The sequence below is a fragment of the Streptomyces sp. NPDC104313 genome (assembly GCF_055583985.1).
The window spans coordinates 1-227,712 of sequence record NZ_JBVJMW010000006.1; the positions used below are offsets into that span (position 1 = coordinate 1).

A 227,712-nucleotide genomic window follows, 5' to 3' on the forward strand; every position below is an offset into this window, starting at 1 on the left:
CATCGCCCACACCGACACCAACAACCAGACCCGCCTCGCCGCCTACACCACCGGACCCCTCCCCCCCAACCAAGCCCGCACCGCCCTCACCAAAACCCTCCCCGAAACCCTCATCCCCACCCACATCACCACCCTCGACACCATGCCCCTCACCCCCAACGGCAAAATCGACCGCGCCGCACTCCCCACACCGGACCTCACCTCCGAACGCACCCCCCACCGTGCCCCCCGCACACTGGAGGAAAGGCTCCTCGCCGAACTCTTCACCGAGGTCCTGGGCATCGAGGAAGTAGGCCTGGACGACGACTTCTTCACGCTCGGTGGCCACTCCCTCCTCGCCACCCAGCTCATCGCTCGCATCCGCTCCGACTTCGGCGTCCAGCTCCCGCTGCGCACCCTCTTCGAAACCCCCGTACTCGAACCCCTGAGCGCCGAGGTCACCGCCCTCATCGCCGAGGGCGCCCACGGCGGTGGCCACACCGCGGGCGTCGAGACACTCCTCGCGGAGATCGAGCACCTCTCCGACGAAGAGGTCGACGCGCTGCTCTCCGGCTCCGACGCGCTGCTCTCCGAATCCGACGCGCTGCTCTCCGGCTCCGACGCGCAGGGCGCCGGACCCGCTCCGGAGCAGCCGGCACCGACCGCCGAGGCCAACCGGCCGACCCACGCCCCCAGCCGACTCTGAGGAGTACCCATGACGACGATGACCCGGTCTCCCCGGCGGACGGCCGACACCACACCGCACCGGGCGGCCACCACCGCCTGGTTTCCCCCGGAGCGATCCGCCGCGGACCCGTTCCGCCGGCGTCTCTACTGTCTGCCGCACGCCGGAGGCAGTGCCTCCGCCTACCGTGCCTGGGCCGGGCGGCTCGGCGACGACATCGAGGTCGTACCCGTCCAACTGCCGGGCCGGGGAATCCGGTTCGCCGAACAGCTCGCCACCACCGCCGAAGAGATCGCGGACGGTCTCTCCGCCGCCATCTCCGAACGCGATGACCGGGAGTGGAGCCTGTTCGGCCACAGTATGGGCGCCCTGCTCGCCTACGAGGTGGCGCACCGCATGTCCGCCTCGGACCGCCGGCCCGCCCACCTGATCGTCTCCGGCATGACCGCGCCACCCCTGGCGGCCCGCCGGGGGCGGCGCCCGGTACGGGAGCTCTCGGACTCCGAACTGACACGGCGGATCGGGGCACTCGGCGCCACGCCCGGCGACGTGCTGAGGTCGAAGGAGATGATGGAGCTGCTGCTGCCCGTCTTCCGGGCCGACTACCAAGTCTGCGACAGCTACCGGTTCACACCGCGGGCGCCGCTGCGGGTCCCGGTCACCGTCCTCGGCGGTGCCGCAGACCCCGGTGCTCCGGTCACCGGCCTCTCGGCATGGCGGGACCTGACGTCCGCCGCGTACGAGATGCGTCTCTTCCCCGGCGGGCACTTCTACCTGAACGACCGCCTCGACGAGGTCCTGCGGGTCGTCAGGGCGGCGTGCGTGGGCGGCGGCCGGCCCCTTGGGGGCGGCGGGCTGCCCCACGCCTAGGGTGTCGTGTCCGGCGGACCTGGCCCTGGTCCGCCGGACACACCCGGGTGTCCGATCAGGGAACGGCAGTTTCTGACGGGGTCCGGCCTGGCCGGGCCCCGTCAGGAGACCTTGACGGGGATCTCCCCTTCCCCGTTCAGTTCCTCCTTGGCGAGCAGATAGCCCAGATGGAGGCGGCTCCGCGCGCCCACGCTCTCCCGGATTCGTGCCAGGTGGTTGTGGTAGGTGCGCTCGCTGATGCCGATCCGTCGGGCGATCACCGAGTCGGTCAGGCCCTCGACGAGCAGGCGCCTGATCATGTTGTGGATGTCCGGCATGATCTCGGCGGAGGCGCTCGCCGTGCAGGTGGGCGAGAAGGGCACGGCCCGCTGCCAGTTCCGGTCGAACACGTCCGTCAGGAACCGCACCAGTGGCTCGTCGTGGATGACCGCGGCCGAGGTGCGGTCATCACCCGTCGGCAGGATGGCCACCGAGCGGTCGATGACGAAGAGCCGCTCGAAGAACTCGTCCATGGTGCGGACCTCACCGCCCTCTTCCGTCACGGCTTGGACGTAGGCCTTCGTGGGGGCGTCGAAGCGGGCCGGATGCTGGTACAGCGTCCGCATGCGCACCCCGCGACGCAGATGTTCAAGGGTGAACGGCAGTACGTCCTGGAGAATCCCCGCCGGGCGCCCACCCCCCGGCTGGGCGGTGATGATCTCCTCCGTGGCCTCGCCGCTGATCCGGCAGACGTAGTCGCGGATCGCCGCCATGCCGTGGACGTACTCGACGGCGGGCGTCACCCGTTCTGGCTGGGCCTGGGCCATGAAGAGGCCGAGCGCCGGTGCGAGCCGGTGCTCGACCTCCGTCGCCTGCAACTCCAGCTGCCAGGCCCTGGTGCGCCATTGGGCTGCCAGCCGGGCCTCGACCAGCCTGGGGTCGACCGGCTGCAGATACCCCTCGTCAGGTGACGGTTCGAGCAGCCCGACCCTGACGAGGGTGTCGACTCCCGGCATGTCGGTGTTCCGTGCGATACGCCCTTCCCGCAACGCCGTTTCGTACGCGGGCAGCGCCTCCGATGATAGTTCTGTCAGGTTTTCCAGGTTGTCTATCCCCATTTGTCCCCCTCAGGTCTCTGTGATGCAAGAACCTGCCCCCTCGGCTCCCTGGAGATCCTAGTTGGCCAAAACTTAACCTCCAGAGGACCGAAGCAACACCCGGTCGGACTCGCCAAAAGCTTCAGGGGGAAGAGCAGCCATGATCGAGATTTCTGCGGTAGGTACCGGTACGGGACACGGCGGCAAGGGGGCGGTGCGCCGGGGGCGTCGGGCCGTCGCCGGTGCGGTGCTGGGGGTCGGCTTCCTGCTCGCGAACGTCAACGTGTTGGGCGGCATCGGGTCGAACACCGCCGTCGCGAACTTCGTCGGGGGAGATCTCGAATCAACTTCTTCCGCAACTAACCCTGTTGCGGCTGACCTTGGCTGGAATTCGGTTGGCTTCCGTACCGTTGCGACCGACCTGGGCTGGAACGCGTCAAAGCCGATAGGCACTCGGGGCGATTTGGGCTGGAACGCGCCGAAGCCCGTGGGCACGCGGGGTGACCTGGGCTGGAACAGCCACAAGCCGAGTGAATCGAAGCACGCCCTCCACGGGGATTCCTCCCGTCCGGCGCCCGGCACCGAGGCCGGCTCCGTGCAGGGGACGCCCGGTGAGGTCGCATGACGGCACGTCTCATCGGAGTGCGGGTGGAGCGTTCGGGGGCGACGCCCGCGCGCCCTCACCCGGACGCCGGGCCGACGCGCTTCGGCGGCACCCTCCAGACAGCCCGAAGACGGGCAGGCCTCACCCAGGAGCAGCTCGCCGCGGCCTCCGGCGTCAGTATCAGAGCCATCCGGGACCTGGAACTCGGCCGCGCCCAGCGCCCCCGCAAGGAGACGATCAGGCTCCTCGCCGACGCCCTCGGCCTCACCGGTTCCCACCGGGCCCTGCTCGACGGCGCCTCCGGCCATTCCTCCGCCGACAGCACACTGCGGCAGATGTACGCGGAACGTAAGGCCTCCGTACCGGCGGCGATGGGCCCGCTGATCGGCAGGGAACGAGAGCTCGAAGTACTCGCCCGTGCCCTCCTCGGCGGCCAGGACCGCATGCTGTCCCTGGTCGGGCTGCCGGGCGTGGGCAAGAGCCGACTCGCTCTCGCGGTGGCCCACCGCTACGAGGCCGAACGCGAGGCCCGCGTCGTCTGGCTCCCGGCCTGCCACGACGGCGACGCCACGCCGGCCGACCCGGACCCGGGAGAGGACAGCGCGCAGTCACTGCTCACCTCCTGGATGCTGGACAGGCTCTCGGGCCCCGGCCCGCTGGACGAGCTGGCCAGGCTGATCGGCCATCGCCGCACCCTGCTGGTGGTCGACGGGCACGAGCAGGACCCCACCGACACCGTCGGCACGGTCGACCACAGCCGCCTCGTGCGGCTGCTCGCGGCCTGCGACCGTCTCCAGGTGCTCGTCACCACACGGGCCCCGCTGCCGGTCCTGGGCGCCCGCGTCGTGCCGATCGGGCCGCTGCCGCTGACCTCGTCGTTCGGGGAACCCGGCTCGGCTTCGGCCGCTGTGCGCCTCATGGCGTCCCACGTCGGCTACGCCCGTCCGGCGCTGCGGCAGACCGCTGCCGTCACGGAGGCGGTGACCGGACTCTGCGGACTGCTGGACGGGATTCCCCTCGCCCTCAACCTGGCGGCGGGCTGGCTGCCGATGTACTCACCCGACCAGCTGTTCTCCGCGGCCCTGGACAACCCGCTGCACCTGGTGGAACCCGTGTTCGACGGCGAGTTCGGCGGGCACCCCGATCTGGCGGCACTGATCCGCGGCGCCGTCACGGCGCTGCGGCCCGCGCAGTCGAGAGCCCTCGCCGCCCTGGCCCTCATGGACGGGCCCTGCCCGACCGAGGAGGTGGGGCGTCGGCTCGGCGGGCCTCCCCAGGAGACCCTGCGTGCCGTGCACGGTCTGCTGCTGCGCGGCCTGATCAGGGAGGAACGGGTCCCGGGGGGCACCACCGTCTCCGTACTCAACCTGGTCCGTCACACGCTCCACGCGGACAGGGAACGTACCGCCCTGCCCGTCGTGGCCCGGCTCTGACCCTCCCGCCGGCTTCCGGCCGGAGGTCCTGTCGGCAGGACCTCCGGCGCGGGGTCAGGACTCAACGGTCATCGGCCGGAGCGACACCGATCGGGCACGAGACACCCGTCCCGCCGATGCCGCAGTAGCCGCCCGGGTTCTTGTCCAGGTACTGCTGGTGGTGCGCCTCCGCCGGCCAGAACGGGCGGCCCTCGGCCGGAAGGATCTCCGTGGTGATCTCCTTGTGGCCCGACGCCGTCAGGACCTTCTGGTACGCCTCACGGGAGGCGTCGGCGGCGGCTGCCTGGGCGGGGGAGTGGGTGTAGAGCGCGGAGCGGTACTGGGTGCCCACGTCGTTGCCCTGGCGGAAGCCCTGGGTAGGGTTGTGCGACTCCCAGAAGAGCTTCAGCAACTCCGTGTACGGGACGACGGCCGGGTCGAAGACCACGCGTACCGCCTCCGTGTGCCCGGTCAGACCCGAGCAGGCCTCCTCGTACGAGGGGTTCTCCGTGTAGCCGCCCTGGTAGCCGACGAGCGTCGTCCAGACGCCCTCGGTCTGCCAGAACTTCCGCTCCGCACCCCAGAAACAGCCCAGCGCGAAATCCGCCACTTCCAGGCCCTGCGGATACGGGCCCACCAGCGGATTGCCGAGGACGGTGTGGCGGGAGGGAACGGTGAATTCGGGGACCGGGCGTCCGCGCAGGGCCTGCTCCGGGGTGGGGAGCTCGGGGGTGCGGTGGTTCAGGAACATGCGGGGCTCCTCCGGGGTTCGGTGTTCGGTACCTACAACACGGGAGCGGTCTCCGGGATTCCGGCACGATCGGCGCCCTGCTCCTGGTGCACGGAAGCCCCGGCGTGGCCGGGAAACCTCCTCGCCAAGGCCGCAGCCGCCCGCACGCCGCGCGCGACGCCGCTGGTGATCGCCCCGGTTCAGTGCGGCAGCGTCGCCGGACTGCCGCCGTTCGCCTCGTAGCCGGCGACGGCCAGCGCCCGGTAGACCGTGTACTGCGCGGCCGGGTCCGTCTCCGCCGTCCACGGCAGCGCGCCCACGTGGCCGTCGATCCGGACCAGCTGGTGCATCGCCTCCGACCAGCGCTCCATGTGGACCAGGAACAGCACCAGCAGATGGCGGACATGGGCCAGCATCGGATCGTCCGCGCGGGCCGCGTGCACCGCGAACATCGCGCCCTCGACCGCCCTGGTGACCACCTGGCCCCGGTAGAAGCCCTGCACGAGGTTGACCTCCGGCAGATGCTCGTACACCGCGAACAGCGGCAGCGCCGCGAGCAGCGAACCCTGCGGGGCACGGGCGGCGGCCGCCGTGGCGAAGGCCTCGGCGTCCCCCCGCGAGCCGTGCCACTTCTCGCAGTGGAAGTGCAGCGCCGCGATATGCGCGCCCATGTGGGCCGGAGCCCGGTCGATGATCTTCGCCCAGAGCTGGTCGAACTGCTCGGGGGTGTAGCCGAGCCCCCGGGCCACCGCCAGCTCCACGATGTACGGGACGGGGTCGCCCGGCGCGAGGAGGGCCGCCTCTCCGCAGACCGTACGGGCCTCCTCCAGGATGATCCGGAAGTCGTCGCTCCCCGCCGACGAGGACCGCCACGCCTGCTGCACCAGGAACTCCGCGTGCACCGCCGCACCGCCCGCGTCCTTCGGGGACTCCGCGCGCCAGGTCCGCAGCCAGGCGCCGCCCGCCCCGGGCCGCCGCGCCAGCTCCAGCGAGGCCGCGCCCGCGAAGGCCTGGATCCGCTGCCAGCGCACCTCGCCCTCCTTCGGCGTGCCGGCGAGCAGCTGGGAGGCCGCCCGCCAGTCCTGGGTGCCCTGGACGACGTCGAGCACATCCAGCAGGTCCTGGTCGGGGCCCGGCATCCGGACGTCCAGCTCCTCCTGGCGGGCGAAGCCGTACGTGTCCGGGTCGGCGGCGTCCGGCGAACCGGGGGCGACCTGGCGGATACCGCCCCGGCGGCGCATGACCCAGGGGCCGATGACCGCCGCGAGCAGGCACATCGCGAGCAGGAACAACAGAATCTCCATGACCCCATTGTCCCCGGAGCGGTGAGTAGCCGGTAAGGGCCCTCTCCACGAACTACGCTCGGGCCTCATGAGCGACCAGCACAGCTTCGAAACCCTCGCCATCCACGCGGGGAACACCGCCGACCCCCTCACCGGCGCGGTGGTACCGCCGATCTACCAGGTCTCCACGTACAAGCAGGACGGCGTGGGCGGACTGCGCGGCGGCTACGAGTACAGCCGCAGCGCCAACCCGACCCGCACCGCCCTGGAGGAGAACCTCGCGGCCCTCGAAGGCGGCCGTCGCGGCCTCGCCTTCGCCTCCGGCCTCGCAGCCGAGGACTGCCTCCTGCGTACGCTGCTGACCCCGGGCGACCACGTGGTCATCCCGAACGACGCCTACGGCGGCACGTTCCGGCTGTTCGCGAAGGTCGCCTCGCGGTGGGGCGTGGAGTTCTCGGTGGCGGACACCTCGGACGTGGCCGCCGTACGGGCCGCGCTCACCCCGCGCACCAAGGCGATCTGGGTGGAGACCCCGTCCAACCCGCTGCTCGGCATCACCGACATCGCCGCCGTGGCACAGGTCGCCCGGGAGGCCGGGGCCCGCCTCGTCGTCGACAACACCTTCGCCTCGCCCTACCTCCAGCAGCCCCTCGCGCTCGGCGCGGACGTCGTCGTGCACTCCACCACCAAATACATGGGCGGCCACTCCGACGTCGTCGGCGGCGCGCTCGTCGTCAGCGACCCGGAACTCGCCGAGGAACTGGCGTACCACCAGAACGCCATGGGCGCGGTCGCCGGGCCCTTCGACGCCTGGCTGGTGCTGCGCGGCATCAAGACGCTCGCCGTCCGCATGGACCGGCACACCGAGAACGCCACCAAGGTCGCCGACCTGCTGACCCGGCACCCCAAGGTCTCCCAGGTCCTCTACCCGGGCCTGCCCGAGCACCCCGGCCACGAGGTCGCCGCCAAGCAGATGAAGTCCTTCGGCGGCATGGTGTCCTTCCGCGTCGTGGGCGGCGAGGAGGCGGCCGTCGAGGTCTGCGACCGGGCGAAGCTCTTCACGCTCGGTGAGTCCCTCGGCGGTGTGGAGTCCCTCCTGGAGCACCCGGGCCGGATGACGCACGCCTCCGCCGCCGGCTCCCCGCTGGAGGTCCCGGCCGACCTGGTGCGGCTCTCCGTCGGCATCGAGAACGGCGACGACCTGATCGCCGACCTCACCCAGGCGCTGGGCTGACACCTCGGGCCCGGAGCCGCTGACACCTCGGGCCCGGAGCCAGCAACACGTGGGGCGCCCGCCGGAACCGGCGGGCGCCCCACGTGTTTCAGACGCCCGCCTTCTCGTCCTCCAGCATGCCCCTCATCTGCTCGCGCAGTCCGGGACCGTCCTCATGTCCATGGACCGACGCGGCGTGCTCGCTCGCGGCCCGGACGACCTCGTCCTCCTCACCGGCGATGGTGAGGGTGCAGTTCGTCTCGCTCGGATAGTTGCGGCAGTCCGCTACCTTCCTGGTCATCACGGCCTCCTCGGCTCGCTCGACCACTCCAGCGTAGGCCCCTCGCCCCCGGGACCCCAAGGGCTCACCAGCCCTCCAACGGCGGAGTGACCTGCGCGGGCCCGGTCGTCCACGGCTGCTCGACCCCGACCCGGACGAGGAACGCGGCGAGCGCCACGACCAGCAACCAGACCACGGTCCGCCCCACCGCCCGGCGCAGCCGCAGCCGGCGCCCGCCGCGCAGGACCGCCCGCGCGGCCGGGTCCGGCGGCAGAGCCGGGTGCGGGCCGTCGCTCTCTCCCCGTCAGTCGGACTGCGGCGGCTGGTACGACGCGGCCTGCCGGGCGGCCAGAGATCCGTTGAAACGGGTGAGGAGGGCGCAGAACGTGTCCCGCTCCTCCTGCGACCAGCCGTCCGTCACCTGGGACATCAGCTCGCGCCGCGAGGCCCGGACCTCTTCCAGCCGGGCCTGCCCGCGCGGCGAGAGCTGGAGCACCACGGCCCGGCCGTCCTCCGGATGCGAAGTGCGCTTCACCAGACCGGTGTCGACGAGCGGAGCGACCTGCCGCGTCACCGTCGAGGAGTCGATGCCCATCCCGGCCGCCAGCGCCTTGACGCCCATCGGACCTTCCCGGTCCAGCCGGTTCAGCAGCAGGTACGCCGCCCGGTCCATCGAGTTGCGGACCTGGCCGACACCGCCGAGGCGGGTCTGCTCGGCACGACGGGCGAAGACCGCCACCTGGTGCTGGAGGGAGTCCAGCAGGCGGTCGGGGCCCGGGTGTTCGGGGACGGCGCCCCCGGAAGGAGGCGCAGCAGTCGTCATGTCCTGAGGGGGCATGGCCGGGGGCTCTCTTCGTGCGGTGTACGGGTGGGTGGGGGACAGAGTACGCGGCCCCGGGGCAACGCGTACCAGTGCCGCACAAACCCGGCGGACACCACTGCGGGCCGCCATGAGACAAGTCTGCCGAGCACGGCCGGAGCTGCAAGACTTGAGGCCATGAGCTTCCGCGCGACCGCCCGCCACCCGGCCCTGATCCTCGACGACGTCCGGGGCGCGCAGAAGATGCTGTCCGGGGTGGCGCGGGTGACCGCCCTGGAGGGCAGCCGCCATCTGACCGAGCTGGTCGGCGCCCCGGTGCACCTCAAGTGCGAGAACCTCCAGCGCACCGGCTCCTTCAAACTGCGCGGCGCCTACGTCCGGATCTCCGGCCTCACCCCGGTGGAACGGGCGGCCGGGGTGGTCGCCGCCAGCGCCGGGAACCACGCCCAGGGCGTCGCCCTCGCCTCGTCCCTCCTCGGCGTACGCTCCACGGTCTTCATGCCCGTCGGGGCGCCCCTGCCCAAGGTCGCCGCGACCCGGGAGTACGGGGCCGAGGTGCGGCTGCACGGCCAGGTCGTCGACGAGACCCTCGCCGCGGCCCAGCGGTACGCGGAGGAGACCGGCGCGGTCTTCATCCACCCCTTCGACCACCCCGACATCATCGCGGGCCAGGGCACCGTCGGGCTGGAGATCCTGGAGCAGTGCCCCGAGGTTCGCACGATCGTCCTCGGCATCGGCGGCGGCGGGTTCGCCGCGGGCGTCGCCGTCGCGGTCAAGGCGCTGCGCCCCGACGTCCGGATCATCGGCGTCCAGGCCGAGGGCGCCGCCTGCTACCCGCCCTCCCTGGCCGCCGGGCACCCCGTATCGCTGGACTTCCCGGCCACGATGGCCGACGGCATCAAGGTGGGCCGGCCCGGCGACGTACCGTTTCGGCTGATCGAGGAGCTGGTCGACGAGGTCCGCACGGTCACCGAGGACGAGCTGTCCAGTGCGCTGCTGCTCTGCCTGGAGCGGGCCAAGCTGGTCGTCGAGCCGGCCGGGGCCAGCCCGGTGGCCGCGCTGCTCAGCGACCCGCGGGCGTTCCGGGGGCCGGTGGTGGCCGTGCTGTCCGGCGGCAACGTCGACCCGCTGCTGATGCAGCGCATCCTGCGGCACGGGATGTCCGCCGCGGGCCGCTATCTGAGCCTGCGGCTGCGCCTCACCGACCGCCCGGGGGCACTGGCCGCCCTGCTGGCCGCGCTGACCGTGGCCGACGCCAACGTCCTCGACATCAGCCATGTGCGCACCGACCCGCGCCTCGGCCTGACCGAGGCGGAGGTCGACCTGCACCTGGAGACGAAGGGGCCGCAGCACTGCGCGGAGGTCGAGGCGGCGCTGAGGGCGGCCGGGTTCCGGGTGATGGGCTGAGGAGGCCGAGGAGGCTGAGGAGCCCGACCGGAGGGGCCTGAACTCGCGCCGGGTGGCCGGAACACACCCTTTCACCGGGCGGCGGGAGCGGCCCGATCCTAGGATCGGACCGGAAAGCCGCCACCGGCGACACCATCCGCGAGTGACGGGGGAGTCCCTCCATGCCAGGTGCGATCCACGCCGAAGGTCTGGTGAAGACCTTCGGCGACGTACGAGCCCTCGACGGCGTCGACCTCGACGTCCCCGAAGGCACGGTCCTCGGACTGCTCGGGCCCAACGGCGCGGGCAAGACCACCGCCGTACGGGTGCTGACCACGCTGCTGCGCCCGGACAGCGGCACGGCCGTCGTGGCCGGGATCGACGTGCTGAAGAAGCCCAACGAGGTACGCCGCTCGATCGGGCTCTCCGGGCAGTTCGCCGCGGTCGACGAGTATCTGACCGGCCGGGAGAACCTCCAGATGGTCGGGCAGCTCTACCAGCTGAGCGCCCGGGACGCGAAGGCCCGGGCGGGCGTCCTGCTGGACCGGTTCCACCTCGGCGACGCCGCCGACCGCACCGCCAAGACGTACTCCGGCGGTATGCGCCGGCGCCTCGACCTCGCGGCGGCGCTCATCGTGTCACCGCCCGTGATGTTCATGGACGAGCCGACGACCGGCCTCGACCCGCGCAACCGGCAGCAGCTCTGGGACGTGATCGAGGATCTGGTGGCGGGCGGCACGACCCTGCTGCTGACCACGCAGTATCTGGAGGAGGCCGACCGCCTCGCCCACGACATCTGCGTCATCGACCACGGCAAGGTCATCGCCCGCGGGACCTCCGACCAGCTCAAGGCCCGCACCGGCGGCGAGCGCGTCGAGGTCGTCGTGCACCGCCCCGACGAGATCGAGCGCGCCCGGTCCGTGCTGAGAACCCTCGGCAAGGGCGAGGTCACCGTCGCCCGGCTCTCCCGCAAGCTGACCGTCCCGGTCAGCGGCGGGGCCAAGCTGCTGGCCGAGATCATCCGCGACCTGGACGCCCAGGGCGTGGAGATCGACGACATCGCCCTGCGCAGGCCCACCCTGGACGATGTCTTCCTCTCCCTCACCGGCCACGCGGCCGAGGTTCACGAGAACGGGGACGGGGAGCCCGACGGTGCGGCAGCGGAACGTTCCCCCGACTCCCGGAGCAAGGAGGACACCCGGTGAGCGCGATCGCCAAGGACGCCCCCCCGTTGGTTCCCCGACCCGCGGGGGGCATCACGCAGTCGGTGAAGGACTCCCTTGTCGTCGCCAGGCGGAATCTGATCCGGATGACCCGGATCCCCGAAATGGTGATCTTCGGGCTGATCCAGCCGATCATGTTCGTGGTGCTCTTCACCTACGTCTTCGGCGGCTCCATCAGCATCGGCGGCTCCACCGACCCGCAGCTGTACAAGGAGTTCCTGATGGCGGGCATCTTCGCCCAGACCGTCACCTTCGCCACCGCGGGCGCCGGCGCCGGCATCGCCGACGACATGCACAAGGGGCTCATCGACCGCTTCCGGTCGCTGCCCATGGCCCGGGGAGCGGTCCTCACCGGACGTACGCTCGCCGACCTCGTACAGACCACGCTCACCCTCGTCGTGCTCGCGGGAGTCGCGCTGCTCGTCGGCTGGCGCACCCACGAGAACATCGGCAAGGTGCTCTGCGGCTTCCTGCTGCTGCTCCTGCTCGGCTACGCGTTCTCCTGGATCGGGGCACTGATCGGCCTGTCCGTGCGCACCCCGGAGGCGGCGACCTCCGGCGGCCTGATCTGGCTGTTCCCGCTGACGTTCATCTCGAACGCCTTCGTGCCGGTCACCGGCATGCCGCCGTTCCTCCAGCACGTCGCCGAATGGAACCCGTTCAGCGCCACCGTGGCGGGGGCCCGCGAGCTCTTCGGGAACACGATGCCGGGCGTGCCGCAGTCCGTCACCGGGGCCTGGCCGATGGAGCACCCGATCCTCGCCTCGGTCATCTGGTCCGTGCTGATCGTCGTGGTCTTCCGTACCCTCGCGGTGCGCAAGTACCGCTCGGCGGCCCTCTGACGTCCGCTCCGCACGCACGGGAGCCCCGGCCGTCCGTGGCCGGGGCTCCGCGTCGTTCCGTCGTGTCCGGCCGGATCAGCCGGCGTAGGGCTTCGCCGCCAGGATCTTCACCGAGGCCGTCTTGCCGTTCGGCAGCTCGTAGCCGGCGTCGTCGCCCGTCCGCTTGCCGTTCACGCCGAGGCCGAGCGGGGACTGCGGGGAGTACGTCTCGATCTCCGTGCTGGCGTATTCACGGGAGGCGAGCAGGAAGGTCAGCGTGTCGCTCTCGTCGCCGTCGAAGGCGATCGTGACGACCATGCCGGGCTCGACCACGCCGTCGTCGGCCGGCGCCTCGCCGACCTTCGCGTGCTCCAGGAGCTGGGTCAGCTGGCGCACCCGCAGCTCCATCTTGCCCTGTTCCTCCTTGGCCGCGTGGTACCCGCCGTTCTCCCGGAGGTCACCCTCCTCACGGGCCGCCGCGATCTTGACGGCGATCTCCGTGCGCGCGGGACCAGACAGGTACTCCAGCTCGGCCCTGAGCTGGTTGTACGCCTCCTGCGTGAGCCAGGTGACGTTTTCGCTGGTCTGGGTCACAGGTGCTCCTCGTCGGTGCTGGGAATACAAAGCATCGCCCTACCCAGAAGCATGTGCCTCCACGGGTGGGCGAAACCACGAGCCTAACAATTCCGCAGGAAAAGGGGGAGAAGGTAAACCGTCACACCCCCCGGCCGGCCGATGTGACCCGTATCGTCGCAGGTCACAGGGGTACGGTCAGGGTCAGCCGGTCGGGCCGTCGTCGGCGGTGCAGCCCATCGGCTCTACCGCGGTCGCCCGGGACCGGGTCACCACGGTCACGACCTCATCGATCCGGTCCTCGGCCCGGTCGAAGCGGACCTCCTTGCGGCCCACCTCGGATCCGTCCTCACTGAGCGCCCGCACCACGCAGTAGCCGTGGCCCTCGCGGTCCTTGCGGACCTCCAGGTGGACATCGGCCCGGGCGTCGGAGACGACCTTGAACTTGATCATCTCGGCGCTGATGCCCTGGCCGCCGACGTAGCCGAAGCCGATCCACCCGATCAGGCCGAGCATGGCGACGCCGAGGACCGATCCGACGATCTTCAGCTTGCGGTCCGCACGCTGATCCTCGGTCCGGCCGTACCGCCCCTCGGGCAGGGCCTCCCGAACCGTCGTCATGATCGTTCCCTCCGTGCCGGGCATCGAGGAATTTTCCGGCCCCTCGTTCAGTCACTATAGAAGCCGCCCGCCCGGCACCCGACCGCACCCCACACCGATGTCGCGCGGGCGCGGCGCCTCTTTGACGGAGACCCCGGACCGACCGGAACGACCCATGATCGACCAGAGCGACCAATGACTGAGGATCGAGCTTTGACTGAGCAGCTGCGGCTGATGGCCGTTCACGCCCACCCCGACGACGAGTCGAGCAAGGGCGCGGCCACCATGGCCAAGTACGTGTCCGAGGGGGTGGACGTGCTGGTCGTGACCTGCACGGGAGGCGAGCGCGGCTCCATCCTCAACCCGAAGCTCCAGGGCGACGCGTACATCGAGAAGAACATCCACGAGGTGCGCAAGAAGGAGATGGACGAGGCCCGGGAGATCCTGGGCGTCCAGCAGGAGTGGCTCGGGTTCGTCGACTCGGGGCTGCCCGAGGGCGACCCGCTGCCGCCGCTGCCCGAGGGCTGCTTCGCCCTGGAGGACCCCGAGACCGCCGCGGGGCGCCTGGTGGCGAAGATCCGCGCGTTCCGGCCGCAGGTCATCACCACGTACGACGAGAACGGCGGCTACCCGCACCCCGACCACATCATGACGCACACGATCTCGATGATCGCGTTCGACGGTGCGGCCGACGCGGAGCGGTTCCCCGAGGACGAGTTCGGCCCGGTCTGGACGCCCCGGAAGCTCTACTACAACCAGGGATTCAACCGGCCGCGCACCGTCGCCCTCCACGAGGCGCTCCTCGCCCGGGGCCTGGAGTCCCCGTACGGCGAGTGGCTGGAGCGCTGGGAGGAGATCGAGCGCGTGGAACGCACGCTGACCACGCACATCCCCTGCGACGAGTTCTACGAGATCCGCGACAAGGCGCTCATCGCGCACGCCACGCAGATCGACCCCGAGGGCGGCTGGTTCCGGGTCCCGATGGACATCCAGCGCGAGGTGTGGCCCACCGAGGAGTACGAGCTGGCGAAGTCTCTGGTCGACATCTCCCTCCCCGAGAGCGACCTCTTCGCGGGCATCCGCGACAATGCCTGATATGTACGCGACCCAGGCACTGACGCACCTCGTCCCGCTCGCCGCCGAAGAGCTCGACAAGAACAAGGTCACCCCCGGCGTCCTCGGCTTCCTCGTCTTCGCGGCGCTCGCCGTCGGCGTGTGGGCCCTGATGAAGTCGATGAACCGCCACATGGGCCGGGTGAACTTCGAGGAAGCGCCCGACCAGGACCCGGTGGCGGCCGAGCCCGTCGCCGACGGGGCGGCCGCCCCCCGGAAGTAGCCCGCGCCGGGGCCGCGGGTACGGGAAGGGCGTCCGGCCCCGGTGCCGGACGCCCGTCAGCCCGTGACCGAACGGGCGCCGGACTCCGACGCCCGCTCGGTCACGCCTTTCCGTGCCCGGCCGCTCGGTCACGCCTTTCCGTGCCGGGCCGCGCCCGCCCGGGCCGTCATGGACGGACCTGTCCTCACGGCCGGGCCGGCTCGACCGTGACGCCCATGATCTGGCCGGCCGCGCGGGTCGGGGTCAGCCCGAGCCGCCACGCCTGCCAGCCGTCCTCCAGGACCACGCCCCGCTCCAGGGCCACCGCGAACGCCGCCGCCGACTGCTCCAGCTTGCCGTCCCGCGCCGGGTGCCGGCCCTCGATCAGCTCGGCCAGCTCCTGCTGCGCCACCACCGTGCCCACCTCGATGCCCCCGGGCGAGGCGTACGGCAACAGCGTGCAGCGCAGGAACCGGGCCCAGTCGCCGCCCCGCGCGTCCCCGTACGAGGCGAACAGCTCCGCCGCCTGACCGCACAGCTCCAGCGCCTGCGGGGCCCGCCCGTTGCCCGCGTCGATCAACGCCAGCTCCACACACGCCCACGCCTCCCCGTACGGCACCTTGATCCGCCGGAAGTCGGCCCGCGCGTCCATCAGCAACTGCCGGGCGAACCCCGAATTGCGCAGGTTTCCCGTCTGCGCGGCCCGCTGGTCCCGGGTCACCCGGCCCGAATGGTGCCGGGCGCACGCCAGCCCGTACACATCCCGCATCCGCGAGAACATCGTCCGGGCCCGCTCCAGCTCGCGCACCGCCCGGTCGGTGTCCCCGTCCTCCTCCAGCGCCTGGCCCAGGTAGTACAGGGTCCATGCCTCGCCCCGCGCGTCCTCGTTGTCCCGGTGCCGGTCCAGCGCCTCGCGCAACTGCTCCAGGGCGGCCGTCGGATCCCTGTCCAGCAGCCGGGCCCGGGCCAGCTGGGTGAGCGCCCACGCCTCGCCGCGTCCGTCGCGGGTGCGCCCGTACAGCTCCAGGGCGGTGGTCAGCGCCTCCTCGGCCGCGGCGATCTCGCCCGTCCGCAGCCGCACCTGCCCCAACTGGAACCGCGTCCAGGCCTCACCGTGCAGCGACTCGCCCTCCCGGTGCAGCCGCAGCGCGTCGTCCAGCAGCGACAACGCCCGCGCCAGATCGCCCCGGTCGCGCTCCACGGCGGCCAGCGCGTGGAGGGTCCAGGCCCGGTCCTCGGCCTGCGCGTCGGACGACTGGAGCGCCAGCGCCTCGCCCAGCCTGGCCGCCGCCTCGGACAGATTGCCCTGGTGGTGCAAGGTGATGCCGAGCGAGCACAGCGCCAGCGCCTCGCCCGCGTCGTTCCGCGCCTCGTGGTACAGCCCGACGACGGACGACAGGGTGGTGCGGGCCTTGTCCAGCTCGCCGAGCTGCCGGGCCGCGATCCCCGTACGCCACTGCACCGACCGCTCCAGCAGACCCTGGTCCACGGCCTGCGTCAGCTCGCTGATCTCACCCAGGCGGTACAGGTCGCCGCGCAGCAGGCAGTAGTCGCACAGGGCGCCCAGCAGATGCAGCACCGTGGCCTGGTCGACGCCCTCCGCGTGCCGCAGCGCGGAGGTGATGAAGCTCGACTCGTCGTCCAGCCAGCGCAGCGCCGAGTCCAGCGAACCGAACCCGTGCGAGCCGAAGTGCCCGGCGCGGGTCGACATCTTCCCGTCGACCATCCGGATCACCGCGTCGGCCAGCTCCGCGTAGTTCGTCAGCAGCCGCTCCTGCGCCGCCGTCCGCTCGGCCGGCTCCTCCTCGTCCAGCAGCCGGGCCAGCGCGAAGGCCCGCACCAGGTCGTGCAGCCGGTAGCGCGCCCCCCGTACGCGGGTCAGCAGCCCGGCCCGCGTCAGCACGGCCAGCAGTCGCTCCGCCTCCTGCTCGTCCGCCGCGAGCAGCGACGCCGCCGCTGCCGACCCCAGGCTCGCCCGGCCTGCCAGCGCGAGCCGCCGCAGCAGCCGCCGGGCCTGCTCGCCCTGGTCCGTGTAGCGCGACCACAGGGCCCGCTCCACCGGGTCCACCGGACCGTACGCGCCCAGCTCCTCCGCCAGCGTCTGCCGGCTACGGCCCCCGAGCGCGGAACCGGCCAACCGCAGCGCCAGCGGCAGCCCACCGCACAGCTCCACGACGGCGTCCGTGGACGGGTGGTCGTAGGGCCCGGCCTCCGCTTCCCCGGCGACCTCCCGCAGCAACTCCTCCGCGCCCGCCGCGTCCAACGCGCCGACCGGCAGGTGGTGCACCCAGGCCGGCAGGTCCTCGGGCAGCTCCAGTGGCTCCCGGGCGGTGACGATCACCAGACTGTCCGAGCGCTCCGGCACCAGGGTGCGGACCTGCCCGGCGTCCGTGGCGTCGTCGAGCACGATCGTGACCGGTGTCCCGTTGAGGTGCTGGTGGTACAGCTCGCCGAGCCGCCGTACCTGCTGCTCGGCCGAAGCGCCTTCCCGGAACAGCAACTGCTCGCGCGGCGCGCCCAGCCGGTTCAGCAGATGCAGCAGGGCGTCCCGGGTCGGCAGCGGGCTCTCCCCGGCGACCTGGCCGCGCAGATCGACCACGCACGCGCCCCGGAACTGGTCCTTGAGCGCATGGGCGGCCCGCACCGCGAGCGCCGTACGCCCCGCCCCCGGTTCGCCGTGCAGCACGACGACCGTCGGCCGGGTCTGCGTGGAGGCGCGGGCCGCGTGCACCCACTGGGCGATCTGCGCCAGCTCGGCCCGCCGCCCGGTGAACGGCCCCTCCATCTCGGGGAGATGCCCGAACGACTGCTCCAGCACCGCTCGGGTGCGGGCCGCCGCGCTGCGGTCCCCGCCGCGCAACTGGCGTCCCACCGAAGCGGTCTGCCTCTTGGAGGTGCGAGCGGCGGGCGTCAGCATGCGCTGCTGGTCCAGGTACGGGCGGATGCCCCGTACCTCCAGGGCGGTCAGCCACTGAAGACGCAACTGCTCGGCCCCGCCCGGCTGTCCGGCCGCTCCGGCGCGGCGGTGGGCCGCGGGCCAGTGCGAGGCGGTCGCCTTCACCACGGTCGTCGCCGTGCCGGCCACCGCGACGGCCGCGCCCGCGCCCAGCGCCAGACCGGTGTTCGCGCCGAGCGCCAGATCCGCGCCGAACGCGGCGGCGGCGGCAACTCCCGTCACCAGCAAGGGCGTTCCGAGTGTCGCTCTGCTGAAACGCTCCGAGAGCGGGCGCTCTCCCACCGCCACCGAGTCCAGTGCCCGCGTGTACGCGGCGTACTCCTCGCCCGCGCCGGCGGCCATGGTGTCGAGCGCGGCCCGCGCCCGCGACATCAGCGCACCGGCATCGGTCCGCCCGCCGGAGCGCCGCGTCTCCTCCTCCACGGCGCGCACCAACAGCTTCTCGGCCTCGGCCCGATGGCTGTCCCGCATATGCGTCCCCCTCCGAGTGCCGCGCTCCGGACCTCGGGTTCCGGAGCGTCGGGTACCAAGCGTCAGATACCAAGCATCGGGGTCAAGTGTCCTGCGTGACGAGCCCCGGCGCGAGGGGCGCCGGGCAGGGGAGGGTCAGGACGTCGGATCGGCTGCGAGGCGCGAGTCATGCGGCGTTGAGCGAGCCCAAGCGGGCGTCAACGGCTTCGATGGCCGGGGCCAGCGCCATGCCGCTGCCTCCCACATGGATGTCGATGAACACAATATCGCCATCGCCTGTTATATAGCCCTGCGGATCGGTCATCTTGAGGCGATTCGCCGCCACGAGGTGCGCACGCATCTGAGTGAGCTTCGCTACATCGTTGACGCCCTGCTCTTGCAGAGCGGCGGCGAACATTCCTTCACTCTTGGACAGTTGCCAGAACTTGCCGCTCACGAACTCGGAGCGAACGACACAGGCGGGCGTTCTCGTTCCGTTGTCCTCGACGATGATCTGCCGGCCCAGGTCTACCGCATTCGCTACGGGCAGCTCCCCCCGCACCTTGGTGAGTGCCTTGGACAGCTGCTTGTACGCGGCGGGCTCCTTGCCGGGCTTGGTTCGGAATACCTTGTAGACGAAATTTCCATTCTTGTAGACGGTCGCCTCACGGCTTGTGGCCAATACCTCAAGCCCTTCGAGGATCGGTTCATTGGCGACGTCCAGAGCGACTCGCTGGATCGCCGGTGTGGTTTCCGTGCCCGCCGATACCCGTTGGACTGGCATCGCCGCTTTGCCCGACATCACTCGTGTGGCGTTGGCCTCCGCCTCTCGTTCGAACCGGTCGGAGGGGTCGGAGACCTTGAGGCCCGAGCCGTTCTCGGTCCCGGCGACGGGGCCCTGGCGTTGCTGGATGACGTGCGTCAGCTCATGCGCGAGGGTGTGCTTGTCCGCGCCGCCGTCGCCGATGACGACGTGGTTGCCGGAGGTGTAGGCGCGGGCGCCGACTTCGGCCGCGGAGTTCTTGGCGGCGCTGTCCGTGTGGATACGGACGGCGGAGAAGTCCGCGCCGAGTCGAGACTCCATCTCGGTGCGGGTCGATTCGTCGAGAGGTCGGCCACCGCTGCGCAGGACGTCGTGGACGGCCGAGCGCTGCACGGCGGGCTGCCCGGCTCCGCAGCCGGCATTGTGCTGATGGTGCTCCTGCGCCCACGGGTGGTCCGCCGCGCGCAGCATCTGGACGACGGCCGCGTTGCCCATGGTCGTCTGCAGAGCGAGGAGGCCCCTTGGCACACTGCCACCTTGATCCCGTGCGCCGGCAGGTATACGGGCGGGTTGCCTCCTGTCAGAGGTCTGGGCTTGCTCGTTGGTGTGCATCGGATCCTCTCCCGTACTGCTGACTCGGTCTCTGTATGCGGAGGCGTAAGCGTTCCAGGTGGCGCCCATGCTCTACTAACTCTTCTGTGCCCGGCGTCAGTAGAGCGCTACTGTAACGGTTGGTGCGTATTCCCCTTTGTCGTTGGAATCCATGGAGCAATCGTGCCAGGTGAGGAGCCTGACCGGGCGGGCAGCCGTCGCCGGCACGCATACTCGTCCGCCGAGGACCGATGGTTCATGGAGCACTTTCCGAGTGGCTACCGATCGGGTGACGGCGGCGAGGCCGCGAAGCACGAGGCGCCCATGCCGTCGAGGGCGATGTTCGAAGTCGCAACTCAGCAGCCTGGTTGCCTCGTTGGTTCCCTTCCCTGCCGCACCCGACCTGACTCATGTAGGGGTCGAGTGGGTCACGATGCTCGTCGTCACAGGCGAGGGTGAACGCCGCTGCAAACTTCCGCCGCACCAGCGCGCGCTCGTCGCTCCGGTGCACCTGCGCAATCACGACACCTTGGCCCGGATCGCTACGGGCTTCGGCATATCGGTCCGCACCGCCCGCACCTGCTGACCCCGACACAACGGACCGCCGGCACGCCGGCAATCCCGTCGACTGGTGGCCTCTCCCGCACGGGCTCCTGAGTGATACGTCCAGGTCTGCTCGTACATGGAGAGCTCTGCCGTCGGTGCCGAGCGTTGGAGACGGCATTCGCAAGAGGGGGCGTCCGCCTCCAGTCGGCGGTTGAGTGGTTCAGCGTACGAGGATCAGCCCGCAGCTGTACGCGCGCGCGTGGCCGATGCCCTGGGTGAGGGCCGCGATGAATACCTTCGGGTTGGTGACCGTGAGGGTGCCTTTGATTTCCGCGCGAGCGATGCGCAGGCCTTTATGTGGTGCTGGGCTCGATACGCGCGGAAGCATGCGTACGGCGATCTGATCGATGTCGGTGTCCGCTCCGATGCGGGTGACGCCGTCCGGAGCGATCGCGGGTTCGCCGGGCGGTTGGAGGCGGCGCGCGAACCACCCCTTGACGTGTTCGGGGCGTGTGTGGGGGACGCGGGTGCCCCGGGTCCTCGGCGGAGAGCCCGGTGGAGGCGGAACGCTGTGGACGGGATTGACGACCGTGCGGAAGGCGACTTGGTCGCCGACGCGGAAGGTGCGGTCGATGGTGAGCGGCTCCGGCTTCTCAGCCAGGGCAGCGTGGGGGATGCCGCTCCAGTCGGCGGGGAGTGACGACTGGACCACAAGGTTGAGCCGCGCCTGACGGAGGTCGACGGTCCAGGTCGACAGGATGCCCATCTGGGCACGCGGGTCCGGGCTGCCGTCGTCCAGCCACCCGGGGAAGCCGCTCATGACGGTCCGGTGCATGTCCTGTGCGTCGATGAGTGATTTACCGGCGAACGGATGCCGAGCATCCAGGGTCAGCAGGGTCTGCCCGGCGACGAATCTGGCAGCCCCACCCGCGCCCGACGGCGCGTTCGACGCGGTGGTATTCGTGTTCACAGGATGATGTCCCATCCACGGGCGTGTGCGGCGATGATGATGCGGTGGCGTGTTTCCCAGCGGAGGCTGTGAGTGCCCCCGTCCGCTCCGAACCGCACGGGCTGGTCGGACAGGGGGCCGACACCGGGAAGTGGTCGTGGGCTCTCGATCCAGGCCCATGGGCGTACGCGCGTCACGGCAGTCGGCGACTCGCCTTTGTGCCCAACGGCGTCGGGTAGCAGGGCGTGTGTCTCGAACGCTGCCTTGAGGGAGCCCGGAGCGATGCCGACGGCGAGGTCCCCCGACGGCGGACAGGCTTTACGGCCGAGCCAGAGCAGCCTCTTCGGGTACTCCAGGGCGTGAGCGACACGTTCCAGGAGAGCCTTGTCCTGGTGCTCCAGACCGACGAGGAAGGCGGCGTCGGCGAGGTACCAGCGCTCTGTGATCAGGCTGTGGCGGCGTACCTCTTTGGAGACGAGAGCTCCTGACGTCGGGTCGGCGGTGACGTACTTCGGTGAGCCGTACCATGCCTCCAACTCCGCGTGTCCGAACGGACCGGGCTCCGGGGCATCGTCCGACGGCGGCACCCGCAACAGGCCCGTCGTCGCTTTGGCAGCTCGCTGGTGGTCGGTGATGAGGTCGCGCGGGCGCAGTGGGTACCTGCCGCCGCCGACTGTGTGGTAGTCGCGGAGCGACGTGCCAGGCCGGTCGGCCCGCACACCGAAGCGCATCTCGGCGAGTTCCCCGAGGGGTTCTTCGCGGGGCAGTCCGAGAGCCGCGGCGCACAGGCCGATCACGCCCGACTTCGTGGGGCGGCTGTGCGTGTCGCGACGGGCGAACCTGCCGGTGATGCCCCAGGACTGCAGGGGTCCAGCCAACCGGACGAGGAGGACGTGCGAGTCGTTCGCGTCGCTCACGGGGTGAGGTCCTCGGCCCGCTCCACCAAGGACAGTGACTCCGGCAGTTCCAGCTCTCCCAGGAGCAGGTCGATCTCAGGGTCGTACGTGAGCACCCGTGTGGTGCGCAGATCGTCGCGGCGGCGGCTGACGAAGATGTGGTGGCGCAGCAGCCTGCGTACGGCGGCGGGCCCCGCCGGTCCTTCCCCACCGGCAGACAAGGCCCCCTCGTCGACCGGCTTCTGAAAGGCGGACGCGTAGTTGTAGGGGCGTTCCCCTTCGAAGGCGAGGACGAGCGCCGGCAGTGATCCGGTGGACGCGGTGGAGTTTTTCTTCGCTTCGGGGAATGCCTCCACGAAGGAGTTCACGAACTCCTTCTCGGCCTCGGACGCAACCTGTTCTGCCTCGGCCTCGTCCATTCCGGCTACTCGCAGATTGATGCGAAGCTGTGTGCGGTCGAGGACCGCGTGCCGGTAGAAGGTGCCGGAGATCAGGGACTGGTACCCGGTCATGCCCGCGCCCGCGTCGTCCGCGGCGTCGAGGAAGTCGAGAGCGTTGCGTTTGCGGTCGAGCTTCGCATCATCGGCGGCGGCGTAGAAATCCTCGATCTGCTCTGCTTCGTGCACGGTGAAGGCGTGCCCTGTCTGGACGGCGCCATCTACGTTCGGCGAGTCGGGAATCTCGGCGAGAAAACGACCGTAGAGAGCGATGTCCACGGCGTCGCGAGGGGCGAGGGCCAGCAGAACGGCATCGCGGGTGGCCTTGGGCAGCGGAGGCAGGTTGACGGCCGTGGCAGTTTCCGCCGTGGCCTCCTCCGTCTCCGGCACTGTCGTGGCCTTCTTCGTGGCTCCGCGACGCGCCTTCTTCGCCGCCTCGGCGCGAGCCTGAGCTTCGAGATAGGTGTCGCGCCACTCCTCGACCTCCGCCGACTGGGCGACGATGTGGCGCGCGATCCTCGCCCCGGCGTCGGACGGCGCGAAGATGAGGACCTTGGTCAGATTGGCCACGGTCTTCTTCTTCGGATCGCCGAATTTGAGACCGCTGGCTTCCATCACCGCACGGGCCGTGATCAGAGCCCTGTCCCGGTCCCAGCCATGGGCGGACTCAAGCTCACGTCCGGCCAGGAGTGCCCACTCCCGGGTACGGACGCCCATGCTTCGTCCCTTGAGCTGCCCCAGGCCGGCGTTGGCCCGGTTGCGGGCGTGGACCCGCTCGGCACGCCTGCGGGCCTGGCTCGTGATCATGTGGCGTTCCACGCCGCCGAACACCAGGGATTTGGGCTGCGCGTTCTCGTCGCGTACGGGAAGGACCGCAGCCAGGGTCTCGATGAGATGCAAGGAGAGGAACTGGCTTCGAGGTGACTCGGTCACGAGGTGGTGTCCTTCCGCGACGTCGGTTTGTCCGATGTTTCCCGGCCGCGTCCCGGCGGGGTGTGGAACTCGACCGACCACTGATAAGCGACGCGCGCCTTGCGGTCGTTCCACTTGATGAGGTCCTCGGTCAGGGCGGTCCAGGACGGTGGGGGCTGTTCGCAGGACCGGAGCCGAGTGACCGCTTGCTGGAGGTGGTGCCAGGGAACGCGCCGACTCGCGACGACACGATCCAGGAGCCGCTGAGCGCCGGGATTGTCCGGCCCGCGCCCGATCCCGTCCCCGATCCTGCGGGCCGCGGAACCGAGACTGCCATGGCCGTACGAGGGTGTGGGGCGCCCCTGGTGGTAGATCGCGAACAGGAAGGCCATCTGCTCGAAGAGGTCGCGGTGGTCGTCGCCTCCGTACCAGCCCGCGCGGATGTGCGCGTTGGTGCGGACCCGGGCCCGGCGGAGTTCGGCGAGTGTCCCGTACTCGCGGTTGCGGACGAGGGCGGTGAGCCAAGTGGTGAGCGCTGTGCTGTCGTGCGGGAAGCGGGGCGTCTCCGCCTCGGTACCGGCCGATGGGTTCTGCTCAGTCACGTGCTGTCTCCCCTCGGAGTTCGGCCGGGGCCCGTTCACCGGACATGGCTTCCTCGAAAAGCCCCACGGCCCGGGCCCGCGCTCGGTTGTTGAGGTCGCCGGGCGGCAGGGTGTCGAGGCGTTGGAGCAACTGGGTGCGAGCCATGTTCAGCAACTCCAGTGCGTAGGCGACCAAGGGAGCGGACACCGGGTCGTCGTCCTCGAACCCCCGGTCGACCACCTCGTCCAGCAGCACATGGAAGGGTTCCTCAGCTGCGGGCCAGAAGTCGTACCGGGCGTCGAGCCGCGCCACCTGACCGACCTCGTCCGCGGCCCTCAAGGCGGGGAACGCGAGCTCCGCGGCCACGATCGCCGCGTTCTTCAGGGTCCGCGCTATGTGTTCGGCGATGTCCGAGCCACGGCGGGACGCCCGGTAGAGGTGCGCGGCCATGCCCGGGGCGTAGGGGTAGGCGCCGTGGGTCCAGGCGACGGCGAGCGTCTTGTTGGCCAGGAGGCCGACAGCCCAGAGATGGTACGGGGCACCCTGCTGCGCTTCCGGGTCCTGACCCCCAGACATCGATCGCTGGTACGGGAGAAGGGACCGCAGCCGCGCGTACATCCCTGTCCGGTCGTCCTTGACCGCGCCGTACAAGGCATGGGCCTGTTGCCAGAGGGCCCGGCTGGGCGAGGGCCACAGCGGCTTCGACACGCCGTTCGTCGTCTTGCTGTACACGGCGTCCTGGAGGTGACGCTCCGGGTCGAGTTCCAGTACTTCACCGGCTCCGATCAGAACCCGGTCGACCATGACCTGTCCGTGCGGCCCGAGTGCCGGACGCAGCAGTACGGAACGCCCCAGGGAGCTGTGCAGGTCCGCTGAGCTTCGCGGCGCCCGGGGCTTCGGCTTTTCGTTGAACGTGCGCCGTTCGAAACCGGCTGTGGTCCATGAGGAGTTGAGCGGCTTACCCGGCCCCTCGGGTGGATAGAGGTTCAGACGCAGCGTCTCGCCGAGCGTCCGCCCCAGGGCGACGACCCGGATCCGACCCGACAGCCGGCCTGCCGCGAGATTAGTGATCTTGGCGCCGAGTAGTTCCCCGGACATGCGGGCCCGCCCGTAAGGACCGTAGACGTGCTGCGTGAGGGTGGCGCGGAACGCGTCCGCCGCCGGGAGCGGGTTGTCGCGTTCGAGGTGATGGTGGTCGAAGTGCTGGTTGTAGTCACCGGCGTGCTCGATGATCAGCTGGGCGGTTCCGGTGCCGCTCTTGCGAAGATCCCTCGCCAGTTCGGAATTTTGCGCCAGGGGCTCTGTGGGGTGAAAAAGATCCCAGGAGTCTGCCGGTTCCTGCGATAGCCAATCGGCGGCCGGCGCGAGGGTCCTACGGTCGAGGACCCAGGCGCTCCAGTCCTCGTCGGAGGACGGACAGGTGCCGGAGGCGAAGCAGATGGCCAGCAAGTACTCGATGACGGCGACGGTCTCGCCCGGCGAGGCACAGTCGAGGGCGGCCAGGTCGTCGGCCCGGGTGAAAAGCCCGAGCAGGGAGTGGTGCGCGGTCGCGCCGTCCAGGTCGACAGCGGGGATACAGGGCTGGAAGCGGGGATCCCAGCTGGCGCGCTGCCCGGCGGGAATCGGCGGTCGGGTCTCGTCCAACCCGTGCCACCTCCTTCTGGATCAACAGCCGAAAAACTAACAGGTGATGGCACCGGCGAGGGCGGTTTCTCCGCATCTCGCCGCACTCCGGGCGCCCTGTGGAATCCGGAGTGCGGGACACCCCCGCCCACGCGGGGAAAGCCCATTCCAGAGCCCTTCAGGCTCCCGACGGGCCACTCCCGCTGTGAGCGGGAAGCGCTTCACCGGCCTCGAAGCACTTGTCCGTGCAGGTACTGGACCACCCGGCCGGGTAGCACCGACCCGGGGATCTAAAGTTAGAGGTTGCCGATGTCTCGGCAACCCCGGCAGCACTCCACCGGGAGACCGGTGAGATGTGAGTGGTTCCCGCTTCCGTGCGCACGGAAGCGGGAACCACTCACTGCTGGGGCAGGCCGTTCTCGACGCGTTGGGTGCGTCGAGAACGGCCGTCTACCAGAGGTGGTCGACAGCCTTGGCCGTCAACGCGCTGACCACTCCAGTCACCAGGATGAGGAACAGCTCATCCTTGCGGCGCCCCAGCCACTCACGTGCTGTTTTTCCCACGTCGCTCCTCCGTGTCGGGACCTGCAGCGCCGCGGATGCAGAGCTGCAGGCAACGTCACGGCTGAGCGAGTGGCAGCACGAGAGAAGTTCTACACCAACGTCAGCTCCCAAGAGGCGATTTCAGGTCACCGAAGCCCGAGTGGAGATCTTCATACACAAGACGAGCGCACTGCAGGCCCCCGAGTTCCAGCACAAGGGTCATGCGACTGATGCCCTTGAACGGGGCTCGTCGCCAACACGAATGTGGTCGGTCTGTGCGGCACCGGACGCATGCTCGCCCTCAACGCGGGCGCCGGCGCACGAGGATGCTGAGTGTCGTCCGCGCGTCCTTGCGGCGATCCGGTGCGGAGGAGAGGACGGAGACGAGGGCTACGGTGAGCAGGACGACCGCATAGAGGAGACCGGCGGATGCGCTCAAAAATACGGTGTAGTGGAGTAGTTGGGGGAGCTGGGACACGGGCCATCCTTCTGTCGGGAGCCGTTTCCGGCTGCTGTGGTGATGACTCCAGACTGGCGGCGGCGGCGTAGTGTCGGAAAGTTGCGCCGACCTCGCACCACGGTTTCCGCAGGTCAAACCGCCTGATGTCTTACGGTGGCAGCTGAGTTTTCCGGGCGGCGAACAAGAATCAGGAGCGAGACCGTGGCGGCTCCGGCGAGACGCGCGCGAGACGAACTGCACGGCATGATGAAGGAGGCGTGGGACGCCGCAGGGCTGACGTACAGCGGCGTGGCCGCGCAGTTGGATTTCCCTCGTTCGACGCTGACAGGCTGGATCAAGGGGACGACGGTCCCTTTGCCGGGTCGAGTGCATGACTTCTGGGCCCTCGTGGGGATGTTGCGGAACGCGTCCGGCTTCTCGACGCACTCGGACACCGAGTGGGAAGCCGCCCTGCGCGCGGCTCAAGAGGAAGCGAGGGGCACGCAGTACAGGCAGATTTCCGTGAACCGGCGCCAGGCGGATCCCGGTCTCCGCTTCATCGGGCTGCACCGGTCGGCCCCCGACTCCCCCGCGGGCGAGATCCGGGTGCGGGCGAACGAGCTTACGGATATGAACGCGTTCGCCCAGGACTCCTGTCCCGGGGCGCCGTCATATCTGTGCTGGCACGCCGACGGCCCCGTGGGCAAGACGACGCTGCTCGCCGACTACGTCCGTCAGAAGCCCCCGGTCGGCATGGACATCCTGACCTTCTTCGTCTCCGCGGCCCATGGCACGGACACACGAGCCGAGTTCGAGAAGGAGATCGCAGGCCAGATTGACGTCCTTCTCGGCACGCCCGGGAGCCCGGTCCCAAGAGGCACCCGGGCGTGGAACGCCCTCCTCGCCAAAGCCGCCGAGAAGAGCGCGCGGCACGGACGGAATCTCCTGCTCGTGGTCGACGGACTCGACGACGACGTGGCCTGGTCGGGCGACGTGGCCGGGCCGGACCTCGCAGGCAAGAGCGCGACGCCGAAGTCCGGGGCCTGCCCCGGGGCCAAGCCCGAGGGCCCGGCCCGAGCCGTACGGGGATCCGCGCGCGAGAGCATTGCGGCGCTTCTGCCCTACCACCCGCCGCCCAACCTGCGCGTCATCGTCTCCCTCCGGCGCTGCACCCCCCTTCCCCACGACGTTCCCGCGAAGCGGCACCCGCTGCGCCAGAGCCGACATCTGCGAACCCTCCTGCCCGTCTCGGGGGTACCCCAGCTCCGACAGCCACCGCCCGACGCCACCGCACTGGGCGAAGCGGTCGCGGGGCTGCTGGCTGTGGCGGACGGAGGCCTGAGGACGGTGGACCTGGCGGAGCTGACCGGGCTCTCCGTGGACCACCTCGACCGCTTGGCGCAGGGCCCGGCGGGACGTGCCCTCGTGACCGAGGACCCGGTGCTTGGGACGTATGCCCTGGCGGACTCCCGCCTCGTCCGCGTGGTTCGGGAGGACTTGGGAGAGGCAGCGGTCCTGCGGTACACCCAGGAACTGCTGGCCTGGTCGCGAGGGTGGCACGCGGCCGGCTGGCCGGACGGCACTCCCCCGTACCCATTGACGCATCAGCTCCGCCTGCTGACCGGCACCGCCGAACGTGCCGCCTACGTCCTTGACCTGCCCCGTCTGCACCGGCTTGCCCGCACGGCCGGGCCGGACGTCCCGCTCGCCCAACTGGACGCCTTCGAGGAGGAGATCAGCGAAACGGTGGACGTCACGTCCGACGCTGACGGTCTGGCCGCACTCGTACCCCTCTGCGGCGCGCGGTCCCTGCTGCGCCAGGTACACGAAGCGGATGTGCCCGACGGGGCCGCCGCCCTCTACGTCAGGCTCGGGGACGCGGAGCGCGCACGCGGACTGGCCCGTTCCGCGCCCACGGCCCTCGGCAGGGCCGTGCATCTGGCGGACGTGGCGGTGGAACTGGCGTACGCGGGACAGTCCTATGGGGGACGGACCGAACTGGACACCGACGCAGTTGTGCGGGAGGCCGTCGAGGGGCTGGCCCAGGACCGTGCCCACCAGAGCTCTCCCGGTACCGTCCGGGACCCCGAATCGTACGCACGGCTCCTCTACGCCGCCGGGACGCTCGCACGGCTCAAGGGACCCGACGCCGCCCGGCCGCTGTTCCTCGCGGTGCTCCGGGACCCGGCGGCCGGGACAGCGGCGACGATCGAGGCGGCGGGGACACTGCAAGCTGTGCTGGCGTTGCGCTGCCAGGCGGAGACACTCAGTGCGGGCGACCTGCGTGCCCGGACCGCGGCGGTGGACCTCTACGGTGCGCTGGCACAGGCCACCCCCTCCCTCGGCCGATTCGCCGGCGATGCCATCGAGGCCATCTGCGAGGAACTCGGCGAGGTGGAAGGACTGGAAGCGGTCGATGTCCTGGCCACCTCGGTGTCGGCGCTCATGAGTCTGCCCGTCAAACGGCACAGCAGGGCAGCCGAACAGTTGCGAAAGGCCTCGGCCCGGATGGGGGCAGCGGTCGAGGCACTGAGGAACCCCGATTCCCCGCCCGATGCCTTATCCGAAGTCGATCGGGCCCATCTGCGCCGCGAACTCGCGGGCACACTGACGCGCCTTGCCCGGGCCTCGGCCGACATGGGCGTGAGGGGCGACCTCGACGGAGTCAGACACCTGGTGGATGCGTTGCCGGAGGATCTGCGCACCGGGGTACTCGGGGACCCCCTTCTGGAACGGGCGCAATGGACCCTCGACACAGCGCAGGACGACAGGGCGCGCCGGAACAGTGAGGCTGCTGAGGCCGCGGCCGAGAAGCGTGAGACCGAGCGCAAGATGAAGCGCAGGGTCGACGACGCCATGCGCGAGGCATTGGACAGAGAACGCAAGGCCCACAAGGCACAACAAGCCACCCGCGCGTCACAGTCCCCCCGGGCACCACACCTCACACAGGCAGCACCTCAGGACACTCAGCCCCCACTCTCGCCCCGGCACAACCCACCCCCCGGGCGCCCGAGGCAGCACAGGCGATCCGCCGGACTGCTGCGCCCCGGCGACGGCCCGTACCCCGATCGCCCAGATCAGCCTTTGCTCCCCTTGCTCCTGGAGGCGGACGACCAGGTGAGCACGGGCCGTCTCCTCCGTAGCCGGGAACTCCTGGAAGGGGCCCTGCGGAACCGTCCCGCGGCCCAGCCCGCGAGCACCCCGTCTCTCCCCGGAAGCTGGACGGTGGACCTCTGCCAGGCGATGGGCGCGGCAGGTGCACCGGACGAGGCCGAAGCGTTCGCGCAGAGCCTGCCCGACACAGGTGCCCGCGCCCGTCACCTGGCAGCCCTCTCCCTCGGCTGTTCCCTCGCAGGACACGGCGATCCGGGCACCCGCTACGCCCGAGCAGCGGCCCGTCTGGTGTCCGATGGCACCGCCTCCGGCCTTGCGAATGCCGTGGCCCAGGCTCTCGCTCACACAGGTGACGAGTCCGCGGCCAGAGCGATGGCGACGGGTGATACCGCCCGGCAGCGGCGGCACGCGCTGACGGCGGTCGCCGCCGGACTCGCACGACACTGTCCGGAGGCGGCGGCACGCGTCGCGGAGCCTCTGGTGGATGCAGTCGTTCGGAGGATCGAGGCAGGGAGGCAAGGGGGCCCGCCCCCTCCTCTCCCTGAACTGGCCGCCCTGCTGCTGGCTTTCCCGAACGTCCGGCAACCCGCACCGCGACTGAGCGCCGCACTCCGCCGCGTCGCCCTGCACGTGGCCGATCCCTCCATGTCGTGGCCGACGCAGTCGATGGCTCTGCTCACACTGCTGGCTCGGCTCGGCTGCCTTCCCGACGAAGATACGTACGCCGTCGAAAGCGCGATCGGCAGATGGCAGCGCCTCCTCCAGCCGGGGCAGGAAGCCTCCGCGGAACTGGCGTTGCTGGCAGCGGTGGACGGCAATACCGCGGACGTGTGGCGTTACGCCGACGCGGCGCGCACCCCGGACGACCGAGCGGCGATGCTCCGTACCGCCGCCGCGCACCTGGCGGGCGCCCACGTGGCGCTGGCCGCGGACAGCAGCGCCGACGACCGGGTGATCCAGACCTGCCTGGCACTCGCGCAGGCCTCCGGCAGCGGCAGCCCCCCTGCCGAGGAGACAGCCCGGCACATCACGCTGGGGCTCTTGCGATCCGATGCGTGGACTCACGCGATCCCGCTGCTCCCCTCACTCGCCCCTGGGGCGCTGGGCCACCTGAGCACCATGGCGAGGGACATGAACCGGCCTTCGGAAGGAGCCGCTGACGGAGGCGCGTCATCTTGAGGCTGAGAGTCCTGTTGTCCCGTTGCGTCGGGGAGCTCGCTCCGACGGAGCCTGCGCGGGCTTCCCTGGACGGATCAGGCGTCGTGAGAGGCTGGGGCGTATGAACCGGATGGCTGGCGCGGCCTCGCCTTATCTGCTTCAACACGCCGACAATCCGGTCGACTGGTGGCCCTGGACGCCGGAGGCTTTCGAAGAAGCCAGGCGACGAGATGCACCCGTTCTGCTGTCCGTTGGATATGCGGCGTGCCGCTGGTGTCAGTGGACTCGCGAACCCGGCAGCCGGCGGTGCTCACACCTCTCTGATGATCACGCGGCTTCCGCAGAGCTTCGACCAGTCGTCGTGGTCGGAGGTCAGGACGATCGCGGGGGCCGGGACACGGAGTGCGAGCGCGGCGACGAGGGCGTCGATGGCGCACTTGTGCCCATGTAGCCCGCCTGCATCCTGAAGCAGCTTCACCGCTGTCAGGGAGTCCTCCTGGCTGACCGGCTCCACCCGCAGCCGGGAGAGCACCCACTTCAAGCGCGCCAGGTCGGTCTTCCCCTGCGCAGCTTCAACGATGGTCAGTGCCGACACAAGGACAGGTACCCCGACCTGCCGAGGTGCCTCAATGCGAGCCGCCACCCTGCGGTCGTTGCGAAGCAGTAGGGAGGGAGCCTCGGAGTCCAGCACCAGCGATCGGGCTGGCTGCACCTTCACGCAGAGCCCTGCTCGGCGTCCTTGTCCCCGAACAGCTTGCGACGAGCAGCTTTGATCTCCTGCTCCGTGAGTACGCCATGCGCTTCCTCGCGGGCCGCGACGATCTCGGCGAGCCCGGCCATGGCGAGTTGGTGCCTGATTGCTTCGGTGATGTAGCTGGACAGGCCGCGACGACTGGTTCGGGACTCTCCCCGTACTCTGAGGGTGAAATGATGGGACAGACCTCTCGGCTCGCCGCGAGGACGGCAGGTGGGCGGCCAGACATGATGATCGACTACAACGTCAGCGATCATTGGCCTGCGGACACGCCGGGCTGGTTGAAGTCCCTCGTCTCGTCCCTCGACCGGCGCCACGGCGAAAGCACCGTTCTGCCCCTGACCGTGATCGTGGACGAGATCCTGGAATGGCTGGAGCTCGCCAGCGGCGTCGACGCCTGGAAGAACTCGGCCAACCGTGCATCCTTGCGCAGCGATCTGGAAGAGTCCTTGCGGTCACTCGGTCCCGCGCTCCGGTCCTACATCGCCACATCGCTCGGCGACTTCCAAGCCGCCTTCACGCGGCTCGTCAGCAGTCCCGGGGCTGTCCTGAAGCAGCCGCCGGGCAGCCGCACCGATACGGTCTGGACCGATGTCGCAACGACCGGAGAGAACTTGCTCGCCGCGCTCGAATCCGACGAAGGAGCCTGCCTCAGCTGGGACGACCTGGTGGCCACGGCGCGGGACCGAGCTTTGGCGGGTCGGGAGTACCGCCCGATCGCCGATCTGCTCTTCGACCAGTTGCGCAGGCGAGACCTCAATGCGGAGGGGATTTTCCGGGGGCTTGTCTCCGTGATGGCGTTCGGCCGGGATCCTAACGACTACCGGGCCGGTGAGAGGGACGTACCGCTGGAGGAGCGCATCGCGAGTGCCCGGACGTACGTCGGTGCGCAAGCCGTGGCCGAGCCTATCGTCGTGTGGCTCGGGTACCAGGGCCGGACGTTCCTACACCTCTCGGCCGGACGGGTGTCCTTCCTGGACGCCCACTGGGCAGTGCCCAACGCCCAGCCAGGGAGGCAGGATTTCAAGCACAAGGCGGAGCTCTGGGAATTCGTCCGCCATAGTGACCTCTTCAACGTCGCGGAGCTGGTCGACGAGGAATCCGACGTGGACTTCCTGGTTCGGGTCGACCTCGGTACCACCACGGCAGCCGATGCCGTGAACCGAGCCGTCCGCACCGTCGAGACGATCATCGATGTTGCCATCCACAACGCCGGCGGGATCCGCCCGTACCTCGTCCAGCACGGGCTTCTGCGTTCCGGTCGCCCAAGCTCGCAGAGCTTCATGCTCCCCGGACGCGAGAAGGGTTTCCCTGACGACCACTATGGTGCGGGCATCACCGCCAAGGCGATTGAAGAGCACGGTCCGCGCATCGCCTCGGCGCTCGCCCGCGAAGACCTGCCCCGGTTCCTCGCCGCCGCGATCGAAGTGCAGACCACTGCTGACCATCCGTTCAGTCGTGACATGGCGATGCGCGAGCCTTCCGAAGCGGACATCCGCAGCGTCATCCCCCTCACGGACCGCGTGGTGCAACACGTCGCGGCGTACGCGGCACTCGCACCCGGCGAGGTGTTCCGTTTGCTCGGCGCGCGCTGGCCACATGCGCGGTGGCTCGCGGATGTGCGACGAGCCGTCGGGATGTGCCTGCTCGGCGGAGCAAACCGGAGTGGTCTGGTCAACGAGCTGACCCGGGAGTGGTTCGCGAACAATCCGTCGCGCCCATGGATCCTGTTCGTCGCCGACCGCTCCGCCGATCTGCTCTCGCTCTGCCGCATCGAGCACGAGCGCGCCTGGATCAGCCGGATGTTCTCCAGCGTGAGCGATCACGCTGGGTACCGGACCCTGGTCGAGCGGTACGCCGCTCAAGGCATCGTCTTGGAGAGGCGACGGAGCCGCGTCCGCAACGCTCTGGTGCACGGCAACCCCGCCGGTTTCGCGATCGTCGGGTCCGTGCGCGAGTACGCCGAGTTCCTCAGCGGTGGCGCGCTCAACATCGCTCTGGAGTCATACATCGAGGGTGAGGCGCCTGCCGCCGCCCTCGCCCGGAGGACCGGCGAGTTCAATGCCATGCAGAACGGACAGGACGCCGCTGCGTACTGGAGGGCCCGGGTCGCGGTTCGGACCGCAGCGGGTACGTCCTCGGCGTAGGTACGCGCGACGACGGCCGAGGAATACCCCGCAGTCCCGGTTGGAAGACGAGTACCCATTGGTCGGCGTTGCTCGCACCTCTGATGACCGAACGGTTCCCGCAGGTTTTTGGTCGCTCGTCACGGTCGCCCGGATGAGCCCGGGCAGCTGCGTTGCCTCAGCCGCCGTGCTCGCGCAGAAGTTCGATCATGTTGCGGAGCATTGGTATCGCCGAGTCGCCGGCCTTGTCCTTGTCGTTGAAATGCATCAGCTCGTTGCGGATCTCCCGCAATTCATCGAGGCGCGTGATGAAGGACTTGCGGTCCAACGGCCAGCTCAGCTTGTCCCACTGTTCCTGATTTCCCAGGACTTGCTGGTAGTCGCCATAGGACAGCTGATCGAAGGTAGAGAGCTTCCGGCGTCCGTCCGGATCACAAAGGGTGATCACCTCTGTCAGATCCAGACCCTCGGAGATGATCCGGCGTAGTTGCCGGTCGAGGTCGCCGATGAGCAGGAACGGCCGGGCCGTGGCGCCGTATTCCGCGGCCACGTCGGCCACGGTGATGATGCCGGCAATCTGATTCGTCTGATCCTTGACCAAGAGGAAGCCGAACCGTTCCAGATCGGGCAGGACGTCGATCAGGTGCTCGGCGTAGCTGACCGCGTGGGCGGCGACGATGGCCTCGGAGAAGGGGGCCTCGGGGTCCGCGTAGCGCGCTCGCGCGATGGATTCCCATGTGACAGCACCCCGCAGATTCCGAGGTCCGCTTAGCACTGGTAGTTGCGAGTACCCGTTGAGGCGCATCTTGGTAAACACTTCCTCGAAGCTCGCCGAGGAGGACACCGACACCACTCCCTTGAGCGCTGAGGGCAGGTTTCCGACCGTCTGGCCTTGTATCGGTTCCCCCTTGTCCTCGTCGTCGTTGGAGGTGGTGGCAGGCCCGGGTGTGCCAGCCTCCCTGGGCTCTTCCTGCCCCGCCGTCGGGTCCTGATCGACCGCCTTCTCCTCGCCGTCCTCGGTACCCCTGGAAGGGCCGGTCAAGGTGACGCGGTCGTCGATCCCCACGGCGGCGAAGTCCGGCACAGTGGAAAGGCCGTGGTTGGCGAGTTCGGCGGCTACCTGCTCGGTGACCAGGTAGCCGCGGCGGGATGCCCCCCACCAGCCCAGCAGATCCCGGACGGTGACGGTGACTGGCGCCTCGGCATCCGCCTGCTTCCGGGCGTCCTTCAACCGCGCATGCAGGGCGGCGGGGCCGTCCGCGGCGCCAGCACCGGAACGTGGCAGCTCCGCCACCGTGTCCAGGAACTTCTGCCGCACGGCGTCCAGCAGGTTGCCGTCGTCCAGTGCCCAGGAGGTCCACCCGTCGTAGGGGCCGCGCCCTGTGGCGGCGGCGGCTGCCGCCGAAGGAGATTTGAACCGTTGGCCGTCACTCAACTCGATCCTGCCGTCCGAGGTCACCTGAGCAAGGTGCTCCTGCCCGGACCGCCGCTGCCGGAAGGTGAGGCGCGTCCCCGCGCCCAGAAGGCCGGCGTGGGCGAGGTCGGAAACCAGTACCCGTCGCCCCTCGAACAGATAGGAGGCCCGGCCCAGAGGCTCGTCCGCGCTGTCGTCTGCTGTGCACTCAGCCATCGGTTTCCCCCGGTCGGCCTGCCTCGGAACCCCCTGATCATCGCAGAACCGTGCCCGGCATCGGTGCGGATTTTAGGGGATCGTCTTGTCAGGGGTGGGCAGGGACGGTTGGACCGGGTCTCGTTCCGTAGTGCGGGCCGGTGCCAGGGGGCGGGGCATGCCCCGCCGACTCACGCATGTCAGGTCCCGTACTCTTTCCAGGCCGTGGGCAATGTCGTCGACCGGTAGCAGACGGAGTCCGCGGCCTTTCGGCTGCCTGCGCCGGTCGGCTGAGTCAAGTGACGGTTACCCGTCTGAATGTCCCAAGGCATGTGTGACGATCACTGTGGAGGTCAGAATGAACTCGCTGAGGGTAGATGTCCTGGCCTTCGAGGCGCCGTGCGAGCGGTGTTCGTTCTCCTTTTCGTGGGTATTCGCACTGTTGCCTTCACATAGGCCTCGGGGCGACGAGTTCACCACCACGGACTTTCCCGAAGCGGTTGAGACGGCCCGCGCCATCCTGGCGGAGCCGGACAGTGAGCCAGACCTCCGCGAGCAGTTGGCTGACAGGCCGGCATGGCAGCGCGGGCGAGGGTTCAACCCCAACCGCTGCGCCTCCTGCGGGCACCAAGCCGACTGGCACACGTTCGAGAAGATCATTGACGAGGCCCTTTACGGAGGCTGGATCTACGCCGCTGTGGGTCGGGTTTCTGTGGAACGTTGGCGTGCGATCAGGGGTGGCGGGCAAGGAATCAGCTGGCCGTACTGCTGACGCCGCCCGTGCGTGCACCATCGCCTACCTGAAGAATTGGCCTGGTAGGAGGTTTGCCAGGTCCGGAGATGGAAGACGCTTCTCGATCGGACTGCGAAGTAGCACGATGCGTGCGTTAAAGGTCAAGCATCGATGGTGGACGACCTCTTGGTGCCCCTACAGGACGCCAAGATCGACCGTCACGGGGAATGGCGCGGTGGCCTTCACGGTGCCGGTGAACACCTCGCTGTCCCGGTAAGCCTTGTTGGCTGGGTCGAGGATGTAGGTGTAGACGATCGGAACGCCGGTGGCGGCCTGTTCGATGCGCCAGTAGAAGGGGATGCCGGCCTTGGCGTACTGGTCCACCTTCACGATCCGGTCGGTGGTTTCCGAGCCGGGCGACACGACCTCGACGACCAGGAGCACGTGCTCGGGGCGGGTGGGTGTGAAGTCGATGGTGTCCGCCCGGTACACGGTGACGTCCGGACGGCGGTTGGTGAGCGGCACGTCCTGCAGGCGGACGTCGAAATCCGTGTCGGCGTTCCAGTCCGGGCCCGCGGCGGTGTCCAGGGCGTTGGCCAGGATGCGGGCCAGCCGGTTGTGGCGCTTGGAGGCGCTCGGGCTCACTACGACCATCCCGTCCACGATCTCGATGCCGGCGCACTGCTCCTCGGACCAGGAGTCGTACTGCTCCGCGCTGATCTGCGTGTGCATCCACGCGGGTGCCACCATCTCGGCGGTCATGGAGTACCTCCTTCGAGGATGCGGTGCTGCTCGACTCAGCGTACTGCCAGCTTCCAGTCGGGCACCGGCTTTGGGTCGGGGCGGAACCTCTAATGTCAGCAGGGCGACCTGGGTGCAAAAGGGGTGATTCGCATTCACCATGTGATGGCACATGAGTGCAAATCGGTCAAGTGGGGCGGGGGCTTGCGGGCCGAACCGGCAGGGCCGTGTCAGCGTGAGAGGCTGGGTCGCATGAACCGGTTGGCTGGTGTGACCTCGCCTTATCTGCTTCAGCACGCCGACAATCCGGTCGACTGGTGGCCCTGGTCGCCGGAGGCGTTCGAGGAAGCACGGCGACGTGATGTACCCGTTCTGCTATCGGTCGGTTACTCTGCGTGCCACTGGTGCCATGTGATGGCCCACGAGTCGTTCGAGGACGAGACCGTCGCCGCCTACCTCAACGCGCACTTCGTGCCCGTGAAGGTCGACCGGGAGGAGCGGCCCGACGTCGACGCCGTCTACATGGAGGCCGTCCAGGCGGCCACCGGGCATGGTGGGTGGCCGATGACCGTCTTTCTCACGGCGGACGCCGAACCCTTCTACTTCGGGACCTACTTCCCGCCCGAGGCCCGGCACGGATCGCCCTCCTTCCGTCAGGTTCTGGAAGGCGTGGTGGCCGCCTGGACCGACCGGCGCGATGAGGTCGCCGAGGTCGCCGGGCGGATCGTCGCGGATCTGGCGGGGCGTTCGCTGGTGCACGGTGGCGACGGGGTGCCGGGGGAGCAGGAGATCGCGCAGGCGCTGCTCGGGCTGACCCGGGAGTACGACGAGCAGCACGGCGGGTTCGGGGGCGCGCCCAAGTTCCCGCCGTCCATGGCTGTGGAGTTCCTGCTGCGCCATTACGCCCGTACGGGGTCGAAGGGGGCGCTCCAGATGGCCGCCGACACCTGTTCGGCGATGGCCCGGGGCGGGATCTACGACCAGCTCGGGGGCGGGTTCGCGCGCTACTCCGTGGACCGGGAGTGGGTGGTGCCGCACTTCGAGAAGATGCTGTACGACAACGCGCTGCTGTGCCGCGTGTACGCCCATCTGTGGCGTACCACCGGGTCGGACGAGGCCCGGCGGATCGCCCTGGAGACCGCCGACTTCATGGTGCGGGAGCTGCGGACCACCGAGGGCGGTTTCGCCTCCGCGCTGGACGCGGACAGCGAGGACGCCGACGGCAAGCACGTCGAGGGCGCCTTCTACGTGTGGACGCCCGAGCAACTGCGTGAGGTTCTGGGCGAGGACGACGCCGCCTTCGCCGCCGCGTACTTCGGGGTGACGGAGGAGGGGACGTTCGAGGAGGGGGCCTCCGTGCTCCGGCTGCCGGGGGACGCGGGGCCCGTGGACGCCGCCCGGGTCGCGGACGTACGGGCCCGGCTGCTGGCGGCCCGGGCGCAGAGGCCGCGCCCGGGGCGGGACGACAAGGTGGTCGCCGCGTGGAACGGGCTCGCCATCGCCGCGCTCGCCGAGACCGGCGCGTACTTCGACCGGCCGGATCTGGTGGAGCGGGCCACCGAGGCCGCCGATCTGCTGGTCCGGGTGCATCTGGGCGAGGTGGCCCGGCTGACCCGTACCTCCAAGGACGGGCGCGCCGGCGACAACGCCGGGGTGCTGGAGGACTACGGCGATGTCGCCGAGGGCTTCCTCTCGCTGGCGGCGGTGACGGGGGAGGGGGTCTGGCTGGAGTTCGCCGGGTTCCTGCTGGACATCGTGCTGGAGCAGTTCACCGGCGAGGGCGGGCAGCTCTACGACACCGCGCACGACGCCGAACAGCTCATCCGTCGGCCCCAGGACCCGACCGACAGCGCCACCCCGTCCGGGTGGACGGCGGCTGCGGGTGCGCTGCTCTCGTATGCCGCTCACACCGGGTCCGAGGCCCACCGGGCGGCCGCCGAGGGTGCGCTCGGCGTGGTGAAGGCGTTGGGGCCGCGCGTGCCCCGGTTCGTCGGCTGGGGTCTCGCGGTGGCCGAGGCGCTGCTGGACGGGCCCCGTGAGGTCGCCGTCGCCGGGCCGGTCGGCGGGGAGCTGCACCGTACGGCGCTGCTGGGGCCGGCCCCTGGCGCGGTGGTCGCGGTCGGTGAGGGTCCGGGGGCGGGGGCCGAGTTCCCGCTGCTGGTGGACCGGCCGCTGGTGGGCGGGGAGCCGACCGCGTACGTCTGCCGCCACTTCGTGTGCGACGCGCCGACGGCCGATGCCGTTGGGCTGGCGGCGAAGCTCGGGGGCCGAGCGCTGTCGTAGGAGGCGGTGAGGGGCCGGTCGCCTGTGCGGCCGGCCCCCGGTCGTCCGTGTGTGTGCTGGCTATCCGTGCTGGTAGGCCACCATCGAGATGCCCACGTAGTGCGCGATGAAGGCCGCCAGCGTCAGCGAGTGGAAGACCTCGTGGAAGCCGAACCAGCGCGGCGACGGGTTCGGCTTCTTGATCCCGTAGATCACGCCGCCCACGCTGTAGAGCAGCCCGCCGACCACGACGAGGACCAGGACCGCGATGCCGCCGGTCCGCATGAAGTCGGGCAGGAAGAAGACCGCCGCCCAGCCCATCGCGATGTAGCACGGGGTGTAGAGCCAGCGCGGCGCGCCGACCCAGAACACCCGGAACGCGATGCCCGCCGCCGCGGCCGCCCACACCGCCCACAGCAGGGGCCGGGCGGTGGACTCGGGGAGCAGGAGCAGCGTCAGCGGGGTGTAGGTGCCCGCGATGATCAGGAAGATGTTCGCGTGGTCCAGACGGCGGAGCACCGCCTCGCCGCGCGGCCCCCAGGTGCCGCGGTGGTAGACCGCGCTGACACCGAACAGCAGGCAGGCGCTGAGGACGTACACGCCGCAGGCGATCCGGGCCGTCGTGCTGTCGGTCAGGGCGATCAGGGTGATTCCGGCGATCAGCACCGCGGGGAACATCCCGGCGTGCAGCCAGCCGCGCATCCGTGGTTTGACGGGGACGGGGTCGAGTACGACGGGGCCCGGGGTCGCGGCGCTAGCGGCGGCGTCAGTCATATCCGCATGCTACCTACGCCACCGTAAGTAGTGGATTTGGGGCGCAAATGAGTGGCGATGCTCACGTGTGAGCCCCCCTGGACATATGGGCGGAACGGCCGGATGATCAAATGAGTGCAGTCGGCACCGGATGAGCGCCAGGGGAATGAGAAGGGCACGAAGCATCCGGGTCGCAGCCCCCACGGGGCCTCTCGACAACTGACACCCTCAACTAGGAGCGATCGTGGCGCGCGACATCGCGGCTCCCCTCACCGTCCCCACCCACCACCAGGAGCTGGTCTCCTGGGTCGACGAGATCGCAGCGATCACCCAGCCGGACCGGGTGGTCTGGTGCGACGGCTCCGAGGCCGAGTACGAGCGCCTGTGCGGGGAGCTCGTGGCCAAGGGCACGTTCACCAAGCTGGACGAGATCAAGCGGCCGAACTCGTACTACGCCGCGTCCGACCCGAGCGATGTCGCCCGCGTCGAGGACCGTACGTTCATCTGCTCCAAGGAGGAGAAGGACGCGGGTCCCACGAACCACTGGAAGGACCCCGCCGAGATGCGGGCCATCTTCACCGGGGAAGAGGGAAACGGCTTCACGGGCGAGCGGGGCGTCTTCCGCGGGTCCATGCGCGGGCGGACCATGTACGTCGTGCCCTTCTGCATGGGGCCCGTCGGCTCGCCGCTCTCCGCGATCGGCGTCGAGATCACCGACTCCGCGTACGTCGCCGTCTCCATGCGCACCATGACCCGCATGGGGCGGGCCGTCCTGGACGAGCTGGGCGCCGACGGCTTCTTCGTGAAGGCCGTCCACACCCTCGGCGCCCCCCTGGCCGAAGGTGAGCGGGACGTCCCGTGGCCCTGCAACACCACCAAGTACATCTCGCACTTCCCCGAGGACCGCGAGATCTGGTCGTACGGATCCGGCTACGGCGGCAACGCCCTGCTCGGCAAGAAGTGCTACGCCCTGCGCATCGCGTCCGTCATGGCCCGCGACGAGGGCTGGCTCGCCGAGCACATGCTCATCCTGAAGCTCACGCCGCCGCAGGGTGAGTCCACGTACGTCGCCGCCGCGTTCCCCTCCGCCTGCGGCAAGACCAACCTCGCCATGCTGGAGCCCACGATCCCCGGCTGGACCGTGGAGACCATCGGCGACGACATCGCCTGGATGCGGTTCGGCGAGGACGGCCGCCTCTACGCGATCAACCCCGAGGCCGGCTTCTTCGGCGTCGCGCCCGGCACCGGCGAGCACACCAACGCCAACGCCATGAAGACCATGTGGGGCAACTCCGTCTTCACCAACGTCGCGCTCACCGACGACGGCGACGTCTGGTGGGAGGGCATGACCGAGGAGGCGCCCGCGCACCTCACCGACTGGAAGGGCAACGACTGGACCCCCGGGTCCACCGCGCCCGCCGCCCACCCCAACGCCCGCTTCACCGTGCCCGCCGGGCAGTGCCCGATCATCGCGCCCGAGTGGGAGGACCCCAAGGGCGTGCCGATCTCGGCGATCCTCTTCGGTGGCCGCCGCGCCTCGGCCGTCCCGCTGGTCACCGAGTCCTTCGACTGGCAGCACGGCGTCTTCCTCGGAGCCAACGTCGCCTCCGAGAAGACCGCCGCCGCCGAGGGCAAGGTCGGCGAGCTGCGCCGCGACCCGTTCGCCATGCTGCCGTTCTGCGGCTACAACATGGGCGACTACATGAACCACTGGGTCAAGGTGGGCGCCGACAAGGCCGACCAGTCGAAGCTCCCGAAGATCTACTACGTCAACTGGTTCCGCAAGAACGAGGCGGGCAAGTTCGTCTGGCCCGGTTTCGGCGAGAACAGCCGCGTCCTGAAGTGGATCGTGGAGCGCCTGGAGGGCAAGGGCGAGGGCGTCGAGACCCCGATCGGCATCCTGCCGGCCAGGGGTGCGCTCGACACCGAGGGCCTGGACCTCTCCGAGTCCGACCTCGACTTCCTCCTCACGGTCGACAAGAAGGTCTGGCGCGAGGAGGCCGCCCTGGTCCCCCAGCACCTCAACACCTTCGGCGACCACACGCCCAAGGAGCTGTGGGACGAGTACCACGCGCTCGTCGAGCGCCTGGGCTGATCCCGGCGCCCCTCCCGAACCCCGCGGCCGGGTCGGTCGGGCATCCGCCCTGACCGGTGGGGCCGAACGACCCGCCGCGGTACGGGGCCTGTCCTCACCGACAGCCCCGGAGGGCCGTCCCCGACCAAGGACCCCCTCCCGGCCCCCGGAACCCCTCGCGGTTCCGGGGGCCGCTCCGTTCATCGCCTCGTCAAGTCCTGTTCGCGGAGAACGTCCATGCATCGCCCTATGCTTGCGCACCGGATCTTCACTCTTGTTGACTCACCCTTCACAAGGCGGCCCGCTCGACACGGAGGCCGCGAAGAGTCCGTGGGGGGACCTCAGTTGAAGATTTCTCGGCACCGCGTACGTACGGCGGCGACCCTGACCGCACTCACCCTCGGCACCGCGGGCCTGACCGCGCTCGCCGCCCCGGCGGCGATGGCGGCCGGGGAACGGGTGGCCAAGCTCCCGATCTCCTCGTACTCGGCCATCGTCGTCGACTCCGCCCACCAGCGGGTCTACATCAGTGACGACTCCCGGTCCCGCAGTGCGGGCCAGGTCCTCATCTACAACTTCCAGGGCGAGAAGGTCGGTTCGCTCGCCACCGACACCTCGCCCTCGGGGATGGCGCTCAGCGCGGACGCCTCCGAGCTCCATGTGTCGCAGTCCAACGGCATCCTCTCCTTCGACACACAGACGCAGGCCCGCACCGGCCAGGCGTACGCCAACTACGTCGTGGAATGCCCGCGCGACGTGGCTTTCGCCGGCGGAAAGCGGTGGTACACCGAGGTCGCGGCCGTCAGTGACTGCGATACCCGGTCCAGCCGGCTGTACCAGGCAGAGGGCCCCGGGGTCGTCAACACCGGCTGGAGCGAAGCCGGGCGGCTGCGGCTGTGGAGCGGCCCCGCGGCGCCCGGCCGCCTCATCATGGGCCAGCCGCGCACCGCGGGGGCGGCCAACCCGTTCCTCACCACGTTCGACGCGACCGGCAGCACGCTCGTACGCGGGCCCGAGCGCCGGTTCGCGGGCGGCGACGGCAAGGGGGCGCTGGATCTGGTGGACGTCGCGCAGTCCGTTGACGGCGCGCGGATCGCCGCCGCCGACGCCGCCGCGGGCACCCGGCTGCTGGACGCCTCGGACCTGTCCGACGCCCCGGTCCAATACCAGCCGCTGCCCGACGGGGCCACGGCTTCGGCCCTCGCCTACAGCGGCGACGGGAAGTACCTCGCGCGGGGGGCCGCCGCTTCCGGGGGGACCGCCGACCTGCTGGTGCAGGCGGCCGACCCGGCGGACCGCACGGCCCCGCTGGAGTTCGCCTTCGACGGAGCGCTGGAAGGCGACCGGGTCGCTCCGCGCGGCCTCGGCTGGTCGGGGGACGGTGCGCGCCTCTTCGCCGTCACCGCCAACGCGTACGGCAACGAGTACTGGCTGCACATCATCCAGCCCCCGGCCGCGCAGCACGACTCCCGCTTCACCGGGGCGCTCAGCACCACCCCTGGACAGCCGGTGGTCGGCGAACCTCTCGGTATCCGGGGGCGGTTGGAGCTCGACGGCCCCGCGCCCACCGAGCCGGTGAAGGTCTCGGCGGTGCGCCACGACGCGAACGGCGACCGCAGGCTCGCCGCCGTCGAGGTCGCCGCGGACGGCTCCTTCACGGTCCTGGACGTGCCCGGGCTCGTCGGCGACGCCACGTACACCGTCTCCTTCACCGGAGACCTTACGCGTCGCCCCGCCCAGGACATCACCCTCACCGTCGCCGTCGCCAAGGCGCCGACCGCGCTCGCGCTGACCGCTCCGGCGGAGAGCGTGCAGGGGCAGGGGCTGGAGATCACCGGCAGGCTGACCTGGCAGGGCCGCGCCCTGCCGGCCGGGGTCACGCTGTCCGTGGAGCGCGCCGACAAGAAGGGGGCCGGTGTCCTGACGTCGGCGGCACTCGCGCCCGACGGCACGTTCCGGATCAATGACCTGCCGCGCACGACCGGTCGGGTCACCTACACGGTCGGCTACGTGGGCGACGAGCTGCACAGCGGCTCGACGGCGTCGGCGACCGTACGGGTGCGCAGGGCCGGCTGACCCGGCTTCCCGCCGGGCGGGTGGCGCCCGGTCCGCGCGCCTCGACGGCACGCGGACCGGGGCCGTCAGTGGGCGCCGACCAGTTGCCCGGCGGGATCGGCGAGGGCCGCGGTGTGGGCGTCCATCCGTTCGGCGGAGAGGATGGCGGCGGTCGTGTCGGCGCGGGACGCCGCCACCAGCAGCGCGCGGCCCGCGAGGGCGTGGGCGCGGCGGTGGAGGTCCGTGGGGGCGGCGTCGGTCAGGCCGGCGTGCCGGGCGGGCGGGGCGCCGCGCAGCCGGGCCACCTGCTCGGCGACGCGGTCGCCCGCCGCGGTGAGGCCCAGCTCGTCGGTGACCGCGAGGAGGGCGGCCAGGTGCCCGGCGAGCTGGATGTCCAGCTCCTCCTCGCGGCTGCGGCGCGGAAAGTCCGCGTCGTCGGCCGGGGTGTGGACCGAGGGGCTGCGGATCGGCTCGTACATGGATGGCCTCCCGATGGTGCGTGGAACCATCCTACATTGGAATCAGTCTAAAGTTATGCATGGTCCGGAACGGTGATCGTCCCACGGCTGTCCGTGACCGGCTACGGCTGTCCGTGACCTGCTACGGCTGCCCGTAGCCGTCCAGGAAGGTGCCGATCCGGGTCACCGCGTCGGTCAGGTCCTCGACCGTCGGCAGCGTGACGATCCGGAAGTGGTCGGGCTCGGGCCAGTTGAAACCGGTGCCCTGCACGACCATGATCCTCTCGGCCCGCAGCAGGTCCAGCACCATCTGCCGGTCGTCCTTGATCTTGTAGACCTTGGGGTCGAGCCGGGGGAAGAGGTACAGCGCCCCCTTCGGCTTCACACAGCTCACCCCGGGGATCGAGGTCAGCAGGTCGTACGCCACATCCCGCTGCTCCAGGATCCGGCCGCCCGGCAGCACCAGGTCCGTGATCGACTGCCGCCCGCCGAGCGCGGTGGCCACCGCGTGCTGCGAGGGCATGTTGGCGCAGAGCCGCATGTTGGCGAGGATCGTCAGCCCCTCGATGTACGAGGTGGCGTGCGCCTTCGGTCCGCAGACGGCCATCCAGCCGGAGCGGTAGCCGGCCACCCGGTAGTTCTTGGAGAGCCCGTTGAAGGTCAGCACCATGATGTCCGGGGCCAGCGCCGCCGTCGGGGTGTGGGTCGCGCCGTCGTAGAGGATCCGGTCGTAGATCTCGTCGGAACAGACGATCAGGTTGTGCCGCCGGGCGATCTCGGTGAGACCGCGCAGCATCTCGTCGTCGTACACCGCACCGGTCGGATTGTTCGGGTTGATGATCACCAGGGCCTTGGTGCGGTCGGTGATCTTCCGCTCGATGTCCGCGAGGTCCGGCATCCAGTCGGCCTGCTCGTCGCACCGGTAGTGCACGGCGCTCCCGCCCGCCAGCGAGACCGAGGCGGTCCACAGCGGATAGTCGGGAGCCGGTACGAGCACCTCGTCGCCGTCGTCCAGCAGCGCCTGCATCGACATCTGGATCAGCTCGGAGACGCCGTTGCCCAGGTAGATGTCCTCGACGTCGAGGTCGATGCCCTTGGTCTGGTAGTGCTGCATCACCGCGCGGCGCGCGGACAGCAGGCCCTTCGCGTCACCGTAGCCGTGCGCGCCCGCGACGTTGCGCAGGATGTCCTCGAGAATCTCCGGCGGGCACTCGAACCCGAACGCGGCAGGGTTGCCCGTGTTCAGCTTGAGGATGCGCTGACCGGCCGCTTCCAGCCGCATCGCCTCCTCCAGCACGGGACCCCGGATCTCGTAACAGACGTTGGAGAGCTTCGTGGACTGGATGACCTGCATGTCCGCGAGCTTACGGCGGCGTTTCGCGAGGTGCGCGGGATTGCTCCCGGCGCACTCCCTCCGGGGCGCCTCCCCGCTCCGTCCCGTCTTCCATCGCCATGCCCGCCGCCGCCCCGGACCGTGGGATGGTCCGGTCGGGACGGCGGCCCGGCTTGGAAAGGAGGCATGGGCGCCCGTGGCGGGTGAGATGCGCCACGCGGGGTCCCCGCGCGGGGGCCCGTCCGGGCCGGCGCGCCCGTTCCGGCGGACGTCACCGGGGCAGCCGCGTACCGGCGCGCCGTTCCGGCGGCCGGGCACCGTCACTCCGGGAGCCGGACGCCTTCCGGGAGCCGGATACCGAAGTCGTCCGCCAGGACGCGCAGCGCCTCGTCGCCGTCCTTCAGCCGCCGCTCCTGGATCGTGCCGTCGTCGGCCGTCTCCACCAGGTCGAGCCCCGACAGCGCGAGGTGGGAGCCGATCCGGGTGCGCATCGCGTACAGCGCCTGCCGGAACGGTGAGCGCGGGTGTGTCGCGATGTACCAGTTGATCACTTCGTAGTCCGGCTTCTCGTTCGGGTCCAGGGTGAAGTCGTACTGCGGCTCCCATGACCCGCCCTGGTCGGCCTGGAGCTCCCACAGCGGCAGCGGACCGCGGTGCGGTGCGTGGACCAGTCGGTGGCGGCGCGGCGCGTCGGACAGCTCGGCGCCCTCCACCAACTCGATCGGCTCCAGCAGGGCTTCGACCGCCCCGAACCCGACGTCCGCCAGATACGGGTGCGGTTCGCCCGCCACGTCCACCCGCATCAGCATGTGCGTACGGGGCCGGATGTCGCCCGGCGCCGCGCCCAGCACCACCCGGGCCGTCAGCGGTGTCACGGAGAAGCCGATCCGCCTCAGCGCGGCGGAGAAGAGGGTGTTGTGCTCGTAGCAGTACCCGCCGCGCCCGCCGTGCACGAGCTTCGCCTCCAGGTCGTCGAGCGCCAGCGACGGGGCGGAGCCGAGGACGGCTTCCAGGTTCTCGAACGGGATGCCGATCAGATGGGCGCGGTGCAGGGACCGCAGCACCTCCAGCGTGGGGCGGGGATTCCCGGTCCAGCCGATGCGGGCGAGGTACGCGTCGAGATCGAGTGTCATACGCCGACCGTACGCAGCCGGGGCGCGGGCGCGCCTCCGGCCGCGGACCGAAGCGCGCGACCGGACGGCCTCGGTCCCCGGACCGACACCCGGGGGACCGAGACCCGGGGGACCGGGCGCGCGCACCGGTCCCGCGCACCGGGGCGGCCGGGAGGGACATCTCAGATCTTGCTCAAATCAGGTGAGAGCCGCGACGGGCCGGGTAGCGGTGATTCCATGAACATGTTCCGGAAGCCCCAGCCCCTCCCCGTGCTCGTCCTGCGCGAAGCCTCCGATGTCGTCGCCGGGCTCCGGCGTGCGCTGGAGACCGCCACGGACGCCGAGCGCCCCGGCCTGGAACGCGCCCTCGTCCTGGCCGAGGACGCCGCCGCGCGCCCGGAGGCGGAGCTGCGCGGCCGGTGGGTGCGACAGCGGCTCACCGCCGCCGGACACGAGGGGCCGGCGGACTCCGTGGCGGCCGTCAAGATCCTGCGCCAGGCCGAACCCGGTCTCACGCTGCTCCAGGCGGTGACGTACGCGAAGGAGGCGGAGGCGGCGGGGGCCTGAAGCGGAACGGGGTCCGGTGCTCGGGGCGGGCGACACCTGCACACCGGGGCGGCGGCAGTCGTAGCACCGGACGGATCTGCCCCCTTGTGATGGCCCGACATCTGCGCGAGCATGCGCATGTCAAAGATCGGAAGATCTCCGGCCCTTGGCATCACTGGAGGGGACCCCCACATGAACAAGCCTCTCGTCGGTGCGTTTCTTGCCACCCTGCTCCTGGGAGCGGGTGCCGCGCCCGCCCTGGCGGCCGAGCCCGCCGGAACCGCGAGCGAGGTCGTGGCCGAAGCCGCACCGCGGACGAAGTACGCCGCACCGGACACCGCGCCCGCGGCGAAGGCCGTGACCTTCGCCGGGACCGTCGCACTCAGCAACTGTTCGGGCTCCGTGGTCCGTACCCCCGACGCCGCCCCCACCGACCCCGCCCTCGTACTCTCCAACGGGCACTGCATGGAGTCCGGCTTCCCGGGCCCCGGCGAGGTCGTCCTCGACCGGCCGTCCTCCCGGACGTTCACCCTGCTCAACGCCTCGGGCGGCGGTGTCGGCACCCTGAAGGCGAGCAGGATCGCGTACGGCACCATGACCGACACCGATCTCTCACTCTACGAACTCACCAGCACCTACCGGCAGATCGAGGACCGCTACGGCATCCGGGCGCTGGAGCTGGAGACCGCCCACCCGACGGCGGGCACCGCCATCACGGTCGCCTCCGGCTACTGGAAGCGCACCTACAGCTGTGACATCGACGGCTTCGTCCACCAGCTCAAGGAGGGCCGGTGGACCTGGAAGGACTCGGTCCGCTACACCCCGGAGTGCCGGACCATCGGCGGTACGTCCGGGTCGCCGGTGATCGATGACGCCACCGGCAAGGTGGTCGCGGTCAACAACACCGGTAACGAGAGCGGCCAGCAGTGCACGGACAACAACCCGTGCGAGGTCGACGAGAGCGGCCGGGTGACCGTCCGTAAGGGCATCAACTACGCCCAGCAGACGTACGACATGGTCCCGTGCATCGGGGCCGGCAGCAAGATCGACCTCGCCCGTGCGGGCTGCGGGCTGCCCAAGCCGTAGCCGTAGCCGTAGGTGATTCCGGCGCGCGCCGGGCGGTCCTGTCCACTATCTGGGCCGCCGGGCGCGCGCCGCCTCGATCCCGTCCAGCAGCATTCCGAGTCCCACCCGGAACGTCTCCCGGGCCTCCCGCTCCGGATACGGCATCGCCTCCGCGCCCCCTTCCGTGCCCGGGTACGGCTCCACCGGCCCGTCCGCCTCCAGCCGGCTCACGGCGGGGAAGCGCTCCGCGAAGTCGGGGACCAGCTCCATCAGGGCCGTCGAGCGCGCCGCCCACCATTCCTCGTCGGAACTCCCGGTCGCCGCCGCGGCCAGCCGGGCGTCGGCCACCGCCTGCGCCGAGCCCCGTACGTAAGGGAACAGGGTCCCCACCAGCCGCCGCAGCTGCCCCGCCTCAAGGCCCGTCGCCCGCAACAGGACGATCAGCGTGTCCAGGCCCGCGTACTCGTGCGGCCCCAGCACCGGCCGCGCCTGGGAGACCTGGAGCACCCAGGGGTGCCGGACGTAGAACTCCAGGATCTCCCCGGCCCAGGCGGTGAGCGCCGCCCGCCAGTCCGTCGCTGCCTCCGGCCGGTCCGCCGGTAGTTCGGCGTGGACGGCGTCGTACATCAGGTCCAGCAGCTCGCTCTTGCCGGGGACGTAGGTGTAGAGCGCCATCGCCGTGCGCCCGAGTCGGTCGCCGACCGCGCGCATCGACAGGGCCCCCATCCCCTCCTCGTCGGCGAGTGCCACGGCGGCCGCCACGATCGCGTCGACGCTCAGCCGGGGTCTGGGGCCCGGGCCGCCGCGCGTGGGGGGCGGGGTGGTCGCGCGCCACAGGAGGGAGAGGGAGCGACGCGGGTCACCCTGTCCGGCGAAGACCACCACATGCGACTCCTTACGATGTAAAGTAATGCCTGACGGAGAATTCATTACGCCGTAAATTATCAGTGAGAGAGGTCGGGTGCGATGGGTCAGGCACTGCCGGTCACCTATGTGCGGGTCACGGACGTCGAGCGGATCACCCCCGGGACGGCGAGGGTCGGCTTCACCGCCGACGAACTGCCCGACCTCCTTCAGGACCGCCCCGACCAACAGCTGAAGCTCTGTCTGCCACGCGCGGGGCAGACCGTGCCCCGGCTGCCGGAGCAGGACGCCGACGACCCGTACGGCATGCGCTGGTACGAGGCGTTCCTCGCGATCCCGGATGCGGAGCGGCCCTGGATGCGCAGTTTCACCGTCCGCTCCTACGACCGCGAACGCAACGTGATGACCGTGGACTTCGTGCTCCACGGCGATGGCGGCCCCGCGTCCCGCTGGGGTGAGACGGCCCGGACCGGCGACGTCCTCGGTATGGTCGGCCCCTCCTCCCTCTACGCCCGGCCGCTGCCCGCCGCCCGGCGGATGCTCCTCGCCGGGGACGAGACGGCGCTCCCGGCGATCGCCACGGTGCTGGAGGCGCTGCCCGCCGGTACCGGTGCCGTGGTGTTCGCCGAGGTGGCGGACGCGGCGGAGGAGCGTGAGCTGCCGCCCGCCGCCGGCGGGTCCGAGGTCCGCTGGGTGCACCGGGAAGGGGGCGGCACGCTGGTGGCGGCGGTACGGGAGGCCGGACCGGAGCTCGACGGGGTGGACGCTGCCTGGGTGGCGGGCGAGGCGTCCGCCGTCCGGGCGCTCCGCCGCCACCTGGTCGAGGACCGTGAACTGCTTAAGGCGGCCGTCGAGTTCAGCGGCTACTGGCGGCGCGCCCTCACCCAGGACGACGCCCCCACCGAGGAGGACCTCGCCTGGGCGGCGGAGCGCGCGGCGGACGCTTCGTAGGACGCGCGCCGGGCGCTTCGGGGAGCCGGGCGGCGGACGACTCGCAGGGTGCGCGGCGGACGCTTCGGAGACTCCGGGGAACCGTGCGCCGGGCGCTTCGCGAACCGCCCTCAGGCGGCCCCGGCGCCCGCTCCCCGGACCGCCCGGCCCGCCAGCACCGAGGTCCGCCTGCCGTCCTCGATGACGAACCGGCCGTCGATCAGCACATGCGGGATGCCGACCGGGAGCGTGCGCGGCTCCTCGAACGTGGAGCCCGCCGCCACCGTCTCGGGGTCGAACAGCACCAGGTCCGCGCGGTACCCCTCGCGCACCAGGCCCCGGTCCGCGAGCCGCAGCCGGGCGGCCGGGCGCGAGGTCAGATGGGCGACGCACTCCTCCAGCGAGAGAATGCCCAACTCCCTGACGTACCGGCCGAGATACTGCGGGAACGTGCCGTACGCCCGAGGGTGCGGCTTGTCGCCCTGGAGGATGCCGTCGCTGCCTCCGGTGTGTACCGGGTGGCGCATGATCTGCCGCACGTTCTCCTCGTGTCCCACGTGCTGGAGGATCGTCGTCCCGAGCCGGTCCTCGGTGAGCAGCCGCCGCGCGGTCACCCAGGGCTCCTCGCCCCGCAGGGCCGCCGAGTCCGCCACCGTGCGCCCCACGTACTCTGCCAGGTGCGGTGTGCCGACGCCGGAGATCTCGATGGTGTCCCACTCGATCGGCACCCCGTGGCAGCCGTCCGAGCCCAGCACCTCCAGATGGTGGCGGATGCGCTCCGCGCTCTCCGTGTCCGCGAGCCGGGCGAGGATCGCGTCCGGTCCGCCCTCGCTCGCCCAACTCGGCAGCATGGCCGCCAGGGTGGTGCAGCCGGGGGTGTACGGGTACGTGTCGAGCGAGATGTCGGCCCCGGCCGCGAGCGCCCCGTCGAGCAGGGCGAGGAGATCCGGCGCCCTGCCCTTGTTCACGCCGAAGTTCATCGTGGCGTGGGCGAGGTGCAGGGCGCAGCCGGCGTTCCGGGTGAGCCGCACCATCTCCTCGTACGCCTCCAGCGCTCCGGCCCCGTAACTGCGGTGGTGGGGGCAGTAGTAGCCGCCGTGGCGGGCCACCACCCGGCACAGCTCGGTGAGTTCGGCGTCGTCCGCGTACATCCCGGGCGTGTAGGTGAGGCCCGAGGACATGCCGACCGCGCCCTCCCGCATGCCCTGGTCCACCAGTTCCCTCATCCGGGCCAGCTCGGCCGCGGTGGCGGGGCGGTCGTCCCAGCCCACCGCGTACATCCGGACCGTGCCCTGCGGGACGAGGTAGGCGGCGTTCACAGCGATGCCCTGGCCGCCGAAGTTCCGGTCGAGCCGGTCCAGATAGCCGCCCACGGTGCGCCAGTCGAAGTCGATGTCGCTCCCGTCGCCGTTCCAGCCGGTGATGGAGCGGCGGACCTCGGCGAGGGTGCGGTCGTCGGCAGGGGCGTACGACAGCCCGTCCTGGCCCAGCACTTCCAGGGTGACGCCCTGCGCGGCCTTCGCGCTGTGGTCGGGGTCGCGCAGCAGCGCCAGGTCGCTGTGGGCGTGCATGTCGATGAAGCCGGGGGCGAGCGCGAGGCCGTCCGCGTCCACGGTCCGGGCGGCGGTGGGGCGGGGGCCGGGGGAGCCCTCGGGGTGGATCTCGGCTATGCGGCCGCCGTCGAGGGCGACATCGGCGCGGTAGGAGGGCGCGCCGGTGCCGTCGACGACGAGCGTGTCACGCAGGACCAGGTCCATGGGTCACCTTTCCGATAGAGGGGGGGCGGGGCCGCTGTTCTAGAAGAACGTGCGGATGTAGTCGGTGACCGTGCCGTCCGCCGTGACCAGCGGGATCAGTTGCCACTTGTCGAAGCTGGTGCAGGGGTGCGAGAGGCCCATGCCGACCCAGTCGCCCACCTCCAGCTCCGCGCCCGCCTCCGTGCGCACCCAGGTGTGCTGGTCGGAGAGACCGGCGACGATCACCCCGGTGGCGGGCCGGACCGAGCCGTCCCGGCCGGAGCGGACCACCTGCGCCTCGGGCAGGTCGAGGTCGTACGCCGCGTCGCGCTTGCCCGCGTTCAGGAACGCCTGCTCGCCCGAGGGGCGGGAGACGACCTGCGCCCAGAGACGGAAGGCGGGCTCCAGCGCACCTTCCTCGGGGACGCGGTTGAACGGGGTGAGGTGCTTGTAGTGCCCGTCGTCGTGCGAGACGTAGGCGCCGGAGCGGAGCAACTTCAGTACGGAGGAGCTCAGTTCGGGGATCTCCGCGAAGACGTCCGCGACCGCGTCGAACCAGGCGCTGCCGCCCGCGCTGACGATGATCTCGTCGACCCCGGCGAACCGCCCGTCGCCGTCGAAGGTGGCCGCCAGCGCGACGAGCCGCCGCAGCCACGCCCGTACCCGCTCGGGGTCGGCGTCCGGCACCTCGCCCTCGTATCCGGCGACGCCCACCAGTCGCAGGGAGCCGGCCGCCGCCACCGCGTCGGCCACCGCCGCGCAGTCGGCCTCCGTGCGGGCCCCGGTGCGCGCGCCCTCGCCCGCGCCCAGCTCCACGACCACGTCGACCGGGCGGGTGGCGCCCGCCGAGTTCAGGGCCTCATCCATCAGCTCGACGCCGCGCACGGAGTCGACGTAACAGACGAAGCGGAACTCCGGGTCGGCCGTCATCTCGCCGGCCAGCCAGCGCAGGGCGACGGCGTCGACCAGCTCGTTGGCGAGGAAGATCCGCCCGATTCCGTACGCCCGGCAGACCCGCGCCTGGTGCGGCACGGCGGCCGTGATGCCCCACGCGCCGCGCTTCAGCTGGTCGACGAAGAGCTGGGGGGACATGGACGTCTTGCCGTGCGGGGCGAACGCGAGGCCGTGGCGTTCGGCGTACGTCTCCAGGAGGTCGAGATTGTGCGCCACCGACTCGGCGGAGAGCGCGAGGACGGGGGTGGTGAACCCGCCGGTGAAGAGGTTGCGCCGTTCGGCGGCCAGGGCCCCGACGGTCAGGCCCTCCGCGTCCGGCGGCAGGGCCTTGAAGCGGTGGTCGACGCGTTCGTCGGCGAGGCCGGACGCCAGGGACGCGGGGGAGACGCCGGGGGCGGAAGGCGCGGGGGTGGCGGTGTGACCGGTGGGGCGTTCGGCTGCCAAGGGGAGCTCCTCGAAGTTCGTTGCAGCATATGCAACACCCATTGCGTATATCGCTCAACGCTGTCTAACATCCGAGCCGATGCCCGGTCAATGGTGACCACCGGCCCGCACGCCGATCAGCGAGGAGCCCTCCAGTGTCCGGACCCGCAGCAGGGAAGGCCGACGCCGCCACGGCCACCGATGTCGTCTGTCTCGGTGAGTCCATGGTGACGTTCCTGCCCTCGCAGCCCGGCCGCCTCGCCGACGTGCCCTCCTTCGGGCGGGGGATCGGGGGCGCGGAGTCCAACGTGGCCTGTGCGCTCGCCGCCGCCGGGCACCGGGCGGCCTGGGTCGGCCGGGTCGGCGCGGACGGCTTCGGCGACCACCTCGTCGAGACGATCGCGTCGTACGGGGTCGACACCTCGGCCGTCCGCCGTGACCCCGTCCGCCCCACCGGCATCTACTTCCGCACGGCCACCGACCGGGGGACCGACACGCACGAGGTCGCCTACTACCGGGCCGGATCGGCCGCTTCCGCGATGTCCCCCTCGAACGTGCCGTACGAGGACCTCCTCGCGGGCCGCGTCCTGCACCTCTCCGGGATCACGGCCGCACTGTCCGCCGACTGCCTGGAGCTGCTGCGGGATCTGACGGCCGCGCGGCCGGACCGCCCGTTGGTGTCGTTCGACGTGAACCACCGGCCGCATCTGTGGCGGGGCGGCGACGCCTCTGTGCTGCTGGAGCTGGCCCGCCGCTCCGACCTCGTGTTCGTCGGCGAGGACGAGGCGGAGGAGGCGTGGGGGATCGTGGGCGCGGAAGCGATCCGGGCGGCGCTGCCGGAGCCGGCGGTGCTGGTCGTGAAGCGGGGGAGTGCGGGCGCGACGGTGTTCTCGGGGCTCCGCCCCGGACCCCGCCCCTCGACCGCCGAAGAGGCTCGGAACGCCGAAGAGGTTCGGACCGCCGAAGAGGCTCGGAACGCCGGAGAGGTTCGGACCACCGAAGAGGTTCGGACCACCGAAGAGGCTCGGAACGCCGAAGAGGCTCGGAACGCCGGAGAGTCCGAGAACGCCGGAGAGCCCGAGGACGCCGACACCGTCACGCTCGTCCCCGCCCTCCGCGTCGACGTCGTGGCCGCCGTCGGGGCCGGGGACGCGTTCGCCGCCGGGTTTCTCTCCGCCACCCTGCGCGGGCTGTCCGTGCGTGATCGGGTCCGGCACGGGCACCTCATGGCCGCCGCCGTCCTCACCGTCCCCGGCGACCTCACCGAACCGCCCGCCCGCGACCACGCCGACCGCCTCGCGGCCCTCGACGACGAGGCCTGGGGGAGACTTCGTCTCGGCCCCGGCTGGACCGCAGCCGACCGGGCCGCCGAGGAGGTACGCACACCATGAGCCAGACCGTCGACCGGGCACTGAGCATCCTGCCGCTGCTCGCCCAGGGACCCGCCGACCTCGGGCAGGTCGCCGAGCGGCTCGGCGTCCACAAGTCCACGGCCCTGCGTCTGCTGCGTACGCTCCACGAGCACGGTCTCGTCTACCGCCAGGAGGACCAGCGCTACCGCCTCGGCGCCCGGCTCTTCGCGCTCGCGCAGGAGGCCGTCGAGAACCTCGACGTCCGCGAGATCGCCCACTCCCACCTGATCGCGCTGAACGACCGGTGCGGGCACACCGTCCACCTCGCCGTGTACGAGGAACAGGAAGTCCTCTACATCGACAAGGTCGAGAGCCGCTACCCGGTCCGGATGTACTCACGGATCGGCAAGCCCGTGGCGATCACCGTCGCCGCCGTGGCCAAGCTGCTCCTGGCCGACCTCACCGAGCCCGAGCGGCGCGTCATCGCCGAGAAGCTCGACTACCCCATGTACACGTCCCGTTCGACGCCCAACGCCGCCGCGTTCCTCAAGGAACTCGCCGTCGTCCGCGAACAGGGATGGGCCACCGACCTCGGTGGCCACGAGGAGTCCATCAACTGCATCGGCGCCCCCATTCGCGGCGCGGACGGGCGGGTCGTCGCGGCCATGTCGGTGTCCGCGCCCAATGTGGTCGTCACGGCCGAGGAACTCCTCACCCTGCTCCCGCTGGTCCGGCGCACCGCCGAGACCATCAGCCGGGAGTACTCCGGCACCACCCGACCCAAGAAAGCCTGATCAGCCATGACCGAGAAGACCGCCCTCACCCCCTCCACCCACACCGCCCCGCCCGCGAAGTTCTCGCACGGCGTGAAGAAGGGGAACATCCTCCAGGTCGCCGGCCAGGTCGGCTTCCTCCCCGCAGCGGAGGGCCAGGCCCCGACTCCCGCCGGTCCCACGCTCCGCGAGCAGACCCTCCAGACCTTCGCCAACGTCAAGGCGATCCTGGAGGAGGGCGGCGCGAGCTGGGACGACGTGATGATGATGCGCGTCTACCTCACGGACGTGGACCACTTCGCGGAGATGAACGAGATCTACAACACGTACTTCGCCGAGCAGAACCTCAAGGAGGCCCCCTCGGCCCGGACGACGGTCTACGTCGGGCTGCCCAAGGGGCTGCTCATCGAGATCGACGCCCTCGCGGTAATCGGCTGACCATCCCGGCCCGCTGACCATCCCAGCCCGCCGGCCGAGGCGGCCCGCTGACCGCCCGCCCCGGCCCGCAGACCACTCCGGCTCGCTGACCGCCCCGGTCCGACGGCCACACGGCTCGCCGATCCCCACGGCCCGCCACCCCCCGTCCCCCTGATCGCAGGCCCCCGCTGATCGCTTCGCCCCACCCGCAGGACTGCTCCAGCACGCCGTACGGCACGGCGCCCCGCTCCCCGGGGGCGCCGTGCCGCGCTCCCCCCTGCCCTCCAGCACCACCGGAGTCCCCATGCTGTTCGCCGCCACCCCGCCGCCGGTCGAGACACCACCGCACACCGGTGGTCTGCTCCTCCTGATCGACGGCACCGCCGGTCTGCTGACCGTCGCCGCCCTCGGCATCGCCCTCCTGCTCTTCCTGATCATCAAGGTCAGGCTCCAGCCGTTCGTCGCCCTGCTCGCGGTCTCCATAGCCGTCGGCCTCGGCGCCGGGCTCTCGGTCACCGAACTCTTCGGCACCGTGCAGAAATCCGCCGCCGTCTCGCTCATCGAGTCCGGCATGGGCGGCATCCTCGGCCATGTCGCGATCATCATCGGGCTCGGCACCATGCTCGGTGCGATCCTCGAAGTGTCCGGCGGGGCAGCGGTGTTGAGCGCCCGCCTGCTGAACGCCTTCGGTGAGAAGCGCGCACCCCTCGCCATGGGTATGACGGGCCTCGTCTTCGGCATCCCGGTCTTCTTCGACGTCGGCATCTTCGTGCTCGCACCGATCGTGTACGCCGCCGCCAAGCGCTCCGGAAAGTCGATCCTGCTCTACGCGATGCCGCTGCTGGCGGGTCTGTCGATGACCCACGCGTTCCTGCCGCCGCATCCGGGGCCGGTGGCCGCCGCCGGACTCTTCAACGTCTCGCTCGGCTGGGTCATCCTGATGGGCGTCGTCGTCGGCATCCCGTCGGTCATCGCCGCCTGGGCGTACGCCGCCTGGATCGGCAAGCGGATCTTCGTCGACGTCCCGCAGGACATGATGGAGGCCGCCGAGGAGGCCAGGGCCGCCGTCGCCGCCGAACAGCGCGCCGCCGGGATCACCCCGCAGGAGAAGCCGATCCCGCTCTCCACGGTCCTCGCGATCATCGGCACCCCGCTGATCCTGATCCTCGCCGCGACGTTCTCCTCGATCGCCCTGGACCCCTCCACGCTCCGCTCGGTCGTCGAGTTCTTCGGCAACCCGTTCGTCGCCCTGACGATCGCCCTGTTCCTCGCGTACTACCTGCTGGGCATCCGCCGCGGCTGGTCCCGCAAGTCCCTGGAATCGGTCTCCACGTCCTCGCTCAAGCCCGTCGGCAACATCCTGCTGGTGGTCGGCGCGGGCGGCGTCTTCGGCGCCGTCCTCAAGGGCAGCGGCATCGCGGACGCGCTGGCCGACACCTTCAACGACGTCGGCCTGCCGGTCATTCTGCTCGCCTGGCTGATCTCGGTCGTCCTGCGTGTCGCCCAGGGCTCGGCCACCGTCGCGATCGTCACGACGGCCGGCATCGTGGTCCCGCTGGTCGAGGGCCAGAACCTGTCCCAGCCCCACCTCGCCCTGATCATCATGGCGATCTCGGCGGGATCGATCTTCGCCTCGCACGTGAACGACGGCGGCTTCTGGATCGTGTCGAAGTACTTCGGTATCAGCGAGCGCGACACCCTGAAGTCCTGGACCGTCCTGGAGACGGTGCTCTCGGTCGCGGGCTTCGTCGTCGCGGCGCTGCTCAGCCTGATCATCTAGCGAATCGGCACACACAGGGACGTTCCCCGTCCCTGTGTGTGCCGGTTCCGTGCGCACCCCTTGTGCTGTCCCGTCGATTGCGCTTCCTTGATCGGCATGGTGGAGACAAGCGCGACCACAGCGACAGGGGAGCCGGCCTCCCGACCACGTCAGTCCAGCTGGAAGTACATCGGCCCCGGCATCGTCGTCGCGGCGACCGGGGTCGGGGCCGGCGACCTCGTCGCGACGCTGATCGCGGGCAGCAAGTTCGGCTACACCCTGATGTGGGCGGCGGTGATCGGCTGCGTCGTCAAGATCTCGCTCGCCGAGGCGGCCGGCCGCTGGCATCTGGCGACCGGCCGCACGCTCTTCGACGGCTGGCGCAGCCTGGGGCCCTGGACCACGGTGTACTTCGCGGTCTACGTCGTGCTCTGGGGCTTCCTCTACGGGGCGACGGCCATGTCCTCCAGCGCCCTGCCCATCGTGGCGCTGTTCCCCGACGGTCCCGGGCTGAAGTTCTGGGCGATCGCCACCGGGCTGATCGGGCTGGCCTTCGTCTGGTTCAACCGGTACGCCGTCTTCGAGAAGGTCATGACGGTCCTGATCGGCATCATGTTCGTGGTGGTCGTGTATGTGGCCGCCCGCGTCGTGCCGGACGTCGGTGCCTCGTTCGCCGGGCTGCTGCCCGTGCTCCCGGACGGCTCGCTCCTCTACACCCTCGGGCTGATCGGCGGCGTCGGCGGCACGATCACCATGGCCGCGTACGGGTACTGGGTCAACGCCAAGGGCTGGAGCAACTCCTCCTGGATGAAGGTGATGCGGCTCGACAACCGGGTCGCCTACATCACCACCGGGGTCTTCGTCGTGGCGATGCTCATCGTCGGCGCCGAACTGCTGCACGCCTCCCGGATCGCCCTCACCTCCGGTGACCGAGGCCTGATCGACCTGGGGAAGGTGCTGGAGGACCGCTTCGGCGCGGGCACCGCCAAGCTCTTCCTGGTGGGCTTCTTCGCCACGTCGTTCTCGTCGCTGATCGGCGTCTGGCACGGGGTCAGCCTGATGTTCGCCGACTTCGTGGAGCGGTTCCGGGCCCCGGCGGCCGGTGCGGCCAAGGGCGAGGAGCACGAGGAGCAGGAGGAGCAGGAGGAGCACGAGGGGGCGGATGTCGCCGAGCGCCGGCAGCGGTCGCTGCCGTTTCGCGCCTACCTCCTGTGGCTGACCTTCCCGCCGATGACCCTGCTCTGGCTGGACGAGCCCTTCGGCCTGGTCATCGCCTACGGGGTGCTCGGCGCGTTCTTCATGCCGTTCCTCGCCCTGACCCTGCTCTGGCTGCTCAACTCCGCGCGTACGCCCCGGGAGTGGCGCAACGGATGGCTCAGTAACGGGATGCTCGCCCTGTCCGGGCTGCTGTTCGTCGTGCTGTGCGTCCAGCAGGTGCGCGAACTGCCCTGGTGATTCGGCTGCCCGGCGGACCGAACGCAGCAGCGCCGCCGGGGGAGCGGCGGCGCTACTGGTTCGGGGACCCCCGTGCGGGGACCGGGAGTGCTACGGCAGGCTGCGGACGTGCGGGCCGACCGCCTTCGACCAGGCGAACCCGTCCGTCGCGTCCCAGTTCGTCGACCAGGTCATCGCGCCGCGCAGTGACGGGTAGGCCCTGGACGGCTTGAACGAACCGCAGTTGGTGCCCTTGGCGAGGCAGTCCAGCGCCGCGTTCACGATCGACGGGGAGACGTAGCCGCTGCCCGCGCCGCGACTGGACGCGGGGACGCCGATGCCGACCTGGGACGGGTCGAGACCGCCCTCCAGCTGGATGCAGGCGAGCGCGGTCAGGAAGTCCACCGAGCCCTGCGAGTAGACCTTGCCGTCGCAGCCGAGCATCGAACCGCTGTTGTAGTACTGCATGTTGACGACGGTCAGGATGTCCTTGACGTTCAGCGCCGTCTTGAAGTACTCGCCCGAGGTCGACTGCATGTCGATGGTCTGCGGGGCCATCGTGAGGACCAGCCCGGGGCCCGCCTTCGTCGACAGCTGGCGCAGCGCCTTCGTCATGTAGGTGGCGTTGAGACCGTTCTCCAGGTCGATGTCGACCCCGTTGAAGCCGTAGTCCTGCATCAACGCGTAAACCGAGTTGGCGAACGCGGTGGCGGAGGCGTCGCTGTCGACCCGGACCGTGCCCAGCTCGCCGCCGATCGAGATGATGACGTTCTTGCCGGCCGCCTGCTTGGCCTTGATGTCCGACCGGAACTGGGCGTCGGTGTAGCCGTTCAGCCCGGCGGTGGCCAGGTTGAAGGTGACCGCGCCCTGGGTCGCCGTGGCGTCCGCGAAGGAGACCGCGATGATGTCGTAGTCCGCCGGGACGTCGCTGAGCTTCTGGACGGCCGCGCCGTTGTTGAAGTTCTGCCAGTAGCCGGTCACCGCGTGCTTGGGCACGGTGGTCACCGGGCCGGTGCCGTTCTTGGCCGTACGGGCGCTGACGGCGGCCGACTTGACCGACTCACCGGCGGCGTTGGTGGCGCTCACCGAGAACTGGTAGGCGGTGTCCGCGGTGAGGCCCGTGACGGTCGCCGAGGTGCCGGTGGAGGTGGTGGCCTTCGTGCCGTCCCGGTACACGGTGTACCCGGTGGCACTGGAGACCGCGTTCCAGGACAGGGCGACGGAGGACGGGGTCGTGGCGCCCGCCGCGAGGCCCCCGGGAGCCGCCGGGATGACCGGGCCGGGTTCCTCGCCGCCACCGCCGTCGGGGCCGGTCACCTCGAAGTCGTCGGCGAGGTAGGCGGCCTGCCCGTACCAGCCGTGGGTGTAGACGGTCACCGAGGTGGTGTTCGCGCCGGTCTTGAAGCTGGTGGACAGCTTGGTCCAGGTGGTGGAGCCCGGCGTCCAGGTGGAGACGTCGGTGGTTCCGGTGCCGCTCACGCCGAGGTAGGCGTATCCGCCCTGCACCCAGGAGCTGAGCGCGTACGTCGAGTTGGGCTTGACCTTGACCGACTGGGAGCACTTGGCGTTGTCCTGGCCGGCCGGGGTGGCCTTGAGTGCGGACGTACCGCCGTGCACGGGGGAGGAGACGAGTGCGCCGCTGTTCCCGGCGCAGGTCCAGTTGGCGAGGCCCGACTCGAAGCCCGCGTTCCTGGCGTTGTTCACGTCGGCGGCCTGGGCCGTGCTGACGAGTCCGGTGACGGTCAGGGCGGCGGCCGCGACGACGGCCATGCTGCCACCGAGTATGGGCCGGGACCGGCGCCTGCTGCGACTGCGGCCTGCGGAGCGTTCCACTGGTTCCTCCGTGGGGAGTTGGTGGCCTGGCGGGGTTCGTGCAGGAGTGCCGGACGGACGAAGGGCCGGGGCTGCACGGGGTGGGCCGGGCGGAGTGGGGATCCGTGACGGTGAAGCACGATGAATCACGGTGAGGCGGTGTGAATCAGAGTGAATCGGGGTGTCGTACGGCGGTGGTGCAGGGGGGCGCTGAACCGGGGGCGTCGAACGTGGGGGGTCCTGCCGGGGCGGTGGCCACCGCCTGGCGCATAAAACTGGTCCAGACCAATCAAGTTGTCAAGACCTTTGGCGGTGAAGAGCATTCCGTGAGGGTGAGCGCGAGGCCGTGCCGCGGAGTCGGCGCCGGGGTACCCGCGTGTCCGTGGAGGGTGCCGGACCGGGGTTTTTTCCGCCGGGAACCGCCCCGCGACCGGACATCGCCCCCCGCACGGGTGATCTTGCGGGAGATCTTCGGACGGTCACGGAAACACCCTTACGGAATGGAGACGGACACCCTGGAATCCAGTCTGACGTGCACGAATGGGTGCGTGATCGAAAACCGGACACGGGATTCGGTAACGCTCCGCAGTGATAGTCGGGTTGGGCGGAATCGATTTCGTCCCGTTTAGCACCCGGTCCCCGTAGAACGGTGTTCGCACGATGCCGTACTGGTCTCCGATAACTGTTCTCTGCCTGATGAGACGTGGCTAAAGTGCTGGGTCAGGAGCACGGGGCACGGAGCAGGAGCGATTGCGGCCGACGTCCCCACGTCGACCGGAGCCGAAACGGGGAAGAGCGTGCCGACCGCAATAGCAGTGACGAGCGCAGACCTGGTGCTGCCGCCCACCGACCAGCAGACGCCGACCGCCGCCCTGCTCCAGGCACCCGAGGCCCAGGCACTGGAGTTGGCGATCGGCGATATGCACCTGCTGCTGGAACAGCACGGGTATGTGATCGCCCTCTATCCCTCGGGCATCCGGCCCGAGCACGAGCGTCGCCTCCACTCCATCCGCTCGGTGCTGGAGAGCGACCGGATCGCCCTGGTCAAGGTGGATCTCCCGCCCCTCGGCCTCGCCGTACTGGTGCGCCAGCTCCGGCAGTTGTCCATCTGTGACTTCAGCCCCGGGGTGGTCGCCTCCGCCGCCCGGCTGCTCTCGCACTACATCTACGCGGGCGCCCTCCTCAACTCCGTCGCCCGGCTCGACCGGGTCCCGGTCAGCCTCAAGAGCCACGCCACGTCCTGGGTCCCCGGATCCCAGTTCGCCGTGCTCGCCGGACCGGAGTCACAGCTGGTGAAGGTGGGTCCGACCGTCGAACCGCCGACGGGGCCGGATTTTGGTACGCATCTTCTGGTCGCCAAAGGGAATCTGCAGTCGGACTGGGTACAGGAGACCCTTGCGCCCGCCTGGAAGGTCCAGGCCATTCACGATGCCACGGTCCCGTCCGACTCACCGCGCTGGTGGGGCACGGGGAAGCTGGTGGAGTTCGCCGCTCATCTCCCGGACCTCACCGTGCTCTACCAGCTGGTCTCCTCCGTACGCCGGGAGAAGTGCCACTGGTGCGCCATGGAACTCATCGGCGACCGTTGCGCATTCTGTTCCGCTCCGCTCGCCGCTTCGGAGAACCGCATGCTCCCCACCGTTGTCCTCCACCACGAGGCCGGCGAATCGCCGGGCCCCTAGCGAGGGCCGCTCCTCCCCGCAGGACCCGCTCCCCCCGGCTCCTGTCCGCACTCCCCGCCCTGCCCGTACTCCCCGCACCCACCGTCCTTATCTCTCCTTCCGGCGCGAGATCCTCCCCGCTCCGGTCGGCCCGCAACACCGCGCCACCGCAGATGTAAGCGCGTAACCGCCCCACCGCCCCACCGCGGATGTATGCGCGTAACCGCTGCACCGCACCGCTCTCTCCGTCCGCTGTCCGCCCCACGCACCCGAATCGAACGAGGTTGTCCGGACCATGAACTCCCGCCAGCGCCGCGGCGTGATACTCCTGCTCCTGTCGGTCCTGTGTGCCTTCGCGGCCTTCGCCGGAGTGCTCTCGGTGATCGGCGACGTCAACTCGAAGGTCGGCCCCGAGGTGACGGCGTACCAGCTGAAGACCAACGTGGCTCCGTACACGGCCCTGAACAGAGGCCAGTTCGAGAAGATCCAGATGCCCAAACGCTGGCTCTCCGAGAACGCCGTGACCGACCTGCGGGAGGTCGAGTCGAAGATCGCGGTCACCGAGCTCCGCGAAGGCTCCCTGCTCCAGTCGGACATGATGGTCCGTAAGCCCGAACTCCGGGCGGGTGAGCAGGAGATCGCCATCATGATCGACGCGTCCACCGGCGTCGCGGGCAAGATCACACCGGGCGCGACGGTCAACATCTACGCCACGTTCGCCGGTGAGCAGCAGGGCGCCGCGGCCCAGTCCAAGGTCATCGTCTCCAACGCCAAGGTGCTGGACGTCGGCGAGCTGACCCCCCTGGACCCCAGCGCGGACGACCGGGGCACCCGGGCGACCGAGGCCGTGCCGATCACCTTCGCCCTGAACACGCTGGACACCCAGCGTGTCGCCTACGCCGAGTCCTTCGCGGAGCACGTGCGTCTCGCGCTCGTCGCCCCGGGCAGCGACGGCACCATCCGCCCGGGGGACCGCACCTACACGCTCGACAAGGACAAGTGAGGATGGGATGACCACCAGAATCCTCCCCGCCGTCGGTGACCTCGACGCGGCGCGTTCCGTCACCACCCTGCTCAGCCAGCTGCCCGACGCCGAACCAGCGTCCCCGGTCGGCGACTCCACCCAGCTCATCGACACCCTGGCCCGCCTCGCGGGCGAGGCGATCGACGAGCTGCCCGAGGTGGTGCTGGTCCACGAGCGGATCGGCCCGGTGCCGGCCCTGGAGCTGATCCGGGAGGTGTCGATGAGGTTCCCGTCCGTCGGCGTCGTCATGATCACCGCGGACGCCAGCCCGAACCTCTTCGCCGACGCGATGGACTCCGGGGCGCGCGGCCTGGTCACCCTGCCGCTGAGCTACGAGGAACTGGCCAACCGCGTCCAGGCTGCCGCCCAGTGGTCCGCCGGCGTACGCCGCCACCTCACCTCCGCGAACGACGTCTTCACCGGCCCCGGCGGCACGGTGGTCACGGTCACCGGCGCGAAGGGAGGCGTCGGCGCGACCGTGACCGCCATCCAGCTCGCCCTGGCCGCACAGGCCTCCGGCAACACGGTGGCGCTGGTGGACATGGACCTCCAGACCGGGGACATCGCCTCGTTCCTCGACGTCCAGTTCCGCCGCTCCCTGGTCGACCTCGCCCTGATCACCGACATCTCGCCCCGGGTGCTGTCGGACGCGGTGTTCTCCCACTCCACCGGCCTCGCCCTGCTCCTCGCCCCCGGCGAGGGCGAACGCGGCGAGGAGGTCAGCGACCGCTCGGCCCGCCAGATCGTCAGCGCGCTCCGCACCCGCTACGAGATCGTCGTCATCGACTGCGGCGGCCAGATGAACGGGGCCAACGCCGCGGCCATCGAGATGGCGGACGTGGCCCTGCTGGTCACGACCCCGGACGTGATCGCGGTACGCGGTGCGAAACGCATCGTACGGATGTGGGAACGGCTCCAGATCCGCAAGGCCGAGGAGACGATCACCCTGGTCAACCGCTTCACCCGCAACACGGAGATCCAGCCGACGCTGATCCAGAAGATCACCGGCACCCGGGTCGCCTCCGCGGCGGTCCCCGCGAACTTCAAGGAGCTCCAGGCGTCCATCGACTCCGGACGCCTGCACGAACTGGATGCCAAGAGCACGGTCAAGCAGGCGCTCTGGGGCCTGGCCGGCGAGCTGGGCATCGTCAAGGAGAGCGCGACGGCGAAGAAGAGCGGCAGCGCCCTGGTCAAGAGGAACACCGGCGCCTTCAAGAACGACCGGGGCTCGATCGGACGCCCGCGCCGCCGGCGCGACGGCTCCGGCCGCGGGCCCGGAGACTCCGAGGGGACACGTTGAGGGATGACCACCACAAGGACGGCACGAAGCGGCATACGGGGGCGGATCACCGCCCTACGTGACCGCCGGAACCGGAACGGGGACTGGGACCGGAACGGGGACTGGGACCGGAACGGGGACTGGGACCGGAACGGGGACTGGGACCGGGACCGGAACTGGGACCGGAACCGGGACCGGGACCGCGGACAGACCGCGGTCGAGTTCCTGGGCATGACCCCCTTCATCATCCTGATCATGCTCGTGCTCTGGGAGTGCGCCCTGATCGGCTACACCTTCAGCCTCGCGGGCAACGCGGCGGACGTGGGCGCGCGCAAGGGCAGCGGCGCGGAGTTCGGGGCGGGAGCGGCCTGCCGGGCGGGCGCGTTGAAGGACCTCCCCGACGCGTGGAAGGACGGGGCGTCGGTGCGGTGCGGTGGCGGCAGCGGCCTGTACGAGGCCACGGTGAAGCTGAAGGTCCCGGTACTGGTGCCGGGCCTGTTCGACCTCGACACCGAGATCACCGGCAAGGCCGGATCACCGAGGGAGGACCAGCGATGAGGACGCATCCGCACCGGGACGGGGTCCAGGGGCGGAGCCAGGGCCGGGACCAGGGCCGGGATCAGGGTCGGAATCAGGGCCTGGGCCGGGACCAAGGCCAGGACCGGGAACGGCAACAGGACCGGGGCCAGGTCGCCATGGAGTACCTCGGTTTCCTTCCTCTGCTGCTCCTCGTCGCGATGGCGGCCATCCAGCTCGGCCTGGCCGCGTACGCCGCCAACCAGGCGGGGACCGCGGCCCGTGCCGGAGCCCGTACGGAAGCCAGCGTGGACGCCCGGGGCAGTGGTCGCTCCAACGCCCGCGACGCCGTGAGCGACTGGGTGGAGGAGGGCGGATTCCGCTACCGCAGGAGCGGCGGCCAGGACATCACGGTCACCGTACGGGTCAAGGTGCCCTCCGTCGTGCCGGGACTGGACGGCTGGTGGGCCGAGCGGAGCACGACCATGCCCAACGAGAAATCCCGGATCGGTCTCTGACCCCCACCCGCACCCCCACCCGCACTCCCGCCCCACTCCCGCCCCACTCCGCCCCACCCCCGGCCCGGTCCTGACCGGGCCGGAACGGACCTGCCGGACCAGCACCGTCCGCGAACACCGAGGAGAGCTACGCCGATGAGCCTGCGGGCACGCATGACCGCTCCTGAGGAACAGAGCGGGGCACGGGAGGACGGCCACATGGTGGCCACCTACCGGGCCAAGCTGCTGGAGGAGATCGACCTCGCGGAGATGTCCTCGCTGGCCGCCGCCGACCGGCGGGCCCGGCTGGAGCGCGTCCTCGGCCACATCATCAGCCGCGAGGGCCCGGTCCTCTCCACCGTGGAGCGCTCACAGCTGATCCGCCGCGTCGTCGACGAGGCGCTCGGGCTCGGCATCCTGGAACCGCTCCTGGAGGACGCGTCCATCACCGAGATCATGGTCAACGGCCCCGACCAGATCTTCGTCGAGCGCAACGGCAGGGTCGAACAGCTTCCGATGCGCTTCGGCTCGCATGAACAGCTGATGCAGACCATCGAGCGGATCGTGTCGACCGTCAACCGCCGCGTCGACGAGTCCAACCCGATGGTCGACGCCCGCCTGCCCAGCGGTGAACGTGTCAACGTGATCATCCCGCCGCTCTCGCTGACCGGCGCGACGCTCACCATCCGGCGGTTCCCGCGCTCCTTCACGCTCCAGGAGATGATCGGCTTCGGGTCGCTGGACGAACAGATGCTGGTCCTGCTCGCCGGACTGGTACAGGCCAAGCTCAACATCATCGTCTCGGGGGCCACCGGCACCGGCAAGACGACGCTCCTCAACGCGCTGTCCGGACTGATCCCGAACATCGAGCGCATCGTCACCATCGAGGACTCCGCCGAACTCCAGCTCCAGCAGAGCCATGTGATCCGGCTGGAGACCCGCCCGGCGAACGTCGAGGGCAAGGGCCAGATCACCATCCGCGACCTGGTCCGCAACTCGCTGCGTATGCGCCCCGACCGCATCGTCGTCGGTGAGGTCCGAGGCGGTGAGTCCCTCGACATGCTCCAGGCGATGTCCACCGGTCACGACGGTTCGCTGGCCACCGTCCACGCCAACAGCGCCGAGGACGCGCTGATGCGTCTGCAGACCCTCGCCTCGATGTCCGAGGTCGAGATTCCCTTCGAGGCGCTGCACGACCAGATCAACAGCGCCGTCGACGTGATCGTCCAGCTCACCCGGCACGCCGACGGCACCAGGAAGATCACCGAGATCGCCGTCCTCGACTCGCACGGCCGCGATCCGTACCGCATCGTCACGGTCGCGCGGTTCAACGCCCGGCCGATGGCCCCCGACGGCCGCGTCTACGGCGACTTCCAGTATCTCCCGTTGCCCCGGAAGCTCGCCGAGCGCCTCTACCTGGCCAGTCAGCCCATCCCGCAGGCGTTCGGCGTCGCCCAGTCCGCCGAACAGCTCGCCACCCGAGAGGCCAACTAGGTACCGAGCCATGGACAACGTCAACCTCCCCCTGGTCACCGTCGGCGTCACGCTGCTGACCTGCGTGCTCGGCGTGATGGGCCTGTACTCCTACTCCGGTGGCAAGGCCGACCGCGACGCCCTGGTCGACCGGCTCTCCCACGTCGGGCAGATCACCGAGAAGGGCAGCCCCCGCCGCTTCAGGCGTCTTGACCGCAGGCTGCGCGCCACCGCGCTCGGCCGGAAGCTGGAGCTGAAACTCGCGGCGACCGGCATGGACATCACGCCCGGCGAGTTCTTCGTCTACGCGCTCGTCGCGATGGCGGGGCTCTGGATGATCGCCTCCTCCGTACTCGCCGCGTTCTTCGGACCGGTCGCCGCCCTGATCGGCCTCTGGGGCACCAACGCGTTCCTCAACTGGCAGCGGATCAAGCGCACCGAGCGCTTCATCAACCAGCTCCCCGAGCTCTCCCGGATCCTCGCCAACGCCACCCAGGCGGGCCTGGCCCTGCGCACCTCGTTGTCGATGGCGGCCGAGGAACTGGAGGACCCGGCCGGCGAGGAGCTGGCCCGGGTCGCCAGGCGGCTGGCCGTCGGCGAGCCCCTGGAGGACGCGCTCAGCGAGCTGACGGACCGGCTCCCCTCCCGCGAACTCGTCGTGCTGGTCACGACGTTGGTTCTCTCCAACCGGGCCGGCGGTACGGTCGTCAGCTCGCTGCGCAACCTCACCGAGACCCTGGAGGAACGTAAGGAGACCCGCCGCGAGGTCAAGACCCAGCTCTCCCAGGTCACCGTGACCGCCTACGCGGTACCCCTCTTCGGCATCGGCGCGATGCTGCTGATGAACGCGGTCATGCCCGGCGCGCTGGACCGTATGACGGGGGCGTTCTTCGGTCAGGCGGCGGTGGTCGTGTCCATCGTCCTCTACGCCATCGGGTTCGTCGTCATCCGCCGCTTCTCCCGTATCGATGTCTGAGACCAGGAACCAGGAAGAAAGGGGACGGACATGGACCTGCTGCTAGCCCTGGTCGTCGGCCTCGCCGTCTACGGTGCCATCCACGGCATCCGGATGTACCGGGCCGACGCCGAACTCCCCCGCGACCTGGCCGTGGCGCTGGAGTCCGGGGCCTCCCGCACCAGCGCGGTCGGCTCAGGCATCGACCGCCTCGGCATCCGCTGGGCACCCATGGTGCTCCGGATGATGGGCCCCAAGGCCGTCAACAAGAAGCGCCGCCAGATCGACCTGGCGGGCAACCCCGGCGGCCTCACCCTCGACCGTTACGCCGCCCGCCGTGCGGTCTACGGCGCGCTGGGCATCCTCGGCGCCTTCTCGATGCTCCTGCGCGGCCAGCTCTTCCTGGCCCTGCTGATGGTCGCCTTCGGCCTGTTCTGGGTGGAGGCCGGGATCTGGTCGGCGATCCGGGTGCGCCGCGAGCACATCGAGCGGACCCTGCCGGACTTCCTCGACGTCCTGGCCGTCGTCGTCTCGGCCGGGCTCGGCTTCCGGCAGGCGCTGGACCGGGTGGCGGAGAAGTACGAGGGCCCCTGGTCCGACGAGCTGCGCATCACGCTCCGTCAGATGGACATGGGCGTCAGCCGCCGTCAGGCCTTCGAGGAACTGCGCAGACGCAACGACTCCGAACAGGTCGCCATGTTCGTCACGACGCTCCAGCAGGGCGAGGAACTGGGCGCGCCGATCGTCGAGACGCTCATCCAGATCGCCAACGACATGCGCCGCACCGACGCCCAGAACGCCCGACGCAAGGCGGCCAGGGCGGTCCCGAAGGCCACGTTCGCGGTGACCACGTTCCTCCTCCCGGGCACGCTGCTCCTCCTCACCGTCGGATTCGTGTACGGAGCCGACGTCGACCTCACGTCCCTCACGGGCGGATGACATGAACGGCGGGCGGGCTGACATGAACGACGGGCCGGATGGGGACGGATCTCCTACGTTCCGGATCGCCCGCTGAAGCGGCCGACCGGCCATACGGAGCACGAGCGTTACGGGGAAGGAGACGGAGGTGACAGGCGCATGGCATTCCAGCTCAGCGGAGCCCAGCCCGGACTGACGGCGGAACTGACCCGCGCCCACACCGGCACCCCGGCCCGCCCGGCCTTCGCCATCCAGGTCAACGCCCTCCAGGCGATGTGCCGCCAGGTCTTCGGCTTCCGCCTGGCGATGATCGCGATAGCGACCCCGTACGCCATCGGCCGCACCGCCCCCGGCCTGGCCACCTGGCTCATCGGCTCGGCGATCCTGGTCACCTTCATGGGCTCGTACCTGCTGTTCCGGGACTGGGAGCGGTTCGGCCCGGTGTTCCTGCGCCACCCCTGGCTCCTGGCCGTCGACGTGTCCTTCGGCGCGCTGCTGCTGATCACGGCGACCCCCGAGTCGACCCTCGCGTACGTCACCGTCTGCACCCCGCTGCTGGCGGGCCTGATCCAGGGCTGGCGCGGTGCCGCGGTCTTCGCGGCGCTCCAGGTGGTCATCGTCTTCGGCGTGTACGCGAGCGTCCCGAAGCTGGAGCCGGGCGGGGCGCCGGCCCTCCTCCTGCCCGGCTTCTGCGTGATCGCCGGGGTGGTCGGGGTCACCCTGCGCAATCTCCTCCTGCGCTTCGGGACGGCCACCCAGGCGCTCACCGAGACCCGGGCACGGCTGGCGGTGAACGAGGCGGTGGAGGGCGAACGCACCCGCTTGGCACGCGAGATGCACGACTCGGTCGCCAAGACCCTGCACGGCCTCGCGCTGGCCGCCGACGGACTGGCGGGCTCGGCCGACCGCATGGACCCGCCCACCGTGAAACTCCAGGCGGAACTGGTCGCCCGCGCCGCCCGCCGGGCAGCCGCCGAATCCAGGGAACTGCTCACCGATCTGCGCCGGGAGCAGGGCTTGGAGGGCGGCGTCGACCTGGTCGCGGAACTGTCGGCCCAGGCTCAGGACTTCACCGACCGCCACCCGGTCACCGCCACCTTCCGCCGCCTCGCCGAAAGGACACCGGTCCCACCGGTCCCGCAGGCGGTGGCCCGCCAGCTCCTCACGGTCGCCTCGGAGGCCATGGAGAACGCGCACCGCCACGCGGGCCCGACGTATCTGATCGTCCTCGCGGGCGTGCAGGGCGGCATGCTCCGCCTCAGCGTCTACGACGACGGGCGCGGCCTGCCCGCCGGAACGACGCTCGACACCCTCCGCCGGGCCGGCCACTTCGGCCTCGTCGGCATGGTGGAGCGGGCCGCCTCCATCGGGGCCCGCATCCGGATCGGCCGAGGGAACGCGGAGAAGGGCACGGAGGTGCGGGTGGAGCTCCCCCTGGCGGCGTTGACGGGCCCGGCCACCGAGGGGAACACCCCGTCGGCCTCCCGGCCCGCCCCCGCCCGATCGTTCGGACTGCCACCCTCCCCACGGCAGCCCTCCCCACCTCCCTCCCCACCGCAGCCCTCCCCACCGCAGCCCTCCCCACCTCCCTCGCCTTGGCTCGCGCCCGAGAACGTCACGACCCCCCACCCATGACCCCGACCCTGATGAGGAGGTCGCAGCATGCCGGACGATGTCTCCCCCACGCCGAACCGCAACGGGGCTGTGGCTCACCACCACGCCCCCCGGAACCCGTCGTCGCACATCACGCCCGCCCGGGCCCCCGACCCCGCCGGACACCCCGGGCACCAGCACACCGCGATCCAGCACCCGGCCCCGACGACGCCGTACCCCGCGTTCGCAGGGCCCGCCGCGTCCCCCTTCCCACCGGCTCCCGCCACCCCCGCCCCGGCCCGGCTCCGGGTGGTGGTCGCGGACGACAACCCGGTGGTCCGGGCGGGCCTGGGCGTCCTGCTCTCGGGCCGGGCCGACATCCAGGTCGTGGCAGACGCGGCGGACGGCCGCGAGGCCTACGAGAAGACGCTCCAGCACCGCCCCGACGTGGTCCTGCTCGACGTCCGGATGCCCGGCGTGGACGGCATCTCGGCCCTGCCGCACCTGGTCGGCATCGCGCCCGTGCTGATGCTGACGTACAGCCGCGAGAGCGAGATCGTCCACGAGGCGCTGCGCCTGGGCGCGGGCGGCTACCTGGTGCACGGTGAGTTCACGGCGGACCAGTTGGTCCGGGCGGTGCGTGACACGAAGGACGGCCGCGCGAACTTCACCGCCACGGCGGCCGACGCCCTGCTGGCCCACATGCGCCGGGAATCGGCCCCGCCCCGGGGCCCCCTGCCCGAGGGGCTCGGATCGGCGCTGACGACAGCGCCCATACCCGCGCACTTCGCGCCACGTCCCCTCGAAAGTTCGGAAGGTCTTTCGCAACTGCAACCTTCTGTGGGACAGTCTTCTCTGTCCGGGGTGCCGATTGCCGTTCCCAACAGGCAGCAGTACAAGCTGAGTTCGCGGGAGGTGGAGGTCATGGACCTGATTGCGTCCGGAATGAGTAATCAGCAGATCGCCGCCACCTGCTTCATCAGTGAGAAGACGGTCAAGAACCACATCAACCGCATCTTCACGAAGCTCCACAGCGCCACCCGCAGCGAGGCGATCGCCCACTGGCTCGGCACCGCGCCCCGGAACCCCGGACGGCAGCCATGACCGAGCGATCGCGCGACGAGGGGACCCAGGCGGCCCTTTGGGCCCGGGAATGGGCCCACGGGCCCTCTGGGACGGCGGCGGTTGCCCCCTATGTTTCTCACGTCGCCAACGGCACCGGCCGGGAGGAAGCCGGTACCGAGGGCGACACCACAGAAACATGCGAGCCGGCCGGCAACCGGTCGGCCGAACCAGGAGGGGAACACCATGTCGAACATCACCCTGAAGACCGCCGTCCGCGTCAACGGCTGGGCCAACACCGCCGTCAGCAGCATCCAGAAGCGCTACGCGGCGAAGGACCGGGGCCAGACGGCGTTCGAGTACCTGGGCATCATCCTGGTGGTCGTGGCGATCATCGGTGCGATCGCGGCCTCCGGGATCGGCGGCAACATCTCGGGCCGCATCGACGGACTGGTGACCTCCATCACCTCGAAGTGATCCAGCAGCCACGGTCGGACCGAGGGCAGGCCTTCCCCATCTACATCATGATGGTGGCGGGCCTGCTCTTCCTTGCGTTGGCCTTCTTCGCTGTCGGCAAGGCCTCGGCCCTGCGCAACGGTTCCCAGGGCGCGGCGGACGCCGCCGCGCTGGCCGCCGCCCAGCAGGCACGTGACGACTTCGGGACCGGATTCCTCGCCTCGCTCCGCGGCAACGCCTTGGACATCTTCCTGGGCGCGCCCTTCCCTCCGCCCTGTCACGAGGCGGAACGGCTGGCCAACGCCAATGAAGCCGATACGACCTACTGCAAGCCTTCCTCCGGCTACTTGCGGGACACGATCAAGGTCACGGTCAAGGGCCGGGATCCGGTGGACTCGCCGGTGCTCCCCGGTTCGGAGAACAAGTTCGCCAAGGCCGAGGCCACCGCGCTCATCGAGTTCCGCTGCCCCAACCCGAAGGCCATCGACGCCAACAGTGACGGCTCCCCGGAGCTCTTCATCTTCACCTGCCGGAACGGCAAGATTCTCGAGATCGCGCCCGGCAGCCCTCCACCGTGGGAGAGCGTGAGTGGAACTCTCTTCGACGTGCGGTTGGTCGACAGTGACAGCGAAGCGAACGACGAGTAGAGGAATCGGACCATGAGCATGCGGCGGACCACGACGACCAGAAGGGCGTCGGCAGCCGTCTCGGTGACGGCTGCCCTGGCCCTTGCGCTCGCCGGCTGTGGCGACGACGGAGGCGACGAGCCCGGCAACGAGGGTTCCAGCGCACCGTCCGCCCCTGCCAGCCCCTCCGCGGAGGACAAGGGCGAGACGCAGCAGGAGGACACGGCTGCGGGCGAGAACGTGGACCCGGATGCCAAATTGGCCGAGGCACGGGGCGAGGAGGGGCTGACACTCGTCGTCAACCAGGTCAAGCGTGACGCGGGCGGCTTCGTCACTGTGCAGGCGTCAATCAAGAACGGCGGTGACGGGACCCGTAACAGTGCCAGCTGGGGTGGGCAGGAACCATCGGTCGTCCGGAAGAACCCCAACTCGGTAGCCGGTGCGACCTTGGTCGATAAGGTTGGCAAGAAGCGCTACTACGTTCTCCGGGACACCGACGCCCGGTGCTTGTGCACCACGGCGATCGCCCCGTTGGCACCAGGTGAGACCGCCTCGGTCTTCATGCAGTTCCCCGCCCCGCCGCAAGGCACGACCGAGGTCGACTTCACCCTTCCGACCTTCGCCACCACCTCGCTGAAGATTTCTGGGTGAGTGCGGCCATGAAGACCACCAAGCGCCCCCGGACGGCCCGCCACATGGGGCAAGCCGTCGCGGTCGCCGTGCTGATCGCCGGTACCACGCTGCTCGGAGCCGCACCCTCGTACGCCGACGACGGGCCGAGCGTCCCGCCCGGGACGGAGGCGACGTCGGAGCCGCCCGTTCCCGTCGACCCGAACGACCCGGACCTGAAGATGCCGGAGGGCGGCACCCTCGCCCCCGGCCGGGTCCTCGACATCGTCCAGGTCGTGGAGGACCTCGGTGGCGAGGAACGCCGCGAGGACAGCAACGCCGACATCAAGTTCGCGCTCCAGGCCGAAGTCCTCTTCGGCAAGGACAGCGCCAAGCTCAGCTCGGCGGCCAACGCCCGAATCGCCGCCATCGCCGACGAGATCAAGAAGCAGAACGCGACCAAGGTCCGCGTCTTCGGCTTCACCGACAACCTCGGCTCCTCGGCCCACGGCGATGTCCTGTCCAAGCAGCGCGCCGACGCTGTGCACGGGGTCCTGTCGAAGGAGCTCGGCGCCACGATCACGTACGAGATCCGGGGCTACGGCGAGCAGTACCCGATCGCGAGCAACAGCAACGAAGAGGGACGGAAGAAGAACCGCCGCGTGGAGGTCTCCTTCCCGCGCGGCGCGGGGTCCTGACCCCCTCCGCACCTACGGGAGACGGCCCGGCCCGGCACGCGACGACCTCGCGCGCCGGGCCGCGGACGGTGTCCGGGACTCCTGGCCATGGCAGCGGCCCTACTGTGCCGCCGGCCGCCCCGATCAGTCGTACTCGCTGGCCGTGACGGGGTCGGGAGGGTGGGGAGGTTCCCCCAACCCCGCGCCATTGTGCGCCAGTTAACGGGATTTCCCGTACCTCGCATCCCGGCCCGAAGCTTGGGCCCCGAGCTCCGGGCCGGGGTCTCGTTCACGTACGCCCGCACCAGTGAACGCCCCGTTCCGGCGCTCGCGTCCTGGTGCCGGGCTTCGAGCGTCGGCGGAAGGCCTGGGCATCGTTGGCTGATTTCTGGATTGCAGTAGCAACGGCCAGGTTGTTAGAAAGAGACGCGCAGGTAAGGGGGACGGCAACTCACACGGCGGCGAGGGGTCAAGTCTGCTGTGGAGACTGCTGGCTGACTCCAGGACCATGGATGGCAGGCGCGGGAACGGGGGCATTGTGTCGGGGTGGGATATCAAGCCGGATGGCGTTCGTGGAGTCCTGAGCAGGACGGCCGAGGCCGGCGGCAGGTTCGAGGAAGAGTTCATCTCGTACAGCGAGGGCCTGGCGGGCGCGGCGACCAGTGCGGGCACGATGGTTCTGGGCGGGACCGAGATCCCCAAGGGGGGCGCGTCGGGCCCCGTGGCCCAGGCGTTGATGGAGTTCCAGGAACGTACGAAGAACGACTTGAGGTTCCTGCCCGTCCGGACGGGCAAGTCCATCACCGGGGCGCGCCTGGCCACTGAGGAGTACCTCAAGGGCGATCTGGAGATGGCGAAGAACAAGCAGGAGCAGTACTCCAAGGCTCCGACTCCGGAAGAGCTGAAGGGCCCCAAGAAGTGATCGACCCGGAGAAGATCCCGACCTTCACCGGGAATCTGGCGACGCTGGAGACGCGTGCGGCTTCGTTGAGGGCGACCGCTTCCAGTATTCGCGGCACGGGCAGGGATGTTCACAGCGCCTTTCAGGCGTTGGATCCGGTCTATGACGCGCCCGAGCAGGAGGAGTTGCTCGATTCGACGATTCCGGTGCGGGATACGGCGGATGATTTCGCGAAGAAACTGGAGTCCGCCAGTGGTGCGCTGGCCGGTTTCGCGTCGGCCGCTCTGCCGCTGGTGAACAGGATGAAGCAGCTCCGCGAGGATGCGGACAGGTTCGTCGCGGAGAACAAGGATGATGACGACTGGCAGGAGGACCAGGGCAAGATCGACGAGAACGCGCGTCTTGTCCGTGAGGTCGGTACGACATGGGTGGCGTTCCAGGGTGTCGAACGCGATGCGGCCAACAAGATCACTTCGCTGGTGGGCGGTACGCGGTTCGTCGTCGATGACGGTTCGCACAAGGCCGGTATGTACGGCTTCAGGGAGAGCGACGTCAAGGATGCCAAGGAAACGCCTTGGGGGACGGCCGACGAGCGTGAGTACACAGGCCTGCGGGCTGCGTGGGAGTGGACGAAGGACAATGTCGGCGGTGGGCTGAAGGGGTTCTTCGTCGACGGGGTCTGGGGCACGGTCAAGGGCCTGGGGAACATGGTCAACGTGTTCGACTGGGACACCTTCAAGGAGACCTGGTCGGGCGTCGGCGATGTCTTCGGCGGCATCAGCGCCTACATCATGACGCCGTACGACTGGGCGATGGACAAGATGTTCGGCCCGGTCGACCACACCGACCGCGAAAAGCAGAAGACGGCCCTGCGTAGTTTCGGCAAGTCACTGGTCGCGTGGGACGAGTGGGGCAAGGAGCCGTCGAGGGCGTTCGGGGCGGTGCTGTTCAATGCCGTGACCCTCGGCTCGGGCACGTTGCTCAAGCTCGGCAAGGCCGGAAGGCCGGGTGTGGGTACGGGGGCCGCCACCGCGGTGGGCAAGGCGGGTGCGCTCGTCGACCCGATGAGCTACCTCGGCAAAGCGGCGGGGGTCACCAAGGTGAGGGTCGGCGACTTCATGGAGGGGCTGAAGGCCAGCCAGGCCGACGTCGACGACATGACTCGCAACGTTCCCGCCGGGGCCTCGCCGAACCCCCGTGAGGTGAATGCGGTCCCCGGGTTCGAGTACGTCGACAACGCGGGCAACAAGCGTGTCGTCGGCGCCGATGGGTACATCAGGGACGAGCGCGGCAGCGTCGTTCCCGACACGGACCCCGTCGTGGAGCCGCACAAGAACGACCTGCCCGATCCCAGGGAGCGTGAGTCCGGGCCGGCCGAGGAGAAGATCCTCGAAGGCGCGGGCGGGCCCGGTCGGGTGGAGAACTCGGCGAGCCGACCGGCCGGCCCGGCGAACCCGGGGGTGGGGGTGCACCCGACGGGTGGCGGTGGCACTGACGCGACCTCTTCGGCAGCCGGCGCCACCAGCACCCCGGGAGGAGCGGGAACCCGTCCCTCGGGCAGTGCGGCCGACACCACGGTCCACAACAACCACACCACATCAGGTGGCAACAGCTCCGGGTCTCATGGGAGCACCGGCGCCAGTACGCCAGGCGGAGGAGCCACCACCCATAGCGACACCAACGCGACGGGCGGCGGCGACGACGGCGGCGGCTCGGGCGTCCCGAACCAGGGTGGCAGCGGGGCGCGCGATGCCCCGGGCGGCTCCGATGCGGGCAGCCCTGGCGACGCGCCCGACCCGTCACGAGGTGGTGCGGGAGACCAGCCGATGGACCCCAAGGCGGTCGACGAACGCATCAGGGAGTTGGACGACCGGCAGGGCGGCCAAGGGCATGCGCCAGGCCGCCACCTCCACCCCGATGACCGAGCCCTGACCGACCGGCTCGGCTCGGTACTCCGCGACAGCAACGGGGCGCCGAAGCTGTACGGTCCGAACTCGAACTATCCGGGGCTGGTCAAGTCCGAGAACAACATCGACCCGTTGACCGGCACCGCGGTGGACGGGGTGACCGGCCGTGCACACCGCGTCGGCGCGTTCGCGACGCGTTTCGACAGCGCGGAAGACATGGCGCGCGCCGACGCCTACTTCCGCGCCGAGATGGCGCGTACCGGGGAAGAGGCGATAGAGACGTCGATCAAGGACGTGCTCGGACCCGGAGCTGAGGGAAGGTTCACGGGCTATTATCGTGACCCGTCCAACCTGGACGAATTCAAGCCGGTCGACTTCGAGAGCGGAACGATCATGCCTCTATATCGACAACTCCCTGACGGGACATACCGTCTGCACACCATGTTCGCGAACCCGGCTCCCGGCCGCCATCCGTAAGGAAGTATGTCAATGGACGCACGTTTCAGGAATTTTTTTAGAGTGAACCTGGACCTTGAGCGAGGGTATGAGAATACGGGCGACCTCAGGCCCACGTTGTTGAGCTACAGTGATTCCTACGTGCAATTGATCCGCGAGGGATTCGAGCAGATCATGTCGGACGACTCCTTCGGGCCCGACGAATATGAGCGGCTGACTGACATCGAATTCCCCGACAGGGAAACTCTGCATGTGTATCTTCGGGGCATGTACAACTACCTGTTCAATGACGCGCCTGAGCAGCCGATGCCGCCCGGCTACTAGAAGCTTTTGTGGGATGTGAAGCATCTTTCGGGTTCTGGGTTTCTCTGCCATTGAATATTCGACAGGGGGCGGCTTTGGCTTCCCGGTCGGTTTCGTACCGTCAGGCGATGAGGTGGTTCAGGTAGCTGTGCTGACGCGTTCGATCCACACCGCCTGGGGGAGTACCGCATGACCAAGGACGTGATCGCGCTCGCTGAGCGCATGCCGGACGCGCTGAGCATCCTGGCCGGGCTGCTCGCGGGCGGCCCGGATCTTCGGGTCGAGACCTCCGGTGAGGGTGCCGTGGTCCAGCTGTGCGACGTCGAAGGCCGGCCGCTCGTCTCGATCGAGGTGCCGCTGCTCCTCCAGGTGCCGGGTGAGGCGGTCCGGCTGCTGGGGCCCGGCGCCGAGCTGTCCGGCTCCAGCCCGGTGTGGTGGGTCGAGGCCCGTGCCGCCGCGGGCGTTCCGCAGGCCGAGCAGCTCGCGGGTGCTTTCGCGGCTCGCCTGACCATGCTTCTGGGGGGCCGGGTCTGGCCGCCCGACGCCCTTGGCACCGTCGGGGCGGCCCGGCCGGTCGATGTCTCGGGCATCACCGCCGTACCGGCACCCGCCGCAGCCCAGCCAGCCGTCGACATGCTCACGGACAAGGCTGCCGTCCTCCTCCAGGACCGGCCTGTCATCCCCATGACGAGCTGGCTCTCCGAAGCGCTGCGCGCCACCTTGGAGAGCGAGAGGTCCCTGCAGATCGTCACCCCGCCGCACTGCCGACTCTCGCTGCCCACCCGCATGCTGCTGGAGTCCACGCCCTCGCGCTGGGTGGTGCAGGACGAACGGTGCGGCTACTACGACGGCCTGACCGGCGCGGTACTGCGCTGGCGGGACGACGTCTTCGCCCCGGACCGGGACGAGAGCGGTCGGACACCGGTGGCGGACGCCTTCACCGAGGTCCGGCCGACAGGCGAGCGCCGGCTCATCGTCTCCTTCCGCACCCTGCACCGCCCGAGAGCGGACCTCGTTCTCGGCGGCGCGCTGGAAGCCGCCTGGCAGATGCTGGCCGGGGGCCCGCCGGTCAGCTGGGGAACGTCGGAGCCGGCCGGTCTGACCTGGTCGCGGCGGCAGCTGACCGAGTTGGCGTACGAACGCGCCCCGCGGCCCACCTGGACGGTGGCCGTCGGCACCCCGGAACGCCCCGGCATCGCCACCCTGCGGGTGATCCGTACTCCGGAGGGCGTGGAAGAGGACGTCACCCTCACCCTGGGCTACGGCCCCGGCGAGAAGCCGGCCCTGGAACCCCTGCCGGCGCTGGCCGATGAGTTGGTGGCCCGGCACGGGCTGAAGACCATGATGTGCCAACTGCACGAGGCGCGCCGGGACCTGAGCGCCCCGCCCCGCTTCGAACATCCGCCGCTGCCCTACGCCTTCGCGCTCGGCCCCGCGGAGGTCCGTGAGGCAGGGCGTGACACCGCGAGCACGACCCCGCTGAAGGAACGCCCGGTGCGACTGGGTCCCAGCTCACGGCCGGGCTTCTATTACCCGTTCGGCGACGGCGGGACCGCCGAGAGCTGGACCGCCCTCGAACAGCTCATGCGTCATCTGCGCGGAGCGCCGCCGACCTGAGGGCCAGTTGGCCGGACGACCGGGCCCGGCGGGCGTGTTCGCGTCGGAGGGCCGGCCGGACCGTGCGATGCGAACGTGTCATAGCTCTCTCCACGGGGCGGCGTCTCCGGCCGGTTCACCAGGAAGCCCACCGCCTGTAGTGGCCCACTTGATCACCCGTCCTTTAGCAGGAAACCGGCCACATTCTCTCCGAGCCCGTCACCCGAACGGCGGACCGTCGTTTGTGTTGTGGTTCGGAGTCCGGAATGCGCGGCGCGGGAGAGTGTGACGTGCCGCGCGCCGCGGGCACATTCATCGGGCGGGGTGCAGAGGTGCACGTACGAACAGACGTCGAGGAGGGTGTGATGGGTGTGGAGGCCCACGCGACGAACGAGCGGGTGGCGGGACGCACGTGGACGGTGCGGCTGGACCCGGTCGGCCGCGGACGTGCGGACGTGCGCGTCTCGTGCAGCCGCCCGGCCTGTGCGGCGCAGGTGCTGCCCTCCGCGGCCGTCGGCCGCACGGCGGCCGTCGAGCATCTCAAGGCCCATCTGCGCGCGGGCCCCGCCCCCCGCCCGACGGCGTACTGCGCCTGCAAGGCCGAGGAGTGCCACACCCACATCCGCCCCGCCGGGCCGCGTGAGCGCCCCGCGCCCTGGAGGTGCGGGGGTGCGGTCGTCCTGGCCGTCGTCACGGACCGGGAAGGGCGCTGGTGGCAGGTGATGGAGTGCTGCTCGCGCTGCGCGGCCGCCCATCCCACGGCGAAGATCGCCGCCACCGCCCCGCCCCCCGACAGGACGGCCCCGGCCGCCCCCTTCCGGGCCCCGGCCTCCCCCGCGTCGACGGTGTCGGCCGTCGGCCCGCACTTCTCGCACACCGCCTCCGGGGCCACCGCCCCCCACGAGGTACCGGCTCCCCGGCCCGCGAGGTCGTCCCCGCGGCCGACGCGGCAGCGCGCCCGGCGGGGGAGGATCGCGCAGCGCTTCGTCCCGCACGAGCTGCGGCCCCTCTCCCTGCGCGATGAACTCACCGTGCTCGGTGAGGCCTTCCGCGCCTACCAGCAGCGCGCCGAACCCGACCTCGCGATGCTCGCCGACCTCCACGCCCGTAAGGCGAAGGCCTTCAGCGCCTGGGCCGAAGTGACCGCCGATACCGGACTGCGCCTCGACGCCCAGCGAGCCGAACAGGCCGCCGCCACCGCCCGTCTCCAGCATCTGCACCGCATCGGTGAGGCTCCGGAAGGCGAAGAGCCCGCTGTGGTACGGCTGCTGACGGCGCCCGCCCAGTGGGATCACGCACGGGCCGTCCTCGCCCATGTGGCCGACCACGCGCCCCTGCCGGGGCCGGAGGCCCGCCTGCTGGTGGTGATGCTGACGCTGCGCACCGCGCAGTCCGGCACCGGCAACCTCGTCGGGCAGGACCTCAAGGGGCTGCCCCTGCCGGAACCCGAACACCTCGTGGGGCAACTGGTGGAGTGCGGCTGGCTGGATATCGCCGGGACCGTCGACGAACTGATCGCCTCCCGTCCGGAGAACCCCACCCGCATCGGCGTGCCGTCCCTGACGCCCGACGAGGGCGACCCGGGTCCGTTCACCTTCGGCAGGAAGATGCGCCCCAAGCTCAGCGGATGGGCCCAGCGAGTCGTCGGCGAGAAGAAGCTCCGCAAGGCGAAGACGGAGGCCGACGCACGGCTGCTCGCCCTGGCCCTGGCCACCGGGGCCGATGGCGAGGGCCGGTTGGGGTCCGAGGGGCTGGGCATCGACCTGGAAGCTCTGTCCTCCTGGTGCGCCATCGGCCCCGGTGAACTGCCGGAGCTCGTGGACCGACTGGCCGCGGCGGACTGGCTGGCGGAGGTGGCCGTCACCGACACCCTCCTCACCGGCCGACTGACCGAACGTGTTCTTCCTCTCTGCTGCCCGCTGACCTGAGAAGCGGAACGCGGGAGTCCCACGTCACTGTGCGGCGTATCCGTCATCGCCCTCCGAGGAATGGCGATGTACGGGCGGGCCGGGCGAGGCGGAGTTCGTGGGGGAGGCGGGCGAGTTCGCGGGGGAGCGCGGGCGGGGGCTTCGTGGACTCGCCGCTTCCCCTCTCCGCGGTCCCTGCCCTCCGCACTCCGCCCCGGTGAGCGATGGCCGTCCCGCACCGGGAACTGATCGCCGGGACATCCGATTCCCTTGCGAGCAGCGGCGTTTCCTGCCCCCTCCCGGAGGCCCGTACGTTCGCACGCATGAAGTGGAACTTTCTGACAGCCGAAGAACTCGCGGCTGCCATGCGTACCGGTGACGTGACCTCGGCAGAACTGACCGACGATGCGATCACCCGCATCCAGCGGGACGACAAGGCGGTCAACGCCGTCTGCGCGCCGGACTTCGACCGGGCCCGGGCCGCCGCCCGCGATGCCGACCGGGCGCGTGCCCGCGGCGAGGACGGGCCGTTGCTCGGCATCCCGGTGACGGTGAAGGAGTCCTACAACGTCGCCGGGCTGCCCACGACCTGGGGCATGCCCCAGCACCGGAACCACCTGCCCGCCGAGGACGCGGTGCAGGTGTCGCGGCTGAAGGACGCGGGTGCGGTGGTGCTCGGCAAGACCAATGTGCCCCTGGGGCTGCGGGACATACAGAGCTTCAACGAGATATACGGCACCACCAACAACCCGTGGAATCACGGTCGTACGCCGGGTGGGTCGTCCGGTGGATCGGCGGCGGCACTGGCGTCCGGGTTCGGCGCGCTGTCCATCGGCTCCGACATCGGCGGATCGCTGCGTACCCCCGCACACTTCTGCGGTGTCTACGCACACAAGCCGACCCTCGGGCTCGTGGCGGACCGAGGGATGGTCCCGCCCGGCACGCCCGCGTTGCCGTACGGCCCCGACCTCGCCGTCGCCGGTCCGATGGCGCGCAGCGCACGTGACCTCACGCTCCTCCTCGACGTCATGGCCGGACCGGACCCGCTCACCTTCGGTGTGGCCCACGACATGACGCTGCCGCCCGCGCGCCACGAGCGGCTCGGAGACTTCCGGGTCCTGGTCCTCGACCAGCATCCGCTCATCCCGACGGGGGCGGCCGTGCGGGCGGGCGTGGGCCGGGTGGCCGACGCCCTTGTCGACGGCGGCGCCCGCGTCGAGCGGCACAGCCCGCTGCTGCCCGACCTGACCAAAGCAGCCACGCTCTACCACCAGTTGCTGTTCTCGACCTCCGCCGCGCGCTTTCCCCTCGAGGCGTACGAGCAGCTGCGGGCACAGGCTGCCGGGCTGAGCGCCGACGACCGGAGTCTCAGCGCGGTGCGTCTGCGCGCCACGGTGTCCAGCCACCGTGACTGGGTCGCCGCGAACACCGGCCGTGAGCTCCACCGCCACGGCTGGCGGCAGTTCTTCGCCGGCTTCGACGCCGTGGTGTGTCCCGTCGCGCCCACCCCCGCGTTCCCGCACGACCACGATCCCGATCTGCTGGCACGCCGGATCGATATCGACGGCGTCGATTTCCCGTACCTCGACCAGCTCGTCTGGGCCGGTCTGGCCACCATGCCCGGTCTGCCGTCCACCGCCGTACCGGCGGGCCGGTCGCCCGAGGGGCTGCCGGTGGGTGTGCAGATCATCGGTCCCATGTTCGAGGACCGTACGCCGCTGCGGCTGGCCGAGCTTCTGGAGCAGCGGATCGGCGGCTTCCAGGCGCCGGGGCAGGACGTGGGCGTTCTGGGTGCCCGTCAGAGCCCCGGGCTGACCGGCCCCGGGTGACGCGGGACGCGCTGGGGAAGCCCGAGCTGCCCCGCCGGATCCGTCAGGTCCTCCGTCGGCGGCGTCGGCCTTGGCGCGCTCGCCCGCCGGCTGTTCCGCGTACCCCTCACTCTTCGGACGGGCCGACGCCCGGGCTGCCCGTGTCCCGCGTGCCCCAGCCCTCGGGCACGCCGCCCAGGCGCGGGGTGCGGAAGCCTGTCGCGCCGGGGTGCGCAGGCCGCTCCGCTTGGGGCCGGCCGTGGGCCCGTGGGCCCACGCCGCCCGGGCCTCGGCTCAGTACGCTCGGATGTGCCGGTGTCGCCGACCACGACGCCGCGAAGAACAGCGATGGGGGTGGGCGTCGATGGATGCCGGATTCTTCTACTCGTACCACGTGGGCTGGACCCGACAGGGCGCCCGGACACTGCTCGGCGACCTGGAGGCCGAAGGGCTCCGCCTGACGCACCCGGTGAGTCGTCGCACCGTGCTCGTCAGTCTCGACTCCGCCTCCCTGGGCGCCCGTTCGCCCGTCACCCGTGAGCAGTTGCTGTCCATCGCCGGCCTCCAGCGGCTCCGCGAGATCGGATTCCGGTTGTGGACCGACGGGGGCCGCGACCTCCTGGTGCGCATCCGGCAGGCCCGGGCCGGTGTCGTCGCCGTGGAGTTCTCCGTCGGGGAGCTGCCCGAGCCGGAGCGCGAGCACGCGGTGAGTGCCATCCGGCGGACCGTCGGACGGGCCTCCGCGCTCTGCATCGGCTTCGTCGTCGACCGGAGCGGGGCGACGGCCGCCACCGACTGGGACGGCGTCGTCATCGAGGGCGACGCGCACCTCCACTCCTGGCCGGACGCCGTCGCCGTACGGGACGAGACGGCGGCCCGCCACCCGCAGCTGGCCGTCATGGACGGGGTGGAGATGGCGCCGTGGAAGGTGTACGGGAACGAGGTGCTCGGCGTCTGAGCCAGGCCTCCGCGAACGCCCGGACACTCCCCGGGCCCCGGCCCCCGGTGCGGAGGGACGCCCGCCGCCGACGTCATAATCGGCCGTATGTCCGATCACCAGCTCCGCACCCGGACGCCCGCCGGTCCGGCCCCGGGCCCCCGCACCCCCGGCTCCCGGGCCGCCGCCGCGTTCCGGGCCGCCGCCCCCGCGCTCGCGGTCTACGCCGGCGCCCGGGCCCTGGGGCTCCTGGCCTTCTGGGCAGCCGCGTCCGCCGCCGGGAAGGACCCCCTGGGGCCGCTCAGTGGACGCTGGGACTCCGTCTGGTACCAGCGCATCGCCGAGAACGGCTACCGCTACACCGTCACCCTCCCGGACGGCTCCGTCCACTCCGACCTGGCGTTCTTCCCCCTGCTCCCGGCCCTGGAGCGATCCATCTCCGAGGTGACCCCGCTCACCCTCGGCGGCGCCGGACTCCTGGTCGCCTGGAGCGCCGGGCTGCTCGCCGCCTGGGGTATCTTCGCCGTCGGCGCCCAGCTGCGCGGACGGCGTACGGGCGTGGTGCTGGCCGCCCTGTGGGGGGTGTACCCGACGGCGTTCGTCCAGTCGATGGCGTACACCGAGACCCTGTTCACCGCGCTCGCCGCCTGGGCGCTGTACGCCGTCCTCAAGGGCCGCTGGATCCTGGCGGGCGCGCTCTGCGTCCTGGCGGGGCTCACCCGGCCCACCGCGGCGGCGCTCATCGCCGCCCTGGCGATCACCGCGGCCGTCACCCTCGTACGGGAGTACCGTGACGAGCGCCGCGCCGGCCCGGTGCTGCGCCGCAACGCCCGGATGATCGTCGGCGTGGCGCTCGCACCGCTGGGCTGGCTGGCGTACGTGGTGTTCGTGGCCGTCCGCGAGGGCGGCCCGTTCGCCTACTTCGACGTGCAGGCGCAGTGGGGCAACAACATCGACGGCGGTCGCGCGCTCGCCGCCTTCATCGCCGGACTCCCGTGGCCCGCCGCCCTCGGCCTGTACGCGGCGCTCGGGCTGCTCGGATGGCTGGTGGTCCTCTGCGTACGGCAGCGGCAGCCGCTTCCGGTCCTCGTCTACGCCATCACGATTGTCGTCATCTCCCTGATCGGCGCCGGATACTTCGGCTCCCGACCCCGCCTGATGATGCCCGCGTTCCCCCTGCTGCTCCCGCCCGCCGTCGCCCTGCTACGGCTGCGCACCACCGGGCGCACGGCCGGCGCCCTCACCGCCCTCGCCTGCGCGTCCGCCGCCTACGGCGCCTGGACCCTGCTGGGCGCGGGCCCGCCCTGAAGGTTGTCGCAGAACACCTGGGACAGGGAAATCCTCCGCGACTGCCGCCAGAAAGGAGACGGCCTCCACCAAGCCGTCCAAGCCGTCGCCACTGACGGACGGGACGTGCCGCCGAAGCGCGAAATCACGTCGACCTCGGAGTACCGCTTCCTCTCCTGTCCGGTGCGCACCCTGGCCTGACCTCGGGCCCAGCGGGATGAGCGGCCGTTCTGCGCCTGTTGTGCGTCGGAGCGCGCTCCACCTGCCCGTACGCCGGGCCGCCTGTGCCGCACCGCGCTGGGAAGGGAGGTGCGGCTGAGAGGGGTGCGCACCGGGAGCGGCTGTCTGGCCTGCGGGTTCAGATATGCGAACAGCGGACTGATTATCGCCAACCTCGGCACGGGTCTCTCACTCTCCTGAAGGTCCGGTGGCAGGCTTCTTCCTGCCACCGCGCTCACGCCCCGACAAGGCCCTCCGATGTGGCGGACGCACCCTCACATCACGGGCCGCTGCCTGCCTGCGCGGAACCGCACCGCCCCGTCCGGCGCATTCCCGTACTGGCCGGGTCCTGTTCTGGCCGTTACCCCACGGCCGCCGCAGAAGGAGTCTTGAGTGAGACGACGACCTGCTCTGAAGGCCTCGGCCGCGGGCGCACTGCTCGCGTCCGCGGCGATGCTCGCCGTGGGCCTGCCCGCCGGTGCCGTCGGTGTGGCCCCCGGCGACCACCCCGCCCCCGTACCGAAGGCGCGGGCGGGGGCGCTGCCGGCGAAGCTCAGCCCTGACCAGCACAGGAGTCTGGTCGCCGCGGCCCAGGACGACCGGGCCGCCACCGCCCGGGCTCTGGGCCTGGGGAGCAAGGAGGAGTTGCGGGCCAGGAACGTCCTCAAGGACGCCGACGGCACCCTGCACACCCGCTACGAGCGCACCTACGACGGACTTCCCGTGGTCGGTGGTGACCTCGTCGTGCACACCGCCCCGTCGGGCGCCACCAGTGTCAGCAAGGCCACCAAGGCGCGGATCGCCGTACCCGGCACCACCCCGGCCCGTAGCGCCGACACTGCCAGGATCTCCTCGCTGAGCCGGGCGAAGAAGGAGGGACGGAAGGAAGTCGAACTGCAGGGGAAACCCCGCGCGGTGGTCTGGGCCGCCGGTGACCGGCCGGTCCTCGCGTGGCAGTCCGTGGTCAACGGAGTTCAGCCCGACGGGGTCCCCAGCGAGCTGCATGTCATCACGGACGCCGCGACCGGCAAGGAACTGAACCGCGACGAGAAGGTGAAACGCGGCACCGGCAGCAGCATGTACAGCGGCCAGGTCCCGGTGGGCAGCATCAAGTCCGGCTCCGTCTACAGCCTGCTCGACCCCGAGCACGGGGGCCACCGGACGTACGACGCGACGAACGTCGGCGAGCCTCACATGGCGCGGCTCTTCACCGATACGGACAATGTGTGGGGCACCGGGGCCATGGCGCACCCACAGACCGCCGCAGTGGACGCCGCCTACGGTGCGCAGACCTTCTGGAACTACATCACGCAGGTGCACGGCCGTAACGGCATCCGCAACGACGGTGACGGAGCGGCCAGCCGGGTCCACTTCGGCGCCCCCCGCACCACGGCCTTCTGGCACAACCCCTGCTTCTGCGTGACCTTCGGTGACCAGAACGGCAAGCCGCACACCACCATCGACATCAACGCGCACGAGATGGGCCACGGCGTCACCTTCGAGACCGCGCGGCTGGGTGGTTCCGGCGAGTCGCAGGGGCTGAACGAGGCGACCAGCGACATCTTCGGGACCCTCACCGAGTTCCACGCGGCGAACGCCGTCGACGTGGGCGACTACCAGATCGGTGAGCGGGTCAACGCGCAGGGCGACGGCACCCCGCTCCGTTCCATGGACCAGCCCTCCCGGAACGGCACGGGCGACGACTACTGGCATCCCCACATGGGAAGGACGCAGACCGCCGGACCGGCCGTCCACTGGTTCTACCTGGCTTCCGAGGGAAGCGGGATCAAGACCCTCAACGGCGTCGGCTACGACAGCCGGACCGTCGACGGCCTGCCCGTCACCCCGATCGGACGGGCCGCCGCCGAGAAGATCTGGTACAGGGCCCTCACCGTCTACATGACCTCCACCACCGACTACGCCGGGGCCCGCACCGCGACCCTCGCGGCCGCCGCCGACCTGTACGGCGCGGAGTCGGCCACCTGGAAGGGCGTACGGGAAGCCTGGGGCGCCGTCAACGTCGGCACCCGTTCCGGAAACCCTGCCCCGACGAAGCCGCCGGGCCCGGTCTTCGAGAACGTCACCGACGTGCCGATTCCGGCCGCGCCCGCGGTCGGAACCTCGCCGATCACCGTGACCGGAGTCACCGGCAACGGTCCCTCCATCCTGCGGGTCAACGTTGACTTTGCCGTGTCGGTTTCGCCGCAGGCGGACTTGGCCGCGGAGCTGGTGGCACCGGACGGCACCGTCTTCCCGATCGCGAACTGGGAGACTCCCCACACGGAGAGCCGTACGGCCACGTTCGCCGTGGACGCCACCGGGGTCGGTGCCAATGGCACCTGGAAGCTGCTCGCGCGGGACCGGACTCCGGTAGCCGTGTCCGCTGCCATCAACAGTTGGAAGCTGAGTTTCTGACCCGCTCGACAACACGGCCCGGGCGGGGCGTTGACCAGGGTGCGGTCGAGCCCTGGTCAACGCCCCGCCCATGGCCGTGGCAGTCGGACGCGCCGCCTGCACTGTTCCGCCCCGGACAACAGGTGTCAGCCGGTTCGGTCAGCGCCGTAGCCCAGCCCGGCGGGACCCGGACCGCCGGCGGCGTCGGGAGGCGTTCCTACGCCCCGGGTGCTCCGGGGGCCCCGGAGGCGGGGGCCGTCGCCCTCGGCTCCACCCGTACGCCCGGCCGCACCCCCCACCGCTCCATCGCCCCGGCCTCCGCTTCCACCACGTGCCGGGCCCGCGGCCGGGGCAGCCCGAGGCGGCCGGGCTTCATCGTGCGGACGGCCAGGACCGTGAACTTCCGGTCCAGGTACGCCACATCGATGGCGAACCGCATCCGGAAGGTGTGCACACTCCCGCACGGGGTGAGCATCATCGCCCCCTCGATCCCGTCCCGCCCCAGCAGCCCCTTGGTACGGGCCCGGTACGAGGCCGCTATCCGCAGCGGCACCTCCCGGGCCCCGGAGTCCGTGCCGACCGTGAGCGTCCCGTCGCCATCGCGCCATGTCCTCATGGGCACCGACCGTAGCCCCCGGCGGGCCCGCCCGGGTCATGAACGGCCGCGCCTGGGCCCCCGGGCCCAAGACCCCTGGTCCCGCGGCCCCTTAGGGTCGTCCCGTGGACGCCGTGCTGCTCTCCCTCGCCACGGTCTGGGGTGCCGTCACCGGACTGCTGATCCCGCGTGCCGCCTACCGGTTCGCCGTCGATCCGGAGGCGCCCTGGCGTACGGCGTGCCCCTCGGGGCACCCGCTCACCGGCCCGCTCCGAGGCTGGCTCGGGCCGGCCCGGTGCGCGCCCTGCGCCGCCGCCCCGGGGACCTCGGCCATCCCCGGGGTCGACACCGGCACCGACCTGCCGGGCGCCGGGCTTTCGGAGGCCGGACCCGGAGCCGAACCCGGGCCCGGACCCGGAGCCGAGACCGATACCGTCGGCCGGCCGGGCGCCGGACCCGGGGCGGCCTCCGCCGAAGCGAGCCGCAGCAGCGGAGCCCCCACCCCCGGCCCGTCCGCCGCCTACGCCCCCGGCGTCCTCGCCCCCCTCATCACGGTGGTCGCCTGTATCGCGCTCGCCGCCGCCACCGGGGCCAGGCCCGAGCTCATCGGGTGGCTGGCGCTGACGCCCGTCGCCGTGCTCCTCGCCGTCGTCGACCGCCGGGTCCACCGGCTGCCCGACCCGCTGACCCTGCCCCTGGCAGCCGCGGCCGTCCTGCTGCTCGGCGGCGCCGCGCTGCTTCCCGGGCACGCCGGCTCCTGGACCTCCGGCCTGCTGGGCGGACTGGCCCTCGGCGGCTTCTACTTCCTGCTGTTCCTGATCAACCCGAACGGCATGGGCTTCGGCGATGTGAAGCTCGCCCTCTCCCTGGGCGTGGCCCTCGGCTGGTACGGCTGGACCGTGCTGTTCCTGGGCGGGTTCGCCGGATTCCTCTTCGGGGCCGCGTACGGACTCGCCCTGGTGCTCCTGCGACGCGCGGGGCGCAGGACCGGCATCCCGTTCGGCCCGTTCATGATCGGCGGGGCGCTGACCGGCCTGCTGCTCGGGGCCCTGGCCGGGTGAGGACGGCCCCCGGGAGTACCCACCCGCGCGGGCGCGGAACCGGCGACGGAGCGGGGAGAGGGCCGGCGCCTGGGCCCGGGCGGCGCCCACCCGCGCGGGGATATTCGTTCGCGTGCTCCGGGCCCGCCTGACACGATTCCCGTATGTCCGAACCATCCGATCCCACCCTCCCCTCCTTCGACTCCGCGGCCTCCCGTGACCGGTTCGAGGCCCTCGTCGCCGAGGCCGGCGCCGTATCCGTGGACGGATGGGACTTCTCCTGGCTGGCGGGCCGGGCCACCGAGGAACGCCCCTCCTGGGGGTACGCACGCGCGATGGCCGACCGGCTCGGCCGGGCCCGCGCCGCGCTCGACCTCCAGACCGGGGGCGGCGAGGTCCTGGCCGCCGCGCCGAAGTTCCCGCCGGTCACCGTGGCCACGGAGGCCTGGCCGCCCAACATCGCCCGCGCCACCGCCCTGCTGCACCCGCTCGGGGCGGTCGTCGTCGCCGACGACAACGAGCCGCCGCTGCCCTTCGGGGACGCCGCTTTCGACCTCGTGGTCAGCCGCCATCCGGTCACCACGTGGTGGGGGGAGATCGCGCGGGTCCTCGCTCCCGGCGGCACGTACTTCTCGCAGCAGGTCGGCCCGGCCAGCGTCTTCGAACTCGTCGAGTACTTCCTCGGCCCCCAGCCGCCCGACGTCCGTCGCGGCCGGCGCCCGCAGGACGCACGGGCCGCCGCGACGGCGGCCGGGCTCGACGTGGTGGACCTGCGCTCCGAGACCCTGCGCACCGAGTTCCACGACATCGGCGCGGTGGTCTACTTCCTGCGCAAGGTGATCTGGATGGTGCCCGGATTCACCGTCGAGCGGTACCGGCCCCAACTGGCCGCACTGCATCGGCAGATCGAGGCGGAAGGGCCGTTCCGCGCCGGCACCGCCCGCTTCCTCGTCGAGGCCCGCAAGCCCCGGTGACGGCGGGCGGGACCCGTCCACCGGTCAACCCGCTTACCCCGTACGCCAGTTCAGCTCTTCCCCGGAGGCAACGGGATCGTGCGGGCAGCCGTCCTACTCGACGGGACGCACACCCAGCGAAGGGCACGGCGAAGGAGGGGGAACGGTCATGGCCCTGGAGAGGGAGGACTGCGCGGCGCCCGCCGGGCGCGCGCGGCACGGCAACGCCGACTGGCTCACGGGGGCCAGGATCACCGCCGTCCTCGGGGTCTACTACCGGCCCGAGGGCCGGGCGGGGGAGCCGGAGGCCGTCGAGTTCGTCCTCTCGGAGGACCAGTCCGTCCTGCTGACCTGCGCCTCCGACCGGACGCTGCGCGTCACCCCGGGCGCCTGGCCGAGACTGCCCGACTGGTGCGTACCGGCGAGCCGGTGGCAGCACGCCCCGCCCGTCCTCCTCCCGCCGGTGCCGTACGGGGGAGCCTGGACGGTCGTGGGCACCCAGGAGCTGAGGGACGCCGACGGGGAGGTACTCCAGGCCGTCATCCGGTGCGAGGAAGGGGACTTCGTGGTGGTCGCCGGAGACACGATGGCGATCCGCTTCGCTCCCCGCCCCTGACCCACCCGTCGCCATGTACACCCCCGCGCTCCGACCCGCGCGGGCCGGCACACCCCGCACCCTCACCCGTCGCCGGGTCCACCCCGTACACCCCACCCGCGCGCCTCGCGTGCCCTGCCCGTGCGCCCGCCCCTGTCCCTGCGCCCCGCCCCCGGGCCCTACGCGTGCGGTCCCACCGTCACCGGGCCGACCGTCAGTTCCGCCGTCCCCTCCATGATCGCGGCGACCCGCTCCACCTGCTCCCCCAGTGCTGCCGGCCCGGCCACGGGCAGGGGCTCCAGCGGCTCCACCGTCACCGTGATCCGGCGGCCCGAGCGGCGCAGGTGCCAGACGCCGGCCACCGTGCCGTCGACCAGCAGCACCGGGAAGTTCCCCGCCTGCCCGCCCGCGAGAGCCCGCTCGTACGCCGCCCCCGGGAACAGCCGATCGCGAGGCCGGGAGGCGATGGTGAACGCGTCGAAGTACGGGAGCAGGCGCACGCCGCGCACCGGTGACGCGGGGAAGTCGGTGTCGCCCGCGACCACCCACGCCGGACCCTCGTCCGCGAACATCACCTCCTCGATCGCCCCCGCCGCCGCCAGCGCGGCGAACCGGCTCGCGGCCCAGGGTTTCGGCGCGGCGAGCCAGCGGGCGAAGTGGACGGAGGTGGCCGGCCCGTACGCGTGCAGATACCGCTCGATCAGGGTGTCCAGAGCTCCGGGGCCGGGCAGCGGGGTGCACCCGGGGTTGGTGTACGTCGCCTTCCGCCCCCGGTTCGGGGCGTAGGCGAGGGCGCCCCGGTGGCCGGCCAGGTGCAGGACCTGCCGCCAGCGCGGCCACATCGCCTGGAATCCGGGCATCACCAGGTCCCCGGCCCACGGCCCGGTCCGCGCGATGACCTCCTCGGAGAGTTCGTCGATCGTGAGCTCCGTCCCGGTCAGCGCCTCCGCGACGGCCGCGACGACCGCCTCCACCTGGTCCGGGGTCATCCGGGCGCCCTTGGGGAAGGGGTTCGTGCCCGCCGGCACGGCGGACAGGGCCCCGGTCCACAGGGGCAGGTCCGCCGCGGGCAGCAGGTGGACCGTGCCGCGCGGCCCGAACGTCTTGACCAGGGTCCGGTCGGTCCACAGGGCCGTTCGGACGTCCGTACGGGTCAGCCCGTCCCCGCGCAGACCCACGGACAGCTCGGCCGCCGACAGCACCTGGGCGTGCGCGCCGAGCATCGACGCCACCGCCGCCCCCGGGGAGGCGAGGGGCGACGCGGTGGCGGCGGCATCCGGGTGGAGGTGCTGGCGGGCCAGCCTCCGGGCGTTCGCCCCGGCCCAGCTCACGGTCGTTGTCGCACGGGATGGTGTCGTCATGCTTCGAAACTAGAGCCCTCAGAGGTCAGGTTCCGTCCTCTGTCGCCCCGGCGGCGTCAAGGCGACGCCGTACCGCGACCCCTCGATACCGGGGTCGATACCGGGGTCGATACCGGGGCCGGTCCGACGCTGACAGCGGGGCCGTCATCGGGAGCCCGACGGGCGCGTGCGCCCTGCCCGGAACACGGTCCGGGCCCTGCCCGGAACGCAGTCGGGTGAATCCGGAGAGTAATGATGGAGTGGCGCGGCACACGGCAGTACTTACGAAGGGTTATGGTGGAAACCCCCCCTCGGGCCGGTCCGTATCCCCCCCCACGGACCGGCCCGTTTTTTTACGGGTCGGCGTCGGCGTTGCCGTGCGGCCCCGGGGTGTTCCCGCTCGTTCTCGCGCGCAAGCCTCGTTGGGCGCGCGCAGGCCCGTCGAGCCGGCGTCAGCCGCGACCGGCCCAGATGTTCGTGCCCGCCGTGTCCACGGCGAAGGCGTCGATCTCCCTCAGCTCTTCGGCGGTCAGCGCCGGGCCCGCGAGGGCCGCCACGTTCTCCTCCAGCTGCTTCACGCTCGACGCGCCGATCAGCGCCGAGGTCATCCGGCTGTCCCGCAGCACCCACGCGATGGCGAGCTGGGCGAGCGACTGGCCGCGGCCCCGTGCGATGTCGTTGAGCCCGCCCAGCCGGCGGACCACCTCCTCGGAGAGCAGGCCCGGGTCGAGGGACTTGCCCTGGGTGGCGCGCGAGCCCTCCGGAATGCCCTTCAGGTACTTGTTCGTGAGCAGGCCCTGTGCGAGCGGTACGAAGGAGATGCAGCCCATCCCGGCCGTCTCCAGGGTGTCGAGCAGCCCGTCGTCCTCGATCCAGCGGTTGATCATGGAGTAGGACGGCTGGTGGATCAGGGCCGGCACGCCCATCTCCTTGAGCAGCCCGGCCGCCTCGGCGGTCTGCTCCGCGTTGTACGAGGAGACGCCCACGTACAGCGCCTTGCCCTGCTGGACGGCGGAGGCCAGGGCGCCCATCGTCTCCTCCAGCGGGGTGTGCGGGTCGAAGCGGTGCGAGTAGAAGACGTCGACGTAGTCGAGGCCCATCCGCTTCAGGGAGGCGTCGAGCGAGGACAGCAGGTACTTCCGGGAGCCCCACTCGCCGTACGGGCCGGGGTGCATCAGATAGCCAGCCTTGGTGGAAATGACCAGTTCATCGCGGTATGGGGTGAAGTCCTGGGCGAAGAGCTTGCCGAAGTTCAGCTCGGCCGAGCCGGGCGGCGGGCCGTAGTTGTTGGCCAGGTCGAAGTGGGTGACCCCGAGATCGAAGGCGCGGCGCAGGATCGCCCGCTGCGAGTCCAGGGCCCGGTCGTCGCCGAAGTTGTGCCACAGGCCCAGCGAGAGGGCGGGGAGCTTGAGGCCGCTGTGCCCGGTCCGGCGGTACTCCATGGAGTCGTAGCGCGAACCGGCGGCGCGGTAGTACAGGTCGGGGGAGAGGTAATCAGTCACGTTTCATTCCTTATCACGGAGTTGTGACAGACCGGGTTGGGCCCCCGTGACCCGATCGCAGTAATGTGGCGGCTTCGGGGAATGCCGATGTGCGGCGCGGCGAAGGCCTGCGCGGCCGTGCCAGTGGTAGGGGTACGGGCCGCCGAGGGATCGCGCGGGCGGCGCAGACCGTGCAGCGATCCCCTGCGGGGGGACGGCCCCCGGACCCCCGGCGACGGGGAGGGCGGGCCCCGGGCCCGTACGGAACCGAGAGGGTGAACACAGTGAACTTCCGCGACCTGGTGTACAGGCTCTACGCGCGCCGGGTGCGAGGCCGCCTGGACCACGACCAGGTGCCGAAGCACATCGGGGTCATCCTCGACGGCAACCGGCGCTGGGCCAAGGCGTCCGGCGGATCGGCCGTGCAGGGCCACCAGGCCGGCGCGGACAAGATCTCCGAGCTGCTCGGCTGGTGCAGCGAGACCGACGTCGAGGTCGTCACTCTCTGGATGCTGTCCACGGACAACTTCGACCGGCCCGAGCACGAGCTGAAGCCGCTGCTCGGCATTATCGAGAACACCGTGCGCAACCTCGCCGCGGACGGGCGCTGGCGCGTCCACCACGTCGGCACACTCGACCTGCTCCCGCCGGAGACGCAGTCGGTGCTCAAGGAGGCCCAGGAAGCGACGTCCGACATCGACGGAATAATCGTCAATGTCGCGGTGGGCTACGGCGGCCGCCAGGAGATCGCGGACGCGGTGCGCTCCCTGCTCCTGGAACACTCGGAGAAGGGCACGACCTTCGAGGAGCTGGCCGAGGTCGTCTCCACCGACCTGATCTCCGAGCACCTCTACACCCGGGGCCAGCCCGACCCCGACCTGGTGATCCGGACGAGCGGCGAGCAGCGGCTCTCGGGCTTCATGCTCTGGCAGAGCGCCCACTCGGAGTACTACTTCTGCGAGGTCTTCTGGCCGGCCTTCCGCAAGGTCGACTATCTCCGGGCGCTGCGCGACTACGCAGCCCGCCACCGCCGCTACGGGGCCTGAGGTGTCCTGAACACCGTTCCCGCCCGTGCGTTGCCCGACGGCTCCCCCGCAGAGATCCTCCACGGGGGAGCCGTCGCGTACGCAAGGGGGTCACCACGCGTCCACCGGGACTTCTCCACACCGTGTCATATGCGACGGCATGGCTTCGCGCCGAAAAGGGAATACCCCTGTCAGGTCGACGTCCGGTCATCAACCAGGCGGATGTCGCAGCCAAGTGAGCGGCACCCAGCCCGCCCGCCCGGGAGGCCCTTTGCACACGAAGGACCGTAGACAGTCTGCGGCCGACGCGGTGGCCGTGGTCCGGCCCGCGCACAGGGGCCCGATCCCGGTCCGTCCTCTCCCTTCGGGAAGCTCCGCGACCGTCCGTCGCACTCCCCGACCTCGTCCGAGGGGGTACGTCCTTCCGTGATGACCAGCAGCAAGCGCCGCATGCCCGACCGGCGCACCTACGTTCTCGACACCAGCGTCCTGCTGGCCGATCCCGGTGCCATGGCCCGCTTCGACGAGCACGAAGTCGTGCTGCCGATCGTGGTGGTCACGGAACTGGAGGCCAAACGGCATCACCCCGAGCTCGGATACTTCGCCCGGCAGGCCCTGCGCCGGCTGGACGACTTCCGGGTCCGGTACGGCCGGCTGGACGCCCCGATCCCGCTCGGGGATCTGGGCGGGACGCTCCGTGTCGAACTCAACCACTCCGATCCCGGCGTCCTGCCCGCCGGCTACCGGTTGGGGGACAACGACTCACGGATTCTCGCGGTCGCACGCAACCTCCAGGCCGAGGGGTACGACGTCACGGTCGTCTCCAAGGACCTGCCGCTCCGCATCAAGGCGTCCTCCGTGGGCCTCCTCGCCGAGGAGTACCGCGCGGAGCTCGCCGGCACGGACTCCGGATGGACCGGCATGAGCGAACTGTCCCTCGCCGGGGAACAGATCGACCTGCTGTTCGGCGAGGAGACGCTGTACGTCCCCGAGGCCGCCGAACTGCCCGTGCACACCGGTCTGGTCCTCCAGTCCGAGCGCGGCAAGGCGCTCGGCCGGGTGAGCGCCGAGGGCAACGTACGGCTCGTGCGGGGCGACCGGGAGGCCTTCGGCATCCACGGGCGCAGCGCGGAGCAGCGGATCGCCCTCGACCTTCTGCTGGACGCCGACGTCGGCATCGTGTCGCTGGGCGGCCGGGCCGGCACCGGCAAGTCGGCGCTGGCCCTCTGCGCGGGCCTGGAGGCGGTGCTGGAGCGCCAACAGCACAAGAAGGTGATGGTCTTCCGCCCGCTGTACGCGGTGGGCGGGCAGGAGCTCGGCTATCTCCCCGGCAGCGAGGCCGAGAAGATGAGCCCCTGGGCGCAGGCGGTCTTCGACACGCTCTCGGCGGTAGCCGGGCGCGAGGTCATCGAGGAGGTGCTCGGGCGCGGGATGCTGGAGGTCCTGCCGCTCACCCATATCCGCGGCCGGTCCCTGCACGACGCGTTCGTGATCGTCGACGAGGCCCAGTCGCTCGAACGGAACGTCCTGCTGACCGTGTTGTCCCGCATCGGGGCGAATTCGCGTGTCGTGCTCACCCACGACGTGGCCCAGCGGGACAACCTCCGGGTCGGCCGGTACGACGGAGTCGTCGCCGTCGTCGAGAAACTGAAGGGCCATCCGCTGTTCGCCCACGTCACGCTCACGCGGTCGGAGCGTTCACCGATCGCCGCGCTGGTGACCGAAATGCTGGAGGAAGGCCACATCTGACACGCATATCCCTTTGATGCCGCCCGGCGGGCCAAGCACCCTAGCCGGGCGGCATTGTGCTGCGCCGTCATTTCCGGAAAACCGAGCGGCCGAACGGGGTGTGACCTTTCCCACGTAAGACAGAATTGCCTCCCGGCGCTCCCGTCCGGCAGAGTCTTGCTTCCGTCAGGCCCCGCATACGGCACTTGGGCACCTCCAGAGGCGCCACGCATCACACAACTCAACACGAGACGCCCGTATGCCGCCCGCGAGCACCACGCGGCAACCCCTCACCGGGGTTGCCCATCGGGCCCGCGCCTCCCGTGACCCACGCAGTAGGGAGGCCAGTGTCAGGGGCACGAACGCGCCCGCGAGGTCACCTAAGCGGGCGATGCTGGAAGGACACCATGTGAGCCGGATCTCGGTCCGGGGGTTCGCCGTGGCATCCGCCACCGCGGTCACCACCGTTGGCGCCGTCGTAGGCGTTGCTGCGGGCGGCACACCTGCCCCCGACGACAACAACTTCGAGGCGGCCGCAGCCGACACCACGCTGCTCGCAGACATCCCCGCGGGCCAGCAGGCCCAGGTCCAGACCGCTTCGCTGACGCAGCAGGCCGATGCCCAGGCATCCGCCGCCGACGCCGCCGCGAAGAAGTCGGCCGAGGAATCGGCCCGCCTCCAGGCCGCCAAGGACGCCAAGTCCAAGAAGCAGGCGGCCGAGGACCGGGTCGAGGCCGAGCGGGAGGCGGAGAAGAAGAAGAAGGAAGACGCCGAGCGCGCCAGCCGTTCTTCCACCCGCGACGCCGCCTCGTTCTCCGCGCAGGGCTCCTACAGCGTGGCCGACGTCAAGGCGATGGCCCGCCAGATGGTCCCCGCGGACCAGTTTCAGTGCTTCAGCAACATCGTGAACCACGAGTCGACCTGGAACTACCGCGCGAGCAACCCGTCCTCCGGGGCGTACGGGCTCATGCAGGCGCTCCCGGGGCACAAGATGTCGTCCGCCGGCGCCGACTGGCAGACCAACCCGGCCACCCAGATCAAGTGGGGCCTCAGCTACATGGACGGCCGTTACGGCAGCCCGTGCGGCGCCTGGTCCTTCTGGCAGGCCAACAACTGGTATTAGAGGGAGCGGGCGCAGTTTACGGACCGTCCTCTCAACCTCGCGAGGCCCCCCACCGTCCAGACGGTGGGGGGCCTCGCGCGTGTACGGTCGCATCCTGGCGGTCCCGGGGAGCGTTGGGAAACGCTGAGGAGCGCTGGGTGGCGAAGATGGGGGAAGGAACGCAAGCATGTCGAAACTGCCGGGCTGGCTGGGCCGCTTCGGGTCCGAACTGACGGAGCTGAGTACGCGGCTGGACGAGCGACGGGCGCGCGCCGCCGCCGAGGACGAAGACCCCCTCGCGGCGCGAGGAGCCCCCGCCGTCCCGGAGGCCGATGACACCGGGCAGGTGCCCGCGCCGCCCTCGTACGCCCCCTCGGTCGCGGCGAAGCCGGATCCGGTGGCGGCGATCCCGTGGGGGATGCGGGTCGCCGCCGAGGCCGGCTGGCGCCTTCTCGTCCTCGCGGGGACGCTCTGGGTGCTGATGCGGGTGATCAGCGCGGTCCAGCTGGTGGTGCTGGCCTTCGCCGCCGCGCTGCTCGTCACCGCGATGCTCCAGCCGACCGTGGTCCGGCTCAAGCGGTTCGGGCTGCCCCACGGGCTCGCCACCGCCGTGACCGCCGTGCTCGGGTTCGTCATCATCGGCCTGGTCGGCTGGTTCGTGGTGTGGCAGGTGATGGACAACCTCGACACGCTCTCCGAACGGGTCCGCGACGGCATCGACGAGCTGAAGCGCTGGGTGCTCGACAGCCCCTTCCACGTCACCGAGTCGCAGATCAACGACATCGCCAAGAACCTCAACGACACCATCGGCACCAACACCGAGGAGATCACCTCCGCCGGGCTCCAGGGCGTCACCGTGATGGTGGAGTTCCTCACCGGGCTGCTGCTGGCGATGTTCTCCACGCTGTTCCTGCTCTACGACGGCCGGCGCATCTGGGAGTGGTCGCTCAAGCTGGTGCCCGCCGCGGCTCGCCCCGGGGTCGCCGGCGCCGGACCGCGCGCCTGGCGCACCCTGACCGCGTATGTGCGCGGCACGGTGCTCGTCGCCCTGATCGACGCCATCTTCATCGGTTTCGGGCTCTACGTCCTCAATGTGCCGCTCGCGGTTCCGCTGGCCGTCTTCATCTTCCTGTTCGCCTTCATCCCGCTCGTCGGCGCCGTGGTCTCCGGGGCGCTCGCGGTGGTCGTCGCGCTGGTCACCGAAGGGGTGTGGACCGCGCTGTGGGCGCTGGTGGTGGTCCTGGCGGTGCAGCAGATCGAGGGCCACATCCTGCAGCCGTTCATCCTCGGCCGCGCCGTCCGGGTGCATCCGCTCGCGGTGGTCCTCGCGGTGGCCACCGGCGGTCTGGTCGCGGGCATCGGCGGCGCGGTGGTGGCCGTACCGCTGGTCGCCGTGATCAACACGGTGGTCGGCTATCTGCGCTCGTACGGCGAACCGGGCGAGCGGGGCGGTCACCACGGGGCCACCGCCCTGTCGATGAGCCCGGCGGACGCGGGGCCGGCGCCGACGCCCCCGGAGCCGCAGGACTCCCCGGGCGAACAGGCACAGGAGAAACGGCCGCCCCAGGAGTAGCGGAAGGGCGGGCGACACGGCGGGCGAGAAGGAAGACGGCACGGCAGGCGGCACGGAAGTCGGCACGGAACAGAAAGAAAAGAAGAGCCCCGGGGACGGTCGGTCGTCCTCGGGGCTCTTCTCGTATCAGGGGTGGTGCGGTGTCACCGCTCGGCGAGAGAGGCCTCGGCGTCGAGGGTCACACCGACCGCCTGGATCACCGAAGCGACCTTGACGGCTTCCTGAATGGTCTCACGGTCCACGCCGGCCTTGCGCAGCACCTGCTCGTGGGAGTCCAGGCACTGGCCGCAGCCGTTGATCGCCGAGACGGCGAGCGACCACAGCTCGAAGTCGACCTTCTCCACGCCCGGGTTGCCGATGACGTTCATCCGCAGGCCCGCGCGGAGCGTGCCGTACTCCGGGTCCGACAGCAGGTGCCGGGTCCGGTAGAAGACGTTGTTCATCGCCATGATCGCGGCCGCCGACTTCGCCGCGGTGTACGCCTCGGCGGAGAGGTTGGCCTTCGCCTCGGGCTCCAGCTCGCGCAGCACCTTCGGCGAACGCGAGGCGATCGCGCAGGCCAGCACGGTGCCCCACAGCTGCTGCTGCGGGAGGTCGCTGTTGCCGATGACCGAGCCGAGGTTCAGCTTCAGGTCCTTGGCGAAGTCCGGTATGGCGGACTTCAGTTCGTCGAGAGCCATGTCGATATCAGCTCACTCGCCCGAGAGGAGCGCGACCGGGTCGAGGGTGTTCTCGCCCTTGGTCCAGTTGCACGGGCACAGCTCGTCCGTCTGCAGGGCGTCGAGGACCCGCAGGACCTCCTTGGGGTTACGGCCCACTGAACCGGCGGTCACCATCGTGAACTGGATCTCGTTGTTCTGGTCGACGATGAAGACGGCGCGCTGGGCGAAGCCGTCCTCGCCCTCGATGCCGAGGTCACGCATGAGCTCGTGCTTCGAGTCGGCGAGCATCGGGAAGGGCAGGTCGGTCAGGTCCGGGTGGTCCTTGCGCCAGGCGTGGTGCACGAACTCGGAGTCACCGGAGAAGCCGAGGACCTGGGCGTCGCGGTCCGCGAACTCCTCGTTCAGCTTGCCGAAGGCGGCGATCTCGGTGGGGCACACGAAGGTGAAGTCCTTCGGCCACGCGAAGACGATCTTCCACTTGCCCTCGTAGGTCTTGTGGTTGATCTGCTCGAACTCCTTGCCGCTCTCCAGCGAAACACAAGCAGTCAGGTCGAACTCGGGGAACTTGTCACCGACAGTGAGCACGCGCTCTCCTTGCAAACGTCTGGAATTCCCCTTTTGGGGGAGTTCCTGAGGGTTGGACGAGTTCCACCTTGACACAGAGTGCATTGATCACGGAAATAGCTACACTCGGTCGAAATGATCGGAGGTGCCTATCAGTGGGCCAGGGTAATCAGGGCATACGCCCCAAGCAGTCCGGTAAGCCGGCCACCAAGCAGCCCAGCCTGTCGCAGCTGCGCGCCTTCATGGCCGTGGCGGAACACCTGCACTTCCGGGACGCGGCAGCAGCGATCGGGATGAGTCAGCCCGCACTCTCCGGAGCGGTGTCCGCCCTGGAGGAGGTGCTGGGTGTCCAGCTCATCGAGCGTACGACGCGCAAGGTGCTGCTCTCGCCCGCGGGAGAGCGGCTCGCGGTGCGGGCCGGGGCGGTGCTGGAGGCCGTCGCCGCGCTGATGGAGGAGGCGGAGGCGGTCCGGGCCCCGTTCACCGGAGTGCTCCGGCTCGGCGTGATCCCGACCGTCGCCCCGTATCTGCTGCCCACCGTGCTCCGCCTCGTGCACGAGCGTTACGTGGACCTCGACCTCCAGGTCCACGAGGAGCAGACCTCCTCACTGCTGGAAGGTCTCGCCACCGGGCGGCTCGACCTGCTCCTGCTCGCCGTGCCGCTCGGGGTCCCCGGAGTGAGCGAGATCCCCTTGTTCGACGAGGACTTCGTGCTGGTGATGGAGCAGGATCACTGGCTCGGCGGCCGGGCGGACATCCCGCGCGACGCGCTGCGCGAACTGCCGCTGCTGCTCCTGGACGAAGGGCACTGCCTGCGTGACCAGGCTCTGGACATCTGCCGTGAGGCGGGCCGCACCGAGGGCGCGCCGGTGACCACGACCGCCGCCGGGCTCTCGACCCTGGTGCAGCTGGTGGCCGGTGGGCTCGGGGTGACGCTGCTGCCCCGGACCGCGGTGACGGTGGAGACCGGCCGCAGCGAGGCGCTGGCCACCGGGTACTTCGCGGACCCGGCGCCCACCCGGCGGGTGGCGCTGGCGATGCGGACCGGGTCGGCGCGGGGCGGCGAGTTCGAGGAGTTCGCGGCCGCCCTGCGCGAGGCGATGCGACCGCTGCCGGTGCGGCTGGTGGAGAAGTCCGACGGTGCTCCCCGGGGCTGACGGCGCCCTCCCCGGGGCCGGCGGCGCCCTCCCCGGGGCTTTCAGAGCGAGATTTCGGCCACCGTCCGCCAGATCTCGGCCGCGAGATCAGGCATATTGGTCGTCTCCACCTGGGAGACGAGTTCCCTGAGCCGACTGCCCGCTTCCTGGTCGCCGGCCTTCAGGTCGAGCACGCCGCGCAGGACCTTCAGCCGCACCTGGTCGCGGTAGGTGAGCGACTGGGCACTCTCCTCGACCCGGGCCACGAGTTCCGTGGCGCTTGCGATGTCCCCCTGGTGGTAGGCGAGCTTGGCCTTGAGGAAGAGGAGTTCGTGCCAGTGCCGCAGCGGGCCGGTGACCTTCAGCAGTGGTTCGACGCTGTCGAGGAAGGACTCCGCCTCGGCGAGCCCGGGCGGCATGGCCTGCATGGACAGGGATGCCGCGGCCAGTCGCAGTCTGATCCAGAGCACCAGGTCGTCCCGGCCGCCGAGGGCCCCCAAGGCCTCCAGGAGGAAGGCGAAGGCGCGGCTGTGGTTGCCCTGCCGGGTGCTGACCGTGGCCGCGGTCCAGAGCACCTCGGCCGCCAGCGCCCCGTCGGTGTCCCCCAGTGACTCGCGTACCTCGTCGACGAGGTGGGCGGCCTCCGCGAGATCGCCCAACTCCGCCTCCGCCGACACCAGGACGAGCTTGCTGCGCACCAGGTCGGAAAAGGAGATCCGGACGCCGTGCGCCTGGCTGATGGCCAGCACCTGGCGCACGGCCGTGCGGGCCGCCTCCGCGTCGCCGAGATTGCGGGCGCAGCGCGCCAGCCGTAGTTGGGCCCGGACCTGGAGCGCGGGCCGGCCCATGTCGTCGCTCAGCTCGCTCAGGTGCGCCAGGGTGCCGCGCTGACGGGGGAAGTCGCCGAGTGCCTCGTAGCACCTGGCTAGCTGGGCGAGTGCGTGCCAGCGCATGGCGGGGTCGGCTTCCTCGGCGGAGTTCAGGGCCTCGACGAGAATGCCCGCCGCCTCCTCGTCGACCTCCCGCTCCGAGAGCGCGGCGACGGAGGCGACCGCGTCGGTCAGGCTCTCCCCGGGCTGTCTCTCGAAGCTCTCGGCCGGAACGCCGAGACGCTCGGCCAGGTAGGCGACCGAGCGCTCTGTCGGCCGGCGGCTGCCGGACTCCAGGCGCGACAGATAGGTGGCGGACATCCCAGGCCCGGTCAGTTGGACCTGGGACTTGCCGCGTTCCTGCCTCAACTGGCGCAGGCGTCTACCGAATGCTGGCTGCTCGAGCAACTTCCACCTCTGCGTGGAACACGTGGTGCCTTGTCCCCCGACAGGACAACTTCAAGCCGACCTCAAGGCGGGCTTGGATACTGGCTTCCGATAGTTCCATGCCATGGGCGGCTTGGCAAACTTTGACCCGAGCTTGGCAACCGGTCCGGTGGCCACCGGACCGGTCACCGGGCCGGTGGCCCCTACGGCCAGTCGATGTTGCCGATCGGCTGACCCTCGGACTGCGTGCTCACGGCCGCGCCGATGAGACGTTCGGGCGCGGTTCCCAGCGAGAAACTGGCGGACAGGGCGAGGGCCGCCAGCCCCCCGGCGGCGATCTTGACAAGCTTGTCGATCTTCACGATCCGGCTCCTTGCTGTCCATGATTCAGCCCCACGCCATCGACCGCTGCGTCCGGCCGAAAGGAGTGGCGGAGCCCCGGTCGCGCGGGTCGATTCGAACACTAGATGGCTGGCGGGCGTATGGGCAAAGGGATTGACAAGAGATTGACACCGTGTGGCAAGTTCCTGCTTTGTCATGCGGATTCGGGCGGCTTCGGATAAAGGTGCCGCTCGTACTCGGGACCGTAACGGCGTTCCAGCTGGTCCAGCGGCGTGTCGGTCCACTCCGTGGTGTGGGAGATCCGGGCCCGCGAGGGCACGGCGTCCGGCGCCCAGGTGGAGGGGTCCCAGAGCCGGGCGCGCAGGAAGGACTTCCCGCAGTGGAAGTAGACCTCCTCCACCTCCACGAGCAGGGCGAGCCGGGGCCTGCTGCCCCGGACCGTCATGAGGTCGAAGAACGGCGCGTCCCGAAGCAGCCTCGCGCGGCCGTTGATCCGCAACGTGTCCGGTCGGCCGGGTACGACGAACGCGAGGCCCACCCGTGGGTTGTCGAGGACGTTGCGCCAACTGTCGACCCGCCGGTTGCCCGGCCGGTCCGGGATCGCCAGGGTTCTCTCGTCCACGACATGGGCGAACCCCGGCGGATCGCCCCTGGGGGAGACGTCGCACGTGCCGTCCGCCGCCGCCGTCGCGAGCAGGCAGAAGGGAGATCGCTCCAGCCACTGGCGGTCCACGTCCCGCAGCGTCGCCGACGCCTTGTCGAACACCCTGCGCGGGGCCGGTCCGACCACCTCGCGCAGTTCCTCCAGGGAGGTGATCTCGGAGTAGCTCACCGGCCCGTCGCGGGCGCTGCGTCCGCCGCGCCCTCCCCGGTGACGACGACCGTCGAAGCGCACACCTCGTCACAGGTCGCCAGGGCCGCGTCGGCGTCGGCACCGACCGCTATCACCTGGCCGATCCGGTCCCAACTGGACCTGAGCGCGGCCACCTCGTCCCCGGCGGACACCTGGAGATCCAGCTCCACGACCCCATCGAGGGCGCGGGCCTCATCGACGCCCTCGATCCGTGACACCACCCCGGGCCCGGCGGTCAGGAAACGGGTCGCGGCGGCCTGCGCCAGCGGGAGCCGCCCGGCCGGGGCCGGCAGTCCGGGGCACGGCCAGGCGACCGTGTACGCCTCCATGTCGAAGCCGTACGCCTCCTCCACCAGATCTCTGATCCGGTCGCCGCCCGGCCGGTTGTGGGACTCGATCACCCGGGGTCCGTCCGGGGAGAGCCGCAGCTCGGTGTGGGTGGGGCCGTGCGTCACCCCCACGGCGTCCAGGAACTCCACGGCGGCCGCCTCGACGGCGCGTTCGTCATCCGCGTCGATCCGGGCCGGGATCACATGGCCCGCCTCCACGAAGTTGCCGTCGGTCAGCTTCTCCGTGACGGCGACGACCACATGCCGGCCCTCGAAGGTGAAGGCCTCGACGCTGAACTCGGGCCCCTCGACATAGGCCTCGGCGATAAAGCGGTCCAGTGGGAAGTACTGGACGAACTGGTGCTCGGAGGAGCGCAGTTCGCCGATCCGGTCCCAGGCCGCGCCGACTTCCCCGGGCCCCCGCACCAACTGGACGCCCAGGCTCGCGATGCCGTCGACCGGCTTCACGATGAACGGGTAGCCGTGCGCGGCGCCGAACGCCTCCAGCGCCGCCCGGTCGCTCACCTCGGCCGCCGGCACCGTGGGAGCCCCGACGCGGGCGAGGTGCTCGCGCATGCTCAGCTTGTCCCGGAGCCGCCGTGCGACCTCGTGGGAGACGCCGCCGAGACCCAGCAGGTCGTTGATCCGCCCGGCGACCTCCACGCCCGCCTCACCGGTGGTGGCCACCCGGGTGAAGCCGTAGGCCTGGTGGGCGGCCGTGACGATGGGCTCGACCACGGACCAGTCCGCGAAGTCGAGAAGGAAGGCCGCGTCGACCAGCTTCGCGTGCTCGGGGGTGAACTGCCCCGGCTGCTGGAGGTACACGACGCCGAGGCCCTGCTCCACGGCCTTGCGTACGTTCTCGATCCGGCCGCCGATGATCAAGACTCGTTCTGCTGACATAGGTCTTCCTTGTCCTGTGCGTGCTGGGTTCAGAGCGGGTGCGAGGGCCGAGCCCGGGCGCGGCTCAGACAGGGGCGTCGGTGATCTCCACACGGGCGGTCGCCCGCAACCGCTCGGCCAGGGAGACGAGTTCCGCCGCCCCCGGGCTGGCGAGCACCGCGTACGCCAGCCGGTCCCCGGAGTTCTCGGCGGGACGTACGGCCGTGCCGGGCGTCAGCCGGGCGGCATGGTGGACCACGTCCTTCCGGGCGGCCCAGTCCGACAGGTCGAGCGCGGAGAGGACCCCGGCCCGATCGGCGCCCAGGAACAGACTGCCCGCGGAGCGCACGGGGTCCCGGCCGGCCGGCGGCAGCCGCGGCTGCTCGCCCAGGGCCATCCGCAGACAGGCCTCGTACACGTCGAAGTCGTGCGCCAGGGAGATGATCTCCAGGATGTGGTCGCCCGGGGTGCGCACCGCGACCTCCATGATCAGGAGGTCGTCCTCGGCGCGGGCCCTGAACTCCAGATGCGCGATCCCGGTGCTGAGGCGCAGGGCGGCCACCACACCCCGGCACAGCTCGTCCGCAGCCTTCCGCAGCACCGGGCGCCGGGTGCCGTGGCCGGCCTCATGGAACAGCTCCACGAAGAACGGGGTTCCGGTGGTCTCCTTGCGGGTCAGGTTGGTGAACAGCACCTCCCCGTCCCGGACCAGCGCCTCGATGCTGTACTCCGGCCCCTCGACGTAGCGCTCGACCAGCAGAGGGCCCTCGTCGTCGCGGCGGCGCACGGCGTCCCGCCACTGCTCGGGGGTGTCGACCCGTTCGACTCCCATGCTGCCCTGCATGGACACGGGCTTGACGACCACGGGCAGTCTCTCCAGGGCCCACTCGGCGGCGTCCGACAGCCGTACCGTGTGCCGGTGAGCGGGTTGCGGCAGGCCCGCGCGGTCGAACTCGCCACGCTGCATCGCCTTGTTGCGGGAGACCGTGGCGGCGTCGAGGCCCGGCCCGGGCACGCCGAGCCGGTGCTGCAGGATCGCCGTGGCGAGCACGTGCGGCTCGGCGAACCCCAGCACCGCGTCCGGAGCCAGCCGGTGCGCCAGCGTCATCGCCGGGGGCAGCCATGACTCGTCCCGGGCCGCGACACCCTCCACCGGCTCGAAGTCGACGACACACGGGAACCGGGACACCAGTTCGGCATGCCGGGCGACGGTCTCCACCAGGCCCACCCGCAGGCCCATCCGCTGGGCCGCGCGGAGATAGCCCTCCGCCATGACACCGGCACCGACCAGCACCACGGACCGTTGCGTACCACTCAGCGACATCTCGACTCCTGATGTGTCGGTTGTGAATCTCTCACCACGTGCCGCAGCTCCTCCGCGGTCACCTCCCGGGTCGCGGCCGCGCACAGCAACCGCTCCAGCGCCGCCATCCAGCGCTCGGCCCAGCGGGGGGTGTGCACCCGGGTGTCCACCTGGAGCACCAGCCGGATGCCGGACTCGCTCACGTCGGCGCTCAGATAGCGGGTGGACCGCCAGAGGAGATCACTGGGAACCCAGCGGGTGACACCGGCCGCGGCGGACTCCTCCAGCTCCGCCGCGACGACGTCGCGGCGGAGCAGGGCGCTCGCCCGGGGCCGGTAGTTGAACGTGGGCGTGGTGTCCAGGCGGACCCCCCGCTCCCGTTCGGCGGCACGGTGCAGCGCGGCCAGCCGGTCCGGTGGGTACGAGCCGGAGCGCAGCGCGCCCAGAGTGGCCGAGGCGGTGGCACCGACCAGCTCGGGGAAGGCCGAGCCCGCCACCGGCACACAGAACGGCACGGGCTGGGAACAGGGCACCACGGCGTTGACGGTCTCGGGGCGCGACCGGTTGGCGGCGAGCAACTGGAGGTACCCCGTCGGGCTGTCCGTGAGATGGGCGTCGACCGCGACCATGGCAGCCGCGAGCACGGTGGCGACGCTCTCCCCCGTGCGCAGCGACACCGCGCCGGCCGCCAGGTCCAGCGCGGGCGAGGTGCGTGACAGGAACCGGTACCGGTCGGCGCAGGAGGAACGGTCCGGGACGTCCGGGGCGGGGAGCGCCGCCGGCATGGCACGGAGGACCTCGGCCGCTCGGCGCAGGGCACGCTCCGCCGTGCGGCGGGCCGGCTCGGCCGCTTCGGCGGCGGCCTGTTCGCGAGGGCTGCGGCCCGCGTCCCGGCTCCGGGCGGGCGGCCACTCGGGATGACGTACGGCGACGGCGAGGACGAGGTGGTCGGTGACCGGCAGCAGAGCGAACGCGTCCACGGCGACATGGCTGAACACCAGCGCCAGGAAACGGGGCGAGCCCGCGCGGCCGATCAGTGCCGCGCGCACCGGCCACTCCTCGGAGACCTCGAACGGCGTCCCGGCCAGCCCGTCCAGCACGCTGGAGGCCACCACAGCGGTCTCCGTCCCGCCGGCCACGTCGTGGACGGCGAGACGCAGGGTGCCCTCGGCGTGGACGCGCTGGGCGGGCCCGGCCGCCGCGTCGGCCGGTTCGCGGTCGACCGTGCTGCGCAGGCCCTCGAAACGGTGCAGCAGCTCCCGCAGGGCCGCCACGACGTCCTGTTCGCCCACACCGGGCCGCAGTTCGTAGAGCCTCTTGATGGCGAGCCCGCGCCCCGACGGCCGGGCGGCGTCCGTCTCGGCCAGGTAGTACCGCTGGCTCCAGGTGAGTGGCGCCCGGTGCGCCTCGCCCGCCGCGAAGCGCACCGGGCGGTACTCGGGGGTGGTCGGCACGACGGCTAGCCCCCGACCTCGGACTCGTCCACCGGCGCCCAGGTGAAGGTCAGCTTCCCGCCCGCCGCCACGGCGCGGCCGAGCGCCTCGTCGCGGTCGGCCCCCTCGGCGATGATCCAGGCGGCGCGGTCCCGGTTGGACCCGTTGGCCCGGTAGACCATGCCCGGCTGCACGCCGGGACGCATATGCACCTCGTGCACGCCCTCCACGGCCCGCGCGTCGGCGACGCCGTCGATGGCGTCCAGGCGGCCGAGCGGCGCCGACATCAGGAAGTGGACGACCGCGGTGCGGTCGCACACGACGTTCAGGTCGGGGGTGCCGCCCAGCAGGGCGGTCATGTGGAGGCGGCACATGTCGACGCCGCTCGCGATCCGTACCGCCTCGGGAATCCGGTCACCGGCGATCCGCCCGTTGACCTCGATGACCCGGGCGTCCTTGCCGTCGGCGGTCAGTTTGAGCTCGACGTGGGCGGGGCCCCAGGTCAGCCCGATCGCCTTGACGGCCTGCTCGGCCCTCTCGACGAGCAGGCGCTCCCGGTCACCCGTGACCGCCGCCGGGAAGATATGGCCCATCTCCAGGAACAGCGGGGGAGGGCTGCAGATCTTCTCGGTGAGGCCGAGGACCTTGCCGTGCATGACCTCCGCGGAGTACTCGGCGCCGGGGACGTACTCCTCGACGACCACCCGGGGGGCGACCCGCTGGCCGAGGTAGTCGCCGATCCCCATGATCTCCCGGGTGATCTCGCCGACCTCCTCGGCCGTTTCGCAGCGGCGGACCCACAGACTGCCGGTGAGGTCCAGCGGCTTGACCACCACCGGGAACCCGATCGACGACGCGGCGGACGCGGCCTCCTTCGCCGACGAGCAGACCTCGAAGCCCGGGTTGAGGCCGGGCGTCGCGGCCATCGCGGCACGCATGGAGGCCTTGGAGCGGCAGGCGGCGACGGCCGCCGGGTCGGGGCCGGGCAGCCCCAGCAGGGCGGCCACCTGGGCCCCCATGTCGCAGTAGTACTCGTACACCGAGGCGACACCGACGAGTTCGCCGTCCGCGGCGATCTCCCGGCAGGCGTCGGCCACGGCGGCGGCGTCGTGGGTGTCGCAGGCGCGGACGTCCACGCCGAGCTCGGCGTAGTCGCGGATCAGCGAGGGAGCCATGGCCGCGGGCCGGGCCGCCACCACGACGGGGGTCACGCCCTGCTCCAGCAGGAACCGGGCGCAGTCCTGGCCGGCGCCGGTCAGGGGGGACTCGACGAAGACCACGTAACGGGGAGTCTTCCGGTCGGACATGAGGGTGCTCCTTGGTCAGGCTTCGGGGCCGGTCGGTTTCGGGGGCTCGTCAGGAGGAGGGGGCCGGGTCCGCGACCGGCAGCGGCTCCTCGGCGGGCAGATCACGCATCCGCACCAGGCGGGACAGGAGCAGCCACAGGACCCCGGCGGTCATGCCGACGCCCGCGACGAACAGCCCGCCGCGCAGGCCGATCCACTCGCCGAGGGCGCCGCCGGTGAGCGCGCCCAGCGAGAGGATGCCCCAGACGATGAACCGCACGCTGGCGTTCATCCGCCCCAGCATGTCCGGCGGGCACAAGGCCTGCCGGATGCTGACCTGTCCGACGTTGTAGACGACGATGCCGAAACTGACGGTGAACCAGGGGACGGCGAACAGCGCGATCCCCCAACCGCCGTGGGTGAGCGGAATGAGCAGGGTGGTCGGTACGGTCACCAGGTACGCCAGCCACATGACGCGCACCTGCCCGAACCGGCGGGCGAGGCGGCCGGACGCCGCCGCACCGAGGATGCCGCCGAGTCCGCTGACCGCCATCAGCACACCGACGGTCGCGCCGGGGAGCTTCAGCTCCTCGACCAGCAGGAGCATCATCAGCGGCAGCATCACCGCGTAGAAGAAGTTGTACGTCGCGGCCGAGCCGGTGATGGCCCGGAACACCGGCTGTCGCAGCACGAACCGCAGACCGCCGCTGATCTCGGCCGCCATCCGGGGCCGCTCCCCGCGGGGTGGCCGCTCCTCGACGGTACGTATCCGTGTCACCAGCAGCGCCGACAGCACATGGCCGACGGTCTGGGAGGCCACGGCGAGCGTGGCGCCCAGGAGTTGCACGAGCGAGCCGCCGAGGGTGGGGCCGGCGAGCCGGGCCACCGCGTTGGTGCTCTCCAGCCTGGCGTTGCCCTCGACGAGGTGGGCGCGGCCCACCACGGCCGGGATGTACGACTGGTAGGCGATCTCGTAGAAGGCGGTGGCGAAGCCGATCGCCAGGGTCGCCGCCATCAGCACGGTGAAGTCCACGCGGTCCAGGGCGAACCCGATGACCAGGAACAGCAGGAAGAGCGCGCGCAGCGCGTCGCAGGCGATGAGGATCGGCCGTCGGCGCATCCGGTCGACCAGCGTGCCCGCCGGCAGGCCTATGAGGAGGAAGGCGATGGTCTGCGCGGCCTGGAGCAGCCCCATCTGGAAGGGGGTGGCGGCCAGCATCGTCGCGGCCAGGAGGGGCAGCGAGACCCGGCTCATGTTGGCGCCGAACGTACTTGCCGTCTGGGCCGCCCAGAAGAAGCGGAAGTCCCGCTGCTTGGTCAAGGACATGGTCCGGCTACCGCCCGACCGTGAGCCCGGTCGCCCAGACGCCGGGGCTCGCGACGAAGGAGGTGTGACCGCGGTTGAGCCGCGGCCGTCCGTCGTGTCCGTCGATCCGGGTGAGCAGGTCGAACACGTTGCCGGCGAGGGTGATGTTGCCGGCGTTGCGCTGCGCGCCGTCGGGGGTGACGAGGACCGCGTTGGCGCCGATGGAGAAGTCGCCGGTGATGACGTTCGACGTGTGGGCGCCGTTGGCCTGCACCACCTTCAACAGGGTCCTGCCGTCGAGCGGGGCGTCCCCCAGCGCGGCGGCGGGGCGCAGGGCCAGGAAGCCCGGCTGCACGGTCGGCATCTCACCGGAGGGCCCGCGGCGGCCCGAGCCGGTGCTCACCGTCCCCGCTTCGGCGGCGGTGCGGCGGGAACTGAGGAAGCCGCGCAGCACGCCGTCCTCCAGCAGGGTGGTGGGCGCGCACGCGGTGCCCTCGTCGTCCCACGGCACGGGCAGCGGGCTGTCCGCCGCCATCGGGTCGTCCACGAGGGACAGGCCCGCGCTTGCGATCCGCTCGCCGGTGCGGCCGGCCAGCGGCGAGCGGCCCTCCAGGACGGAGTCCAGCTGGAAGGCGGGCACGGCGAGCATGAACAGCTTCGCCATCACCCGGCCGTCGAGGAGGACGTCGTCGTGGGTCAGGCGTGGCACGGGCTCGCCGGCCAGTACCCGGGCGAGGGCCGTCAGCTCGTCGAGCTCGGTGGCCTCGGCGTCCTTGAGGACGGCGTCCACCGACCGCCCGAACATCTGGTGCGCGATGAACCCGACGCGCCGGCCCTTGGCGGTGATCCGGGCCTGCAACTGGAAGGTGCCCGTCGTGTGCCGCAACGGCTCGCAGCCGGCCCGGTGCAGGAGCACCCCGGACCGGTCGGCCCTGGCGCGCAGTTCGACGTCCACGTCGGCGGCGCCCGCGGTGAGTCCGGCGAGGCGCCGGGCCACCGCCTCGTCGAGCCGCGGGTCCGCGAGCGTCCGCGGCCCCTCGGCCCGCCCGGTGCGGCGGGCGGGCGCCGGCGCCCCGGATCCCAGGGCCCGGCCGACCGCGAGGGCGGTGTCGACGAGCGAGGCGTCGGCTCCACCGGGGACGTGCACGGCATACCCCTCGTGCCCGTCCTGCCAGACGGTCAGGGCGGTGGCCGTGGCGGCGGTGGAGACCCGGCGTTCCACCACGCCCTCCCGGCAGACCAGCTCATCGCTCTCGTGGGCGTTCTCCCACACCTCGGAGTCGGCGCCCCGGCCGGCGGCGGTCGCGTTCAGGAATGCGGAGGCCTCGCTCATCGCCCGGTACCACCGACCAGGAGCGACCGCACACGCAGGGTCGGACCCACCACGCCCACCGGGACCCACTGGCCGAACTTGCCGCACTTGGCGGCCCCGACGACGGGGTCGTCGGCTATCGCGTCGATGTCCCTGAGCACCTGGGTTCCCGTTCCTGTGATGGTGGTCTCCTCGATGGGATCGGTGATCCTGCCGTTCTCGATCAGGAAGCCGTTGGTCACCCGGAAGGTGAACTCACCCGTGGACTCGATGACTTCGCCACCGCCGACATGCTGGGCGAAGATCCCGAACTCGGTGCCGGCGACGATGTCCTCGACGCCGGACGTGCCGGCCGCGAGGCAGGTGTTCGTCATCCGGGGCTGCGGCGGGTGCAGCACGGTGGTGCACCGGCCGTTGCCGCTGGGCGGCAGGCCGAGCCGCACCGCCGACTCCTGGTCCGTCAGATAGCCCTTGAGGACACCGTTCTCGATCAGCGTCGTCGGAGTCCCGGCCGTGCCCTCGTCGTCGTGGCCGAAGGAGCCGACCGCCCCCGGGACGGTGGGATCGTCCGTGATGGTGACCAGCGGGGAGGCGATGGTCTCGCCGAGCCGCCCGGCGTAGACGGAACCGCGCAGCACCTCGTCGCCCTCCAGCGGGTGGCAGCACGCCTCGTGGAGCAGGACCATGCCACGCCCGCCGGCCACCACGACCGGGAGGTGGCCCATCGGAGCGGGCCGGGCGTCGAGGCCGGTCACCGCGCGACGTGCGACCTCGGCGCCGGCGCCCGCGGCGTCGATGCCGTCCAGGGTGCCGCTGATGCCCGGGGTGTAGAAACCCGTGGACATCCGGCCGCCCCTGCGGGCGATGACCCGGACGGTGAGATAGCTGAGCAGCCGGTGCTCCTCGCGTATCCGGTCGTCCTGGGCGAGGACCATGTCCTGTTCACTCAGCTCGAAGTCGATGACGACCTGCGCCACCGCCGGGTCGAAGTCCCGGGCCGACTTCTCCAGATCGCCGAGCACGGACAGGACGGCGGAGATCTCCATCCACTCCGGCCCGGAGCCGCCCCCGCCGGCCGTACCCCGGCCGGCGCCCGCCGGGGCACGGCCGCCGCCCGCCGGGGCACGGCCGCCGCCCCCGTCGAGGACGGCGGCGTACGGATCGAGGCCCGACACCGAGCGGTGCCGGAAGCCGTCACGGAGTACGTACCTGGCGGCCGTGCCCTCGCCCCGCTGGACGCTGACGTCGCTGACCCGGCCCTCCGCGAAGCGCCCGCTGGTGCGGTGCCAGGACTGGACGGCGCCCGAGGTGCCCGCGCAGTCCGGCGGGCGGTTCCGGCGTATCTCGCTGACCAGGTCGCCTGCCACCGCCCGGAGCGGCTCGGTAGCGTACATGGGGTCTCTCCAAAGTCGTCGCTGATCGGATGAGGTGTGAGGCCTCAGGGCTGGAGCCGCTGGTGCGCCCAGCCGGCGGTCTCCGCACCGCGGTCGTAGCGCAGCCGCCGGTGCAGCCGGTCGGGGCTGCCGTACCAGAACTCGATGGCCTGCGGAACGAGCCGGTAACCGGTCCACTCCTCGGGGCGGGGCACCGGGCCGCCATCGGCGGCCAGCGCCTTCGCACCGGCCCTCAGCCCGGCCTCGTCGTCGAGGGGGCGGCTCTGCCGCGAGATCGCCGTGGTGGCCTGCGCGGCGAGCGGTCGCCGGGCGAACAGCTCGTCGGACTCCGCACCGGTGAGAACCTCCACCGGCCCCTGCACCGTGAGCTGCTGGAGCGTCTCCCGCCAGTAGAAGGTGAGCGACCCCCAGGGCGTCCCGGCCAGGTCCTGGCCCTTACGGCTGCCCCTGAAGCTGGTGAACTGGAGCCCCCGGTCGTCGATCTCCTTGACCAGCAGCACCCGGCTCGACGCCCTGCCCGACCGGTCGGCGGTGGCCAGCACCGCCGCGTACGGCTCGCGGACCTCACGGGCCACCGCGGAGTCCAGCCAGGCACGCATCAGCGGGTAGGGGTCCTGCGGCGGGGTGTCGAACTCGGGCAGCACCAGGGTGGTGTCACCGCTGAGACTCTGTGTCTGTGCCGCCATGCCTGTCGTCTCCTTCGGTCGTGCGGGGTGATCCGGGCCGCGGGTGCGGTGACCGGCGCGCCGGTCAGGGCCAGGGGCCCAGGTCCGGCAGGGAATCGGAGGACCCGTAGGCCTTGGGCCGCTGGGCGGCGGACCGCCCGGCGAGCCAGGCCGCCAAGGTGTTCTGGGTGCCGTGGACCGTGGTCGGGGCGCCCGAGCCGTGCTCCCAGCGCCGCGTCGTGTCGGCGGAGAGCAGCACCGTGGTGCGCGCCGGGGGCAGCCGGGGCAGCAGATAGCCGACGAGGTGCGTGCCGAGTGCGTCGCCCCACTCCTCGGGCCGGTAGCCGGTGCCCAGATCGGAGTAGTGGATGTGTGCCTCGCGCCACCAGCACAGCTGGGTGGCCAGCAGATCCGCGTCGCGGTAGGAGCAGGGCAGGCTCCAGTCGTCGGGGCCCAGTGCGGCCCACGCCTCCTCCAACCGCGTGAGCCCGTCCTCCAGTGTCTCCCGCAGCTGATCCGCCGAACGCCCGGCGCCCTGTTCGATGCCCGCGTCACGGCCGGGGCGGCCGCCGTCGTACACCTCGATGGTGCGGCCCTCGACGGCGTGGCGCGCCTGGCGGGCGAAGGCGCGGGACAGGTCGCCGAGGTGGGTGAGGAGGTGCCCCCTGCTCCAGCCCGGCAGTTCGGTCGCCTCGCGCGCCGCCGCGTCGTCCAGCGCCGCCGCGTCCTCGCGCAGGCGGGCGTGGATCGCCGCGATCCCGCCGAGCCGTTCGGCGTCGTCGCCGTGTGTGTTCGTCATCTCTCAGACCCCTGTGGTGATGCGCTCGTCGACCGGGCCGGCGGCAGTGCCGTCCTGCCCCCAGAACTCCCTTATCCAGCACAGGATGTCCTGCATGACGTGGTGGTTCTGGTTCGGGCGCAACGCGCCCAACTGGAAGAACATCACACCCTCGCTGGGCGGGCCGAGCAGGGTGAGCCGCCGGTCCACCTCGCCGTCGGCCCGCACCGGGTGGAAGTCCTCCGTGAGGTCCAGGCCGCCGGGGGCGAAGTCCGGCTCGCCGGCGCCCGGGTTGCTCCACTTGCGGACGAGCCCGTGCCGCAGCAGGTTCGGGTAGATCGGCAGGACGTCGTTCTCGGCGTCGAAGGGGTGCACGCGCGAGTCGACGAGGATGTCGACCGGCAGTTCGGCGCCGGTGACACCACCGCGCACCACGAAGCGTCCGCTGCTCGCATCCGGTTCCACCTCGGCCCCGGGGCCGGCCGAGACATCGACCAGGCCGTGCTGGATCAGGGCCCGGATCTTCTCCATGACCTCCAGCGCGGCGCCGTTGCAGAGCCGGTTGTGGTGGCGCATGAAGACGTCCAGGAAGTCGCGGTGCGACGCCGCGTGCAGCCCGCCGAAGTCGACCGCCGCCGCCAGCACGTCCCGCAGGTCGCGCCAGACGCCGTCCGCCGCCGCCTTGGCCGGATTGGACAGGTTGTCCTGGGCGGCCCAGCGGTGGTCGAGGTCGAGGAAGTCGAGCATCGCCGTACGGTACTCCTCGGGCGTGCTGAACGAGCCGCGGTCGACCGGCCGGATCGCGCGCTCCCAGGAGAAGCGCTGGGCCCCCAGGCTCCTCGGGTGGCGCCAGGGGGACTCCGTGGCCGCGACACCGGCCGCGAACAGGGCCGGGTCATCGATCCGCGCGGCGAGGCCGGCCGCCTGCTCGGGCCCGAACACCACGTCCAGGAAACGGTGCAGCGCCGCCTCGGCGTCCCACTCCCGCTCCTTCGCCGCGGCCAGTCCCACCGTGCCCGCCAGGACCGCGTCGAGGGTCTCTGCCGCCTCGTCGACCAGGGCCTCCAGCGGAGCCAGGAGCCGGCGCACGGACTCCTTCGACGGGGCGCCGCACCCACCGTCGGCGAGGAACGCCTCGTACTCGGGCCGGGCGGCCGCCTCCAGACGGCGGCCGAAGTCCGCGCCGAGCAGGGTGGTGTAGTAGAGGTGGGCCATCTCCAGCACGATGACGGGGAAGACGTGGTCGCGGAAGTCGAGCTGGCGCTGTTCGGCGCCGCCGATGGTCACGCGCCGGCCCGCCGACCGGCGCAGCCGGTGCACCGCGTCCTCGACCAGGAAGACGCCCCGGTGCTCCAAGCGCTCGGGGTCGCGTTCCTTGGCGTTGTAGGGCCGGGCGAAGGTGAACAACCCGGCGCGGCTGAACAGGACGATGGAGTCGGGCTCCCGGCCGGAGGCCCGGTACGACAGGGTGCCGTCCGTCCGCTCCTCGAACACACCGCCCCGGCCCTCGGTCAGATGCAGGATGAGGTCGATGCCGGTGAGGCCCATTCCGACGCACCCGACGGTGCTGCCGGGGCCGGCCTGGCCGGGCCCGAACGCCTTCTCCAGCGGGTAGGCGGACGGTACGAAGGCCGCCCGGTGCCGCCCCGCGAACCGGGCCCACTCGGCCTGACGCGGGTAGCGGGCCGGGTCGTTGGACGAGTGGCCGGTCAGCATCAGGACATGGTCGGCGTCGAGCACGTGCTCGCCGGTACCGCCGAAGACGGCCAGCGAGCCGTCCGGCAGCTCCTGGAGGTCGGTCACCTCACTGTGGTGCAAATGAACCTCCACGCCCGGCACTTGCCGCAGTATCCTGACATACCGTCGGAACTGATCGGCGAGCGCCAGGCCGTGGACGTAACGCTTCGGCCAGTCCTCGGCGGCCAGGTCGAAGACCGGATCCCCGGTCTCCTCGAACCTGGCGCGGCACCAGTCGAGCAGGGTGGGCCGGTCCTCCCGGGGCAGCAGTGGTCCCGCGCCGACGACGCTCTCGTCCGCGGCGAACGCCACCTGGCCGACGATGCGGTTGAGGAAGCTGGTGACCGGCTGCTCCGCGCTGTGCACCTGCCCGGCGCCGAACTGCCCCGCGCGGTCGAAGATGTGGATGTCGAGCGACAGGGGAGCCGTAGCCGCCTGCGCCGTCGCGGCGAGCCGGTCCAGCACGTAGGTGCAGCTGGGGCCCGCGCCGACGATGGCGAGTCGGTTGGAACGCATCCGGTGGTTCTCCTTGGTCAGAGGGGTGGGAGCATGCCGTCGCGGTCCGGTCACAAGCCCTGGTCGGCGTACTTGGCGAGCACACGGTCGAACGCGGCGAGGAAGCCCGTGATGTCGTCGCCGTCCAACTGGCCCATGTTGGCCACGCGGAAGACGCCCTCCAGCTGTTCCTGCGTGGAGTAGACGACGTACCCCTCGGTCTTGAGGCCGTCGTGCAGTTCGTCATACGTCATGCCCTTGGGCACGTAAACGTTCGTCACGGAGTTGGCGCGCTGGTCGGCCGGCAGCAGGAAGCGGACGCCGCGCTCGGCCAGGCCCGTCCGGATCCGCTCGGCGAGCGCGGTGTAGCGGGCGGCGCGTCCCTCGACGCCCTCGGCGAGGGATCGGTCCAGGGCCTCCTCCAGCGCGGTCATGACCTGGAGGGCGGGGGTGAACAGGGGCGCGTTCTTGCGGTCCTGGGAGATGAAGTGGCCGTACAGGTCCAGGTAGAAGGTGCGGGCCGGCACGTCGGCGAGCCCCTCGAGGCGGTGACGCGGTGCGGTGACGAAGCTGACGCCGGGAAGGCCTTCGACGCACTTGTTGGCGGTGCCCACGCACCAGTCGATGTGGTCGGCCCGCAGGTCCAGGCGTTCGGAGCCGAGGCTGCTGATGGCGTCCACGGCGAACTGCCGGCCGTGCTTGGCGACGACGGCGCCGATCTCCCGGAGCGGGTTGAGCATGCCGGTGCTGGTCTCGTGGTGGACGAGTCCCACGTGCGTGATGCCCGGGTCCTCGGCGAGGGCGCGGTCGACGGCGGCCACGTCGATCGGGTTGCACCAGCCGAACTCCATACGGCGGTGCGGAATGCCGTGCACGTCGACGATGCGCCAGAGCCGCTCGCCGTAGTTGCCGTTGTCGAGGATCAGGATGCGGCCGTCCGCCGGGACGATGGAGGAGAACGCGGCCTCCAGAGCGGCGGTGCCCGAGCCGGCGAGGAGCACCGAGGTGTCGGTGTCGTCGCCGCCGCCGAGGCGGGTGGCCTTCTCACGGACCCGGGTCATCAGCGCGGCGGCCTCGGGCTCGCGGTGGCACTGGTCGGGTGAGGCCATGGCGGCGCGCACGTCATCGTGGACGTTGACGGGGCCGGGGTTGAGCAGTACCAGGCGGCTGGTGGTGGGCGTGGCGGACATGCCGGAACCTCCTCAGGAGCGGGCTGACGTGAAGCCGGGGTCGGACGGGGGCGGGGGCGGTGCGGTGCCGTCGGCCGCTTCCGCGCCCCCGGTCGGGGACGGGGCGGTGCGGCCGGCCGGGAGGGTGGTGGGCCGGGTACGGGAGATCAGCGTGTGCGGCACGTCCGGCGGCCACCGGTCCATCGGTGCGAGCAGGTGGTGCAACGAGGCCGAGGTGCGGTCGCCGCGGGTGATCACGCACTCGGCCCCGCGCCGGGCGTGCGCGGCCAGGGCGTCGACTTTGCCGCGCATCGCGTCGCTGGTGTCCCAGGGAGCGGTCTCCCACACCAGGGCGTGCGCGGACGACGTGTCGTCGGGGCTGACCCAGGGCAGGACGGGCCCGTCGGGACCGGTCCCGGTCAGGACGCCCGGCACATCGGTGAGTGTGACGATCCGTACGGGGCCGAGCGACCCGTCGACGAGCATGCCGGGCACATGGTCGCTGCCGTAGATCCGCAGACCGCCGTCGGCGGTCAGGATGCAGTCGCCGGAGAGCACCGGCAGTACGCCTTCGGCCAGCAGCCTGCGCACCACGGTGAGGTCGGCGACGGCCCCGGACGGCTGGTCCGCGCACATGGCCGCGACCTGGAGCGGCAGGGCGCGGATGCCCGCCTCCCGGAAGGCGGCGGTCCAGGCCCACTTGACGGCGAACGTGGCCCGGGTCAGGTCGAGGGCGGCGAAGCCGTCGGCGGTGTCGAGGTCGCGGACCGCGCCGTGGCCCAGGGCGCCGCCGCCGGCCACGAACACCGTACGGCCCGGGAAGGTCCGTACGAGGTCGGCGACGAGCGCCGCGTAGGCGCGTATCGCCGCCGCGTCCAGGTGGTCGTCGGTGCGCTTGTCGGAGACGAGACTCCCGCCGACCTTGACGACGAGGGTCCGCGGCTCCCCGGCCCGTGCCGACGGCGGGGCCGCCGGGGCCGCGCTCACCGCTCCTCCGCGAGCGCCCCGGACACGGTGGTGACGACCCGGCCGACGACGTCGTCTAGGGGTTCCTCCGCGTCGAGGGTGAGCCAGCCGAACCGGGCGGCCCAGTCGTCGAGCACGGCCAGGATCCGGTTCTGGTGCGTCAGGAAGTTCTCCTGGGAGCACGCGGGGTCCATGCCGCACTCGTAGGGCACGACATCCCGTCCGACCTTGCGCTCCCAGGCGTGCTTCGGGTCGAGCCGCAGGTACAGCACCCGTCCGGAGACGGGCAGCGCGGAGACGACGCCCTCCGCCCAGGCGCGGTCCAGGCCGTAGACGATCTCGGCGGCGGCGTGCTTCATCCAGTAGCCGTCGAGCAGGGTGACGGTGCCGGGCCGTACCGCGTCGGGGGTGCGGGCCAGCAGGGCGTGGGAGATGGACCACATCAGGAACAGGAAGCGGGTCGGGTTCGGCATCTCCGCGACGCAGAGCCGGGTGTCGGGCACATCGGGCTTCATGAACCGGGTCGCCGGGTACGCCGGGTTGTCGACGATGTCCCAGCGGTCCACCCGCTCGATCGGCGTCCCGGCCGCCGCCAGCCGCTCGGTGGCCAGCCGCGAGACGGTCGACTTGCCGGCTCCGTCCGAGCCCACGAGGGAGACGATCACGCGGCGCCCTCCCGGCTCGGCTCCGGCCGCAGCAGGCCGGAGACGACCGACCACAGCACGCCCGGGGTGGTGAACGACTGCTGGCTGAGCCGCTCGTCGGGGATCTCGATGTCGTAGGTCTCCTCCAGGGAGACGACGAGTTCGACGATGGCGATGGAGTCGAGGCCATGGCCCAGCAGGTCGTCGTCCGGCCGCAGTCCGCCGTCGCGGCCGAGCTCGACGTGCCGCGTCACCAGCGCCTCGAAACGGCTGTCCCAGGGTGTGTTCATGAATGGTCCCGATGTCGGTGGCGGGGTGTTCGGTGGGGGAGCGGTGGTGCCGGCCGGTTCAGTCATGGGGGACGTTGGAGCGTTCGCTGTCGTCCCCGCGGCCGGTGTCGAAGAGCCGCCCCAGGAAGGGCAGCGACCACCGGGCGGTCTGGCCGTCGAAGGTCCCGTACTGGTCCAGGTAGGCGGTGTCCTCGGGCCGCAGCGCCGCGAGCACCTCCGGTGGCACCGCGTCCGGGTACAGCTCGGCCGTGAAGTGCAGGGCGTAGTACGCGATGGGGCCGGCCTCGTACTCCTCGACCCGGAGCAGGAACGCCCGCCACACGTCCTGGTCGTGGCCGGCGGCGACGAGCGCCACGTCCAGGAACTTGCTGATCTGCAGATCGACGCTGTCCTCGATGAACTGCAGGCTCGTCGCTTCCTTGTGCAGATGGGAGCAGAGGTCCAGCAGCCGGTCGGCGGGTTCGGGGACCCAGGTCGGGGCACCGCACAGGACCGTGGGCACGGAGCGGTCGAGCAGTTCGCGCGCGGGTGCGCTGACGCCCGACTTCTTCTGGAAGATGTCGTGGCACAGGTCCACGTTGAACTCGGGCACGTCCGGACGGTTCCCGGCCTTGCGGTACGGCAGTTGGTTGCTGAGGTTGACGCGCCAGAAGATCTGGGTCTTGCGGCTGTACGGCACGATCTGCTCGCCGTCCTCGGCGAGTTTGCCCTGCACATAGCCGAGCCGCTCCAGGACCTCGTGGGCCCGCGGCACGTCGTCCCGGTCGACGAGCAGGTCCACGTCGTTGATCCGGCGCATACCGGGGTCGCCGTACTCGCCCTCGGCGAGCGAGAAACCCTTGCGCACGGCGTGCCGCACCCCGGCTTCGCCGAGCTCCCGGAACACCCGGCCGAAGTCGTCGGCCAGCGCCTGGTTGCGTACGCGGTTGCCCAGGTAGGAGGTGGTGAACACCCAACTGTACGGAAAGCCCTTGAGCCCTTCGCGGTCACGGTCCAGGCGGTGGGTGAAGACATGGCGCCCGACCAGCGGGAGCAGTTTGTGGCGGGCCGCGGCGTCGAGGAACGCCCCCCAGTCGAGGTCGTTCCGGTCGGCGAGCGAGCGTGCCAGGCGCTCGTGGGCCGCGTCCAGCCGCGGCCGGGCCAGGGCGAGCAGCAGCCGGGCGTGGGCGGGCAGGGCGGAGGTGTCGGGCCCGTCGGGCGCCGGTACGTCCGGGTGTGCGGTCTTCTCCGGTGCGGTGGTCATCGTGTCTCCTCCTCGCTGACGGCCGCCCGCAGGGACCGGTGGTCGACCTTTCCGTTGGGAGTGAGTGGCAGCGCCTCCCACTCCCGCCAGCGCCGGGGCGCCATGGCCGGCGGGACGGCGGCGCGTACGGCTAGCTGCAGTTCTTCGGGGGGGACGGGCACCCGCAGGCTGTAGTGCGCGATCAACTGGCTGCGTTCGCCGTCACCGCTGACCGTGACGGCGCACTGGGTGATGGCCGGGTGGCGGCCGAGCACCGCCTCGATCTCGGCGAGTTCCATCCGTACGCCCGCCACCTTGACCTGGCGGTCGCCGCGGCCGAGGTAGTGGACGACGCCCTCGTCGAACCGCGCCAGATCGCCGGTGCGGTACAGCCGTCCGGTGGGCGAGCCGGGGTCGAACGGGTCGCGGAAGAAGGCGCGTGCGGTGGTCTCGGCATCGTTGAGGTAGCCCAGGCCCACTCCCGTGCCGCCGACGAACAGTTCGCCGGACTCGCCCGGTTCCGCTGACCGCCAGTTCCCGCTCTCCTCGACCAGCAGGTAGAGCGCCGTGTTGATGACGGGTGAGCCCACGGGGAGCCGGGTGCGCTCCAGGTCCGTGCGGGTCACCACGTGGTGGGTGACGTCGTCGGAGCACTCGGTGGGCCCGTAGGCGTTGACCAGGGTGATCCGGGGCAGGGCCGTCATCGCGCGCTCGGCCACCGGGGGGTGCAACTCCTCGCCGGTGGACATCAGCCACCGCAGGGCCCGCAGCGGCGCCGGGTCGCGCCGGAGGGTCTCGTCGACCAGCCAGCCCACGACCGTCGGGACCAGCTCGACGACCGTGACGCGATGGGCGTCGATGGCCTTGACGAGGCGCCGGGGAAAGCGCATGACGGTGTCGTCCAGGACCACGACGTGTCCGCCGACGAGCAGCGGGCAGAGCATCTGCCAGATCGATATGTCGAAGACGAGCGGTGCGGTGAAGGCCACCACGTCGTCGGGGCCCAGGGACAGGTCCGTGACCTTGGCCCACAGGTGGTTGAGCATGCCCCGGTGCTCGACGGTGGCGCCCTTCGGCCGCCCGGTGGTGCCCGATGTGAAGATCGTGTAGCGCGTCTCGTCCGAGCGGTCCGAGGCGTTCCGCGGCGGCGGCGGCGCGTCGTCCGCCGCCGGGCCGGCCGGCAGCGCCGCGGCCTTCACCCGGGCGGTCTCGGCCGCGGCGCGGGCGGGACCGGCCGGCGTTCCGGTGAGGGCGGCGTAGTCGAGGAGGAGTGCGGCGCGGCTGCGCTCCAGCACGTCGCGGACCCGCTCCTGCGGCCAGTCGAGGTCGATCGGCAGATAGGAGGCCCCGACGCTCTCCAGGGCCAGGAACACCGCCGGCGTCTCGACGCTGCGCGGACCGACGCAGGCGACGACCTCTCCGGCGCCCACGCCCTCGTCGAGCAGGACGGCGCGGATCGCGGCGACCCGGAGCAGCAGGGCGCGGTAGCCGAGGGTCCGTCCGCCTTCGGTCAGCGCCGGGCTGTCCGGGGCGCGCTCGGCGTGCCGGGCGACGTACTCCAGGACGCCGGTGGCCGTGTCCACCTCCTTGGCGCTGGTCAGGGCCAAGGAGGTGGCCCGCTCCACGGTGCCGGGAACGAGGGGGAGCTCGGCCCAGTCGTGGCGGGCGGTCATCGCGCACCGCCCCGGGAGCCGGGGCCGCGGTGGCGTTCGAGGTCGTGGAAGAAGCCGTCGACCACGGTGAGGGCGCCCGTCTCCCGCGCCCGGCCGTGCACGAAGCCGCCGACGGCCAGGTCCAGTACGCCGAGGCCGAACGGGGAGAAGACGACGGTGCGGCCGGTCGGCGGATCGACCTTGCCGGTGAGCACGTCGTACAGCGTGCCGTCGATGAAGTCCCTGCCCCCGGTGCGCTGTTCGGCGAGGTGCACGGAGGTGTCGGCCTTGAGGACGTGCTCGACGTCGTCGACCACGTTGGCGCTGTCGAGGATGACCTCGGTGCCCAGGTCGCGCAGCGAGACGTGCAGGACGAGCGGGTGGTGGTCGAACCAGGACGGGTCCTCGGCGTGGGGCGCGGCGGCCGTGGTGGCGAAGACCACGACGTCCGACGAGCGGACCAGGCTCTCCGCGCTCTCGTGGACGCGGACGGCGGCGCCGTCCGTGGTCTCGCGCAGATGCCCGGCGAATCCCTCGGCGTACTCGCGCGAGAGGTCGTACACCCCGAACTCCTGCGGCTCCCAGCCCAGCACGGACAGGTAGTCGTGCAGGTAGCGGGCGATCAGGCCGGTGCCGACGAAGCCGACGCGGCGCGGCGCGGGCCGGCCGCGGGTGAGCGCACGGGCCGCGACGGCGGCCGAGGCGGCGGTGCGTACGGCGCTGATGATGGAGCTCTCCAGGCACGCGTACGGGTACCCCGTCACCGGGTCGTTGAGGATCAGCACGGCGGACGCGCGCGGGATGCCGCGGTCCAGGTTGGTGGGGAAGCTGGAGATCCACTTGAGGCCGTCGACCGGTCGCTCGCCGCGCACGGAGGCGGGCAGGGCGATGATGCGGGCGGTGGGCCGGTCGGGGAACCGCAGGAAGTAGGAGGGCGGATTCACGGTGCCCGCCTCGCCGTGCAGGAGGTAGGTCCGCTCGACCAGCTCGCAGACCTCCCGCTGCCTGCCGTCCAGCACATGGTGCACGGTGGCACCCGTGACCACAGAGAAGTCCGGTGTCTCGGACGGGTTGTTCACTGGTTCTCCAAGAGGTCCTGCGCGCCCCGGTGGTAGTGGCGCGCCACCCAGGCGTCGTTGTAGATCGTGTCGATGTACCGCTCGCCGAGGTCGGGGGCGATGGCCACCGAGGTCCGGTCCGCGGAGCCGTGCCGCGCCAGCCACTCGGTGGCCGCGCTGATCACGGTGCCGGAGGAGCCGCCGAGGAGGACGCCCCGGGCGGCCAGGCGCCGGCACATGCGGATGGCGTCCCGCTCGTCGCCCCAGACGACCTCGTCCACGAGGGACGGGTCGATCAGCGGCATGGGTGTGCTCGCGCCCAGCCCCGGGATGTGCCGGGGCCCGGGCGCTCCCGAGAAGTTCACCGAGCCGACGCTGTCGACGGCCACGATGTGTACGCCCGGCCGGTGTTCGCGGAAGTAGCGGGCGCAGCCCATGAGGGTTCCGCCGGTGCCCGTGCCGATGAACAGCGTGTCGAGGTCCGGGAACTCCTTGGCGATCAGCGCCGCCGTGTTCTCGTAGTGCGCGGCCCAGTTCGCCGGGTTCTCGTACTGGTTGAGCCAGACGTACCGAGGGTCCTGCGCGCAGCGCTCGCGCACATGGGCCTTGCGCGCGGCGAGGTAGCTGCCGCTGGCGTCCGGTTCGTCCACCACGACGACCTCGGCCCCGTAGGCCTTCATCAGGTCGGTCGCGGCCGGGTTGCACTTGGGGTCGGTGACGCAGACGAACCTGAGCCCCTTCGCCGCCGCGATGACGGCGAGCGCGACCCCGAGATTGCCGGAGGAGGACTCGATCAGGATGGATTCGGGGCCGATGATCCCCTCGCGCTGAGCCGTGTTCACCATCCAGGCCGCGGGCCGGACCTTCACCGATCCCGCGAAGTTGAAGCCCTCGCACTTCAGGTACAGGCGGCAGTCCAGGAGCCGCCGCAGATCGAGGTAGATCTCGCTGTCGAGGAGCTCGTCGGCCCCCGTGATGACGGTCATGCCCCCCGCTCGCCTCCACCTGTCCGCCGTGTGCTGTCCGAACGAGCCGTGCTCACGCGTCGAGCTTTTGCCAGTCGGCCATCCGCTGGAGGTCGAAGATGTCCCGCACCGAGGCGATCTCCGATTCCAGCGCGGTGGTGTCGCCCGCCTCGTAGATGGCGCGGTAGGCGTCGCGCATGGCGGAGAGCGCGGCGCGCATGCCCTGGTTGGCGTAGATGACGACGGAGACGCCTGCCGCGCTCACCTCGTCGATGTGCCAGTCCGGGTAGGTGGTGGGGACGATGACCACCGGGACACGGTTGTCCCACCGGTCCAGGAAGGAGACCACCTCGTCCTTGGTGCGCGCCTTGGAGTGGATGAGTACGGCGTCGGCGCCGGCGTCGGCGTAGGCGTTGCAGCGGTTCACCGCCTCCTCGACGCCCGCGCCGGAGATCAGGGCCTCGGTGCGGGCGATGAAGAAGAAGTCCTCGGTGGACTGCGCGGCCTTGGCGGTCTGTATCTTGCCGGCGAAGGCCGGGATGTCGAGCAGCGTCTGGTCGCCGTTGGCGAAGCTGTTCATCTTCGGGAAGAGCTTGTCCTCCATGCACACGGCCGTGATGCCGGCGCCTTCGAACTCGTGGACCATGTGGGCCACGTTGTAGTTGCCGCCGTACCCGGTGTCGACGTCGGCCACGACGGGGATGTCGAGGGCCTTCTGGATGTTGGCGGCCGCCTCCAGGTACTCGGTCATGCTCAGGATGCTGGCGTCGGGCAGGCATCGGGAGGCCGATACCTCCAGGCTCGACGACCACACCGCCTGGAACCCGGCCTCCTGGGCCAGGACTCCGCTGAGCGCGTGGTGGGCGCCCGCGAGGCGCACCACGTCGTGCGCGGCGAGTACGGAGCGGAACGAGGGATAGCTGCGCTTGAGCATCTACTGCCTTCCTCAGGCGGAGATTCCCGGACGTCTCGGCCTCAACGGAAACCGGGACGACTACGTGACCGGGCAATCTTTGTCATGGAATTGACTGGATGTTCCTGCTGCAATGTCGGTGGCTCTGGCGGTGAAGCTAGCACGGTCAAGACAGGCGAAGTCAACGATGTTGGCAATTTCTTGCCAAAGGTCGTTGTGACGGTGCAGGATCTTTGACATGACTTATCGAGCCCGCGTCGTCGTACTGGACCCCGTTTCCCCCAGCGCCCTAGCGGACCTGGAACAGGACCACGAGGTCGTGGTGCGGTTGCACCCAGACCATGACGAACTCCTCGGACTGGCCGCCGACGCCGACGCCCTCGTCGTACGCAGCGGTGTGACCATCACCGGCGACGTCATCCGTTCCGGGCGCCGTCTGAGAGCGGTGGCCAGGGCCGGCTCGGGGACCGACAACATCGACCTGGAAGCCTGCCGCGAGGCGGGAGTGCAGGTGTTCAACTTCCCCGGAGTCTCCGCACCCGCCGTCGCCGATCTGGCCATCGGCCTCATGCTCGCCGTGACCCGCAACATCGCCCTCGCCGACCGGCAGGTCCGCGGCGGTCAGTGGAACAAGCCCCGGCTCGCCGGGCCGGGCCTCGCGGACCGGGTGCTCGGCGTGGTGGGCCTCGGCCCGATCGGCTCCCGGATCGCCAGGCTCGGCGCCGCGTTCGACATGCGTGTCCTCGCCGCCGTGGACCGCGTCACTCCGGCCCGCGACGAGGAACTGCGCGGCCGCGGGATCAAACGGGTCCCCCTGCCCGACCTCCTCGGCGCGGCCGACATGGTCTGCCTCGCCGTCCCCCTCACCGACCGGACGAGGAACCTCATCGGCGCCGGGGAACTGGCCCGCATGCACACCGGCTCCTACCTCATCAACGTCTCCCGCGGAGGTGTCGTCGACGAGGACGCCCTGCTGCGCGCGCTGATGGACGGTGTGATCGCCGGCGCCGCCCTCGACGTGCACGGGCAGGAGTCCGGCACCCCGGCGCTGGCCACGCTGGACAACGTGGTGCTCACCCCGCACCTCGGCGCCACCACCTCCGACGCCCAGGAACGGGTCGGGCGGCTGCTCGCCGCGGACCTGCGCGCCGTCCTGGCCGGCGGCCGGGCGACGAACAGGGTGTGCTGAGCATGGGACCGAACTCCGCCGCGACCGGGGCCACCGGACCGAAGACGATGAAGGCGGCAGTCCTCACCGCCCATCGCACCATCGCCCACCAGGACACCGCCGCCCCCGGACACGGCCCCGGAGAGCTGCTCGTCCGGGTCGACGCCACCGGGATCTGCGGCTCCGACCTCGCCGCCTACCGCGGCACCCACCCCTACAAGACGGCGCCCGCCGTCCTCGGCCACGAGTTCTCCGGGACCGTGGTGGCCGTCGGCGACGAGGTGACCGGCTTCGCCGCGGGGGACCGGGTGTGCTCGGCGGCCTTCTCGCACTGCGACGCCTGCGCCGAGTGCCTGGACGGCGCACCCCACCTGTGCACCCGGAAGCTGAATCTCAGCCACCTCGACTGGACCGGCTCCTTCGCCGAACTCGTCGTCCTGCGGCCCAACATGGCCCATCGGCTGCCACCCGGCCTGCACCCCGTGGCCGGCGCCCTGGTCGAACCGCTCTCCATCGGCCTGCACGCGGTCCGGCTCGTCGGCGAGGGCTCCGGCCGCGGCGTCCTCGTCCTCGGCTCCGGCACGATCGGCCTCAGCTGCCTGATCGCCGCCCGGCAGCTCGGCCACGCCACGGTGGTCTGCGTGGACATCGGGCCCGAGAAGGGCGGACTGGCACGCGGGCTCGGCGCCGACGCCTACGTCGACGCCCGCGAGGGCGACCCGGTGCCCGAGGCGCTGGAGGCTCTGGGCGGCCGGGCGGACGTGGTGGTGATCGCCGCCGGCTACCCCGGGGTCACCGACCAGGCGCTGCGCGCGGTGCGGCCAGGCGGCGACATCGTGATCGTCAGCTACTTCGAGGACCGGCACCCGGTCGACCTCAACGCTCTCGTCGGACGTGAGGTGACCGTGCACGGATCGGCGCTGTCCACCCCCCGCGACTTCGCCGAGGTGATCGCCCGGCTCGCTGCCGGGACCCCCGACGTACTGCCCATGGTCACCCACAACTTCGCGCTCGCCGACGCCGGTTCGGCGCTGGGCCTGATGGACCGGGCCGATGTCCCCACCGGCAAGATCATGCTCCATGTGACCACTGACCAGCACGAGTTCACGAACGGGTGGAGCCAATGAACGACGGCATACGCGCAGCGGTCATCGGAGGAACCGGCTACACGGGCGGCGAAGTGTGCCGCCTGCTGCTGGGGCACCCGGGGGTCGCCGAGATCCTGCCGACCTCCCGCCACGAGGAGTCCTTCGAGCGGACCCACCCGAACCTCCTCGGCTCCGGGCTGCGGTTCCACGACGCCGACGAGGTCACCGCGGCCGCCGGCGAACTGGACGTCGTCTTCCTGTGCACGCCGTCCGGCGAGGCCATGCGCCGGGCGCCCGGACTGATCGAGGCCGGGACCCGCGTGATCGACCTCAGCGCCGACTTCCGGTTCGCCGACCCGCAGGCGTACCGGGCGGCGTACGGCACCGAGCACACCGCCCCCGAGCTGCTGCCGGAAGCGGTGTACGGCGTCACCGAGTTCCACCGGGACCTGTTGCCCGGCGCCCGCCTGGTGGCAAACCCGGGCTGCTACGTCATCACGGCGCTGCTCGGTCTCGAACCACTGCTGTCCGCGGGCTTCGCCGATCCCGGCGCACTGCTGCACATCGCGGCGGTCAACGGGACGACCGGCGCCGGCGTCAAGCCCCGCACCGAGATCCTGCACGCCGAGGTGTTCGGATCGATGCTGCCGTACAGCCTCCAGGGCCACCGGCACGCGCCCGAGCTGGAGGACCGGCTGTCCGGCCCGGCCGGCGGGCCGGTCACCGTCGACCTCAGCACCGCGCACGGCCCCTTCGCCCGCGGCATTCACATCCAGGCGAGCGTCCGCGTCCGGGAGGACCTGCGCGAGGAGCTCTCGCGCGAACTGCTCCTCACCCGCTACACCGAGCGCTACGGCGCCGGAGCCGAGGGCGAGTTCTTCGTCCGGGTCAACGCCGAACCCCAGCTCGGCGGACTCACCGGCAAGGACTACCGCAGGTACCCGGGCGTCGCCGGGGTGGTCGGCTCCAACTTCTGCCACATCGGTGTGGACTACGACGCACGGCGCGGAGTCGCCAAGGTCGTCTCCGTCAGCGACAACCTGGTCAAGGGCGCGGCGGGTTCGGCCCTGCAGAACATGAACGTGATGTTCGGGCACGACGAGACGACCGGGCTGCGCACCTATGGCCTCTGACAGCGGGTGGGCCGACCCGCTCCACGGCGTACCGCTCCTGAGCGCACAGGACGTCACCCCGGGCGAACGCTGGATACTCTCGGCCGGGTTCAACGTGGACGCGGCCCTCACCAGCACCGGCCGGATCGACAGCGAACTGGCCGACCTGCGGCGGCTCTCCGACGCGGGCGCACGCGTGGCGGTGCTGTCCCACCAGGGCAGCCACCGCGACGGCACGGCGACCGCCCTGGACCATGCCGCCGGCCACCTCTCGCGGCGGTTGGGCCGACAGGTGCGCTACGTCCCCGAGAACGCCACGGACGCGGCGGTGCGGGCCGCCGAGGCGCTGGCACCCGGTGAGATCGCCGTGTTCGGCAACACCCGCCACCACGCGGGGGAGGAACGGGAGGACCCCGGACTGGCCCGGCGGTTCGCCCTGCTGGGCGACACGGTCGCCGTGGGCGGCTTCTCCAAGGCCCACCGCGCCCATGCCTCCAACACCGGTGTGCTGCGCCTGCTGCCGGGCCGTGCCGCACAGAGCCTGGAAGAGGAGATCCGGTTCCTCGCGCCCTGGGCGAGCCCCCCGGAGGGGGTGTTCCGCGCGGCCGTGCTCGGCGGGCGCAAACCCGAGAAGACCCTGGTGGGCCTGGTCCACGCGATGCGCACCTGCGACCTGGTGGTGCCGGGGGGAGTGGTGCTCAACACGGTGCTGCGCGCCCGGGGCCACGAGCTCGGCGCCTCCGATCCGGGCAGCGAGCCCGATGCCTGCCTGGAGGCCGTACGCGGAGTGCTGGACGCACCGGCGAGGGCACGGCTGCACCTGCCCAGGACGGTGTGGGTGGCACCGGTGGACGGGAGGCGGATCGTGGGTGAGGCCCGGCCCCTGGCCGTCGTCGGCGGAGTGCCGGCCGGACACGCCGTCGTGGACTTCGACCTGGAACCGTGGGCGGCGAAGTCACTGGCCGGCGCCGGCTCCGCCGTGCTGGCCGGGACCCCCTCCCGGTACCTCGACGGGCAGACCAGGTCCGCGGACGCCGTCCTGTCCGCCCTGTCGCGCACCCCCGGGGCCGCACTGCTGCTCGGCGGCGACACGGTGGCCGAACTGCCCTGGGAAGGGCCGGTGTCGACGGGCGGAGGCTCGGCGCTGCAGCTGCTCGCCACCGGCACCTGCGCGGTACTCGACGCGCTGCGCGACAACGCCCGCCGCGCCGGAACCCGTACGGAGTCGCCCCGCGGTGTCATGGATGGAGTGAGCACATGAAGCTGGAACTAGGCGTTCCCACCCACGTGGAGTTCGGCCGCGGTGAGCTGGACCGGGCCGGGACCCACGCGAGGGAGCTCGGCACGCACGCGCTCCTGGTCACCGGGCGGAACGCGGCACGCTCCCACGGTTATCTGGACCGCGTCGTGACGTCCCTGGAATCCGCCGGGGTGCGCGTCACGGTCTTCGACCGACTGTCGGCCAACCCGCGGTCCGACGAGGTGGACGAGGCGACCGCGCTGGCCCGCGCGAAGGGCTGTGACCTCGTCGTCGGCCTCGGTGGCGGCAGCGCCCTGGACGCGGCCAAGGGGGTGAGCGTCACCGCGCCCGTCGGCGGCAGTGTCCGGGAGCTCATCGGCGCGACGCTCGGCCCGCAGGCGCCCAGGCTGCCGCTGCTGGCCGTGCCCACGACGGCGGGCAGCGGCTCGGAGGTCACCAAGGGGGCGATCATCACCGACACGGTGCGCCACTTCCGCTCCGGCATCCGCGGGGACGCCGTCTTCCCGCGTACGGCGATCGTCGACCCCGACCTCATCGCGTCGCTGCCGCGCCCGATCATGGCGGAGACGGTCTTCGACTCCTTCGCCCACGCCGTAGAGGGCTGCGTCGCGGCCCGCGCGGACGAGGCGAGCCGGGCCCGGGCGCACCAGGCCATCGGGCTGATCGCCGCGCATCTGCCGGCGGTGCTGAGGGGCGAGGACTCTCCCGAGGCCCGTGAGGCGTTGTGCCGGGCGTCCCTGCTCGGGGGTGTGAACGTCGCCAACGTCAGCACCTGCCTGCCCCACCGGCTCCAGCAGGCCATGGGCTCGCTGCCCGGGATCGACCTCTCCCACGGCCGGGGTCTGGCGGTGCTGTACCCGAGCTGGCTGCGGTACACCGCACCCCTGGTGCCCAAGGAGTTCGCCGCGGTCGCCGAACTGATGGGCGGCGACACCGTCCACGACGCGGTGGGCGGGCTGCTGGCCTCGGCGGGCCTGACGGCCCGGCTGCGGGACTGCGGGGTGGCCAAGGGCGACCTCGGCCGACTGGTCGACGGCGTGACGGGCAACCTCGACAACGACCCGGCGGGCCAGGTGGACCGCGACTATCTGTTCACCCTGTACGCCGAGTCGTTCTGACGGGCCCGCCCGCCCGCGGACACGCCCTCAGCGGGCGCTCAGCGAGGTGCCGTCCTGGAGGGCCACCGCGTCCGGCGGGCCCCAGTCGGCCGGCGCCCGCCAGTCACGCCACTGTTCCCACCAGCACGCGCCACGCTCGAGGAGGTCCACGACGGAGGCGGCCGCCGCCCGCACGGCGTCCGCCTCCTCGGCGTCGAAGCCGCCCGTGCGCACCCGTTCCTCGAAGTGCTCGACGTCCTTCCACCGGTACGGGGAGCCGTCGCCGGGGATGACCAGGTCCAACTCGTGGTCCAGTGTGTCGAATCCGAGCTCTGTACGGACCAGGGGCGCCTGGAAGTTGACGTACCACTCCGACAGGGTCCCGTCCTCCGCCCAGCGGCCCCACACCGCGTAGCCGTCCCCCGGGCGCTGCAGTTGCAGGACGCCACTGGACTGCCACACGTGCTCGAACTCGAACCAGGGGTGCAGCCCCCAGCGGAAGTCGCCGCGCCCGAAGGTGAGCGGAGTGCCCTGCGCCAGGTGGACGGCGAGCACCCGCTCGTCGTCGCCCGCGACCCGCGTCGGATACACCAGCCAGGGACGGCCGTCCAGGATCTCGCGCCGGACGATGACCTCACCCCTACGGAACCGTGACCTCATGAGGGCTCACCCTAATGGGTCGCACGACGGCCCGGCAGGCTGATCTTCCGGGCCGCCACGATCGCTCCTGATCCGTGTACGGCCGGGGCCCGTTCCCGCAGGCCCCGGCCGTACACGGATCAGTCGGGTGTCACTCGGAGCGCAGTCCGTCCGGGCGCATCATGCGCCACAGCGGCGGCAGCGAGAGCAGGGTGACCAGCAGGATCAGCGCGCCCCCGACGCCCGCCATCGGCCAGAACAGCCACCAGTCGGAGACCTCCTTCTGGATCAACCGGACGAGCAGCGCCCCGAGGCCCAGCCCGCCCGCGACCGCCAGTGCGAGGCCGAGCACCACCGGCACGGCGGTCTGCCACAGCACCGACCAGCCGAGCGTGGAGCGCCGGGTGCCGAAGGCGACCAGCACCGACAGCAGCCGCCTGCGCTCACGCAACTGCTCCAGCTGGGAGACCAGCATCGACGAGGCGATCAGCAGCAGCACCGCGCTCGCCCCCACCTGGAGCCCGGTCTGGACGCTGGCGTACTGGCGGTCGCGTTCCACCGAGTCGAGGGTGACGAAGCGCATGCCGGGATCGATCCTGGCCGCCGTGTTGCGTACGTACTCGGCGACGTCCGGCACGCTCCGGTCGACCCGGATCTGGGTGGTGATCGTCGCCCCGGGCAGCTTGCCCGCGTCGATCGCGCCGATGGTGGCCATGATTCCCCAGTGGGGGTCGCCCATCGGGTCGTTGCGGCCCGTCACGGTCCGGGAATCGGCGGGCAGCGTCCACTTCATCGGCTTCTTCCCCGAGCCGACGTCGAGCACCGTACCCTTGCGGGCGGTCTCGTCGACCCAGGCGGTCATGTCCTTGTCGTCCCGCGGGTGGACGACGAACGCGTCGCCGTCCGCGCAGGCGTCGATCCGGGCCAGCTCGCGCAAGGTCTCGCAGGTGCCGATGGTCAGCGAGGTGGTGGGCTGGACGGCGTCCTCGGCGTAGTCGCCGGGCCTGCTGGCGAACGTTTGCACCGAGCCGATGACCACATCCACGCCCTGGGTGGCGCGGAACTGCTCGATGGCCGCGGTGGCCCCTTCGCCCGTGACGTTCTCGGAGTAGCCGGCGAACTGGGCCCGGGTGGGGTCCTGGCCCGTCATCCGGTTGAAGTCGGCGTTCATCGAGGCGAACAGCATCTGCAGGGCGATCGCTCCCGCGACCGCCACGGTGACCCCGCTGACCGCGCGGGACGCGGCCCCGCTGCTCAACTGGAGCCTGCGGGTGGCGAGCTGCCAGGGCACCGGGCCGCCGCGCAGCCGCTTCACACAGGCCTCGACCAGCCAGGGCAGCAACAGGGCGAGCCCGAACAGCACCAGCACGGCGCCCGCGGTGATCGGGAACGGGTTCACCGGTGCGTACTCCTCGATCCGGCCCCAGAGCGCGAGCACCGCGAGACCCGCCAGGGGTACCGGGAGCCGCCACCACAGGCGGCGTCCCCGGTCGCGCGCCCGGCGCACGACGCCGAGCGGCTCGATCAGCACGGACCGCATCGCCACCAGGGTGACGAGGACGGCGGTCAGCGGCACGGCCACCCCGATCAGCGTCGCCAGTCGGAGGTCGGGCACCAGGTCGGCCGGGAACGCGCTGACGTCCCAGATCTCCACCGCGCCGACGAACTGCCGGCCCACCAGGAAGAACGCCAGGCCGATCAGCAGCCCGAGCAGCGCACCGAACAGGGCCTCCCCGGCGGCGATCCGACGGGTCGTGCGGATGTCCGCGCCGACCAGGCGCAGCGCGGCCAGCCGCCGGTCGCGCCGGTCGCCGCCGAAACGCACGGCGGTGGCGATGAAGATCGCGACCGGTGCCAGCAGCACGACGCAGACCATGATGACGAGCACGATCAGCAGGGGCGGGAGGGGATCGCCCTGGCGGTCGTCGCCGTACGCGGCGATCCGGTGGGCGCCGTTGGCCGGCGTCAGGGTGTCGTTGCCCGCGTAGTAGAGGAGATCACCGGGAGAGTGCAGCCCGGCGTCCCCGATCGTGCCGGTGATCCCGTACGGCAGCCGCTCCCGCAGCAGCTCGTTGCCCGGCTCGGCGAGCAGCTCCCGCAGGGCGGGGGAGACGACCATCGTGTCCGGCGCGGGGAAGCGGTCGACCCCGGGCGGGAGGACGGGCGTCGAGCCGTCCGGGCGCATCAGAAAGCCCGAGACGGTCCGGTCGTGGTATTCGGTGGTCGCGTTGATCCGTAGCACCGAGCTGTCCGACTTCGTGGCGTTCGCGTCGGGCGAGTCGGAGATCCGTGCCTCGCTGCGGGCCTGCTCGCGCGCGTTCCGCTCTTCGAGCAGATGCGGTACGGAGGAGGCGAGCAGCAGCAGGGCGACGCCGAGGCCGACTCCGACGGCGGTCAGCAGCGTACGGATCCAGCCCTCGCGGCCCCCGGCGGAGGCGAACCGGATGCCGAGGCCGAGGTCGCGGAGGGTCACCGCGCCCCGCGAGGGCGACGCCGGACGCGGGGGCGCCACGGGCCGCTTTTCTTCGAGCAGCGTCATACGGCGTGCTCCATGTCGCGGGCCCGGCCGTCGCGAACGGTGACGTCACGGTCGGAGTAGGCGGCGACCCGGGCCTCGTGGGTGACCAGGACCACGGCGACGTTGGCGGAGCGGGCGGCCTCGGTGAGCAGCTCCATCACCCGCTCGCCGTTGAGGGAGTCCAGCGCGCCGGTCGGCTCGTCGGCGAAGATCACCTTCGGCGACGCCGCCAGCGCGCGGGCCACGGCGACCCGCTGGCCCTGTCCGCCGGAGACCTCGCCGGGACGCTTGGCCCCGAGGTCGTCGACCTCCAGGCGCTCCATCCACTCCAGGGCGGCGCGTTCGGCGGCCTTGCGCTTGACGCCGTTCAGCCGCAGGGGCAGGGCGACGTTCTCCACACAGGTCAGCTCCGGGACCAGCTGACCGAACTGGAAGACGAAGCCGAAGTCGCTGCGCCGCAGGGCGCTGCGCTCGGCGTCCGACATCGCGGACAGCTCGCGGCCCGCGTAGGTGATGGTGCCGGAGTCGGGCGTGATGATCCCGGCCAGGCAGTGCAGCAGGGTCGATTTGCCGGAACCGGAGGGCCCCATCACGGCGACGACCTCGCCGGGGTGCACGGAGAACGACGCGCCGTCCAGGGCGGGCGTCGATCCGTAGGTCTTGCGCAGATCGTGCGCGGCGAGAAGGGAGCCTTCGGGGATCACGGAGCCACCACCTTGGCGAGCTGGTCGAGACGGGCAGAGGTCAGTTCCAGCCAGCGCAGATCGGCTTCCAGATGGAACAGGGCATGGTCGCAGATCAACTGGTCGGCGAGGTCGCCCTTGCGCTTGCGGTCGGTGAGGACGCGCATCATCCGCAGATGTGCCGAGCGCTGGGTGTCCAGCAGATCGGCCGCGCTGCGGCCGGTCAGGAGCGCCAGGACGACCTTGGTGTAGAGCGTCGACTGGAGGTAGGGCTCCGGCTTCTCGGGCTGGGCCAGCCAGTGCGAGACATCGGTGATCCCGGCGTCGGTGATGGCGTACCGCTTGCGCTCGGGGCCTCCTTCGCTCTCGACGCCGTCGACCTCGACGAGTCCGTTCTTCAGGAGCCGGGACATCGTCGAATAGACCTGGCCGTAGTGGAGCGGGCGGTCCTGGCCGAACTTCTCGTCGAAGGTCCGCTTCAGGTCGTAGCCGTGTCGGGGGCCGGACTCCAGGAGTCCGAGGAGGGTGTGACCGATAGACATGAGGAGAACTGTACACGGTGTGTATACCTGCTGTGTATACGCGTCCGGAAAGCGACCCCGGCCCATGGAGTGGGCCGGGGTCGCGGTGTTACGGGGTGTCCTGGCACCCGGCTCCGGGCGGGAGCTGCGGCGTGTCCGCCCCCGCTCCGGGCAGGGGCCAAGGTGTGCTCGCCCCGGGCTCCGGTGGGGCTTCCGGCCCCTGGGGCGGCTGCTTGGGCGGCCGCCCCCGGCGGGCGATCGGACGGGCCGCCCCCGGCAGCCGGCCCGCCTCCGCGAGCGCCCGCCGCAGCAGGAACTCGATCTGGGCGTTGGCGCTGCGCAGTTCGTCGGAGGCCCAGCGGGCGAGTGCGTCGTGCACCGCGGGGTCCAGTCGCAGCAGCATCTGCTTGCGCTGCCGCGACCGGGACGCCGGCGTCCGCCGGGGGGGCGTCTGGTCGGTCACTGGTAGAGGGAGCCCGTGTTGAGGACCGGCTGGGCCGCGCGGTCACCGCACAGCACCACCATCAGATTGCTGACCATGGCCGCCTTCCGCTCGGAGTCCAGCTCCACGATGTCCTGCTCGGCGATCCGGGCCAGGGCCATCTCGACCATGCCCACCGCTCCCTCGACGATCTGCTGGCGGGCCGCCACGACCGCGCCGGCCTGCTGGCGCTGGAGCATGGCGGAGGCGATCTCCGGGGCGTACGCGAGGTGGCTGAAGCGCGACTCGATGATCAGGACGCCCGCGGCCTTCACCCGGGCGGTCAGCTCGGCGGCCAGCTTCTCGGTGATCTCCTCCGCGTTGCCGCGCAGCGAGAGGCCGTCCTCCTCGTGGGCGTCGTACGGGTACTCGATGGCGATGTGCCGCACGGCCGCCTCGGTCTGGGTGGAGACGAACTCCCGGAAGTCGTCGACCTCGAAGAGGGCCTGGGCGGTGTCCTCGACCTTCCAGACGACGATCGAGGCCAGCTCGATCGGGTTGCCGTAGGCGTCGTTGACCTTCAGGACGGCGGTCTCGTGGTTGCGGACGCGGGTGGAGATCCTGCGGCTGGAGGTCAGCGGGTTGATCCAGCGCAGCCCGTCGGCGCGGATGGTGCCGACGTAGCGGCCGAAGAGCTGGATCACCCGGGCCTCGCCCGGAGCGACCATCTTCACACCGCTCATGCAGAAGAACGAGGTGATCACGAGGAGCACCCCGAGGATGAGGAGCGGGACGCCCACCGCGTTGTTGCCGCCCGACCCGATCACCCCGCCGACGATGGCGAGGCCGACCCCGGCGAACACGCCGAGCACGGTCAGGAGCAGGCCGACGCCGCCCGGGATGGAGTGCGCGGTGACCTCCCTGACCTGGGGTGCGGGCATTTCAGGGGCGTCGATGGAGAGGTCGTCGGCCGGTGTGACCGGTGCGCCCGGGCGGTGATCGTCGTGCTGTGCGGCCATGGGATCCCCCGTTCGGCGCGGTAGAGCACCGCGCTAGCAATGTGATTACACATTATCGGCTTTCGCAACCTTGTCCACCTCTGGGGAGTCGGTTCCTAGGGAACGGGTGCTGATTGTCACGTCCGTAAAAGACCGGATCGCTTGTCTTTTGTCCCCGTCGGCGGTGTTAGCTGGCAGGTCTGAGTGAACTGAGGAAACCGAGCGAGCCGGTCGAGCAGAGAAGCGGGAGCAACACACCAATGGGTCGAGCGGATGCGCGACGAGCCCAGGCGCGGGAGTCGCGCAGGGCGCCGAGGAGCGGCGGCATACGCGGACTCTTCACGTGGAAGAAGCTGCTGGGCGCGTTCTTCGGGATCGTCCTGCTGGGCATGGGAGCCTTCGGGGCGCTCTACGCGTACGTCGACGTCCCCGCCGCCAACGCCATGGCGGAGCGGCAGAGCAACGTCTACAAGTACAGCGACGGCTCGGTACTCGCCCGGACCGGCAAGGGCGTCAACCGCCAGATCGTCGACCTGGACGAGGTGCCCCGGAAAGTCCAGCGCACCTTCGTGGCCGCCGAGAACAAGTCCTTCTACCAGGACCGGGGCGTCGACCTGAAGGGCACCACCCGGGCCCTCCTCAACACCGTCAGCGGCAAGGGCAAGCAGGGCGGCTCGACCATCACCCAGCAGTACGTGAAGAACTTCTACCTGACGCAGGACCCCACCGTGAGCCGCAAGCTCAAGGAGCTGGTGATCTCGCTCAAGGTCGACCAGCAGGAGTCCAAGGAGACGATCCTCGCCGGGTACATCAACACCGCCTACTACGGACGCGGCGCGAGCGGCATCCAGGCCGCCGCCCAGGCGTACTACGGCGTCGACGCCAAGGACCTGGACGTCTCCCAGGGCGCCTACCTCGCCTCCCTCCTCCAGGCCCCCAGCCAGTACGACTGGAACACCGCCACCGACACCGGCAAGAAGCTGGTCAAGGAGCGCTGGGCCTACACCCTGCGCAACATGGTCGAGATGAAATGGCTGACCGAGTCCGAGAAGGCCGGCCTGGAGTTCCCCGTCCCGCAGAAGCCCAAGCCCGCCCAGGGCATGGAGGGCCAGGCCGGCTACCTCGTCGAGGCCGCCAACAAGGAGCTGGACAAGCAGGGCGTCTCCGCCGAGGACCGCGACGCGGGCGGCTGGACCTTCACCCTCACCGTCGACAAGAAGCGCCAGAACGCGCTGGAGAAGTCGGTGGAGGACCAACTGGAGTCCAAGCTCGACCGCGAGGGCGACAAGGTCGACGCCACCGTCCAGGCCGGCGCCACCTCCGTCGACCCGAAGACCGGCAAGGTCGTCGCCCTGTACGGCGGCGAGGACTACATCAAGCACTACATCAGCAACGCCACCCGCCAGGACTACCAGCCCGCCTCGACCTTCAAGCCGCTGGTGCTCGCCTCCGCCCTGGAGAACGAGTCGAAGACGCAGGACGGCAGCCTGATCGGGCTCAACACCATCTACGACGGCACCAGCAAGCGGCCCGTCGTCGGCAGCGACACCCCGTTCGCCCCGCAGAACCAGGACGACCGCAGTTACGGTCCGGTCTCCGTCCAGAAGGCCTTGAACAGCTCGGTCAACTCCGTCTTCGCGCAGATGATCGTGGACGTGACACCCGCCGCCGTGAAGGAGACCGCGCTCGCCCTCGGCGTACCGGACAAGAACTTCCCCGAGCGCCCCGCCGTCACCCTCGGCACCATGAACGCCTCGACCTGGGACATGGCCGGCGTGTACGCCACGCTCGACAACCACGGCCGGAAGGTCACCCCGCACATCCTCCAGTCCGCCGAGCACCGCGACCGCACGGTGAACGCCGAGAAGCCCAAGCGGGAGCAGGTCATCAGCCGCGCCTCGGCCGACACCGTGACCAAGGGGCTCACCGGGGTCGTCGACGCCGGTTCCGGGGGCGCGGCCAACAGCCCCGCCTACGACGCGGCGGCCAAGACCGGCACCTCCGAGGACAACAAGTCGGCCTGGTTCGCCGGGTACACCCCGGAGCTGAGCACGGTCGTCGCCCTCTTCGGCGAGGGCGACGGCGGCCGCAAGCAGGTCTCCCTGACCGGTACGGCCAACTCCGGCCGCGCCAGCGGCAGCGGCTTCCCGGCCAGGATCTGGGCCGACTACACCCTCGGCGCCCTCGGCGGCGGGTCCGACAGGACCTTCGACCTCCAGGACGTGGAGCGCGGCGAGGTGCCCGCCCCGCCGACACCCTCCGGGACGCCCTCCGAGGAGCCCACCCCGTCCAAGACGCCGACCCCGTCGGACACGCCCTCCGAGACACCGAGCCGGACACCCAGCGAGACGCCGCCGTCGACGACGGCTCCGCCCAGCAGCCCGCCCACCACCACGCCCCCCACGAGCCCGGAGACCCCGCCGCCCGGGGACGGCGACGACCGGCCCGGCGAACGGCCGGGCGGCAACGGAGCGGCCCCGCAGTGAGGCCCAGGCGGTAGGAGGTGAGGGGGCGGGGCCCGTGGGCCCCGCCCCCTCACCTCCTACCGCCTGCCTGCCCCCAGCGGGGCCCTACTGCCCCCGGGTCGCCATCTCGAACCAGACGACCTTGCCCGTCGACAGACGCGTCGCCCCCCACCGCCGGGCCAGCCGGTTGACCAGGAAGAGCCCGCGCCCGCCCTCGTCCGTCTCCCGCGCCCGGCGCTGCCGGGGAAGCTGCGGGGAGTCGTCGCCGACCTCGCAGCGCAGGATGTCGGTCCGCAGCAGCCGCAGCGTCACCGGCCGCTCCGCATAGCGCACCGCGTTGGTGACGACCTCGCTGACCAGCAGCTCCACCTCGTCGGCCAGCTCGTCAAGACCCCAGCGGCTCAGCGCCCGCCGGGCGAGGCGGCGGGCCCGGCCCGGAGCCGCGTCCTCCGGCTCCAGGTACCAGTACGCCACATCGCTCGGCGCGATCCCGTCGAAGCGGGCGGCGAGCAGCGCGATGTCGTCGTCCCGGTCACCCGGGCCGAGCATGTCCAGCACGTCGTCGCACAGCGCCTCCAACGGCGGCGAGTGGTCCGGGCCGGTGAGCTGCGCGGTCGCCGCGAGACGCTCCCGCAACTGCTCGATACCCGTCCACACGTCCCGCAGCCGCGACTCCACCAGACCGTCGGTGTAGAGGAGCAGCGTGGCGCCGGCCGGGGCGTCCAGCTCGACGGCCTCGAAGTCGACGCCGCCCACCCCGATCGGGGCGCCCGGCGGCACCACCAGCACCTCGGCCCGCCCGCCCAGGTGCAGCAGCACGGGCGGCGGGTGTCCGGCGTTGGCGATGGTGATCCGGTGCGCGACCGGATCGTAGACCGCGTACAGGCAGGTCGCCATCCGGTCGCTGCCGAGGCGCTGCGCCTGCTCGTCCAGGTGGTGCAGGACCTCCTGCGGCGGCAGGTCGAGCTGCGCCAGGGTCTGCGCCGTCGTCCGCAGCTGGCCCATGATCGCCGCCGACGTCATGGAGTGGCCCATCACATCGCCGACGACCAGCGCGACCCGGCTGCCGGGCAGCGGGATCGCGTCGTACCAGTCGCCGCCGACCCGGGCCGTCTCGGCCGCCGGCAGATAGCGGGAGGCGAGCCGGACGCCGGTGGGCTGGGGAAGCGAGTCGGGCAGCATCGTGCGTTGCAGCTCGTCGGCGATGTAGGCCTCGCGCCCGTACAGCACGGCCTTGTCGATGCCGAGCGCGGTGTGCGTCGCCAGTTGCGCCGCGACCAGCAGATCACTGGCCTCGAACGGGGTGCGTTCGGTGCCGCGCACGAACACCGCGGCCCCGATGACCCGGCGCCGGCCGCGCAGCGGGGCGAGGATCGCCCGGTGCCCGGTGGGGACGGACCGGCCGGGGCCGAGCAGCTCCGGCAGGGCGGCCCGCGCCGCGGCGGAGTCGCCGAAGACCGGCCGCACCCCGCGCAGCACCTCGGCCAGCGCACCGCCCGCCCGCACCTCGCACAGCTCGGCGGCGGGCATCAGGTCGGCCTGGGGGTCCAGGACGAGCGGACGCAGCCGCTCCACCTCGGAACCGGCCACCGTCTCGCTGCCCTCCTCGTCGCTGACGCGCAGCCGGTCGCTGCGGCGCAGCCGCAGGACGAACGGGCTCACCGGGCGCTCGTCGCCCACCGGGAGCGGGTCGCGCAGATAGACCAGGATCGCGTCGGAGAACGTCGGCACGCTGGCCCGGCACAGCCCGAGGACGATCTCGTCCAGGTCTATGCCCCGGGCGATCCGCCGGGTCGCCGCGCCGACGAAGCGCAGCCGGTCGCCCTCGCGGCGGGTGGCCGCCTGCGCCTCCGCGACGGCGGCCGCTCCGGGACCCGGGTTCGGCGCGGCGGTCGGAGCCGGGACCGCGGCAGCGGCGGCCGCTGCCGCCGCGTCCTGCTGCCGGGGCCGGGTGCGCTCCTGCTGACGGGCAGCCAGAGGCTGCCGGCCTTCGTGGGAGGTGGGATGCTCCGTCACGCGTGGGATTCCGTCCGTCCGGGCCGGTTGTATGAGGCAGTCACCTCGTGTTGGGGCGTTACTGTGCCCCGGCAAGCGCGGGAAGAACAACGGCTGTCACCGGATGCCCCCGATGAAGGGGCCGAAACCGAGCGCCCCGGAGATGGCCGACAGGCGATCCCTCCGGCGGCGGACGCGGCGAGAGGGCAGCGGACAGCGTGCACGTCTCCACCCCCTCGTAGTGGCTCGCGACCGAGCGGAACGTCCGGGCCGGTGGCCCGTCGCTCCGCACGACCGGTGTGGTGACTTGTGGTCAGTTCCGGTGTGGTGCCCGCTGGTTGCGGCGATCAGCCCTCCGTGCGACCGGACCTGCCGACCGGACCGCCCGAAGGGTCTCTCCAGGGTCTCACGACGGCATACGGGCAGGGGTGCGGTCCCAGTCATCCGGCAGCGGTGGTACCCGCCACCGCGGATCGGGCCGCCAGTGCTCCCAGCCGTCCCGGAACGGAGCCCCCCACCCGGTGATCACCTCGACCGCCGCGAGGCCCGCCTCCCGGACCCGCGCCGCGGTCTCCCGGTCCATCAGGCCGACGTGCTGCGCCTGGGCGAACTCGTCCTCGTCCAGCCATTTCCAGCTCCGGTCGGGGTTCACGGAGATGTCGAGAAAGTGATCCTCGGAATCCACCCCTCCGGACCACCGGGTCCGGGGCTCCTCCAGATTCACGTACCAGTTGCGGAACATCCAGCCCCGGTCCCAGAACAGCCACACCGACCACGGGTCCCCGGGCCTGGCCAGCTTCAGCACCCCGGAGCCGAACCAGGTCGAGCGGGCCGTGGTGCGCGGAGCGGTGTAGCGGGTGGCCAGCGGCTCGGCGTGCACCTGGGTGCCGTCGGCCAGCACCGGCCGCACGCATTCGGTGCCGGGAGCCATCCAGACGGCGAGCAGCTCGTCGGTGTCCTGGACGACGGTCACCGGGCGGCAGATGTGCACGGGCGGGGCGCCGGCCGTCCGGTGGGCCCGGCCGTTGTCGCGGTAGCGCCAGAGGATCCGGTCCCCCGGCGCCCAGCGTGCGTACTCTCCCGTACCTGTCATGGAGAGAGCTTACGGAGCGCTCCCACCGGCCCGCTGCGACTCAGGTCACCCGGTCCCGATCCGCCGGACACCCCCGGGTGTCACCGGGTGCCCCGCCCCGCGCTCAGGGACGCGTCATCCGCAGCACGTCCAGCGCCTCGTCGAGCTGCTCCATCGTCAGGTCGCCGCGCTCGACGTAGCCCGAGGCCAGGACCGTCTCGCGGATCGTCGTCCCGTCCTTGAGGGACTTCTTGACGACCTTCGCCGCCTCCTCGTAGCCGATGTACTTGTTGAGCGGGGTCGCCACGGACGGCGAGGACTCGGCGTAGGCGCGGGCCCGCTCCACGTCGGCGGTGATGCCGTCGACCGTACGGTCCGCCAGCAGCCGGGAGACGCCTGCGAGCAGCCGTACGGACTCCAGGAGGTTTCTCGCGATGACCGGGAGCATCACGTTCAGCTCGAAGTTGCCCGCCGCGCCGGCCGTGGCGACCGTCGCGTCGTTGCCGGTGACCTGGGCGGCGACCATCAGGACCGCTTCGGGGATCACCGGGTTGACCTTGCCCGGCATGATCGACGAGCCGGGCTGGAGGTCGGGCAGCGCGATCTCGGCGAGACCGGCGCGCGGGCCCGACGCCATCCAGCGCAGATCGTTGGAGATCTTGGTCAGCGAGACGGCGATGGTCCGCAGTTGGCCGGAGGTCTCCACGAGCCCGTCCCGCGCGCCCTGCGCCTCGAAGTGGTCGCGGGCCTCCGTGAGCGGCAGCCCCGTGGCGTCCGCGACCTCCGCGATCACGGCGGCGGAGAAGCCGGGCGGGGTGTTGATTCCGGTGCCCACCGCCGTACCGCCGAGCGGCAGTTCGGCGAGCCGGGGGAGGGAGGCGCGCAGCCGCTCCACGCCGTAGCGGATCTGTGCCGCGTAGCCGCCGAACTCCTGGCCCAGGGTGACCGGGGTGGCGTCCATGAGATGCGTACGGCCGGATTTCACGACCTCCGCGAATTCGGCTGATTTCCGCCCCAGGGATTCCGCCAGGTGGTCCAGGGCGGGGATCAGGTCGGCGGTGACGGCGGCGGTGGCCGCGATGTGGATGGAGGACGGGAAGACGTCGTTGGACGACTGGGAGGCGTTCACATGGTCGTTGGGGTGGACCTCGCGGCCGAGGCGCTCGGTGGCGAGGGTGGCGATCACCTCGTTGGTGTTCATGTTCGAGGAGGTGCCCGAACCCGTCTGGAACACGTCGACCGGGAAGTGCTCGTCCCAGCGGCCCGACGCGACCTCGGCGGAGGCCTCCTGGATCGCGGCGGCGATGTCCGGATCCAGCACCTTCAGCTCGGCGTTGACCTTGGCGGCGGCGCCCTTGATCCGGGCCAGCGCCTCGATGTGCGTCCGCTCCAGACGCTGCCCGGAGACGGGGAAGTTCTCCACCGCCCGCTGGGTCTGGGCACGCCACTTGGCGCCCGCGGGGACCCTCACCTCACCCATCGAGTCGTGCTCGATCCGGAACCCGCTGTCACGGGGCGTGTCGCCCGACGTGTCGACCATGGTGTTTAAACCTCCTGAAAAAGATGAGCGCTTCTCTTGTTCTATGTATTCCCAAGTCGCCTACCGACCAGTAAATACCGGGGGTAACCACTACCGGGAGGCGCAATGAGGCGCAGCAGCACCAGACTTCGAGGGCTCCGAGGCCTTCGCCGGCTCCGCTGTACGGTCGCGGCCGCCGTCGCTCTCGCGGCCGCCGTCGGCGGTATGGCCGCCGCCGGACCCGCGGGCGCGACGGAGTCGGGTACCAGCTCTATCGCATCCACCCCTCTCCCGCCCGCGCTGGAAGCCGTCCGGGCCGCCGAGGCCACCCAGCTGTACGGCAGCCCCGCCGAGCGTCCCCTCGGCGACCGCAGGACCGGGCTGATCTCGCTCGGCGACAGCGAGATCTCCGGCGAGGGCGTCGGCACCTACGACCCCGGCACGAACGGGCCGGACAACTGGTGCCACCGCTCGCCGGACGCCGCCATCCACCGCACGGGCATCGCGGCGGACATCACGTACAACGTCTCGTGCTCCGGCGCCTATACCGGGAACATCAAGATCGGCGGAAACAAGCAGTACGCCGACGAGCTCGTGCAGAGCGACAGCCTCGCGATCAAGGCCCGCAACACCCGGATCAAGATGATCGTCCTGGTCGCCGGGGCCAACGACGACCTCCAGTTCGGTCCGGTCATGACCGACTGCGTGGTGCGCTACATCAGCCTCCAGGGCCCCTGTGAGCCGAAGTACGCGGGCGGCTGGCAGGCCCGCGTCGACGCGCTGGTCCCCAAGGTCGAGCAGACCGTCCGCGATCTGCGCACCGTCATGAGCGACGCCGGGTACGCGGGCGGCGACTACAAGCTCGTCCTGATGGGCTACCCGAGCCCGATCGGCCCGGACTTCCGCGACAACCCGAAGTTCCCCGGCAAGCTGGTCTGCGGCGGACTCGGCTACGACTCCGACACCGTCTGGGGCCGCAACACCGCCGTGCCCGCCTTCCAGGCCGGCATGCGCAAGGCCGCCGCCACCACCGGAGCCACCTACCTCGACAACTCCCGGCTCTTCCACGGGCACGAGGTCTGCACCGAGAACACCTGGGCGCGCGGGCTGTTCATCGACGTGACCAAGCCGGGCCTGCCCGACGAGAACTCCGTCCGGCAGTCCTTCCACCCCAACGCGGCCGGCCACCGGGCCTTCGCGTCCTGCCTCACCCAGCTGTACGACTCCGGGCTGCGCGAGGCGAGCTGCGCCGACCCGGCGAGCACCGGGAACCCGGTCCTGACGGGAGCCGCCTGGGACGACCTGTTCGCCCCGCTGAGGAACGAGGCGACCGGCGCCTGTGTGGACGTGCCCGCCTCGGCCACCCGTAACGGCACCGCGCTCGGCGGCTGGGACTGCCACGGCGGGCGCAACCAGAACTGGTGGTACGACGCGGATACGCGGACGGCCCGCACCGCGCTCAGTCACGACCGCTGCCTGGATGTGCCGGGCGCGAAGTACAACCCCGGCGCCACGCTCGTCGTGTGGGACTGCTCGGGCGCGGCCAACCAGAAGTTCGTCCGGCAGGCGGGCACGGTCCGCCCGGCCGCCGCGACCGGCCTGTGTCTGACGCTGGCGGGGGCCAAGGACCCGCTCAGGCTCCAGACGTGCGACGGTAGCGCGAACCAGCGCTTCGTGTAGCCACGGCGTGCGAGGGGGCGCCTCACCGCGCGGTGGTCGCCCCCTCCTCACGCCTCCCGGGCCAGCGCCTCGGACAGCGCCCCCAGCGTCGGCGTCAGATACAGCTGCCGCAGCGCTATGCCGGGCAGCCCGCGCTCCCGGGCGAGCGTGCCGATCCGGATCGCGTACAGGGAGTTGCCGCCCAGGTCCCAGAAGTCGTCGTCCGGGCCGATCTCCTCGACGCCGAGGACATCCCGCCAGATACCGGTGAGGACGGCGGCCGGGGCCTCGGGAGCCCCGGGTGCCGAAGGCGCGGGTTTCGAGGCCCGGCGCGCTCCGGGCGCGGGCAGCCGGGCCGGGTCCAGCTTGCCGTTCGCGGTGAGGGGGAGGGCCGGCAGCACGGTCACCGTCGCGGGCACCATGTGCGGGGGAAGCAGCCGGGCGGCCCGCTCCCGTACGGGCCCGGCGTCCTCGCCCGCCCCCGGGGCCGGGACCACGTACGCGTCGATCCGCACGGCCGCCGCGTCCCCGCCCCCGCCGCCACCGGTCACGGTGACCGCGGCCGCCGACACCGCCGGGTCCTCCAGCAGCACGTGCCGGATCTCGCCCGGCTCGATCCGGAAGCCCCGCACCTTCACCTGGTCGTCGATCCGGCCCAGGTGCTCCAGCGTCCCGTCGGGCAGCAGCCGTCCCAGGTCGCCGCTGCGGTAGAGCCGCCCGGCCGGGTCCAGGACGTCCGGGAGGAAGCGTTCGGCGGTCAGGGCGGGCCGGTGCAGATAGCCGAGCGCCACGCCCGCCCCGCCCACATGGATCTCCCCGGGCGCACCCGGTGGCACCGGCCGCCCGTGCGCGTCCAGAACCCGGACCGACCAGCCCGGCAGGGGCCGCCCCACCGACCGGGATCCGGTGAGCGCCTCGCGGCGGGTCACCGCGGCCGCCGTGACATGGACCGTGGTCTCGGTGATCCCGTACATGTTGACCAGGCGGCAGCGGTCCTCCGGGTGCCGGTCGAACCAGCCCAGCAGCGGGCGGGCGTCCAGCGGCTCGCCGCCCAGCACCACCAGCCGCAGGGCGGACAGGTCACCGCCCGTGCGATCGGCCGCCGCGAGCTGGCTGAACGCCGACGGGGTCTGGCTCAGCACGCTCACCCGCTCCCGGACCAGCAGCGCGTGGAAGTCCTCCGGCGAGCGCGAGGTCCAGTGGTCCACGAGGACCAGCCGCCCGCCCGTCAGCAGCGCCCCCCAGATCTCCCACACCGAGAAGTCGAACGCCGCCGAGTGGAAGCACGTCCAGATGTCGTCGGGGGAGAGAGCGAAGTCGTCGCGGACGGTCTCGACCAGGGCCGTGACGTTGGCGTGCGGGACGAGCACCCCCTTCGGGCGGCCGGTCGAGCCCGAGGTGTGGATGACGTACGCGGGGGCACCGGCCCCCTGCCGTTCCGCGGCGGGGCGGGGCGGGTGGCCGCTGAAGGCGGCCGGGTCCTCCACCGTCAGCCGCACCTTCGCGTCCCGCGCGGTGCGCTCCCGGCGGTCCGCCGGATGCTCCGGATCCAGCGGTACGTAGACCGCGTCCGCCTTCAGGATCCCGAGCATCACCGCCACCAGGTCGGCTCCGCGGGGCAGGCAGAGGCCCACGAGATCGCCGGGCCGGACGCCGTGGGCGTACAGCCCGTCGGCCACCTCCTCGGCCCGGTCGTTCAGTTCGGCGTACGAGAGGGTGACGGGCCCGGCGGTGAGCGCGGGGGCGTCCGGGCGGGCGTCGGCCCGCGCGGCGAAGGCCTCGTCGACGCGGAGGGGGGCGGCGAACGTGCGGGGCGTGCCGAAGGCCGGTTGTGCCGCCGAATCCACCCCGCCCAGCGGATCCAGGGCCGAGAGCGGCGTGGTGGGCGCACTGTTCGACAACTGTCGCTGTACGAGACCCACTTGGTGGGCCGGTACGGGCAGTGCGGTCGTGCTGCCGGACGGCAGCGTGACCGGCCCGCCCCCGTCGCCCGCCACCAGCACCACCACGGGTGGATCGTCGCCCTCGGCCGGAGCGGCCGGCTCGGTGGCGAGCAGGTCCGCGACCGTACGGCCGGGCGAGAGGTCCGCCGCGAACACCGCGTACCCGTCGAGCGCCCCCAGCGCGTACGGAGGCCGGTCCCGGGCCGGTACGGGCACGGCGACGCGCACCGAGGACGCCCCCTCGTACCGCCCGACGGCGACCGCGAGCGCGGCGGCGAGCCGCCGGGTCTCCCCGTCCACGCGCAGGTCCGGCGGGAGCGGCCCGTCGAGCGGCGTCACCGCGCCCGGGGCCAGGTCGCCCCGCAGCACCCGGGCGACGATCCGCAGCGAGCGGGCGTCCAACGCGGCCCCGTCGGCGGTCAGGACGAGGTCCGGACCGAGGCCGGAATCCGGGCCGAGGTCCGCCGCGGCCCCTTCCGCGTACCGCAGCAGCACCGCGCGCAGCCGGTGGCCGGGCGCGACCGGGCGGCGCGCCTCGGCCGCGCGCCGCCGGTCGGCGGCGTCGGACCCGGCCGGGGCGGGAACGGTCTCCGTCCACAGCCGGGGGCGGCGCTCCCCGGGCCACCACAGCTCCGCCGCCGTCGCGAGGGCGGCGGCGAGCGCGGTGTCGGTGACGGCCGGCGGCAGGCGGACCGTCAGGGTGTGATGGGCAGGCGGCACGTGCGCGACTCCTCGGTCCACGGAAGGGAAACAGCTGATACGGCGGTCAGCGGGCGGTGAACCCGCCGTCCACGGTGACCACGCTGCCGGTCACCTGCCGGGACTCCTCCGAGGCCAGCCAGAGCACCGCGTTCGCCACATCGCCCGGCTCCACCAGCGCGTTCATCGGCTGGTCCCGGACGAACGCGGCCTCGTGCTCCGCGACCGGTACCTCCAGCGAGCGGGCGATCTCCGCCAGCATCCGGCCCTCCATCGCCTCGTCGTCCCGCACCGAGCCCGGACACACGGCGTTGACCCGGACCTTGCGGGGCGCGTAGTCCAGGGCCACCGCCTTCGTCAGGCCGACCAGCCCGTGCTTGGCCGCGACGTACCCCGCGAAGTGCCGGTAGCCCACCAGGCCGGCCGTCGAGGCGATGTTGACGATCGAACCGGACCCCTGAGCGACCATCCGGCCGCCGACCGCACGGATCGCCCGCCACGCACCGCCCAGATCCACATCGATCATCAGCTGCCACTCGGCCTCGGCGATCTCGTGCGCCGGGCGGCCCGAGGGGGCGGCGATGCCCGCGTTGTTGACCAGCACGTCGATCCGCCCGAAGCGCTCCTCGGCCGCCTCCGCCGCCGACTCCAGCGCCGCCAGGTCCCGGACGTCGGCCTGCCGGGTCAGCACGGCGGACCCCGCCTCGCGGCAGAGGCGTGCGGTGTACGCGAGCTGCGAGGCCGAACCGAGCGGATACGGCACCCCGGGCAGCTCGCCCGCCACGTCCAGCAGCACCAGGTCCGCACCCTCGCGGGCGAACGCCAGCGCACAGGCCCGGCCGAGACCGCGCGCCGCTCCCGTGATCAGCGCCGTCCGCCCGGCGAGCCGGACTCCACCGCCGGCCGCCGGCCCCGCACCGCCACCGCCCGTCACCGGCCCCTGGTCACCGCCCGCGCCCGTCACCGGCCACGCGCCGCACGCACCTCGGCGGCCACCAGCTCCAGCAGCTCGCCCGGCCGCTCGGTGAGGTACATGTGCCCGCCGGCCGGCTCGGCCACCGTCAGCTTCCCCGTCGTCGCCCGGCCCCACTCGGCCGCCTCCGCCGCCCCGACCAGGGTGTCCTCCCGCCCCCGGACGGAGATGACCGGAACGCCCAACGGCTCCTCCGAAGAGGGGACATACCTCTCGTGGAGCCGGACGTCCGCCCGGAGCGTCGGCAGCAGCAGCTCACGCATCTCCGGGTCGGCCAGCGCCGGGTGGTCGTACCCGGCGAACGCCCGGACCCGGGCGGCGAACTCCTCGTCCGGCAGCCCGTCCGCCCGGTCCGTGCGCGGCGTCCAGGGGCCGGGCGCGCCGCTGACGACCAGCGCGGCCAGGCGGATCGGCCCGCCCGACCGCTCGATCCGGTGCGCCAGTTCGTATGCGAGGACCGCGCCCATGCTGTGCCCGAACAGCACGACCGGGCCGCCCCCGCCCCCTTCACCGAGAGCCGCTGTCACCTGCGCGTACGCGTCGTCGACGGCCGGGGCCGCCGAGGTGTGGGCGGGCTCGGGGAACCGCTTCTCGCGGCCCGGCAGCGACACCGGGAGGATCCGTAGACCCTCCGGGGCCAGCCGCTGCCAGGGCGTGAAGAAGGAGGGGCCCGCCCCGGCGAAGGGCAGGCAGATGAGGACGGTCTCTTCGTCGGCCACGGTCGTTCCTGTTCTCTTCTGTACTTCCGGTCTGTTCTTCCGGACGCCGCGCCCGTCGGTGGGGCCGGGCGGGTCGGTCAGTCCCCGACCATGATCGTGGTGAGGATCGCGGCGAGATAGCCCGGGTCGCGCACCCCGCACAGCTCACGCGCCGAGTGCATCGACAGGCCCGGCACCCCGACGTCCACCGTGGTGACGCCGAGGCGGGCCGCCGTGAGCGGGCCGATCGACGTACCGCAGGGCATCGCGTTGTTGGAGACGAACGGCTGCCAGGGGGCCCCGGCCCGCTCGGCCGCCGCCGTGAACACCGCGAGGCCGGTGGAGTCGGTGGCGTAGCGCTGGTTGACGTTCACCTTGACCGTCGGGCCGCCGCCCGGGAGCGGGCGGTGGTCGGGGTCGTGCCGCTCCGCGTAGTTGGGGTGCACCGCGTGCGCCATGTCGGCGGAGACACAGAACGCGCCCGCCAGCGCCCGCGACCAGTCCTCGTCGCTGCCGCCGCGCGCCGACACGGACCGCGAGAGGATCCGCTCCAGCATCGGGCTCTGCGCCCCCGTCTCGGAACCGCTGCCGACCTCCTCGTGGTCGAAGGCGGCCAGCACCGGCACGAAGGAGGGCTGGGTGGCCCCCGTCGCCGCGTCCACCAGCGCGGTCACCCCGGCGTGCACCGACACCTGGTTGTCCAGCCGGGCCGACACCACGAACTCCCGGTCCACGCCCAGGTATCCGGGTGGCTGGATGTCGTGCAGCATCAGGTCCCAGCCCAGCACATCCGCCGGGTCCTCCCCGGCGGCCGACGCGACCCGGCGCAGCAGCTCGCCCTCCCGCGGGTCACCCAGCGCCCAGATCGGTGCGATGTGCCGCTGCCGGTCCAGGGCCACGCCGTCGTTCACCGAACGGTCCAGGTGGATGGCCAACTGGGGTACCCGCAGCAGGGGTTCGTCGATCTGGATGAGCCGGCTGCGTGGGGCGCCGTCGGGGCCGCGCAGGGCGAGGCGGCCGGAGATGCCCAGGTCCCGGTCGAGCCAGGTGTTCAGCGGGACGCCGCCGTAGATCTCCACGCCGATCTGCCGCCACCCCGAAGTCCCGGTGTCCGGCGTGGGTTTGATCCGCAGATTCGGGGAGTCGGTGTGGGTGCCGACGATCCGGAACGGGGTGTGGGCGGGCGCGCCCTCGGGGACGTACCAGGCGATCATGGCACCGGCGCGGCTGACGAAGCAGCCGCCGGTCGCCCCCGTCCAGTCGTCCGTGCCGCGCAGTTCACGGAACCCGGCCTTCTCCAGGCGCTGGGCCGCACTGGCCACCACGTGGTACGGGGAAGGGCTGGCGGCGATGAAGGAGAGCAGGTCGTCGGTGTGGCTGCGGTGGGGGGCCGGAGTCATACGGCGTCCGCCTTTCCGGTGTTCGGCAGTGGCTGGGAGGGTGAGGATCCGCCGGGCTGGTCGGGCCCGGCGGCGGCGTCCCCGGCGGAGCCTCCGGAGCCTCGGCCCGGGGGCCCCTCCAAGGGGCGCTCCCCGAGGAGTTCCCGCACCGGCCGGTCGGGCCGGGCGCTGAACTCCGCGAGCAGGTCGGTGTACGACGAGAGAAGGTCGTGGGCGGTCGTGTGGTCCCACAGGTCGGTGGAGAATTCCAGGAACGTTCGATAACCCTTCGCGGGGTCCCGGCGCGGCGCAAGCCCGAAGCACAGCTCGCTGCGGGAAAGCGGCGGTGCCAGATCGGCCACTTCGACCCGGAGCCCGGGGATCTCGATGTCCGTGTCGACGGAGTTCTGGAACGCCAGGATGTGCGGAACCCGGTCGGGGACGCTGACAGCGCCCGCGTCCCGCATCGCCTGCATGATGCGCGCGGTGGGCAGCACGTGCGCCATGGCGCCGAGCGCGCCCGTGCCCGTACGGACAGCGAGCTCCGCGCAGGTCTCGTCAAGATTGGCTGGATCCAGTCGTACGCGGACCATCACCGCGGTGGACGTCATCGCCACGAGCGACTCCGAGGCGGCGCCCTCGCGGTTGGCGTACGGCACGCTCAGCAAGGTGTCCTCCTCTCCCGACAGCCGGGCCAGGAACACTCCGAGAGCCGCCGCCGCGACCGCGAACGGAGTGGTGCGCCGGTCGGCCGCCAGCTTCTCCACCGCCGCCCGCACCGCACCCGTCGCGACCCCGCGCACCGTGTCCCCGTGCCCGCTCAGCTTCTGCGGACGCGGCCGGTCCGTCGGTACGGGGACGGCGGACGGCACCCCGTCCAGGTAGCGGGCGCAGAACGCGGCCCGCTCCGCCTCGGCGCCGGGATCGTGGTGCTCCCGCTGCCACCGGGCGTACCCGGGCGCCTGCATCGCCGGTTCGGGCAGGCCGTGCGGGACGCCCGCGGCGGCCGCCGTGTACAGCGCGGCGATCTCCGCGAGCAGCACGGACAGCGACCAGCCGTCGGCGCAGATGTGGTGCAGGACGAACATCAGCTCCCAGCGGTCCTCCTCGACCCGCAGCAGCCGTGTCCGGGGCAGCAGGGGCCGCCCCAGATCGAAGGGGGCCGCCGCGTCCGCCCGGCACAGGGCGTCCGCCCGGGGGCGCCGCTCGCCGGCGGGCAGTCCGGTCAGGTCCTCCACCGGCAGCGCCACCGGCTCCGCCGCCAGCACCTCCTGCCACCACGGCCCGTCCGGCGCCTCCTCCTGCGCGAACCTGGTCCGCAGCCCGTCGTGCCGGGCGACCAGCTCGGACACGGCGGACCGCAGGGCCGCCGGGTCCAGCGCCCCGGTGAACGTGATGCGCGTCGGCACGTTCCAGACGGCGGGGTCGGGCATGGCGTGATGCCCGGCGACCATCCGGGCCTGCTGGTCGCTGACGTGGGCGCGGTCGACGAGGCGGGCGCGGTCGTCGAGGCGGGCGCGGTCGATCGCGGACGCGCGGTCGGCGACGGGCGCGCGGTCGGCGACGGGCGCGACGTCGGCGACGGGCGCGGCGTCCGTCTCCGGGCCGTCCGCCAGCTGCCCGGTCATGGCCCGCAGGGTGGCGTCGGCGAAGAAGTCCGCCAGTGGGTAGTCGACGCCGAGCGTGTCCCGGACCCGGTTCACCAGGCGGATCGCGGCGATCGAATTGCCGCCCAGGTCGAAGAAGTTGCTGTCGGCGGCGAAGCCGTGCCGGCCGAGGACGGACTCCCAGACCTCGCGGAGGAGCGCGGCGGTGCCGGCGGCCGTCCGCGTGCCGGACCCCGCCGTGGCGCCCGGCCCCGTCGTGTCCGCTGCGGCCGTCGAGTCCGCTCCGGCGGTGCTCCCCGTGCCCGGTCCGCCCGGGCTTTCCCCGACCGGGTCCGTCATCGCGTCCACCTGCTCGTCCAGCTCGGCGAGATACCCCTTTGCCGTCGCCGCGTCGAACAGGTCCGCGTCGTAACGCAGCCGCAACCGCAGGCTCCCGTCCTGGAGGTGGGTGGCCATCAGCGCCAGCTCCAGCGGCGCCGACTCCGTCCCGGCCGCCACGCCCTCCGCCCGCAGCCCGGGCAGGTCGATTCCGGCCAGCGTCGCCCGGTCCAGATCGACCGAAACGGTCACCAGCGGGCGCGGATTCCCCGGATCCGGATGGACGGCCGCCAGGAGCGCGTCCAGGTCCACCCCGCTGTGCTCGTCCGCCGCGAACAGCGCCCGCCCGGTGGCCCGTACGGCCTGGGGCGACGAGGTCGCGCCGGTGGCGGACAGGGGCAGCGGCAGCAGCGCCACATGGAACCCGACCGTGTCCGCCGTCGAGGGCGTCCGCCGCCCGAACGTCGTGCCCAGCAGGAACGCGTCCTGCCCCGACCGCCGCCGCAGTACCAGCTGCCAGGCCGTGCACAGCGTGGCGAACAGGGTCACGCCCTGCTGCCCGCTCCACTCCCGCAGCCGCTCCGCCCGCTCCCGGCCCACGGTCCGGGCCACCGCCCCGCCGCGCCCCGCCACCCGGCGACCGCGCGGCCGGTCCGTCGGCAGGACCAGCACCGGCGGCCGGTCGCCCAGCAGCTCGCGCCACCAGGCCAGGTCGGCCGCGTCGGCCGCGGGCTCGGGCGCCCCGACGGTCGTCCCGGCGGGGCGGTCGAAGACCGGCGGACGTCCGGCGCGGGCCGCCGTGTACAGCTCCCGGAGGTCCCCGGCGATCAGCGCGGCCGAGTGCGCGTCCGTGATGATGTGGTGGGTACCGAGGACCAGGACGTGGTCGTCCTCGGCCAGCCGGAGCAGCCGGGGCGTGAACAGCGGCCCCCCGGCCAGGTCGTAGGCCCGGCCGCTCTCCTCGGCGAGCAGCGCCCCGATCGCCCGCTCGGCGTCCTGCCCCCGGGCGTCGGTCACCGTCAACGGGACGCGGAGCCCGTTCCGCACGACCTGGACGACGCCCACCTCCTCCTCGGCCCGGAACACCGTCCGGAGCCCCGCGTGCCGCTCGACCAGTCCGTCCACCGCCGCCCGCAGCGCCGCCACGTCCAGCGGACCGCGCAGCCGTACGGCCCCCGTCTCGTTGTACGCCGCGGGGTTCTCCATCAACTGCGCGGCCAGCCACAGCCGCCGCTGCGCCGAGGTGGCGGGCGCGACGGTGTCCTCGGCCCGGACGTCCCGCCGCCGCTCCCGCCGCTGTTCCCGCTCCCGTGTCCGGCGGCGCAGCAGGTCCAGGCGCTCCAGCCCGGACCGCAGCCGCTCCCGGTCCATCCCGAAGTCGACCAGCGCGGCGATCTCGTCCACACCGGCCCCGTGCAGCGCGTCGACGAACGGGGCGACGCTCGCGGGCGTGCCGATCAGGGCCCGCTGGTCGCAGTAGCGGTCGTACGCGCGGCGGAACAGATAGTCCAGGTCCTCCTCGCTCGCCGCCGCCACGTCCTCGCGCCGGGACCCCGCGGCGGTGGCCGCCGAGCGCATCAGCAGCGAGGACCGCAGATACCGCACCATCGGCTCCAGCGCCTCGGCCCGGGCGGTGGCGTGGTCGTCGCCGAGATACGTGTGCACCAGCACCGTCACCCGTCCCGCCGCCGGGTCGAGCCCGCGATCCGCACGCGTACGCCGGTAGTGCGCGATGTTCGCCGCCAGCTCGTCCACGGTCTGGCTCATCAGGTTGGTGACGACCCCCAGGCCGCGCCGGGCCGCCTCCTCGTACGACGCCCGCTGCCCGGAGGTGGCCAGGAAGAACGGCGGCTCCTCCTGCACCGGGCGCGGCCGGATCCGGATCTCCGCCTCCGCGCCCTCGCCCGTGCGCCGCCGCACCGCCTCCCCGCGCCACAGCCGGCGCACCTCGTCGAGGTGGTCGAAGGTGATCCGCCGCCGGTCCGCGAACCGGTCCGGGTGCAGGGCGAAGTCCCGGGCGTGCCAGCCGGTGGCGCAGCCGATGCCGACCCGGCCGCCGGAGAGGTTGTCGACCACCGACCACTCCTCGGCGACCCGCACCGGATCGTGCAGCGGCAGGACGACCGAGCCCGCGTTGATCCGGATGCTCCCGGTCTCCCGGGCCACGGCGGCGGCGAGCACGGCGGGGTTCGGGAAGATCCCGCCGAAGGAGTCGAAGTGCCGCTCGGGCAGCCAGACCGAGGAGAAGCCGTGCTCGTCGGCGAAGCGCGCGGTCTCCAGGACGGTGTCGTACGCCTCCGGGACGCCGCTCCCGACGGCCTCGCCGCTCCCGTCGCTCTCGCGGGTCTGCGGATAGTCGCCGAAGAAGTAGACGCCGAAGTCGGGTGCGGGACGTCGCACTTCGGCGCGCCGCACGGCGGCCGGGCGGGCGGCCCGGGGGAAGAACCCGCCTTCGCGCAGCTCCCGCAACGAGCTCTCCACGGCCCCCGCGACCCGGTCCACGTCCTCCTCGGTGTGCGCGGTGGAGAGATAGAAGCTGCGCCACTCCCATACGTACACGCCGCGCAGTTGGAGGTGGTGGTAGAGCAACTCCAGGTCGGCGCGGTGCTTGAAGCGGAACATCGACCCGAAGTGGGCCAGCTCCACGGGGAAGTCCTCCTCGCGGAAGAAGGTGTTGAGCCGGTCCGCGAGCGCCTGGGTGCGGGCGTTCAGCCCGCTCTGGAGTCCGGGCCCCCGCTCGGTGAGGTGGGTGAGCACCGCGCGGGCCGCCGCCATCGACAGCGGGTGCTGCATGTACGTTCCACCGATGAACGTGGTCTCGCGCGAGGGGCCGCCGGGCTCCCCGTACCGCCAGAACCCGCCGTCCACACCGTCGAGCAGATCGGCCCGCCCCGCCACCGCGCCGATCGGGAAGCCTGCCCCGAGCGCCTTGCCGTACGTGGCGAGGTCCGGCACCACCCCGAAGTGCTCCTGTGCGCCGCGCGGGTGGGGGCGGAGCCCCGTCAGCATCTCGTCGAAGAGCAGCACAATGCCCCGGCGGGCGGTGAGTTCGCGCAGCGAGCGCACGAACTCCACGGGCCTGAGGCCAGGGTTGCGGCACTGCACGGGCTCGACGAGCACGGCGGCGATCGTGTCCCCGAGGGAGTCGATCGTCTCCAGGGACTCCTGGGCCCCGTACTCCAGCACGATCAGCTCCGCCACCGCGGAGTCCGGGATGCCCCGGGAGACGGGCACGGCGTGCCCGCCGGGTCCGCCCGGCCGGCCGAGGACGGAGTCGATGTGGCCGTGGTAGGAGCCCCGGAACATGACGACCTTGTCGCGCCCGGTCGCGGCGCGCGCCAGCCGGATCGCCGCCGAGTTCGCCTCCGTACCGGAGGAGGCGAACGCGACCCGCTCCAGACCGGTCAGCGAGGCGAGCAGGGCCGCGGCCTCCCCGGTGTCGGGGGACCGGGGGCCGAAACGCAGCCCGTCGCGGAGGTGGCGGCGCACGGCGTCGGTGACGGGCTCCGCCTCATGGCCCAGCAGCAGCGCGCCGAACCCCATGGTGATGTCGGTGTAGGTGTTGCCGTCCACATCGGTGAGCCGGGAGCCGTGCGCCGAGCGGGCCGCGACCGGGTAGAGCATTTCCTTGGTGGCGTCCCGGAACCCCACGACGGCGCGACTGTCGGCGAGCACCGAACGGTGCTGCTGGGCCAGCTGCTTGGAGGTTCGGGTGCGTTCGGTGAACCGCCGGATCAGGGATGCGGTGTGGGCCCGCTGTGCCGCGTCGGCCCCCGCCCCGGCCATCCCGCCCGCCGCGTCGACCACGAGACGGGGGCCGTGCGCGGCCTCCCCGGCGGCGGGCTTCGGACCCTTCGTCGAGACCTGGCCGCGGGCCTCCGCGAGCCTGGCGGTGAGCGCGCGGGACAGCTCAGCCGCTCGGGCCACAGCCTCGGCGGCGCTGTCGGCGGCGATGGCGGCGTCCGTGCCCGCCGAGTCCGCGGCCTCGGCGGATTCGGGTATCCCCGCGCTCATCGCCCGTCCGTCCCCGTGGTGCGGGCGGTCAGCAGCGCGACGGCCTCGGAGAGCTGGGTGAGCATCGTGGCCTGGGTCTCGGCCAGTTGGCGCAGCTGCTCGGAGAGGGCGGCGACCTCGGCCCGGGTGGCGTACCCGGGCCCGTCGGCGGCAGGCGCCGGCGCGGGCGGCGGCTCAGCCGCTGTCGTCGGTGCGGGAGTGCGCCGCCCGGCTATCAGTGCTGCCGTCAGCCGGGGCGTGCCCGCCTCCTCCAGGACCTCCCGCATGCTGATCTCCGTGCCGAACTCGGCCTCCAGCTGCCGCACCATCCCGATGAGCTGGAGCGAGTCCGCGCCGAGGCCGACGAAGGTGCGGTCGGCGGCGACCTCGTCGGGCCGGTGGCCGAGATGGCGCGCGGTCAGCTCCAGCACCCTGTCCAGTACGGCCTGTTCGGTCATGCGGTCCTCCGTGGTGCGTGCGGATGAGTGAGCGGCCCCGCCGGTCGGGGCGGGCAGCCCCGTGAGCGGGGTGAGCGGTACTGGGGGCGTGTACGGGGCAGGCCCCCTCCAGTGCGATCGGCGCTGGAAGGGGTACGTGGGCAGCCGGACGCGCCGGCCGCCGCAGCCGTCGAGCAGCGCCGTCCAGTCCACCCCGGCCCCGGCGCAGTGCAGCGTGGCCACCGCCCGTTCCCACTGCCGCGTCGGTACGCAGACCGCGTCCGGCAGCGACCGGCGGACCATCCCGGTCAGCACGGCGGACGGTCCCAGCTCCAGCAGCAGCGGGGATCCGGCAACGGACCGGTCGGACGGGGATCCGGCCGGCCCGTCCGGAGGCGATCCGGCCAGCCGCGCCAGGACGGCGGCGAAGTCCGCCGTGCGGCGGGCCTGGGCGAGGAGGTACGCGGCGTCCGGCCGCCACCCGGCGGGGCGGACCGTGCCGTCGATGCCGTCGATGAATTCCGTGTGCAGCGGGCGGAGTTCCGCCTTGTCGGCCAGCACCCGGAAGTCCTCCAGCGCCGGGTCGAGCAGCGCCGTGTGGAACGCCCGGTCCACCGCCAGCACCTCGTATGCCTCACCCCGCGCCACCAGGAGCGCCCGTGCCGCGTCCACCGCCTCCGGCGGGCCGCCCAGCACATGGTGCGCGGTGCCGTTGACCACGGCGAGCTCCAGCCCGGGGACGGCGTCCAGCAGCTCCCGCACCCGGGTCCGGGGGACGAACGCGGCGACCATCGCGCCCGGGGCGGATCGTTCCTGCATCAGCCGCCCGCGCCCGCACACCAGCCGCATCGCGGCCTCGGTCTCCAGCGCCCCGGCCACGCACAGCGCCGCATACGCGCCGACGCTGTGCCCGGCGACCCGGGCCGGGGTGATCCCGAGCCGTTCCCACAGCCGGGCCTGGGCGATCTGGAGGGCGAACAGGGCGGGCTGAGCGAAGGCGGTGTCCCACCGCTCGGGACCCTGTCCGCCGACGATCCGGTCCAGGAAGTCGTCCCGCCCGGTCTCCTCCGCGTACACCCGGGCGCAGACATCGAGCACCTCGGCCACGACCGGGAAGCGCGCGGCGAGTTCCGCGCCCATGCCCCGATGCCCGCCGCCCTGGCCGCTGAAGAGGAACACCGGCCGCCGCTCCCGTACGCCGTCGGCGACCCCGGTCGTGTACGCCTCACCCTCCGGGGCCCCGGACAGGAACGCGTCGAGACCGGCCACCGGGTCGGCGGACGTGACGACCAGCCGGTGCGGCAGCAGTCTCCTCCCGAGGGCGGTGGTGGTCAGCAGGTCGGCGGGGGAGGGAGGCGAACCGCCCGCCAGACGGTCCCGCAGTGCGACGGCGTACGCCCGCAGCGCTTCACCGTCGGCGGCCGAGACGGGCAGCAGGGCGGGAGAGGGCACACCGGCCTCGGCTGTCGTCGGGATCGCGGCCTCGGGCGCCTGTTCCAGGATCACATGAGCGTTCGTACCGCCCATGCCGATGGAGTGCACACCGGCTCGCCGTACCCCCGCCAGCGGCCAGGCCCTTTCCCGTAGCGGCAGCAGGAACGGGCTGTCGTCCACCGCGAGGGCCGGGTTGGGCCGGGAGAAGTTCACCAGCGGCGGGACCACCCCGTGCCGCAGCACCTCGACGGCCTTGACCAGCCCCGCGAGCCCCGCGGCGCTGTCCAGGTGGCCGATGGCCGGTTTCGTCGAGCCGAGCGCGCAGAAACCGGTCCGGTCGGTGTACGCGCGAAAGGCCTCGGTCAGGGCGGCGAACTCGATCGGGTCGCCCTTCAGCGTGCCCGTGCCGTGCGCCTCCACGTAGCCGATCGACGCCGCGTCCACGTCCGCCGCGCGCAGCGCCCCGAGCACCGCGTCCCGCTGCCCGGCGACCCCGGGGGCGGCGAACCCCCCTCTTCCCGGGCCGTCGTTGGCCGCCTTGTCCGAGCCGTCGTTGGTGACCGCCGAGCCCAGGATCACCGCGTGCACGGTGTCGCCGTCGGCCAGCGCCCGCGACAGCGGTTTGAGGAGGACGGCGGCGGCCCCGTTCCCCCCGACCGTGCCGTCCGCGTCCGCGTCGAAGGCCCGGACCGTGCCGGTGGGGGAGAGGGTGGAGCCCTTCACCGGGACCGAGCCGGTGACCCCCGGCAGATGCAGGGCCGCGGAGCCCACCAGCATCAGGTCCGCGTCCCCGGCGCGCAGCGCCCGGCAGGCCAGATGGACCGAGACCAGGGCGCTGGAACAGGCCGTGGACACGGTCAGCGCGGGGCCGGTCAGACCGAGCCGGAAGGCGGCCCGGGTGGCGGTGAAGTCGGGGTAGTTGCCGACCTGGACCTGCTTGGCGGTCATCCAGTCGCCCGAACCGGCCTCCGCCGCCAGGTTCTGGGCCAGATAGCTGTGCAGCGAGTACAGGCGGTAGCCGGAGCTGCCGTACACCCCGATCCGTACGGGGGCGCCGTCGCCGCCCTCGTAACGGTCCTCGCCGCCCGCGTAGCCCCCGTCCTCCAGGGCGTGGAAGCAGCACTCCAGGAAGAGCCGCTGTTGCGGATCGGTCAGCTCCGCCTCCCGCCCGCTCATACCGAAGAACCCGGCGTCGAAGCCGTCCACGTCCGCCAGGAGCGCGCTCGCCCCGCCGAACCCCGGTCGCTCGTACTCCGCCGCCGGGACTCCCGCCGCGGCGAACTCGGCCCGGGTGAAACGGCGTACGTGACGGGCCCCCGCCCGGATGTCGCGCCAGTACGCCCCGGGGGTGTCAGCCCCCGGAAACCTCAGCGCCGTCCCGATCACCGCGATCCGGTCGTCCCTCAACAGCTTCTTCCTTTCGCAGCCCCGTCACCCCCGCACCCTTCGCCCGCCGCCGCAGCCCCGCCACCCTCAGCAGGAACACCACGGCGACGACGATGGCGGCGCCGTGGGACCAGCCCACCACGGCCAGTGGGGAGAACCGGTCGAGGGCCGCCGCCACAAGGATCATGCCGACGCCGAAGCCGAGGTTCTCGAAAGTGGCCGAAAGACCGAAGGCGTGGCCGCGCAAGGTGGCCGGAAGTGTCTGGAGATGCGAGGTGTACGCGACCTCGGTGAGACCGTCCGCGGCCCCCGCGATCAGCGCGATCACCGCCGTCACGGCCAGCGGGAACCCGGCGAACGCCGCGATGAACGCCGCCGACATCACCACCGTGCCGTAGCCGAAACCGAGCGCCCCGACCGAGCGGCCGGTGCGCCGCGCGTACCGCTGGATCACCTGCTGGGCCCCGATGTTGCCGAGCGCCCACACGCACCAGAACGCGCTGACGAACACCGCCGGATTCGACGCGTCGAGCGAGGTGGAGTAGATCGGCAGCGCCGCGTTGTGGGACGAGGAACCGAACGCGTCGACCCCGCGCAGGGCCACCATCAGGCCCAGCCCGGGTGCGGCGGCGAGCGCGAGGAAGGCCACGGGCCGCCGGCGCCTGCCGCCCTTCGTGGACGAGGCGCCCGAGGCACCCGAGGCACCCGAGGCCTCCTTCCCCGCTCCGGAGCCCTCGGAGGCCGTGCCCTCCGCCTCCTTGGCGCCCGCTCCTTTGCCGCCCGCTCCCTTGCCGCCCGCGATCGGCAACAGGGCCACCGTCACCGCGCAGACCACGAACGTCGCCATGTCGACAAGGAAGGCGGCGGTGTACCCGACGAGCGACACCACCACGCCCGCCGAGGCGAACCCCGCCACCATGGCCAGCGAACGACCGGTGATCGAGAGGGAGTTCGCCCAGGCCCTGCGGTCCTCCCCGACCATCTCCGGGATCGAGCTGCGCAACGCCACCATGAACAGCGTCCCGCACGCCCCGATCACCACCGAGACGGCCATCAGCGCCCCGGTCAGCAGACCGTCCGGCGCCAGGACGAGCACCAGCATCACCGTGCCCTGTCCGACATTCGCCCACAGCATGATGCTTTTCGCGCTGAAACGGGCGAGCAGGCCGCCCACGACCAGACCGGCGACGAATCCGGAGGCGAGCCGCACCGCCATGAACAGCCCCATGGCCAGCGCCCGGCCCGTCGTCTCGTAGACGAAGAGATTCAGCGCCACCATATTGAGGAATGTCCCGTACGAAGACACCGCGTATCCGGCGACGAGGAAGCGAAAACGGCGATCGGAGACCGCGGTGTCCCGGGCCTTTTGGGCGCCGCTGTCCGCCTCGTCCGCCTTCGGCCCGTCCGCCCCGTCGATTCCAGATGTCACCCGGACATACTCCTCGAGCGCCGGCGCCGGACGGGGGACTCCCGATTGCACAAAGGTAATCTGCATCCTTGTGAAGGACGATCATTCCCCCTCACCGGTATGTGATTGCCGTGAATCACCCTCGGACCGGTCGATACCGGAACAACCCTGCGAGGCGGCGCTCGCGGCCTATCGCCGTGCGCTGACGGAGGGCTGCCTCCCGGCCGGCGCCGCGCCCCCCTGCCTGCGGTCCCTGCACCTGATGGTGGCCGACCAGGAATCACCCGGCTACCTCATCCCCGTACCGCCGGAGACCGCCTCGTTCGCCGCGCTCGCCCCGATCGAGAAGGCGATCGTCGAGCAGCGCCGCACCCTGCGCTCCGCCCGCGCCACCCTCGCCGCCTTCGAGGGGCTCTACATCGAGATGCACCGGCAGGAACGCCCCGCTCTCACCCGGCTCTCCGGCGCGGCCGTCATCAGCAAGGCCCTGGACGCCGGGGTCAGCGGCTGCCGCGCCGAGGTCCGCACCGCCCACCCCGGCGGCGGACGCCCCGCCCACGTCCTGGAGCAGTCGCTCCCGCGCGACCTGGGCAACCTGCGCCGCGGTATCCGGCAGCGCACCCTCTACCAGCACACCGTCCGCTCGGACCGCACCACGCTCGCCTACATCGAGCAGGTGACCGCCGAGGGCGCCGAGATCAGGACCCTGCCCGAAGTCGCGGACCGCTTCATCGTCTTCGACCGGGACCTCGCCCTCATCCCGTTCTCCGACGAGCCGCACACCGCTCTGCGGGTCCAGCACCCCTCGCTCGTCCGCTTCCTGGTCCGCCACTTCGACGAGGCGTGGTCCCGCGCGGTCCCGGTCCGCCCCGAACGCGCGCCGCTGCGCACCCCCGTCGTCACCTCCGACCTCCAGCGCGCCATCCTCCAGGCCGTCGTCAACGGCGAGACGGACGCCTCCATCGCCCGCCGGATCGGCATGAGCCGCCGTAGCGTCGCCGAGCACATGCGCAAGGTCTCCGATCAGCTGGGCAGCAACAGCCGGGCGCAGCTCGGATATCTGGTCGCGACCTCGGGCCTGCTGGACGGCTGAGAACGCGAGGGAGGGCCCGTCCGCGCGGACGGGCCCTCCCTCGTACGTCTACGGAGCGGGGGTCAGCCGAGACCCGGCCCCCGCACCGGAATGCTGGTGAACGTCGGAGCCGGGGCGGGCTCGGTGAAGAAGTCGTTGCCCTTGTCGTCGACGACGACGAACGCGGGGAAGTCCTCGACCTCGATGCGCCAGACCGCCTCCATGCCGAGCTCCTCGTACTCGACGACCTCGACCTTCTTGATGCAGTCCTGCGCGAGCCGGGCGGCCGGGCCGCCGATCGAGCCGAGGTAGAAGCCGCCGTGCGCGTCGCAGGCGTCGGTGACCTGTTTGCTGCGGTTGCCCTTGGCGAGCATCACCTTGGAGCCGCCCGCCGCCTGGAACTGCTCCACGTAGGAGTCCATCCGGCCGGCCGTCGTCGGGCCGAAGGAGCCGGAGGCGTACCCCTCGGGCGTCTTCGCCGGGCCCGCGTAGTACACCGGGTGGTCCTTCAGGTACTGCGGCATCTCCTCGCCCGCGTCCAGGCGTTCCTTGATCTTGGCGTGCGCGATGTCGCGGGCCACGACCAGCGGTCCGGTCAGCGAGAGGCGGGTCTTGACCGGGTACTTGGTCAGCTCGGCCAGCACCTCGTCCATCGGCCGGTTGAGGTCGATCTCCACGACGTCCCCGCCGGCCTCGTCGAGGTGCGCCGCGGTGGTGTCGGGGAGGAAGCGCGCCGGGTCCTTCTCCAACTCCTCCAGGAAGACGCCCTCGGCGGTGATCTTCGCGGTGGCCTGGCGGTCGGCCGAGCAGGACACGGCGATGGCGACGGGCAGCGAGGCCCCGTGCCGGGGCAGGCGCACCACGCGCACGTCGTGGCAGAAGTACTTGCCGCCGAACTGGGCGCCGATCCCGATCCGCTGCGTCAGCTCGAAGACCTTCTCCTCCAGTTCCTTGTCCCGGAAGCCGTGCCCGGTGGGGGAGCCCTCGGCGGGCAGCTCGTCCAGGTAGTGCGCGGAGGCGTACTTGGCGGTCTTCAGCGCGAACTCCGCCGACGTGCCGCCGACCACGATCGCCAGGTGGTACGGCGGGCAGGCCGCGGTCCCCAGCGAGCGGATCTTCTCCTCCAGGAACTTCATCATGGAGGCCTCGTTCAGGACGGCCTTCGTCTCCTGGTAGAGGAACGACTTGTTGGCCGAGCCGCCGCCCTTCGCCATGAAGAGGAACTTGTACGCGCCGCCGTCGGTGGCGTACAGCTCGATCTGCGCCGGGAGGTTGGAACCGGTGTTCTTCTCGTCCCACATGGTCAGCGGGGCCATCTGCGAGTAGCGCAGGTTGAGCTTGGTGTACGCGTCGTAGATCCCGTGCGACAGGGCCTCCTCGTCACCGCCCTCGGTCAGCACGTTCTGCCCGCGCTTGCCCATGACGATCGCCGTACCGGTGTCCTGGCACATCGGCAGTACGCCCGCGGCGGCGATGTTCGCGTTCTTCAGGAGGTCCAGCGCCACGAACTTGTCGTTGGAGGAGGCCTCCGGGTCGTCGACGATCCGCCGCAACTGCGCCAGGTGGGCCGGGCGCAGGTAGTGCGAGATGTCGTGCATCGCCTCGGCGGCCAGCGTCCGCAGCGCCTCCGGGTCGACCTTGAGGAACGTCCGGCCGTCGGCCTCGAAGGTGGAGACACCCTCGGCGGTCACCAGACGGTACGGCGTGGTGTCCTCCCCCAGGGGGAGCAGATCGGAGTACACAAACTCTGCCATGACGGCCATTCCTCACTCGGCGACGGCGGCTGACCTCCCTCGGGCAGCGCACCCACCAGGGTAGAGCGCCGCCCCCGGGAGGATCCTGTGAGGTAAGGCTCACCTGGACGCCGCCCCCGAAGGGCGGCGCGCGGGGCCGGGGCGCGCCGGTTCGAGGGGTAGTCGCGATCTATCGCGTTTGGGTACGCTGGGGCGGTGGACCTAGAGAAGCAGCCCCAGCAGCCCCTCGCACCGGCCGCCCCGCCGCCCGCCGCCCCCCTGGTCGGCGATGACATCCGCGCCTCCGACGCCGACCGCGACCGGATCGCGGACATCCTGCGGGAGGCGATGGCCGAGGGCCGGCTGACGGCGGACGAGCACGCGGAGCGGATCGACCTGGTCTACCGGGCCAAGACCGTCGGTGAACTCCAGCCGCTGGTCCGGGATCTGCCCTCGTCCTCCGGCTCCACGGCCCGCCCGGACTCCCAGCCGTACGCCTACGGCCCCGAGGCCCTCGGTCCCGCGGACAATCTCGTCGCGGTCTTCAGCAGCGCCACCCGTAAGGGCCGTTGGCGGGTCGGCGGCCGGACGAACGCCTTCGCGCTCTTCGGCAGTGTGGAGATCGATCTGACCGAAGCGCTTTTCGGCCAACGCCTCACCGTTATCAACGCGACGTCCATCTTCGGCAGCGTCGACGTCCGGGTGCCGGAGAACATTTCCCTGCGCGGCAACGGCACGGGTGTCTTCGGCACCTTCGAAGTGCGGACGCTCGAATCGGCGGACCCGGAAGCACCGGTCGTCGTGGTCAACGGCTATTCCGTGTTCGGAAGCGTGGAAGCCAGGCGGAAGCGGGGTAAGTTCGTCGCGGACCTCCAGGAGCGGCTGCGTAAACATCTCGGCTACTGAATACGGCGCGGCGGGCGACCTCCGGTAATCGGCCAGAAAGCCGCGGGGGCGCATTGTGGTGCGCCGCGTGCTGGTGCCACTCAGTGCATAGGCGTACGCACAGCGGGTAGGGAGTGCTGCATCGACTCTCGCTCGCGAAGCCGTAGCCGTCGTCAGGAGTAGACCGTGCTGCAACCGCCGCATCAGCCTCTGCAGGTCGCCGCCGTTCCGGCCCAGCGGACCCCCGCCCGGGAGGACGACGCGGGCCCCTGGCATTCCGAGGCGGCCTGCCGCCGCGACGAGGCCGGCCTGTTCTTCGCCCCGTCGAAGGAGCCGACCGCTGCCCGGCTGGCCCGCGAGGAGGCCGCCAAGCGGGTCTGCGCCCGGTGTCCGGTCATGGTGGAGTGCCAGGAGCACGCGCTGATGCAGCCCGAGCCGTACGGGGTGTGGGGCGGGCTCACCGCCGCGGAGCGCCGGGTGGCGCTGGCCCGGCGGAGACGGCGGGACATCGAGCTCGCGGCCGCCGCGACGACGGCCGAGCACATAGCCGCGGCGGGCTGAACCCGCCCGTGTGTACGGGGCCCGTGTGTACGGGGCCCGTGTGTACCGGATCTACGGTGTACGGGGCCCGCGCGTACGGGGGGAGGGGGTGCGGGGAGCGATGGCCCGCTCCCCGCACCCCCTCCTCATCGCCGTTCGTCGGCTACTTCGCGCGGTCGAAGTCGATGGCGCTGTAGGCGCGCAGCTTCGACAGCCGGTGGGTCGAGGAGATCGTCCGGATCGTGCCGGACTTGGAACGCATCACGATCGACTCGGTGCTCGCCTCCTCCGCGCGGTACCGCACACCGCGCATCAGCTCACCGTCGGTGATCCCCGTCGCCACGAAGAACACGTTGTCACCGCTGACCAGGTCGTCGGTCGACAGCACCCGGTCCAGATCGTGGCCGGCGTCCAGCGCCCGCTGCCGCTCCGCCTCGTCCTTGGGCCAGAGCTTGCCTTGGATGACGCCGCCGAGGCACTTTATGGCGCACGCCGAGATGATGCCCTCGGGCGTCCCGCCGATGCCCATCAGCAGGTCGACGCCGGTGCCCTCGCGGGCCGCCATGATCGAGCCCGCGACGTCGCCGTCGGAGATGAACTTGATCCGCGCGCCGGTCTCCCGGATCTCCTTGACGATGCCCTCGTGCCGGGGCCGGTCGAGGATGACGACGGTGACGTCCTCGGGCATGGAGTTCTTCGCCCGGGCCACACGCCGGATGTTGACCGACACGGGCGCGTTGATGTCGACGAAGTCCGCCGCCTCGGGCCCCGTCACCAACTTGTCCATGTAGAAGACCGCCGACGGGTCGAACATCGCGCCGCGGTCGGCCGCCGCCAGCACGGCGATGGCGTTCGGCATGCCCTTGGCGTTGAGCGTGGTGCCGTCGATCGGGTCGACCGCGATGTCGACCTCGGCACCGGTGCCGTCGCCGACCCGTTCGCCGTTGAACAGCATGGGGGCTTCGTCCTTCTCGCCCTCGCCGATCACGACGACGCCGTTCATCGAGACGGTCGAGACGAGGGTCCGCATGGCCTTCACGGCGGCGCCGTCGGCGCCGATCTTGTCGCCGCGGCCCACCCAGCGCCCGGCGGCCATGGCGGCGGCCTCGGTGACCCGGACCAACTCCAGGGCCAGGTTGCGGTCGGGGGCCTCCGGGGAGACCTCCAGTTGGGACGGCAGATGATGCTCGGACATCGGAGCGCACCTTTCTGTACGGCGACGACCGGATATGAGGGTGCTGCGACTCTATCGGTAGGTCGATAAAATGAGCAGGCCGGGTCACGCATGAGCGCCCCCGGCGCCGCGGCCGTGAACGGTACCCTGCGGCCGGGCGTGTCGGGTCGCGTGCCACCATGGATCCCGTGGCAAGCAAGCGAGGCAAGCAGACAGTCCGGGACATGCTCCTGTCGACCTTGGTGATCGCCGCCTGCGCGGGCGTCATCTACCTCTTCATTCCGAAGGACGAGCACGCCGATCCGCTCAAGGCCGTCGACTTCACCGTGGAGCTGGCGACGGTGCGGACCGCCGCCCCCTACCCGGTGGCCGCGCCCGAGGGTCTGCCGAAGGAGTGGAAGGCGACCTCCGTCAGCTATGACGGCGTCGCGAGCGACGCCTGGCACCTGGGCTTCCTCGACGCGGACCGCAGGTACGTTGCGGTCGAGCAGTCCACCGCCGCGGCGGGTACGTACGTCCCCGAGGTCAGCCGGAAGGCCAAGGACACCGGGCGCACCGAGACGGTGGCCGGCCGGGAGTGGCAGTACTGGGAAGGTGCGAAGTACAACGCCCTCGTCCTGCCCGGGAAAGGCCACACCACGGTGGTGACCGGCTCGGCGCCGAAGGAGAGCCTGATCGAGATGGCCGCCGCACTGAAGACGACGCCGCCCGCCGCGCCGGCTGTCTGACGCGCGGCCCGCTCCGAACCGCTTACGGGAAGGGGCCCCGGAACACCAGCAGGTGTTCCGGGGCCCCTTCCCGTAGGGCGGCCGGGCTCGGCCGCCAAGGGCTCCGAAGTGCCGGGGACTCAGACGGTCGTGACGACCTCGTCGAAGGAGAGGCGCGGGCTGCGCGTGAACCAGGCGTCCTCGCCCGGCCTGCCGATGTTGACGACCATCAGCGGGGTGTGGTCGTCGTCCAGGAACTCCTTCTGGATGCCCGCGGCGTCGTAGCCGGTCATCGGGCCGGCGGCCAGGCCGGCGGCGCGGACGCCGATGATGAAGTAGGCGGCCTGCAGCGCGGCGTTGAGGCCGGCGGCCGACTCGCGGGCCGGGCGCTCCGAGAAGAACATGTCCTTGGCCTGCGGGAAGTGCGGGAGCAGTGCCGGGAGCTCCTGGTGGAACTCGTTATCGGCGGCCAGGATCGCGACCAGCGGGGCCGTGGAGGTCTTCGGGCGGTTGCCCTCGGCCATGTGCCGCACCAGGCGCTCGCGTCCCTCGGTGGAGCGGACCAGGACGACCCGCAGCGGCGACTGGTTGAAGGCGGTCGGTCCGAACTTGACCAGGTCGTAGATCGCCTGGACCTGCTCGTCGGTCACCGGCTCGTCGGTGAAGGTGTTGGCGGTACGGGCCTCACGGAAGAGGAGGTCCTGGGCGGCGGGGTCGAGAACGAGGGACATCTGGTGCAAGCCTTCCGAACGTACGCGGTGGGGAGAAGACCCGAACGTATGCCAGAGATAGGTTAACTTTCAACTAAAATTGTCTGGGAGTGATCCATTGCACAGTGCATCTGTCTTGGGTGAAGATCCCCGGGCCCGCGAACACCGAAGGCCGCCTCCGGGGTGATCCTGCCGCCCGCCGCCCGCCGCAGGATCACCGCAGGCCACCCGTGGGCGCTCGCTCACCCCTGGCCGTCGTCCTCCCGCGGGCCGGCCAGGGCCGCGTCCAGCCTGGCGCGGGCGCCCTCCAGCCAGCGCCGGCAGACCTTCGCCAGCTCCTCGCCCCGCTCCCACAGGGCCAGCGACTCCTCCAGCGTCGAGCCGCCCGCCTCCAGTCGGCGTACGACCTCGATCAGCTCGTCCCGCGCCTGCTCGTACCCGAGCGTGCTCGTGGCGGCAGCCACCGTCGTCCCGTCATCGTCCGTCATGTGATCCACCCTAAGCGTGAGCTGTTACGACCATGCGTGAGCTGTTACGACCATGTGGGCGCTGCCGCCCTGCGACCCGGCCGCCCCGTTCCCCGGTTCCGGTGGGCGCGGCTGCCGGGCCCGTCCCGCTCCCCGGTCTCACCCGTCCACCCGCACCGTGAACTCGCCCTCCGACACCCGCGCACGCAGCGGTTCACCGGGCGCCCCGGCCTCGTCGGGGGAGCGGACCACATGCCCGTCGGGCCGCTGGAGCACCGCGTAGCCCCGCTCCAGGGTCGCGGCCGGCGACAGTGAGACGACCCGGGCGAGCGTGTGCGACAACTCCGAATCGGCCCGGTCCAGCAGATGGCCCAGCACCCGCCGACTGCGCCCGAGAAGCGCGCCCACCTCGGCCTCGCGCTCGTCCACCAGACGCTGGGGCCGCTCCATGGAGGGGCGGCCCAACGCGTGCGCGAGCCCCCGCTCCTCGCGGTCCAGCAGCCCCCGGGCGCTCCGCAGCGCCCGGTCCCGCAACTGCCGCACCCGCTCCAGCTCCTCGCCCACGTCGGGGACGACCTTCTTGGCCGCGTCCGTGGGCGTGGAGGCACGCAGATCGGCGACCAGATCCAGCAGCGGTGCGTCGGGCTCGTGGCCGATCGCGGAGACCACCGGCGTACGACAGGCGGCCACGGTCCGGATCAGCTGCTCGTCGGAGAACGGCAGCAGATCCTCGACGCTGCCGCCGCCCCGCGCCACCACGATCACGTCGACCTCCTCCAGCGCGTCCAGCTCCTCGACCGCCTGCACCACCTGGGCGACCGCGTTCACCCCCTGCACGGCGGTGTTGCGGACCTCGAAGCGCACGGCGGGCCAGCGGCGACGGGCGTTCTCCAGCACATCGCGCTCGGCGGCGGAAGCGCGCCCGCAGACCAGCCCGACCAGCTGCGGCAGGAACGGCAGCGGCTTCTTGCGGTCCGGGGCGAAGAGCCCCTCGGCGGCGAGCGACTTCTTCAACTGCTCAAGCCGCACGAGCAGCTCCCCGATGCCGACCGGCCGTATGTCCGTCGCCCGCAGCGACAGCTGCCCCCGGGGCGCGTACCACTCGGGCTTGGCCAGCACGACGACGCGCGCGCCCTCCGTCACCACATCGGCGATCCGGTCGAAGACCTGCCGGAAACAGGTCACACTCACCGAGATGTCGTGGGACGGGTCGCGCAACGTCAGGAAGACGACCCCGGCGCCCGGGCGCCGCGACAGCTGGGTGATCTGCCCCTCCACCCAGATGGCGCCGAGCCGGTCGATCCAACCGCCGATGAGCCGGGACACCTCACCGACGGGCAGCGGCGCTTCCACGGACGTGTTGAGAGCCATACGGGCGAGGGTAGCGGCAGCCACCGACAGGGCCCCCGCCCCGCGCGGAGGACCGCCGCCGCGCACCGCGCGAAGTCCTCAGGGAACCCGGGTCTCCCGCGCCCCGCCACCCGGGCCCCCGATGCCACCCCGACGGCCCGTCCCCTGCACGGCCAGCACCACGAGCCCCACCCCGAGCCAGCAGACCCCCACCACCTGGGAGGTCGTCGTCGCCTCCACGATGACCGCGACCAGCACCCCCGCACCGATCACCGGAACGAGCAGGTGCCGCCACCACACCGGGGGCCCCTCCATCCGGCGTACGGCGAACCAGCCGACCACCGACGCGTGCAGCAGGATGAACGCCGTCAGCGCGCCGATGTCCACCACGGAGACCAGATGGTCCAGGCCGTCGTCGCGCCGGGCCGCCCACACGGCGGCCACCAGCGTCACGATCGCCGAGCACAGGATCGCCACCCGCGGCACGCCCGACGACGCGTCGACCTTCGCGAGGAACGGCGGCAGCCGCCGCTCCCGGGCCATCGCGAAGACGAGCCGCCCGGCGGCGGCCTGCCCCGCCAGCGCGGCGAACGCGGCGCCGATCGCCTTGCTGACCGCCACCAGATCGTGCAGCCACGTCCCCACCGAGGCATCCACCGCGTCGTAGAACGCCGACCCCTGCGCCGCCGGGTCCGCCGCCAGCTCCGCCGAGCTCACCGGCTCCAGCAGCGCCGCGAGATACGACTGCGCCACGAACAGGACACCGGCCAGCACCAGACAGAACAGCACCGCCCGCGCCACCTTCTGCGAGCCGCCCGTCACCTCCTCGGCGAACGAGGCGATGGCGTCGAAGCCCAGATAGGAGAGCACGGCGATCGATACGGCCCCCAGCACCGCCGTCATGGAGAACCCGGAGTCCCCCGTCAGCGGCGTCAGCCAGCCGCGCTGCGCCCCGTCCCGTACGAGGACGACCACGGCCGAGACCACGAAGACCAGCAGCACCACGATCTCCATGGCCAGCACCGCGAAGCCGACCCGGGCGGCCGCCCGTACGCCCCACAGGTTGAGCAGGGTGGTCACGAGGACCGCGATCGCGGTCCACACCCACTGCGAGACCTCCGGGACCAGCGCGTTCATCGCGATCCCGGAGAAGAGGTAGGCGACGGCCGGGATCAGCAGGTAGTCGAGCATGGCCATCCACCCGGCGATGAAGCCCAGCCCTTCCCCGAGCCCCTTGCGGGCATACGTGAAGACCGAACCGGCGAAGGGGGCGACCCGCACCATCTGGGCGTAACTGAAGGCGGTGAACCCCATCACCACGGTGGCCACCACATAGACGAGCGCGACCGCGCCGCCGGACTTCGCGTCCAGGGCGCCGAACACCCCGACGGGGGCCATCGGGGCGATGAAGAGGAGCCCGTAGACGACCAGGTCCCGGAATCCCAGTGTCCGCCGCAGCCGGTCCGGTCCCGTACCGCTCTCCTTACTACTGCCCGAACCACTCCCCGTACCGCTGCCCGAACCGCTCTCCGGCACCGACGCCATCGCCCCTCCATCACCATCCGTCATTGGTCACGAACGCACCGCGACCAGTCTCCCGACCCGGCCGTCCTCGCGCCTGTTCGCCACGGCCTTACGATGGGACGCATGACTGCAACTCCTGCCCGCCGTGTCCTGCTCGCCGCACCCCGTGGCTACTGCGCGGGCGTGGACCGTGCCGTGATCGCCGTCGAGAAGGCCCTGGAGCAGTACGGGGCCCCGATCTACGTCCGCCACGAAATCGTGCACAACAAGTACGTCGTGCAGACCCTGGAGAAGAAGGGTGCGATCTTCGTGGACGTCACCGCGGAGGTGCCCGAGGGCTCCATCGTGATGTTCTCCGCGCACGGAGTCGCGCCCACCGTCCACGCGGAGGCCGCCGAGCGCAAGCTCGCCACCATCGACGCGACCTGCCCGCTGGTCACCAAGGTCCACAAGGAAGCCGTCCGGTACGCCAAGGAGGACTACGACATCCTCCTGATCGGCCATGAGGGGCATGAGGAGGTCATCGGCACCTCCGGCGAGGCCCCCGACCACATCACGCTGGTCGACGGCCCCGAGGACGTCGCGAACGTCAAGGTCCGCGACGAGTCGAAGGTCGTCTGGCTCTCCCAGACCACCCTGTCCGTCGACGAGACGATGGAAACGGTCGACGCCATCAAGGCGAAGTTCCCCAACCTCCTCTCGCCGCCCAGCGACGACATCTGCTACGCCACGCAGAACCGCCAGATCGCGGTGAAGAAGCTCGCCGAGGACGCCGAACTGGTCATCGTGGTCGGCTCCAAGAACTCCTCGAACTCCATCCGTATGGTCGAGGTCGCCCTGGACGCCGGAGCTCCCGCCGCCCACCTCGTCGACTTCGCCGACGAGATCGACGAGGCCTGGCTGAACGGCGTGACCACGGTCGGCCTGACCTCCGGTGCCTCCGTCCCCGACGTCCTCGTCGACGGTGTCCTGGAATGGCTCCAGGAGCGCGGTTACGCGGACGTGGAGACGGTGAAGACGGCCGACGAGTCGATCACGTTCTCCCTCCCCAAGGAGCTGCGGCGCGACCTGCGCGCCGAAGCCGCCGCCCTTTCCGCCGAGTAGCCGCGCAAGGGGCCCGGCCTGCCCGTACCGTGGGTTCCATGGAGATCTTCGGCGTGGACATCGGCGGATCCGGGATCAAGGGCGCTCCCGTGGATCTGGACCGCGGAGACCTGGCGCGGGAGCGCCACAAAGTGCTGACACCGCACCCGGCCACGCCCGACGGCGTGGCCGACGGCGTGGCCGAGGTCGTAGGTCATTTCCACTGGACGGGCCCCGTCGGCATCACCTTCCCCGGGGTCGTCACGGACGGCATCACGCGCACCGCGGCCAATGTCGACAAGGGCTGGATCGACACGGACGCCCGCACGCTCCTGGGCGAGCGGATCGGTCAGCCCGTCACCATCCTGAACGACGCGGACGCGGCCGGGGTCGCCGAGATGACCTTCGGCGCGGGCAAGGGCCGCGCGGGCACGGTCATCATGCTGACCTTCGGCACGGGCATCGGCAGCGCGGTCTTCACCGACGGCCGGCTCGTCCCCAACACCGAGTTGGGCCACCTGGAACTGCACGGCCACGACGCGGAGAGGCACGCCTCCACGAAGGCCAAGGAGGACGAGGACCTCAGCTGGCAGCACTGGGCGCACCGGGTCCAGAAATACCTGCTGCACGTGGAGATGCTGTTCTCGCCCGAGCTGTTCATCATCGGCGGCGGCGTGAGCCGCAAGGCGGAGAAGTTCCTGCCGCTGATCGAGAAGGTCCGGGCCGAGATGGTCCCTGCCCAGCTTCAGAACAACGCGGGCATCGTGGGAGCGGCGATGGCGGCGGCGGGCCGGGCACACGAGAAGGGCTGAACGGGACGGACGGCATCACAGGCACCGGCACCGCAGTGACACCGGCGACGGACTGAGAGCCGCTCAGGGCCGCTGAGAACGACGGGCCACCGAGCCCGCCCCGCCCGCCCCGGCCCGCACGGGCTTCGCGGCCGCGGCGGCGGCCCGGGGCGCCCGTTCGGGGGCGGCGCCGCGCCCCTGGCCCCCCTGAGCCAGTACATACCGCCGCCGGGCCCGCATCTGGCGCACCTTGCGTACGGAGGCGATGAGGCCCGCGATCAGCGTCCCGCCGTACAGCCAGCCGGCGTTCACGGCGAGGGCGGTGACGAGGCCCATGACCTGCCCGCCGAAGCCCTCGGACCCCCCGGAGACCGGAAAGACCCCGACGGCGAAGGCGATCGGCACGCTGATCGGCGCCGTGACCAGGTCGGCGGGCCGGACCCAGAGGGCGGTCAGAGCGCTGACGGGCAGGAAGAGCAGCCCGTAGACGATCTCCGAGCTGTCGAACAGCAGCCGGTCGACGCAGGCGAGCACGAACATGGTGAGGGCGGCGAACAGCCCGGCCCCGATCCCGGTGAGCCGGGGGTTGGGCAACCGCCGCAACGCGAGAACCACGGGCGGCACGCTGCGCACCCGTACCCGGTACACGGCGGAACTCTCACCGGCGCGACCACCCGGCGCGGGCGGGGCGGGCGCGGTCTGCGGGGGCTGCCTGCGCTGCGGGGGACGTGTCCTGTGCTGCTCCACCTGCACAACGTAGGTCGCGGGGGGCGGGGAATCAGGCGTTGGACACGCGCTTTGGCCGACCTTGGCGTTGCGTTCGATGTCACACGGCCGAAAGGCGCACTGTTCGGACCGGCGGGAGGGGCCCGGGCCATCCGCACGGTTCGAACCGGGGAGGGGCCCGAGGTACCGCACTGTTCGGACCGACGGGAGGGGCCGGGCGGCAGCGCGGTCCCGACCAAGGGGAGGGGCCCGTGAAACCGCACTGTCCGGGCCCGCGGGGCAGCCCCGTAAACTGGAGAATCGGTCCTACTCCGGGACTCGGCTGACCCGGCCCGACAGCCGAGCCGGACCCGGACGCCCCTGACCCCCTCCTCACTCCAGGAAGTCGCCAAAGTGTCGCTCACGATCGGAATCGTCGGTCTGCCGAATGTCGGCAAGTCGACCCTGTTCAACGCCCTGACCAAGAACGACGTGCTGGCGGCCAACTACCCGTTCGCCACGATCGAGCCGAACGTCGGCGTGGTCGGCGTCCCGGACCCGCGCCTGAACAAGCTCGCGGAGATCTTCAACTCCCAGAAGCTCCTGCCGGCCACGGTCGACTTCGTCGACATCGCCGGCATCGTCCGGGGCGCTTCGGAGGGTGAGGGCCTGGGCAACAAGTTCCTCGCGAACATCCGTGAGTCCGACGCGATCTGCCAGGTCATCCGGGCCTTCAAGGACGAGAACGTCGTCCACGTCGACGGCAAGGTCTCGCCGAAGGACGACATCGAGACGATCAACACCGAGCTGATCCTCGCCGACCTCCAGTCCGTCGAGAAGGCCGTCCCGCGCCTGACGAAGGAATCCCGCCTCCAGAAGGAGAAGGTCGCGGTCCTCGCCGCGGTCGAGGAGGCCCTGAAGATCCTGGAGTCCGGCCAGACGCTGTTCGCCGCGGGCATCACGGCGGCCACCGAGAAGGGCCGGCTCCTCCACGAGCTGCACCTGCTCACCGTCAAGCCGTTCCTGTACGTCTTCAACGTCGACGAGGACGAGCTGGTCGACGAGGACTTCAAGAACGAGCAGCGCGCCCTGGTCGCCCCCGCCGAGGCGATCTTCCTGAACGCCAAGATCGAGTCCGAGCTGATCGAGCTCGACGACGACGAGGCCCTCGAACTGCTCCAGTCCATGGGCCAGGAAGAGCCCGGCCTCGCCACCCTCGGCCGCGTCGGCTTCGAGACCCTGGGCCTCCAGACCTACCTCACGGCAGGCCCGAAGGAGGCCCGCGCGTGGACCATCAAGAAGGGCGCCACGGCCCCGGAGGCGGCCGGTGTGATCCACACCGACTTCCAGAAGGGCTTCATCAAGGCGGAGATCATCTCCTTCGGTGACCTGGTGGAGACCGGCTCGGTCGCCGAGGCCCGCGCCAAGGGCAAGGCCCGTATGGAGGGCAAGGACTACGTCATGCAGGACGGGGACGTGGTGGAGTTCCGCTTCAACGTGTAGCGGGTGACATGGCACGGCGGCACTGATCTGGCAAACATGCAGGTCAGAAGGGGTCCACCTCTCTCGGGGTGGGCCCCTGGTTTTTCCCGTGCTGACTTGGTGCTGACCTGGGAGCACCTCCGGACATCCCTCTACGTCCGTCCGGTGCTGACATGGTGCTGACTTCGAGCGCCCCTCGGTGGCCTCCAAAGCTTCGGACAGGGCGGTCACGGAGCGCTGCTCCACGGGGCACTTCGAGTGGTACAGCCGATCCTCGGCGGAGACCGGGCCGTAGACGAGGGCGACGAAGAGACCCTGGCGGCTGTGTCCCCAGGCGCGAAGGTCGTGGATGGCCTTCTGGGTCGTCGGGTCCGTGGCAGGGTTGAGGAAGATGGTCATGCGAGTACCCCTTCGAAGGTGTGGGTTACTGGGCCGCCGACCCACTGAGTTCGGCGCGGTCGGTCATCGTGAGGCCGGACGGTGAGCGGCTGCCCGGCGCGGTTGTGGACGGTGACAGGCCGAGAGGAGACGAGGCCCCGCATGGCGGCGATGACGACCGCCGCCACGGCACCGCTGCCGCACGACAGCGTTTCCGCTTCGACGCCGCGCTCGTAGGTGCGGATCTTGAGGGCCTGGTTGCCGGCCGACTGGACGAAGTTGACGTTCGTCCCCAGCGGGGCAAGGTCGGCGTGGTGGCGGACAAGGCGGCCGACGAGTTGCGTGTCGATCGCGTCAACGTCGTCCACGATGGCGACGACATGTTCCGTACCGGTGTGCGCGCTGTCGAACCATGTGGGCTTGCCGTTGATGATGGTGTTCACGCGGCGTGGATGGATGGCGCCGACTTCGGCCGTGACCCACACGGAGTCGCCGGCGACGACCGCTTGGTGTTCCACCCCGGCCATGCGGAGCGTCATCTCGCCGAACCCGTGGTCGTGGTGTGCGGCCCAAGCCGTGCACCGTAAAGCGTTGCCGCACATGGTGGCGGTGGAGCCGTCCGCGTTGAAGCAGTCGACTTCCAGGACGGCAGGGGTGTCGGTGATCAGGCTGCTGATGACCAGCCCATCGGCGCCGACCCCGGTCCTTCTGGCGCAGAGGCGTTCGGCCTCCTGCGGCCAGTCCTTCTCGCTGCCGGGCTCGGTGGCGGAGAGCAGAACGAAGTCGTTCCCAGCTCCGTGGATCTTGCGGAAGCGCATGGCAAAGCTCCTCGTGTGAGGCGTGACAGCTCAGGTGGAAGCCCAGACAGGGGGCTGGATCAGGGGTGTTCGACGGGCCGGAAGGTGGCTGGGACCGTGCCGAGGGGCGGCGGGGGTATTGAAGGCGGAGTCGTCACCTTGCGCTCGTATACTCAGCTCCTCCAGACACCGAGCACGATGGCGGCGCCCAGGGCCACGACGCAGGCAATGTAGGTCAGTTGCTGCCAAGCGCGACTCATGAGGCATCCGCAGGATGGTTGCGGAGTCGCTTGCGGACGGAGTTGATTCCGATCTCCGCTGGCGGCATCCATGCGGCTGCACCAGTCTCGATCAACGACGGAAGGACGGCACCGGAGTGGGCCCGGAAGAGATAGCGGAAGCCGACCCGAAGGCGCGGCCCGTACCGATGCTGGCTGGGTGGGGTCGTGTCGACCAGGAAAGGGCCCTCCAAGCCGGGCTCGGTCCACACGTCGCGGACGCCAACCTCCTCCGCGAGAAGCCGAAGGGCCGCATCGCTGAGCGTCTCGTCCTGATCCTCGGGCTCAGCCTCGGCGAGAGCGAAGCCACCGCCGTGCCGAAGGCTCAGGACGCGCCCACTCTCATCCACCACAACGGCGCCCGTCGTTATGACGGGGCAGCGGCCCTGGTGATTGCACACGCGACGCTGCGCGTGATCGCGAGCCGCGTCGTACAAGGGCATCAGCGCCATTTTCTCGGCGGGGTGCTCATTGAGATAGTGCGACAACTCCCGGGCGATGTAGCCGACTTCGACGCTCACGGCGCGCTCAGCCCCTCCCGCTCGGTGTAGATCCACAGCGAGCGCCGTGCGAGGAAAGCCGTGTCGCGGAGGTAGGTAAGGACGCCGAAGGCCGACGTCTCATTGGTGGGCCGTGTCCCGTGCTCAATCAGGTTGAGGCCCTCCCGGAACAGCGCCCGTACGTCGCGGTCCTTGTCCTGTCCCAGGTCCAGCAGGCTGCTCAAGTGACTGACGATGATGGGCAGGGACGCGTCCATGTCCTTGCGAGTGGTGCTACCCATCCGCATCCCGAGGACGAGATCGGTCCGCGCCGAAATGCCCTCAACGTCGATGGTGGGATCAACCGCTGTACTGTCGGCCACCCCAAGCGCCTTGCCGTAACTTGCCACCGCTATCACGTCCCTCCCTGGCACGTCTTGGAACCGTGTGCCTAACCGTAGGGAGGGTGATGAGAATAACTCCAGGAGTGTGCCCGGACTTGCCGGACTCAGTCGAGTGAATTGATGGCTTTAGTGATCAAGTCACGCGCGCCATGGCCGTGAACGGCAAGGTTGGCGAGGTCAGTGAAGGTCTCGATATACATGGCCACCTCGTGCTTCTGCACGACAGTCAGGTGTGCGGAGACCAGTTCAACCTTCACGGTGTGATCATCAAAAATGAAAAAGCCCTCGACGGGCATGAATGGCCGCTCGACGTCTCGGGGGATGATCCCAATACTCACCGTGGGCAGAGCCATCACCGTGAGCAGGTAGCCGAGCTGTCCGGCCAGGACTGCCGATCCGCCGACGTGGTGATAGAGGGCGTTCTCCTCCAGCAGGATGGAGAACTGATGATTGCCGTAGACGATCTTCTGCTTCTCGACGCGGACTTTGACCGCCGAGTCAATGTCATCGGCGAGGCCGCGGCGGTCACGAATCGAAGTCAGCAACGCCTTGATATAGGAGGCGGTTTGCACCGGCCCAGGGATCAGAGAAGGCGAATAGAAGCGGAACCGCTGAGTACGCTCCCAGAGCGGCAAGACGGACCGCTGGGCCCACGTGAGACCTTCGCGTTCCATGGCGTGCCACTCGACGTACATGCCCTCGATGCCCTGGGCTGTCGAGACCAGATCCTCGGCTTGGTCGTCCGCCTCGCACGTACGGCACCAATCGCGAAGATCGCGCTCCGAGGGCGCACGTGTGCCGCTCTCGAAGCGCGAAGCCTTCGACTCATGCCACCCGATGTTCTGCGCCAGGGCACGTTTTGTCAGCCCGGCTGCTTTCCGGATCTCTCCCAAGCGGCGCCCGAGCGCTTTACGTGCTTCCTGGACGCTCGAAGAAGCCGATTCCATTTCTCGGTGACAGTCCTATGTGTTTCAGTGTGTGAACTCTGCGTGAGGCGTGGCCTTCTTCCAGACGGCTTCGAAGGCAGACTCGCAGAGCTTTGCTACTTCCGGGTCCTCGGTGAGTTCCGGTTCGGTGGGTTCGCCTTCTCCGTCGAAATGATTGACGTACACAAGGCTGGAGTCGAACAACCAGAAGTCGTTGCCCGGAAGGGCAATTGCGGTGGCGCTTCGCCGTGAGAGCCAGCGCACATCCTCGCCCGCTGCGATATTCAAACCGTCCGTCACGTCGCACTCGAAACGAATGTATTCGCTTACGGGGGTCGAAATGACGCGCGCTCGACGGATCTCGACGCCGCGTGTTACGGCTTCGCTGACGATTTCGTGCCAGGCACCCCACCGCTGAGCGGGGTCGATGGGCTCGCCGGCCTTCCAGTCGACGAAAGCCGAGTCCGTCTTGGAGTAGGCGTCTCGCGTCTCCAGGTGGACAGCGCTCCTCTGGCAGTCGCGGAACAGCTCCCTAAACGTCGGGGCCGCTGCCATCCTTCTCCACCTCCGGGTCGGTGTCCGCGCCCTTCCTGTCCTGCTCAAGGAAGAACTGAACCATGTAGCGCGGGATCTCGACGACCCCCTCGTGGGCGGGGATGCTCATCTGCCTGAGCCGCTCCTCGTCATCGACGTTGAAGCCCTGGACCAGGTAATGGTCCGTCTCCTCGTCCAGGTACACGGTCGGGCTGTTGCCGTCAGGGCTGTTCGGGTCCTTACCGAGCATACGCAGCGCCATAATGCCCTCCTCATGAGGTCGGTGTCGCCCTGCGTGCCCGATCCTGCCCGAGGCGTTGATGCTGCGTCGAGAAACTTGCCAGAACTTGCCAGAACGCCTCAAGCGGAGTCGGGTTGTCAACGAACCTCGGTGGCCCTGGACTCGAAGCGCCCCAGCAGGAAGCGGACCATGGCGGCGAGCACGTCTGCCTGTCGGCTCGACTGCGCTGTCAGGGCGTTGACCTGTGCTCTCAGCTCGTCGTCGTTGACCTTGGCCAGGGCCGAGAAGGCTGCGTTCGAGGCGTTGTCGGCGGAGAGAAGCAGGGTGCTCTCTTTGGGATCCTCGACGGGGATGGCCCCGTTCGCCCTGGCGTCGGCCTGAGCATTCTCCGCCTCGCTATACGGGCGGCACAGGACCGTCCCGTCCTCCTGCCGCTCGTAGTACGTCCTGGTCGTCTCGTCCCAATACCCGATCGCTTCTTCCGGCATTGCCTCGCTCAAGCGGCACCCTCCAACTCGTCGTAACCGTCTACGTACTCGGTCCCATTCAGGTGCGCGGCGATCTTGCCGATGCCGCGTTCACAGCGGTAGCGCACGGCCCGCCCGGTGACTCCTTCGAGCGCGCCCGACGTCCGCCCCGTAGCGAAGGATGAGGGCGCGGCGCTCGCCGAGGGGCAGGGACGCCGTCACCCAGCCCCGCCGGATGTCGGCAAGGTGGGCGAACAGCGTTCCCGCGGCCTTCTTGTCGACCGTGCCCTTCGGCATGTCGGCATCCGGCGCTATCGGGTTGCGGATTCCGTACGCCGCTTCCGCCTCCCACACCGCCGGAAGCAGGTGTTCGACCAGTCGCCGGTCGTACGTCACCGGCCGCTCCGCTCGGCCGCGCTCCGGGCGGCTCGTAGAAGACGTGTCCGGAGCGGTGCTTGGCGTCCGTCAGTCCCCTGTCCCTCAGCCGCTGAGACATCCACCGGTGCAGCAGGCCGGCGCCCCCCTGCGCGAGGACGCGCCGCACGTCGCCGGACCGCTCGGCGGCCACGATGACCGCCTCCCGGAACGCGTCGTCGTATTCCAGCGTGAGTCCGTAGTCGCGGGCGAAGGCACGCGCGACGGCCTGGGCGACGCTCTCGACGTGCGGCTCGGCGAGGGCGGACCAGTCGACCGCCACGGGGGCTTCGGCTGATTCGAGGTCGGCGAGTTGCAGGTTCATCGGACCACCTCCTTGACGGGGGTCTGGCCGTCCTTCGTCGCAGCGACCATCAGGCCCGGTGCCCCGGTGGTGCCCTTCGCGTGCCGCCACCACGTCGACTCGCTCTCCATGGCCGGAGGTTGAAGGAAGGTACGCGGGCCATCCGTGTCCACGTACTCGTGGTGGAGGTGGCCGGCTACGAGGAAGCCGCGTAGGTGCTGACCTTGTTTTCCCGTGCTGACTTGACCCCCTCGCAACCACGCCACCGCAGGTGGGAGCGTTGGAGTCAACGTTCAGGTTCAATGTGTAGTTTATTCGTTACTGCATGTTAGGCGGTTTCGTCGAGCGTGCGGGTCGGAAGAGGTCGACTTCTCCCGGAGTCGGCCTCTTCGTCGTCACCGTGCTGGATGGGTGTTGGATATTCTGACGCCGGATCGGTCGGCGTCAGGTGTCGTAGACGGTGGAGCGATGCCCGACGTGTACAACCCACACGAGGAGCTCCCCGTTGTCGATCGTATAGACGACGCGATAGTCGCCGACTCGGAGTCGACGGCGCTCCGGCTGCGACACGAGCGCGGTGGTGCTGAAGCCGAGGGGATCGCTCTCCAGCTCGGTCAGTTTGGCCAGGATGCGCAGTGCCTTGTCGCGAGGGATCTTCCGGAGTTCCGCCTGCGCCTCGGGTCGGAACGCGGTCCGGTACTCACTCGCGCTGTGCTCATTCACTGCGTGCCAGCGTCTCCCTCATGATGTCCTCGATCGGGATGCCGGGAGCCGGATTAGCCATGCGTTCATCGATGATCCGGTTGATCTCGCGCTCTTCCCACTCCTGGTATCTGCGCAGCACCTCGATGGAGACGACGGCGGCGACTTCCCTGCCTCGGCGCGTGATCACGGTGGGCACGTCGTCGCGATCCGCGCGCTCCACGACCTCGGCCAGGTGTGCGCGCACATCGCGGATGGACTCTATGGGCAGCGGCTGCGTCATACGCTCAAGCGTACCGTGTGTTCCATGTGTACACATCCGTGCCTGGGTCGCGTGGTGCTGGATGTGCTGGATGAACTCGCACCGTGCTGGATAGGTGCTGGATAACTGCTTCCGGAACCGTGTTTACGCAGGTCGGAGCTCTGCGTTGAACGTTCCGCTTCAACGTCTGATTATGTGAATGAGCGCCACGTTGGGCCCTGGTAAACGTGCAGGTCGGAAGGGTCCGCCTCCTCGGAGGTGGGCCCTTGGCTCTTTCCCGCGCCGGGTTGGTGTCGAGACAGCTGGCTGGCCGTCAATAGCCTTTCCTTCCGAATGGCACGCGGAGTGGTACGTTATTAGGTACCACTTGAGGGAAGGGGTCAGGTCATGTCGATAACGGCGAGTGAAGCCCGCAGGGAGCTCTTCCCGTTGATCAAGAAGGTCAACGAGAACCACGAGGCCATCGAGATCGTCTCGAAGCACGGCAACGCCGTGCTTGTCTCGGCCGAGGACTACGCGGCGCTGCGCGAGGGCTCGTACCTGCTGCGCTCTCCGGCGAACGCTCGCCGGCTTCTCAAGGCGTACGGGAACGCCCTGGCGAACATCAACGTGTCGGAGCGGGAGCTGATCGATCCGGACTCGGCGGACGCGGGTGCGGGTGCCGGGTGAGGCTTGTCTTCGAGGACCAGGGCTGGGAGGACTACACGTCCTGGCTCAAGAACGACCGTAAGATGCTCGCCCGAATCAACAAGCTCATCGAGGACGTCAGGCGTGACCCGTTCTCGGGTATCGGCAAGCCCGAACCTTTGAAGTACCACCTGCCTGGCGCGTGGTCGCGGCGGATCGACGACGAGCACCGCCTCGTCTACCTGGTGACAGACAAAGAGGTCGTCATCCTCGCGGCTCGGTACCACTACTGACCGCCCGTGCTGGGATGATGCTGGGATGAACCCTTGAGAACAGCGTTTTTGCAGTTCATGGCTCTGCGCTCGACGTCCCGCTTCGACGTGTAGCCGTGTCCTCGTCGTGCGTGGCCAGGTGCACCGCTGCGGTGCAGTGCCTCACTGCTCCTCACTGCTCCTCGTGGAGCTGCCCGAGCCGGTTCATCGACGGCGTGTGTCCGGCCGAGGCCGCTGCCTGGTACATCCCCGCGCTCGCGGGGAGCCGCTCGACGCCCTCCTTGGTCTCCCGTCGGTACGCCTCGCGGTGGACGGCCTCCGGATCGGCACCCGGCTCGGGTCTCCCGTTCGCCGCGAGGCGGTCGGCGACGGCGCCGGAGATGTGGTCGATGGGTGAGGCCGGCCGGCGCCCTACCGGCCGTCCGCCTCCACCCGCAGTTCCGCCAGTCCCGCCGGCTTCTCCGGGTCCTCCGAGCTGACCGTCACACGGACCTTGCGGGCCGTGTCGCCCGCCAGGTAGGGACGCCAGAAGCGGCCGTCCAGGGAGGTCTCCACGGTGTGCGAGGCGGGGGCGGTGCCGCTCCAGGCCGGGGTCACGGAGGTGAGCCGGAGGGGCCTCGTGCCCAGGTCCACCGTCAGGGCTCCCTCCGCGCCGTCGGGGGACCAGGACGTCGCCGGGGCACCGTCCACCGCCGCCTCCGCGTACAGGCCAGGGGCCTCGGACGTCGCCGTCACCGGGCGGCAGCGCGCCGTGTCGGCCGTCGGGAGCAGGTCGGGGCGCCGGGTGGGCAGCTCCAGCGCCGAGGAGAGGCGGCGCGGACCCGCCTCCGTGTGGACCGTGAACGGGGCGCCCGAGGTCAGGCGGACCGTGGTCGTCCGGGGGCCGATCCCGACCTCGTACGCGGAGCCCCGGTACCGCAGGCCCTTCAGGGTGACGCCCTCGTGCAGTTGGGGCGGCAGTGTCGGGTCCAGGCGCACGCCGTCCTCGCGGAGCCTGAGCCCCGTCAGGCCGTGCGTGAACACCTGGAGAAAGCCGCCCTTCCCGGTCAGGAAGTCGTTGGCGGGGAAGCCGGACAGCGGGTCCTGCGCACCCGCCTTGTCGCCGCGCGCCTCGGAGAACAGGTCGTACGGGCCCCGCATGAAGGGGCGCACCGCGCGCTGGAGGTAGGTGTACGCCGAGCAGCCCGGCTCCCCGATCGCCGCCGCGTCGATCGCGTGCACCGAGTCCGTCATCGCCGGGCCGTCCGGGTCGGTGCGGGCCGCGTAGTAGTCCAGGGTGGCCGCCGCGGCACCCGGCTCCATCGGCCATTCCAGCGGGTAGGTCAGCAGGACCGTGTCCGCCTGCTTGATCGTGGATCCGTTGTAGCCCGCGTACTGGAGGAAGACCTTCTTCTCCGCGTCGTACGGGATGCGCAGCCCGTCCGCCACCTTGTTCCAGGCGGCGGGCGGGCGCCGGCCGAGGAGGTGGGCGGCGCGGGTCGCGTTGCGCAGCGCGGTGGCGGCGACCGCGTTGGTGAAGACACCGTCGTCGACGCCGTTGCTGTACTCGTCGGGGCCCGCCACGTCGTTGACGGAGTAGCTGCCGTCCGCGTTCGCCGTGACGCGCGACTCCCAGAACTCGGCGATGCCCCGGAGCAGGGGCCAGCCCCTCGACGCCAGCCAGTCGCGGTCACCGGTGGCGAGGTAGTACTGCCAGACGGCCAGCGAGACGTCGCCCTGGAGGTGGTTCTGGGTCAGACAGTGCGGCGGGTCCCAGCTCTGGCACTCGGATGGGAGGCGCCCCCGGCTCGCGCTGGTCCAGGGGTAGAACAGGCCCCGGTGGCCCAGCTTCTCGGCGTTCGCGCGGGCCGCGTCGCGCGTGCGGTAGCGGTACTCGACGACCGGGCGCGCCAGCTCCGGGCGGGTCGCGAGCAGCCCGGGGAACATCCACGTCTCCGCGTCCCAGAAGATCATGCCCGCGTAGTTGTCGCTGGTCGGACCGGCCGGGGCGATGCTGTCGGAGGAGCCGCGCCGGGCGCTCGCCAGCAGCCCGTACTGGGCCGAACGCAGCCAGCCCTGGAGCCGGCGGTCCCCCGGGACCAGCACATCGGCGGACCAGACCTCGCGCCAGGCGGCCCCGTTCGCCGCGAAGACCCGGTCCCAGCCGTGCCGTGCCGCCCGGTGCGCCGCCTCGCGGGCGTCCTCGGCCGGGGCGCGGGAAGTCAGGGCGGTGTCGACGCCGACGTACTTCTCGAAGGTGTACGTGCGGTCCGCGCGGACCGGGGTCGCCCTCGGGGCCGTACGGGCCCCCGACCGCAGGGTCTCGACCACGCCCGAGCCGTGCCGCATCGTCTGCGCGACGGCCCCCTCGATCCCGGTGCCGAGCGTGCGGAACGTGCCGTCCTCGCGGAGCGTGATCCGGCGCGCGCCCCGGTCGTCGAGCCGGCCAGTGACGGTCGCCGTGCCGCTCCAGCGCGGGGTCATCCGCAGGCGTACGGCTCCGGTGTGGACGTCGGACCGGTCGGCCAGCACGTCGTACGTGAGGTCCGTGGCCCGACCGCCGGCGGTCGTCCACCGCAGCGAGGTGCGGACGAGGCCGCAGGCGAGGAAGACCGTCTGGCGGTAGTGCGAGATCCGGCCGGCCGGGGTGTCCGTGCCGAGGGTCTCCTCGCCGACCCCCACGTCGATGTTGGTCCAGCTCGGCAGCGCGGCGATCACCTCGCGGCCCTGGGAGACGGCCTTGTCGCGGGCGTAGAGCCCGGAGACGAACGCGCCGTCGTAGCGGGGGGTGTAGAGCGGCCAGCCGGTCTTCTCCCCGGTGGCCGCGTATCCGGCTCCGGCCGGGGGGACGCGGTGGCCGAGGTAGCCGTTGCCGATGTACGGGTCGTAGCCGGCGGCCTCCCCGAAGCGGGTGGACGTCGGCGCCCAGGAGGTCCCGGGGGCGCCCGGACCGTCCGTCCTGCCGCAGGCGGGCACGGCCGGGTGCGGGGACGGGGGCGGTGCGGGGGAGCCGGACGGGGCGGCCGGGCCCGGCCGCGGTAGGGGGCCGGGAGGTTCGGTGGCGTCGGCGGGGGGCGGCAGCGGTGCGATCAGGGCGACCGCGACCAGGGGCGCGAGGACGGAGATGCGCGAGAAGCTCACAGGGCGACGGTAGGGACGCGCGGGTACGGTCGGCCGTCACGGCACGCACGGTCCCGCACCGGGCGTCCGCCCGACCGCCGGATGGAGCAGGTCCCGCGTCCGTCCGTTTCCGCTTCTTCCTCGCAGTTCTCCACTTCCATCTCCCGGTCCCCGGGCCCCCGGGGTGCGGCCCTCGCCCAGGGAGATCGGCGAGGTGGCGAGCGCCAGGAATTCCTCGTAACGCCACAGTGAACTGACCCGTGTGGAAAGCGCGTTCGGCGCAACACCCCGCGCGGGGTGAAGTCGAGGTCCCAGGGGCCCCGGCAGACCGGGCAGCACCAGGTCAGGGCCGTGATCTCGGACCGGGTCCCGTCCGTCGGACAGTGATAGGTCGTCATGTTCGCCAGGATGACAGGCGTATGGCAGATGAATGGCGCGCGTATGGCGCACCCCAAGGCACCCTTGTGGGTTCGCCATGGATCGGTCAATCTTTCGCTGGCAGCAGGGCACGCGGCTCACCGGGCGACGCAGAAAGCGGGGCGTTCGGCCGATTGATTTGTCATGCCCCTGTCGGGAGTCGTCTTGCGGCTCCGGCACCCCCCCACCAGAGCACGTCTATGAGGAGGACCCCTCAGATGTCAGTGACGCGTCACACCCCCCAGGCCCGTCGAAGACTCGCCGCGGCGACCGTCATAGCCACCGCAGCCGCCGTCGCACTCGCCACCGCCGCACTCCCGGCGACCGCGGCCGAGCGCGCACCCGAAGGCGTGATTCTGAACGCGGGCGCCCCGGGCACCATCAGTGACAGCTACATCGTGACGCTGAAGGACTCGGCCGCGAAGTCCGACTCCGCCCAGGGCAAGGCCCTCGCGAAGAAGTACGGCGCGAGCATCGAACGCACCTACCGCTCGGCCCTCAACGGCTACGCGGTCGAGGCATCGGCCGCCGAGGCGAAGAAGTTCGCCGCCGACCCGGCCGTCGCGTCCGTCTCGCAGAACCGCACCTTCACGGCTTCCGCCACCCAGAACAACCCGCCCTCCTGGGGCCTCGACCGGATCGACCAGAAGAGCCTGCCGCTGGACCAGCGCTACACCTACCCCGACAAGGCCGGCGAGGGCGTCACCGCCTACGTCATCGACACCGGGGTGCGCATCAGCCACAGCGACTTCGGCGGCCGGGCCTTCAACGGCTACGACGCCATCGACAACGACAACGTCGCGCAGGACGGCCACGGCCACGGCACGCACGTGGCGGGCACCGTGGCGGGCACCGCCCACGGCGTCGCCAAGAAGGCGAAGATCGTCGGCGTCCGCGTCCTGAACAACCAGGGCTCCGGCACGACCGCGCAGGTCGTCGCCGGCATCGACTGGGTGACGGCCAACGCCGTCAAGCCCGCCGTCGCGAACATGAGCCTCGGCGGCGGCGCCGACGCGGTCCTCGACGCGGCCGTCCAGCGGTCCATCGCCGCCGGCATCACCTACGCCGTCGCGGCGGGCAACGAGTCGACCAACGCGAACACGAAGTCCCCGGCGCGTGTCGCCGAGGCCATCACGGTCGGCTCGAGCACCAACACCGACGCCCGTTCCAGCTTCTCCAACTTCGGCGCGGTCGTGGACATCTTCGCGCCCGGTTCCTCGATCACCTCCGCGTGGAACACCAACGACACCGCCACGAGCACCATCTCCGGTACGTCGATGGCCAGCCCGCACGTCGCCGGCGCCGCCGCGATCTACCTCGCCGACAACCCGGCCTCGACCCCGGCCCAGGTCTCCGCCGGACTCGTCGCCGCGTCCACTCCCGGGGTCGTCACCAACCCGGGCACGGGATCGCCGAACCGGCTGCTGTACGTGGGTCCGGGCGGCGGCAACCCGCCGGAGCCGGGCAAGAAGTTCGAGAACACCATCGGGTACGCGATCAGCGACAACACCACCGTCGAGGCGCCGGTCACGGTCACCGGTGTCACCGGCAACGCCCCGGCCGCGCTGAGCGTTCCGGTCAACATCTCCCACACCTACATCGGCGACCTGCAGATCGACCTGGTCGCGCCCGACGGTTCCGTCTACAACCTGAAGGCGTACGGCTCCGGCGGCAGCAGCGACAACGTGGTCACCACGTACACCGTCGACGCCTCCTCCGAGGTCGCCAACGGCACCTGGAAGCTCCGGGTCGGCGACAACGCGAGCGCCGACACCGGGCGGATCAACAGCTGGGCGCTCCAGTTCTGAACACGCCCCGGCCCGCATAGCCGAACCGCTGGACCGCTGGACCGCTTTGGTCCCGGTGGTCGGGCCGGGGTGGCCGCGTCACGCGGCCACCCCGGCCCTTCGGTGTCAGCGGCGGTTGAGCCCGCGGTCGACCGCGGTGATCAGTTCGCCGTTCTCCGTGTCCCCGTCCAGCGACCAGAACATCGCCCCGCCGAGACCCTTGTCCCGGATGTACGAGGCCTTGGCGCGCAGCACCTGCGGGTCGTCGTACGTCCACAGGGTCGTGCCGTCGAACAGCCACGCGTGGCCGTTCTTCACATCACGGTGGACCTTGTACGTCCCCGAAGCGGCCAGCTGCTTCAGGACCTTGTAGTCCTCGTAGCCCGCCGCCCAGGTGGCCGGAGCCGGGGCCGTGGCCGGCTGTCCCATGCCTGTGCCGCCGCCGCTCACCCCGGTCCAGCCCTGGCCGTAGGTCGGCATGCCCATCACGATCTTGTGCTTGGGCGCGCCGCGGCGTACCCAGTCGCGTACGGTCTGGTCGACGCTGAAGTCGTTCTTCGCGTACAGGGCCGACTGCTGGGCCGTCTTCTTCTCGCCGGAGACGTGGTAGTCGTAGCCCTGGATGTTGACGAAGTCGAAGTCCTTCATGAGGCGCTTCACGTCGAAGCCCGCGTCGATCGCCTTCGGGTTGGCCGCCACGTAGGCCGACAGGTCGTAGTGGATCGGCTTCGGCTTCCCGTGCCCGTTGGCCGCCTTCTCCTTGGTCGTAGCCCGGCTCTTCGCGTAGGCGTCGAGCTGGGTGCGGAACTCGTGGATCAGGGCGGTGAAGTTCTTCTTGTCCTCCGGGCGGAAGACGGTGCCCTCATTGCCCGCCGAGCCGGGCCACTCCCAGTCGACGTCGATGCCGTCGAAGAGGCCGGCCGCCGCGCCGTCGCCGCCGCGTGCCCCGTCCGCCGGGAGGTTGCCCTTGATGTACAGGTCGAGGCACGAGGCGACGAGGGCCTTGCGGGAGGCCGCGGTGCGGGCCGCGTCGGAGAAGTGGGTGGAGTAGCTCCAGCCGCCCAGCGAGATCATGACCTTGAGACCGGGGTGCTTGGCCTTCAGCTCGCGCAGCTGGTTGAAGTTGCCCGCGAGCGGCTGGGTGTCGGTGTCGGCGACACCGTCCACCGATCCCGCCGCGTCGAGCGGGCGGGCGTAGTCCGCCCAGGCGTCGGCCTGGCCGGGGATGTTGCCGGTGAAGCACTTGCCCTCGGCGTTGACGTTGCCGAAGGCGTAGTTGATGTGGGTCAGCTTGGCCGCGGCTCCGCTGGTGTCCAGGTCCTTGACCTGGAAGTCGCGTCCGTAGATGCCCCATTGGGTGAAGTAGCCGATGCTCTTGTACGCGGGGCGGTGATGGCCCTTGTCGCGGTCGCGGTCGCCGCCGTCGTTCCGGTCGTGGCCGGCGCTGGCGGTGGCCACGGGTGCGATGCCTGCCAGCAGGGCCAGGGCGACGCCGGCGGTGGTCATTCGGGACAGGTTTCTTCGGCGCATGAGGCTCGTTCCTGTGCGTGATCCGGTGCGGAAGGAAAGCGGAGGGAAAGCGGAAGGAAGTGCGGGAGCCGTGCTGTGCACAGGAAGGTATTGGTCTGGACCAAAAATGGTCAAGAGTCCGGGAGTTGCCGACTTCGGCGGTGGTGTCGGTGAGGTGGTGCCGGTGTGGCCGTGTCGGCCGGTGTGGCGCTGGGCAGGGTGGAGTCGGAGAGCGTCCGGGGCCGATCCGGTGTCCGCGTTCGAGGTATGTGTTCGAGGTATGCGTGGACCGTCACAAGGTCATCACATTGAGTGAAACTCTGGCCTACGCTTGCGGTGCACAACCCACGGTTGTCAGGCTGTCGCAGACTGTCAACCTGTTGGGAGTGGCCTGTGACTTTCGGTGAGCAGCCCGCCTATCTGCGCGTGGCGAGTGATCTCAGGGAGAAGATCGTCAACGGCGCGCTGCCGCCTCATACGCGGCTGCCGTCGCAGGCTCGCATCCGGGAGGAGTACGGGGTCTCGGACACCGTCGCCCTGGAGGCGCGAAAGGTCCTGATGGCGGAGGGGCTGGTCGAGGGGCGCTCCGGCTCCGGCACCTATGTGCGCGAGCGCCCCGTGCCCCGCATGATCGCCCGCTCCGGCAATCGGCCGGACAAGGGGGCGAGCCCGTTCCGGCAGGAGCAGTCGGCGGGCGGGGCGCGCGGGACCTGGGAGTCCCGCAGCGAGCAGGAAGGGGCGAACCCCGAGATCGCCGAACGGCTGGGCATCGAGCCGGGCGACCGCGTCATGCGCACGCACTACGTCTTTCGGGAGGTGGGCGAGCCGATCATGCTCTCCACCTCCTGGGAGCCGCTCGCCGTCACCGGCCGGACGCCCGTGATGCTGCCGGAGGAGGGCCCGTTGGGTGGTTGCGGGGTGGTCGACCGGATGGCCGCGATCGACGTCGTCGTGGACAACGTCGCTGAGGAGGTCGGCGCGCGCCCGGGGCTGGCGGAGGAACTTCTGGCGCTGGGTGGCGTGCCCGGTCACGTGGTCATCGTCATCGGGCGTACGTACTACGCCTCGGGCCGGGCCGTGGAGACGGCCGACGTGGTGGTGCCGGCGGACCGGTACAGGGTCGCGTACCACCTCCCGGTGAGATGAGGCGAGATGACGCCACGTCGGGCCGGTTGGGGTGAGATGACGCCCCGTCGGGCCGGTTGAGGGGCGCCGACCGGGGCTGATGGGTCACGAGGGGGCGCAATCTGCGGGTGCGCCCCTTTCGTGATGGCCGGATGTGTATCTCTTTGTGTAAAGCCGCCTGCACTGAGTGAGGGTCAGGCGTACGCTCGGGCATATGCGTACTGCGGTTTCCTGGGGATCCTTAGAGACGTGCACGCCAACGGGGAGAGGGGCGATATGCGGGGGAGCGACACGATGAGCGACAGCGGCACCATGCTCCCTTGGCAGGTGATACGGCAGGACGACGGCGGCAACCGCTACCGCGTGGGCAGGTACGCCACGCAGGCCGAGGCCCAGAAGGTCGCCGACGGCCTCGACGACCGCCATCGCCACCAGGTCTACCGGGTGGAGCGCGTGGGGCAGGGCGGCAGGCCCTGACCTGGCGGGCGACCTCGCGGGGCCCTGGGAGGCCGTTCCGCCCCCGGGGCCCCGCGGCCTTCCTCGAGTCTTCACGTCTTCACGCCCGCGCGCGTCTCTGTGGCGCGCCCTCGTGCCGTCTCCGTTCCCGTCTCCGCCTCGCCGCCCGTGCCCCGCCGCCTCCGTCCCCACGTTCCGTGCGTCGGCGGTCCGGACGGTAGGGTCCCGCCCTGACCGGGGGTGCGGAAGCCGCCGGAGACGCGACGAGCGGGGCGGAGTGGTGGCGGTGCTGATCGACACGGTGGCGTGGGTGCGGATCGAGGGCGGCAGGATCCTCTGCGCGCGGCCTCGGGGCAAGGATGTCTTCTACATTCCGGGCGGCAAGCGAGAGGGTGCGGAGACCGATCTGCAGACCCTCCTGCGGGAGGTCGAGGAGGAACTGACGGTCGGCCTGATCCGGGAGACCGTCGTTCATGCCGGGACGTACGAGGCCCCGGTGGATGAGCGGGCCGACGCCGCCGTCGTACGGATGAGCTGCTACTACGGCGACTACCGCGGCACGCTCGCCGCGAGCAGTGAGATCGAGGAGATGGCGTGGTTCTCCTTCGCCGATCGGGCCCTCGTGCCGCCCGTGGACCAGTTGCTCTTCGATGACCTCAGGGCGGCGGGCGCGCTGAGCTGACCCCCGGGCCGTGGTGCGCGCTGAGCTGACCCCCCGGGCCGTGGTGCGCGTACGCCCGTCCGCACCAAAGACGGGGCTGGGCGGTAGTGAGCAACAAATGGTGGGTATGGGCTGTTTAGACCCCGTTTGCGTAGGGGATGTGCCCGTGGTCGTCCCTGGGAAGTGATCGGCGTGATCGATACCGAAGGTGACTGCGCCGAGTGGGCCTTCCCCGCCGAACCCGGTTCCGTGCGGAGCGCCCGGCACGCCGTCCGGGGCGCGCTGGGTTCCTGGGGCCTCGACGCGGCGGTGGGTGACCTGGCGGTCCTGCTCGTCAGCGAGCTGGTGACCAACTCCCTCCGGTACGCCTCCGGTCCCATCGGCGTACGTCTGGCCCAGTCGCACGCGGACGGGGGTCATCCGCTCGTCGACCACCCTGCCGCCACCCCGGTGCTGTTGGTGGAAGTCTCCGATCCGCTTCCGGATCCACCCACCGAACGCAGTGCGGGACCCGACGACGAAGGCGGCCGGGGACTCCAGCTCGTGGCCTGTTCCGCACGTAGCTGGGGGACCCGCCGCGGAAAAAGTGGCAAGACCGTGTGGTTCGAGCTGGCTCTCCCTGGTTAGGAGAGTGGAGGGACGCACAGCGATCACCAGAGGTCGGGCAGAACCTGGCTGAAAGGGACTGAGACCTTGCTGTGATCGTGAACGCCGTGTCGGTCGGGGCCGCAGTGCTGAATACTGCGGGAAGGACCGGTCCGGTGTGTGAGCTGGAGGGGACGGTCGCGTGAGCGAAATACCTGGGACAACGGGAGATGTCGTCACAACCACGGGCGACGTCGTGTGGCAGAACAGCCCACCCGGCTCGATCTACGACTACATCAGGGTCGCCTCCTTCTCGATCGGCCCCGACGGTCTGATCGAGCAGTGGAGCAGCCGGGCCGCCGGCCTGTTCGGCATGGCCTCGGCCGAGGCGATCGGCCGCGACCCGGTGGCGGCCTTCATGCCGGCCGAGCTGCGCTCGGACGGCCATCGGAGGGTCGGCGAGATCCTCGACGGCAAGGAGTGGACGGGCCTCGTCCCGTTCCGGATGCCGGGCGAGGGCGGGGCGCACGGCGTCGCCGAGGTCTATGTGATGCCGAGTCTGACGGGCCGGGGCGAGCGGGCCGCGCTCTGTATCGTCGTGGACGTCCGGGCCTTGCGGCGCATCGAGACGGACCTCGCCGCCTCTCAGGCCATATTCGGCCAATCTCCTTTCGGCTTCGTGCTGTTCGGCACGGACTTCGCCGTCGTCCGGGCCAACCAACGCTTCGCCACGCTCTTCGGCGGCGCGGCCGACGACCACCGGGGCCGCACGGTGGAGGACTATCTGGCCGGGGCCGAGGCCGACCGGCTGTCCGCCACCCTGAAACGGGTCCTGGAGACCGGGGAGTCGGTCACCGATCTCCAGCTCGTCGGCCCCGCCCCCGGTGGCACCGAGCGCCGCCACTGGTCCATGAACCTCTACCGGGTGCACAGCGGGGCCGGCCGCCCCGTCGGTATCGCCGGTCTCGCCACCGATGTCACCCGCCGGCACATCGCCGCCCGCGAGGCGGCCAGCGCCCGCCGCAACCTCGCGCTCCTCAACGAGGCCAGCGCCCGCATCGGCAATTCCCTGGACCTGGAGACCACCGCCCGCGAGCTCCTCGACGTGGCCGTCCCCGGCTTCTGCGACCTCGCCACCGTCGACCTCTACCAGGGGCTGCTCACCGGCGAGGAGGCCGCTCCCGGCAGGTGGGCGCCCGCCCACCGCGAGTCCGCCGGAGGCTCGGCGGAGCTGCGCCGGGTGGCCCACGCCAGCGCGGTCGCCGACGCCCTGCCCACCGCCGTGGCCGGCGGCGGGCCCCCGGGCCCGGACGACCTGCCGCCCGCTCTCGGCTCCGTGCACCGCTTCCCGTTCGGCTCGCCCTGCGCCATGGCGCTGCGCTCCGGCCGGGTCGAGGCCGTCCCCGGCGACGAGATGGGCTTCGTGCAGTCGACGCTCGCCGTGCCGATGGTCGCGCACGACACCGTCGTCGGGCTCGTCCGGTTCTCCCGTACGAAGGGCAGCGAGCCGTTCGGGGAGCGCGACCGGGGGCTGGCCACCGAACTGGCCGCCCGCGCCGCCGTCTGCATCGACAACGCCCGCCTCTACCGCCGCGAGCACGAACGCGCCCTGATCCTCCAGCGCAGCCTCCTGCCCCCCGGCGACCCGGAGGCCGCCGGCCTCGACATCGCCTGCCGCTATCTGCCGGGCAACACCGCCACCGAGGTCGGCGGCGACTGGTTCGACGTGATCGAGCTGCCCGGCCACCGCACCGCCCTCGTCGTCGGCGACGTCATGGGCCGTGGCCTGCGTGCCGCCGTCGCCATGGGTGAACTGCGCACCGCCGTGCGGACCCTGGCCCTCCTCGACCTGGAGCCCGCCGAAGTGCTCTCCGCCCTCGACGAGGTCGCCCGCGGCCTCGGCTCCCCGGGCGGCGGCGAGCGCAGCGAGGTCCTCGGTGGCAGCGGGGGAGGGCAGTGGCCCTCGCGCGCCGCGCAGAGGTCCCGCGAGGCCGACCTCTCCGAGGTGTATCTCGCGACCTGCGTGTACGCGGTCTACGACCCGGTCACCCGGCGATGTACGTTCGCCAACGCCGGGCACCTCCCCCCGGCCGTCGTCGAGCCCGGCCGGCCCGCCCGGCTCATCGACGTCCCCCCGGGCATGCCGCTGGGCGTCGGTGGCGAGCCGTTCGAGGAGGTCGAGGTCGAGCTCGCGGAGAACGCCCTGCTCACCCTCTACACCGACGGCCTCGTCGAGTCCCGGGACCAGCCGCTGGACGAGGGCCTGGACGCGCTGCGAGCCGTCCTCACCGGTCCGCAGATGGAGCTGGAAGACGCCTGCGACCACGTCCTCAGCACCCTCGACACCCGGCACGGCGAGGACGACATCGCCCTCCTGATGGCCCGCATCCAGGGGCTCCCCGGGGAGGCGGTCGGGGACTGGACGCTGCCGCGCGAACCCCGCTCCGTGGGGCGCGCCCGTGAGCTGGCCCGCTCGCAGCTGGTCGCCTGGGACCTCGGCGACCTGGTCGACACCACCGAACTCCTCGTCAGCGAACTGGTCACCAACGCCCTGCGCTACGGCGAGGGTGAGATCCGGCTCCGGCTGCTGCGCGACCGCACCCTGGTCTGCGAGGTGTGGGACGCCGGTCTCGTCCAGCCGCGCCGCCGCCGCGCCCGCGACACCGACGAGGGCGGACGCGGCCTCCAACTGGTCGGCCTGCTCAGCGCCGCCTGGGGCTCGCGCCGCACCCCGCGCGGCAAGACCGTCTGGTTCGAACTGGCCCTGCCGGACGGGGCCCCGGCCGCCGAACTCTCCGTGGAGCAGCTCCTGAGCATGTACTGAGCCCCCCCGCCCCGCGGGGGCGCCGACCCCGCCCGGTCCGTGAGGGCGTCCAACCCGTCCGCGCCGGTGGGGGTGATCCGGGCCAGCAGTTCATCGCGCTTCGCCTCGGTCCGTACCAGGCGTTACGCGCCCGTCTTCAGGGCCGCCGGCCGGGCCTCGACCCCCGCGCTGTCGCCCAGACTGTCCAGCTCCTCGAACTGGGCGTCCAGGGAGGAGGCCGCCGGCTCCTGCTTACCCAGCGCCTTCGCCTCCTCGCGCCGCACCTTGTCCTCGAAGCGGCTCAGCTCGCTCGTCGGGTCGGGTACGTCCATGTTCTTCACGGCGTCCGTCATCGTTCTTCACGGCGTCCGTCATCCGGTTCCGCGCCTGTGCGGACCTCGAACGCGCCACCAGTTCGTCGCGCTTGGCCTTCAGCTGGGAGAGCTTGGCCCTCGGCGGTCCCTTCGAGCAGCCCGCCGGCGTCCGCGAGGTTGGTCTCCGTCCCGGTCAGCGCGGCGGGTAGCTTCCGCGCGGCCTCGTCCAGCTCCGCCGCCCGCCGGTCCACCGAGTCCAGCAGTGTGCCCGCCTGTCCCACCGCGCCCCTCCGGAGCGGTACGTTCCAGGGCGCGCAGCCGGTCGAAGTCCTCGGCGACGGTGTCCAGGCCTTCGTTCGCGGTCGCGCACCGCCGCAGGATCTCCTCCAGCATCCGGCGGCGGGTCGCGTCGTCCTCGGGGAAGGCGTCGTCGAGTCGCTGACGCAACCGGAACGACCGCGTCAGCTCTTCCTTCGCCCGCGCGACCGCCTCGGTGAAGGGCTTCGCGGCCTCCTCGCCGAACTGGGCGGTGGCGAAGCCGAGTTCCTCCTCACTGGTGCGCACCGCGTCGTCGGTGTCCACCAGCACCTCCTTGGCCTGCCCGTCCAGCTCCGGCAGCGGCGTCGGCGGCTGGGGCGCACCGCCCGCCCCCGCGCCCCGGCCCCAGCCGGTGGCCGCCGGGGTGGTGCGGGTCGTCGTGCGCCGTCTGCGCCGGGCGTACGCGTAGGCGCCGACCGCGACCGCGCCCACCACGACGGCCACCGGCAGGATGAGGTCGCGGGCGCCGGTGGTGCCGGAATCACCCGTTCCGGGGTCGGCGGGCCCCGGGGTGATGGCGGGGGCGGTCACCGGGCGTCCGGCCAGTACGGAGCCGTAGCCGCCGGCCGCGCCGATCGCGGCTCCCGCCCAGTCGTTCTCCCGCAGCGCGGGTTCGATCGCGGTGCCCGCCACGTCCCGCGGCTGGGCGTCGGTGAGCGGGGAGCCCGCGTCGACGGAGTAGGCGTACCGCCGGTCGTGGGTGGCGACGGAGAGCAGTACGTCGTCCTGGCCCAGGCCGTTGCGGTCGGCGGTCTCGTCGCTCCACGTCTGTCCGGACCGGCCGGAGAAATCGCGTACGTACACCACGAAGAGCTGGACGCGCTCGTCGGCGTACAACCGGTCGAGTGCGCTCTCCACCCGCCCCGTCCGGTCACCCAGGGCACCCACCCGGTCGGTGATCTGCCCGTCCCGGGACAGCTCGACGGGGTCGTCGGCACGGGCGGTCGCGGCGGCGGGGAGCAGCAGCCAGCACACGGCGGACAGCACGGCGAGCAGGCCGGTGAGAGGACCGGCGAACAGGCCGGTGAGAGGCCAGGTGGGAGGGCCGGCGGACCGGCTGGGAAGCCAGGCCCGGCCGGGTGCGGCACTCCGGGTCCGTGGCGGTCGAGGAGATGTCACCTTTGCGAGGTTATGTGTGCCTTTTCGCCCCCGCGACCCGGCGTTCCGTCGGCCCCCGTCGGCTGTTCGCATGAAAGGGCGTGGGAAAGAGGTACCCCCGCGCGTGTGCGGAGAGACGGTGGCCGCCGACCGTCGTCAGATGGGGCGGACGTGGCGCGGTCCGGGGCCCGGTGCCGGAGGCCGCCGGTGCCGCGCCGGTGCGGGCCCGGCACTCATGAGCGGACCGAGATCCGGAGGTGGCCCATGACTGGCCTTCAGCTGTCGGTCGTCGTGCCGTGTTTCGACGAGGCCGAGGTGATCGAGGCCTTCCACGCCGCGCTGGTCGGCGTCCTGGGACCCCTCGGGGACAGCTTCGAGATCTGTTACGTGGACGACGGCAGCCGGGACCGCACCCGCCCCCTGCTGAGCGCCCTCGCCGCGCGCGACCCCCGGGTCCACTACACCGCCTTCAGCCGGAACTTCGGCAAGGAGGCCGCCATGCTCGCCGGCCTCCGGATGTCGCGCGGGACGGCCGTCGTGATCATGGACGCCGACCTCCAGCACCCGCCGGAGCTGATCCCCCGCATGCTGGAACTGCACCGGCACGGCTACGACCAGGTCATCCCGCGCCGCGACCGCGCGGGTGAGGGCATGCTCCGCACCAGCCTCAGCCACACCTACTACGCGCTCGTCCGACGCTGCATGGACGTGGAGCTCATCGACGGGTCGGGCGACTTCCGGCTGCTGTCCCGGCGGGCGGTGGAGAGCGTCCTGTCCCTTCCCGAGAGCAACCGCTTCTCCAAGGGGATCTTCTCCTGGATCGGCTTCGACACGGTCACCTTCCGCTACCGCAACAGCGAGCGGGTGGCGGGCCGGTCGAAATGGGGCAGCAAGCGGTTGCTGAACTACGGCATCGACGGACTGCTCTCCTTCAACAACCGCCCGCTCCGCCTCGCGATCTACACCGGCTTCTGGGTCTTCGTCTCGGCCCTGGTCTACGCCCTGTGGACGGTCGGGGGTGTCGTCCTGAACGGCGCGGACACCCCCGGCTACGCCACCCTCCTCACCGCCGTCGTCGCCCTCAGCGGCATCCAGTTGGTGACGCTCGGGGTCATCGGCGAGTACGTGGGCCGCATCTACCACGAGGCGAAACACCGCCCGCCCTACGTCGTGCGCGAGACCGACACGACCGTGCGGGCGCTGTCGGACAGCCCGCCGCCGCACCCGGGGCTCACCTCAGGCCCGGGCGGACGCGCCGCCACCACCACAACGGCCTCCGTGACCGCCACCACCGCCCCGGCCCCGGGCCCCGCGACCGGCGCCCCCGGCCGGGCCCGTACCGTCCGCCAGTTCGGCAGCTTCGTCCTCATCGGCTGTGTGAACACCGCCGTCTACCTCGGGATCTACGCCTCGCTGAACCGCTGGATCCCCTACCTCACCGCCCATGTCATCGGCTACGCGGTCAGCATCGTGGGCTCGTTCCTGCTCAACTCCTACGTCACGTGCCGGACGCGACCGACCTGGCACGCCTTCGTCCGCTATCCCCTCTCCAGCCTGGTCAACCTGGTGGCGTCCGGAGCCCTGCTCTACGGGGCGGTGAGCGGTCTCGGGATGGACAAGAACCTCGCCGCGCTGGCCGCGGGCGTCCTCGTCACCCCGGTCTCGTTCCTGCTGGCCCGGTGGGCGATCACCTCGGGCCAGACCAAGGCCGCCGCCGCCGTGCGGCGGGCCGAACCACTGCCCGGCCGTCCGGAGCCCGAACCGCTGCCCACCCGCTCTTCCCAGGAGGGGTGACGTCCCCGATGTCCGACGACGTTCCCGTGGCCGCCGGCGCGGAGGGACCGCGGCCGGGCGAGGAGACGGCGGACCCGGCCGGGCGCCCCTCGGACCACCCCTGGACCGCCCTCTGGGTGACCGCCCTCGCGCTGCCGCCCCTCGCGCTGCTCGCCGCCGCGTCCTGGTTCGGGCGGTGGGTGAGGCCCGGCGCGGACGACTGGTGCTTCCTGCCCGCCGTACGGGACGACGGCGTCACCGGTCTCGTGGGGAAGTTCTACCTCGACGACAACGGACGGGTCGCCAACGCGCTCCTGGTCGGCGCGTACGCGCAGTTCCAGGTCGCGGGACATCAGTGGTTCCCCCTGGTCAGCGGGGTTCTGGTGCTCGCGGTCCTCTGGGCGGTGGCCGTCCTGGCACTGCGCCGGGCCCGGCTGCGCACCCCGCGCGGGCTGCCGCTCCTGCTCGCGGCCCTGACCGCCGCGCTCTTCCTGTTCGTCACGCCGAACACGTACAAGACCTACTACTGGCCCGCCGCGTCCATTTCGCACACACTGCCGCCCGTCCTGGCCTGCGCCGCCCTGATCCCGCTCCTGCTCGCCCGCTCCCGCCGGGGGCGGGCCCTCGCGCTCACCGTGGCGGCGCTCATGGGCGCCTTCCTCGCCACGCTGTCCGAGGAGACGGCGATCGTCGTGGTGACGGTGCTCCTGACCGCGCTCCTACTGTCCGGCCGCATGGTCCCCGCCTCCGACCGGGGGTTCGTCCGGCGCTGGTGCGCGGCGGGAATCGCCGGGACGGTGGCCGGGGCCGCCGTCCTCATCACCTCACCCGGCTCCGTGCGCCGAAGGGAGCGGTTCGGCGCGGAGACCACCTCCCTGCTCGCCCCCGACTCCCTCGCCGGGTCGCTGCGCGCATTCGCCGAGATCACCGTCACCGTGGTCACGACCTGGCAGTACGTCGGCGCGGTCGCGGCGGGCGTACTGCTGGGGCTGCTGTGCCGACGGGCGGACGGGACACCGCCCCGCCCGCCCGCGCACCTGGCCCTGCTCACCGCCGGCGGAGTGCTCGCCCTCCTCGTCTCCGGCTACCTCTGCACGGTCATCACGTATCCGGTGTTCGGCGACCGGGCGAGCGACCCGAGCGCCAACCGGCTGTGGAACGACTACCTCCTGCTGTACGTGATCCTGCTCGTCGGTGCCGGCGCCCTGCTGGGCCTGACCCTCCGCCGGCACACCCGCCGCACCGCCCCGGCGAAGGCGGTGTGCGCGGCGCTCTGCGTCCTGGTCTGCGTCGGCCCGGCCGTGGCGCTGAGCGACCTGGACACCGCGATGCGGGCCCGTGCCGAGAAGTGGGACGCCCAGGACCGCCGGCTCCGCGAGGGGGCTGCGGCCGGTGAGCGGGTCCTGCCGTACCAGCGCCTGGTGATCAGTCAGATGCTGGAGCCGTTCAGCCGGGGCGGGCGCCAGTACTGGCCCGGCGGGTGTGTCGCCGACTACTACGGGCTCGACCGGATCACGGACGGTTCCGGAAGAGCCCCCTGACGGGGAATCAGGCGTAGGTGTAGAACTGCGTGTGGTCCAGCACGCTCTGCGGGGTCGTGTTCGGCCAGGGCGGCATGGTGTCGTTCAGATCGATCACGTCGGTAGTCCCCCCGGCGGGGAGGTACTCGGCGCTGGCCGGGTGGAGTGCGTGCCAGTCGGCCCAGAGCTTGTCGACGAACGAGTGGTGCAGCCAGAACACCGGATCGTTCGGGGAGACGCTCGTCTCCATATGACCCCAGACCCAGGAGTGCACCCGATTGTGCATGCTCAAATATCCCGCGGAGCCTTCCAGTGTGGAGCGGAATCCCGTCGAGCCGTCACGGAAGGGCGGGGAGTCATAGGTGGGCATGGCGAGGGCGGCGTCGACCTCGGACCGGGGCGGGAGCGTGGGAACGCGATAGGCGAGGTTGCGGGCGAGGAAGGCGCGGCTGTCGACCGAGACGTTGATCGTCCACTTCCCGCCGGAATGCGCGAAGGGCCCGTCCATCACCTGGTCGTCCAAGGGGCGTCCGGTGCCGCCGAGGAAGTCCGGGGCCCAGAGCGAGGAGCCGACGGTGTTGTCGGCGGTCCAGTCCCAGTAGGGGATCGAGACCGACGCGTCGACCTTCTGCAGTTCGTTCTCGAAGTCGATGAGGTACTTGCGGTGCCAGGGAAGGAACGACGGCCCGAAGTGGGCCACGTATATCCCGCTGTTCATGTCTATCGAGAACCGCGTGCGGTGGGCGAGTACGAATTCGTCGTACACCCCTCTGCGTTTGACTTCCAGTACCGCGTCGACAAAGGCCTTCTTCTCGGGGGCCGTGAGGTTCGCCTGGTTCTTCCGTACGGTCATGACTGCTGCTCCCGGGTCAGGCGGTGGGGTCGAACGGAACGACGACGGCGCCCTTGAGCGAGCTGACCGCGGTGCGAGCGGCCTCCAGAGGGGTCGCGAATCTCTCGTAGTGGTTGATCGTGCTGCTCCAGCCGCTCTTCCCGTGCCGCATCACGGGTAGTTCGCGGCCGTCGATCAACACGCGGTAGCCGGCGCCGTGCCCGGCGTGTGCGTGCGCATGCGTGCCGGTGTGGGCCTCGGCGGGCGTGCCCTGGATGCGGCGGCCCTTGAAGACCTCGTCGAAGGAACCGGGCTCTCCCGCGCCGCCGGCTGTGCTGCCGGCGTTCCTGGTCGCGGTCGGCACGGTGCCGGCGGAAGCGGAGGTGACGCCGATGAGCGCGCCGCCCGCGGCGACGCCGATGACGGCCCCGAGGGCCTGACGGCGGGTGGGTCTGGGCATGACGGATGTACCCCCAAAACACATGGTTGAGGCGGCCCCCGGGCTGTTCGGGGCCGCCGTGATCATGTGTACACGGGGGTGACTCTCCGCATAAGGAGGCAGAGAGGGGTTGGCTCTCATATGGACACGTATCCACGGCCCCAGGGGCGTCACGGGTCTCTTCTGCCGCTCTGCGTCGGCCTCGGAGGGGCCGGAAGACGAAGCTTTTGCCGTGCGTGTGTCCTCCACGTGAAGATCTTTCGGAATCCGTCACGCCGTCACCCACCGGAACGATGATCAGGGCATGGCCGGAAGTAGCGGTCGTGGACGGCGGCGGTGGAGCCGGAATCGCTCCCTCCGTGGGTGACGATCCTGTGCGGCCCGGGTTTCGGCTCCGTGATCATGTCTTCGGTCTGTGACAGCGTTGTCCTGGCAACGCAACTCCCGTACCCCCGCGGCTTCCGGCCCCTCATAGTGATCAAGGAACACGACCGCGACCACGCTCACCAAGGGGATCTCATGCTCGGTAACCGCCGTAAGGCCTTCCTCGTCTCCGCGGCCCTGGTGGGCGGCGCCCTGCTGATGACGGCGTGTCAGGACACGGAGGACGGTGCCGCGCCGAGTCCCTCCGCCACCGGCACGCCCGTCGCGGACGCGGCAGCCGGGTCCGGCGCCTCGAAGGAGGCCGACAAGGGCACGGTGCAGGGCGCCGACAAGGGGTCCGAAGCGAAGGGCGGGGGCAGCGCCGAGGGGTCCGGTGCCCACATCGGCGACGGCACGCGGAAGTCGGTCCAGCAGGCCTGCGGCGCGAACGACATCTCCTGGAGCACCCGGTCCGAGAGCCAGGCCGGCGGCTACATCCTCATCATGGCGAAGGCCAGGCAGGGGATCACCTGTGTGCTGCCGGCCGCGCTCCCGACGGTGGCGTTCGGGTCCGACGGCACCGAGGCGGGCCCGGCCGAGCAGGCCGTCGGCGACGCGGTCACGCTGGGCGGCGACACCACCGCCTACGCCGGGGTGAACCCCAAGACCACCAGCACGGACGGCGGCAAGGAACTGGACTCCATCATCGTCGGCGTCGGCAACGAGGACCCCGACCCGGTCTCCCTGGAGGTCGGCACCATCACGGTCGACAAGCCGGTCGTCACCAACTGGCACACCGCCCCGGCCGACGCCGTTCCCTCCGCCTGAGAGACCGGACGCCGGGCTGGGGAGACCGGACGCCGGGCGGTGCGGGCCGATGTTGACGGATCGGTTCCCGGGCGGCGAGGCTCACCCCACCAGGGAAGAGAGGTGGAACATGGAGGCACATGCCTCGGAACTCGCGTTCGGACGGAAGGTGTTGGAGGCCCAGCCCTTCAGCGTCCTGCTGGGCGCACGGCTGACGGCCTTCGGCGACGGAGCGGCTGTCCTGGAGGTGGACGTGCGGGACGAGCTGCGCCAGCAGAACGGCTTCGTTCACGGAGGCGTCCTGAGCTACGCGGCCGACAACGCCCTCACCTTCGCGGCGGGCGCGGCCGTCGGTCCGTCCGTCCTGACCGCCGGCTTCACCATCGACTATCTGCGCCCGGCCCGGGGCGAGGTGCTGCGCGCGCGGGCGCAGGTGGTCCGCCCCGGCCGTACCCGGGTCGTCTGCCGCTGCGATCTGTTGATGGTGGACGCCGAAGGGGTGGAAACCCTCTGCGCGGTGGCCCAGGGCACGATCGCCGTCGCCGGGAACCCCGGACACTGACCGCCGCCGTCGCCCCTCCGGGCAGCGGGGAGCCGCGGCCCTCCGGGCCGCGGCTCCCCGCCCCGCCGGGCCTCAGATGCCGCAGCTGGGCGCGGACCAGAAGCGACCGCTGCCCCCGGCGACGTGGGTGTGGTCGTTGTGGCCGGGGTAGCCCGGTCCGAGGATCTCGGTGAAGCCGTGGTTGCGCGCCGCCTGGGCGAGGGCGCAGAAGCCCTGGGCGCCCGCGCCGAGGTCTGCCGCGTGCCCGTACAGGTGGCGGCTGTTGGCGGCTCCGCCGACCGCACTGTTGCAGGACACGCTGCGGAAGCCGCCGTTGACGGTGAGGGGCCGGTCGCCCATCGCGTGCCGCATGGCCTGGAGCTTCCACATGGTCACCAGGGCGTTGGCGCGTGCGGTGCCGGCGCTGACCTTGCCGCCGGACCAGTCGGAGTTGCAGCGGTTCAGCTCGGCGTAGGTGAAGTTGACCGGGGTGCAGTCGTCGTCCTGCAACTGGTAGATCTTGTTGAACGTCTGGGCTCCCGCGACGCCGTCGGCGGCCAGGCCGTACGCGGCCTGGAAGCGCTGCACGGCCGCCTTCGTGGCCGGGCCGAACGACCCGTCGACGGTGATCTGGTTTCCGGTGCCCGGATAGCCCGCGACGCGGATCTGGAGCTGACGTACCGCTTCGCCGCTGGAGCCCTCTTGGAGGGTGCCGCTCCAGGTGTAACAGGCGTCGGCCGTACCGACGTTCCCGGTCGGCGCGGAATCGGGGGCCGGGGCCGGGGGCGGGGCCGCGGATGCGGCAGTGGTGCCGCCGAACGCGAGGGCCGCGCCCGCGAGGGCCGAGAGGAGGAATCCGACGGGGCGTGATCGCATGGGGCCGCACCTCATTGTCGTCAAGCTGTCCAAGGGGGTTACGAGCCTCGGGTGCGGCGCCCGTAAGTGTCAAGGGCATGTCAACATGCTGCCAGGGGGTGGGGCGGTTCGTCACCCTGACCCGGCCCGTACTCCGGCGACGACCGCGCCTCGGGCTCCGGGCCCCATGACGCCCAGCCGTGCCGCGGTGACCGGCAGCGCCCGGTCTGCTGGAGGGCCACGGAGAACGGGTACGGCCCGGAGGCGAAGCGCCGATGAGCACCCGCGCCGCCGGGCCGTCGGTGTCAGGCGATCGGGGCGAACGAGTCCAGCGATTCGGGCAGGGTCTGGCCACCGTCGACGGTGAGCGTCTGACCGGTGACGAACGCGGCTTCGTCGGACGCGAGGAAGAGCACGGCGTGTGCGACGTCGGAGGTCTCGCCGATCCGGCCGACCGGGATCGTGGCGGCCATCCGCCGCAGGTAGTCCTCGCCCAGCTCGCCCAGCCCCTCGGTGCGGACGTTTCCGGGCAGTACGGCGTTGACCGTGATGCCCGCCGGGGCCAGTTCCAGCGCGGCGCTCCGGAGGAACCCCAGCTGACCCGCCTTGCTCGCTCCGTAGTGGGACCACCCGCGGTAACCCGTGGTCGGCCCGGTGATCGAGGAGGTGAGCACCACCCGTCCGTGTCCTGCGCGTTCCATGGCCGGCAGGAACGCCTTCGTCGTGAGGATCGAACCCCGCAGATTGATGGCGAGGACATCGTCCACGTCCGCGGCCGTCATCTCCCTCAGGGGCTTCTCGGGGAAGACTCCGGCGTTCGCGCACACCACGTCCACATGTCCGTGGCGCTTCTCGGCCTCGTCGGCCATCGCCTCGATGGCCCCCGGGTCCCGGAGGTCCACGCCCAGACCGGACACCCGGGATCCGGTGGTTCGGGCGAGCTCGTCCGCCACCTTGCGGGCGGCCTCCGCGTCCCGTCCCGTGACGATGACAGCGGCGCCACGACGGGCGAACAGTTCCGCGATGCCCCGCCCGATGCCCCGCGTCGCGCCCGTCACGACCACGGACCGCCGCCGCCAATCGGTCTCCGTCACCATCGAACTCCCTCGCACCTCTCACCACGTGCCCCGTACCTCGTGGCCACGCGTCACCGCTCATGTTGATGATCAACACGTTAGGTCACCGGCGGTGGAGCCATCCCGCACCACGGAACTCCGGCCGGATACCGCCTCAGGACAGGCCGAGAACAGAGAGGCAATAAGGACAGAGAAGCAATAGGGACAGAGAACGGAACCGCGAGGCCGAGGCGGGCCGGGAGCTGTGGGAGCCCCTCACCCCTTCCAGACCAAGGTGCAGCGCCAGAACAGTCGTCGGCGTAGCCGTGCGCCGGGAAGCACGTGGCGGGCGGTGCGGACGATGTCCGGATAGGTGGTGGTCGCCGGTCGGGTCGGTGCGGTCATGGCGACGGGACGCGGCGCCCGGCGGCCCTTGTTCTTGATCCAGGCCATGGCGATGTTCGACGGTACGGCGACGGCGTCGATCAGGCGGTCGCTCCGGGACCACGGGCGGTAGAGGCCGACGACGACCAGGGTTCCCCCAGGAGCCAGGTGCTCGCGGAAGCGGGTGAGCGCGTCGGTCAACGGCAGGTGGTGGAGGGTGGCGACGCAGGTGATGACGTCGTAGCGGCGGCCGGACGGGATGTCCTTCAGCGCGTCTCCGACCGTGAAGGTCACCGGGGCCCCGGGAGCTGTGCGTTCCCGCGCGCGTTCGACGATGGCGGGGCCGGCGTCGATGCCGTGCACCACCTCGGCCCGGGAGGCCAGCAGCCTGGCGAGGTCGCCACTGCCTGATCCGATGTCCAGGGCGTCGGCGAAACGTCCGGGGAGCCGGCGCAGGATCCACCGGTGGTAGTGGGCGTTGTGATCCCACGGGTGGGTGGCGTGGAACTGGTCGAGTGCGCGCAGGAGGCGGGTCGCTCGGGTCGATGATGCCGTCATGGCAGGTGACCGGCACCCTCTGTGCCGCCCTTGGCGGGGCGGCACAGAGGGTGCGGGGTGGTCAGGAGGCCCCGAAGTCCCCGGCCCGGACGCCTGCCACGAAGGCGGTGAACGCGGCGGCGGGGACGGTGAGGACCGGGCCGCCCGGGTTCTTCGAGTCGCGTACGGGGACGGTGCCGGTGGCGGACGCGGTGGTCGGGGCCCACTCGACGCAGGTGCCGCCGTTGTCGCTGTAGGAGGACTTGACCCACTGCGGGGTCGTGGATTCGGTCGTCACGGGGTGCCCTTTCGATGCTGGTGGATCACGTCCACGGTATCTGTCTGCGACAGAGACACGGCCTGCAACTGATGGTAGGCCCTCACCATCGGGATGACAGAGCTGAGTTCGCGATCCAGATGGCCCTGCGTCTCGGACTCGACGTAGGAGACTACGGACCGGTCCTGGAGCGTCAGCAGATTCACCGCCCGGTTGAAGGGTCGCTGCTCACCGACGCTGTAGGGGGCGATCTGCAGCATGGTGTGGGACTGCGAGGCGAAGTCGACCAGATACTGCAACTGAGCGTCCATCACGGCAGGGCTGCCGATCGGCCGGCGGATGCAGCTCTCGTCCAGCACCGCGATCAGCATCGGTGGCACGGTGCGTAACAGGGCGCTCTGGCGTTCCATGAGTAACGAGACGCGCTGATCGGCCTGTTCGGTCGTGATGACTCCTCGGTCGACTGCCCCGCTCGCCAGGGCCTGCGCGTATTCCCGGGTCTGCAACAGCCCTGGGATGACGCCGACCTCGAACAGCCGGATCTCCGCCGCCCGGCCCTCCAGGGCCACGTACTCCGGGAAGCCCTGCAACAGCACCCCGTGCTTGATCTTGCGCCACTCGCGCTCGAACGAATCAGCGGTTCCCGTATAGCTCATCGCCACGTCAACGGCGATCGAGAACTTGCGAGTTGGGGACTTGTGGCACAATTCCACCCCGGAAACGTGCCTCCCCGTGTAGCCGATGCGCGCGCCGAGGTCGTCCTGCTTCCAGCCCCGTGCTTCGCGCTCCCTACGCAGGCGTGCACCGAAGGCCGCCTCCGGGCCCCCGTCAGGGTTCACATCCTTGCGGTTTACCAACGTATCCCCCAGATTCGAAACGTTGAAGACGTCTCCACGTTAGGCCACGCTGAGTCGCCCCGGTAGTCATTCGACTACAGAGAGGAGCGAACGGTGTACGTCGAGAACGTCAGCTCGAATACGGAGCGATTCCCACACGTCCCGACCCCCGGGACCCTGCTCGTGGACACCAGTCGCGGTGACCGCGTGGGGGAGTTCCAAGGCGTCGCCGGTCCGTACTGGTCTCTCCGCCCGGTCGGTGGTGGGCGCGAGTGGGAGGTCGAACCGTGCTACGTACGGACCGCGTTGCTCATGGAGCAGCTTCGGGCCCGTACCGCACGGCTCAACGCCCGCAGCCGGGGAGAAGTGCTGTGAAGGCGGCCTCTTCGGGCCCGGGCCGTGTGAGGGTGCTGGACTACGTCGCGGCGGTCACGGTGACGGTCGGCGGCCGGGCTCTTCCGCTGGGCGGGGTCGCCCTGCCGAGCCGCCGGCTCGTTCTCCGCTGGCTCCGGCGGCAGGCTCTGCGGCTGGCGGACGGCCACGGGCGCGATCCGGCCCCGGCCGCCCCGTGGTTCGGCGCGCGAGACATCCGGCCGGTGACCTTCCACGGTTCCGACGCTCCCGAGGCGCTCCGGGCGTGGGCGGGCGACCCCGGCTGCCAGGACAACGCCATGAGCGCGCTGGAATCCGGGCTCCCCGCCCTGCTCACCGTGGTTGACCCCTTCGCGGGGCTGAGGGTCACCCTCGGCGGGTGGCCCGTCGATCTGTGCGGGTGGGTGGCGGCGGCCTCGACGAACCACCCGTATCCGCCCCGTACGGAAACGGAAGGGACCTGACCCCGTGCTGCAATGCACCGACGTGACCCAAGTCCCCTACGCCGAAGCGCTGCTGGCCCTCGCCACCATGGAGGGCGGGCCGGAGCACCCGCCCGACGTCGTGGAGGCGGAGGACTTCGTCCTGTGCGAGCTGGCCGACCACGACGAGTCGGCCGAGCACGCCGCGCACCTGTGGACGGCGGACGTGCCGGACGACCGGGACCTGTGGTTCCGCTGGTCGGGGACCGGTGCGCACCGCGTCCACCGGCTCGACACGCTGCGCCTGTGCCCTGCTGTCCTGCGCGAGCTGGCAAACCGCACGGTCACCACGTGCGCGTTCTTCGACCATCACCCCGGGCCGCACTCCTTCTCCGTGACCGACCCGCTCGGCGACCTCATCGCCGAACACGTTCACAGCGAGGTCCGGCGACTCGTCGCCGAGGACGACGCCCCCGACACCGACGAGTCCTGACCGCAACCGGAGGTCCTCCGCCCATGAACCAGTGCACCGCTGTAACCCTGCTGCCGCCCCCGGAGTTCGTGATCCGGCTCGCCGCGCCCGGCGGCAGCCGCCCGGAGGCCGGCTACCTCCTCTGCGAGCTGGCCGCCGATCACGACGGCCACCACGCGATGGCGTTGTGGGACAACGACGCGAACCGCGCCGCAGTCTGGGCCCGTTGGCGTGGTGAACGGGCGACTCTGGCGGAGCGGGCCTGGTGCGGTGCGGTCGACCCCCGGGGCGAGGACGCGTGCGGACTCTTCGCCGATCACCCCTCCGCCCACGACTGGGACATCCTCGATCCGACGCTCGCGGCGGTGGACGCCGTCCTCGCGGGGGAGCGCCCGCACTTCTTCAGGGAGGGAGGGCAGGGCGCCCTCTAGGAGAGGGCGGCCTTGACGGCCTTGGTCATGAGATCGCGTGCGGGTGCTCCGTGGACGGCCATGCGGGACAGCTCCACGAACGCTCGCAGGTAGCTGCGGACTTCGCCGGGCTCCGTGATGTTCACCTCGGCCGTCAGCGTCTCCACGGCCACTTGGGCGTCATCGAAAGCGTAGAAGGCTTCCAGCGGCCAGACGGTACGTCGCGCTCCGAAAGGGATGATCCCCAGAGATACGTTCTGCCGGGCCATGACCTCTCGCAGATGGCGGAGCTGGGCGGCCAGATTCGGGCCGTCGCAGACCCGGTAGTGGAGGACGGCCTCTTCGACGAGCAGGGCGAAGCGGTGGTTGCCCTCGCGGACGACGCGGGAGCGGGCCATCCGGGCTCGTACGGCCTCGGCCACGTCGTCAGGCGTGCCCTGGAACGCGGTGATGGAACTCAGCAGCCCGGTCGCGTACTCGGCGGTCTGGAGCATTCCGGGCAGGACGTTCGAGGCGTACACGCGGAAGTGGGTCGTCCGCTCATACAGTGGGACGGTACTTTCGTGTACCCGGCGCATTCCGTCCCGGTGGATCTCCCGCCACTGGACGTACATGGACTCAGCAGTCCGGGACGCGGCGATCAGATCGGCTGCCTGCCCCTCCGCTCCGCAGGCTGCGCACCACGCCCGAATATCGGAATCCGAGGGGGCCGTCCTGGCGCGAGCGATGCGGGAGGCTTTCGATTTGTGCCAGCCACACCTCACGGCCAGGTCCTGCCCGGTGAGCCCGGCGTCCCTTCGTATCCGGTCGAGACGGGAGGCGAGGGCCGCACGGGCTGCTTGGGCCGTGGACAGAGGTGACTCGGGCATGAACGCGTTTCTCAGAGGGTGTACTCGTCGTGCGGAATGGCTTGTTCCCAGACGGATTCGAATGCTTCGAAGCAGAGGCCGGCCACTGTTCGATCACCGGTCTGGTCGGTGTGGACCCAACGCCCGTCACCATCGAATACGTTGAACTGGACGAGTGTGCCGTCGAACAACCAGAAGTCGTTTCCTGGCAGCGAGATCCCAGAGGCCAACCGTCGCGGGAGCCAGCGGACTTCCTCCCCCGCCGCGATGTTGGTGAAGGTGAATGAGTGCTCGTAGCGGATGTACTCGCTGGGCGGTTCGCTCACGATACGGGCGCGGCGGAGGCGGACGCCTTTGTTGGTGACCCCCTGCACGACATCGAGCCAGGGGCGCCACCAGGAATCACGGTCGGCAGGGTCGAGCCGTTGGCCATGCCGCCATGCCGCGAAGCGTTCGTCCTCGTTCGGGACGGCGTAGACGTCACGCATCTCCAGATGGACGGCGGACCGCTCGGCTGACTGGATCAGGTCGGTGAAGCTACTCAAGCTCTGCGCCATCAAGTGCCTCCCTCAACAACGGAATCATGCGCTGCGGCAGCCGCACCACACTCTCGTGTGCGGGCAGCGGACTGTCCTGGACGGTCCTGGCGGTCGTGTCGGAATCGGCCGCCACGCCCTGGATGACGAGTTCCTTCGTGTTCTCGTCCACCCACACGGCCGGGCAGCCGTGATCTCCGGACTCAGGATCTTTCCCGACGAACCGTAAACGCATAGCCCCTCCTGGTGTCGAGCCCGGTTCGCACCGGACTGTGTGCAGCCTCATGGCCGTACGGTCGGGGCGTCAAGGCTGCTCCAGGGGCACCTGCAACCGGGTGCAACAACGTAGCTCTCCAGCCTCACTGCTCCCTACGGTCGTTCCATTGAGCCCGAAGTGCTGGGTCGGCCCCTGCGGTACGGCCCAGGACGCTCACGCCCAGGGGAGAGGAACAGAGAACTATGGGTTGGGGAACAGGCAAAGGCGGCGGCGGTGGCGACGGAAAGCACCCGGGGGGGCAAGGACCCGGGCACGGCCAAGCCCTCCTCGGACACGGCGAGGCCAGCGCCGGAGCCGAAGCACAAAGGGAAGTAGGAACAACGCAGATGGAGCTGACCGGATCGGACGAGCGGGCCGCCGCCTTGTCCGCCATGACCGCCGGCCTGCTCGGCTCGGTGAACGAGAGTCTTGGTGCGCCGATGGCCCCGGCCTGGGAAGCTGCCTTCCGGGGCGTGCCAGGGGCAGCGTACGGATGTGCGGATCTACCGGGATGTGGTGCGTGACAGCCACGTACCTGAGGAGTCCGCGACCCGGTTGCCCCCTGGACGGTCGCCGGCGAGGACTGGGCCGCACAGTTCGCGGTCGGCCTTCTGCTCCGCGACCTATGGAGGGTCTGGCACGACAACCCCGATGTGGAGGGAGTCACGGACCGCTTGTGGCTCGCCACCACTGATGCGACCTCTTGGGCGGCCGTGGACCGGGACGGGCGGACCACCGACCGCTTCACCGTGTGGGAGCACGGACCCCGTCGGCTGTGGGGAGCGGTCGAGACCGCCCACGCCTGGTGGCTCGATACCGGCTGTCCTGGGCCGGAGCGATTCGGTCTGACCCTCGCTCCTGACGGCACCCATGTGGTGTGGCTGGACACTCCGGACAACCCGGTTCCTGACCTGACCTGACCTGAGCGAGGCCGCAGCGGGGCGCCCCACCGCGCGGGCACGGTGGGGCGTAGCCGGAGTTACGGCAGCGGCGGGGGTCAGGCGGTGGTGTCGAAACCACCGGCCTTGATGCCCGCCACGAAGGCGGTGAACGCGGCGGCGGGGACGGTGAGGACCGGGCCGCCCGGGTTCTTCGAGTCGCGTACGGGGACGGTGCCGGTGGCGGACGCGGTGGCCGGGGCCCACTCGACGCACGAACCGCCGTTGTTGCTGTAGGAGGACTTGACCCACTGCGGGGTCGTGGATTCGGTCGTCACGGGGTGCCCTTTCGGTGCTGGTGGAACACGTCCACGGTATCTGTCTGCGACAGAGAAACGGCCTGCAACTGAAGGTAGACGCCAAAGGCCCTGGCAACACAGTGAGGTTCAGGACGTTGTCGTCCCTCACCGACCTCGTTGCGCCGGAATCAGCTCGGGGCGGACGGTGCCTCGGGCGCGTTGGTAGAGGCCTTGCGCCTCGTGGTCCTTGAGGTGGGGAGCGATGAGATGGAACATGTCCGCCAGTTCCGATGCGGTTGACCGCTTGTGCACATTGTCTGAGCGTCCACCCTGTTTCGCGGAACAGTCGATCGAGACTTGTGTTCGGCCCTCCAATACTCAAATTTCCGTCAACTCCCCCTGTGTGATGACTCCAAGCGCTTTACGCTCTTAGGCCGCGTCCCGCCCGGGGATCAGGGGGGAAATGAACCATCCGCGGTTGAGTTGCATACCGGGAGGTCTGGTGATCGCCGCCTGCCTGCTCGTTCTGTCGGCGTGCAGCAGCAACGACGAACCACCGATGAAACGCAGCGACGGCGTGACCAAGACTTCGGCCACGTCATGACATCCGACCTGAAGAGGTGGGTCCAGACATCCGAGCTACCACACGAGACCAAAAGCTTGATCGACCTCTACGTCGGCAAGATCCACGTCGCTGAGGGGTTCGCCGGATGCCCTGATGGAGGGGACGGGCCGAACCACTGATGAATGTGCAGCTGGCCCTTCGTGAACCAACTGGAACGAAGAGCGGCACTGGGGAAAATCGAGATCGGCATCAGCGCCACTACATGGGTCAGTCTTTAACTGAAATCCCCATTATTGATATCCCATTTTATTTCGTACCACAGATTCCCTTCGGTTGCATACGCCTCCGGATCGGTGTGGCGTAGAAAATCCTCCACGTCTTGCGCAGCGACGTCCCAACTATCGCCGCCTTCATCGGCATCAAATGGATATCGCTCAATGAGGTGGTGCACGCACAGGGAGAATCGCTCGAGATTGGTATTAACCATCACCACATGGTCCAGGCTTCTACCGGATTGCACCACATGCCCGGTGCGTGGATCCCACAGGATGCTTCCGAACAATCTAGTGCTCCCAAACTTGACGAATTCCCCGTGCGCCCCGATCGCAACAATCTCCAGGAAGCCTAGAGCTTGATACACTGCCCCGATTGCCTCATCTGGGACATTGAGGAATTCTGGCACATAGGAATTCTTTGCGGGTTCACGAAAGTGCAGCTGAATCATCGAAAACTGAGGGGGTTCCTCGTCGAATCTTTCGTTACTCATTAATATTCTTTCTGTAGCGGCATAATCCTTGCTCGCTTTCTCAACACTACAGTCAAGCGCGCTCGCGCAGTTACCTGGAGTGTTCGCTCGGTCACGTTCTGGGAAGAGTGGTAGGTGGATAGAGATCCGTTACTGCCTGCCGTGGATCTGCGCGGGTGGGTGGCGGCGGCCTCGCGGTCTACGGGGCCTCGGCGCGTGCGCTGATCGCATCCGCGAGGGATGCCCTGGAGTGATCGGTGTGCAACTCCGCGCAATCTTCTGGAGGATGCCGCTCCTTCTTCCCTAGCGTGGTCGACAGCGGCTCGGCACTTTCAGGGCCGCACTCATTCACCGGCGAAGGAGCACAGCGATGACCGGAACGCATGGCGGAGGTACCGGGTCGGGGCAGGGCGGCAGCCAACAGGACGACGGCAGCAGCGGACGCGGCCACGGGGGTGGCGGCTCCGAGACGAGCGGCGGCAACCCCTCCGACGGCTCAGGCCCGGCGAAGAAGTAGCGTCGGATGACTGTACGCAAGGAGGAGGTGGGCCCTGCGGGGCTCGCCTCCGTACTCGTCGCTTCGGGCGCTCTGCGGGACGACTGGCTGTCCGCATATCAGGCGGTTCCCCGGAACATGTTCGTTCCCGACCGCATCTGGCCCGGCATCGCGGACGGCACCCGGCAGCAGTCCGTGGTGGACCGCTCCAAGGACGTGGACTCATGGTTCGCCGTCGTGTACTCGGACATTCCGCTCACCACGCAGTGGGACGACGGAAGTTACACCGGAGACGGAGTGGGAGAGATGCCCTCCAGCTCCAGTTCGCAGCCCCACATGGTGTTCTCGATGCTGGCCGATCTCGGCGTCGAGGACGGAAACAGGGCTCTGGAGATCGGCACCGGCACCGGGTGGAACTCCGCGCTCCTCGCTCACCGCCTCAGCGCGGAGAACGTCGTCTCCATCGAGTTCGACGCGGAGATCGCGAAAGAGGCACGCGAGAACCACCGCGAAGCAAGGCTGTCCCCGCTGGTGGCCGTGCGGGACGGGCGGCTCGGATATCCCGAGGGGGCGCCGTTCGACCGGGTGGAAGCGACCTGTTCCATCGGAGAGGTCCCCCGGGCCTGGATCGAGCAGACGCTGTCCGGCGGGCTGATCGTCGCCCCTTGGGGGACACCGTACGGAGGGGAGGCCATCGTCCGGCTGACCGTGAACGGCGACGAGGCGAGCGGGCCGTTCACCCGCTCCAGCGCGTTCATGCGCCTACGACAGCAGCGTCCCGGTCGAGTTCCGCACGCCGCCTACCTCAAGGGTCGGGAATGGCCCGCAGGCGGCGACAGGAGCAGGACGTCGCTGTCACCTGCCGCTGTCGGGGGATGGCTGGTCCAGTTCGCCATCGGGCTGCAGATGGCGGAGGCGTTCTGGACGGTGGAGCGGTGCGACGACGGCTCGTACACGTTGTGGACCTACAGCGGCGACGGCCGGTCGTGGGCGTCCGCCGACTACGAGCCGGGAGCCGAGTCCTTCGAGGTGGTGCAGTCGGGGCCCCGGCGACTCTGGGATGCGACCGAGGCCGCTCACGCGTGGTGGGAGGCGCGGGGCCGGCCGGACTTCGAGCGGTTCGGTCTGACCGTGCGCCGTGAGGGGCAACGGGCCTGGCTCGACACTCCGGACAACCCGGTGCCCGTTGTGCGGTGACCATCCCGGCAGACCATGCCCGTTCAGCCGGCGTGATCGAACCTCGGAGCACGCCGAGCCCCCGGCTCGACCGCGGAGACGGCAGCCTGCGGCTGAGCCCGTGCGCCCCTACCCGAGGCACGCGGGCTCAGCCCCGCCCCCGACCCCCGCCCGAGGGGGCAGAAGCCAGAGGCCGACCTCAGATCGAGAACCGCTCCCGCTCCAGCAGTGGCCGCACCCGGGACCGGAAGCCACCCGTGCGGAACGGCTGCTGGAGCAGGCCCGGGCGCAGCTCCTGGGCGAGGGCCGCGACGATCATTCCCTGGTCCAGGGCGAGCATGAAGTCGCTGACCCGGCCCGTGGACACGTTCACCGAGTCCCGGAAGCCGAGCCCGTCCTCGTACGCGCCGAAGTCCCGCTCCAGCGCCCGCAGGTTGGCCACCGCCTCCCGGCCCGCGTACGGCAGCGCCAGGAAGGAGGCGTGCGGGGTGACGACACCGTTGGTGAACGCCGAGGGCGGCGGCAGGGGCTCGCCGTCCGTGGTGTGCGTGCGGTCGGTGTTGGAGGCGTAGCCGTCGACCGCCATGCCGAGCGCGTCGACCCCGTACTCCTGGTAGCCGTCCTCGGGCACGTTGGAGGGGGAGAAGCCCCAGTAGCCGTACTCCGCCTCCCGCAGCCCGTGGTCGATCTGGCCGCGTACGTAGCGGTGGTGGGTCACGCCCCACGCGCGCGGCGACCACTGCCGCTCCGGTACGAACAGCGGCACCATCAGCGCCTCGAACATCGAGCCGCCCCAGGTGGGGACCACCTTCCGGCCGCGGTGGGTGTAGTGGCCGTTCCACACCCGTACGCCGTCGACGGTGACGTATCCGCCGCCGGGCTTCTGCTCCTGCTCGTGCTCCGGCAGCATCGTGCGCAGCATGTGCCAGTAGTGGTCGCCGGGCAGCGAGCCGTCCGCGATGCCCAGGTAACTGGCCATGCGGGGCTCGGTGTTGAGCGCTCCGTAGTGGTGCGGGGTCGGCTCGTCCGTGTCGGTCCAGACACCGCCGCGCAGCTGGCCGGGGCCCGCGACCGGGTCGGCCGGGTCGTAGGGGGTGTAGAAGTACGACCAGTCCGCCGTGGCCAGGATGCGGTGGATGCGGGGGCGCAGGGAGGGTGCGGCGTCGGCGGCTATCCGCAGGCCCGTCACCAGCCAGGCGTTGTCGACGGAGGACAGGAACGGGCGGACCGGGTCCCCGGTGCCCGGCCACCGGGTGAGCACCGAACCGTCGTGCGCGTCGTACCAGTTGAGCCAGAAGCCGTGGTGGCGTTCCAGCTTCTCGACGGCGGCGACCGTACGGGTCAGGGCGCGGATCATCGTGCTCTCGCGGATTACCCCGAGGCCCGCGGCGGCGACCGTCGACCACAGGCCGCAGCCGATGTTGGTCGGCGAGGTCTGGGCGGACTGGGCGGGAGCTCCGGGTCCGCTGAGGTCGATCTTGTCGGCGGCGAGGCCGAAGTCGGTCGTCATCGCCTCCATCGAGCGGTACGTGTCACGGAACCAGGTCGTCAGAAGGCGGGGGTCGGCGGGTGCGGCGAGGGCCGCCGGGGCGGTTACGGCTCCGAGGGACAGGGCCGCGGCCCCGGTCCCTGCGGCGGTGAGAAACGTGCGACGGTCCATCGTTCCGGCTCCTGGTGGCAGAAGGGGGAGGGGGAGGGCGAGTCGTGGTGTTCGGCCGTGCGGGGGAACGCGAGGTCGTGCGGGTATGCGAGGTGGTGCGGCGCATACGAGGTGGTGCGGGGGCCGGGGGGGGGGGGGGGGGGGGGGCCCCCCGGCCCCCCCCCCCCCCCCCCCCCCCCCCGCCCGAGGGAGCCGTCAGGTGGCTCCCCGTACTGGGGGTCAGCCCCGGGGGTGAATCAGGCTGCTGTGCGCGGGAGTTCGCGGGTGCGGCCGAGCGAGCCCAGCCACTTCGCCGAGTCGCGCGGGGTGCGCTCGAAGGTCTCCCAGTCGATGGCGATCAATCCGAACGTGGCCTTGTACGTGCCCCACTCGTAGTTGTCGAGCGCGCTCCACGCCAGGTAGCCCCGGATGTCGAGGCCGTCGGCCAGTGCGGAGGCGACCTCGTCCAGCGCGCCCGCGTAGTAGTCGACGCGGCGGCTGTCGTCGGCGGTGGCGATGCCGTTCTCCGTGACGATCAGCGGGACGTCGCCCACCACCTCGGCCGTGTGGCGCAGCGCCTCGCCGACCGCCGTCGGGTAGTACTCCCACGACGTCAGTGTCCGCTCGACGTCGTCGGCCGCCGGGATCGGTCCCTCGGGGCCGATCCGGGTACGGGTGTAGGACTGCACGCCGATCCAGTCGTCGCCGCGCGCCGCCTCGATGAAGACGTCCTCGCGCGGGTGGCGGTAGGCGGCGGTGACGTCCTCCGCGCCGGGCAGGGCCTGGTAGACCTGGTTGGCGATGGTCCAGCCGACCTGGATGTCCGCGTCCAGGGCCCGGACCTCCTTCACGGCCGCGTGGTGGGCGGCGATGACGGCCGCGGTCGTCTCGTCGTCGGGGGTGGGCAGACCGGCGGGCGGGAAGCTGTTGTCGCCGCGCTTGGCCTGGCCGGCCATCACGGCGATCATGTTCGGCTCGTTGATCGTGCAGACGTGGCTGACGCCCTCGAAGATGACGGGTGCGCAGGCCGCGACGTACCGCGCGAACAGCTCCACCGCGCCCTCGGCCGTCCAGCCGCCGCGTGCCTCGAACCACTGCGGGACGGTGAAGTGGTGCAGGGTCACCATCGGGCGCAGGCCGCGCTCGGTCGCTCCCTCCACCATCCGCCGGTAGTGGGCGAGTTGGGCGTGGGAGAAGCGGCCCTCGACCGGCTCGATGCGGGACCACTCGATGGAGAAGCGGTAGTCGGTGAAGCCGAGCGAGGCCAGCAGGTCCATGTCCTCGGGCCAGCGGTGGTAGCTGTCGCAGGCGTCCAGGCTCGGCTCCTGGATGTGGGTGCCGGCGGCGTGCTCCTTGACCCACCAGTCGCAGTCGGTGTTGTTGCCCTCGATCTGGTGGGCGGCGGTGGACGCGCCCCAGAGGAAGCGCTCGGGGAACGGGACGGGGGACTTCTGGTCCGAAGCAGGGGTGTGTGTCATCGCGACATGTCTTTCTGGTGGTGGTGAGGGGTGTGGCCGCGCCCTGTTACGGGGTGGGGTGCGGCCTCGTACGTGAAGTGCCCCGGCGCAGGCGCTACTTCATGCCCGCCGTGGCGATGCCCTGCGTGAAGTGCCGTTGCAGCGCGATGAAGACGACCAGCACCGGCAGCACGATCAGGAAGGCCCCGGCCATCAGCATCCCGTTGGAGCCGCCGGCTTTGTTGGGGTCGGTGGCGAAGGTGGCCAGGGCCACCGGGAGGGTGTATTTGTCGGGGTCGTTGGTCGCGATCAGCGGCCAGACGAAGTTGTTCCAGGAACCCAGGAACGTGAAGATCGACAGGGTCGCGAGGGCGGGCTTCACCAGCGGCATCACGATCCGCCAGAAGATGTACCACTCGCTCGCGCCGTCCATCCGGGCCGCTTCCAGCAGCTCGTCCGGGATCGACTGCATGAACTGGCGCATCAGGAAGACCCCGAAGGCCCCGGCGGCGAACGGCAGTACCAGACCCGCGTAGCTGTCGATCAGCTGGAGCTTGCTCATCAGCACGAACAGCGGCAGCAGCATCAGGTTGCCGGGCACCATCAGCGCGCCGAGCACCAGGCCGAAGACCTTGTTGCGGCCGACGAAGTTCAGCTTGGCCAGGGCGTAGCCGAGCATCGAGCAGAAGACCAGGTTCGAGACGGTCACCAGGACCGCCACGATCACCGAGTTCATGAAGTACAGCGGCAGGTCCAGCTTGTCGAGCAGCTGCCGGAAGTTCTCCAGGGTCCACTCGGTGGGGATCCACACGGGCGGGCTGGCCGAGAGCTCGCTCTGCGTCTTGAAGGCGGAGAGCCCCATCCAGAGGAAGGGTGCCGACATGACCAGCAGGCCGAGCGAGAGCAGGGCGTAGACCAGGGGGCGCGAGGCGCCCCGCCGCTTTCCGCCCCGCTGCTTCCCGCCGTTGTCCTTCAGGGTTCTGACCGCCGCGTTGCCGCTGTTGGCGCTCATTTCGTGTTGTCCTTCAGCAGTCGGAGCTGGAGCACGGTGATGCCCATGATCACCACGAACAGGACGTACGCCATGGCGCTCGCGTAGCCCATGTGGAAGAAGTTGAACCCTTCGCGGTACATGTTCAGCGAGACCGTGAGGGTCGAGTCGGACGGACCGCCCTGGGTCATCACGAACGGCTCCTCGAACACGTTGAGGTAGCCGATCGTCGTGATCACCGTGGCGTAGAGGAGTGTCGGGCGCAGCAGCGGGATCGTGATGCCCCGGAACTCCTGCCAGAGGCTCGCGCCGTCGAGCTTCGCGGCCTCCCGCACCTCGGTGGGGATCGCCTGGAGGCCCGCGATGAACAGCACCATCACCGTACCGACGTTCCGCCAGACCGCCATGACGATCAGCGACGGCATCGCCAGCGTCTCGGAGCCGAGGAAGTCCGGTGCCGTCCAGCCCACTTCGGAGAAGAGCCCCGCGATCAGCCCGTCGCTCGGATCGAGCACGAACCGCCAGACCACGGCGACCGCGACGATGGTCGTGACCACCGGGGCGTAGAAGCCGACCCGGAAGAAGGTCCGCGCCCGGTCGATGCCGTTGTTGAGCAGTACGGCGACGACCAGCCCGATACCGATAGTCAGCGGCACGCCGACGACCACGAAGTACCCCGTGTTGAAGAGGGACTTGAGGAACTTCTCGTCGCCGAAGAGTTTGACGTAGTTCTCGAACCCGATGAACTCCGCTTCCCACGGGCGCGTCACGTTGCGCAGCCCGAAGTCCGTGAAGCTCATCACCAGCGTGGCGAGGATCGGGAACGCCATGAAGACGGTGAACAGGACGAGGAACGGGGTGGAGAACAGCCAGCCCGCCGCGTTCTGCACACCCATCGACGGCTTACGCCCTCGGCTGCCCCGGGGGGCCGGGGACGGTGCGGCCCCGGCCTTCCGGGGTGCTGGGGCCTTCTCGGTCGTGGTGCTCATGGCTACTGCTTCACGAGGCCTTCGATCTCGGACTGCGCGGTCTTCAGCGCGTCCTCGGCGGAGGCCTTGCCCTGCGTCACCTTGGCGATGGCCTGGTCCACCTTGTCGGTGATCTCGCTCCAGTTGGCCAGGGACGGCGAGGACTTGGCTGTGTCCATCTGCTTCTTGAAGGTCTGCAGGTCGGCGTCGTCGGCGAGGGTGCCGGACTCCCACGCGGAGGTGTTGGCGGGCAGGTCCTTCGTCCGCTCGTACCAGTCGGCCTGGCCCTTCGTGTCGGTCAGGTACTCGATGAACTCGGTGGCCGCGGCCTTGTGCTCGCTGTCCTTGGAGACGACGAGGGAGGAGCCGCCGGCCATGGAGGTGGAGGAGGCGTCCGCCGGAACGCTCGCGATGGCCCACTTGCCCTTGATCTGCGGCTGGCCCTCGTCCAGGAGCGTCCTGTGCCAGGGACCGCCGAAGAACATCGGGACCCGGCCGTTGCCGAAGTCCTTCACCACGTCGTAGCCGGGCTGTACGGACTTGTTGGAGAGGCCCTTGTCGAAGTACGAGCCGTACTCCTTCAGCGCCTTGACGGCCTCCGGGCTGTCGACGACGGCCTCGCCCTTGTCGTTGACGATCTCGCCGCCCGCCGAGTACAGGAAGGAGTAGAAGTTCTGCACGGTGTCCAGGCCGCTGGGCTGGATGGACAGCCCCCACTTCGTACCGGCCTTCTCCTGGTACGCGCCTGCCAGGTCCTTCAGCCCCTTCCAGTCGGTCGGAGCCTCGCTCACACCCGCCTTCTCGGCCAGGTCCGTGCGGTAGTAGAGGACCCGGGTGTCGACGTACCACGGCACGCCGTAGGCGGTGCCGTCCACCTCGCCCTGCTCCCAGCCCGCCGGGAAGAAGTCCTTCTTGTCGAAGACCTTGGTGTCCACCGGCTCCAGCACGCCGAGCTCGGCGAACTCGCCCAGGTAACTGCCGCCCATCTGCGCCACGTCGGGCAGGGTGCCCGCCGCCGCTGCCGAGACGAGCTTCTGGTGGGCGACGTCCCAGCCGATCGGGGTCACCTTCACGGTGATGTTCGGATTGGCCTTCTCGTAGACCTCGGCCACGTCGGCGAGCTTCTCGCCCTCGGCCCCCATGGCCCACACGGTGAGCGTCTGCTTCTCGTCCGCCGCGACGTCGCCGCCGGAGGAGCCGCAGGCGGAAAGGGTCACGGCGAGCGCGAGCGCTATGCCGGCGGGAGCGGTTCTGGCGATGCGGGACATGGGAGGGCTCCTCCTTGAGCAATCCGGATGCTGCGCGATGTATGCGCTGCCTGTAAGCGCATACATCACTCTGCGCCAGTCGTTCGCGAATCCGCAAGAGGGTGCTGGGTCACACTCGTGCAACGTGCCCGACATCCTGGCGCCTTGTGGTTGAACCGTAAACGCACTGTTTGTGGAACAACAGGCGATGTGACCGATTCGTCGTTCGGGGCCGGGGCCGGGGCCGGGGCCGGGGGTGGGTCCGATGGGTCCGGTGGGTCCGGTGGGTCCGGTGGGTCCGTGGTCGGCGTCTACCCTCGCGGCATGGCCCCACCCGTCGCGTTCACCCACGACTTCCCGTTCGACCCCGCCTACGGGTACGACGCACCGGACGCCCTGCTGGGCATCTCCGCCCCGCCTGCCCCCGACGGCTTCGACGCCTTCTGGCAGGACCGCTGCGCCCGGGCCCGCGCGGTCGACCCCCGCCCGGTCCTCGGCCCGGTCGAGGAGGAGCGCGACGGCCTCCGGATCCACGGCGTGACCTACACCTCCGTGGGCGGCGTCCGGCTCGGCGGCTGGCTCGCCCTGCCCGCCGAGGGGTCCGTCCGGTACGGATTCGTCGTCGGGCACGGCTATGGCGGACGCCAGGAGCCCGGCCGCGACCTTCCGGCGCCGCTGCCCGGGGCCGCCGTGATCCTGCCGTGCGTACGGGGCATGGGGGAGCGGGGCCGGGTCGACGGCATCCCGGACCTGGCCGACGCGCACGTCCTGCACGGCATCGGCTCCCGCGAGTCGTACGTCATCGGGGACTGCGTGGCCGACCTGTGGTGCGCCGCCTCCGCCCTCACGGCACTCGTCCCGGAACTGGCGGGGGCCGGCCTCCAGGGAGGGCCCCGCCTCGGCTACCTGGCCGAGAGCTTCGGCGGCGGGCTCGGGGCCCTCGCACTGCCCTGGGACGACCGCTTCGGCGCGGCCCAGCTCACGGTCCCCACCTTCGGCAACCACCCGCTGCGCCTGACCCTGCCCTGCGCGGGCAGCGGCGAGGCCGTCCGGGCGCACCACCGCGAGCACCCCGGGGTCGGGAATGTCCTCGGCTACTTCGACGCGGCGACGGCGGCGACCCGGCTGACGCTGCCCACGCTGGTCGCGGCCGCGCTGTTCGACCCGTCCGTGCCGCCGCCGGGGCAGTTCGCCGTGCACAACGCGCTGGCCGGCGAACGCGAACTCCAGGTGCTGACGGCGGGGCACTTCGCGTACCGGGGCATGACGGCCGAGGCGGCGGAGCTGGACGAGAACCGGACGCGGTTCTTCGGGAAGTGGCTGACGGCGGTCGGTTGACGGCGGTGGGCTGATTCGATGGCATGAGAGGCCCGGTCGCCCGGCGGGCCCGGCTGACTTATGGTCCGGTGCGTCGTCGGTAACGGCCGTCAGCTGTGGGTCGCGACCGTGAAGGTCGTGTCTCCTTGCCTGGAATGGCGGCGCAGTCGCCTGCCGGAGCGCGCGCCGCAGAGCCTTGCGGCTCCCCGCCGTAAAATCGCGGACGGCAGGAGTTACGGGTTGCCGAAAGTTGGGCTCGTGTGGGTGACTTCGCCCTGGAGAGGTAGCACAGTTGTCAGTGGTCCCTGCTTGACTGTGGCCATCGAACCCAGGGAGCGAGTTATGCCGACTGTGATCCATAGGACGCGCAGCGAGCTTGAGGCCCAGCGTGAGCAACTACTGGCGAGCGTGAACATGGCCTATGACGAGCTCGCGGAACGCGCTGCCACCTACAGCCTCAGCATGAACGAGCTGGACGTGTGGCACACGATCGAAGGTCTCGACTACCTTCTCGAAGGTGACTGCTGAAGAGGCAAAGGCTCTCGACGTATCGGCGACGGATTTCGCTGACCAGCTGACTGCCCTGACGCGGGGTGTCCTCGGCGAGGACACCCCGCGTTTTCATGCGATCAACATGGGTTCCAAGATCAGGGTCTCGCCGATACGGGAGGACGAAGTTCTCCAGCGAATCCCGGTCAGCATCGGTGGGGAGCAGCGTCTCAGCCTCATGGTCCGGTTCTACTGCTGTTGGGACGGGTCCAGCACGTTCATGGCTACCGATCAGGCCGACGTACACGTCTTCTATGCCGGGAGCCCGGACCCGTTGTTTCGCTTTGAATACGTTCGGCGGAGCAAGGAGCCGCCGGGCGCTCACGTGCAGGTGCATGCGCATCGCGATGAGGTTGCGTACCTTCTGCGGCTGGCGGGGCGCCCGAAGCAGAAGTTCAACAGACTGCCGCGCTTGGCGGAGTTGCACGTGCCGGTTGGTGGGCACAGGATGCGTCCAGCGCTGGAGGACGTGTTGCTTTTCCTGAAGCGGGAGTTCGCGATTGACACGGTCGACGGCTGGAAGGCCGTGATCGATGAACATCTGCGCAGTTGGCGGTTGATGCAGCTGAAGACCGCGGTCAGGGATGCCCCTGACTCGGCCGCCCAGGTTCTGCGCAGCCTTGGGTACACAGTGGTCGAGCCGCTGGTGCCGGGGACGCGCCAGGCGTCGGATGAGGTCAAGCTGTTCTGGCCCTGACGCTCAGGCACGCCGTGCAGAGCCTGTAAGTACGTGCTCGATCGCGACCGCTTGGCGGGAGCCCGGGAGCCCGGGAGCCCGGGAGCCCGGGCGTGCGGGCCCCGCGCCACTCGCCGTTGCCGGGGCCCCTCAGCCGCAGCCGCAGCTCGCACGGCGGGTCACGGAGACCGGCAGTTCCAGCGAGACCGGGGCGCGGCCGGGGTCCGCCAGGCGTTGTACCAGCAGCTCCACCGCCTGCTCGCCCAGCAGCCGGATCGGCTGGCGGACGGTCGTCAGGGGAGGGCGGACGATCCGGCTCAGCGGGACCCCGTCGAACCCGGTCACGGCGATGTCCTCGGGCACCCGCACCCCGCGCCGCTCCAGCGCCTGGAGTGCGCCGACCGCCATCTGGTCGTTGGCGAACAGCATCGCCTCCGGCCGCTCCACCCCCGTATCCTCCGACCGGTCCAGCAGGGTGCCCGCCGCCAGGGCGCCCTCGGCCTGCGTCATCATCCCGGCGCGCAGCTCGGGCCGGGAGGGCACCGGAAGCCCCGCGTCCCGGCACGCCTCCTGGAAGCCCCGGAATCGGGCCTGGGCGTCCGGTGAGTCCTCCTCGCCGCCGATGAACGCCAGGCGGCGCAGCCCGTGGTCCTCGATCAGATGGCGGGTCAGTTCCCGCTCGCCCTCGGTGTTGGCCACCACGATGTGGTCCAGGTGGTCGATCTCGCGCGGTCCCGAGAGCATCACCACGGGAAGCCGGCGCGATATCACCTCCAGGTCCTCGGTCGGCACGGTCCCCGCCAGTACGGCGAATCCGTCGACCCGCCCCGCGACCTTCGCCACCAGACTCTCCGGCCCGCCGTCCAGCGAGGCGGCGATCAGCAGGGCGTAACCGTGCCGCCGTGCCGCCCGCTCCATGCCCCGGATGACCTGGTCGGAGTAGAGCATGACGGCCTGGTCGTCGTCCGCGTCGCTCGCGGCGGCGGAGGTCTCGGCGTCCTGGTCCGCGAAGTCGGGGAAGCACAGCCCGAGCACGCCCGTGGTCCGGCTGGCCAGGCCCCGGGCGCTGCCGGACGGTACGTACCCCAGCTCGCGGGCCGCCTCCATGACCTTCTCGCGGGTCCGGGCCCGTACGGAGTCGGGGTTCCGGTAGACCCGGGAGACCGTGGCGATGGAGACGCCCGACCGCTCGGCGACGTCGTACACCGTGGGGGCGCTCACTCGACCGACCGTCCGCTTCTTCTTTCGTAGCGCCGCGCCTGGGGCGTGTGCTGGTACCGGGCCGGCGGCCTGCTCGCCTGCCGATGCGATCACGAGGCCCGTGAAAGCGCATTCACCCTAGATCGTGGGCCGCGGGGGGAGCAAGGCCGCCCGGCCTCGCGCCGAAACGCGCGCCGGGTGGCACGCGGCCCGCGGGAGCGAAACGTTCCTCCGGCCGGGTGAGCTTGCCGCCGCCGCCCGCCGTGTCTGCGCCGCCTCGCGCGAGGGGGCGTTTTCAGTGGACGGAAGGAATCAGTGTGATCAACTGCAAATGCCACCACATACGCACTATCCGGTCCATTCCGGTACGGGGTGGTCCGGGCCGGCCCCGGAGGTATCAGCCATGTCCCACGTCGGCGTCCCGCGCGGGACGGTTCGAAAGCGCCGATCACTCGCGCTCCTCACGACGGGGGTGCTCACGATCCCGGTACTGGCGGGCTGCAGCTCCGGCAGCGAGGAGACCTCCCGGGGCGTGCCCCAGGACATCGCGCCCGTCGCCCGCGAGGCGGTCACCGACGGTTCGACGGTGAACTGGGCGGTCGACGCGCCGCCCGCCACCTTCAACGCCTTCCAGGCGGACGCGGACAGCGCCACCACCCGGATCACCGGAGCCCTGCTCCCGACCCTCTTCCCGATGGACAGGTCCGGGCAGCCGAAGCTCAACCCGGACTACCTGGAGTCCGCGAAGATCATCGAGCGCGAGCCGAAGCAGGTCGTGCTCTACAAGCTCAACCAGCAGGCGGTGTGGAGCGACGGGCGGGAGATCGGGGCCCCCGACTTCGTCGCCCAGTGGCGGGCGCTCAGGGGCAAGGACTCCGCGTTCTGGACCGCCCGCAACTCCGGCTACGAGCGGATCGAGCGGATCGAGCGGGGCGCGGACGACCTCCAGGTGCGGGTCACCTTCTCCAAGCCGTACGCGGACTGGCGCTCCCTCTTCTCGCCGCTCTACCCGAAGGAGATCACCGGCTCGCCGGACGCCTTCAACGACGGCGCGCGCACCACCCTGAAGAACACCGCCGGGCCCTTCGTCCTGCGCGGCGTCAGCAAGACCGAGGGCACCGTCACGCTGGCCCGCAACCCGCGCTGGTGGGGCGACAAGGCCAAGCTGGACACCCTCGTCTTCCGGGCGGTCGCCGCCGGTGACCGCACCGATGCCCTCGCCGACGGCACGGTGCACGTCGCCGACATCGACGCGGCCACCGCCGACCGCATCACGCTCGCCCGCCGCGACCGGGGCAACAACGGCCAGCCGCTCGCCCACGGCCCGGGTTCCGCGACGACGCCCGCCGCGGCCCTGCGCTCCTGGGCCCTGGCGCACGGCTCCGACGAGGAGGCCGCGGAGATCGCGCAGGCCGCCCGGGAGAAGAACCGCAAGGCCGTCGTCGCGTACACCGCGGAACAGAAGGCCCTGCGAGACTTCGCGGTCCGCAAGTCCCTGGAACCCGCCTACACCCAGCTCGCGCTGAACGGTGAGTCCGGCCCCCTCGCCGACGACCGGGTCCGGCGGGCGGTGGCCCGCGCCCTGGACCGCGAGGAGCTGGCCCGGACGGTGCTGGCGCCGCTGGGCCTTCCGGCAAAGCCGCTCGGCAGCCACCTCGCCCTCGCGGGCCAGCCCGGCTACAAGGACGGCAGCGGGGCCCTCGGCGACCAGAACACCGAGGAGGCCCAGGCACTGCTGGCGGACGCCGGCTGGACGCGGGGCGGCGCGGCGCAGCCGCCCAAGGACACCAAGGCCGGCAGCGAAGCGGAGAAGAAGGGCGACAAGGGCGACGCCGACGTCACGAAGGAAGAGGACGCGGAGAAGGAGACCGCCGAGGGCACGAAGGACGACAAGGAAGCGAAGAGCGAGAAGGAAGCGAAGAGCGAGAAGGCGGAGGACGAGAAGAAGGCCGGGCAGAACACCGAGGACTCCGCGGCCGAGGGGGAGAAGGCCG

At 71.0% G+C, this 227,712-nt stretch carries 199 protein-coding genes and 7 pseudogenes (1 of these 206 only partly in view); 95 read left to right on the forward strand and 111 right to left on the reverse strand.

Annotation, left to right across the window (positions count from 1 at the left end):
* Together ACZ60Q_RS15685 and ACZ60Q_RS15690 are read left to right on the forward strand one after the other, a co-directional pair.
* On the forward strand, positions 1 to 685 hold a 685-nt coding region (locus ACZ60Q_RS15685), incomplete at its 5' end, for a phosphopantetheine-binding protein (RefSeq protein WP_469633874.1).
* A gap of 9 nt (positions 686 to 694) precedes the next feature.
* Positions 695 to 1,534 carry a thioesterase II family protein gene (locus tag ACZ60Q_RS15690; RefSeq protein WP_469633877.1) on the forward strand — a complete coding sequence of 280 codons (840 nt, stop codon included), beginning with the start codon at positions 695 to 697 and terminating at the stop codon, positions 1,532 to 1,534.
* Positions 1,535 to 1,635: 101 nt separating this feature from the next.
* On the opposite strand, the gene ACZ60Q_RS15695 is transcribed toward ACZ60Q_RS15690, so the two are convergent.
* Positions 1,636 to 2,631 (reverse strand): LuxR family transcriptional regulator, encoded by a 996-nt coding sequence (locus ACZ60Q_RS15695; RefSeq protein ID WP_469633880.1) that lies wholly within the window; start codon positions 2,629 to 2,631, stop codon positions 1,636 to 1,638.
* Between the two features lie 139 nt (positions 2,632 to 2,770).
* Between ACZ60Q_RS15695 and ACZ60Q_RS15700 the strand changes: the two genes are divergently transcribed.
* Both ACZ60Q_RS15700 and ACZ60Q_RS15705 read left to right on the forward strand, forming a co-directional pair.
* On the forward strand, positions 2,771 to 3,235 hold the full coding sequence (locus ACZ60Q_RS15700) for a hypothetical protein (protein WP_469633883.1): 465 nt from the start codon (positions 2,771 to 2,773) through the stop codon (positions 3,233 to 3,235).
* Positions 3,232 to 4,647, forward strand: a complete 1,416-nt coding sequence (locus ACZ60Q_RS15705; RefSeq protein ID WP_469633886.1) for a helix-turn-helix domain-containing protein — start codon at positions 3,232 to 3,234, stop codon at positions 4,645 to 4,647. Before ACZ60Q_RS15700 ends, ACZ60Q_RS15705 begins: the two co-directional genes overlap by 4 nt.
* A gap of 61 nt (positions 4,648 to 4,708) precedes the next feature.
* Here ACZ60Q_RS15705 and msrA read toward each other — a convergent pair whose 3' ends face one another.
* Together msrA and ACZ60Q_RS15715 are read right to left on the reverse strand one after the other, a co-directional pair.
* Positions 4,709 to 5,377 carry a peptide-methionine (S)-S-oxide reductase MsrA gene (msrA, locus tag ACZ60Q_RS15710; RefSeq protein ID WP_469633889.1) on the reverse strand — a complete coding sequence of 223 codons (669 nt, stop codon included), beginning with the start codon at positions 5,375 to 5,377 and terminating at the stop codon, positions 4,709 to 4,711.
* 179 nt (positions 5,378 to 5,556) lie between these two features.
* A complete protein-coding gene (locus tag ACZ60Q_RS15715) occupies positions 5,557 to 6,660 on the reverse strand; it encodes a hypothetical protein (protein ID WP_469633892.1) in 1,104 nt (367 codons plus the stop codon).
* A 67-nt stretch (positions 6,661 to 6,727) separates the two neighbouring features.
* Between ACZ60Q_RS15715 and ACZ60Q_RS15720 the strand changes: the two genes are divergently transcribed.
* Entirely contained in the window at positions 6,728 to 7,873 is a 1,146-nt protein-coding gene (locus ACZ60Q_RS15720) for a cystathionine gamma-synthase (RefSeq protein ID WP_469633895.1), read from the forward strand.
* 88 nt (positions 7,874 to 7,961) lie between these two features.
* On the opposite strand, the gene ACZ60Q_RS15725 is transcribed toward ACZ60Q_RS15720, so the two are convergent.
* The 3 genes and pseudogenes from ACZ60Q_RS15725 to ACZ60Q_RS15735 form a co-directional block, all read right to left on the reverse strand.
* The gene (locus tag ACZ60Q_RS15725; protein WP_469633898.1) at positions 7,962 to 8,153 is read right to left on the reverse strand and encodes a DUF1059 domain-containing protein; all 192 of its coding nucleotides are present in this window, start codon (positions 8,151 to 8,153) and stop codon (positions 7,962 to 7,964) included.
* 64 nt (positions 8,154 to 8,217) lie between these two features.
* Positions 8,218 to 8,424, reverse strand: a pseudogene (locus ACZ60Q_RS15730) (hypothetical protein); the annotation flags it as partial.
* A gap of 12 nt (positions 8,425 to 8,436) precedes the next feature.
* Entirely contained in the window at positions 8,437 to 8,970 is a 534-nt protein-coding gene (locus ACZ60Q_RS15735) for a MarR family winged helix-turn-helix transcriptional regulator (protein ID WP_469633901.1), read from the reverse strand.
* Positions 8,971 to 9,129: 159 nt separating this feature from the next.
* Here ACZ60Q_RS15735 and ilvA point away from each other — a divergent pair, with 159 nt between their 5' ends.
* From ilvA to ACZ60Q_RS15750, 3 genes are all read left to right on the forward strand, one after another.
* Positions 9,130 to 10,359 (forward strand): threonine ammonia-lyase, encoded by a 1,230-nt coding sequence (gene ilvA / locus ACZ60Q_RS15740; protein WP_469633904.1) that lies wholly within the window; start codon positions 9,130 to 9,132, stop codon positions 10,357 to 10,359.
* 161 nt (positions 10,360 to 10,520) lie between these two features.
* On the forward strand, positions 10,521 to 11,543 hold the full coding sequence (locus ACZ60Q_RS15745) for an ATP-binding cassette domain-containing protein (protein ID WP_469633907.1): 1,023 nt from the start codon (positions 10,521 to 10,523) through the stop codon (positions 11,541 to 11,543).
* Positions 11,540 to 12,403 carry an ABC transporter permease gene (locus ACZ60Q_RS15750; protein ID WP_469633910.1) on the forward strand — a complete coding sequence of 288 codons (864 nt, stop codon included), beginning with the start codon at positions 11,540 to 11,542 and terminating at the stop codon, positions 12,401 to 12,403. Before ACZ60Q_RS15745 ends, ACZ60Q_RS15750 begins: the two co-directional genes overlap by 4 nt.
* Before the next feature lie 75 nt (positions 12,404 to 12,478).
* Here the strand turns inward: ACZ60Q_RS15750 and greA are convergent, their stop codons facing one another.
* Positions 12,479 to 12,976: a transcription elongation factor GreA gene (gene greA, locus ACZ60Q_RS15755; protein WP_469633913.1), complete on the reverse strand. Its 498-nt coding sequence runs from the start codon at positions 12,974 to 12,976 to the stop codon at positions 12,479 to 12,481.
* A gap of 183 nt (positions 12,977 to 13,159) precedes the next feature.
* Entirely contained in the window at positions 13,160 to 13,576 is a 417-nt protein-coding gene (locus ACZ60Q_RS15760) for a DUF4307 domain-containing protein (RefSeq protein ID WP_469633916.1), read from the reverse strand.
* A gap of 192 nt (positions 13,577 to 13,768) precedes the next feature.
* On the opposite strand from ACZ60Q_RS15760, the gene mca reads away from it, so the two are divergent.
* Both mca and ACZ60Q_RS15770 read left to right on the forward strand, forming a co-directional pair.
* Positions 13,769 to 14,650, forward strand: a complete 882-nt coding sequence (gene mca / locus ACZ60Q_RS15765) for a mycothiol conjugate amidase Mca (RefSeq protein ID WP_469633919.1) — start codon at positions 13,769 to 13,771, stop codon at positions 14,648 to 14,650.
* A gap of 1 nt (position 14,651) precedes the next feature.
* Positions 14,652 to 14,891, forward strand: coding sequence for a hypothetical protein (locus tag ACZ60Q_RS15770; protein WP_469633922.1), 240 nt, complete (start codon positions 14,652 to 14,654; stop codon positions 14,889 to 14,891).
* 184 nt (positions 14,892 to 15,075) lie between these two features.
* On the opposite strand, the gene ACZ60Q_RS15775 is transcribed toward ACZ60Q_RS15770, so the two are convergent.
* The gene (locus ACZ60Q_RS15775; protein ID WP_469633924.1) at positions 15,076 to 18,297 is read right to left on the reverse strand and encodes a tetratricopeptide repeat protein; all 3,222 of its coding nucleotides are present in this window, start codon (positions 18,295 to 18,297) and stop codon (positions 15,076 to 15,078) included.
* A gap of 774 nt (positions 18,298 to 19,071) precedes the next feature.
* Positions 19,072 to 19,651 (reverse strand): annotated as a pseudogene (locus tag ACZ60Q_RS15780) (eCIS core domain-containing protein); the annotation flags it as partial.
* A 355-nt stretch (positions 19,652 to 20,006) separates the two neighbouring features.
* On the opposite strand from ACZ60Q_RS15780, the pseudogene ACZ60Q_RS15785 reads away from it, so the two are divergent.
* Positions 20,007 to 20,204 (forward strand): annotated as a pseudogene (locus tag ACZ60Q_RS15785) (helix-turn-helix domain-containing protein); the annotation flags it as partial.
* 192 nt (positions 20,205 to 20,396) lie between these two features.
* On the opposite strand, the gene ACZ60Q_RS15790 reads toward ACZ60Q_RS15785, so the two are convergent.
* The 6 genes from ACZ60Q_RS15790 to ACZ60Q_RS15815 form a co-directional block, all read right to left on the reverse strand.
* On the reverse strand, positions 20,397 to 21,146 hold the full coding sequence (locus ACZ60Q_RS15790; protein WP_469633927.1) for a type I-E CRISPR-associated protein Cas6/Cse3/CasE: 750 nt from the start codon (positions 21,144 to 21,146) through the stop codon (positions 20,397 to 20,399).
* Entirely contained in the window at positions 21,143 to 22,042 is a 900-nt protein-coding gene (gene cas5e, locus ACZ60Q_RS15795; protein ID WP_469633930.1) for a type I-E CRISPR-associated protein Cas5/CasD, read from the reverse strand. Before cas5e ends, ACZ60Q_RS15790 begins: the two co-directional genes overlap by 4 nt.
* On the reverse strand, positions 22,039 to 23,391 hold the full coding sequence (locus ACZ60Q_RS15800) for a type I-E CRISPR-associated protein Cas7/Cse4/CasC (protein WP_469633933.1): 1,353 nt from the start codon (positions 23,389 to 23,391) through the stop codon (positions 22,039 to 22,041). Before ACZ60Q_RS15800 ends, cas5e begins: the two co-directional genes overlap by 4 nt.
* Positions 23,388 to 23,972, reverse strand: a complete 585-nt coding sequence (gene casB, locus ACZ60Q_RS15805) for a type I-E CRISPR-associated protein Cse2/CasB (RefSeq protein WP_469633936.1) — start codon at positions 23,970 to 23,972, stop codon at positions 23,388 to 23,390. The genes ACZ60Q_RS15800 and casB overlap by 4 nt, the downstream gene beginning before the upstream one ends.
* A complete protein-coding gene (locus tag ACZ60Q_RS15810; RefSeq protein WP_469633938.1) occupies positions 23,965 to 25,596 on the reverse strand; it encodes a type I-E CRISPR-associated protein Cse1/CasA in 1,632 nt (543 codons plus the stop codon). The genes casB and ACZ60Q_RS15810 overlap by 8 nt, the downstream gene beginning before the upstream one ends.
* Positions 25,597 to 26,419: 823 nt before the next feature.
* The gene (locus ACZ60Q_RS15815) at positions 26,420 to 26,596 is read right to left on the reverse strand and encodes a hypothetical protein (protein WP_469633941.1); all 177 of its coding nucleotides are present in this window, start codon (positions 26,594 to 26,596) and stop codon (positions 26,420 to 26,422) included.
* A gap of 483 nt (positions 26,597 to 27,079) precedes the next feature.
* Here ACZ60Q_RS15815 and ACZ60Q_RS15820 point away from each other — a divergent pair, with 483 nt between their 5' ends.
* Positions 27,080 to 30,850, forward strand: coding sequence for a hypothetical protein (locus ACZ60Q_RS15820; RefSeq protein ID WP_469633944.1), 3,771 nt, complete (start codon positions 27,080 to 27,082; stop codon positions 30,848 to 30,850).
* Between the two features lie 100 nt (positions 30,851 to 30,950).
* Positions 30,951 to 31,106, forward strand: a pseudogene (locus tag ACZ60Q_RS15825) (DUF255 domain-containing protein); the annotation flags it as partial.
* Between the two features lie 33 nt (positions 31,107 to 31,139).
* On the opposite strand, the gene ACZ60Q_RS15830 reads toward ACZ60Q_RS15825, so the two are convergent.
* Both ACZ60Q_RS15830 and ACZ60Q_RS15835 read right to left on the reverse strand, forming a co-directional pair.
* On the reverse strand, positions 31,140 to 31,547 hold the full coding sequence (locus ACZ60Q_RS15830) for a type II toxin-antitoxin system VapC family toxin (RefSeq protein ID WP_469633947.1): 408 nt from the start codon (positions 31,545 to 31,547) through the stop codon (positions 31,140 to 31,142).
* Complete coding sequence (locus ACZ60Q_RS15835) at positions 31,544 to 31,768, reverse strand: hypothetical protein (RefSeq protein ID WP_469634960.1); 225 nt, start codon at positions 31,766 to 31,768, stop codon at positions 31,544 to 31,546. Before ACZ60Q_RS15835 ends, ACZ60Q_RS15830 begins: the two co-directional genes overlap by 4 nt.
* A gap of 42 nt (positions 31,769 to 31,810) precedes the next feature.
* On the opposite strand from ACZ60Q_RS15835, the gene ACZ60Q_RS15840 reads away from it, so the two are divergent.
* On the forward strand, positions 31,811 to 33,730 hold the full coding sequence (locus ACZ60Q_RS15840) for a hypothetical protein (RefSeq protein ID WP_469633950.1): 1,920 nt from the start codon (positions 31,811 to 31,813) through the stop codon (positions 33,728 to 33,730).
* A gap of 157 nt (positions 33,731 to 33,887) precedes the next feature.
* Here the strand turns inward: ACZ60Q_RS15840 and ACZ60Q_RS15845 are convergent, their stop codons facing one another.
* Positions 33,888 to 35,339, reverse strand: a complete 1,452-nt coding sequence (locus tag ACZ60Q_RS15845; protein WP_469633953.1) for a restriction system modified-DNA reader domain-containing protein — start codon at positions 35,337 to 35,339, stop codon at positions 33,888 to 33,890.
* A gap of 313 nt (positions 35,340 to 35,652) precedes the next feature.
* Between ACZ60Q_RS15845 and ACZ60Q_RS15850 the strand changes: the two genes are divergently transcribed.
* The gene (locus tag ACZ60Q_RS15850) at positions 35,653 to 36,090 is read left to right on the forward strand and encodes a hypothetical protein (protein WP_469633956.1); all 438 of its coding nucleotides are present in this window, start codon (positions 35,653 to 35,655) and stop codon (positions 36,088 to 36,090) included.
* A 156-nt stretch (positions 36,091 to 36,246) separates the two neighbouring features.
* Here the strand turns inward: ACZ60Q_RS15850 and ACZ60Q_RS15855 are convergent, their stop codons facing one another.
* Entirely contained in the window at positions 36,247 to 36,813 is a 567-nt protein-coding gene (locus ACZ60Q_RS15855) for a Uma2 family endonuclease (protein ID WP_469633959.1), read from the reverse strand.
* 231 nt (positions 36,814 to 37,044) lie between these two features.
* Here ACZ60Q_RS15855 and ACZ60Q_RS15860 point away from each other — a divergent pair, with 231 nt between their 5' ends.
* The gene (locus ACZ60Q_RS15860; RefSeq protein WP_469633962.1) at positions 37,045 to 39,075 is read left to right on the forward strand and encodes a thioredoxin domain-containing protein; all 2,031 of its coding nucleotides are present in this window, start codon (positions 37,045 to 37,047) and stop codon (positions 39,073 to 39,075) included.
* Positions 39,076 to 39,135: 60 nt separating this feature from the next.
* Here the strand turns inward: ACZ60Q_RS15860 and trhA are convergent, their stop codons facing one another.
* Entirely contained in the window at positions 39,136 to 39,828 is a 693-nt protein-coding gene (gene trhA, locus ACZ60Q_RS15865; RefSeq protein ID WP_469633965.1) for a PAQR family membrane homeostasis protein TrhA, read from the reverse strand.
* A 223-nt stretch (positions 39,829 to 40,051) separates the two neighbouring features.
* Between trhA and ACZ60Q_RS15870 the strand changes: the two genes are divergently transcribed.
* Positions 40,052 to 41,902 carry a phosphoenolpyruvate carboxykinase (GTP) gene (locus ACZ60Q_RS15870; RefSeq protein ID WP_469633968.1) on the forward strand — a complete coding sequence of 617 codons (1,851 nt, stop codon included), beginning with the start codon at positions 40,052 to 40,054 and terminating at the stop codon, positions 41,900 to 41,902.
* Between the two features lie 324 nt (positions 41,903 to 42,226).
* Complete coding sequence (locus tag ACZ60Q_RS15875) at positions 42,227 to 43,957, forward strand: Ig-like domain repeat protein (protein ID WP_469633971.1); 1,731 nt, start codon at positions 42,227 to 42,229, stop codon at positions 43,955 to 43,957.
* A gap of 65 nt (positions 43,958 to 44,022) precedes the next feature.
* Here the strand turns inward: ACZ60Q_RS15875 and ACZ60Q_RS15880 are convergent, their stop codons facing one another.
* From ACZ60Q_RS15880 to ACZ60Q_RS15890, 3 genes are all read right to left on the reverse strand, one after another.
* Positions 44,023 to 44,415, reverse strand: a complete 393-nt coding sequence (locus ACZ60Q_RS15880) for an SCO4983 family protein (protein WP_469633975.1) — start codon at positions 44,413 to 44,415, stop codon at positions 44,023 to 44,025.
* A gap of 121 nt (positions 44,416 to 44,536) precedes the next feature.
* A complete protein-coding gene (locus ACZ60Q_RS15885; protein ID WP_469633978.1) occupies positions 44,537 to 45,748 on the reverse strand; it encodes a pyridoxal phosphate-dependent aminotransferase in 1,212 nt (403 codons plus the stop codon).
* 299 nt (positions 45,749 to 46,047) lie between these two features.
* Positions 46,048 to 46,860: an arylamine N-acetyltransferase family protein gene (locus ACZ60Q_RS15890; RefSeq protein WP_469633981.1), complete on the reverse strand. Its 813-nt coding sequence runs from the start codon at positions 46,858 to 46,860 to the stop codon at positions 46,048 to 46,050.
* Between the two features lie 216 nt (positions 46,861 to 47,076).
* On the opposite strand from ACZ60Q_RS15890, the gene ACZ60Q_RS15895 reads away from it, so the two are divergent.
* Positions 47,077 to 47,406 carry a hypothetical protein gene (locus ACZ60Q_RS15895; RefSeq protein ID WP_469633982.1) on the forward strand — a complete coding sequence of 110 codons (330 nt, stop codon included), beginning with the start codon at positions 47,077 to 47,079 and terminating at the stop codon, positions 47,404 to 47,406.
* Positions 47,407 to 47,577: 171 nt separating this feature from the next.
* The gene (locus tag ACZ60Q_RS15900) at positions 47,578 to 48,471 is read left to right on the forward strand and encodes a S1 family peptidase (protein ID WP_469633984.1); all 894 of its coding nucleotides are present in this window, start codon (positions 47,578 to 47,580) and stop codon (positions 48,469 to 48,471) included.
* A gap of 45 nt (positions 48,472 to 48,516) precedes the next feature.
* Here ACZ60Q_RS15900 and ACZ60Q_RS15905 read toward each other — a convergent pair whose 3' ends face one another.
* Positions 48,517 to 49,335, reverse strand: coding sequence for a TetR/AcrR family transcriptional regulator C-terminal domain-containing protein (locus ACZ60Q_RS15905; RefSeq protein ID WP_469633987.1), 819 nt, complete (start codon positions 49,333 to 49,335; stop codon positions 48,517 to 48,519).
* A gap of 81 nt (positions 49,336 to 49,416) precedes the next feature.
* Here ACZ60Q_RS15905 and ACZ60Q_RS15910 point away from each other — a divergent pair, with 81 nt between their 5' ends.
* Complete coding sequence (locus tag ACZ60Q_RS15910; RefSeq protein WP_469633990.1) at positions 49,417 to 50,265, forward strand: siderophore-interacting protein; 849 nt, start codon at positions 49,417 to 49,419, stop codon at positions 50,263 to 50,265.
* A 110-nt stretch (positions 50,266 to 50,375) separates the two neighbouring features.
* Here the strand turns inward: ACZ60Q_RS15910 and ACZ60Q_RS15915 are convergent, their stop codons facing one another.
* Positions 50,376 to 52,001, reverse strand: coding sequence for an N-acyl-D-amino-acid deacylase family protein (locus ACZ60Q_RS15915; RefSeq protein ID WP_469633992.1), 1,626 nt, complete (start codon positions 51,999 to 52,001; stop codon positions 50,376 to 50,378).
* Between the two features lie 39 nt (positions 52,002 to 52,040).
* The gene (locus ACZ60Q_RS15920) at positions 52,041 to 53,378 is read right to left on the reverse strand and encodes an alanine racemase (protein WP_469633995.1); all 1,338 of its coding nucleotides are present in this window, start codon (positions 53,376 to 53,378) and stop codon (positions 52,041 to 52,043) included.
* Positions 53,379 to 53,512: 134 nt separating this feature from the next.
* Here ACZ60Q_RS15920 and ACZ60Q_RS15925 point away from each other — a divergent pair, with 134 nt between their 5' ends.
* The 5 genes from ACZ60Q_RS15925 to ACZ60Q_RS15945 all read left to right on the forward strand — a co-directional run bounded on the left by ACZ60Q_RS15925 (position 53,513) and on the right by ACZ60Q_RS15945 (position 59,113).
* The gene (locus ACZ60Q_RS15925) at positions 53,513 to 54,748 is read left to right on the forward strand and encodes a sugar kinase (RefSeq protein WP_469633998.1); all 1,236 of its coding nucleotides are present in this window, start codon (positions 53,513 to 53,515) and stop codon (positions 54,746 to 54,748) included.
* Positions 54,745 to 55,503, forward strand: coding sequence for an IclR family transcriptional regulator (locus ACZ60Q_RS15930; protein WP_265599637.1), 759 nt, complete (start codon positions 54,745 to 54,747; stop codon positions 55,501 to 55,503). The genes ACZ60Q_RS15925 and ACZ60Q_RS15930 overlap by 4 nt, the downstream gene beginning before the upstream one ends.
* A 6-nt stretch (positions 55,504 to 55,509) precedes the next feature.
* Complete coding sequence (locus ACZ60Q_RS15935) at positions 55,510 to 55,920, forward strand: RidA family protein (RefSeq protein WP_469634001.1); 411 nt, start codon at positions 55,510 to 55,512, stop codon at positions 55,918 to 55,920.
* Between the two features lie 283 nt (positions 55,921 to 56,203).
* Positions 56,204 to 57,679 (forward strand): GntP family permease, encoded by a 1,476-nt coding sequence (locus ACZ60Q_RS15940; protein WP_469634961.1) that lies wholly within the window; start codon positions 56,204 to 56,206, stop codon positions 57,677 to 57,679.
* A gap of 96 nt (positions 57,680 to 57,775) precedes the next feature.
* Positions 57,776 to 59,113, forward strand: a complete 1,338-nt coding sequence (locus ACZ60Q_RS15945) for an Nramp family divalent metal transporter (protein WP_469634004.1) — start codon at positions 57,776 to 57,778, stop codon at positions 59,111 to 59,113.
* A gap of 90 nt (positions 59,114 to 59,203) precedes the next feature.
* Here the strand turns inward: ACZ60Q_RS15945 and ACZ60Q_RS15950 are convergent, their stop codons facing one another.
* The gene (locus ACZ60Q_RS15950; RefSeq protein ID WP_469634006.1) at positions 59,204 to 60,925 is read right to left on the reverse strand and encodes a chitinase; all 1,722 of its coding nucleotides are present in this window, start codon (positions 60,923 to 60,925) and stop codon (positions 59,204 to 59,206) included.
* Between the two features lie 794 nt (positions 60,926 to 61,719).
* Here ACZ60Q_RS15950 and ACZ60Q_RS15955 point away from each other — a divergent pair.
* The 23 genes from ACZ60Q_RS15955 (at position 61,720) to ACZ60Q_RS16065 (ending at position 87,986) form a co-directional block, all read left to right on the forward strand.
* Positions 61,720 to 62,586: a hypothetical protein gene (locus ACZ60Q_RS15955; RefSeq protein WP_469634008.1), complete on the forward strand. Its 867-nt coding sequence runs from the start codon at positions 61,720 to 61,722 to the stop codon at positions 62,584 to 62,586.
* 274 nt (positions 62,587 to 62,860) lie between these two features.
* A complete protein-coding gene (gene cpaB / locus ACZ60Q_RS15960; RefSeq protein ID WP_469634010.1) occupies positions 62,861 to 63,568 on the forward strand; it encodes a Flp pilus assembly protein CpaB in 708 nt (235 codons plus the stop codon).
* A 7-nt stretch (positions 63,569 to 63,575) separates the two neighbouring features.
* Positions 63,576 to 64,889: an AAA family ATPase gene (locus ACZ60Q_RS15965; RefSeq protein ID WP_469634013.1), complete on the forward strand. Its 1,314-nt coding sequence runs from the start codon at positions 63,576 to 63,578 to the stop codon at positions 64,887 to 64,889.
* Between the two features lie 3 nt (positions 64,890 to 64,892).
* Entirely contained in the window at positions 64,893 to 65,426 is a 534-nt protein-coding gene (locus ACZ60Q_RS15970) for a TadE family protein (protein ID WP_469634015.1), read from the forward strand.
* A 137-nt stretch (positions 65,427 to 65,563) separates the two neighbouring features.
* Positions 65,564 to 65,902, forward strand: a complete 339-nt coding sequence (locus ACZ60Q_RS15975; RefSeq protein ID WP_469634964.1) for a TadE/TadG family type IV pilus assembly protein — start codon at positions 65,564 to 65,566, stop codon at positions 65,900 to 65,902.
* Between the two features lie 135 nt (positions 65,903 to 66,037).
* Positions 66,038 to 67,375 carry a CpaF family protein gene (locus ACZ60Q_RS15980; protein WP_469634018.1) on the forward strand — a complete coding sequence of 446 codons (1,338 nt, stop codon included), beginning with the start codon at positions 66,038 to 66,040 and terminating at the stop codon, positions 67,373 to 67,375.
* Between the two features lie 10 nt (positions 67,376 to 67,385).
* Positions 67,386 to 68,330 carry a type II secretion system F family protein gene (locus tag ACZ60Q_RS15985; RefSeq protein WP_469634021.1) on the forward strand — a complete coding sequence of 315 codons (945 nt, stop codon included), beginning with the start codon at positions 67,386 to 67,388 and terminating at the stop codon, positions 68,328 to 68,330.
* A gap of 30 nt (positions 68,331 to 68,360) precedes the next feature.
* A complete protein-coding gene (locus tag ACZ60Q_RS15990; RefSeq protein WP_469634024.1) occupies positions 68,361 to 69,248 on the forward strand; it encodes a DUF5936 domain-containing protein in 888 nt (295 codons plus the stop codon).
* Positions 69,249 to 69,386: 138 nt separating this feature from the next.
* Positions 69,387 to 70,862 (forward strand): sensor histidine kinase, encoded by a 1,476-nt coding sequence (locus tag ACZ60Q_RS15995; RefSeq protein ID WP_469634027.1) that lies wholly within the window; start codon positions 69,387 to 69,389, stop codon positions 70,860 to 70,862.
* A gap of 27 nt (positions 70,863 to 70,889) precedes the next feature.
* The gene (locus ACZ60Q_RS16000; RefSeq protein ID WP_469634031.1) at positions 70,890 to 71,924 is read left to right on the forward strand and encodes a response regulator; all 1,035 of its coding nucleotides are present in this window, start codon (positions 70,890 to 70,892) and stop codon (positions 71,922 to 71,924) included.
* Between the two features lie 204 nt (positions 71,925 to 72,128).
* Positions 72,129 to 72,359 carry a Flp family type IVb pilin gene (locus tag ACZ60Q_RS16005; RefSeq protein WP_469634034.1) on the forward strand — a complete coding sequence of 77 codons (231 nt, stop codon included), beginning with the start codon at positions 72,129 to 72,131 and terminating at the stop codon, positions 72,357 to 72,359.
* Complete coding sequence (locus ACZ60Q_RS16010; protein ID WP_469634037.1) at positions 72,356 to 72,985, forward strand: pilus assembly protein TadG-related protein; 630 nt, start codon at positions 72,356 to 72,358, stop codon at positions 72,983 to 72,985. Before ACZ60Q_RS16005 ends, ACZ60Q_RS16010 begins: the two co-directional genes overlap by 4 nt.
* Positions 72,986 to 72,997: 12 nt before the next feature.
* A complete protein-coding gene (locus tag ACZ60Q_RS16015; RefSeq protein WP_469634039.1) occupies positions 72,998 to 73,615 on the forward strand; it encodes a hypothetical protein in 618 nt (205 codons plus the stop codon).
* A gap of 8 nt (positions 73,616 to 73,623) precedes the next feature.
* Positions 73,624 to 74,271: an OmpA family protein gene (locus ACZ60Q_RS16020; RefSeq protein WP_469634042.1), complete on the forward strand. Its 648-nt coding sequence runs from the start codon at positions 73,624 to 73,626 to the stop codon at positions 74,269 to 74,271.
* Between the two features lie 517 nt (positions 74,272 to 74,788).
* Complete coding sequence (locus ACZ60Q_RS16025) at positions 74,789 to 75,172, forward strand: DUF6507 family protein (RefSeq protein WP_469634045.1); 384 nt, start codon at positions 74,789 to 74,791, stop codon at positions 75,170 to 75,172.
* Positions 75,169 to 77,535 (forward strand): hypothetical protein, encoded by a 2,367-nt coding sequence (locus tag ACZ60Q_RS16030; RefSeq protein WP_469634047.1) that lies wholly within the window; start codon positions 75,169 to 75,171, stop codon positions 77,533 to 77,535. The genes ACZ60Q_RS16025 and ACZ60Q_RS16030 overlap by 4 nt, the downstream gene beginning before the upstream one ends.
* Before the next feature lie 12 nt (positions 77,536 to 77,547).
* Entirely contained in the window at positions 77,548 to 77,838 is a 291-nt protein-coding gene (locus ACZ60Q_RS16035) for a hypothetical protein (protein WP_469634050.1), read from the forward strand.
* Between the two features lie 168 nt (positions 77,839 to 78,006).
* Positions 78,007 to 79,434: a DUF6177 family protein gene (locus tag ACZ60Q_RS16040; RefSeq protein ID WP_469634054.1), complete on the forward strand. Its 1,428-nt coding sequence runs from the start codon at positions 78,007 to 78,009 to the stop codon at positions 79,432 to 79,434.
* Positions 79,435 to 79,778: 344 nt separating this feature from the next.
* Positions 79,779 to 81,341, forward strand: coding sequence for a hypothetical protein (locus ACZ60Q_RS16045; protein WP_469634967.1), 1,563 nt, complete (start codon positions 79,779 to 79,781; stop codon positions 81,339 to 81,341).
* Positions 81,342 to 81,643: 302 nt separating this feature from the next.
* Positions 81,644 to 83,149 (forward strand): amidase, encoded by a 1,506-nt coding sequence (locus ACZ60Q_RS16050; protein WP_469634056.1) that lies wholly within the window; start codon positions 81,644 to 81,646, stop codon positions 83,147 to 83,149.
* A gap of 343 nt (positions 83,150 to 83,492) precedes the next feature.
* Entirely contained in the window at positions 83,493 to 84,086 is a 594-nt protein-coding gene (locus ACZ60Q_RS16055) for a hypothetical protein (RefSeq protein ID WP_469634059.1), read from the forward strand.
* An 87-nt stretch (positions 84,087 to 84,173) separates the two neighbouring features.
* Entirely contained in the window at positions 84,174 to 85,373 is a 1,200-nt protein-coding gene (locus ACZ60Q_RS16060) for a hypothetical protein (RefSeq protein WP_469634062.1), read from the forward strand.
* A 591-nt stretch (positions 85,374 to 85,964) separates the two neighbouring features.
* On the forward strand, positions 85,965 to 87,986 hold the full coding sequence (locus ACZ60Q_RS16065; RefSeq protein WP_469634064.1) for a M4 family metallopeptidase: 2,022 nt from the start codon (positions 85,965 to 85,967) through the stop codon (positions 87,984 to 87,986).
* A 196-nt stretch (positions 87,987 to 88,182) separates the two neighbouring features.
* On the opposite strand, the gene ACZ60Q_RS16070 is transcribed toward ACZ60Q_RS16065, so the two are convergent.
* Positions 88,183 to 88,581, reverse strand: a complete 399-nt coding sequence (locus ACZ60Q_RS16070) for a DUF192 domain-containing protein (protein WP_469634066.1) — start codon at positions 88,579 to 88,581, stop codon at positions 88,183 to 88,185.
* A gap of 104 nt (positions 88,582 to 88,685) precedes the next feature.
* Here ACZ60Q_RS16070 and ACZ60Q_RS16075 point away from each other — a divergent pair, with 104 nt between their 5' ends.
* The 3 genes from ACZ60Q_RS16075 to ACZ60Q_RS16085 all read left to right on the forward strand — a co-directional run bounded on the left by ACZ60Q_RS16075 (position 88,686) and on the right by ACZ60Q_RS16085 (position 91,169).
* Positions 88,686 to 89,621: a prepilin peptidase gene (locus ACZ60Q_RS16075; RefSeq protein ID WP_469634069.1), complete on the forward strand. Its 936-nt coding sequence runs from the start codon at positions 88,686 to 88,688 to the stop codon at positions 89,619 to 89,621.
* 143 nt (positions 89,622 to 89,764) lie between these two features.
* A complete protein-coding gene (locus tag ACZ60Q_RS16080) occupies positions 89,765 to 90,574 on the forward strand; it encodes a class I SAM-dependent methyltransferase (protein WP_469634072.1) in 810 nt (269 codons plus the stop codon).
* A 148-nt stretch (positions 90,575 to 90,722) separates the two neighbouring features.
* Positions 90,723 to 91,169 (forward strand): hypothetical protein, encoded by a 447-nt coding sequence (locus ACZ60Q_RS16085; RefSeq protein ID WP_469634075.1) that lies wholly within the window; start codon positions 90,723 to 90,725, stop codon positions 91,167 to 91,169.
* A 158-nt stretch (positions 91,170 to 91,327) separates the two neighbouring features.
* Here the strand turns inward: ACZ60Q_RS16085 and ACZ60Q_RS16090 are convergent, their stop codons facing one another.
* Positions 91,328 to 92,509, reverse strand: coding sequence for a winged helix DNA-binding domain-containing protein (locus tag ACZ60Q_RS16090; protein WP_469634078.1), 1,182 nt, complete (start codon positions 92,507 to 92,509; stop codon positions 91,328 to 91,330).
* Between the two features lie 431 nt (positions 92,510 to 92,940).
* Positions 92,941 to 93,990 (reverse strand): L-glyceraldehyde 3-phosphate reductase, encoded by a 1,050-nt coding sequence (gene mgrA / locus ACZ60Q_RS16095; protein WP_469634080.1) that lies wholly within the window; start codon positions 93,988 to 93,990, stop codon positions 92,941 to 92,943.
* Positions 93,991 to 94,253: 263 nt separating this feature from the next.
* Between mgrA and ACZ60Q_RS16100 the strand changes: the two genes are divergently transcribed.
* The 4 genes from ACZ60Q_RS16100 to ACZ60Q_RS16115 all read left to right on the forward strand — a co-directional run bounded on the left by ACZ60Q_RS16100 (position 94,254) and on the right by ACZ60Q_RS16115 (position 99,397).
* Positions 94,254 to 95,015, forward strand: coding sequence for an isoprenyl transferase (locus ACZ60Q_RS16100; protein ID WP_469634969.1), 762 nt, complete (start codon positions 94,254 to 94,256; stop codon positions 95,013 to 95,015).
* 405 nt (positions 95,016 to 95,420) lie between these two features.
* Entirely contained in the window at positions 95,421 to 96,743 is a 1,323-nt protein-coding gene (locus ACZ60Q_RS16105; protein ID WP_469634082.1) for a PhoH family protein, read from the forward strand.
* A 388-nt stretch (positions 96,744 to 97,131) separates the two neighbouring features.
* The gene (locus tag ACZ60Q_RS16110) at positions 97,132 to 97,845 is read left to right on the forward strand and encodes an aggregation-promoting factor C-terminal-like domain-containing protein (protein ID WP_469634085.1); all 714 of its coding nucleotides are present in this window, start codon (positions 97,132 to 97,134) and stop codon (positions 97,843 to 97,845) included.
* Positions 97,846 to 98,011: 166 nt separating this feature from the next.
* Positions 98,012 to 99,397: an AI-2E family transporter gene (locus ACZ60Q_RS16115; RefSeq protein WP_469634088.1), complete on the forward strand. Its 1,386-nt coding sequence runs from the start codon at positions 98,012 to 98,014 to the stop codon at positions 99,395 to 99,397.
* 143 nt (positions 99,398 to 99,540) lie between these two features.
* Here the strand turns inward: ACZ60Q_RS16115 and ACZ60Q_RS16120 are convergent, their stop codons facing one another.
* Both ACZ60Q_RS16120 and ACZ60Q_RS16125 read right to left on the reverse strand, forming a co-directional pair.
* Positions 99,541 to 100,077 carry an alkyl hydroperoxide reductase gene (locus tag ACZ60Q_RS16120; protein ID WP_469634091.1) on the reverse strand — a complete coding sequence of 179 codons (537 nt, stop codon included), beginning with the start codon at positions 100,075 to 100,077 and terminating at the stop codon, positions 99,541 to 99,543.
* A 12-nt stretch (positions 100,078 to 100,089) separates the two neighbouring features.
* Complete coding sequence (locus ACZ60Q_RS16125) at positions 100,090 to 100,644, reverse strand: peroxiredoxin (protein ID WP_007452441.1); 555 nt, start codon at positions 100,642 to 100,644, stop codon at positions 100,090 to 100,092.
* A gap of 134 nt (positions 100,645 to 100,778) precedes the next feature.
* On the opposite strand from ACZ60Q_RS16125, the gene ACZ60Q_RS16130 reads away from it, so the two are divergent.
* Positions 100,779 to 101,780: a hydrogen peroxide-inducible genes activator gene (locus ACZ60Q_RS16130; RefSeq protein WP_469634094.1), complete on the forward strand. Its 1,002-nt coding sequence runs from the start codon at positions 100,779 to 100,781 to the stop codon at positions 101,778 to 101,780.
* Between the two features lie 41 nt (positions 101,781 to 101,821).
* Here the strand turns inward: ACZ60Q_RS16130 and ACZ60Q_RS16135 are convergent, their stop codons facing one another.
* The 22 genes from ACZ60Q_RS16135 to ACZ60Q_RS16240 all read right to left on the reverse strand — a co-directional run bounded on the left by ACZ60Q_RS16135 (position 101,822) and on the right by ACZ60Q_RS16240 (position 126,030).
* Positions 101,822 to 103,036 (reverse strand): helix-turn-helix domain-containing protein, encoded by a 1,215-nt coding sequence (locus ACZ60Q_RS16135; protein WP_469634096.1) that lies wholly within the window; start codon positions 103,034 to 103,036, stop codon positions 101,822 to 101,824.
* A gap of 182 nt (positions 103,037 to 103,218) precedes the next feature.
* Positions 103,219 to 103,377, reverse strand: a complete 159-nt coding sequence (locus ACZ60Q_RS16140; protein WP_469634098.1) for a hypothetical protein — start codon at positions 103,375 to 103,377, stop codon at positions 103,219 to 103,221.
* Between the two features lie 173 nt (positions 103,378 to 103,550).
* Positions 103,551 to 104,189, reverse strand: coding sequence for a pyridoxamine 5'-phosphate oxidase family protein (locus ACZ60Q_RS16145; RefSeq protein WP_469634100.1), 639 nt, complete (start codon positions 104,187 to 104,189; stop codon positions 103,551 to 103,553).
* Entirely contained in the window at positions 104,186 to 105,442 is a 1,257-nt protein-coding gene (locus ACZ60Q_RS16150; RefSeq protein WP_469634102.1) for an ATP-grasp domain-containing protein, read from the reverse strand. The genes ACZ60Q_RS16145 and ACZ60Q_RS16150 overlap by 4 nt, the downstream gene beginning before the upstream one ends.
* A gap of 64 nt (positions 105,443 to 105,506) precedes the next feature.
* Positions 105,507 to 106,745, reverse strand: a complete 1,239-nt coding sequence (locus ACZ60Q_RS16155) for an ATP-grasp domain-containing protein (RefSeq protein ID WP_469634105.1) — start codon at positions 106,743 to 106,745, stop codon at positions 105,507 to 105,509.
* Entirely contained in the window at positions 106,736 to 108,178 is a 1,443-nt protein-coding gene (locus ACZ60Q_RS16160; RefSeq protein WP_469634108.1) for a condensation domain-containing protein, read from the reverse strand. Before ACZ60Q_RS16160 ends, ACZ60Q_RS16155 begins: the two co-directional genes overlap by 10 nt.
* Before the next feature lie 5 nt (positions 108,179 to 108,183).
* On the reverse strand, positions 108,184 to 109,464 hold the full coding sequence (locus ACZ60Q_RS16165) for an ATP-grasp domain-containing protein (protein ID WP_469634110.1): 1,281 nt from the start codon (positions 109,462 to 109,464) through the stop codon (positions 108,184 to 108,186).
* A gap of 49 nt (positions 109,465 to 109,513) precedes the next feature.
* A complete protein-coding gene (locus tag ACZ60Q_RS16170) occupies positions 109,514 to 110,770 on the reverse strand; it encodes an MFS transporter (RefSeq protein WP_469634111.1) in 1,257 nt (418 codons plus the stop codon).
* A gap of 7 nt (positions 110,771 to 110,777) precedes the next feature.
* Positions 110,778 to 112,082 carry a metallopeptidase TldD-related protein gene (locus tag ACZ60Q_RS16175; RefSeq protein WP_469634114.1) on the reverse strand — a complete coding sequence of 435 codons (1,305 nt, stop codon included), beginning with the start codon at positions 112,080 to 112,082 and terminating at the stop codon, positions 110,778 to 110,780.
* Complete coding sequence (locus tag ACZ60Q_RS16180) at positions 112,079 to 113,455, reverse strand: TldD/PmbA family protein (RefSeq protein WP_469634117.1); 1,377 nt, start codon at positions 113,453 to 113,455, stop codon at positions 112,079 to 112,081. Before ACZ60Q_RS16180 ends, ACZ60Q_RS16175 begins: the two co-directional genes overlap by 4 nt.
* A gap of 44 nt (positions 113,456 to 113,499) precedes the next feature.
* The gene (gene phzG / locus ACZ60Q_RS16185) at positions 113,500 to 114,141 is read right to left on the reverse strand and encodes a phenazine biosynthesis FMN-dependent oxidase PhzG (RefSeq protein ID WP_469634120.1); all 642 of its coding nucleotides are present in this window, start codon (positions 114,139 to 114,141) and stop codon (positions 113,500 to 113,502) included.
* 64 nt (positions 114,142 to 114,205) lie between these two features.
* Positions 114,206 to 114,919 carry a maleylpyruvate isomerase family mycothiol-dependent enzyme gene (locus ACZ60Q_RS16190; RefSeq protein ID WP_469634123.1) on the reverse strand — a complete coding sequence of 238 codons (714 nt, stop codon included), beginning with the start codon at positions 114,917 to 114,919 and terminating at the stop codon, positions 114,206 to 114,208.
* A 3-nt stretch (positions 114,920 to 114,922) separates the two neighbouring features.
* A complete protein-coding gene (locus ACZ60Q_RS16195) occupies positions 114,923 to 117,151 on the reverse strand; it encodes an FAD/NAD(P)-binding protein (RefSeq protein ID WP_469634125.1) in 2,229 nt (742 codons plus the stop codon).
* Between the two features lie 50 nt (positions 117,152 to 117,201).
* Complete coding sequence (locus tag ACZ60Q_RS16200) at positions 117,202 to 118,320, reverse strand: pyridoxal-phosphate-dependent aminotransferase family protein (RefSeq protein WP_469634127.1); 1,119 nt, start codon at positions 118,318 to 118,320, stop codon at positions 117,202 to 117,204.
* 12 nt (positions 118,321 to 118,332) lie between these two features.
* Positions 118,333 to 119,286, reverse strand: coding sequence for an amino acid kinase family protein (locus tag ACZ60Q_RS16205; RefSeq protein WP_469634130.1), 954 nt, complete (start codon positions 119,284 to 119,286; stop codon positions 118,333 to 118,335).
* On the reverse strand, positions 119,283 to 119,930 hold the full coding sequence (locus ACZ60Q_RS16210) for a nucleoside/nucleotide kinase family protein (RefSeq protein WP_469634133.1): 648 nt from the start codon (positions 119,928 to 119,930) through the stop codon (positions 119,283 to 119,285). The genes ACZ60Q_RS16205 and ACZ60Q_RS16210 overlap by 4 nt, the downstream gene beginning before the upstream one ends.
* Positions 119,927 to 120,199: a phosphopantetheine-binding protein gene (locus ACZ60Q_RS16215; RefSeq protein WP_469634136.1), complete on the reverse strand. Its 273-nt coding sequence runs from the start codon at positions 120,197 to 120,199 to the stop codon at positions 119,927 to 119,929. The genes ACZ60Q_RS16210 and ACZ60Q_RS16215 overlap by 4 nt, the downstream gene beginning before the upstream one ends.
* A gap of 58 nt (positions 120,200 to 120,257) precedes the next feature.
* Positions 120,258 to 121,442, reverse strand: coding sequence for a nucleotidyltransferase family protein (locus ACZ60Q_RS16220; RefSeq protein WP_469634139.1), 1,185 nt, complete (start codon positions 121,440 to 121,442; stop codon positions 120,258 to 120,260).
* Positions 121,439 to 123,094 carry an amino acid adenylation domain-containing protein gene (locus ACZ60Q_RS16225; protein WP_469634142.1) on the reverse strand — a complete coding sequence of 552 codons (1,656 nt, stop codon included), beginning with the start codon at positions 123,092 to 123,094 and terminating at the stop codon, positions 121,439 to 121,441. Before ACZ60Q_RS16225 ends, ACZ60Q_RS16220 begins: the two co-directional genes overlap by 4 nt.
* Entirely contained in the window at positions 123,091 to 124,152 is a 1,062-nt protein-coding gene (gene sbnB, locus ACZ60Q_RS16230; protein ID WP_469634145.1) for a 2,3-diaminopropionate biosynthesis protein SbnB, read from the reverse strand. Before sbnB ends, ACZ60Q_RS16225 begins: the two co-directional genes overlap by 4 nt.
* Positions 124,149 to 125,117, reverse strand: coding sequence for a 2,3-diaminopropionate biosynthesis protein SbnA (gene sbnA, locus ACZ60Q_RS16235; protein ID WP_469634148.1), 969 nt, complete (start codon positions 125,115 to 125,117; stop codon positions 124,149 to 124,151). Before sbnA ends, sbnB begins: the two co-directional genes overlap by 4 nt.
* 52 nt (positions 125,118 to 125,169) lie before the next feature.
* Positions 125,170 to 126,030, reverse strand: a complete 861-nt coding sequence (locus ACZ60Q_RS16240; protein ID WP_469634151.1) for an isocitrate lyase/phosphoenolpyruvate mutase family protein — start codon at positions 126,028 to 126,030, stop codon at positions 125,170 to 125,172.
* Between the two features lie 217 nt (positions 126,031 to 126,247).
* Between ACZ60Q_RS16240 and ACZ60Q_RS16245 the strand changes: the two genes are divergently transcribed.
* The 5 genes from ACZ60Q_RS16245 to ACZ60Q_RS16265 are packed head-to-tail and all read left to right on the forward strand — an operon-like array spanning position 126,248 to position 131,756.
* Positions 126,248 to 127,198 carry a hydroxyacid dehydrogenase gene (locus ACZ60Q_RS16245; RefSeq protein WP_469634154.1) on the forward strand — a complete coding sequence of 317 codons (951 nt, stop codon included), beginning with the start codon at positions 126,248 to 126,250 and terminating at the stop codon, positions 127,196 to 127,198.
* Between the two features lie 2 nt (positions 127,199 to 127,200).
* Positions 127,201 to 128,304: a zinc-dependent alcohol dehydrogenase gene (locus ACZ60Q_RS16250; protein ID WP_469634156.1), complete on the forward strand. Its 1,104-nt coding sequence runs from the start codon at positions 127,201 to 127,203 to the stop codon at positions 128,302 to 128,304.
* Entirely contained in the window at positions 128,301 to 129,398 is a 1,098-nt protein-coding gene (gene argC, locus ACZ60Q_RS16255; protein WP_469634159.1) for an N-acetyl-gamma-glutamyl-phosphate reductase, read from the forward strand. Before ACZ60Q_RS16250 ends, argC begins: the two co-directional genes overlap by 4 nt.
* Positions 129,388 to 130,638, forward strand: a complete 1,251-nt coding sequence (gene pgk, locus ACZ60Q_RS16260) for a phosphoglycerate kinase (protein ID WP_469634162.1) — start codon at positions 129,388 to 129,390, stop codon at positions 130,636 to 130,638. The genes argC and pgk overlap by 11 nt, the downstream gene beginning before the upstream one ends.
* Entirely contained in the window at positions 130,635 to 131,756 is a 1,122-nt protein-coding gene (locus ACZ60Q_RS16265; protein ID WP_469634164.1) for an iron-containing alcohol dehydrogenase, read from the forward strand. Before pgk ends, ACZ60Q_RS16265 begins: the two co-directional genes overlap by 4 nt.
* Before the next feature lie 27 nt (positions 131,757 to 131,783).
* Here the strand turns inward: ACZ60Q_RS16265 and ACZ60Q_RS16270 are convergent, their stop codons facing one another.
* From ACZ60Q_RS16270 to ACZ60Q_RS16295, 6 genes are all read right to left on the reverse strand, one after another.
* Complete coding sequence (locus ACZ60Q_RS16270) at positions 131,784 to 132,395, reverse strand: ribonuclease FAU-1 family protein (protein ID WP_469634167.1); 612 nt, start codon at positions 132,393 to 132,395, stop codon at positions 131,784 to 131,786.
* A 130-nt stretch (positions 132,396 to 132,525) separates the two neighbouring features.
* Positions 132,526 to 134,913, reverse strand: coding sequence for an FtsX-like permease family protein (locus tag ACZ60Q_RS16275; RefSeq protein WP_469634170.1), 2,388 nt, complete (start codon positions 134,911 to 134,913; stop codon positions 132,526 to 132,528).
* Complete coding sequence (locus ACZ60Q_RS16280; RefSeq protein WP_469634173.1) at positions 134,910 to 135,596, reverse strand: ABC transporter ATP-binding protein; 687 nt, start codon at positions 135,594 to 135,596, stop codon at positions 134,910 to 134,912. The genes ACZ60Q_RS16275 and ACZ60Q_RS16280 overlap by 4 nt, the downstream gene beginning before the upstream one ends.
* Positions 135,593 to 136,117: a PadR family transcriptional regulator gene (locus ACZ60Q_RS16285; RefSeq protein WP_018956160.1), complete on the reverse strand. Its 525-nt coding sequence runs from the start codon at positions 136,115 to 136,117 to the stop codon at positions 135,593 to 135,595. The genes ACZ60Q_RS16280 and ACZ60Q_RS16285 overlap by 4 nt, the downstream gene beginning before the upstream one ends.
* Before the next feature lie 88 nt (positions 136,118 to 136,205).
* Positions 136,206 to 136,559 (reverse strand): type II toxin-antitoxin system antitoxin, encoded by a 354-nt coding sequence (locus ACZ60Q_RS16290; RefSeq protein WP_469634176.1) that lies wholly within the window; start codon positions 136,557 to 136,559, stop codon positions 136,206 to 136,208.
* On the reverse strand, positions 136,556 to 137,536 hold the full coding sequence (locus tag ACZ60Q_RS16295) for an SPFH domain-containing protein (protein ID WP_469634179.1): 981 nt from the start codon (positions 137,534 to 137,536) through the stop codon (positions 136,556 to 136,558). Before ACZ60Q_RS16295 ends, ACZ60Q_RS16290 begins: the two co-directional genes overlap by 4 nt.
* 239 nt (positions 137,537 to 137,775) lie before the next feature.
* On the opposite strand from ACZ60Q_RS16295, the gene ACZ60Q_RS16300 reads away from it, so the two are divergent.
* A complete protein-coding gene (locus ACZ60Q_RS16300) occupies positions 137,776 to 140,001 on the forward strand; it encodes a transglycosylase domain-containing protein (RefSeq protein WP_469634182.1) in 2,226 nt (741 codons plus the stop codon).
* 84 nt (positions 140,002 to 140,085) lie between these two features.
* Here ACZ60Q_RS16300 and ACZ60Q_RS16305 read toward each other — a convergent pair whose 3' ends face one another.
* The 3 genes from ACZ60Q_RS16305 to ACZ60Q_RS16315 all read right to left on the reverse strand — a co-directional run bounded on the left by ACZ60Q_RS16305 (position 140,086) and on the right by ACZ60Q_RS16315 (position 144,587).
* On the reverse strand, positions 140,086 to 141,996 hold the full coding sequence (locus ACZ60Q_RS16305; protein ID WP_469634186.1) for a SpoIIE family protein phosphatase: 1,911 nt from the start codon (positions 141,994 to 141,996) through the stop codon (positions 140,086 to 140,088).
* Positions 141,997 to 142,381: 385 nt separating this feature from the next.
* Positions 142,382 to 143,068, reverse strand: coding sequence for a cytidylyl-2-hydroxypropylphosphonate hydrolase (gene fomD, locus ACZ60Q_RS16310; protein WP_469634189.1), 687 nt, complete (start codon positions 143,066 to 143,068; stop codon positions 142,382 to 142,384).
* A 103-nt stretch (positions 143,069 to 143,171) separates the two neighbouring features.
* Positions 143,172 to 144,587, reverse strand: coding sequence for a class II fumarate hydratase (locus tag ACZ60Q_RS16315; RefSeq protein ID WP_469634192.1), 1,416 nt, complete (start codon positions 144,585 to 144,587; stop codon positions 143,172 to 143,174).
* A gap of 105 nt (positions 144,588 to 144,692) precedes the next feature.
* Between ACZ60Q_RS16315 and ACZ60Q_RS16320 the strand changes: the two genes are divergently transcribed.
* On the forward strand, positions 144,693 to 146,246 hold the full coding sequence (locus tag ACZ60Q_RS16320; RefSeq protein ID WP_469634195.1) for a ricin-type beta-trefoil lectin domain protein: 1,554 nt from the start codon (positions 144,693 to 144,695) through the stop codon (positions 146,244 to 146,246).
* Positions 146,247 to 146,293: 47 nt separating this feature from the next.
* On the opposite strand, the gene ACZ60Q_RS16325 is transcribed toward ACZ60Q_RS16320, so the two are convergent.
* From ACZ60Q_RS16325 to ACZ60Q_RS16355, 7 genes are all read right to left on the reverse strand, one after another.
* Positions 146,294 to 148,888 carry a non-ribosomal peptide synthetase gene (locus tag ACZ60Q_RS16325; protein WP_469634198.1) on the reverse strand — a complete coding sequence of 865 codons (2,595 nt, stop codon included), beginning with the start codon at positions 148,886 to 148,888 and terminating at the stop codon, positions 146,294 to 146,296.
* Positions 148,889 to 148,934: 46 nt separating this feature from the next.
* Positions 148,935 to 149,801, reverse strand: a complete 867-nt coding sequence (locus ACZ60Q_RS16330; protein ID WP_469634972.1) for an SDR family oxidoreductase — start codon at positions 149,799 to 149,801, stop codon at positions 148,935 to 148,937.
* Positions 149,802 to 149,827: 26 nt separating this feature from the next.
* On the reverse strand, positions 149,828 to 150,559 hold the full coding sequence (locus ACZ60Q_RS16335) for a thioesterase II family protein (protein ID WP_469634201.1): 732 nt from the start codon (positions 150,557 to 150,559) through the stop codon (positions 149,828 to 149,830).
* Positions 150,560 to 150,636: 77 nt separating this feature from the next.
* Positions 150,637 to 151,938 (reverse strand): M18 family aminopeptidase, encoded by a 1,302-nt coding sequence (locus ACZ60Q_RS16340; RefSeq protein ID WP_469634204.1) that lies wholly within the window; start codon positions 151,936 to 151,938, stop codon positions 150,637 to 150,639.
* Positions 151,935 to 157,856, reverse strand: a complete 5,922-nt coding sequence (locus ACZ60Q_RS16345; RefSeq protein WP_469634207.1) for a MupA/Atu3671 family FMN-dependent luciferase-like monooxygenase — start codon at positions 157,854 to 157,856, stop codon at positions 151,935 to 151,937. Before ACZ60Q_RS16345 ends, ACZ60Q_RS16340 begins: the two co-directional genes overlap by 4 nt.
* Positions 157,853 to 161,113 (reverse strand): type I polyketide synthase, encoded by a 3,261-nt coding sequence (locus ACZ60Q_RS16350; RefSeq protein ID WP_469634210.1) that lies wholly within the window; start codon positions 161,111 to 161,113, stop codon positions 157,853 to 157,855. Before ACZ60Q_RS16350 ends, ACZ60Q_RS16345 begins: the two co-directional genes overlap by 4 nt.
* Positions 161,058 to 162,509: an MFS transporter gene (locus ACZ60Q_RS16355; RefSeq protein WP_469634974.1), complete on the reverse strand. Its 1,452-nt coding sequence runs from the start codon at positions 162,507 to 162,509 to the stop codon at positions 161,058 to 161,060. Before ACZ60Q_RS16355 ends, ACZ60Q_RS16350 begins: the two co-directional genes overlap by 56 nt.
* An 82-nt stretch (positions 162,510 to 162,591) precedes the next feature.
* Here ACZ60Q_RS16355 and ACZ60Q_RS16360 point away from each other — a divergent pair, with 82 nt between their 5' ends.
* Positions 162,592 to 163,593: a LuxR C-terminal-related transcriptional regulator gene (locus ACZ60Q_RS16360; protein ID WP_469634212.1), complete on the forward strand. Its 1,002-nt coding sequence runs from the start codon at positions 162,592 to 162,594 to the stop codon at positions 163,591 to 163,593.
* 62 nt (positions 163,594 to 163,655) lie between these two features.
* Here the strand turns inward: ACZ60Q_RS16360 and ACZ60Q_RS16365 are convergent, their stop codons facing one another.
* A complete protein-coding gene (locus ACZ60Q_RS16365) occupies positions 163,656 to 165,326 on the reverse strand; it encodes a fumarate hydratase (protein WP_469634215.1) in 1,671 nt (556 codons plus the stop codon).
* A gap of 195 nt (positions 165,327 to 165,521) precedes the next feature.
* On the opposite strand from ACZ60Q_RS16365, the gene ACZ60Q_RS16370 reads away from it, so the two are divergent.
* Positions 165,522 to 166,211 (forward strand): DUF1707 SHOCT-like domain-containing protein, encoded by a 690-nt coding sequence (locus ACZ60Q_RS16370; protein WP_469634218.1) that lies wholly within the window; start codon positions 165,522 to 165,524, stop codon positions 166,209 to 166,211.
* Between the two features lie 165 nt (positions 166,212 to 166,376).
* Positions 166,377 to 166,751: a WhiB family transcriptional regulator gene (locus ACZ60Q_RS16375; RefSeq protein WP_469634220.1), complete on the forward strand. Its 375-nt coding sequence runs from the start codon at positions 166,377 to 166,379 to the stop codon at positions 166,749 to 166,751.
* Between the two features lie 142 nt (positions 166,752 to 166,893).
* On the opposite strand, the gene glpX is transcribed toward ACZ60Q_RS16375, so the two are convergent.
* A complete protein-coding gene (glpX, locus tag ACZ60Q_RS16380; protein ID WP_469634224.1) occupies positions 166,894 to 167,925 on the reverse strand; it encodes a class II fructose-bisphosphatase in 1,032 nt (343 codons plus the stop codon).
* A 158-nt stretch (positions 167,926 to 168,083) separates the two neighbouring features.
* Between glpX and ACZ60Q_RS16385 the strand changes: the two genes are divergently transcribed.
* Positions 168,084 to 168,632: a DUF4245 domain-containing protein gene (locus ACZ60Q_RS16385; protein WP_469634226.1), complete on the forward strand. Its 549-nt coding sequence runs from the start codon at positions 168,084 to 168,086 to the stop codon at positions 168,630 to 168,632.
* 119 nt (positions 168,633 to 168,751) lie between these two features.
* Here the strand turns inward: ACZ60Q_RS16385 and ACZ60Q_RS16390 are convergent, their stop codons facing one another.
* The 4 genes from ACZ60Q_RS16390 to ACZ60Q_RS16405 form a co-directional block, all read right to left on the reverse strand.
* Positions 168,752 to 169,342, reverse strand: a complete 591-nt coding sequence (locus tag ACZ60Q_RS16390) for a malonic semialdehyde reductase (RefSeq protein WP_469634228.1) — start codon at positions 169,340 to 169,342, stop codon at positions 168,752 to 168,754.
* A gap of 221 nt (positions 169,343 to 169,563) precedes the next feature.
* Positions 169,564 to 169,809, reverse strand: coding sequence for an exodeoxyribonuclease VII small subunit (locus ACZ60Q_RS16395; RefSeq protein WP_469634231.1), 246 nt, complete (start codon positions 169,807 to 169,809; stop codon positions 169,564 to 169,566).
* Positions 169,810 to 169,947: 138 nt separating this feature from the next.
* Complete coding sequence (xseA, locus tag ACZ60Q_RS16400) at positions 169,948 to 171,159, reverse strand: exodeoxyribonuclease VII large subunit (RefSeq protein ID WP_469634234.1); 1,212 nt, start codon at positions 171,157 to 171,159, stop codon at positions 169,948 to 169,950.
* 78 nt (positions 171,160 to 171,237) lie between these two features.
* A complete protein-coding gene (locus ACZ60Q_RS16405) occupies positions 171,238 to 172,683 on the reverse strand; it encodes an APC family permease (protein ID WP_469634237.1) in 1,446 nt (481 codons plus the stop codon).
* A 93-nt stretch (positions 172,684 to 172,776) separates the two neighbouring features.
* Here ACZ60Q_RS16405 and ACZ60Q_RS16410 point away from each other — a divergent pair, with 93 nt between their 5' ends.
* Positions 172,777 to 173,766 (forward strand): 4-hydroxy-3-methylbut-2-enyl diphosphate reductase, encoded by a 990-nt coding sequence (locus ACZ60Q_RS16410; RefSeq protein WP_469634240.1) that lies wholly within the window; start codon positions 172,777 to 172,779, stop codon positions 173,764 to 173,766.
* Positions 173,767 to 173,804: 38 nt separating this feature from the next.
* Positions 173,805 to 174,557 carry a polyphosphate--glucose phosphotransferase gene (gene ppgK / locus ACZ60Q_RS16415; protein WP_469634242.1) on the forward strand — a complete coding sequence of 251 codons (753 nt, stop codon included), beginning with the start codon at positions 173,805 to 173,807 and terminating at the stop codon, positions 174,555 to 174,557.
* 63 nt (positions 174,558 to 174,620) lie between these two features.
* On the opposite strand, the gene ACZ60Q_RS16420 is transcribed toward ppgK, so the two are convergent.
* Positions 174,621 to 175,184: a DUF6542 domain-containing protein gene (locus ACZ60Q_RS16420; protein ID WP_469634977.1), complete on the reverse strand. Its 564-nt coding sequence runs from the start codon at positions 175,182 to 175,184 to the stop codon at positions 174,621 to 174,623.
* A gap of 471 nt (positions 175,185 to 175,655) precedes the next feature.
* On the opposite strand from ACZ60Q_RS16420, the gene ychF reads away from it, so the two are divergent.
* Positions 175,656 to 176,744, forward strand: coding sequence for a redox-regulated ATPase YchF (gene ychF, locus ACZ60Q_RS16425; protein ID WP_469634245.1), 1,089 nt, complete (start codon positions 175,656 to 175,658; stop codon positions 176,742 to 176,744).
* Positions 176,745 to 177,118: 374 nt separating this feature from the next.
* Here the strand turns inward: ychF and dapF are convergent, their stop codons facing one another.
* From dapF to ACZ60Q_RS16465, 8 genes are all read right to left on the reverse strand, one after another.
* A complete protein-coding gene (dapF, locus tag ACZ60Q_RS16430) occupies positions 177,119 to 177,919 on the reverse strand; it encodes a diaminopimelate epimerase (RefSeq protein ID WP_469634248.1) in 801 nt (266 codons plus the stop codon).
* Between the two features lie 235 nt (positions 177,920 to 178,154).
* Entirely contained in the window at positions 178,155 to 178,697 is a 543-nt protein-coding gene (locus ACZ60Q_RS16435; RefSeq protein ID WP_469634251.1) for an NUDIX domain-containing protein, read from the reverse strand.
* Entirely contained in the window at positions 178,694 to 179,065 is a 372-nt protein-coding gene (locus ACZ60Q_RS16440; protein ID WP_469634254.1) for a hypothetical protein, read from the reverse strand. Before ACZ60Q_RS16440 ends, ACZ60Q_RS16435 begins: the two co-directional genes overlap by 4 nt.
* A 98-nt stretch (positions 179,066 to 179,163) precedes the next feature.
* Positions 179,164 to 180,006 (reverse strand): helix-turn-helix domain-containing protein, encoded by an 843-nt coding sequence (locus ACZ60Q_RS16445; RefSeq protein ID WP_469634256.1) that lies wholly within the window; start codon positions 180,004 to 180,006, stop codon positions 179,164 to 179,166.
* Positions 180,007 to 180,030: 24 nt separating this feature from the next.
* A complete protein-coding gene (locus ACZ60Q_RS16450; RefSeq protein WP_469634259.1) occupies positions 180,031 to 180,540 on the reverse strand; it encodes a DUF6879 family protein in 510 nt (169 codons plus the stop codon).
* A complete protein-coding gene (locus ACZ60Q_RS16455) occupies positions 180,518 to 180,781 on the reverse strand; it encodes a hypothetical protein (protein WP_469634262.1) in 264 nt (87 codons plus the stop codon). The genes ACZ60Q_RS16450 and ACZ60Q_RS16455 overlap by 23 nt, the downstream gene beginning before the upstream one ends.
* Before the next feature lie 116 nt (positions 180,782 to 180,897).
* Positions 180,898 to 181,260 carry a hypothetical protein gene (locus ACZ60Q_RS16460; protein WP_469634265.1) on the reverse strand — a complete coding sequence of 121 codons (363 nt, stop codon included), beginning with the start codon at positions 181,258 to 181,260 and terminating at the stop codon, positions 180,898 to 180,900.
* A 78-nt stretch (positions 181,261 to 181,338) separates the two neighbouring features.
* Complete coding sequence (locus ACZ60Q_RS16465) at positions 181,339 to 181,623, reverse strand: hypothetical protein (RefSeq protein WP_469634268.1); 285 nt, start codon at positions 181,621 to 181,623, stop codon at positions 181,339 to 181,341.
* A gap of 106 nt (positions 181,624 to 181,729) precedes the next feature.
* Between ACZ60Q_RS16465 and ACZ60Q_RS16470 the strand changes: the two genes are divergently transcribed.
* A complete protein-coding gene (locus ACZ60Q_RS16470; protein WP_469634271.1) occupies positions 181,730 to 181,939 on the forward strand; it encodes a hypothetical protein in 210 nt (69 codons plus the stop codon).
* A gap of 450 nt (positions 181,940 to 182,389) precedes the next feature.
* Here the strand turns inward: ACZ60Q_RS16470 and ACZ60Q_RS16475 are convergent, their stop codons facing one another.
* Together ACZ60Q_RS16475 and ACZ60Q_RS16480 are read right to left on the reverse strand one after the other, a co-directional pair.
* Positions 182,390 to 182,668 carry a type II toxin-antitoxin system RelE family toxin gene (locus tag ACZ60Q_RS16475; RefSeq protein WP_469634274.1) on the reverse strand — a complete coding sequence of 93 codons (279 nt, stop codon included), beginning with the start codon at positions 182,666 to 182,668 and terminating at the stop codon, positions 182,390 to 182,392.
* Complete coding sequence (locus ACZ60Q_RS16480) at positions 182,661 to 182,930, reverse strand: type II toxin-antitoxin system Phd/YefM family antitoxin (RefSeq protein WP_469634277.1); 270 nt, start codon at positions 182,928 to 182,930, stop codon at positions 182,661 to 182,663. Before ACZ60Q_RS16480 ends, ACZ60Q_RS16475 begins: the two co-directional genes overlap by 8 nt.
* A gap of 366 nt (positions 182,931 to 183,296) precedes the next feature.
* Between ACZ60Q_RS16480 and ACZ60Q_RS16485 the strand changes: the two genes are divergently transcribed.
* Both ACZ60Q_RS16485 and ACZ60Q_RS16490 read left to right on the forward strand, forming a co-directional pair.
* On the forward strand, positions 183,297 to 183,578 hold the full coding sequence (locus ACZ60Q_RS16485; protein WP_469634280.1) for a type II toxin-antitoxin system Phd/YefM family antitoxin: 282 nt from the start codon (positions 183,297 to 183,299) through the stop codon (positions 183,576 to 183,578).
* A complete protein-coding gene (locus tag ACZ60Q_RS16490) occupies positions 183,575 to 183,829 on the forward strand; it encodes a Txe/YoeB family addiction module toxin (RefSeq protein ID WP_469634282.1) in 255 nt (84 codons plus the stop codon). Before ACZ60Q_RS16485 ends, ACZ60Q_RS16490 begins: the two co-directional genes overlap by 4 nt.
* A gap of 390 nt (positions 183,830 to 184,219) precedes the next feature.
* Here the strand turns inward: ACZ60Q_RS16490 and ACZ60Q_RS16495 are convergent, their stop codons facing one another.
* Positions 184,220 to 186,928 carry a glycosyl hydrolase family 65 domain-containing protein gene (locus ACZ60Q_RS16495; RefSeq protein ID WP_469634285.1) on the reverse strand — a complete coding sequence of 903 codons (2,709 nt, stop codon included), beginning with the start codon at positions 186,926 to 186,928 and terminating at the stop codon, positions 184,220 to 184,222.
* A 159-nt stretch (positions 186,929 to 187,087) separates the two neighbouring features.
* A pseudogene (locus tag ACZ60Q_RS16500) lies at positions 187,088 to 187,305 on the reverse strand (threonine synthase); the annotation flags it as partial.
* 237 nt (positions 187,306 to 187,542) lie between these two features.
* Here ACZ60Q_RS16500 and ACZ60Q_RS16505 point away from each other — a divergent pair.
* A complete protein-coding gene (locus tag ACZ60Q_RS16505) occupies positions 187,543 to 189,132 on the forward strand; it encodes a S8 family peptidase (protein ID WP_469634287.1) in 1,590 nt (529 codons plus the stop codon).
* A gap of 105 nt (positions 189,133 to 189,237) precedes the next feature.
* Here ACZ60Q_RS16505 and ACZ60Q_RS16510 read toward each other — a convergent pair whose 3' ends face one another.
* Entirely contained in the window at positions 189,238 to 190,641 is a 1,404-nt protein-coding gene (locus ACZ60Q_RS16510) for a glycoside hydrolase family 18 protein (protein ID WP_469634290.1), read from the reverse strand.
* 372 nt (positions 190,642 to 191,013) lie between these two features.
* Here ACZ60Q_RS16510 and ACZ60Q_RS16515 point away from each other — a divergent pair, with 372 nt between their 5' ends.
* The 5 genes from ACZ60Q_RS16515 (at position 191,014) to ACZ60Q_RS16535 (ending at position 196,271) form a co-directional block, all read left to right on the forward strand.
* Entirely contained in the window at positions 191,014 to 191,766 is a 753-nt protein-coding gene (locus ACZ60Q_RS16515; RefSeq protein ID WP_469634293.1) for a GntR family transcriptional regulator, read from the forward strand.
* 255 nt (positions 191,767 to 192,021) lie between these two features.
* The gene (locus tag ACZ60Q_RS16520) at positions 192,022 to 192,222 is read left to right on the forward strand and encodes an SPOR domain-containing protein (RefSeq protein ID WP_469634980.1); all 201 of its coding nucleotides are present in this window, start codon (positions 192,022 to 192,024) and stop codon (positions 192,220 to 192,222) included.
* Positions 192,223 to 192,478: 256 nt separating this feature from the next.
* Entirely contained in the window at positions 192,479 to 192,883 is a 405-nt protein-coding gene (locus ACZ60Q_RS16525; protein WP_469634296.1) for an NUDIX hydrolase, read from the forward strand.
* A 162-nt stretch (positions 192,884 to 193,045) separates the two neighbouring features.
* A complete protein-coding gene (locus ACZ60Q_RS16530; RefSeq protein WP_469634299.1) occupies positions 193,046 to 193,489 on the forward strand; it encodes an ATP-binding protein in 444 nt (147 codons plus the stop codon).
* Between the two features lie 214 nt (positions 193,490 to 193,703).
* On the forward strand, positions 193,704 to 196,271 hold the full coding sequence (locus tag ACZ60Q_RS16535) for a SpoIIE family protein phosphatase (protein WP_469634982.1): 2,568 nt from the start codon (positions 193,704 to 193,706) through the stop codon (positions 196,269 to 196,271).
* 122 nt (positions 196,272 to 196,393) lie between these two features.
* On the opposite strand, the pseudogene ACZ60Q_RS16540 reads toward ACZ60Q_RS16535, so the two are convergent.
* Positions 196,394 to 196,703 (reverse strand): annotated as a pseudogene (locus tag ACZ60Q_RS16540) (PspA/IM30 family protein); the annotation flags it as partial.
* Positions 196,699 to 197,902, reverse strand: a pseudogene (locus tag ACZ60Q_RS16545) (TPM domain-containing protein); the annotation flags it as partial. The pseudogenes ACZ60Q_RS16540 and ACZ60Q_RS16545, both read right to left, overlap by 5 nt.
* Before the next feature lie 342 nt (positions 197,903 to 198,244).
* Between ACZ60Q_RS16545 and ACZ60Q_RS16550 the strand changes: the two are divergent.
* Together ACZ60Q_RS16550 and ACZ60Q_RS16555 are read left to right on the forward strand one after the other, a co-directional pair.
* Entirely contained in the window at positions 198,245 to 199,774 is a 1,530-nt protein-coding gene (locus tag ACZ60Q_RS16550; RefSeq protein ID WP_469634301.1) for a glycosyltransferase, read from the forward strand.
* Positions 199,775 to 199,782: 8 nt separating this feature from the next.
* Entirely contained in the window at positions 199,783 to 201,294 is a 1,512-nt protein-coding gene (locus tag ACZ60Q_RS16555; protein WP_469634303.1) for a DUF6056 family protein, read from the forward strand.
* 7 nt (positions 201,295 to 201,301) lie between these two features.
* Here ACZ60Q_RS16555 and ACZ60Q_RS16560 read toward each other — a convergent pair whose 3' ends face one another.
* On the reverse strand, positions 201,302 to 202,126 hold the full coding sequence (locus tag ACZ60Q_RS16560; protein WP_469634305.1) for a tyrosinase family protein: 825 nt from the start codon (positions 202,124 to 202,126) through the stop codon (positions 201,302 to 201,304).
* Between the two features lie 16 nt (positions 202,127 to 202,142).
* Positions 202,143 to 202,565 carry an apotyrosinase chaperone MelC1 gene (gene melC1, locus ACZ60Q_RS16565; RefSeq protein ID WP_469634308.1) on the reverse strand — a complete coding sequence of 141 codons (423 nt, stop codon included), beginning with the start codon at positions 202,563 to 202,565 and terminating at the stop codon, positions 202,143 to 202,145.
* Positions 202,566 to 203,063: 498 nt separating this feature from the next.
* On the opposite strand from melC1, the gene ACZ60Q_RS16570 reads away from it, so the two are divergent.
* Positions 203,064 to 203,735, forward strand: a complete 672-nt coding sequence (locus tag ACZ60Q_RS16570; RefSeq protein WP_469634311.1) for a DUF4232 domain-containing protein — start codon at positions 203,064 to 203,066, stop codon at positions 203,733 to 203,735.
* 109 nt (positions 203,736 to 203,844) lie between these two features.
* Positions 203,845 to 204,276 carry a PaaI family thioesterase gene (locus ACZ60Q_RS16575; protein ID WP_469634314.1) on the forward strand — a complete coding sequence of 144 codons (432 nt, stop codon included), beginning with the start codon at positions 203,845 to 203,847 and terminating at the stop codon, positions 204,274 to 204,276.
* A gap of 72 nt (positions 204,277 to 204,348) precedes the next feature.
* Here the strand turns inward: ACZ60Q_RS16575 and ACZ60Q_RS16580 are convergent, their stop codons facing one another.
* The 5 genes from ACZ60Q_RS16580 to ACZ60Q_RS16600 form a co-directional block, all read right to left on the reverse strand.
* Entirely contained in the window at positions 204,349 to 205,131 is a 783-nt protein-coding gene (locus tag ACZ60Q_RS16580) for a D-Ala-D-Ala carboxypeptidase family metallohydrolase (protein ID WP_469634317.1), read from the reverse strand.
* A 284-nt stretch (positions 205,132 to 205,415) separates the two neighbouring features.
* A complete protein-coding gene (fabG, locus tag ACZ60Q_RS16585; RefSeq protein WP_469634320.1) occupies positions 205,416 to 206,207 on the reverse strand; it encodes a 3-oxoacyl-ACP reductase FabG in 792 nt (263 codons plus the stop codon).
* A gap of 234 nt (positions 206,208 to 206,441) precedes the next feature.
* Positions 206,442 to 207,107: a class I SAM-dependent methyltransferase gene (locus ACZ60Q_RS16590; protein ID WP_469634322.1), complete on the reverse strand. Its 666-nt coding sequence runs from the start codon at positions 207,105 to 207,107 to the stop codon at positions 206,442 to 206,444.
* 61 nt (positions 207,108 to 207,168) lie between these two features.
* Entirely contained in the window at positions 207,169 to 207,384 is a 216-nt protein-coding gene (locus tag ACZ60Q_RS16595) for a DUF397 domain-containing protein (RefSeq protein WP_469634325.1), read from the reverse strand.
* Positions 207,381 to 208,220 carry a DUF5753 domain-containing protein gene (locus ACZ60Q_RS16600; protein ID WP_469634328.1) on the reverse strand — a complete coding sequence of 280 codons (840 nt, stop codon included), beginning with the start codon at positions 208,218 to 208,220 and terminating at the stop codon, positions 207,381 to 207,383. The genes ACZ60Q_RS16595 and ACZ60Q_RS16600 overlap by 4 nt, the downstream gene beginning before the upstream one ends.
* Positions 208,221 to 208,313: 93 nt before the next feature.
* On the opposite strand from ACZ60Q_RS16600, the gene ACZ60Q_RS16605 reads away from it, so the two are divergent.
* From ACZ60Q_RS16605 to ACZ60Q_RS16620, 4 genes are read left to right on the forward strand one after another with little or no spacing between them, the layout of a single operon-like run.
* On the forward strand, positions 208,314 to 208,574 hold the full coding sequence (locus tag ACZ60Q_RS16605) for a hypothetical protein (RefSeq protein ID WP_469634331.1): 261 nt from the start codon (positions 208,314 to 208,316) through the stop codon (positions 208,572 to 208,574).
* Entirely contained in the window at positions 208,571 to 209,035 is a 465-nt protein-coding gene (locus ACZ60Q_RS16610; RefSeq protein ID WP_469634334.1) for a hypothetical protein, read from the forward strand. Before ACZ60Q_RS16605 ends, ACZ60Q_RS16610 begins: the two co-directional genes overlap by 4 nt.
* Before the next feature lie 4 nt (positions 209,036 to 209,039).
* Positions 209,040 to 209,486 (forward strand): hypothetical protein, encoded by a 447-nt coding sequence (locus ACZ60Q_RS16615; RefSeq protein WP_469634337.1) that lies wholly within the window; start codon positions 209,040 to 209,042, stop codon positions 209,484 to 209,486.
* A gap of 23 nt (positions 209,487 to 209,509) precedes the next feature.
* Positions 209,510 to 209,896, forward strand: a complete 387-nt coding sequence (locus ACZ60Q_RS16620) for a hypothetical protein (protein WP_469634340.1) — start codon at positions 209,510 to 209,512, stop codon at positions 209,894 to 209,896.
* Here ACZ60Q_RS16620 and ACZ60Q_RS16625 read toward each other — a convergent pair.
* From ACZ60Q_RS16625 to ACZ60Q_RS16635, 3 genes are read right to left on the reverse strand one after another with little or no spacing between them, the layout of a single operon-like run.
* Entirely contained in the window at positions 209,893 to 210,744 is an 852-nt protein-coding gene (locus ACZ60Q_RS16625) for a helix-turn-helix domain-containing protein (protein WP_469634343.1), read from the reverse strand. The genes ACZ60Q_RS16620 and ACZ60Q_RS16625 overlap by 4 nt on opposite strands.
* An 11-nt stretch (positions 210,745 to 210,755) precedes the next feature.
* Entirely contained in the window at positions 210,756 to 211,280 is a 525-nt protein-coding gene (locus tag ACZ60Q_RS16630; protein WP_469634345.1) for a DUF6879 family protein, read from the reverse strand.
* Positions 211,261 to 211,494, reverse strand: coding sequence for a hypothetical protein (locus ACZ60Q_RS16635; protein WP_469634348.1), 234 nt, complete (start codon positions 211,492 to 211,494; stop codon positions 211,261 to 211,263). The genes ACZ60Q_RS16630 and ACZ60Q_RS16635 overlap by 20 nt, the downstream gene beginning before the upstream one ends.
* Before the next feature lie 674 nt (positions 211,495 to 212,168).
* Here ACZ60Q_RS16635 and ACZ60Q_RS16640 point away from each other — a divergent pair.
* On the forward strand, positions 212,169 to 212,435 hold the full coding sequence (locus ACZ60Q_RS16640; protein ID WP_469634351.1) for a hypothetical protein: 267 nt from the start codon (positions 212,169 to 212,171) through the stop codon (positions 212,433 to 212,435).
* A gap of 77 nt (positions 212,436 to 212,512) precedes the next feature.
* Here ACZ60Q_RS16640 and ACZ60Q_RS16645 read toward each other — a convergent pair whose 3' ends face one another.
* Both ACZ60Q_RS16645 and ACZ60Q_RS16650 read right to left on the reverse strand, forming a co-directional pair.
* A complete protein-coding gene (locus tag ACZ60Q_RS16645) occupies positions 212,513 to 212,731 on the reverse strand; it encodes a DUF397 domain-containing protein (RefSeq protein WP_469634354.1) in 219 nt (72 codons plus the stop codon).
* An 800-nt stretch (positions 212,732 to 213,531) separates the two neighbouring features.
* Positions 213,532 to 214,023: an SUKH-4 family immunity protein gene (locus ACZ60Q_RS16650; RefSeq protein ID WP_469634357.1), complete on the reverse strand. Its 492-nt coding sequence runs from the start codon at positions 214,021 to 214,023 to the stop codon at positions 213,532 to 213,534.
* Between the two features lie 349 nt (positions 214,024 to 214,372).
* Between ACZ60Q_RS16650 and ACZ60Q_RS16655 the strand changes: the two genes are divergently transcribed.
* Entirely contained in the window at positions 214,373 to 214,519 is a 147-nt protein-coding gene (locus tag ACZ60Q_RS16655; RefSeq protein WP_469634360.1) for a hypothetical protein, read from the forward strand.
* Between the two features lie 6 nt (positions 214,520 to 214,525).
* On the forward strand, positions 214,526 to 215,695 hold the full coding sequence (locus tag ACZ60Q_RS16660; protein ID WP_469634362.1) for a methyltransferase domain-containing protein: 1,170 nt from the start codon (positions 214,526 to 214,528) through the stop codon (positions 215,693 to 215,695).
* Positions 215,696 to 215,873: 178 nt separating this feature from the next.
* Here the strand turns inward: ACZ60Q_RS16660 and ACZ60Q_RS16665 are convergent, their stop codons facing one another.
* The 5 genes from ACZ60Q_RS16665 to ACZ60Q_RS16685 all read right to left on the reverse strand — a co-directional run bounded on the left by ACZ60Q_RS16665 (position 215,874) and on the right by ACZ60Q_RS16685 (position 221,997).
* Positions 215,874 to 217,334 carry a glucoamylase family protein gene (locus tag ACZ60Q_RS16665; RefSeq protein ID WP_469634365.1) on the reverse strand — a complete coding sequence of 487 codons (1,461 nt, stop codon included), beginning with the start codon at positions 217,332 to 217,334 and terminating at the stop codon, positions 215,874 to 215,876.
* 236 nt (positions 217,335 to 217,570) lie between these two features.
* Positions 217,571 to 218,791: a glycoside hydrolase family 1 protein gene (locus ACZ60Q_RS16670; RefSeq protein WP_469634368.1), complete on the reverse strand. Its 1,221-nt coding sequence runs from the start codon at positions 218,789 to 218,791 to the stop codon at positions 217,571 to 217,573.
* Between the two features lie 94 nt (positions 218,792 to 218,885).
* The gene (locus tag ACZ60Q_RS16675; protein WP_469634371.1) at positions 218,886 to 219,782 is read right to left on the reverse strand and encodes a carbohydrate ABC transporter permease; all 897 of its coding nucleotides are present in this window, start codon (positions 219,780 to 219,782) and stop codon (positions 218,886 to 218,888) included.
* Positions 219,779 to 220,750: a carbohydrate ABC transporter permease gene (locus tag ACZ60Q_RS16680; protein ID WP_469634374.1), complete on the reverse strand. Its 972-nt coding sequence runs from the start codon at positions 220,748 to 220,750 to the stop codon at positions 219,779 to 219,781. The genes ACZ60Q_RS16675 and ACZ60Q_RS16680 overlap by 4 nt, the downstream gene beginning before the upstream one ends.
* 2 nt (positions 220,751 to 220,752) lie before the next feature.
* Positions 220,753 to 221,997 carry a sugar ABC transporter substrate-binding protein gene (locus ACZ60Q_RS16685; RefSeq protein ID WP_469634377.1) on the reverse strand — a complete coding sequence of 415 codons (1,245 nt, stop codon included), beginning with the start codon at positions 221,995 to 221,997 and terminating at the stop codon, positions 220,753 to 220,755.
* Between the two features lie 303 nt (positions 221,998 to 222,300).
* Between ACZ60Q_RS16685 and ACZ60Q_RS16690 the strand changes: the two genes are divergently transcribed.
* The 3 genes from ACZ60Q_RS16690 (at position 222,301) to ACZ60Q_RS16700 (ending at position 224,539) form a co-directional block, all read left to right on the forward strand.
* Positions 222,301 to 223,314, forward strand: a complete 1,014-nt coding sequence (locus ACZ60Q_RS16690) for an acetylxylan esterase (protein ID WP_469634380.1) — start codon at positions 222,301 to 222,303, stop codon at positions 223,312 to 223,314.
* Positions 223,315 to 223,635: 321 nt separating this feature from the next.
* Positions 223,636 to 223,821 carry a hypothetical protein gene (locus ACZ60Q_RS16695; protein WP_469634383.1) on the forward strand — a complete coding sequence of 62 codons (186 nt, stop codon included), beginning with the start codon at positions 223,636 to 223,638 and terminating at the stop codon, positions 223,819 to 223,821.
* Positions 223,811 to 224,539 (forward strand): hypothetical protein, encoded by a 729-nt coding sequence (locus ACZ60Q_RS16700; RefSeq protein ID WP_469634386.1) that lies wholly within the window; start codon positions 223,811 to 223,813, stop codon positions 224,537 to 224,539. The genes ACZ60Q_RS16695 and ACZ60Q_RS16700 overlap by 11 nt, the downstream gene beginning before the upstream one ends.
* Positions 224,540 to 224,668: 129 nt before the next feature.
* Here the strand turns inward: ACZ60Q_RS16700 and ACZ60Q_RS16705 are convergent, their stop codons facing one another.
* The gene (locus tag ACZ60Q_RS16705; protein ID WP_469634389.1) at positions 224,669 to 225,739 is read right to left on the reverse strand and encodes a LacI family DNA-binding transcriptional regulator; all 1,071 of its coding nucleotides are present in this window, start codon (positions 225,737 to 225,739) and stop codon (positions 224,669 to 224,671) included.
* A gap of 382 nt (positions 225,740 to 226,121) precedes the next feature.
* Between ACZ60Q_RS16705 and ACZ60Q_RS16710 the strand changes: the two genes are divergently transcribed.
* Positions 226,122 to 227,712 carry the 5' portion of an ABC transporter family substrate-binding protein gene (locus ACZ60Q_RS16710; RefSeq protein ID WP_469634392.1) on the forward strand. It continues 866 nt past the right edge of the window, so 1,591 of the gene's 2,457 nt are visible here — the first part of the coding sequence; the start codon lies at positions 226,122 to 226,124; the stop codon falls past the right edge of the window.

Bases quoted from the DNA above. Each gene is read 5' to 3' on its own strand.
- ACZ60Q_RS15690 (WP_469633877.1), top strand. From the start codon at position 695: ATGACGACGATGACCCGGTCTCCCCGGCGGACGGCCGACACCACACCG.
- ACZ60Q_RS15695 (WP_469633880.1), bottom strand. From the start codon at position 2,631: ATGGGGATAGACAACCTGGAAAACCTGACAGAACTATCATCGGAGGCG.
- ACZ60Q_RS15700 (WP_469633883.1), top strand. From the start codon at position 2,771: ATGATCGAGATTTCTGCGGTAGGTACCGGTACGGGACACGGCGGCAAG.
- ACZ60Q_RS15705 (WP_469633886.1), top strand. From the start codon at position 3,232: ATGACGGCACGTCTCATCGGAGTGCGGGTGGAGCGTTCGGGGGCGACG.
- msrA (WP_469633889.1), bottom strand. From the start codon at position 5,377: ATGTTCCTGAACCACCGCACCCCCGAGCTCCCCACCCCGGAGCAGGCC.
- ACZ60Q_RS15715 (WP_469633892.1), bottom strand. From the start codon at position 6,660: ATGGAGATTCTGTTGTTCCTGCTCGCGATGTGCCTGCTCGCGGCGGTC.
- ACZ60Q_RS15720 (WP_469633895.1), top strand. From the start codon at position 6,728: ATGAGCGACCAGCACAGCTTCGAAACCCTCGCCATCCACGCGGGGAAC.
- ACZ60Q_RS15725 (WP_469633898.1), bottom strand. From the start codon at position 8,153: ATGACCAGGAAGGTAGCGGACTGCCGCAACTATCCGAGCGAGACGAAC.
- ACZ60Q_RS15735 (WP_469633901.1), bottom strand. From the start codon at position 8,970: ATGCCCCCTCAGGACATGACGACTGCTGCGCCTCCTTCCGGGGGCGCC.
- ilvA (WP_469633904.1), top strand. From the start codon at position 9,130: ATGAGCTTCCGCGCGACCGCCCGCCACCCGGCCCTGATCCTCGACGAC.
- ACZ60Q_RS15745 (WP_469633907.1), top strand. From the start codon at position 10,521: ATGCCAGGTGCGATCCACGCCGAAGGTCTGGTGAAGACCTTCGGCGAC.
- ACZ60Q_RS15760 (WP_469633916.1), bottom strand. From the start codon at position 13,576: ATGACGACGGTTCGGGAGGCCCTGCCCGAGGGGCGGTACGGCCGGACC.
- ACZ60Q_RS15770 (WP_469633922.1), top strand. From the start codon at position 14,652: ATGTACGCGACCCAGGCACTGACGCACCTCGTCCCGCTCGCCGCCGAA.
- ACZ60Q_RS15775 (WP_469633924.1), bottom strand. From the start codon at position 18,297: ATGCGGGACAGCCATCGGGCCGAGGCCGAGAAGCTGTTGGTGCGCGCC.
- ACZ60Q_RS15840 (WP_469633950.1), top strand. From the start codon at position 31,811: ATGATGATCGACTACAACGTCAGCGATCATTGGCCTGCGGACACGCCG.
- ACZ60Q_RS15845 (WP_469633953.1), bottom strand. From the start codon at position 35,339: ATGGCTGAGTGCACAGCAGACGACAGCGCGGACGAGCCTCTGGGCCGG.
- ACZ60Q_RS15855 (WP_469633959.1), bottom strand. From the start codon at position 36,813: ATGACCGCCGAGATGGTGGCACCCGCGTGGATGCACACGCAGATCAGC.
- ACZ60Q_RS15860 (WP_469633962.1), top strand. From the start codon at position 37,045: ATGAACCGGTTGGCTGGTGTGACCTCGCCTTATCTGCTTCAGCACGCC.
- trhA (WP_469633965.1), bottom strand. From the start codon at position 39,828: ATGACTGACGCCGCCGCTAGCGCCGCGACCCCGGGCCCCGTCGTACTC.
- ACZ60Q_RS15880 (WP_469633975.1), bottom strand. From the start codon at position 44,415: ATGTACGAGCCGATCCGCAGCCCCTCGGTCCACACCCCGGCCGACGAC.
- ACZ60Q_RS15885 (WP_469633978.1), bottom strand. From the start codon at position 45,748: ATGCAGGTCATCCAGTCCACGAAGCTCTCCAACGTCTGTTACGAGATC.
- ACZ60Q_RS15890 (WP_469633981.1), bottom strand. From the start codon at position 46,860: ATGACACTCGATCTCGACGCGTACCTCGCCCGCATCGGCTGGACCGGG.
- ACZ60Q_RS15895 (WP_469633982.1), top strand. From the start codon at position 47,077: ATGAACATGTTCCGGAAGCCCCAGCCCCTCCCCGTGCTCGTCCTGCGC.
- ACZ60Q_RS15900 (WP_469633984.1), top strand. From the start codon at position 47,578: ATGAACAAGCCTCTCGTCGGTGCGTTTCTTGCCACCCTGCTCCTGGGA.
- ACZ60Q_RS15910 (WP_469633990.1), top strand. From the start codon at position 49,417: ATGGGTCAGGCACTGCCGGTCACCTATGTGCGGGTCACGGACGTCGAG.
- ACZ60Q_RS15915 (WP_469633992.1), bottom strand. From the start codon at position 52,001: ATGGACCTGGTCCTGCGTGACACGCTCGTCGTCGACGGCACCGGCGCG.
- ACZ60Q_RS15930 (WP_265599637.1), top strand. From the start codon at position 54,745: ATGAGCCAGACCGTCGACCGGGCACTGAGCATCCTGCCGCTGCTCGCC.
- ACZ60Q_RS15935 (WP_469634001.1), top strand. From the start codon at position 55,510: ATGACCGAGAAGACCGCCCTCACCCCCTCCACCCACACCGCCCCGCCC.
- ACZ60Q_RS15940 (WP_469634961.1), top strand. From the start codon at position 56,204: ATGCTGTTCGCCGCCACCCCGCCGCCGGTCGAGACACCACCGCACACC.
- ACZ60Q_RS15945 (WP_469634004.1), top strand. From the start codon at position 57,776: ATGGTGGAGACAAGCGCGACCACAGCGACAGGGGAGCCGGCCTCCCGA.
- cpaB (WP_469634010.1), top strand. From the start codon at position 62,861: ATGAACTCCCGCCAGCGCCGCGGCGTGATACTCCTGCTCCTGTCGGTC.
- ACZ60Q_RS15965 (WP_469634013.1), top strand. From the start codon at position 63,576: ATGACCACCAGAATCCTCCCCGCCGTCGGTGACCTCGACGCGGCGCGT.
- ACZ60Q_RS15970 (WP_469634015.1), top strand. From the start codon at position 64,893: ATGACCACCACAAGGACGGCACGAAGCGGCATACGGGGGCGGATCACC.
- ACZ60Q_RS15975 (WP_469634964.1), top strand. From the start codon at position 65,564: ATGGAGTACCTCGGTTTCCTTCCTCTGCTGCTCCTCGTCGCGATGGCG.
- ACZ60Q_RS15980 (WP_469634018.1), top strand. From the start codon at position 66,038: ATGAGCCTGCGGGCACGCATGACCGCTCCTGAGGAACAGAGCGGGGCA.
- ACZ60Q_RS15985 (WP_469634021.1), top strand. From the start codon at position 67,386: ATGGACAACGTCAACCTCCCCCTGGTCACCGTCGGCGTCACGCTGCTG.
- ACZ60Q_RS15990 (WP_469634024.1), top strand. From the start codon at position 68,361: ATGGACCTGCTGCTAGCCCTGGTCGTCGGCCTCGCCGTCTACGGTGCC.
- ACZ60Q_RS15995 (WP_469634027.1), top strand. From the start codon at position 69,387: ATGGCATTCCAGCTCAGCGGAGCCCAGCCCGGACTGACGGCGGAACTG.
- ACZ60Q_RS16000 (WP_469634031.1), top strand. From the start codon at position 70,890: ATGCCGGACGATGTCTCCCCCACGCCGAACCGCAACGGGGCTGTGGCT.
- ACZ60Q_RS16005 (WP_469634034.1), top strand. From the start codon at position 72,129: ATGTCGAACATCACCCTGAAGACCGCCGTCCGCGTCAACGGCTGGGCC.
- ACZ60Q_RS16015 (WP_469634039.1), top strand. From the start codon at position 72,998: ATGAGCATGCGGCGGACCACGACGACCAGAAGGGCGTCGGCAGCCGTC.
- ACZ60Q_RS16020 (WP_469634042.1), top strand. From the start codon at position 73,624: ATGAAGACCACCAAGCGCCCCCGGACGGCCCGCCACATGGGGCAAGCC.
- ACZ60Q_RS16035 (WP_469634050.1), top strand. From the start codon at position 77,548: ATGGACGCACGTTTCAGGAATTTTTTTAGAGTGAACCTGGACCTTGAG.
- ACZ60Q_RS16040 (WP_469634054.1), top strand. From the start codon at position 78,007: ATGACCAAGGACGTGATCGCGCTCGCTGAGCGCATGCCGGACGCGCTG.
- ACZ60Q_RS16045 (WP_469634967.1), top strand. From the start codon at position 79,779: ATGGGTGTGGAGGCCCACGCGACGAACGAGCGGGTGGCGGGACGCACG.
- ACZ60Q_RS16050 (WP_469634056.1), top strand. From the start codon at position 81,644: ATGAAGTGGAACTTTCTGACAGCCGAAGAACTCGCGGCTGCCATGCGT.
- ACZ60Q_RS16055 (WP_469634059.1), top strand. From the start codon at position 83,493: ATGGATGCCGGATTCTTCTACTCGTACCACGTGGGCTGGACCCGACAG.
- ACZ60Q_RS16060 (WP_469634062.1), top strand. From the start codon at position 84,174: ATGTCCGATCACCAGCTCCGCACCCGGACGCCCGCCGGTCCGGCCCCG.
- ACZ60Q_RS16070 (WP_469634066.1), bottom strand. From the start codon at position 88,581: ATGAGGACATGGCGCGATGGCGACGGGACGCTCACGGTCGGCACGGAC.
- ACZ60Q_RS16080 (WP_469634072.1), top strand. From the start codon at position 89,765: ATGTCCGAACCATCCGATCCCACCCTCCCCTCCTTCGACTCCGCGGCC.
- ACZ60Q_RS16085 (WP_469634075.1), top strand. From the start codon at position 90,723: ATGGCCCTGGAGAGGGAGGACTGCGCGGCGCCCGCCGGGCGCGCGCGG.
- ACZ60Q_RS16090 (WP_469634078.1), bottom strand. From the start codon at position 92,509: ATGACGACACCATCCCGTGCGACAACGACCGTGAGCTGGGCCGGGGCG.
- ACZ60Q_RS16115 (WP_469634088.1), top strand. From the start codon at position 98,012: ATGTCGAAACTGCCGGGCTGGCTGGGCCGCTTCGGGTCCGAACTGACG.
- ACZ60Q_RS16120 (WP_469634091.1), bottom strand. From the start codon at position 100,077: ATGGCTCTCGACGAACTGAAGTCCGCCATACCGGACTTCGCCAAGGAC.
- ACZ60Q_RS16150 (WP_469634102.1), bottom strand. From the start codon at position 105,442: ATGTCAGCAGAACGAGTCTTGATCATCGGCGGCCGGATCGAGAACGTA.
- ACZ60Q_RS16155 (WP_469634105.1), bottom strand. From the start codon at position 106,745: ATGTCGCTGAGTGGTACGCAACGGTCCGTGGTGCTGGTCGGTGCCGGT.
- ACZ60Q_RS16165 (WP_469634110.1), bottom strand. From the start codon at position 109,464: ATGTCCGACCGGAAGACTCCCCGTTACGTGGTCTTCGTCGAGTCCCCC.
- ACZ60Q_RS16170 (WP_469634111.1), bottom strand. From the start codon at position 110,770: ATGTCCTTGACCAAGCAGCGGGACTTCCGCTTCTTCTGGGCGGCCCAG.
- ACZ60Q_RS16175 (WP_469634114.1), bottom strand. From the start codon at position 112,082: ATGAGCGAGGCCTCCGCATTCCTGAACGCGACCGCCGCCGGCCGGGGC.
- ACZ60Q_RS16180 (WP_469634117.1), bottom strand. From the start codon at position 113,455: ATGTACGCTACCGAGCCGCTCCGGGCGGTGGCAGGCGACCTGGTCAGC.
- phzG (WP_469634120.1), bottom strand. From the start codon at position 114,141: ATGGCGGCACAGACACAGAGTCTCAGCGGTGACACCACCCTGGTGCTG.
- ACZ60Q_RS16190 (WP_469634123.1), bottom strand. From the start codon at position 114,919: ATGACGAACACACACGGCGACGACGCCGAACGGCTCGGCGGGATCGCG.
- ACZ60Q_RS16195 (WP_469634125.1), bottom strand. From the start codon at position 117,151: ATGCGTTCCAACCGACTCGCCATCGTCGGCGCGGGCCCCAGCTGCACC.
- ACZ60Q_RS16200 (WP_469634127.1), bottom strand. From the start codon at position 118,320: ATGTCCGCCACGCCCACCACCAGCCGCCTGGTACTGCTCAACCCCGGC.
- ACZ60Q_RS16215 (WP_469634136.1), bottom strand. From the start codon at position 120,199: ATGAACACACCCTGGGACAGCCGTTTCGAGGCGCTGGTGACGCGGCAC.
- ACZ60Q_RS16220 (WP_469634139.1), bottom strand. From the start codon at position 121,442: ATGACCACCGCACCGGAGAAGACCGCACACCCGGACGTACCGGCGCCC.
- ACZ60Q_RS16225 (WP_469634142.1), bottom strand. From the start codon at position 123,094: ATGACCGCCCGCCACGACTGGGCCGAGCTCCCCCTCGTTCCCGGCACC.
- sbnA (WP_469634148.1), bottom strand. From the start codon at position 125,117: ATGACCGTCATCACGGGGGCCGACGAGCTCCTCGACAGCGAGATCTAC.
- ACZ60Q_RS16240 (WP_469634151.1), bottom strand. From the start codon at position 126,030: ATGCTCAAGCGCAGCTATCCCTCGTTCCGCTCCGTACTCGCCGCGCAC.
- ACZ60Q_RS16245 (WP_469634154.1), top strand. From the start codon at position 126,248: ATGACTTATCGAGCCCGCGTCGTCGTACTGGACCCCGTTTCCCCCAGC.
- ACZ60Q_RS16250 (WP_469634156.1), top strand. From the start codon at position 127,201: ATGGGACCGAACTCCGCCGCGACCGGGGCCACCGGACCGAAGACGATG.
- argC (WP_469634159.1), top strand. From the start codon at position 128,301: ATGAACGACGGCATACGCGCAGCGGTCATCGGAGGAACCGGCTACACG.
- pgk (WP_469634162.1), top strand. From the start codon at position 129,388: ATGGCCTCTGACAGCGGGTGGGCCGACCCGCTCCACGGCGTACCGCTC.
- ACZ60Q_RS16265 (WP_469634164.1), top strand. From the start codon at position 130,635: ATGAAGCTGGAACTAGGCGTTCCCACCCACGTGGAGTTCGGCCGCGGT.
- ACZ60Q_RS16270 (WP_469634167.1), bottom strand. From the start codon at position 132,395: ATGAGGTCACGGTTCCGTAGGGGTGAGGTCATCGTCCGGCGCGAGATC.
- ACZ60Q_RS16275 (WP_469634170.1), bottom strand. From the start codon at position 134,913: ATGACGCTGCTCGAAGAAAAGCGGCCCGTGGCGCCCCCGCGTCCGGCG.
- ACZ60Q_RS16285 (WP_018956160.1), bottom strand. From the start codon at position 136,117: ATGTCTATCGGTCACACCCTCCTCGGACTCCTGGAGTCCGGCCCCCGA.
- ACZ60Q_RS16295 (WP_469634179.1), bottom strand. From the start codon at position 137,536: ATGGCCGCACAGCACGACGATCACCGCCCGGGCGCACCGGTCACACCG.
- ACZ60Q_RS16300 (WP_469634182.1), top strand. From the start codon at position 137,776: ATGGGTCGAGCGGATGCGCGACGAGCCCAGGCGCGGGAGTCGCGCAGG.
- fomD (WP_469634189.1), bottom strand. From the start codon at position 143,068: ATGACAGGTACGGGAGAGTACGCACGCTGGGCGCCGGGGGACCGGATC.
- ACZ60Q_RS16315 (WP_469634192.1), bottom strand. From the start codon at position 144,587: ATGGTCGACACGTCGGGCGACACGCCCCGTGACAGCGGGTTCCGGATC.
- ACZ60Q_RS16320 (WP_469634195.1), top strand. From the start codon at position 144,693: ATGAGGCGCAGCAGCACCAGACTTCGAGGGCTCCGAGGCCTTCGCCGG.
- ACZ60Q_RS16340 (WP_469634204.1), bottom strand. From the start codon at position 151,938: ATGACTCCGGCCCCCCACCGCAGCCACACCGACGACCTGCTCTCCTTC.
- ACZ60Q_RS16345 (WP_469634207.1), bottom strand. From the start codon at position 157,856: ATGAGCGCGGGGATACCCGAATCCGCCGAGGCCGCGGACTCGGCGGGC.
- ACZ60Q_RS16365 (WP_469634215.1), bottom strand. From the start codon at position 165,326: ATGGCAGAGTTTGTGTACTCCGATCTGCTCCCCCTGGGGGAGGACACC.
- glpX (WP_469634224.1), bottom strand. From the start codon at position 167,925: ATGTCCGAGCATCATCTGCCGTCCCAACTGGAGGTCTCCCCGGAGGCC.
- ACZ60Q_RS16385 (WP_469634226.1), top strand. From the start codon at position 168,084: ATGGATCCCGTGGCAAGCAAGCGAGGCAAGCAGACAGTCCGGGACATG.
- ACZ60Q_RS16390 (WP_469634228.1), bottom strand. From the start codon at position 169,342: ATGTCCCTCGTTCTCGACCCCGCCGCCCAGGACCTCCTCTTCCGTGAG.
- ACZ60Q_RS16395 (WP_469634231.1), bottom strand. From the start codon at position 169,809: ATGACGGACGATGACGGGACGACGGTGGCTGCCGCCACGAGCACGCTC.
- xseA (WP_469634234.1), bottom strand. From the start codon at position 171,159: ATGGCTCTCAACACGTCCGTGGAAGCGCCGCTGCCCGTCGGTGAGGTG.
- ACZ60Q_RS16405 (WP_469634237.1), bottom strand. From the start codon at position 172,683: ATGGCGTCGGTGCCGGAGAGCGGTTCGGGCAGCGGTACGGGGAGTGGT.
- ACZ60Q_RS16410 (WP_469634240.1), top strand. From the start codon at position 172,777: ATGGGACGCATGACTGCAACTCCTGCCCGCCGTGTCCTGCTCGCCGCA.
- ppgK (WP_469634242.1), top strand. From the start codon at position 173,805: ATGGAGATCTTCGGCGTGGACATCGGCGGATCCGGGATCAAGGGCGCT.
- dapF (WP_469634248.1), bottom strand. From the start codon at position 177,919: ATGCGCTTCCGCAAGATCCACGGAGCTGGGAACGACTTCGTTCTGCTC.
- ACZ60Q_RS16445 (WP_469634256.1), bottom strand. From the start codon at position 180,006: ATGGAATCGGCTTCTTCGAGCGTCCAGGAAGCACGTAAAGCGCTCGGG.
- ACZ60Q_RS16450 (WP_469634259.1), bottom strand. From the start codon at position 180,540: ATGGCAGCGGCCCCGACGTTTAGGGAGCTGTTCCGCGACTGCCAGAGG.
- ACZ60Q_RS16455 (WP_469634262.1), bottom strand. From the start codon at position 180,781: ATGGCGCTGCGTATGCTCGGTAAGGACCCGAACAGCCCTGACGGCAAC.
- ACZ60Q_RS16480 (WP_469634277.1), bottom strand. From the start codon at position 182,930: ATGACGCAGCCGCTGCCCATAGAGTCCATCCGCGATGTGCGCGCACAC.
- ACZ60Q_RS16485 (WP_469634280.1), top strand. From the start codon at position 183,297: ATGTCGATAACGGCGAGTGAAGCCCGCAGGGAGCTCTTCCCGTTGATC.
- ACZ60Q_RS16505 (WP_469634287.1), top strand. From the start codon at position 187,543: ATGTCAGTGACGCGTCACACCCCCCAGGCCCGTCGAAGACTCGCCGCG.
- ACZ60Q_RS16510 (WP_469634290.1), bottom strand. From the start codon at position 190,641: ATGCGCCGAAGAAACCTGTCCCGAATGACCACCGCCGGCGTCGCCCTG.
- ACZ60Q_RS16520 (WP_469634980.1), top strand. From the start codon at position 192,022: ATGCGGGGGAGCGACACGATGAGCGACAGCGGCACCATGCTCCCTTGG.
- ACZ60Q_RS16550 (WP_469634301.1), top strand. From the start codon at position 198,245: ATGACTGGCCTTCAGCTGTCGGTCGTCGTGCCGTGTTTCGACGAGGCC.
- ACZ60Q_RS16555 (WP_469634303.1), top strand. From the start codon at position 199,783: ATGTCCGACGACGTTCCCGTGGCCGCCGGCGCGGAGGGACCGCGGCCG.
- ACZ60Q_RS16560 (WP_469634305.1), bottom strand. From the start codon at position 202,126: ATGACCGTACGGAAGAACCAGGCGAACCTCACGGCCCCCGAGAAGAAG.
- melC1 (WP_469634308.1), bottom strand. From the start codon at position 202,565: ATGCCCAGACCCACCCGCCGTCAGGCCCTCGGGGCCGTCATCGGCGTC.
- ACZ60Q_RS16570 (WP_469634311.1), top strand. From the start codon at position 203,064: ATGCTCGGTAACCGCCGTAAGGCCTTCCTCGTCTCCGCGGCCCTGGTG.
- ACZ60Q_RS16575 (WP_469634314.1), top strand. From the start codon at position 203,845: ATGGAGGCACATGCCTCGGAACTCGCGTTCGGACGGAAGGTGTTGGAG.
- ACZ60Q_RS16580 (WP_469634317.1), bottom strand. From the start codon at position 205,131: ATGCGATCACGCCCCGTCGGATTCCTCCTCTCGGCCCTCGCGGGCGCG.
- fabG (WP_469634320.1), bottom strand. From the start codon at position 206,207: ATGGTGACGGAGACCGATTGGCGGCGGCGGTCCGTGGTCGTGACGGGC.
- ACZ60Q_RS16590 (WP_469634322.1), bottom strand. From the start codon at position 207,107: ATGACGGCATCATCGACCCGAGCGACCCGCCTCCTGCGCGCACTCGAC.
- ACZ60Q_RS16620 (WP_469634340.1), top strand. From the start codon at position 209,510: ATGAACCAGTGCACCGCTGTAACCCTGCTGCCGCCCCCGGAGTTCGTG.
- ACZ60Q_RS16625 (WP_469634343.1), bottom strand. From the start codon at position 210,744: ATGCCCGAGTCACCTCTGTCCACGGCCCAAGCAGCCCGTGCGGCCCTC.
- ACZ60Q_RS16630 (WP_469634345.1), bottom strand. From the start codon at position 211,280: ATGGCGCAGAGCTTGAGTAGCTTCACCGACCTGATCCAGTCAGCCGAG.
- ACZ60Q_RS16635 (WP_469634348.1), bottom strand. From the start codon at position 211,494: ATGCGTTTACGGTTCGTCGGGAAAGATCCTGAGTCCGGAGATCACGGC.
- ACZ60Q_RS16650 (WP_469634357.1), bottom strand. From the start codon at position 214,023: ATGAGTAACGAAAGATTCGACGAGGAACCCCCTCAGTTTTCGATGATT.
- ACZ60Q_RS16655 (WP_469634360.1), top strand. From the start codon at position 214,373: ATGACCGGAACGCATGGCGGAGGTACCGGGTCGGGGCAGGGCGGCAGC.
- ACZ60Q_RS16660 (WP_469634362.1), top strand. From the start codon at position 214,526: ATGACTGTACGCAAGGAGGAGGTGGGCCCTGCGGGGCTCGCCTCCGTA.
- ACZ60Q_RS16665 (WP_469634365.1), bottom strand. From the start codon at position 217,334: ATGGACCGTCGCACGTTTCTCACCGCCGCAGGGACCGGGGCCGCGGCC.
- ACZ60Q_RS16670 (WP_469634368.1), bottom strand. From the start codon at position 218,791: ATGACACACACCCCTGCTTCGGACCAGAAGTCCCCCGTCCCGTTCCCC.
- ACZ60Q_RS16675 (WP_469634371.1), bottom strand. From the start codon at position 219,782: ATGAGCGCCAACAGCGGCAACGCGGCGGTCAGAACCCTGAAGGACAAC.
- ACZ60Q_RS16680 (WP_469634374.1), bottom strand. From the start codon at position 220,750: ATGAGCACCACGACCGAGAAGGCCCCAGCACCCCGGAAGGCCGGGGCC.
- ACZ60Q_RS16685 (WP_469634377.1), bottom strand. From the start codon at position 221,997: ATGTCCCGCATCGCCAGAACCGCTCCCGCCGGCATAGCGCTCGCGCTC.
- ACZ60Q_RS16690 (WP_469634380.1), top strand. From the start codon at position 222,301: ATGGCCCCACCCGTCGCGTTCACCCACGACTTCCCGTTCGACCCCGCC.
- ACZ60Q_RS16695 (WP_469634383.1), top strand. From the start codon at position 223,636: ATGCCGACTGTGATCCATAGGACGCGCAGCGAGCTTGAGGCCCAGCGT.